The 170,894-nt window shown below is 69.8% G+C and carries 155 protein-coding genes, 2 tRNA genes and 1 riboswitch; of the genes, 61 read left to right on the top strand and 96 right to left on the bottom strand.

Annotated elements, in window-relative coordinates; translation table 11 throughout:
• Window positions 1–272 precede the first annotated feature (272 nt).
• Complete coding sequence (locus tag PKF00_RS32190; protein ID WP_271221467.1) at window positions 273–887, bottom strand: hypothetical protein; 615 nt, start codon at window positions 885–887, stop codon at window positions 273–275.
• A 227-nt stretch (window positions 888–1,114) separates the two neighbouring features.
• A riboswitch (cyclic di-AMP (ydaO/yuaA leader) is annotated at window positions 1,115–1,263 on the bottom strand.
• Window positions 1,264–1,533: 270 nt separating this feature from the next.
• On the opposite strand from PKF00_RS32190, the gene PKF00_RS32195 reads away from it, so the two are divergent.
• The 4 genes from PKF00_RS32195 (at window position 1,534) to PKF00_RS32210 (ending at window position 7,256) form a co-directional block, all read left to right on the top strand.
• Window positions 1,534–2,448: a lytic polysaccharide monooxygenase gene (locus tag PKF00_RS32195; RefSeq protein ID WP_271221468.1), complete on the top strand. Its 915-nt coding sequence runs from the start codon at window positions 1,534–1,536 to the stop codon at window positions 2,446–2,448.
• A 63-nt stretch (window positions 2,449–2,511) separates the two neighbouring features.
• Window positions 2,512–4,767 (top strand): sensor histidine kinase, encoded by a 2,256-nt coding sequence (locus PKF00_RS32200; protein WP_271221469.1) that lies wholly within the window; start codon window positions 2,512–2,514, stop codon window positions 4,765–4,767.
• The gene (locus tag PKF00_RS32205) at window positions 4,764–5,417 is read left to right on the top strand and encodes a response regulator (protein WP_271221470.1); all 654 of its coding nucleotides are present in this window, start codon (window positions 4,764–4,766) and stop codon (window positions 5,415–5,417) included. The genes PKF00_RS32200 and PKF00_RS32205 overlap by 4 nt, the downstream gene beginning before the upstream one ends.
• Before the next feature lie 606 nt (window positions 5,418–6,023).
• Window positions 6,024–7,256 (top strand): alpha/beta fold hydrolase, encoded by a 1,233-nt coding sequence (locus PKF00_RS32210; RefSeq protein WP_271221471.1) that lies wholly within the window; start codon window positions 6,024–6,026, stop codon window positions 7,254–7,256.
• 9 nt (window positions 7,257–7,265) lie between these two features.
• Here PKF00_RS32210 and PKF00_RS32215 read toward each other — a convergent pair whose 3' ends face one another.
• The 5 genes from PKF00_RS32215 to PKF00_RS32235 form a co-directional block, all read right to left on the bottom strand.
• Complete coding sequence (locus PKF00_RS32215) at window positions 7,266–8,060, bottom strand: DUF4253 domain-containing protein (protein WP_271221472.1); 795 nt, start codon at window positions 8,058–8,060, stop codon at window positions 7,266–7,268.
• Window positions 8,061–8,208: 148 nt separating this feature from the next.
• Window positions 8,209–9,837 carry a beta-N-acetylhexosaminidase gene (locus PKF00_RS32220; RefSeq protein ID WP_271221473.1) on the bottom strand — a complete coding sequence of 543 codons (1,629 nt, stop codon included), beginning with the start codon at window positions 9,835–9,837 and terminating at the stop codon, window positions 8,209–8,211.
• Window positions 9,834–10,673: a carbohydrate ABC transporter permease gene (locus PKF00_RS32225; protein ID WP_271221474.1), complete on the bottom strand. Its 840-nt coding sequence runs from the start codon at window positions 10,671–10,673 to the stop codon at window positions 9,834–9,836. The genes PKF00_RS32220 and PKF00_RS32225 overlap by 4 nt, the downstream gene beginning before the upstream one ends.
• The gene (locus tag PKF00_RS32230) at window positions 10,670–11,608 is read right to left on the bottom strand and encodes a carbohydrate ABC transporter permease (protein ID WP_271221475.1); all 939 of its coding nucleotides are present in this window, start codon (window positions 11,606–11,608) and stop codon (window positions 10,670–10,672) included. Before PKF00_RS32230 ends, PKF00_RS32225 begins: the two co-directional genes overlap by 4 nt.
• Window positions 11,605–12,867: an extracellular solute-binding protein gene (locus PKF00_RS32235; RefSeq protein WP_271221476.1), complete on the bottom strand. Its 1,263-nt coding sequence runs from the start codon at window positions 12,865–12,867 to the stop codon at window positions 11,605–11,607. Before PKF00_RS32235 ends, PKF00_RS32230 begins: the two co-directional genes overlap by 4 nt.
• A gap of 171 nt (window positions 12,868–13,038) precedes the next feature.
• Here PKF00_RS32235 and PKF00_RS32240 point away from each other — a divergent pair, with 171 nt between their 5' ends.
• Both PKF00_RS32240 and PKF00_RS32245 read left to right on the top strand, forming a co-directional pair.
• Window positions 13,039–13,824 (top strand): IclR family transcriptional regulator, encoded by a 786-nt coding sequence (locus tag PKF00_RS32240; protein ID WP_271221477.1) that lies wholly within the window; start codon window positions 13,039–13,041, stop codon window positions 13,822–13,824.
• A gap of 83 nt (window positions 13,825–13,907) precedes the next feature.
• Window positions 13,908–14,852, top strand: coding sequence for a sugar kinase (locus tag PKF00_RS32245; RefSeq protein ID WP_271221478.1), 945 nt, complete (start codon window positions 13,908–13,910; stop codon window positions 14,850–14,852).
• Between the two features lie 112 nt (window positions 14,853–14,964).
• Here PKF00_RS32245 and PKF00_RS32250 read toward each other — a convergent pair whose 3' ends face one another.
• The 20 genes from PKF00_RS32250 to PKF00_RS32345 all read right to left on the bottom strand — a co-directional run bounded on the left by PKF00_RS32250 (window position 14,965) and on the right by PKF00_RS32345 (window position 37,584).
• Window positions 14,965–15,822 carry an acyl-CoA thioester hydrolase/BAAT C-terminal domain-containing protein gene (locus PKF00_RS32250; RefSeq protein ID WP_271221479.1) on the bottom strand — a complete coding sequence of 286 codons (858 nt, stop codon included), beginning with the start codon at window positions 15,820–15,822 and terminating at the stop codon, window positions 14,965–14,967.
• A 51-nt stretch (window positions 15,823–15,873) separates the two neighbouring features.
• Window positions 15,874–16,863, bottom strand: a complete 990-nt coding sequence (gene bla / locus PKF00_RS32255) for a class A beta-lactamase (protein ID WP_271221480.1) — start codon at window positions 16,861–16,863, stop codon at window positions 15,874–15,876.
• A 148-nt stretch (window positions 16,864–17,011) separates the two neighbouring features.
• Window positions 17,012–18,820: a glycoside hydrolase family 15 protein gene (locus PKF00_RS32260; protein WP_271221481.1), complete on the bottom strand. Its 1,809-nt coding sequence runs from the start codon at window positions 18,818–18,820 to the stop codon at window positions 17,012–17,014.
• 171 nt (window positions 18,821–18,991) lie between these two features.
• Window positions 18,992–19,693, bottom strand: coding sequence for a hypothetical protein (locus PKF00_RS32265; protein WP_271221482.1), 702 nt, complete (start codon window positions 19,691–19,693; stop codon window positions 18,992–18,994).
• Between the two features lie 77 nt (window positions 19,694–19,770).
• Window positions 19,771–20,877: a 2,3-diaminopropionate biosynthesis protein SbnB gene (gene sbnB, locus PKF00_RS32270; RefSeq protein ID WP_271221483.1), complete on the bottom strand. Its 1,107-nt coding sequence runs from the start codon at window positions 20,875–20,877 to the stop codon at window positions 19,771–19,773.
• Window positions 20,874–21,452, bottom strand: coding sequence for a thiamine pyrophosphate-dependent enzyme (locus tag PKF00_RS32275; RefSeq protein ID WP_271221484.1), 579 nt, complete (start codon window positions 21,450–21,452; stop codon window positions 20,874–20,876). The genes sbnB and PKF00_RS32275 overlap by 4 nt, the downstream gene beginning before the upstream one ends.
• Window positions 21,452–21,976 carry a thiamine pyrophosphate-binding protein gene (locus PKF00_RS32280; RefSeq protein ID WP_271221485.1) on the bottom strand — a complete coding sequence of 175 codons (525 nt, stop codon included), beginning with the start codon at window positions 21,974–21,976 and terminating at the stop codon, window positions 21,452–21,454. Before PKF00_RS32280 ends, PKF00_RS32275 begins: the two co-directional genes overlap by 1 nt.
• A gap of 29 nt (window positions 21,977–22,005) precedes the next feature.
• Window positions 22,006–22,641, bottom strand: a complete 636-nt coding sequence (locus PKF00_RS32285; RefSeq protein ID WP_309298458.1) for an MSMEG_1061 family FMN-dependent PPOX-type flavoprotein — start codon at window positions 22,639–22,641, stop codon at window positions 22,006–22,008.
• A 24-nt stretch (window positions 22,642–22,665) separates the two neighbouring features.
• On the bottom strand, window positions 22,666–23,628 hold the full coding sequence (locus PKF00_RS32290; protein WP_271221486.1) for a TauD/TfdA family dioxygenase: 963 nt from the start codon (window positions 23,626–23,628) through the stop codon (window positions 22,666–22,668).
• Window positions 23,625–24,662 carry a FomB family phosphonate monophosphate kinase gene (locus PKF00_RS32295; RefSeq protein ID WP_271221487.1) on the bottom strand — a complete coding sequence of 346 codons (1,038 nt, stop codon included), beginning with the start codon at window positions 24,660–24,662 and terminating at the stop codon, window positions 23,625–23,627. Before PKF00_RS32295 ends, PKF00_RS32290 begins: the two co-directional genes overlap by 4 nt.
• A 40-nt stretch (window positions 24,663–24,702) precedes the next feature.
• Window positions 24,703–25,422, bottom strand: a complete 720-nt coding sequence (locus PKF00_RS32300; protein WP_271221488.1) for a maleylpyruvate isomerase family mycothiol-dependent enzyme — start codon at window positions 25,420–25,422, stop codon at window positions 24,703–24,705.
• A 13-nt stretch (window positions 25,423–25,435) separates the two neighbouring features.
• Entirely contained in the window at window positions 25,436–27,655 is a 2,220-nt protein-coding gene (locus PKF00_RS32305) for an FAD/NAD(P)-binding protein (RefSeq protein ID WP_271221489.1), read from the bottom strand.
• A complete protein-coding gene (locus PKF00_RS32310) occupies window positions 27,652–29,619 on the bottom strand; it encodes an aminotransferase class V-fold PLP-dependent enzyme (RefSeq protein WP_271221490.1) in 1,968 nt (655 codons plus the stop codon). The genes PKF00_RS32305 and PKF00_RS32310 overlap by 4 nt, the downstream gene beginning before the upstream one ends.
• Entirely contained in the window at window positions 29,616–30,797 is a 1,182-nt protein-coding gene (locus PKF00_RS32315) for a nucleotidyltransferase family protein (RefSeq protein WP_271221491.1), read from the bottom strand. Before PKF00_RS32315 ends, PKF00_RS32310 begins: the two co-directional genes overlap by 4 nt.
• On the bottom strand, window positions 30,794–32,485 hold the full coding sequence (locus PKF00_RS32320; RefSeq protein ID WP_271221492.1) for an amino acid adenylation domain-containing protein: 1,692 nt from the start codon (window positions 32,483–32,485) through the stop codon (window positions 30,794–30,796). The genes PKF00_RS32315 and PKF00_RS32320 overlap by 4 nt, the downstream gene beginning before the upstream one ends.
• Complete coding sequence (sbnA, locus tag PKF00_RS32325) at window positions 32,482–33,462, bottom strand: 2,3-diaminopropionate biosynthesis protein SbnA (protein WP_271221493.1); 981 nt, start codon at window positions 33,460–33,462, stop codon at window positions 32,482–32,484. Before sbnA ends, PKF00_RS32320 begins: the two co-directional genes overlap by 4 nt.
• Window positions 33,463–33,508: 46 nt before the next feature.
• Complete coding sequence (locus PKF00_RS32330; RefSeq protein ID WP_271221494.1) at window positions 33,509–34,369, bottom strand: isocitrate lyase/phosphoenolpyruvate mutase family protein; 861 nt, start codon at window positions 34,367–34,369, stop codon at window positions 33,509–33,511.
• A 24-nt stretch (window positions 34,370–34,393) separates the two neighbouring features.
• Window positions 34,394–36,007: an AMP-binding protein gene (locus PKF00_RS32335; protein ID WP_271221495.1), complete on the bottom strand. Its 1,614-nt coding sequence runs from the start codon at window positions 36,005–36,007 to the stop codon at window positions 34,394–34,396.
• A gap of 19 nt (window positions 36,008–36,026) precedes the next feature.
• Window positions 36,027–36,275: a phosphopantetheine-binding protein gene (locus PKF00_RS32340; RefSeq protein WP_271221616.1), complete on the bottom strand. Its 249-nt coding sequence runs from the start codon at window positions 36,273–36,275 to the stop codon at window positions 36,027–36,029.
• Between the two features lie 10 nt (window positions 36,276–36,285).
• Window positions 36,286–37,584, bottom strand: a complete 1,299-nt coding sequence (locus PKF00_RS32345) for a condensation domain-containing protein (RefSeq protein ID WP_271221496.1) — start codon at window positions 37,582–37,584, stop codon at window positions 36,286–36,288.
• 353 nt (window positions 37,585–37,937) lie between these two features.
• Between PKF00_RS32345 and PKF00_RS32350 the strand changes: the two genes are divergently transcribed.
• The 3 genes from PKF00_RS32350 (at window position 37,938) to PKF00_RS32360 (ending at window position 41,356) form a co-directional block, all read left to right on the top strand.
• Window positions 37,938–38,831 (top strand): helix-turn-helix domain-containing protein, encoded by an 894-nt coding sequence (locus tag PKF00_RS32350; RefSeq protein ID WP_271221497.1) that lies wholly within the window; start codon window positions 37,938–37,940, stop codon window positions 38,829–38,831.
• A 79-nt stretch (window positions 38,832–38,910) separates the two neighbouring features.
• On the top strand, window positions 38,911–40,149 hold the full coding sequence (locus PKF00_RS32355; RefSeq protein WP_271221498.1) for an MFS transporter: 1,239 nt from the start codon (window positions 38,911–38,913) through the stop codon (window positions 40,147–40,149).
• Window positions 40,142–41,356 (top strand): MFS transporter, encoded by a 1,215-nt coding sequence (locus PKF00_RS32360; RefSeq protein WP_271221499.1) that lies wholly within the window; start codon window positions 40,142–40,144, stop codon window positions 41,354–41,356. The genes PKF00_RS32355 and PKF00_RS32360 overlap by 8 nt, the downstream gene beginning before the upstream one ends.
• A gap of 22 nt (window positions 41,357–41,378) precedes the next feature.
• On the opposite strand, the gene PKF00_RS32365 is transcribed toward PKF00_RS32360, so the two are convergent.
• From PKF00_RS32365 to PKF00_RS32375, 3 genes are all read right to left on the bottom strand, one after another.
• Window positions 41,379–41,452 (bottom strand) — tRNA-Lys (locus PKF00_RS32365).
• 61 nt (window positions 41,453–41,513) lie between these two features.
• Window positions 41,514–42,275 (bottom strand): nuclease-related domain-containing protein, encoded by a 762-nt coding sequence (locus PKF00_RS32370; protein WP_271221500.1) that lies wholly within the window; start codon window positions 42,273–42,275, stop codon window positions 41,514–41,516.
• A gap of 180 nt (window positions 42,276–42,455) precedes the next feature.
• The gene (locus PKF00_RS32375; RefSeq protein WP_271221501.1) at window positions 42,456–43,280 is read right to left on the bottom strand and encodes an SDR family NAD(P)-dependent oxidoreductase; all 825 of its coding nucleotides are present in this window, start codon (window positions 43,278–43,280) and stop codon (window positions 42,456–42,458) included.
• Between the two features lie 114 nt (window positions 43,281–43,394).
• Here PKF00_RS32375 and PKF00_RS32380 point away from each other — a divergent pair, with 114 nt between their 5' ends.
• The 3 genes from PKF00_RS32380 to PKF00_RS32390 are packed head-to-tail and all read left to right on the top strand — an operon-like array spanning window position 43,395 to window position 45,277.
• Window positions 43,395–43,988, top strand: coding sequence for a TetR/AcrR family transcriptional regulator (locus tag PKF00_RS32380; RefSeq protein ID WP_271221502.1), 594 nt, complete (start codon window positions 43,395–43,397; stop codon window positions 43,986–43,988).
• A gap of 10 nt (window positions 43,989–43,998) precedes the next feature.
• The gene (locus PKF00_RS32385) at window positions 43,999–44,637 is read left to right on the top strand and encodes a YdeI/OmpD-associated family protein (protein WP_271221503.1); all 639 of its coding nucleotides are present in this window, start codon (window positions 43,999–44,001) and stop codon (window positions 44,635–44,637) included.
• Window positions 44,638–44,680: 43 nt separating this feature from the next.
• Complete coding sequence (locus tag PKF00_RS32390; protein ID WP_271221504.1) at window positions 44,681–45,277, top strand: GNAT family N-acetyltransferase; 597 nt, start codon at window positions 44,681–44,683, stop codon at window positions 45,275–45,277.
• Between the two features lie 75 nt (window positions 45,278–45,352).
• On the opposite strand, the gene PKF00_RS32395 is transcribed toward PKF00_RS32390, so the two are convergent.
• Window positions 45,353–45,973: a TetR/AcrR family transcriptional regulator gene (locus PKF00_RS32395; protein WP_271221505.1), complete on the bottom strand. Its 621-nt coding sequence runs from the start codon at window positions 45,971–45,973 to the stop codon at window positions 45,353–45,355.
• Window positions 45,974–46,077: 104 nt separating this feature from the next.
• Here PKF00_RS32395 and PKF00_RS32400 point away from each other — a divergent pair, with 104 nt between their 5' ends.
• Window positions 46,078–47,208 (top strand): FAD-dependent oxidoreductase, encoded by a 1,131-nt coding sequence (locus PKF00_RS32400; protein WP_271221506.1) that lies wholly within the window; start codon window positions 46,078–46,080, stop codon window positions 47,206–47,208.
• Between the two features lie 24 nt (window positions 47,209–47,232).
• Here PKF00_RS32400 and PKF00_RS32405 read toward each other — a convergent pair whose 3' ends face one another.
• Window positions 47,233–48,096: a DMT family transporter gene (locus PKF00_RS32405; RefSeq protein ID WP_271221507.1), complete on the bottom strand. Its 864-nt coding sequence runs from the start codon at window positions 48,094–48,096 to the stop codon at window positions 47,233–47,235.
• Window positions 48,097–48,436: 340 nt separating this feature from the next.
• Entirely contained in the window at window positions 48,437–48,799 is a 363-nt protein-coding gene (locus PKF00_RS32410) for a VOC family protein (RefSeq protein WP_271221508.1), read from the bottom strand.
• Between the two features lie 272 nt (window positions 48,800–49,071).
• Between PKF00_RS32410 and secA2 the strand changes: the two genes are divergently transcribed.
• Together secA2 and PKF00_RS32420 are read left to right on the top strand one after the other, a co-directional pair.
• Window positions 49,072–51,276 carry an accessory Sec system translocase SecA2 gene (gene secA2 / locus PKF00_RS32415; protein ID WP_271221617.1) on the top strand — a complete coding sequence of 735 codons (2,205 nt, stop codon included), beginning with the start codon at window positions 49,072–49,074 and terminating at the stop codon, window positions 51,274–51,276.
• Between the two features lie 118 nt (window positions 51,277–51,394).
• The gene (locus PKF00_RS32420) at window positions 51,395–52,198 is read left to right on the top strand and encodes a helix-turn-helix domain-containing protein (RefSeq protein ID WP_271221509.1); all 804 of its coding nucleotides are present in this window, start codon (window positions 51,395–51,397) and stop codon (window positions 52,196–52,198) included.
• A gap of 81 nt (window positions 52,199–52,279) precedes the next feature.
• On the opposite strand, the gene PKF00_RS32425 is transcribed toward PKF00_RS32420, so the two are convergent.
• Window positions 52,280–53,704 carry a PepSY-associated TM helix domain-containing protein gene (locus PKF00_RS32425; RefSeq protein ID WP_271221510.1) on the bottom strand — a complete coding sequence of 475 codons (1,425 nt, stop codon included), beginning with the start codon at window positions 53,702–53,704 and terminating at the stop codon, window positions 52,280–52,282.
• Window positions 53,705–54,191: 487 nt separating this feature from the next.
• The gene (locus PKF00_RS32430) at window positions 54,192–54,722 is read right to left on the bottom strand and encodes a hypothetical protein (RefSeq protein WP_271221511.1); all 531 of its coding nucleotides are present in this window, start codon (window positions 54,720–54,722) and stop codon (window positions 54,192–54,194) included.
• 654 nt (window positions 54,723–55,376) lie between these two features.
• Between PKF00_RS32430 and PKF00_RS32435 the strand changes: the two genes are divergently transcribed.
• A complete protein-coding gene (locus PKF00_RS32435; protein ID WP_271221512.1) occupies window positions 55,377–57,236 on the top strand; it encodes a hypothetical protein in 1,860 nt (619 codons plus the stop codon).
• Window positions 57,237–57,490: 254 nt separating this feature from the next.
• On the opposite strand, the gene PKF00_RS32440 is transcribed toward PKF00_RS32435, so the two are convergent.
• The 10 genes from PKF00_RS32440 to PKF00_RS32485 form a co-directional block, all read right to left on the bottom strand.
• Window positions 57,491–57,973, bottom strand: a complete 483-nt coding sequence (locus PKF00_RS32440; protein ID WP_271221513.1) for a metallophosphoesterase family protein — start codon at window positions 57,971–57,973, stop codon at window positions 57,491–57,493.
• A 171-nt stretch (window positions 57,974–58,144) separates the two neighbouring features.
• Complete coding sequence (locus PKF00_RS32445) at window positions 58,145–59,047, bottom strand: aliphatic sulfonate ABC transporter substrate-binding protein (protein WP_271221514.1); 903 nt, start codon at window positions 59,045–59,047, stop codon at window positions 58,145–58,147.
• Window positions 59,044–60,195: an LLM class flavin-dependent oxidoreductase gene (locus tag PKF00_RS32450; protein WP_271221515.1), complete on the bottom strand. Its 1,152-nt coding sequence runs from the start codon at window positions 60,193–60,195 to the stop codon at window positions 59,044–59,046. The genes PKF00_RS32445 and PKF00_RS32450 overlap by 4 nt, the downstream gene beginning before the upstream one ends.
• Window positions 60,185–61,192, bottom strand: a complete 1,008-nt coding sequence (locus PKF00_RS32455; RefSeq protein ID WP_271221516.1) for an LLM class flavin-dependent oxidoreductase — start codon at window positions 61,190–61,192, stop codon at window positions 60,185–60,187. The genes PKF00_RS32450 and PKF00_RS32455 overlap by 11 nt, the downstream gene beginning before the upstream one ends.
• On the bottom strand, window positions 61,192–62,307 hold the full coding sequence (locus PKF00_RS32460) for an ABC transporter substrate-binding protein (RefSeq protein ID WP_271221517.1): 1,116 nt from the start codon (window positions 62,305–62,307) through the stop codon (window positions 61,192–61,194). The genes PKF00_RS32455 and PKF00_RS32460 overlap by 1 nt, the downstream gene beginning before the upstream one ends.
• A 106-nt stretch (window positions 62,308–62,413) precedes the next feature.
• Entirely contained in the window at window positions 62,414–63,130 is a 717-nt protein-coding gene (locus tag PKF00_RS32465; protein ID WP_271221518.1) for an ABC transporter ATP-binding protein, read from the bottom strand.
• Window positions 63,127–64,086, bottom strand: coding sequence for an ABC transporter permease (locus PKF00_RS32470; protein WP_271221519.1), 960 nt, complete (start codon window positions 64,084–64,086; stop codon window positions 63,127–63,129). The genes PKF00_RS32465 and PKF00_RS32470 overlap by 4 nt, the downstream gene beginning before the upstream one ends.
• A gap of 59 nt (window positions 64,087–64,145) precedes the next feature.
• The gene (locus PKF00_RS32475) at window positions 64,146–65,183 is read right to left on the bottom strand and encodes an ABC transporter substrate-binding protein (protein ID WP_271221520.1); all 1,038 of its coding nucleotides are present in this window, start codon (window positions 65,181–65,183) and stop codon (window positions 64,146–64,148) included.
• A gap of 433 nt (window positions 65,184–65,616) precedes the next feature.
• Window positions 65,617–66,603: an NADP-dependent oxidoreductase gene (locus tag PKF00_RS32480; RefSeq protein WP_271221521.1), complete on the bottom strand. Its 987-nt coding sequence runs from the start codon at window positions 66,601–66,603 to the stop codon at window positions 65,617–65,619.
• Window positions 66,604–66,651: 48 nt separating this feature from the next.
• The gene (locus PKF00_RS32485; protein ID WP_271221522.1) at window positions 66,652–67,719 is read right to left on the bottom strand and encodes a zinc-binding dehydrogenase; all 1,068 of its coding nucleotides are present in this window, start codon (window positions 67,717–67,719) and stop codon (window positions 66,652–66,654) included.
• Window positions 67,720–68,049: 330 nt separating this feature from the next.
• Between PKF00_RS32485 and PKF00_RS32490 the strand changes: the two genes are divergently transcribed.
• The 5 genes from PKF00_RS32490 to PKF00_RS32510 all read left to right on the top strand — a co-directional run bounded on the left by PKF00_RS32490 (window position 68,050) and on the right by PKF00_RS32510 (window position 73,953).
• A complete protein-coding gene (locus PKF00_RS32490; protein WP_271221523.1) occupies window positions 68,050–69,279 on the top strand; it encodes an ADP-ribosylglycohydrolase family protein in 1,230 nt (409 codons plus the stop codon).
• 50 nt (window positions 69,280–69,329) lie between these two features.
• Window positions 69,330–69,593, top strand: a complete 264-nt coding sequence (locus tag PKF00_RS32495) for a hypothetical protein (RefSeq protein WP_271221524.1) — start codon at window positions 69,330–69,332, stop codon at window positions 69,591–69,593.
• Window positions 69,594–69,800: 207 nt separating this feature from the next.
• Window positions 69,801–71,420, top strand: a complete 1,620-nt coding sequence (locus PKF00_RS32500) for a hypothetical protein (protein WP_271221525.1) — start codon at window positions 69,801–69,803, stop codon at window positions 71,418–71,420.
• The gene (locus PKF00_RS32505) at window positions 71,417–72,223 is read left to right on the top strand and encodes a hypothetical protein (protein WP_271221526.1); all 807 of its coding nucleotides are present in this window, start codon (window positions 71,417–71,419) and stop codon (window positions 72,221–72,223) included. Before PKF00_RS32500 ends, PKF00_RS32505 begins: the two co-directional genes overlap by 4 nt.
• A gap of 338 nt (window positions 72,224–72,561) precedes the next feature.
• A complete protein-coding gene (locus tag PKF00_RS32510; RefSeq protein ID WP_271221527.1) occupies window positions 72,562–73,953 on the top strand; it encodes an FAD-binding oxidoreductase in 1,392 nt (463 codons plus the stop codon).
• Window positions 73,954–74,053: 100 nt separating this feature from the next.
• Here the strand turns inward: PKF00_RS32510 and PKF00_RS32515 are convergent, their stop codons facing one another.
• The 6 genes from PKF00_RS32515 to PKF00_RS32540 all read right to left on the bottom strand — a co-directional run bounded on the left by PKF00_RS32515 (window position 74,054) and on the right by PKF00_RS32540 (window position 82,132).
• Window positions 74,054–76,381: a hypothetical protein gene (locus tag PKF00_RS32515; protein WP_271221528.1), complete on the bottom strand. Its 2,328-nt coding sequence runs from the start codon at window positions 76,379–76,381 to the stop codon at window positions 74,054–74,056.
• Window positions 76,382–76,628: 247 nt separating this feature from the next.
• Window positions 76,629–77,498 carry a D-alanyl-D-alanine carboxypeptidase family protein gene (locus PKF00_RS32520; protein WP_271221529.1) on the bottom strand — a complete coding sequence of 290 codons (870 nt, stop codon included), beginning with the start codon at window positions 77,496–77,498 and terminating at the stop codon, window positions 76,629–76,631.
• Between the two features lie 214 nt (window positions 77,499–77,712).
• Window positions 77,713–78,891 (bottom strand): ABC transporter permease, encoded by a 1,179-nt coding sequence (locus tag PKF00_RS32525; protein ID WP_271221530.1) that lies wholly within the window; start codon window positions 78,889–78,891, stop codon window positions 77,713–77,715.
• On the bottom strand, window positions 78,878–79,555 hold the full coding sequence (locus tag PKF00_RS32530; protein ID WP_271221531.1) for an ABC transporter ATP-binding protein: 678 nt from the start codon (window positions 79,553–79,555) through the stop codon (window positions 78,878–78,880). Before PKF00_RS32530 ends, PKF00_RS32525 begins: the two co-directional genes overlap by 14 nt.
• Entirely contained in the window at window positions 79,548–81,299 is a 1,752-nt protein-coding gene (locus tag PKF00_RS32535) for a peptidoglycan-binding protein (protein ID WP_271221618.1), read from the bottom strand. The genes PKF00_RS32530 and PKF00_RS32535 overlap by 8 nt, the downstream gene beginning before the upstream one ends.
• On the bottom strand, window positions 81,299–82,132 hold the full coding sequence (locus PKF00_RS32540) for a hypothetical protein (RefSeq protein ID WP_271221532.1): 834 nt from the start codon (window positions 82,130–82,132) through the stop codon (window positions 81,299–81,301). The genes PKF00_RS32535 and PKF00_RS32540 overlap by 1 nt, the downstream gene beginning before the upstream one ends.
• Window positions 82,133–82,462: 330 nt before the next feature.
• Between PKF00_RS32540 and PKF00_RS32545 the strand changes: the two genes are divergently transcribed.
• Window positions 82,463–82,756, top strand: coding sequence for a hypothetical protein (locus tag PKF00_RS32545; protein WP_271221533.1), 294 nt, complete (start codon window positions 82,463–82,465; stop codon window positions 82,754–82,756).
• A 289-nt stretch (window positions 82,757–83,045) separates the two neighbouring features.
• Here PKF00_RS32545 and PKF00_RS32550 read toward each other — a convergent pair whose 3' ends face one another.
• Window positions 83,046–83,441 carry a hypothetical protein gene (locus PKF00_RS32550; protein WP_271221534.1) on the bottom strand — a complete coding sequence of 132 codons (396 nt, stop codon included), beginning with the start codon at window positions 83,439–83,441 and terminating at the stop codon, window positions 83,046–83,048.
• A gap of 283 nt (window positions 83,442–83,724) precedes the next feature.
• Between PKF00_RS32550 and PKF00_RS32555 the strand changes: the two genes are divergently transcribed.
• Window positions 83,725–84,141 (top strand): PPOX class F420-dependent oxidoreductase, encoded by a 417-nt coding sequence (locus tag PKF00_RS32555; RefSeq protein WP_271221535.1) that lies wholly within the window; start codon window positions 83,725–83,727, stop codon window positions 84,139–84,141.
• Window positions 84,142–84,238: 97 nt separating this feature from the next.
• Here PKF00_RS32555 and PKF00_RS32560 read toward each other — a convergent pair whose 3' ends face one another.
• Window positions 84,239–85,258: an aldo/keto reductase gene (locus PKF00_RS32560; RefSeq protein ID WP_271221536.1), complete on the bottom strand. Its 1,020-nt coding sequence runs from the start codon at window positions 85,256–85,258 to the stop codon at window positions 84,239–84,241.
• Window positions 85,259–85,427: 169 nt separating this feature from the next.
• Here PKF00_RS32560 and PKF00_RS32565 point away from each other — a divergent pair, with 169 nt between their 5' ends.
• From PKF00_RS32565 to PKF00_RS32575, 3 genes are all read left to right on the top strand, one after another.
• Window positions 85,428–86,018 carry a TetR/AcrR family transcriptional regulator gene (locus PKF00_RS32565; protein ID WP_271221537.1) on the top strand — a complete coding sequence of 197 codons (591 nt, stop codon included), beginning with the start codon at window positions 85,428–85,430 and terminating at the stop codon, window positions 86,016–86,018.
• 160 nt (window positions 86,019–86,178) lie between these two features.
• Complete coding sequence (locus PKF00_RS32570; RefSeq protein ID WP_271221538.1) at window positions 86,179–86,583, top strand: ATP-binding protein; 405 nt, start codon at window positions 86,179–86,181, stop codon at window positions 86,581–86,583.
• Window positions 86,584–86,587: 4 nt separating this feature from the next.
• Entirely contained in the window at window positions 86,588–86,881 is a 294-nt protein-coding gene (locus tag PKF00_RS32575) for a hypothetical protein (protein WP_271221539.1), read from the top strand.
• A gap of 74 nt (window positions 86,882–86,955) precedes the next feature.
• Here the strand turns inward: PKF00_RS32575 and PKF00_RS32580 are convergent, their stop codons facing one another.
• Window positions 86,956–87,414 (bottom strand): hypothetical protein, encoded by a 459-nt coding sequence (locus PKF00_RS32580; protein ID WP_271221540.1) that lies wholly within the window; start codon window positions 87,412–87,414, stop codon window positions 86,956–86,958.
• Between the two features lie 395 nt (window positions 87,415–87,809).
• On the opposite strand from PKF00_RS32580, the gene PKF00_RS32585 reads away from it, so the two are divergent.
• The gene (locus tag PKF00_RS32585) at window positions 87,810–88,553 is read left to right on the top strand and encodes a hypothetical protein (protein WP_271221541.1); all 744 of its coding nucleotides are present in this window, start codon (window positions 87,810–87,812) and stop codon (window positions 88,551–88,553) included.
• A gap of 200 nt (window positions 88,554–88,753) precedes the next feature.
• On the opposite strand, the gene PKF00_RS32590 is transcribed toward PKF00_RS32585, so the two are convergent.
• Both PKF00_RS32590 and PKF00_RS32595 read right to left on the bottom strand, forming a co-directional pair.
• Entirely contained in the window at window positions 88,754–89,245 is a 492-nt protein-coding gene (locus tag PKF00_RS32590; protein WP_271221542.1) for a hypothetical protein, read from the bottom strand.
• Window positions 89,246–89,306: 61 nt separating this feature from the next.
• Entirely contained in the window at window positions 89,307–94,088 is a 4,782-nt protein-coding gene (locus PKF00_RS32595; protein ID WP_271221543.1) for a LamG-like jellyroll fold domain-containing protein, read from the bottom strand.
• A 1,002-nt stretch (window positions 94,089–95,090) separates the two neighbouring features.
• On the opposite strand from PKF00_RS32595, the gene PKF00_RS32600 reads away from it, so the two are divergent.
• Both PKF00_RS32600 and PKF00_RS32605 read left to right on the top strand, forming a co-directional pair.
• Window positions 95,091–95,291, top strand: a complete 201-nt coding sequence (locus tag PKF00_RS32600; RefSeq protein ID WP_271221544.1) for a hypothetical protein — start codon at window positions 95,091–95,093, stop codon at window positions 95,289–95,291.
• A 219-nt stretch (window positions 95,292–95,510) separates the two neighbouring features.
• Window positions 95,511–97,517: a DUF6571 family protein gene (locus tag PKF00_RS32605; RefSeq protein WP_309298460.1), complete on the top strand. Its 2,007-nt coding sequence runs from the start codon at window positions 95,511–95,513 to the stop codon at window positions 97,515–97,517.
• On the opposite strand, the gene PKF00_RS32610 is transcribed toward PKF00_RS32605, so the two are convergent.
• The gene (locus PKF00_RS32610; RefSeq protein ID WP_271221546.1) at window positions 97,512–97,955 is read right to left on the bottom strand and encodes a hypothetical protein; all 444 of its coding nucleotides are present in this window, start codon (window positions 97,953–97,955) and stop codon (window positions 97,512–97,514) included. The genes PKF00_RS32605 and PKF00_RS32610 overlap by 6 nt on opposite strands.
• A gap of 86 nt (window positions 97,956–98,041) precedes the next feature.
• Between PKF00_RS32610 and PKF00_RS32615 the strand changes: the two genes are divergently transcribed.
• The gene (locus PKF00_RS32615; protein WP_271221547.1) at window positions 98,042–98,332 is read left to right on the top strand and encodes a hypothetical protein; all 291 of its coding nucleotides are present in this window, start codon (window positions 98,042–98,044) and stop codon (window positions 98,330–98,332) included.
• 222 nt (window positions 98,333–98,554) lie between these two features.
• Here the strand turns inward: PKF00_RS32615 and PKF00_RS32620 are convergent, their stop codons facing one another.
• Window positions 98,555–98,866, bottom strand: coding sequence for a DUF397 domain-containing protein (locus PKF00_RS32620; protein ID WP_309298459.1), 312 nt, complete (start codon window positions 98,864–98,866; stop codon window positions 98,555–98,557).
• A 24-nt stretch (window positions 98,867–98,890) separates the two neighbouring features.
• Window positions 98,891–99,751 (bottom strand): helix-turn-helix domain-containing protein, encoded by an 861-nt coding sequence (locus PKF00_RS32625; RefSeq protein WP_309298461.1) that lies wholly within the window; start codon window positions 99,749–99,751, stop codon window positions 98,891–98,893.
• Window positions 99,752–100,219: 468 nt separating this feature from the next.
• Between PKF00_RS32625 and PKF00_RS32630 the strand changes: the two genes are divergently transcribed.
• The 5 genes from PKF00_RS32630 to PKF00_RS32650 all read left to right on the top strand — a co-directional run bounded on the left by PKF00_RS32630 (window position 100,220) and on the right by PKF00_RS32650 (window position 105,760).
• Window positions 100,220–100,624: an ATP-binding protein gene (locus tag PKF00_RS32630; RefSeq protein ID WP_271221549.1), complete on the top strand. Its 405-nt coding sequence runs from the start codon at window positions 100,220–100,222 to the stop codon at window positions 100,622–100,624.
• Window positions 100,625–100,628: 4 nt separating this feature from the next.
• Complete coding sequence (locus tag PKF00_RS32635; RefSeq protein WP_271221550.1) at window positions 100,629–100,928, top strand: hypothetical protein; 300 nt, start codon at window positions 100,629–100,631, stop codon at window positions 100,926–100,928.
• Between the two features lie 404 nt (window positions 100,929–101,332).
• Window positions 101,333–101,689, top strand: coding sequence for a nucleotide pyrophosphohydrolase (locus PKF00_RS32640; RefSeq protein WP_271221551.1), 357 nt, complete (start codon window positions 101,333–101,335; stop codon window positions 101,687–101,689).
• 126 nt (window positions 101,690–101,815) lie between these two features.
• Complete coding sequence (locus PKF00_RS32645; protein WP_271221552.1) at window positions 101,816–103,693, top strand: DUF2075 domain-containing protein; 1,878 nt, start codon at window positions 101,816–101,818, stop codon at window positions 103,691–103,693.
• A gap of 126 nt (window positions 103,694–103,819) precedes the next feature.
• On the top strand, window positions 103,820–105,760 hold the full coding sequence (locus PKF00_RS32650) for a DUF2075 domain-containing protein (protein WP_271221553.1): 1,941 nt from the start codon (window positions 103,820–103,822) through the stop codon (window positions 105,758–105,760).
• A 90-nt stretch (window positions 105,761–105,850) separates the two neighbouring features.
• On the opposite strand, the gene PKF00_RS32655 is transcribed toward PKF00_RS32650, so the two are convergent.
• Together PKF00_RS32655 and PKF00_RS32660 are read right to left on the bottom strand one after the other, a co-directional pair.
• Window positions 105,851–106,060 (bottom strand): hypothetical protein, encoded by a 210-nt coding sequence (locus tag PKF00_RS32655; RefSeq protein ID WP_271221554.1) that lies wholly within the window; start codon window positions 106,058–106,060, stop codon window positions 105,851–105,853.
• A gap of 8 nt (window positions 106,061–106,068) precedes the next feature.
• Entirely contained in the window at window positions 106,069–107,340 is a 1,272-nt protein-coding gene (locus tag PKF00_RS32660; RefSeq protein ID WP_271221555.1) for a VWA domain-containing protein, read from the bottom strand.
• 364 nt (window positions 107,341–107,704) lie between these two features.
• Here PKF00_RS32660 and PKF00_RS32665 point away from each other — a divergent pair, with 364 nt between their 5' ends.
• Window positions 107,705–108,367, top strand: coding sequence for a DUF4352 domain-containing protein (locus PKF00_RS32665; protein ID WP_271221556.1), 663 nt, complete (start codon window positions 107,705–107,707; stop codon window positions 108,365–108,367).
• Window positions 108,368–108,444: 77 nt separating this feature from the next.
• Window positions 108,445–109,344 carry a serine/threonine-protein kinase gene (locus tag PKF00_RS32670; protein WP_271221557.1) on the top strand — a complete coding sequence of 300 codons (900 nt, stop codon included), beginning with the start codon at window positions 108,445–108,447 and terminating at the stop codon, window positions 109,342–109,344.
• A 69-nt stretch (window positions 109,345–109,413) separates the two neighbouring features.
• Here PKF00_RS32670 and PKF00_RS32675 read toward each other — a convergent pair whose 3' ends face one another.
• The 4 genes from PKF00_RS32675 to PKF00_RS32690 all read right to left on the bottom strand — a co-directional run bounded on the left by PKF00_RS32675 (window position 109,414) and on the right by PKF00_RS32690 (window position 114,322).
• On the bottom strand, window positions 109,414–110,700 hold the full coding sequence (locus PKF00_RS32675; protein WP_271221558.1) for a serine/threonine-protein kinase: 1,287 nt from the start codon (window positions 110,698–110,700) through the stop codon (window positions 109,414–109,416).
• A 247-nt stretch (window positions 110,701–110,947) separates the two neighbouring features.
• The gene (locus PKF00_RS32680; protein ID WP_271221559.1) at window positions 110,948–113,359 is read right to left on the bottom strand and encodes a DUF4132 domain-containing protein; all 2,412 of its coding nucleotides are present in this window, start codon (window positions 113,357–113,359) and stop codon (window positions 110,948–110,950) included.
• 41 nt (window positions 113,360–113,400) lie between these two features.
• Window positions 113,401–113,793, bottom strand: a complete 393-nt coding sequence (locus PKF00_RS32685) for a hypothetical protein (protein WP_271221560.1) — start codon at window positions 113,791–113,793, stop codon at window positions 113,401–113,403.
• Window positions 113,794–113,992: 199 nt separating this feature from the next.
• Window positions 113,993–114,322, bottom strand: a complete 330-nt coding sequence (locus PKF00_RS32690) for a hypothetical protein (RefSeq protein ID WP_271221561.1) — start codon at window positions 114,320–114,322, stop codon at window positions 113,993–113,995.
• 624 nt (window positions 114,323–114,946) lie between these two features.
• On the opposite strand from PKF00_RS32690, the gene PKF00_RS32695 reads away from it, so the two are divergent.
• Window positions 114,947–115,912: a D-isomer specific 2-hydroxyacid dehydrogenase family protein gene (locus PKF00_RS32695; RefSeq protein ID WP_271221562.1), complete on the top strand. Its 966-nt coding sequence runs from the start codon at window positions 114,947–114,949 to the stop codon at window positions 115,910–115,912.
• A 230-nt stretch (window positions 115,913–116,142) separates the two neighbouring features.
• Window positions 116,143–116,676 carry a calcium-binding protein gene (locus PKF00_RS32700; protein ID WP_271221563.1) on the top strand — a complete coding sequence of 178 codons (534 nt, stop codon included), beginning with the start codon at window positions 116,143–116,145 and terminating at the stop codon, window positions 116,674–116,676.
• A 98-nt stretch (window positions 116,677–116,774) separates the two neighbouring features.
• Here the strand turns inward: PKF00_RS32700 and PKF00_RS32705 are convergent, their stop codons facing one another.
• The 5 genes from PKF00_RS32705 to PKF00_RS32725 all read right to left on the bottom strand — a co-directional run bounded on the left by PKF00_RS32705 (window position 116,775) and on the right by PKF00_RS32725 (window position 123,303).
• Window positions 116,775–118,076: a M20 metallopeptidase family protein gene (locus PKF00_RS32705; protein WP_271221564.1), complete on the bottom strand. Its 1,302-nt coding sequence runs from the start codon at window positions 118,074–118,076 to the stop codon at window positions 116,775–116,777.
• Between the two features lie 106 nt (window positions 118,077–118,182).
• Entirely contained in the window at window positions 118,183–119,385 is a 1,203-nt protein-coding gene (locus PKF00_RS32710; protein WP_271221565.1) for an amidohydrolase family protein, read from the bottom strand.
• Window positions 119,375–120,658, bottom strand: a complete 1,284-nt coding sequence (locus PKF00_RS32715) for a glutamine synthetase family protein (protein WP_271221566.1) — start codon at window positions 120,656–120,658, stop codon at window positions 119,375–119,377. Before PKF00_RS32715 ends, PKF00_RS32710 begins: the two co-directional genes overlap by 11 nt.
• Window positions 120,659–120,668: 10 nt before the next feature.
• Window positions 120,669–122,132, bottom strand: a complete 1,464-nt coding sequence (locus tag PKF00_RS32720) for an APC family permease (RefSeq protein ID WP_271221567.1) — start codon at window positions 122,130–122,132, stop codon at window positions 120,669–120,671.
• A gap of 256 nt (window positions 122,133–122,388) precedes the next feature.
• Window positions 122,389–123,303: a MurR/RpiR family transcriptional regulator gene (locus tag PKF00_RS32725; RefSeq protein WP_271221568.1), complete on the bottom strand. Its 915-nt coding sequence runs from the start codon at window positions 123,301–123,303 to the stop codon at window positions 122,389–122,391.
• 774 nt (window positions 123,304–124,077) lie between these two features.
• Here PKF00_RS32725 and PKF00_RS32730 point away from each other — a divergent pair.
• Window positions 124,078–124,773 carry a hypothetical protein gene (locus PKF00_RS32730; protein WP_271221569.1) on the top strand — a complete coding sequence of 232 codons (696 nt, stop codon included), beginning with the start codon at window positions 124,078–124,080 and terminating at the stop codon, window positions 124,771–124,773.
• On the opposite strand, the gene PKF00_RS32735 is transcribed toward PKF00_RS32730, so the two are convergent.
• Window positions 124,766–125,725, bottom strand: coding sequence for a TIGR03885 family FMN-dependent LLM class oxidoreductase (locus PKF00_RS32735; RefSeq protein ID WP_271221570.1), 960 nt, complete (start codon window positions 125,723–125,725; stop codon window positions 124,766–124,768). The two genes, PKF00_RS32730 and PKF00_RS32735, sit on opposite strands and share 8 nt — an antisense overlap.
• 96 nt (window positions 125,726–125,821) lie before the next feature.
• On the opposite strand from PKF00_RS32735, the gene lpdA reads away from it, so the two are divergent.
• Window positions 125,822–127,222, top strand: coding sequence for a dihydrolipoyl dehydrogenase (gene lpdA / locus PKF00_RS32740; RefSeq protein ID WP_271221571.1), 1,401 nt, complete (start codon window positions 125,822–125,824; stop codon window positions 127,220–127,222).
• Window positions 127,223–127,395: 173 nt separating this feature from the next.
• Here lpdA and PKF00_RS32745 read toward each other — a convergent pair whose 3' ends face one another.
• The gene (locus tag PKF00_RS32745; RefSeq protein ID WP_271221572.1) at window positions 127,396–128,484 is read right to left on the bottom strand and encodes a hypothetical protein; all 1,089 of its coding nucleotides are present in this window, start codon (window positions 128,482–128,484) and stop codon (window positions 127,396–127,398) included.
• A 413-nt stretch (window positions 128,485–128,897) separates the two neighbouring features.
• Complete coding sequence (locus PKF00_RS32750; RefSeq protein ID WP_271221573.1) at window positions 128,898–129,275, bottom strand: STAS domain-containing protein; 378 nt, start codon at window positions 129,273–129,275, stop codon at window positions 128,898–128,900.
• Between the two features lie 440 nt (window positions 129,276–129,715).
• Here PKF00_RS32750 and PKF00_RS32755 point away from each other — a divergent pair, with 440 nt between their 5' ends.
• Window positions 129,716–130,084 (top strand): hypothetical protein, encoded by a 369-nt coding sequence (locus tag PKF00_RS32755; RefSeq protein WP_271221574.1) that lies wholly within the window; start codon window positions 129,716–129,718, stop codon window positions 130,082–130,084.
• Window positions 130,085–130,269: 185 nt separating this feature from the next.
• Window positions 130,270–132,186 (top strand): CASTOR/POLLUX-related putative ion channel, encoded by a 1,917-nt coding sequence (locus PKF00_RS32760; protein WP_271221575.1) that lies wholly within the window; start codon window positions 130,270–130,272, stop codon window positions 132,184–132,186.
• 186 nt (window positions 132,187–132,372) lie between these two features.
• Here PKF00_RS32760 and PKF00_RS32765 read toward each other — a convergent pair whose 3' ends face one another.
• A complete protein-coding gene (locus tag PKF00_RS32765) occupies window positions 132,373–134,682 on the bottom strand; it encodes a WD40 repeat domain-containing protein (RefSeq protein WP_271221576.1) in 2,310 nt (769 codons plus the stop codon).
• 372 nt (window positions 134,683–135,054) lie between these two features.
• Between PKF00_RS32765 and PKF00_RS32770 the strand changes: the two genes are divergently transcribed.
• Entirely contained in the window at window positions 135,055–135,198 is a 144-nt protein-coding gene (locus PKF00_RS32770) for a hypothetical protein (RefSeq protein ID WP_271221577.1), read from the top strand.
• 160 nt (window positions 135,199–135,358) lie between these two features.
• Here the strand turns inward: PKF00_RS32770 and PKF00_RS32775 are convergent, their stop codons facing one another.
• Window positions 135,359–135,586, bottom strand: coding sequence for a DUF2277 domain-containing protein (locus PKF00_RS32775; RefSeq protein WP_271221578.1), 228 nt, complete (start codon window positions 135,584–135,586; stop codon window positions 135,359–135,361).
• A gap of 274 nt (window positions 135,587–135,860) precedes the next feature.
• A complete protein-coding gene (locus PKF00_RS32780) occupies window positions 135,861–137,057 on the bottom strand; it encodes an MFS transporter (RefSeq protein WP_271221579.1) in 1,197 nt (398 codons plus the stop codon).
• 39 nt (window positions 137,058–137,096) lie between these two features.
• Between PKF00_RS32780 and PKF00_RS32785 the strand changes: the two genes are divergently transcribed.
• Both PKF00_RS32785 and PKF00_RS32790 read left to right on the top strand, forming a co-directional pair.
• A complete protein-coding gene (locus tag PKF00_RS32785) occupies window positions 137,097–137,621 on the top strand; it encodes a MarR family winged helix-turn-helix transcriptional regulator (protein WP_271221580.1) in 525 nt (174 codons plus the stop codon).
• Between the two features lie 318 nt (window positions 137,622–137,939).
• Window positions 137,940–139,385: an amidohydrolase family protein gene (locus PKF00_RS32790; RefSeq protein WP_271221581.1), complete on the top strand. Its 1,446-nt coding sequence runs from the start codon at window positions 137,940–137,942 to the stop codon at window positions 139,383–139,385.
• Between the two features lie 191 nt (window positions 139,386–139,576).
• Here the strand turns inward: PKF00_RS32790 and PKF00_RS32795 are convergent.
• Window positions 139,577–139,650, bottom strand: a tRNA-Lys gene (locus PKF00_RS32795).
• 262 nt (window positions 139,651–139,912) lie between these two features.
• Here PKF00_RS32795 and PKF00_RS32800 point away from each other — a divergent pair.
• The gene (locus PKF00_RS32800) at window positions 139,913–140,284 is read left to right on the top strand and encodes a PRC-barrel domain containing protein (protein ID WP_271221582.1); all 372 of its coding nucleotides are present in this window, start codon (window positions 139,913–139,915) and stop codon (window positions 140,282–140,284) included.
• Window positions 140,285–140,374: 90 nt separating this feature from the next.
• Here the strand turns inward: PKF00_RS32800 and PKF00_RS32805 are convergent, their stop codons facing one another.
• Entirely contained in the window at window positions 140,375–140,971 is a 597-nt protein-coding gene (locus PKF00_RS32805; RefSeq protein ID WP_271221583.1) for a nucleotidyltransferase family protein, read from the bottom strand.
• Window positions 140,972–141,056: 85 nt separating this feature from the next.
• On the opposite strand from PKF00_RS32805, the gene PKF00_RS32810 reads away from it, so the two are divergent.
• Both PKF00_RS32810 and PKF00_RS32815 read left to right on the top strand, forming a co-directional pair.
• On the top strand, window positions 141,057–141,542 hold the full coding sequence (locus PKF00_RS32810) for a DUF6328 family protein (protein ID WP_271221584.1): 486 nt from the start codon (window positions 141,057–141,059) through the stop codon (window positions 141,540–141,542).
• Between the two features lie 22 nt (window positions 141,543–141,564).
• Window positions 141,565–141,714: a GPGG-motif small membrane protein gene (locus PKF00_RS32815; RefSeq protein ID WP_184719841.1), complete on the top strand. Its 150-nt coding sequence runs from the start codon at window positions 141,565–141,567 to the stop codon at window positions 141,712–141,714.
• A gap of 279 nt (window positions 141,715–141,993) precedes the next feature.
• Here PKF00_RS32815 and PKF00_RS32820 read toward each other — a convergent pair whose 3' ends face one another.
• Entirely contained in the window at window positions 141,994–142,707 is a 714-nt protein-coding gene (locus tag PKF00_RS32820) for a metallophosphoesterase family protein (RefSeq protein ID WP_271221585.1), read from the bottom strand.
• Complete coding sequence (locus PKF00_RS32825) at window positions 142,704–142,949, bottom strand: BON domain-containing protein (protein WP_271221586.1); 246 nt, start codon at window positions 142,947–142,949, stop codon at window positions 142,704–142,706. The genes PKF00_RS32820 and PKF00_RS32825 overlap by 4 nt, the downstream gene beginning before the upstream one ends.
• Window positions 142,950–143,094: 145 nt before the next feature.
• On the opposite strand from PKF00_RS32825, the gene PKF00_RS32830 reads away from it, so the two are divergent.
• Together PKF00_RS32830 and PKF00_RS32835 are read left to right on the top strand one after the other, a co-directional pair.
• Window positions 143,095–144,315 carry a glycosyltransferase gene (locus PKF00_RS32830; RefSeq protein WP_271221587.1) on the top strand — a complete coding sequence of 407 codons (1,221 nt, stop codon included), beginning with the start codon at window positions 143,095–143,097 and terminating at the stop codon, window positions 144,313–144,315.
• A gap of 19 nt (window positions 144,316–144,334) precedes the next feature.
• Window positions 144,335–145,330, top strand: a complete 996-nt coding sequence (locus tag PKF00_RS32835; RefSeq protein WP_271221588.1) for an SDR family oxidoreductase — start codon at window positions 144,335–144,337, stop codon at window positions 145,328–145,330.
• A gap of 13 nt (window positions 145,331–145,343) precedes the next feature.
• Here PKF00_RS32835 and PKF00_RS32840 read toward each other — a convergent pair whose 3' ends face one another.
• Window positions 145,344–146,897 carry an alpha/beta hydrolase family protein gene (locus tag PKF00_RS32840; protein ID WP_271221589.1) on the bottom strand — a complete coding sequence of 518 codons (1,554 nt, stop codon included), beginning with the start codon at window positions 146,895–146,897 and terminating at the stop codon, window positions 145,344–145,346.
• A 78-nt stretch (window positions 146,898–146,975) separates the two neighbouring features.
• On the opposite strand from PKF00_RS32840, the gene PKF00_RS32845 reads away from it, so the two are divergent.
• Complete coding sequence (locus PKF00_RS32845) at window positions 146,976–147,536, top strand: helix-turn-helix domain-containing protein (protein WP_271221590.1); 561 nt, start codon at window positions 146,976–146,978, stop codon at window positions 147,534–147,536.
• Window positions 147,537–147,714: 178 nt separating this feature from the next.
• Here the strand turns inward: PKF00_RS32845 and PKF00_RS32850 are convergent, their stop codons facing one another.
• From PKF00_RS32850 to PKF00_RS32895, 10 genes are all read right to left on the bottom strand, one after another.
• Window positions 147,715–147,933 (bottom strand): DUF4235 domain-containing protein, encoded by a 219-nt coding sequence (locus PKF00_RS32850; protein WP_271221591.1) that lies wholly within the window; start codon window positions 147,931–147,933, stop codon window positions 147,715–147,717.
• A 178-nt stretch (window positions 147,934–148,111) separates the two neighbouring features.
• Window positions 148,112–148,402, bottom strand: a complete 291-nt coding sequence (locus PKF00_RS32855) for a DUF6458 family protein (protein WP_271221592.1) — start codon at window positions 148,400–148,402, stop codon at window positions 148,112–148,114.
• A 246-nt stretch (window positions 148,403–148,648) separates the two neighbouring features.
• A complete protein-coding gene (locus PKF00_RS32860; RefSeq protein WP_271221593.1) occupies window positions 148,649–149,494 on the bottom strand; it encodes a MetQ/NlpA family ABC transporter substrate-binding protein in 846 nt (281 codons plus the stop codon).
• 68 nt (window positions 149,495–149,562) lie between these two features.
• Window positions 149,563–150,168, bottom strand: a complete 606-nt coding sequence (locus PKF00_RS32865) for a DUF305 domain-containing protein (RefSeq protein WP_271221594.1) — start codon at window positions 150,166–150,168, stop codon at window positions 149,563–149,565.
• Window positions 150,169–150,240: 72 nt separating this feature from the next.
• Window positions 150,241–151,128 carry a lytic polysaccharide monooxygenase auxiliary activity family 9 protein gene (locus tag PKF00_RS32870; RefSeq protein WP_271221595.1) on the bottom strand — a complete coding sequence of 296 codons (888 nt, stop codon included), beginning with the start codon at window positions 151,126–151,128 and terminating at the stop codon, window positions 150,241–150,243.
• A 440-nt stretch (window positions 151,129–151,568) separates the two neighbouring features.
• On the bottom strand, window positions 151,569–152,477 hold the full coding sequence (locus PKF00_RS32875) for an NADP-dependent oxidoreductase (protein WP_271221596.1): 909 nt from the start codon (window positions 152,475–152,477) through the stop codon (window positions 151,569–151,571).
• A gap of 291 nt (window positions 152,478–152,768) precedes the next feature.
• Window positions 152,769–153,584: a PIG-L family deacetylase gene (locus tag PKF00_RS32880; protein WP_271221597.1), complete on the bottom strand. Its 816-nt coding sequence runs from the start codon at window positions 153,582–153,584 to the stop codon at window positions 152,769–152,771.
• A 191-nt stretch (window positions 153,585–153,775) separates the two neighbouring features.
• Window positions 153,776–155,557 (bottom strand): ATP-binding protein, encoded by a 1,782-nt coding sequence (locus PKF00_RS32885; protein WP_271221598.1) that lies wholly within the window; start codon window positions 155,555–155,557, stop codon window positions 153,776–153,778.
• 4 nt (window positions 155,558–155,561) lie between these two features.
• Window positions 155,562–155,804: a hypothetical protein gene (locus tag PKF00_RS32890; RefSeq protein WP_271221599.1), complete on the bottom strand. Its 243-nt coding sequence runs from the start codon at window positions 155,802–155,804 to the stop codon at window positions 155,562–155,564.
• A gap of 41 nt (window positions 155,805–155,845) precedes the next feature.
• A complete protein-coding gene (locus tag PKF00_RS32895) occupies window positions 155,846–157,390 on the bottom strand; it encodes an acyl-CoA carboxylase subunit beta (protein WP_271221620.1) in 1,545 nt (514 codons plus the stop codon).
• Between the two features lie 218 nt (window positions 157,391–157,608).
• Here PKF00_RS32895 and PKF00_RS32900 point away from each other — a divergent pair, with 218 nt between their 5' ends.
• Window positions 157,609–158,640 (top strand): TIGR03617 family F420-dependent LLM class oxidoreductase, encoded by a 1,032-nt coding sequence (locus tag PKF00_RS32900; protein WP_271221600.1) that lies wholly within the window; start codon window positions 157,609–157,611, stop codon window positions 158,638–158,640.
• Between the two features lie 280 nt (window positions 158,641–158,920).
• On the opposite strand, the gene PKF00_RS32905 is transcribed toward PKF00_RS32900, so the two are convergent.
• From PKF00_RS32905 to PKF00_RS32925, 5 genes are all read right to left on the bottom strand, one after another.
• Window positions 158,921–160,552: an outer membrane protein assembly factor BamB family protein gene (locus tag PKF00_RS32905; protein ID WP_271221601.1), complete on the bottom strand. Its 1,632-nt coding sequence runs from the start codon at window positions 160,550–160,552 to the stop codon at window positions 158,921–158,923.
• Window positions 160,549–161,070, bottom strand: coding sequence for an ester cyclase (locus PKF00_RS32910; protein ID WP_271221602.1), 522 nt, complete (start codon window positions 161,068–161,070; stop codon window positions 160,549–160,551). The genes PKF00_RS32905 and PKF00_RS32910 overlap by 4 nt, the downstream gene beginning before the upstream one ends.
• Before the next feature lie 62 nt (window positions 161,071–161,132).
• Window positions 161,133–161,837, bottom strand: coding sequence for an SDR family oxidoreductase (locus PKF00_RS32915; RefSeq protein ID WP_271221603.1), 705 nt, complete (start codon window positions 161,835–161,837; stop codon window positions 161,133–161,135).
• Entirely contained in the window at window positions 161,834–162,484 is a 651-nt protein-coding gene (locus tag PKF00_RS32920) for an HAD family hydrolase (protein ID WP_271221604.1), read from the bottom strand. The genes PKF00_RS32915 and PKF00_RS32920 overlap by 4 nt, the downstream gene beginning before the upstream one ends.
• The gene (locus PKF00_RS32925; protein WP_271221605.1) at window positions 162,481–163,449 is read right to left on the bottom strand and encodes an AfsA-related hotdog domain-containing protein; all 969 of its coding nucleotides are present in this window, start codon (window positions 163,447–163,449) and stop codon (window positions 162,481–162,483) included. Before PKF00_RS32925 ends, PKF00_RS32920 begins: the two co-directional genes overlap by 4 nt.
• A gap of 184 nt (window positions 163,450–163,633) precedes the next feature.
• Between PKF00_RS32925 and PKF00_RS32930 the strand changes: the two genes are divergently transcribed.
• The 5 genes from PKF00_RS32930 to PKF00_RS32950 are packed head-to-tail and all read left to right on the top strand — an operon-like array spanning window position 163,634 to window position 167,180.
• Window positions 163,634–163,894, top strand: coding sequence for an acyl carrier protein (locus PKF00_RS32930; RefSeq protein ID WP_271221606.1), 261 nt, complete (start codon window positions 163,634–163,636; stop codon window positions 163,892–163,894).
• A complete protein-coding gene (locus PKF00_RS32935; RefSeq protein WP_271221607.1) occupies window positions 163,887–165,104 on the top strand; it encodes a beta-ketoacyl-[acyl-carrier-protein] synthase family protein in 1,218 nt (405 codons plus the stop codon). The genes PKF00_RS32930 and PKF00_RS32935 overlap by 8 nt, the downstream gene beginning before the upstream one ends.
• Complete coding sequence (locus PKF00_RS32940) at window positions 165,101–166,222, top strand: beta-ketoacyl synthase N-terminal-like domain-containing protein (protein WP_271221608.1); 1,122 nt, start codon at window positions 165,101–165,103, stop codon at window positions 166,220–166,222. The genes PKF00_RS32935 and PKF00_RS32940 overlap by 4 nt, the downstream gene beginning before the upstream one ends.
• The gene (locus PKF00_RS32945; RefSeq protein WP_271221609.1) at window positions 166,213–166,680 is read left to right on the top strand and encodes an FAS1-like dehydratase domain-containing protein; all 468 of its coding nucleotides are present in this window, start codon (window positions 166,213–166,215) and stop codon (window positions 166,678–166,680) included. The genes PKF00_RS32940 and PKF00_RS32945 overlap by 10 nt, the downstream gene beginning before the upstream one ends.
• The gene (locus tag PKF00_RS32950; protein WP_271221610.1) at window positions 166,677–167,180 is read left to right on the top strand and encodes a MaoC/PaaZ C-terminal domain-containing protein; all 504 of its coding nucleotides are present in this window, start codon (window positions 166,677–166,679) and stop codon (window positions 167,178–167,180) included. The genes PKF00_RS32945 and PKF00_RS32950 overlap by 4 nt, the downstream gene beginning before the upstream one ends.
• Before the next feature lie 43 nt (window positions 167,181–167,223).
• On the opposite strand, the gene PKF00_RS32955 is transcribed toward PKF00_RS32950, so the two are convergent.
• Window positions 167,224–167,982 carry an AfsR/SARP family transcriptional regulator gene (locus PKF00_RS32955; protein ID WP_271221611.1) on the bottom strand — a complete coding sequence of 253 codons (759 nt, stop codon included), beginning with the start codon at window positions 167,980–167,982 and terminating at the stop codon, window positions 167,224–167,226.
• 244 nt (window positions 167,983–168,226) lie between these two features.
• Here PKF00_RS32955 and PKF00_RS32960 point away from each other — a divergent pair, with 244 nt between their 5' ends.
• The 3 genes from PKF00_RS32960 (at window position 168,227) to PKF00_RS32970 (ending at window position 170,286) form a co-directional block, all read left to right on the top strand.
• Complete coding sequence (locus PKF00_RS32960; protein ID WP_271221612.1) at window positions 168,227–168,631, top strand: FAS1-like dehydratase domain-containing protein; 405 nt, start codon at window positions 168,227–168,229, stop codon at window positions 168,629–168,631.
• Window positions 168,624–169,046 carry a MaoC/PaaZ C-terminal domain-containing protein gene (locus PKF00_RS32965; RefSeq protein WP_271221613.1) on the top strand — a complete coding sequence of 141 codons (423 nt, stop codon included), beginning with the start codon at window positions 168,624–168,626 and terminating at the stop codon, window positions 169,044–169,046. The genes PKF00_RS32960 and PKF00_RS32965 overlap by 8 nt, the downstream gene beginning before the upstream one ends.
• 217 nt (window positions 169,047–169,263) lie before the next feature.
• Window positions 169,264–170,286 carry a lactonase family protein gene (locus PKF00_RS32970; protein WP_271221614.1) on the top strand — a complete coding sequence of 341 codons (1,023 nt, stop codon included), beginning with the start codon at window positions 169,264–169,266 and terminating at the stop codon, window positions 170,284–170,286.
• The last annotated feature ends 608 nt before the right edge of the window (window positions 170,287–170,894 follow it).

A 170,894-nucleotide genomic window follows, 5' to 3' on the forward strand; every position in this document is an offset into this window, starting at 1 on the left:
GGGGGGATGACGAGGTGGGGGCCTCGCGGGGGTGGGGGATCTTCAGGGGAAGACGAGGTGGGGGCCTCGCGGTGAGGTGGGGGCCTCGCGGGGGGCGGGGGTTCTCCGAAACGGGGCCTCGGAGAGGGGTGGGGGTCGCCTGAGCGGGGGCTCTCAGGGGCGGGGGCGGGGGGCGGGGAAGCTCGGGAGTGCGCGGTCTCGTGGGGGTGCGAGTGCTCCGCGCTCCCGTCGCCGGTCGTCTCGGTCAGGCGGCCTCGGGGGCCGCCGGTCCGCTACGGCCGCGCGGCGTCGGCGAGGACGGCCTTCGGAGGCGTGGCCGGGTTGCTGTCCTTGACCTTCCAGGCGCCGCTGGAGAAGGCCACGGGGTAGTTCTTCTTGCCCACGCCGTCGCCCCACTTGGTGATGACGTAGTCGACCTTGATGTGGCCGAGACCGCCGTTGCCGTCCACGCCCAGCGTGCCGGAGTTGAACGTGCCGCCGGTCAGGTCGGCGAAGGTCTTGGCGTCGAGGTCGATCATGACACCGCTGCTCGAGGGCACGCCGGGGCCGCGGTCGCCCACGAAGAACTTGGCCTTCTTGCCCTTGTAGATGACGTAGCCCTCGGTGAACAGCGGCCAGCTGGGGCTCGCGATCATGCCCTTCTGCATCGGCTTGCCGCTCGCGGGCAGGCCGGTGTCCCCTGCGCGGCCCGAGGAGTCGTCCCAGAAGTAGGAGGCCTTGGTCGAGCCCTTGAGCAGGACCGTCTCGGACTTGGCGGGGGCGGTGGACCCGGTGCCGGTGTCGGCGGCGGCGGGAAGCGCGGAGACGACGCCGGCGGAGGTGAGCACGCTCGCACCCAGGAGGGTGGCGGCGATCAGACGGTTACGCAGGGTAGTGGAAAAACGCATGGAAAACAGACTCTTTCACGAGGGAACAGGACAGCCGCGTGCGTCAGTTCACGGACAGGCACGGGCGTGTGCGCTCACAGGGAAGAGAGGTCGCAGCCGGAGAGACCGGACGCTACGCCGAGCGCGAGGCGAGGTGGTGCCGCGGCCGAGCGCGGCGAGAAGTCTTAGTTGATCCGCACGGACGCGGTGCGTACCGATACGAAGGCGACACGATGATCCATAAGGGGATCTCCTCTCCATCTCGTCTACCGGGTTAGCTGACGGGTTCGGGCGGTGGAGTTGCCCTACCGCCGCAGGTTCACGGCGGATTCACCCCAGGAAGTGGGTCCCCGGTTCCCATGGCCCCTCAAGGGCCTTCGGGATTCGACGTCGGCCGGCCGCTCCTTCTCATGAAGGGCAAGTCGCCAGTCGAGAACAATTAGGACACTACCCACCACTCGGGGACAAAGCAAAGCAAAAGCCATGAAAACCCCAGAAGATCTACCTTCAACGCCCAAGAAAGGGGCATTGGCCGGGCCTTGACCGCACTCCTCCCCTGGCATTAAATTCGTTGAAACTGTTAAGAAACTTACCTAATAATTTCCTAGTGACCATGCTTCTGAGCTGCATGTTCTCCCTTCCTGCCCCCCGAAGGAGACTCAACCCCATGAACAAGAGGAAGCTCGGCGCAATCGCGACGGCGGTGGCCGTTCCGGCTCTGCTGTCGACGGTGATGGTGAACTCGGCGTCCGCCCACGGATCGATGGGAACGCCTGTCAGCCGGGTCTACGCCTGCTATCTGGAGAACCCCGAGTCGCCCGACACCCCCGCGTGCAAAGCCGCGGTCGGCCAGTGGGACACCCAGCCGCTCTACGACTGGGACGAGTTGAACATCGGCACCGCCAACGGCAAGCACCGGGAGATCATCCCCGACGGGCAGCTCTGCAGCGCCGGGCGCGCCAAGTACCGGGCCTACGACGCGGCCCGCACCGACTGGCCCTCCACCGCCCTCCCGACCGGCGGCGGCGACTACACCTTCCGCTATCCCTACACCGCGGCCCACCCCGGCACGTTCGAGGTCTACATCACCAAGGACGGTTTCAACCCGCTCCAGCCGCTGAAGTGGTCGGACCTGGAGGAGACCCCGCTGGCGAAGGTGAAGAACCCCAGCAAGGTCAGCGGCGAGTACGTCATTCCCGGCCGGCTCCCCGCCAAGACCGGGCGCCACATCGTCTACTCGATCTGGCAGCGCTCCGACAGCGCCGAGGCGTTCTACACCTGCTCCGACGTGACCTTCGGCAACGTGCCCACCCCCACCGTCACGCCCACGGTGACCCCCACCGCGACTCCCACGGTGACCCCCACCGCGACCCCCACCGTGACTCCCACGGTGTCCCCCTCCTCCACCCCCACCCTGACCACGACGGCCACGCCGCCCCCGGTCGCCTGGGCGGCCGGAGTCTCCTACACCGCCGGCAACCTGGTGACCTACGGCGGGGCGACCTACCGCTGCCTGCAGGCCCACACCTCCCTGCCCGGCTGGGAGCCGTCCAACGTCCCGGCGCTCTGGCAGCGCGCGTAGTGCCGTGACCTCCCGCGGGGCCGAGCACGTCAACCGTGCCCGGCCCCGCAGTAGCGTGGACGCGTGCTGACGCTCCTCGGCTGCGCGGTGCTCGTCGTGGTGCTCGTCGTGGCGCTCTACACGCTGGCGCTGCACGGCACGGCCGGGACCGCCGCGACCGGGGCCGCCGCCGTCACGCTGGCCGTCGCGGTCGCGGTCGGCGCGAGCGGCGGCGCCGTCAGGGACGCGGCCGGGATCGGGACGCTCACGGCGGGCGGCTCGGCCGTCGTGTGGTCTCTCGGCCGCTCCCACAGACGCCGCAGGGCGGGCCGTTCCGCGCTCGCCGCCTACCGCGCCGCCTCGGCGGCCGTGCCCCGCCTGGCCGCGACCGTGGAGCGCGACCGCCTCGCCGACGAGCTCCACGACGTGGCCGCCCACCGGCTCACCGGCATCGCGGTCTCCTCGGCCGCCGCCCTGCGGCTCGGCGATCCCGCGCTCACCGCCGAGGCCGCCGCCCACGCCGCGGAGGCGGGCCGCCTGGCCGTCTCCGAGCTCGACCGCCTCGCCTCCCTCGACCTGCGCGGCGAGACCCCGACCCTCGCCGACGTCGACCTCCTGGTCGGCGGCCATCCCCGCGCGACCTGCCACCGCGGGGTCGCCTCGGTGCCGCCCGAGGTGGCCGCACTCGCCTTTCGCATTGTCAGGGAGAGCCTGACGAACGCGATGCGCTATGCCACCGACGCCGCCGTTCACGTCCGCCTGGAGAGCGCGACCGGGCCCGGCGGATCGGGGCGGCTGGCGGTCACGGTCACCGACGACGGCGCTCCCGCCACCGTCCGGGGACTGGGCGCGGGCACCGGGCTGGCCTCTCTCGGCGAGGCGGTGCGCGCCCTGGGCGGCGTCCTGACGGCGGGCCCCGAGGCCGCACGGGGCACGGGCCCCGGCGGCTGGACCGTCCGCGCCCTGCTTCCCCTGCCCTCCACGCCTCCCCCACCCTCCACCGGAGGGCGGGCGCTCCCCAGGGCTCGCCCGTTCCCCCTCCTCTCACGCGGCGGCCTCCTCCGACGCGACGGCGCGGACGGGGCCGCCCGTCCGCGCCGCCGTACCGCGGGCTGGCGGGGGGTCGCGGCCCTCGACTGGGCCCTGGTGGTGCTGGCGGTCGCGTTGCCCGCGGGGATGGGGCTGCTGGCCACCGAGGTGCCTGCGCCGTTCGCCGCTCCGGCGCCGGGCACGTTGCTCATGGCTCTGCTCGTGCTGCACGCCGTACCGCTGAGGTGGCGTCGCCTGACGCCGAAGCTGAGCCTGACGGCGTCCCAGGGGGTGCTGCTGGTCTGGCTGGCGTGCGACGCGGCGGGGTGGACCGCGCCAGGCTCGGCGCAGCTGGTGCTGATGTGCTGGTGGGTGGAGCTGACACTGCTGCACACCGTCGGGGCGTACGGCTCGCACGGCTGGCCCGCTCCCGTCGTCGTCGCGGGGCTGAGCGCCCTTCCCCTGGTGGGGGATCTGACAGGGCCGCCCGTCGCCGTCTGGGCGACGGTGACGGCGGCCTTCACCGTGCCGACGGGCGCGGCCTGGGGGGCGGGCCTGCTGGTCGGCGGGCGCAGGCGCAGGAGGCGGGAGGCGGCGGCGCTCGACCGGGACCGGCTCGACCGGGAGGCGGCCGAGGCCGCCAGAGCGGAGCGGGGGCGGATCGCGGCCGGGCTGCGCCGTACCGCGGGGGCGCGGGCGGAGGCGGTGGTCAGAGCGGCGGAGGAGGGGCGGCTCGACGCGGTTCTCACCGAGGCGAAGGCCGGGCTCGGCGCGCTTCGGGACCTGCTCGACGAGCTTCGCGGAAACACAGCCGGAGACGCCGCCGGAGACGCCGCCGGGCACCCCGGCAGACACCCCGGCGGGGACGTCAGCGGGGATCTCGGCGAGGACCGAAGCGGGAGACGCGGCGGGGGACACACTGGGGGACACGGCGGGGGACGCGGCGGGGGACGCGGCGGGGGACGCGGCGGGGGACGCGGCAGGGACGATCCCGCCGACGACACGCCTCCTCCCGTCGTCGCCGGGATCGCGGCGCTGGCCGTCAGACGTCGCGCCGTCGTGCGCCACGTGGGAGCGCGCCGCCCGCTGCCCGCGGCCGTCGAGGTCGCCGCGTACCGCGTCGCCGAGACGCTGCTCGCCGACGGGGCGACGGTGACGGTGACCTACCTCGAGGACGGCCTCACGCTGACCGGTCCCTGCCGGGCGCGTGAGGCGCGGCGGGTGCGCGCCATGGCCGACGCGGCGGGCGGTACGGTCACCGAGACGGATGACGGGATGCGGGTGTGGCTGCCGGAGGTGTTCCCAGCGTGATTCGGGTGACGGTCGCCGACGACCAGGCGGTGGTCAGGGTGGGGATCACGGCGGTGCTCGACGCCGAGCACGACATCACCGTGGTCGGGCAGGCGGCGGACGGCGAGACGGCGGTGGCGCAGGCCGCGTCCCTGCTGCCCGACGTGGCCGTGCTGGACATCCGGATGCCGGGGGTCGACGGGCTCACCGCGACGGCCAGGATCACGGCGGAGGTCCCGGGGACGAAGGTGGTCGTGCTGACCACCTTCGGCCTGGACGAGTACGTGTTCGCGGCGTTGCGCGCGGGAGCGTCGGGATTCATGTTGAAGGACGCGGACCCTGAACGGATCATCGACGCGGTCAGGGTGGCGGCCAGGGGCGACGCGCTGCTCGACCCCGGCGTGACCCGCAGGCTGATCGACCGCTTCGCCGGGAGTCCGGAACCCGGGGAGGCGGCCCGGGTCTCGGGCCTGACCCCCCGCGAGACGGAGGTCCTCCTCCACGTCGCCAGGGGCCTGTCGAACGCCGAGATCGCGGCGGCCCTGGGCATCAGCCCCTCGACCGTCAAGGACCACGTCGCGGAGATCCTGGCGGAGCTCGGCGTCCGCGACCGCGTACAGGCCACGATCGTCGCCTACGAGGCCGGTCTGGTCCGTCCCGGGGCCCGGTGACCCCCCGCCGCGCGGCGGGGTCGGGAACGGTCCTCCGGTAGGGCGACCGGCGCGATCCCCGTTTCTAGCGTGAGATCCATGACAGACGGACCCCCGCCGCACACCCCCGGCGCGCCCCTCCCACCCCACTCAGGACCCGATCGTCACGCAGGACCCGATCGTCGCCTCCTCCCGCCCCATGAACCCGGCGCGCTCGCCCCGCCTCGCAGCGGCCCCGACCGTCCCGCCCCCTCTCCCTCCGGTCCGGACGGCTTCCCTCCCGGGCCCGGCGGCGCCTCCCCTTCCGGTCCGGACGGCTTCCCTCCCGGATCCGGCGGCACGTCCCCTCCCGGCCTGAACCGCTCTTCCCCCGAATCCGGCGGCGCCTCCCCTTCCGGTCCGGACGGCTTCCCTCCCGGATCCGGCGGCACGTCCCCTCCCGGCCTGAACCGCTCTTCCCCCGAATCCGGCGGCGCCTCCCCTTCCGGTCCGGACGGCTTCCCTCCCGGATCCGGCGACGCGTCCCCTCCCGGCCTGAACCGCTCTTCCCCCGAATCCGGCGGCGCGTCCCCTCCCGGCCCGTCCCGCATTCCGCTCGCACGCCGTCTTGCCGGGGGCGTCCTGCTCGTGGCGGCCGCGGCGGCGGCCGTCGTCTGCGGCGGGGCCGCCTTCCTCGGCGTGGCCGCCGTCACCGCGACGATCCCGCTGCTGTGCGCCGCCGGGCTGGCCGCGACCGCGGCCGTGGCGTTCCTGCTCGGTCTGCCCTCGTTCGCGCTGGCCGGGGCGAGGCGGCGCGGGCGCGCCGCCTCGGTCTTCTCCTGCCTGGTCGCCGTCGCCGTCGCGGGAACGGCCGGGGCCACGGCCCTCAGGCCGCTGCCCGTGATCGCGACCGGCCCCGCTCCTGAGGCCGTCAGGTTCTGGGACCTGCCGACGGGCTCCCGGATCGCCTACGTCTCACTCAGGGCCGCCCACCCCCGGCCCACCCCGGTGATCTTCCTGCACGGCGGGCCCGGCACCCCGAACGAGGGCCTCCCCGCGAGCGGCGCGGAGCTGGCGGCGCTGGGCTTCGACGTGTACTCCTACGACCAGCTGGGCGCGGGCCGGTCGACCCGGCTGGCCGACGTGGCGGGCTACACCGTCGCCCGCCACGTCGCCGACCTCGACGCGATCCGCACGACCATCGGCGCGGACAAGGTGATCCTGGTCGGAAACTCGTGGGGAGGCTCGCTGGCGGCCCAGTACATGGCGGCCCACCCCGGCAACGTCGCCAAGGCGGTCTTCGTCTCTCCCGGCCCCGTGTGGGAGGGAGCCTTCCCCGACGGGGAGTACGGCAGCCCGTGGGACAGGATCGCCCCCGAGCGGCGCGCCCGCTACGACGAGCTGAACGAGGAGCCGCGGGTCCTCGCCCTGTTCGCGCTGATGGGGATCAACCCCGAGGCGGCGCACGCCCTGGTCCCCGACGCCGAGGCCGACTCCCACCTGCACCGGCTCGCGCTCGTCGGCAAGGAGGGCACCGGATGCGCGGGCGGACCGCCGGTGAGGCCGCACGACAACCCGCAGGGGTTCTACGTCAACCAGCTCACGAACGCCGACTTCGGGCGGATCCCCGACCCCAGGCCCGTGCTCCGCGGGGTGCGGGTGCCCTCGCTCGTCATGCGCGGCGAGTGCGACTACGTCGCCTGGCCCGTGACGTACGACTACCGGCGCACGCTGCCCGAGGCGAGGCTGGTGTATCTCACGGGCGCCGGTCACGCCGTCGAGCGCGGACAGCCGGAGAGGTATCTCGCCCTGCTGCGGGCCTTCCTCCTCGACCGCCCCCTCCCCCTGCCCGACCACGCCTCCGCCGTGCCGCCGAAGTGAGCCGGAACGTCAGTCCCACCAGAACGACCAGGCGTTCCTGCCCGTGATCTGCTCGGCGTAGTCCGTCAGCGTGCCCGCGCTGTAGATGACGCTGTCAGGGCAGAACGTCCAGTGCTCCGCGGCGACGTGGAGGGCGTGCTCCGGGGTGACCGGGGGCGCGGCGACACTGAGGTCCAGGGTGTTGAACCCGAGGCTGACCACCCTGGCCCCGAACCTGTCCTCCCAGCTGCGCACCACGGCGGCGAGCGGGACCATCCACTCGTTGTGGTTCAGCGCGCCCTGCCACCCCATGACGGCCAGCACGTCGGCCCCCCGCTCGGCGGCGACCAGCCCGAGCGGGGTCCTGCGCTCGGCCACCAGCCCGGCGTACCAGTCGGCGACCATGTCGGGGTCGGCGGCCTGCCTGCCGGCGGGAGCCGGTCCGGGGCACCGTGCCCCGAAGGGTGCCAGCAGCTCCAGCTGGTCGGCTTTGGCCCTCTCGATCCAGTCGGACCAGACCTCGGCCATGAACGCGGCGGCGTGGTAGTTGTCGATCTCCGCCGCCGTGTCGGGGGCGATCTGCCCCGCCGACCACGGCTGCACCGAGTCCTCGAGCAGGACCGGCCACAGCCCCGAGTGCTCGTGTTCGAGCCGCAGCTTGGTCCAGAGCTCGCCGGAGACCGCCTCGTCACTCAGCCAGAACGCCGGAAGGTGGTCGATGGAGAACTGTGAGTAGTCGGGGTCGGGCCACACCACGTCTCCTGGCGGCAACTCCACCGAGATCCTCCGCCCCTCGCCGCCGTCGGCGAACAGCTGGCCCAGCACTGGCGGAAGTTGCCCACGCTCACAATCGCTCATGCCTACCGATCCGATCCTGACCACGGATCAATTTTGGCCCGTCAGGCGTCCCGAGCGACAGTTCTCCACTACAGAGGCGACAGTTGTCCACCTCGGAGGGGAGAAAACGAGGGGTTCAGATGCCGAACTCGGCCACCAGCGCCTGGCGTTCGGCCTTGCTGATCGGTCTGCCGGGCGCGTCAGGACGGCTCTGCCAGGGGTGCGGTCCCGCCTCGGGACGGTACTCCACCCCCAGCGCGTCGAGCCTGGCCGAGTGCGTCCTGAGCCGCCGCGCGAAGTCCCGGTACGGCGCGCGTCCCGCCGACCACACGACCTCGGCGAACGCGCACAGCCTGGGGAAGACCATGTAGTCGACGGTCCTGGGGCTGTCCATGTGCTCGGTCCACACGTTGCACTGGGCCCCGATCACACGGGAGCGCTCCTCGGCGGTCAGCACGTCGGGGACGGGGTCGAAGGCGTGGACGTCCCACAGGGTGAGCGGCGGGCCCACGGGGATGGGCTCCTCCGGCAGCTCCGACTGGCGATAGTCAAAGTAGACGGACATGTCGGGACAGGAGACCACCCGGTGACCCGCCCGCGCCGCCACGACCGCCGCCCGCGGCCCGCGCCAGGCCGCGATCGTCACCTCCGGCACCGCCCCGCACTCCAGGATTTCGTCCCAGGCGTACGGCGTGCGTCCCCGCCCGATGACGTGTTCGGCGAGCGCGGCGACGAAGGCGGCGCGCGCGCCCGGCTCCCCGGGGCACTCGTCCCCGCCGATCCCGACGTGGGAGCCGGGGAAGAGGTCCATGACCTCGTCCAGGACGTCGCGGCAGAAGTCGAGCGCCTCGGCGGAGGTGACGTCGAGGACGTCCTCGGAGATGCCACCCCACGCGGTGCGGACCTCGGCGGGCCGCGTGCCGAGGCCGGGGTAGGCGGCGACGGCGGCCTGGGTGTGGCCGGGCAGGTCGATCTCGGGCACCACGGTGACGAATCGCTCGGCGGCGTAGGCGACGATCTCCCGCGCGTCCTCCGCGGTGTAGAAACCGCCGTGCGGCCGGTCGAGGAAGAGCCCGTGCTGGCGGGAGCCGAGCATGCTCGCGGGCCGCCACCCCCCGACCGAGGTCAGCCGGGGGTGTTTCGCGATCTCCAACCGCCAGCCCTGGTCGTCGGTGAGGTGGAGGTGGAGCACGTTCAGCTTGTGCAGGGCCAGCAGGTCGATGAAACGGAGCAGGTCGGCCTTCGGCATGAAGTGCCGGGCGACGTCCAGCATGCATCCGCGCCAGCCGTACCTGGGCCGGTCCTCGATCTCGGTGACGGGCGCGGTCATCGGCGCGCCCGTCACGGGGGCGCGGCGCAGCGCGGCGGGCGGGAGCAGCTGCCGGAAGGTCTGGGCGCCGTAGAACACCCCGGCGGCGTCGCCTCCGGTGATCCGGACGCCGGCCGGGGTGACCCTGAGGCGGAACTCCTCCTCGCCCAGCGCCTCGTCGAGGGCGAGCACGACGCCCCCGTCCTCGGGGCCGTCGGAGGACGCCGGGTGACGGCCGGAGGGCAGCAGCGCGCAGCCGGTGGCCGGGCCGAGCGCCGAGCGGAGCCAGGAGGCGACCGCGGACAGCTCGGGCGGGGCGTCGAGCGTGGTCGCGGGGGTCAGTGTGAACTCGCCCGAGCCGGGCCGCACCGCGGACGGCAGCGGGATCAGGCCGTAGGCGGCGGGTCCCAGGGGAGGCACGGGACCGACGAAGAAGACGGGGTCGGCGGGGGTCAATCCTTCACCGCCCCGCCGAGCCCGGCCACCAGCCTGCGCTGGACGGCCACGAAGAAGATCAGTACGGGAATGGTCATCAGCGTCGAGGCCGCCATGATTCCGCCCCAGTCGTTCTCGTCCGGTTTGAAGAAGACCAGCAGGGCCGCGGGCAGGGTCTGGTTGTCCTTGGCCGAGATGATGAAGGTCCTGGCGAAGATGAAGTCGTTCCACGCGGCGATGAAGGAGAACACGCTGGTCGCCACCAGACCCGGCGCGACCAGCGGGAACAGGATGCGCCACAGGATGACGGGCCTGCTCGCGCCGTCGATCATCGCGGCCTCCTCGAGCGCCTCGGGGACCGCCGCGACGAATCCGCGCATCATCCAGACCGCGAACGGCAGGGAGCAGGCCAGGTGCACCAGGACGAGCGAGCCCAGGGTGTTGAGGCCGACGCCGGGCACCACCGCGCCGATGTCGCGGACCAGGAAGAACAGCGGGATGGTCAGCGCCTCGATCGGCACCATCTGCGCGACCAGGAACATGATCAGCACCGTGGTGCGGAACCGGAAGCGGAACCGGGTCACCGCGACGGCGGCCAGGAAGGCCACGACCCCGGACAGCACGACCACCGTCAGCGCCACGAGGACGCTGTTGAGGAAGTAGCGGCCGAAGTTCTCCCCTTCGAGCACCCGCTGGAAGTGCTCGAAGGTGGGGGCCAGGGTCCACGGGCGGACCTGCAGCGACTGGATCTCGCCGGTGGGCTTGAGCGCGGAGAGCACCATCCAGTAGATCGGGAAGAACGTGAGGAACGCGGTCGTCACCGCCACGGCGTTGGCGACCAGGCGGGATCTGCTCACAGTTTCTCCCCGCTGCGGTAGAGGGCGCGGATGTAGAAAAGGGTGATCACGAGCAGGATCAGCGTCATGATCACACCGATCGCCGAGCCGAGCCCGTACTCGGAGGAGCCGAAGGCGGTCTGGTAGGCGTAGACGTTGAGCACGGAGTTCTGCCCCGCTATGCCGCCGCCGTTGGTCATCACGTAGATCTGCGTGAAGATCTTGAAGTCCCAGATGATCGACTGGATGACCACGATCGTGATGAGCGGCCGGAGCATCGGCACGATGACCCGCCAGAAGGTGTGCCACGCCGAGGCCCCGTCGAGCGAGGCCGCCTCGAGGACCGAGCCGGGGATGGCCTGGATGCCCGCGTAGAGCGTCACCATGACGAAGGGGAAGGAGTGCCAGACCACGGTGGCCCCGACGACGCCGAAGGTGACCCACCTGTCGTAGAACCAGTTGAAGCCCTCGATGCCGAGGACCTGGTTGACCAGGCCCAGGTCGGCGTCGAACAGGAACAACCAGACGGTCGACCCGGTTATCGCGGGCGCGGCCCACGCGGCCATCGCGGCCAGCGACAGCAGCAGGCGGGGAATCCGCCCCGCCTTGGTGAGCACGACGGCGAGCGCCGCGCCGACGGCGAGCGTCGCGACCACCAGCGCCGCGGCGAATCCCAGCGTCTGCGCCAGCACCGACCAGAAACGCCCGTCTCCCAGGAGCGTCGCGTAGTTGCCGAACCCGACGAAGCTCGTCGGCTGCCCGCCGCTGACCTGGGCCTGCCGATAGTCGAACACCGACAGCAGGCCGAGCATGTAGATCGGGTAGCCGAACAGCGGCAGCAGCACGGCCGCGGACGGCAACAGGTAGAGCCAGGGCCGCAGTCCGCCGCCCTTGCGGGACGCCGCCCGGCGGACCCGGATCCCCGGGTCCGCGGGCGCCGTGGTGACCGTGGTCATGATCGGCCGAAGGCGGCCTTCACCGCGGTGGCGGCCTCGTCGGTCGCCTGTTCGACGGTGGCCTGCTTGGTCGCGATCTTCTGGAGCATGGTCGGGATGACCTTCTGGTTGTCGATCTTCACCCAGGCCGGGTCGATCGGCACGAACCGGGTCCCCGCGGCGACGGTGTCGAGGAACGGCTTGAGGAAGGAGTCCTTGGCCGCGAGCTCGTCACGCGCCGAGGTCAGCGTGGGCAGGTTGCCCATGGCCTCGTACATCTTGGTCTGGTAGGCCTTGCCGCCAAGCAGTTCCATGAACTTCACCGCCAGCGAGCGGTGCTGACTGTTCTTCATGACGCCGAGGTTGTTGCCGCCGGAGAAGGCGGGCGCGATCGAGCCCTCCTTCGAGCCCGGCAACGGCACCACGGCGTACTTGCCCGCCGCCGCGCCCGCGTCGACCGCGGCGCGGCTGAAGTTGCCGAGGATGCCCATGGCCGCCTTGCCGCTGGCGAACAGCTCGACGGTCTTGCCGCCGGTGAGGCTCGCGCAGGCCTGCGGCGGGCAGTTGTCGTCGCTGAGCAGGTCGGTGTAGGCCTGCACGCCCTTGCGGGCCTCGGGACTGTTGAGGGTCTCGATGTCGCCGCCCGCGTCCCAGACGAACGGCAGGGCGCCGAAGGTGTACTCGCCGCCGACGGCGAGGCCGTACAGGTCGGGCTTCTTCTTACGGATCTCGCGGGCGCTCTTGGTCAGCTGCTCCAGGGTCGCCGGAGGCTTCAGACCGAGCTCCTCGAAGACGTCGGTGCGGTAGTAGAGCGCGCGGATGCCGATGTACCACGGCAGGCCGTAGACCTTGCCGTCGACGGTCGCGGACTTCAGGAGGTCCGCGCCGACGTCCTTGCCCTCCGGCCACGCCTGGAGGTCGGCGCTCAGGTCGGCGAACCCGCCCGCCGCGGCGTACTCGGCCAGGTCGGTGTTGCCGTACTCGGCGACGTCGGGGGCGCTCGCCGGGTCGTTGAACGCGCCCTTGAACTTCTCGTGCCTGGCGGGCGTCGTCGGGATGTAGGTGATCTCGACCTTCACGCCCGCGTTCGCGGCGGTGAACTCCTTGATCGCCTCCGCGACGACCTTCTCCTTGGGGGCGCGGTTGGGCTCGTCGAAGAGCCATACGCGCAGGGTCCCTGACTTCTCGTCGCCGCCGCTCGCCGACGGGGCGGTCGACGGCGCGCACGCGGCGAGGGACAGCAGGGCCACGCCTGCGGCCGCCCAGTTCAGGATCTTCACAGCTCCTCCTCCTGTTGGCGGCAGACCCTAGGAAGGGCTCACCGGTCGCGGGAAGAGGAGGAGCGTTTTGTTGTGCAATGCAGAAACTTGTGCTGCAAAATGGAAACAACACTTCCAGTTAGCCTAGTTTGACCCGCGTGTTCGACTCGCCCGATCCCCCTTGAGGCCGTGATGAACGAACCTGTCCCCGAACGCAACCAGTCGGCCTCTCTCAGGCGTGCCCTCGCCGTGCTGGAACACGTGCGCGACCACGCGGGCGCCGGCCAGGGGCTGTCGCTCACCCGTCTCGCCGAGGCGCTCGGTCTGTCGAAGAGCACGGTGCTCAGACTGACCCTCCCGCTCATCGAGGCCAGGCTGCTCGACCGCGACCGCAAGACCGGCGCCTACCGGCTCGGGCATGGCACGCTCCATCTGGGCCAGGCCTACCTGGCCACACTGGACCTGCGCACCGTCGCCGCCGAGGAGTCGCACCGGCTGATGAGCGAGGTCAGGGAGACCGTCCACCTCGTGGTCTACGACCCGCCCGACGTGGTCTACATCGACAAGGTGGAGAACGCGACCAACGTGCGGATGGCCTCCCGCGTCGGCAGCAGGGCGCCCGTCTACCGCACCGCCGTCGGCAAGGCGATCCTCGCCTGGCAGCCGGACGAGGACGTCGAGAAGGTCGTGGCCGCCGGGATGCCGTCGATGACCCGCTACACCATCACCGACGCCGAGCGCCTGCGCGCCGAGCTCGGCCGCATCCGGCAGCGGGGCTACGCGGTCGACGACCGCGAGAACGAGCCGGAGGTCCGCTGCGTCGCGGCCCCGATCTTCAACCACGCCGACGCCGCGACCTCGGCCATCTCCGTCTCCGGCCTCACCTCGCGGATCACCGCCGCCCGGGTCCGCGACCTGGGTCCCCTGGTCGCGGAGACGGCGCTGCGCATCTCCAGAAAACTGGGATCGACCCGCTGATCGACAGCGGCGGCGGGGCTCGCCGCACGACCTCGAAAAACCTTCCCCACCTTCGACGACGAGCACCTAAGGACCAATTTCTGATGATCGATCTGGTGACGCTCGGGGAGAGCATGGCGCTTTTCACCGCGCGGCGTACCGGTCTGCTCCGACACTCCCGCGACTTCGGCCTCAGCGTGGGCGGCGCCGAGTCGAACCTGGCGATCGGCGTCAGCCGTCTCGGCAGGCGCGCGGCCTGGATCGGCAGGGTGGGGGACGACGAGTTCGGGGAGCTGCTGCGCTCGACGCTGTCGGGCGAGGGCGTCGACGTGCGGGGGATGATCGTCGACCCGGAGGCGCCGACGGGCCTGATGGTCAAGAGCAGGCGGACCGTCGACCTGGTCGACGTGCGCTACTACCGGTCGGCGAGCGCGGGATCCCGGCTCGGCCCCGCCGACCTCGACGTCTCGCTGCTCAGGTCGGCGCGTGTGCTGCACGTCACGGGGATCACGCTCGCGCTGTCCGCCTCCGCCGCCGAAGCGGTGCGGGCCGCGGTCGCCGAGGCCCGCGACGCGGGCGTGACGGTCTCCATGGACGTCAACTACCGCCGCGCCCTGTGGAGTCCCGACGAGGCCTCCAAGGCGCTGCGGGAGATCGTGCCGGCGGTGGACGTCCTGTTCGCCACCGAGGCCGAGGGCCGCCTGATCGCCGAGGGCGAGGACGCGCCCGGCCTCGCCGAGGCCCTGTCCGCCCTCGGTCCCCGCCACGTGCTCGTCAAACGCGGTTCGCGCGGCGCGGTCGAGCTGTCCGACGGGGTCCTGCGGCACGCGGAGCCGTACCGTGTCACCGAACTCGACCCGGTCGGCGCAGGAGACGCCTTCGCCGCGGGCTGGCTCGCCGAGACCCTGGAGGGAGCGCCCCCGGAACGCCGTCTGGCGACCGCGTGCGCGGCCGGGGCCTTCGCGGTGACCTCGGACGGCGACTGGGAGAGCCTCCCCCACCGCGCCGACCTCGACCTCCTGACCCCCGCCGACGCCGTCAGCCGCTGACCCCGGCGGCCCCTCTCCCCGTACCGGACCGGTCCCCCGCGAACGGCGTCGGCACGGCCGGCGGCGGCGGCCCGACCGCGCGGCGGGGCTGTCCGGGAAGACCGCCGGTGGGTCAGGCCCCGATCCGAAGGGTCTCCAGGACGTGGGGCCACGCGGCCGCGCCCAGGGCGGCGTCCGCCTCCGGTGATCCTCCGTAGCGGAAGGGTCTCACCATCGAGACAGCCGGTTCTCCGGGGAAACGGAGGCGGTGGCCCGCGTCCGGACCGCTGACGACGCGAACCGGGCGTCCCGCCGCCGAACGGCGCTCGGCGAGTTCCTCGGCGAAGGACAGCGAGGGCCACATCTGGTCGTCCGCGCCCGCGACGAGGAGGATGTCGGCGTTCGCCCGTTCGACGGGAATCGCCGCCGCCCGCGCCTGCCCGGCGAACCTCTCCAGGCTGCGCTCGTAGAGCGTGCGGTACGCCTTGGGAACCCCCTCGGACTCGGCCGGAGACCAGTCCTCGTCATAGGGGACGAAGGGCACCGGCTCCCCCCGCCAGGTCCACGAGGACCTGCGCGGGACGACGTTCCCGTCGGCTCCCGGGCCGACGTTCGCCCAGGCGACCGAGCTCGGCGCCAGCGCGACCACCGCCTCGACGCGGGGGTCGAGGCCGGCGACGAGCAGCGCGGCCTCGGCGCCCTTGGACAGCCCCATCACGCCGACGCGCCGTACCCCGGTCTCCACGAGCAGATCAATGGCTGCGGTGAAGGTCTCCAGCGGGATCTCGCAGATCCCCTCCGGCTGCCCGGGACCGCCGAACCAACGAATCGACAGGGCCGTGGCCCCCTGCCGGGCCAGCAGACGCGCCCGTTCGGTCTCCACACGCCCGCTGGAACCCGCCAGCACCAGGACACCGACGTCCCCGCCGCCCCCGGGCCTGACCATGATCCCCTCCCAGGGGCCGGCGAGGCCGCACTCGATGATCTCCATACCTCCTTCCTACCCCCGCCCCGCCCGGGAGGTGTGCCCGCGGGGCCACGGCTAGGGGAGCTTGCCGAGGGCGCGGGCGAGGATGGCGGCGGTGTCGGCGACGACCTTGTCGTCGGCGGGGGCGTCGGCGGCCCTGCGAGTGGTGTAGACGGCCATGACCAGTGGCGGGGAGGTCTTCGAGGTCCGGATGACGGCGATGTCGTTGGCGGCCCCGTGACTCGCGGAGGTGCCGGTCTTGTCGCCGATGATCCAGGTCTTGGGCAGTCCGGCGCGGATGCGCGCGTCGCCGGTCTCGTTCGCGCGCAGCCAGCCGTTCAGGCGCGACCTGTCCCCGGCGGTGAGGGCGTCGCCGACCGTGAGCGCTCGCAGGTCGCCTCCTGCGGACGCGGGCGTCGTGGTGTCGCGTCTCTCCCTGGGAGTCCAGTCGTTGAGCTCGGTCTCCCAGCGGTCCAGGCGGGAGACCGGGTCCTTCAGCGTGCGGAGGTACCTCGTCAGCCCCGCGGGTCCGCCGATCTGCCTCAGCAGCATGTTGCCCGCGGTGTTGTCGCTGCGGGTGATGGCCGCCTCGCACAGCCTGGCGACCGTCAGCCCGTCGTCGACGTGCTTCTCCGTGATCGGCGAGTTCGGCTTCAGGTCGCTCCGCTTCCAGCGGACGACCCGGTTCATCAGTCCCGGGTCGGACGTGCGGGCCTTGTGGAGCACGGCGGCGGCCGCCAGCGCCTTGAAGGTGGACAGCAGCGGGAAGCGTTCCCCCGCCCGGTAGGCGATCGTCTCGCCGGTGGCCGTGTCGACGGCGTACGCGCCGACGCGGCCTCTGAACGACGCCTCCAGCGCGCGTAGCCGCCGGTGGGCCTCCACCTCGCCGGACGACGTCCGCGGAGAGGAGAGGACCGCCCGCCGGTCCTGGGCGCCGGCCCGCGGAGCCGCGGGGCCGCTGGTGGCGGCGGTGTCCGTCCCGCAGGCCGCGGCGCCCGCCAGAACGGAGATCAGCAGGCCGGTCGCCTTCAGGGCCGTGGAGAAGCGGCCCGTACGGTTGCGCATTCCATGTCCTCGCTCTCGTCCAGCAGAGGGGAAGAGCAAAGCAGGGCCGGTCCGTCGGTGTCCAATACTGATATGGGGAACGCCATGATATCGAAATGGATATGTTCCCAGCTCAACCGGTGAGCGCGTCCCGGACGGCCGGAGTGCGTCATCCGCCGCTTCTGCGGATGGCGTTCGCGGCGTTGATCAGCCCGATGTGGCTGAAGGCCTGGGGGAAGTTGCCGATGGGCTCTCCGGTCGACGAGTCGACCTCCTCCGCCAGCAGGCCGACGTCGTTGGCGTGTGACGCCGCGTCGCGGAACGCCTGTCTGGCGGGCCCGCCGTGGCCCGCGAGAGCCAGGGCGTGCGCGAGCCAGAACGTGCAGAGCAGGAAGGTGCCCTCGTCGCCCGCGAGCCCGTCCGCGGCGCGGTAGCGGTGCACCAGGCCGCGCTCGTCGGTCAGCCGGGCGGCGACCGCGTCCACGGTCGCGCGCACGCGGGGGTCGTCGCCCGGCAGGAAGCCGACCATGGGCAGCATCAGCGCGGCGGCGTCCAGGTCCTCCGAGCCGAACGCCTGGGTGAACGCGCCCGCCTTCTCGTTCCAGCCTCGCGTCATGATCGCCTCTCGGATCCGCTCCCGCGTGTGCTTCCACCCGGCGACGCGGTCGGCGGCGCCCAGGACGGGGGCCAGCGCGACGGCCCTGTCCATGGCCACCCAGCACATGAGCTTGGAGTGCAGGTAGTGCCGCCCGGGGCCCCGCACCTCCCATAACCCCTGGTCGGGTTCCTCCCAGCGCCGGGCCGCCGTCTCCGCCACGCCGATCAGGAAGGAACGGGTCAGCGCGTCGAGGGGGCCCGTGTCGCGGTAGAGCTGATCGGCCGCGTCGAGCAGCTCGCCGTACACGTCGATCTGGCGCTGCCGCCACGCGTCGTTGCCGACGCGCACCGGGGCGCTGCCGCGCCAGCCGGTCAGGTGGGGCAGCGACCGCTCGCTCAGGTCGCGTTCGCCGCCGACGCCGTACATGATCTGCAGGTCGCAGCCCTGGTCGAGCTGGGTGGCGGAGGCGCGGGCGAGGAAGGCGAAGAACGCGGCCTCCTCGACCTCGCACGCCGCGGTGGCGAGCGCCTGGAGCGTGAAGCTCGTGTCGCGGATCCAGGTGTAGCGGTAGTCCCAGTTGCGCTCGCCGCCGACGCTCTCCGGCAGGGAGGTGGTCGCCGCGGCGACGATCGCCCCGGTGGGCGCGAAGGTCAGGGCCCGCAGCACCCGTCCGCTCTGGCCGACCTCCTCCTCCCACGGTCCCCGGTAGCCGAGGTGGTCCCTGGACCATGAGCGCCATCCGGCGACGGTGTCCTTGATCCTGCGATGGACGTTCCAGGGGTGCCTGCGCGGCGGATCGGGGGCCCAGCCCGAGCTGGCCTGCAGGGCCAGGCAGAGCCGCTGTCCCGCCCGCAGCGTCACCGTGGCGCGCGCCGTCGAACCGCGCACCCGCAGGGGCACCGGGGCCGACAGCGTCAGGACGTTCGCGCCGCCACGGGCGACGAGCCCGCCGCGGACCGGTTCCATCAGCGGCTGGACGAGCCCGAACTCGGGGCGCGGCGCGTACTCCGTCTCCAGCGTCACCTCGCCCTCGACGCAGGTCGCCTCGCGCAGCAGGACACCGGGAGAGCCGACGCCCAGCGAGTGCCCGCGTTCCCTGCCGCCCAGGGCGAGCGCGTCGACGAGCACCAGGGTCCCGCCGCGGCAGCGGAAGGTGGTCTCGAGCACGAGGGTGCCCTCCAGGTACCTGCGGCTGACCTCGGCGGGACAGGCGGGGTGAACGGTCCAGTGCCCGGCGTTCTCGTCGAGCAGCCTGGCGAAGAGCGCCGGGCTGTCGAAGCGGGGCAGGCACAGCCAGTCGACCGAGCCGTCGGAGGTGACGAGGGCGGCGGACCGGCAGTCGGACAGCATGGCGTGGTCACTGATCGGTCGCGTGCTCAAGGGCGCACCTCGCCAACCGCCGGGTGAGGATCACGGTTCTCACGGCCCGGAGACGGGCCCGGTTTCGGCGGCCACCGGCAAGGCCCCGAAGCGACAAAGGATGCTTTTCCGCATAAAAGTATGAAAAAGCCCCATTTTAAGTATGTAACTTGGCGCGGTCGGTCACCTTCGCTACGCGTCCGCCCACCACCACGCCTCCAGTTCGTCGCCCTCGAAGACCTCGGCGGGCGGGCGCACGCCGTGGGGCAGGTCGATCGACAGCGCGCCGGTGCGCCGGGCGATCTCCCGGAGTCCGCACAGGTCCGGGTGATCCCGCGGGTCGAACACCACGAGATCGCCCGTGAGCGCGCTCCAGCCGAGCGCGTGCCACATGGCGATCAGCTCGTGGTCGCCCTCCTGCTCGGCGGCCGCCGCGACGGCGTGCGCCACCTCGGCCAGCGGCGTCCGCCGGGGAGGCTCGGCGTCCGCGCCGCCGAGCGTCCCCGCCTCGACCATCCGCCGCCACAGCCCGGTCCCGGCGTCGCAGTACAGGAACGGCGGTTCGACGTACCCGTCGTCCAGCCAGTCCTCGAACCCTTCGAACTCCTCGTCGTCCTCGTCGATCTCCGCCAGCGCGGTGAACTCCCCCAGCCCGTCGAAGTACCCGCGTCGCGCCGCGTAGTCCGGATGCCGCTCGACGGGGAACCGATAGGTGAACCGCCGTTCCAACAGCGCGTCCATCACCCGGAACCGCGTGAACGAGCAGTCGAACCCCTCCTGGAACCGGTACAGCGTCCCGAACCAGTCCCGCGCCCTCGGATCGCCGGCCGGACACCGGGCGTCCAGGACACGCACCGATCCCTCGACGAGATCCTCTATCTCATGCATCGACATCCGGCTCTCCCCACACGTCCGGCACGATTCTAGCGATCATGAATTCCGGCCGGACGGCGAGCTTTCCGAGGGCGGGGTCAGGGCTGCCCGCCTGCCTGCTCTCCCCCGCGCCGCGGGCGGGCCGCGCCCTCGTCGCCAGGCGGTCGCGGGGTCGGCGGGTTCTCATGGCGCTGGAGGTCGTGGAAGAAGCCGGGGACGGTCACCAGGTCCCCGGAGGCCGCGACCTGGTCGTAGACGTACCTGGCCAGCGCCAGGTCCAGGACGCCGAGCCCGAACGGGGAGAAGATCACCGGCCTGTCGGCGTCGGGAACCGACGTACCGGTGAGGACGTCGAAGAGGGTTCCCGCGATGAAGTCGCGGTTGCCCGTCCGCTGCTCGGCGAGATGCGGCGAGGTCGCCGCCTTCAGGCAGTGCTCGACGTCGTCGACCACGTTGCAGGAGCCCAGCACGATCTCCGGAGAGAGGTCGCGCAGCGAGATGTGCAGGACCAGGGGGTTGTGCGAGAACCAGCCGAGGTCGGTGACGTGCGGCTCGGCGGCCACCGTGGCGAAGACGATCAGGTCTGAGGCGCGGACCAGCTCCTCCGCCGTGTCGTGGACGGTCGGCTCGATCCGCCCGGTCCTCGCCAGGTAGCCCGCGAAGCCCCTGGCGTGGTCGGCGGACAGGTCATGGACGCCGACCGACTCGAAGTCGAACCCGCTGGCCGCGAGGTAGGAATGGATGTACCGCGCGATGACCCCCGCTCCGACGAAGCCGACCCGGGAGGGTCGGACCTGACGCCGTTCGCTCAGCAGCACGGCGGCCAGCGCCGCGGAGGCCGCCGTGCGCGCCGCGCTGATGATCGAGCTCTCCAGGCAGGCGAACGGGTAACCGGTCGTGGTGTCGTTGAGGACGAGGACAGCCGAGGCCCGGGGGATGCCCTCCGCGACGTTCTCGGGAAAGCTCGAGATCCACTTGATGCCGTGCACGTCGACCTTCCCGCCGACCGAGGCGGGCAGAGCGATGATCCGCGACGACGGCCGGTCGGGGAAACGCAGGAAGTAGGAGTCGGGGTTCACCGTCTCCCCCGCTCCGTGCAACCGGTAGGCGGCTTCGACGACGCGGATGACATCGTTCTCCCTGCCGCCGACGACCTGTTGCACCTGGGCGCCGGAGATCACGGCGAAGGACGGCGTGCGGCTCAACGTGACGCCTCCATCAGAACGGAAGGTGGGGTGACCTGGCCACGGACTCGTTGCACGATCTGCTGTGGCGTGTGTGTGACGCGACGGCCGACGCCGTCGGTCCGCGGTCCGATGATCGCGTGGAGCATGGCGGGGGCCACGTCGAGCTCGGCGGCCCGCAGCCCGCAGGCGTCGTCGACCCGGACGGCGGTCCGATAACCCGCGGCCAGGGCGAGTGCGGTGAAGTCCGCGCGCTGAACGGTCGCCTGGCCACCGGTGCTCTCGTGCATTCCGTTGTCCACGACCACGTGGAGGATTCCGGCGTCGGCGGCCGCCACCAGCGGGAGCACTCCCAGGTTCATCAGCAGTGAGCCGTCGCCGTCGAGGGCGACGACCTGTCGCCCCGGACGCGCCAGGGCCAGTCCGAGGGCGATCGGCGCCGCCATGCCCATCGAACCGACGAGGTAGAGGTTGCCGGGGCGGTCGGCCGCGTTGAACAGGTCGCGGCTTGTGTATCCGCACGTCGAGACGATGACGGCGTCGGGATGCCGGGTGAGCAGCTCCCCGACCAGCTCGGGCAGGGTCAGCGCGGTCATCAGATGCCCTCCCTCACGATCAGGACGCCGCAGCGCCGTTCCCTGTCCATGTCGTCGACCACGGCGGTGACGGAGCCCGCCACGTCCTCGTGGTCCAGGACGGTGTACGGCAGCCGGAACAGGTCGAGGAGGTTGAGCAGCTCGCGCCCGATCACGTCATGCTCGACCGCGTCGTTCCCGTCGTGACCACGCCAGCTGACGACCAGCAGGACCGGGACGTCGTAGATGAGGTTGAACGAGGTGATGACGTTCAGCGAGTAGCCGAGCCCGGAGTTCTGCATCAGGACGAAGGCTCGCTCGCCCGCGACGGCGGCGCCCGAGGCGACGCCGATCGCGCTGTCCTCCCTGGGGGCGGGCACGTAGCGGAGACCTGCCAGTCTCCGGTCGTCCCCGGGATGTTCCAGGAGCCGGAAGGCGCCGGTCAGCAGGCTGCAGGGCACACCGGTCGCGAGACCGTACCCGTGGTCGAGCAGGCTGTGGAGCAGGGTGTGGGCTGTGGTCGTGCCCGCGGGGGCAGCGCGCATGTCGTCCTCTCGTCAGACGGTCGATGCGGTCATTCGTAGAGACGCCGCTCGTACTGGGGGCCGTAACGGCGCTCCAGGTTCTCCAGCGACTCCTCGGTCCACTCCGTGGCCTGGGCGATGCGCGCCCTCGACGGCACGGCGTCGGGCGTCCAGGATCCGGGCTGCCAGAACTCGGCGCGGAGGAACGACTTGGAACAGTGGAAGTAGACCTCCTCCGTCTCGACCATCAGCGCGATCCTCGGCCTGCTGTTCTTGACGACCATGCGGTCGAAGAACGGGGCCTCCCGGACCAGCCTGGCGTGGCCGTTGATCCGCAGGGTGTCCCCGCGGCCGGGGATGATGAAGATCAGGCCGACGTGGGGGTTGCTGAGGACGTTTCGCCAGCTGTCGATGCGGCGGTTGCCGGGACGGTCCGGGATCGCGATGGTGGAGTCACTGAGAACCAGGGCGAATCCGGGTGGATCACCCTTGGGTGAGATGTCGCACGTCCCGTCGGCCGCCGAGGTGGCGATGAGACAGAACGGAGAATGCCGCAGCCACTGCCGTTCGACGTCCCGCAGGACCGGAGTCGACTTGCCGAAGACCACGGGGTTGGGCGGGCCGACCAGTTCCATGAGCTCGGCCTCGGATGTGATCTCCGTGATCGCCTCTGGCTCCACTGCCACGCTCCTCGTTTCTCCGGGGCGGAGTCATCTGCGAGACCAGATACGGAACATGTAGCGGTTGACGTCCTCGGGGCGGTCACTGCGCATGTCGATCTCACGCGGCCGGTGCCGGTCGAAGAAGGCGGCCCTGGTGTGCAGGAACCGGTCGTCCGCCGAGACGAGGGTCTGCCCCCGCTCCAGGTTGATTCGGTACTGCACCGAGGACTGCTCGAGGACGGCGTCGAAGAAGTCCAAGGCGGCGATCTGCTCCTCGGTGAGCGGCTCTCCGGCCTTCTCGTGGGCGACTTCGATGTACGTCCTGAAGTAGCGGACGAGGGCCTCGCCCTCGGGCGAGTATCTGATGATCGGAGAGCGGAAGAACCCGACGCCCTCCGCCATGCCCCGTTTCTCGAACCAGAACTCACCGTTGAGAATCTCCAGGACCTTCGGGTGGTCCTTGAGGAACTCGTGGACGGTGCGGACGTCCACGAGGATGCTCTCCCCGCCCACGTAGGCCGACTGTCCGCAGGACAGCAGCAGGTAGTCGATCGAGTCCACGTCGTTGACCGCGTCGTTGTGCACGTAGGAGCCCTGCTTGGTCTGGTGGTACCGGGCTCCTTGCTCGACGGTGGTGCGCAGGCCCCGGTCGTAGACCTCGACGAGACGCCAGCCCGCCAGGTTCTGGATCATCGGCCTGCCGAGCGCGGCGCCCAGCGCCCAGGCGTAGACGGCCTGGGCCCGGAGCGACTCGACGCCGGCGACACGGTCGTACACGACGAAGTGGGTGGTCGAGTCGATGACGGGCCGGGTCAGCTCCACCTCCGCGACGAAGTGCTCGCAGCCGGAGAGGTCGACCTCGATCTCGTCGACACGTCCGTACGGCTCCGCCAGGGACAGTTCGGCGACATAGTCCGCGATCTCATGCTGAGCCCGCGGCGAGAACGTGAAGAATCCCTCACCGGGCACCTCGAGTGTGCGTGGACGGGAAAGGGCGAGAGCGCTGTTCATCCTCTGGATCTCCCTTCTGAAAGAGCCGGCCTGCCGGCGCCGAGTTCCTTGAGCACCTCGGCCCTGCTCACCTCGTCACGCATGTCGACGTTCACCCGTAGACAGCGCGCGCCGCCGACGGTTTCGGCCAGCTGCCTCCTCATCGTCTCGAGGCTGCCGGTGAACCGCCGGACGTCACCGCCGCAATGGGTCATCAGGTCGTCCTTCAGGCCGTAGGCGTTCATCGCGAAAGCGAACTGATCGAGGAACATCTCCGCCTGCCGGGGGGACATCTCCTCGATCCCGCGTCGTCCCGAGGGGTTGTGGTCGGTGATGACGACGTTGCGTATCGGCGCGCTGTCGACGGGCCGCCCGGGAAAAAGCAGTTCGGGTCCGGCGACGTAGTCACCGCTTTCCACATGCTTCGTCAGCCGGTGCCGGTCGATCAGCTCGCCGAAGAACGCGTCCCGCCGCACCCGGACGGCGGAGGGAACCCCGTACGCCACACCGTCACGCACGAGCAGATGCGTGTTGGTGAGAAAGCGCGCACCGTTGAGACAGGCCTGGGTCAGGAACACTGTCTTCCCACCGCCGTTGGGCCCGACCAGCAGGGTCGCACCACCGTCGTCGAGAGTGAAAGCGCCAGATTTAAGGTGCAGATATCCGTTATCGACCGCAAAGTCGGTCAATATGCGTTTAACGAAGTACGGCCAGACCGTGCGCTCCAGCCTGTGGCCGAACACGTACGACCTCGTGCCCTCGGTGATGAGATAGGCGGGCTCCCCGAAGACATGGTTGAGGTAGTAACCGGTCCGAAATCGTTTGGCACGCAGGGACCTGTCCGCATGCCCGGCCAGTTCCTCGACGTCGAAGCCGTCCCGGCCGAGATCGATGCAGTAGATCTCGTAGTCGGGAGCCACCGAGTCCGGCGCCTCCCGGGAGAAATACGCATAGGCGTCGAACTCCTCCAGATTCGTGGAGATCGCCACCCTGGTCAGGTTGAGATCGACGGTTCTGGAGGAACGCAGAGGAAGGTCACGGAGATCCAGCGTCATGGCGATGCCCTCACGTCGTCAGTGGTGCCTCATGGATGCCTTACGGCCAGGCGTTGAGCTCGGGCAGCCCGGCGGGCCCGTCCGCGGACGGGGTTCTCACCGCGGGACGGCCGGAGATCCAGGCCGCGACGGAGCGCTGGTCACCGCGCACCACCACCGGCGCGCCCTCACCGGCGGTCCACTCCCCGCCCGTGTCCTCCGCCACGATCCGCACGGCCGCGTCCTTCGGGAGCCGGGGCTGGAGAAACTCGATGACATGGGCGCTCAGGGGCAGACTCCACCGCTCGGAGCCGTAGCCGATCCCCAGGTCGACCGAGTGCAGCTCCGTCTCCCGCCACCAGGCCAGTTGGGTCGCCAGCAGCGTGGAGTCCCGATAGGCGCACGGACGGTCCCAGTCGGCGGCGCCGAGCACCGACCACGCCTCCTCCAGCTCGGCGAGACCCCCGTCCAGCTGGTCTCTCAGCCACGCGATCTCACGACCGTGGTTGGCCTCGATGTTCCTGTCCCGTGTCGGCCTGCCGCCGTCGTAGACCTCGACGGTCCTGCCCTCGACCGCGTAACGCGCCTGCCTGGCGAAGGCACGGGAAAGGTCGGCCAGATGGGTCAGCACATGACCGCGGGTCCAGCCCGGCAGGTCGATCGAGGCCCGGGCCTGTTCCTCCGTCATCTCCGCCGTGGCCGCCCGCAGCCGGTCGTGAGCCTCGGCGATCGACTCGACCCTCTCCGGAATCTCGATTCCGCCCTGTCCTGCAGCGCTCATGTGCCTGCCCTCTCTATTCCGCTTTGACAGCTGAATCGGTCGGCATGAAGCCTTTGATCCAGCAAAGGATGTCGCGGATCACATGATGGTCCTTGTTCGGACGCAACGCGCCAATTTGGTGATACATAACCCCTTCACTCGGCGGCCCCAGGAAAGTGATGCGCCGCTCGACCGTTCCGTCGGCCCGGAAAGGATGGAATTCGGGAGTGAGGTCCAGTCCACCCGGCACGAAGTCGGGCTCGCCTATACCCGGATTACTCCATTTGCGGATGACACCGCGCCGCAGAAGATTCGGATAGATCGCCATGATGTCCCGCGCGGCGTCGAACGGATGAACCCGCGCGTCGACCAGTGCGTCGACCCGGCGCTCCGCACCGGTGAACGGACCCGAGATCCTGAACAGGCCGGTCTCCCGGTCCCCCTCCACCTCCGCGCCCGGCCCCACGGAGATGTCCACCAGGCCCGCGTGGATCAGGGCCGTCACCTTCTCCATCGCCTCACAGGACGCCCCCTGGCACAGGCGGTTGTGATGACGCGTGTAGACGTTCAGGAAAACCCTGTGGGAGGAGGCCCGCAGTCCGCCGAAGTCGACCGCCTCGATGACCACCCCGCGGAGATCCCGCCAGGCGGCGTCAGCGGCGGCTTTCGCGGGGTTGCGGAGATTGCCCTGCTTCGCCCAACGGATATCGACATCCAGGAAGTCGAGAAGGGCCCGCTCGTACTCCGCCGCGTCGTGGTAGGAGCCCCGCGGAATCGGAGTGATCGTCTCATCCCACGAGAAACGGTGCAGGGCGGCCCTGGACGGGTGCCGCCACGGCGACCGGGACGCCGCGACGGCCGCCGCGAACTCGGCGGGCCTGTCCGCCTCCGCCAGCAGACGACGGGCGTTCTCCTCGCCGTGGACCACGGTGAGGAACCGCTCGACCGCCGAGCCCACCGGCAGATCCGCCCTGGCGACCCCGGACAGGGACGCCTCACCGGCAAGCACCCTGTCCACCTCGGCCGCGACCTCCTGGACGAGCCTCTCGACAGGCGCCAGCAGCAGATCGCAGGCCTCGCGATGGGTGACGTACGCGTCGGCGTTGGCCAGGAACTTCTCGTACACGGGCTGGACGGTCTGGACGACCAGCTCGCGGAAGCCGGTTCCGTACAGGGTGCCGTAGTAGACGAGCGCCATCTCCAGGAGCACGAGCGGAAAGACGTGCCTTTCGAAGTCGAGCTGACGCTGTTCCATCCGGCTGATCGAGTTCGGCAGGCCCACGGTACGGCGCAGCTCGGCGACGGCCCGCGTGGTCAGGAACGCCCCCCGGTACTCCAGGGCGGCGATGTCCCGTTCCTTCTCGTTGAACGGCCTCGCGAAGGTGAACAACCCCGTCTTGCTGAAGGCGACGATCGAGTCCGGCTCGGCCCCGCCGGGACGGTAGACGAAGCGACCGTCCGCATCCCGTTCGAAGACGCCTCCCCGCCCCTCGGTGAGGTACAGGATCACGTCGATGCCCGTGAGCCCCATCCCCATACAGCCGACGGACGTGCCCGGACCGGTCCGTTCCGCGGTGAGCGAGGTCTCCAGCGGGTAGGCGGACGGGACCAGACAGGCCCTGTTCTCCTGCGCGAAGCGCGCCCAGGCGACCTGGCGCGGGTCGAGTTCGGGCTTGTTCGTCGAGTGTCCTGTGAGCATGAGAACCTGGTCGGCCTCGAACGGAGCCTCCCCGTCCGCGGTGAGGACCGCGAACCGGTCGCCTCGTTCCTCCAGGTCCACCACCTCGGCCTGGCGGAGGGTGACCGTGACGTCCTGAGCCTGGCGCAGCATCTCCACATACCGCTCGAACTGCTCCATGAGCGCCAGCCCGTGCAGGTACCGCTTCGGCCAGTCCTCGGCGACGACGTCGAAGACCGGGTCGCCGGTCGCCGCGAACTTGGCACGGCACCAGCCCAGGAACGTCGGGCGTTCGACGTCGGGAAGCAGCGGGCCCGCGTCGACCACGCTCTCGTCTGCGGCGAACGCCACCTGCCCGACGATGCGGTTGAGATAGCTCGTCGTCGTCTGGCGGGGACTGTGCACCTGCCCCGAGCCGAACTCTCCCGACAGGTCGTAGACGACGATCTCGAGGGGCGCCGTCAGTTCCTTTCCCGTCACCAGGGCGGCGAGCCGCTCAAGAACGTATGTGCAGGTGGGTCCGGCGCCGACGATCGCCAGGCGGACCGGACCGTCGAGGGACGCCTCGGCTGTCATCGGCTCACGGCTCCGTCCCTGCCGAAACGTGTCGGCGTGTGCCGCGCCACGACCTCGTCGAACGCGGCGAAGAAGCCGACGACGTCCTCGTGCGTCAGCTGACCCATGTTCGCCAGCCGGAACACCCCGGCTGACTTCTCCTGGGTCGCGTAGATGACATAACCCCTCTCCTTGAGCCCGTCGTGCAGCTCGTCGTAGGTCATGCCGTTGGAGAGGTAGGCGTTGGTGATCGAACCGGATCTGTGCCTCTCGGGAAGGAGCAGCTCGACGCCCCGGTCGATGAGCCCGGCGCGGAGGGCCTCGGCCCTCGCCCTGTAACGCTCGCCCCTCGCCTCGACCCCCTCGACCAGTGCCAGGTCCAGTGCCGCGTCGAGCGCGCGCGCCACCTGCAACGCCGGGGTGAACCGTGGGGTCCGCCCAACCGCCTGGGAGCGGTAGTCGGCGTGGAGGTCGAGGTAGAAGGTGCGGCGGGGAACGTTCACGAGCGCCTCGAAGCGCGCCTTCGGCGCGACGACGAAGCTGATCCCCGGCAACCCCTCCAGGCACTTGTTCGCCGTGCCGACACACCAGTCGACGTGGTCGGCGACGACGTCGAGCCGCTCCGCCCCGAAACTGCTGATCGCGTCCACCACGAGCGAACGGCCGTGGCGGGCGACCAGCCGTCCCAGCCGGTCAAGCGGGTTCAGCATCCCGGTGCTGGTCTCGTGGTGGACCATTCCGACATGGGTGATGCGGGAATCTGCCGCCAGGGCCCGGTCGACGGCGTCGAGGTCGACCGGGTTCGCCCAGCCGAACTCGAGGCGTTCGGCGTCGATGCCGTGCACCTGGGCGATACGGGCGAGACGCTCGCCGTAGTGACCGTTGTCGACGACCAGCAGCCTGCCCTCCGCGGGAACCGCCGAGGAGATGACCGCCTCCAGCGCGGCCGTGCCCGACCCCGTCAGGAGGACGGCGGCGTAGGAGTCGTCGCCGCCGCAGATCTCGACCACCTTGCGGGCCACCGAGGCCAGCAGTTCCTGCGCCTCAGGCTCGCGATGGCACTCGTCCCGCGACGCGATGGCGGCGCGCACGCTCCGGTGCACGTTCACCGGCCCGGGATTGAGCAGCACGACACGACCCGGTTCCCGCCTCGGGGCGGCGTCCGGACGGGAGATGACGGTGCGCGGGACGGACTCCGGCCATTCGCTCATCGGCGCGAACAGGTACGCCAGACTGTCGGCCCTCCTGTCCCCCCGCATGATGACGCACTCCGCGCCGCGCCTGGCGTGCTCGGCCAGCGCTTCGACCTTGCCCGCCATGGCGCCTGTGGCGTCCCACTCGTCCGTCGGCCAGAACAGCCGCCGCGCCGACGGGAGGTCGTCCGGATCCAGATGGGCGAGCACGGGACTGTCCGGCCCGCCCGTGAGGATCCCCGGCACGTCGGTGAGCGTGACGATCCGTACCGGCGAGAGCTCGTCGTCCAGGGGAATGCCGGCCACGTGGTCGCTGCTGAGAATCCGCAGGGAGCCGTCGGAGGCGACGACGCAGTCACTCGACAGGACCGGCAGCGCGTCCTCCGCCAGCAACCTGCGCACGACCTCGGTCTGTGTGGTCGTCTCCCCGCCGGGACGCTCGCTGAACATCGCCGTCGCCTGCAGGGGCACCGCCCGCACACCCAGCTCGCGCAGCCTCGACGTCCACGCCCACCGCATCGTGAAGGCGGGCTCGGTCAGGGCCAGGGCCGAGAACGGGTCGTTCGGGTCGACCTTGAGCCCCACCGCGTGGCAGAGGGCCCCGCCCCCGGTGACGAGGACCACTCGTCCGGGGAAGCGGTCGACCAGGTCGCTCACCAGGACCGCGAAGTCACCGACGGCGGACAGGTCCGTCTCCCCGGTCTCCCGCTTGTCGGACAGCAGGCTGCCGCCGATCTTGAGTACCAGCAGGTGGGGCTCTCCCGCGCGCGGCCGTGAGTGAGGATCGGTCACAGGTCGCTCCCGGTTCCGATGACGATCGTGGAGTGGCCGCTCTCCTGTTTGCGCTCGAAGTGGAACAGGCGTGGCAGGAAATCCAGGGACCAGCGCGCACGCTGGCCGTCGAGCGTCCCGTACTCGTCGAGATAGGCGAGATCGCCGGGGCGCAGCCGGTCGAGCGCCGAGCCGGGGATCACCCCGGGGTGGAGCAGGTCCACGAAGTGGAGTGTGTAGTAGACGATCTCCTGGGCGGAGTAGTCGTCGACCCGGTCCAGGAAACGCCCCCAGCCGGCGTCGTCGAAGGTCTCGGCGACCAGCGCGACGTCCAGGAACTTGCTGAGCTGGAGGTCGATGCTCTCCTCGATGAAGAAGAGGCTGGTCGCCTCCTTGTAGAGGTGCGCGCACAGGTCGAGCAGGCGGTCCTCAGGGCACGGCATCCAGCTGTCGACCCCGCACACGACCACGGGCACGGCCCGTGCGAGCAGCTCTGCGGCGGGCGCGGAGCGGCCCGACTTCTTCTGGAAGATGTCGTGGGTGAGATCGACGTCGTAGTCGGGCACTTCGGCACGGCCGCCCGGCTTGCGGTACGGCAGCTGCTGGCTGAGGTTGACCCGCCAGAACAGCTGCGTCTCCCGGCTGAACGGCTCGATCCTGTCGCCGTCCTCCGCCAGCTTGCCCTGCGTGTAGCCGAGGCGTACGAGCACCTCGTGCGCTCTGGGGGCGTCCGCCCGATCGAGCAGGAGGTCGAGATCGGTCATCCGGCGCAGCGCCGGATCGGCGTACTCCCCCTCAGCCAGGGTGAAGCCCTTGCGAACCGCGTAGCGGATCCCCGCCTCTCCCAGCCCCTGGAAGATGCGGCCGTACTCGTCGGCGAGGGCGTGGTTGCGCCGCCGGTTCCCCTGGTAGGCGGCGACGAACACCCAGGGGTAGGGGAAGCCGTCCCTGCCTGCCGCCTTGCGGTCGAGGCGGTACCAGTGGACGTGGCGCCCGACCAGCGGAAGCAGCTTGTGCCGCGCGGCGGCGTCGACGAACGCCCCCCAGTCGAGGCCGGGCTCGTTCGCGAGGTCCCGTACGGTCTCCAGCTCGTCGGGCGTCAGCCGCAGCCGGGCCAGGGAAAGGAGCAGCCGGGCATGTGCCGGAAGTTCGTCCGCCGCGATGCCACTGTCCCGCTCGGCGGGGGTGGTCGTCGTCATTGTTCCGTCTCCTGGCTCGTGGTCTCCCGGAGGGACCGATGGTCGATCTTGCCGTTGGGGGTGAGCGGTATGACCGTCAGTTGCGACCAGCGGCGCGGGATCAGCTGCGCCGGCAGGGAGAGCGCGAGGAACTCCTTGAGCTCCTCGGTGGACACGGATCTCCGGGGCACGTAGTGCGCGGTCAGCTCGGAGGCCCCCGACGTCTCCGACACGGTGACGGCGCAGTGCTCGACGGCCGGATGCCGCCCGAGGACGGCCTCGATCTCGTCGAGCTCCAGCCGGACGCCCGCCACCTTCACCTGCCGGTCACGACGGCCCAGGTAGTGGACGACTCCGTCCTCGACTCTCGCGAGATCGCCGGTTCGGTACAGGCGGCCCGTGGGAGACGCCGGATCCAGGGTGTCGGTGAAGAACGCCTGGGCGGTGGCCCGCGCGTCGTTGACGTATCCGAGACCGACGGGAAGCCCGCCGACGAACAGGTCTCCGGCCTCACCCGGTTCCGCGGCACGCCACGTTCCCGACCGCTGGTCGGCGACCAGGACGTAGAGGACGGCGTTGCCGATCGCGCGGCCGACCGGCAGCCTGCGTCGAGCCAGGTCGGCGCGCGTCACCACGTGGTGCGTCACGTCGTCGGAGCACTCGGTCGGGCCGTAGGCGTTGAGCAGCCCCGTGCCGGGCAGGGCGTCGACGACCTGCCCGGCCAGCGACGGACGCAGCTCCTCTCCTGTGGAGATCAGCCAGCGGAAGGCGGACGCGTCACGGCCCGTGCGCGCCGCTTCGGCCGCCAGCCAGCCGACCATGGTCGGGACGAGTTCGACGACGGTGCTTCCCGTGCGCCGTAGGCTTCCTGCCAGTCTGCGGGGATACGCCAGGTCGGCGTCGCGGACGACGGCCACCTTCCCGCCGACGAGCAGCGGCGCGAGCATCTGCCAGATCGAGATGTCGAAGACGAGAGGGGCGGTGAAGGCGAGCACGTCGTCACGGCCGAGCGACAGGTCGCCGATCTTGGCCCAGAGGTGGTTGAGCATTCCCCGGTGCTCCACGGTCGCGCCCTTCGGGACTCCCGTCGTCCCGGAGGTGAAGATGATGTAGCGGACCTCGGTCGCCTGGCTTCGCGGGGTGTCGAGGTCCGGGAGAGGGCCGCCGGACAGGTCGTACGCATCCGACGGAGATTCGTCCTCGACGCGCAGGGTCTTCAGCCCGCGCTCGGCGGCGGCCTCCGCCGCCGCGTGGCCGCCCGCGGGCGCGTAGTCCAGCAGGCAGGCCGCCGAGCCGCGGCGGAGCACCTCGGAGATGCGGCCGACCGGCCAGCTCAGCTCGATGGGCAGATAGACCGCGCCGATGCTCTCGATCGCCAGGAAGACGGCGGGGGTGTCGGCGCAGCGCTCCCCCGCCGCCGCGACGACGTCGCCTGGTCCGAGCCCGTGCCCGGTGAGGATCCGCCGGATCTCGGCCACCCGGTGGAGCAGCCGCGCGTAGCTCAGCACCCGCTCCCCGTCGATCACCGCGGGCCTGTCGGGGGCCTCGGCCGCGTGGCGGGCGACGTGACGAAGGACGCCCTGGTCGACGACCACCTGAACGGGATTGCGCAGCGCGAGTTCCACGGCGCGACCGGCCGCGCCGCTTTCCAGCACGAGATCGCCGAGCGCCGGTTCCCAGAGCGTGCCGCCACGGGATGAAGACGTCATCTGGTCAGTTCCCTCCTCCATAGGTCGGTGACCGCTCCGTCGTAGTGGTCGGCCACCCAGGCGTCGTCGTAGATGGTGTCGAGATACCGGTCGCCCAGATCGGGGGCGATGGCCACGGCGGTCATCAGGCGGCGCGGGTCATGGGCCTCCAGCCAGCGGTGGGCCGCGCTGATGACGGTGCCGGACGACCCGCCGAGCAGCAGGCCCTGCGTCGCCAGGCGCCGGCACATTCCTACGCAGTCGGACTCGGGAACCCGCATGACCTCGTCGACGATCCGCGAGTCGACGAGCGGCATGGACTCGCTGGCTCCGAGACCGGGGATGTGCCGGGAACCGGCGACTCCCCCGAAATTGACCGAGCCGACCACGTCGACCCCGATGATCCGGACCTCGGGCCGGTAGTCCCGGAAGTATCGGGCGCAGCCGGTCAGCGTGCTCCCGGTTCCCACCCCGATGAAGAGCGCGTCGAGTGCCGCGAACTCCTCGGCGATCGCGGTCGCCGTGATGTGGTAATGAGATTTCCAGCCCGCGACGTTCTCATACTGGTTCAGCCACAGATGGCCCGGGTGCGTCGCGCAGAGGTAGCGGACGCGGGCCTTGCGCGCGGACAGAAAGCTTCCCTGCTCGTCCGCCTCGTCGACGACCATGACATCCGCCCCGAGCGCCCTCATCGACCGCAGAGCCGCCGCGTTGCACTTCGGGTCGGTCACGCACACGAAACGGATGCCCTTGGCGGCCGCGACGACGGCGAGCGCGACCCCGAGGTTTCCCGAGGAGGACTCGACCAGCACGGTGTCGGAGCGGATGCGTCCCGCCTGTTCGGCCTCGGCGACCATCCAGGCGGCCGACCTGAGCTTCACCGAGCCGCCGAAGTTGAATCCCTCGCATTTCACGTGCAGGTTGACACCGAGCACACCGCGCAGATCAACGTAGGTGTTCGTGTCGACTAGTTCATGAGCACCGGTGACGACTGGCAAGATGGGCGCCTCTCTCAGTCCGCGTTCTCATTGACGGTGCGACTGGTCAGGCGCTGAGCTTCTGCCACTCCGCCAGACGCTGGAGATCGAAGATCTCGCCGACGGAGGCGATCGACTCTTCGACTCCCGTGGAGTCGCCGGCCTGGTAGATGGACCGGTAGGTGCCACGCAGCGACGAGACCGAGGCACGAAGTCCCTGGTTGGCGTAGATGACCACCGACACGCCCGCGTGCCGCATCTCGTCGATGTGCCATGCCGGGTAGGTCGTCGGCACGATGACCACGGGGACCCGGCCGTCCCAGCCTTCGAGGAAGGCGACGACCTGGTCCTTGGTTCTGGCCTTGGAGTGGATGAGGACCGCGTCCGCTCCGGCGTCGGCGTAGACGCGGCACCGTTCCAGCGCCGTGTCGACGTCCAGTCCGCCGATCAGCGCCTCGGTGCGGGCGATGACGAAGAAGTCGGCGGAGCTCTGCGCGTTCTTGGCGGTCTCGATCTTCGAGGCGAACGCGTCCACGCTCAGCAGGGCCTGGCCGTCACCCACGAAGCTGTTCATCTTGGGGAAGAGCTTGTCCTCGATGCAGACGGCGGTGATGCCCATGCCCTCGAACTCGTGCACCATGTGGGCCACGTTGAGGTTGTCCCCATAGCCCGTGTCGCAATCCGCGACCACGGGGATGCCGAGCGCCTTCTGGATGTTGGCCGCCGCCGTCAGGTACTCCGTCATGCTCAGAAGGCTCGCGTCCGGGAGGCAACGAGCGGCCGAGACCTCGAAACTCGACGACCACACGGCCTGGAAACCGGCTTCCTGCGCCAGCACTCCGCTCAGCGCGTGATGCGCGCCCGCCACCCGGACGATCTCCGGACCTGCCAGGACCGTGCGGAACGACGGGTATTTGTTACGCAGCATCTTTGGGATTCCCCTTTTTCTCGGTCAGAGCGACTCGTAGTCGATCTCGCCCTTGCGGGTGAGTGGCATCACGGTGATCCGGTTCCAGCGCAGGGGCAGTGGCCACTCGCCGAACTCCTCGCTGACCTCCGGCGAGGCGACGCCGTCGTCGCCGGTGTAGTGAACGACCAGTTCAGGGTTTCCGAGAGAGCCCGCGACCGGGACGATCGCGCATTTGCGCACGCCCGGGTGCAGGTCGATGACCATCTCCAGGTCTTCAAGGGCGATCCGTCTGCCGTTGACCGGCACCTGGCGATCCGCCCTGCCCCTGTAGAGGACGACGCCGTCCTCGATGGTGACGAGATCTCCGGTGCGGAAGACCAGGCCGGAGGGCGAGGCCGGATCCGAACCGTCCCGGTAGAAGTGGCGGGAGGTGGCCGCCGGATCGTTGAGATAGCCAGGCCCGACCGGCGCCCCCGCGACGAAGAGCTCACCGACCTCACCGGGCAACGCGTGCCGCCATCCGCCGCCCGTACCGGGAACCAGGGCGGAGATCGTGGCGTTCAGAATCGGCACGCCTCGGGGCAGACGAGACCGCTCCAGGTCCGCGACCTCGACCACGCGATGCAGGACGTCGTCGGAGCACTCGACCGGTCCGCTGGCGTACATCAGCTTCGTGGTGGGAAGCAGCGCGCGGATCCGCCGTGCCAGGGCGGGGGGCAGCTCGGCGCCGGTCGCGACGATCCAGCGTGGGAACGCCGACGGTCTGCCCGCCCCCTGCCGTTCCAGCTCGTCCATGAGCCAGCGGATCGTCACGGGAACGAGCTCGACGACGCTGATCCTCCCTTCTCCCAGGGCACGGAGCAGCCTGCGTGGAAAGGTCATGTCCGGCTCACGGACCACCACGGCCGCCGCGCCCACCAGAAGCGGTGCGAGCATCTGCCAGACAGCGGTGTCGAACACCAGCGGCGCGCTGAAGGCCACCCGGTCGTCCGCGCGGAGCCGCAGGTCCGTCACCTTCGACCACAGATGGTTCATCATTCCCCGGTGAGCGGTGACGGCTCCCTGGGGGCCGCCCGCGACCTCGGCCGTGTACAACGCGTAGCGCCGCTCACCGGCGACGTCCCTGGCGCCGTCTCCCGCGCCGTCCGCGGTGCCGTTCTCCTCGTCCGCGGATTCCGCGATCATGCGCTCCAGCGACAGGACACGTGTCCCGGCGACCTCCACGGCCTCGGCCACGGCTTCCGGTACGACGTGCTCGCTCACGCCGAGCCCCGGATATGTGATCACCCGTTTCGCGCCGCTGCGGTCGACGATCTCGGAGATCCGCTCCGCGGTCCACCCGATGTCCAAGGGCACGTAGACACATCCGAGGCTCTCCAACGCCAGGAAGACGACGATCGTGTTGCCGCTTCGCGGCCCGGCGGTCAGAACCACCTCGCCCTGGCCGCACCCCTCGGCCAGAAGGGACGCGCGGAGCTTGCGCGCCTGTTCACACAGTTCCCGATAGCTCAACGTGAGGTCGCCCTCGACGACCGCGACCCGGTCCGGTTCGGTCCGCGACCACCGGGTCACGTGATCGACGACCGACGACTCGACGTCGACGGCGACGGTTCTGCGAAGCGACCTGTCAACGCCCTCGATCCGGAGGAGTCTCATGCTCGCCGGTGTCTCCACCTCACACGCCGGCCTCGGAGACGAGCTTCTCCAGGACGTTCCAGAGCGCCCCCGGGCTGGCGAAGGACTCCGGCACGAGCAGTTCCTCGGGAAATTCGATTCCGAAACGGTCCTCAATCGCCATGATCAGCTCGACGACCTGCAGTGAGTCGACCCCGAGCTCGACGAGGGACAAATCCTCGGTGAGTGCTCTCTCCGGCGGCAACTCCCGGCAGTGGCGCCGCAGCAGGGTGGTGAAACTCTCCGGCATGTCCGTCACATCAATCACCTTTCGTGTACACGAGCGTCGGCGAATCGGCGACGGAGCCGACCGTTTTTCCGTGCAGATCGGCTCCCCTGAGCATCGTCAGCACGTCGGCGCGGATTCCCTCGGCCTCCGCGATTCCCTCCCGGGGCCCGCCGAAGAAGGTCCGGGTGAACAGCCGGCGCTCACTGAAACGAAACCGAAGGGTGGTGACCGTCAGATCATGGGCGGGCGTGAACCCGCCCAGGACCACCGGGCCCGTCGAACCGCCGGGGCTGTTCACGACGTCGGTCGCCTCGTTCGTCTGGACGTCGACGTGCAGTTGAATGTAATCCGCCCCCTGGGCCAGCAGTGACTCGCCGTACTCGGGAACCTCGCAGACGAGCTCCGGCACGCTCAGCTTTGAATGACGTAATCCGTTCCACGCACTTGTCTGCAGCCTTCCTGCGAACTCCATGAAGTCCATGTCCGGGTCGATCCGAATGGGAATTGGCCGGTCCAGCACGAAGTTGCCGACCATCGTGCGGGAGGCCGCCTCCCTTCGTGTCGACACCGGCGTGTGCAGCGTGAACTCCCTTCTCCCCGACCTCCTCCAGATCGCGATGCCCACCAGGCCGGCCAGGATCGAGAAGGGCGTCGCCCGGTGTCGCTCCACCAGCCCTCGCAGGACGTCGTGGAACCCGGAGCCGGAGATCTCGTCGTCGACCTGGGTCCTGACGTCGGACGAGTCACCGGAAGACCTGGGCATGCGGCCTACGAGGGGCGGCAGGTCCGCGAGCGTCCTTCGCCAGTGCTCCACCTCCCTGGCGCGGGCTCCGTCGTCCACCCGCCGGGCTTTCTGGAGAGCGGTGAAGCTCGCCGCGGGCTCAAGCTCCTCCCCCGCGAGGAGCCGGCCGAGCTCCGAGCTGAGGATCCCCGACGAATGTCCGTCTGAGACCAGATGGTCGACGACGCCGAGCAGGTGGCGGCCTCCGACGACTTCGAAATAGGCCACGCCGGGAGCGAGCGACACATTGTGCATCTCGTTCCGCCTTCGTGCGAAAGCCTCCACGGATCCCTCGTCGAGGACGTCTGACCGGACGATCTCCGGCACGGCGGCGCGAATCCGCTGGACAAAGGCAGAGGAACCGGCCAGGGCGGTTCGAAGCGATTCATGCCGCTCGGAGAGAAGCCTGACAGCGGCATTCAGATCAGCCGTTGACAAACTCGTGGATATCGGCATGCCGAAGCTGACGTTATGAAAAATGCCGGGCCCGAAAATTCCTGCGAGAAAGAGCATGCTGCGTTGCTCCGCAGTAAGCAGGAACGGAGCCATGACATCAATTCCTTCCACAGTTGCAGGCATCGGTCAAGAGGCCGATCGCTTTAAGCGGAAAAACGGACGACGGCCGCCACAAGGCGTGGGGAAGCGATTTATCGCAGGCGTTCGCCGCCGCTACGGCCTTTCGCATCGGGGGTAATCGGAAGTATTCTTTCCAGTGGAATGCTCGGGGGACAAGCCTCACACCTGGCCGGATGTTGCATGGCAGGAAGTGGACAGCGAGCAAAGGGGAGCGAATGACAGGTTCCGCAATCTCGCAAAAGTGCAGCTCAGAAGACTTGTCAAGGACCGTCTATCGCCATTGTCTGGTCCGCGGTCACTTCTCCGTCGAGGCTCTGCTACGAGACTTGGCCGTCACCCGCCCCGAGCTCGAAGAGGCGAAACAGACCCTGCTCAGCCTGCGCCTGCTGCGCTCGAGCCCGGACCGCGACGGCCTGCTGACCCCGGTGTCGCCGCGGTCGGCGGAGGCGGAGATCGTGGCCCCCATGCGCCGGGAGGTCACCGAGAGAAAACAGGAGATCGCACAGGTCAGCGACCAGATTCGCGGCTTCGCCCGAAGCTATGCCGACTACCTGTACGGCTACGCGCCGGACGGCACGACCATCCCGATCGAGAACGCGGACGCCTTCGTGATCCGGCTGAAGGACGCCGTCAAACACTGCAGGCACGAACTGCTGATCATGCAGCCGACCGACTGTCCGGAACTGCCCGACGGCGGCGAGGCGTCCGCCCTGTCGACCCTCAGAGAAGGGGTCGACGTCAAGGCTCTTGTCCACCAGGGCGCAAGATCGAGTTACACCACCCGTTCCAGGCTGCGCGACACACTCCGCGCCTGCACCGAGATCAGGACGGTCGTCGACCTGCCCGCCCGAATGCTGATCTTCGACAGGGAACTCGCGTTCATCTACCCCAACCCCGAGCTTCTCACCCAGGCAGCGGTCGTGCTGGACTCCCGGGTCATCTCCTTTCTCGCGAGCATCCACGACCGGATCTGGGAGACCGGCACGGTGCTCACACTGCAGCCGGACAGCTCACCCGACCAACATTCCAACGAGGTGCGGGCGTCGATCCTGGAACTGCTGTCCGCCGGATTCACCGACGAGGTCATCGCCAGACGGCTCGCGGTCTCCGTCCGCACCTGCAGGCGGCACATCGCCGAACTGCTGGGGGCGCTCGACAGCAGGACCAGGTTCCAGGCCGGAGCCGAGGCGGTCCGCAGAGGGCTGCTCCCCCTTCCGTGACGACAGAAAGCCGGCGGACCACGCGGTCGGCTGAACTCGGCGTCGAAGCACGGCGAAAAGCACAGAGAGAGGCTTGGCGATGTCATTGACGACCGGCGCCCGCGACCAGACGGCCGAACCACTGTGGACGAGAGACTTCGGGCTCTACTTCACAGCCCGGCTGGTCTCGTTGCTGGGCGACGCGATGCTCCCCGTGGCGCTGATGTTCGGCGTGATCGGTCTCGGTTACGGCGCCACAGGAGTCGGCTTCATCCTCGCCTCTCAGATGCTGGCCTTCGCCGTGTTCGTGCTCTTCGGCGGCGTCCTCGCGGACCGCTTCACGCCACGCCGGATGATGGTCGGCGCGGACGCCGTACGGTTCTGTTTGCAGGCGGCCAGCGCGGTCGCCTTCACCGTCGGGCACCCGCCGCTGTGGTTCCTGATGGGCCTGGCGGCGTTGAGCGGGACCGCGACCGCGATGTTCCAGCCCGGGGTCGCCAGCGTCATCCCGCAGGTCGCCCGAGACCTGCAGCGGGCGAACGCGACGGTCAGGGTGGCCGAGGCGATGGCCTCGACGCTCGGCCCCTCGCTCGCCGCCGTGCTGGTCGCCGTGAGCGACGTGGCCTTCGTCCTGTGGGTGGACGCCGCGACCTTCGCGGTGAGCGGCGCCTGTCTGCTGGCACTCAGGCTCGCACCGGGCTCCCGGCCCGACCGCAAGGCGTCGACCTGGCGCAACCTCGTCGAGGGCTGGCAGGAGTTCCGTTCCAGAACCTGGCTGTGGGTGGTCATCCTGGCGTGGATCGTCGCTGGGATCACCATGTTCGGACCGATCAGGCCGCTCACCACCCTCCTGGTCTCCGAGGCGCACGGCTCAGCCGGGCTCGGCCTGGTATGGACCGCCTTCGGCGTCGGGAACGTGCTGGGCGGACTGGTGGGCATGAGGTTCCGCCCTTCGCGTCCTCTCGCCGCGGGCGCGATCGCGATGTTCGCCTGGGCCGCTCTTCCCCTCGGGAACGCGCTGCAGCTGCCGCTGTGGGGAATCGGCGCTTGCTATGTCGTCGGCGGCACGAGCTGGGCCTTCTGGAGCGTCATGTGGGCGACCAGCGTGCAGACCCACGTTCCCGCGGACGTCCTGAACCGCGTGTACGCCTATGACGTCGCGGGATCGCTCATCGCCTTCCCCGTCGGCCAGGCCCTGGCCGGTCCGGTGAGCGATGTGATCGGGGCACGGACCGCCCTGTACGGCTCCGCCGTGGTCTGCCTGGTGACGTTCGCCGTCCTGCTCTGCGTGCCCGCCGTCCGCTCCCTGCGCAGAGACGCTCCAGCGCCTCGTGCGTGAGCGTCCAAGACCCTGGGGGATCGTCGGCGCGCTCGCGATGACCTCGGTCACCGGCTACGGGATCATGTTCTACTCGTTCGCCGTCTTCCTCGATCCCATGCGCCGTGACCTGCGCGCGGGTTCCGCGGAGACCACCGTCGCGCTGACCGTCGCGATCCTGGTCTCCGCCTGTGCCGCGCCCGTCGTGGGACGCCTGCTGGACAGGTACGGTGGCCGGGCGCTGATGACCACGGGCTCCGTTCTCGGCACGGCCGCCGTTTTCTGCTGGTCCAAGGTGACCAGCCTCGCGGGACTGTACGCGGTGTTCTCCGTCATCGGTCTGGCCATGGCGTGCTCGCTCTACGAGTCCGCGTTCGCGGTGATCGTCACCTGGTTCGACGAGGGCCGGCGTCGCGCGACCGCGATACTGGTCGTGACCGTCGTCGGCGGGCTGGCCTCGACCGTCTTCCTGCCCTTCAGCGGAATCCTCACGGAGAGATACGGCTGGCGCGACGCGCTGGTGGTGCTGACGGTGGTTCTCGGCGCCCTGACGATTCCCGCCCACCTTCTGGCCGTGCGGCGCGGCCCCGGCGTGGCGGCCGCGGGCCCACCGCGCGGCGCCGTGTCCCAGGCCCTGCGCGGACGGTCGTTCTGGCTCATGACGTTGACCTTCGTGTCGCACAACGGGGCCGTCTACACCCTCGGCGTGCATCTGGTGGCCTGCCTGACCGCTCTTGGGCACACCAGGACGTTCGCCACCGTGACCGCGGGCCTGCTCGGCGTTCTCTCCGTCACCGGCAGACTGACCACGACCGGTCTGCAACGCAGGGTCTCCCCCACGGCGATCGCCTGTGCGATGTTCACCGTCCAGGCGGCCGGAGCCGCTCTGCTGCCCTGGCTCGGGCGCTCGGCCGCAGGCGCCGTCATCTGCGTGCTGCTCTTCGGCATCGGCTACGGCGTCGGCACGATCACCCGGCCGGTGCTGATCGCCCAGCACTTCGCACGGGAGTCCTACGGCAGCGTCGCCGGCGCGATCGCGCTCCCCGTGACGTTCTCGACAGCCGTCGGCCCACTGGCCGCGGCCGCTCTCGCCCAGCTTTCCGGCTACACGCCGGTCGCGCTCGCCATCGCGGCCTGCTGTCTCACCGCCGCGACCGGCCTGCTCCTCCTCAGAGCGGGTCAGCGCGGGCCCGCCCGGGAAGAACGAGAACGGGCGCCCCTCGGATGAGGGACGCCCGAACCACACGATGTGCGCCGCCAGGGACTCGAACCCCGGACCCGCTGATTAAGAGTCAGCTGCTCTAACCAACTGAGCTAGCGGCGCTTGAAGCCCTTGAAGGATAGCGCACTTCCGGCGAGGGTTCGCAATCGGCGGTGAGGGAGGGTCAGCCCATCCGGCGCAGCACCCGGGCGGCGGTCCTGGCGAGCAGTTCCACCTGCTCCTCGTCGAGCTCCATGCGCGGCCCCGCCAGGATCCAGCGGGCCGCCAGGCGCGGCTTGAGCAGGGTGAGCCCCTCCGCGGTGACCGTCCGCCTGAGCTCGCCGCCGTGCACGGCGAGCAGCGGCTCGATCGTCACGGGAACGCCCGATTCGCGGGAGAGCACCTCGGCCAGCGAGTCCGCGGCCTTGACGAGCGCCTTGGCCACCGACGTGCCGTATTTCTCACCGAGGAACAGCCGCTCGCCGTACCTGGCGATCTCGGTGTCGGGAGACCACGCCTCGTTGTCCACGACCCAGATGCCGCCGGGCCCGATGACCAGGTGGTCGATCGACGCCTCTCCGGGTACGGCGCGGCCGTCGAGGACCCGGTAACCGCGCCTGCCGAGCCTGCGCCGGAGCAGCCTTCCGGTGATGGTCTCGCCTCTGCGCCTGCCGCGCCAGACGGCGGTCGCCTCGTAGGAGCGCCAGGCCCAGACCAGGTCGCCCGCGCCGACGAGCAGTCCGACCACGAGCCCGAACACGAAGGGGGCGGGGATGTCGAACCGGTAGGCGAGCACGAGGCCGACGGCCAGGCCTCCGGCCGCCTTGAGCCCGCGCAGCTTCCAGCGCTGGTCTGCCTCCTTGCGCCAGAACTGCTCGTACATGACCTGGGGCGACAACCCGTGGACCGGGTCCTCGCTCGTCACGTAGATCGATCCGCCGGGCACAGCGAACTCCCGAGAGTCGAGTGGTCAGGTAGACGCGCGGATCCGCGGCGTCGAAGATCCTCAGCCATCAAATACCCACCCGGGGGTTCCCGGCATCCTGGAACCTCCAAAGGTGATGGAACTAACACAACTGGGATAGCTTCCTTTGGTTCAACCGGCCGGTCGACCGCTCACCGAGCCTCACGCCGCGCGTGCCGCGGCGTCCCCCCGGACCTCCGGGGAGGAGGTCTCCGCCACCCTCTTGGTGACCAGCCGCCCGATCAGCGTGATGAGTTTGCGCGGACGCCTCGGCATCAGGTGGGCCATGCCGAAGTTGCCCCGTCCGGGCACGACGTAGCCGCGGTCGCGGTCGAGGGCGTGCAGCGCGCTGCGGACCACCTGCTCCGGAGTGTTCATCCGGGCGCCCATCGTCGCCTCCTTCGTCCCGAGCACGTCGAAGAACGCGGTCTCGACCGGCCCGGGGGCGACGGCCAGCACCTTCACGCCCCTCCCTCTGAACTCGGCCCACAGCGCCAGGCTGAAGTTGAGCACGAACGTCTTGGACGCGGCGTAGGTCGCGAGGTAGGGCGAGATGTGGAATCCCGCGACCGATCCCACGTTGACGACCGCGCCACCGCCGCGAGCCACCATGCCCGGGATGAACGCGTGGGTCAGGCCGACCAGGGACACGACGTTGACCATCAGCTCGTCGTGCTCCCGCCCCGCGGGGATCTCCTCGAAACGGCCCGCGGTGCCGAAGCCGGCGTTGTTGACCAGCAGGCCGACGGTCAGTCCCCTGGCGGCGACCTCCCGCGCCACCCGTGTCGCCGCGTCGGGCGCCGCGAGGTCCTGACCGACGACCTCGGCCCGCACGCCGTGCGCCTCGCGCAGCTCCTCGGCCAGGCTCTCCAGCCTCTCGACCGAGCGGGCGACCAGCACGAGGTCGTGGCCGCGCGCGGCGAGCTGGCGGGCGAACTCCACGCCGATGCCGGAGGAGGCGCCGGTCACGAGAGCGGTGTCCTTCATCGCGAAACTCCCTTGCTCACTTTGATGTGCCAAGAAAGTATCAGATAAGTGGATATCTGCAACACTCACGTCTCAGTTAACCTCTCAAAGGATCCAGTGCTGTAACCTCTTTCCATGGGTACGACGGGGCGCCGACTGCGGGCGGACGCGGAGCGCAGCGTCCGGACGATCCTGGAGGCGGCGGAGCGGCTGCTCCGCGAGAATCCGGGCGCGACGATGGAGCAGATCGCGGAGGCGGCCGGGGTCGCCAGGGCCACCGTCCACCGGCGCTTCGCCAGCCGGGAGGCCCTCATCGAGACCATGACGATCTCCGCGTGGCAGGAGATCGCCGAGGCCGTCGACGCGGCCAGGCCGTACACCGCTCCGCCGCTGGTCGCGATGCACCAGGCGACCGCGAACGTGCTCCAGATCAAGTCCGGCTGGCGGTTCGCCCTCGGCGCCCTGCCGCAGTCCGGCGCGGAGGCGGCGCGCATCCACGACGAGGTCATGGCCAAGTGCGACGTGGTCTTCACCCGCGCGCGGGAAGCCGGTCTGCTGCGCCAGGACGCCGACCCGCTCTGGGCGCGACAGGTCTACCTCGCCCTGATCGGTGAGGCCGCGCACAGCTCCGCCGCCGCGAAGCCGTTGTCCGGCGGCGACCTCGACGCGCTGGCCACCCGGGTCATCGACACCCTGCTGCACGGCCTGGCCCCACACCGGCCCACCTAGGCTCGTCCCCATGGAGCCGACCTTCTTCGCGACCCCCGACGACTTCCGCGCCTGGCTGGAGGAGCACCACGCCACCGCCCGCGAACTGCTGGTCGGCTTCCACAAGAAGGCGACGGGGCGCCCCAGCATCACCTGGCCCGAGTCCGTCGACCAGGCGCTGTGTTTCGGCTGGATCGACGGCGTCCGCAGGAGCGTCGACGCCGACAGCTACTCCGTCCGCTTCACCCCGCGCAAGGCCCGCAGCACCTGGAGCGCGGTCAACATCGCCAAGATCGCCGAGCTCGCCGAGCGGGGCCTGATGCGCCCCGAGGGGATCAGGGCCTTCGAGACGCGCACCGAGGACAACTCGGCGATCTACTCGCACGAACAGGAGCGGGAGCCCGTGCTCGACCCCGAGCTCGAGCGTCGCTTCCGGGCGGAGGCGGCGGCCTGGGAGTGGTTCCGGAGTCAGCCGCCCGGCTACCGCAGGACCGCGCTGCACTGGGTGACCTCGGCGAAGAGGCCGGAGACCCGCGACAGGCGGCTGGCGCGGCTCGTCGACGCCTCGTCGCGGGGCCGCAGGGCCGCCCCCTTCGACCGCGAGCCCGGGCGCGCTCCCCGGGACCGAGGCGCGCCCGGGCGCGAGGTGGTCGCGGAAGACACGCCCTGAGTGGACCTTTCAGCAGGTCAGCGCCAGCCATAAGGTCGTCCTCATGACCTCGACCATGCCCGCCCCCGTGACCCTCGAAAGCGACGCCGTACGACTCGAGCCGTTGAGCCACTCCCATGTCCCCGACCTGTTCCTCGCCGGCGGAGGCGACGACGAGGTGTGGCGCTGGCTGCCGGTCCCCACGCCGCACACGGAGACGGAGCTGGCGAAGATCGCAGCCGGGCTCATCCACGACCGGGACTACGTGCCGTTCGCGGTGCTGCTCAGGGAGACGGAACGCGCGGTCGGCTGGACCACCTACATCGACACCCCCGGGTTCGCCGACAGCATCGAGATCGGCTGGACGTGGTACGGCAGGGCCGTGTGGCGCTCGAGCGTGAACACCTCCTGCAAGATCCTGCTGATCGACCACGCCTTCGACAAGCTCGGCGTGAACCGGGTCCAGCTCAAGACCGACATCCTCAACATCCGTTCCCAGGCGGCGATCCGCCGCATCGGCGGGGTGCCGGAGGGCGTCCTGCGCCGCCACCGCCGCCGCCCCGACGGCTCGTGGCGCGACACCGCCTACTTCAGCATCCTGGACGACGAATGGCCCGCCCACCGCGTCCGGCTGGCACACCACGAAGGCCCCGAGGCGTGACCGCGCCCGCTCGCCGCCCGGGACACCGTGCGGCGGCGGGACCGGCCCCGGAGCCCGAGAGGCGGGCTCCGGGCCTCAGGCCCCGGGCCGTGACGAGGGATCGGCCAGCATCCCCCTGAGCAGTTCCCCGACGCCGAGACGGAGATCGTCGAACGTCGGGTCCGTCCCGGCCCCCGCGATGGCGTCGAACAGCACGCCCTCGCCGAAGGCGACGATCTGGCGGCCGTGCCGTACCGGGTCCGAGGAGCCCGCGGCGGTGAGGATCGTGACCGCGGGCTCACGGAACCGGCTCCCCGCCCTGTCGTAGATCCCGCGCAGCTCGGGACGGCGGGTGGCCTCGAGGGCCAGCTCGTAACGGGCGACCGTCCTGCGGCGGTCGACGGTGAGCTGTGTCCACAGCGCCCGGGCCGTCATCTCGGCGAGCGCCTCGAACATCTCCGGCCTCCCGGCGAACATGCCGGGCAGGTCGAGCCTCTCGGCGTCGAAAAGGGCCGAGAACGCGGCGACCTCGAGCTCGGTGAGCCGCTCCAGGGCGAGCTCGAGCAGCGCCAGGCGGGTGCGGGCGAGGTTGGACGTCGAGCCCGGCGGGAGCCCCGCCTCCTCGTCCACCGCCCGATGGGTCAGACCGCGCATGCCGCGCTCGGCCAGCAGGGTGATCGCGGTCTCGGCGACCAGTTCGGCGCGTTGGGACTTCACCGCTCAACACTACATTTGTAGTCGAACTACAGAAGTAGTAACGTCCGTCGCGTACGCGCTCACTACATCCGTAGTGAGGCGGCGAGACCATGAAGGAGCGGGCCGTGGCGCGCGCAGTGGTGATCGGGGCGGGAATCGGCGGTCTGACGGCGGCCGTGGCACTCCAGCGGCGAGGCTGGGACGTGACGGTGTGCGAGCGGGCCTCCTCCCTCGAGCCCGTGGGCTCAGGGCTGGCCGTCGCCGCCAACGCGCTCAAGGCGCTGGACACGATCGGCGTCGGCGACGAGATCCGCAAGCTGTCGGCGGTCCAGGGCGAGGGCGGCATCAGGCGCTCGGACGGCCGGTGGCTGATGAGGACGACCGCGGAGGCCGCCTCGGCCCGGTACGGCGACTCCGTGGTGCTGCTGCGCCGCGCGGACCTGGTCGACGCGCTCTCCGCCAGGCTCGAGCCCGGCACCGTACGGCTGGGCGCCGCGGTGAGCCGCGCCGACCCCGGCAGCGGCCTGGTGACCACGGACGCCGGAGAGCTGGAGGCGGACCTGGTGGTCGCGGCCGACGGCATCCACTCCCCCACCAGGGCCGCGCTGTTCCCCGGGCACCCGGGCCCCCGCTACGCCGGGATCACCAGCTGGCGGGTGCTCGTGCCCGGCGGCGGCCTCCCCGGCCAGACCTCCGAGAGCTGGGGCGCGGGCCAGGTCTTCGGGGTCATGCCGCTGGCGGGCGGGCTCGCCTACTGCTACGGCACCGACACGGTCCCCGCGGGCGGAGGCGGCGGGGACCAGCGGGCCGAACTGCTGCGCCTGTTCGGCGGCTGGCACTCGCCGATCCCCGAGCTGCTCGCCGCCGCCTCGCCCGACGCCGTGCTCAGGAACGACGTGCACCACCTCGTCGAACCGCTGCCCGCGATGCACCGGGGCAGAGTCGCCCTGCTGGGCGACGCCGCCCATCCGATGACCCCCAACATGGGTCAGGGGGCCTGCCAGGCGATCGAGGACGCGGTCGTGCTGGCCCACGTCGCGAGCGAGGGGACGGGCCTGGCGGCCTACACCTCGGCCAGGCTGGCTCGGACCGCGAGGATCACGGCCAGGTCGGCTTCGATCTGCCGGGCCACGCGGTTGCGCGCCCCGCTGGCCGTACGGCTGCGCGACACGATGATGACGCTCGCCGGGCGGCTGGCCCCCGGGCGCGTGACGAGGGCGATGGACGAGGTGCTCGGCTGGACGCCGCCCGCCTGAACGGCCTGGTACGGACCACGGGCCTCACGGCGCGACGGAGGCGGTCTCCCTGACCGGGGCGCGGCTGCCGCCGTGGTCGGGCGAGAGCCGCCCCAGCGTGACGGTCCCCCAGATGAGCACCGCGGCGGCGAACAGGGCGGGGATCACGTTGCCCAGGCCCGTGGGCATGGGCTCGTCCAGCAGGAGCGCTCCCGCGACGATCGAGGTGATGGGGTCGACCACCTGGACCGCCGCGTACGCGATGCCGAAGTAACCCACCTCGTAGGACTTCTGCAGCAGCACCACGGCGCAGACGAGCAGCACGGGGATGGCGAGGGTGAACCAGGTCAGCAGCCTGCTCAGGTCGCCCTCGAGACCTCCGCCGACCACCCGGACGAGGGTGGACACGCTGGCGGTCACCGCCCCCGCGCCGACCGACAGCAGCAGCGCCTTGGGCGAGCCGCTGACCTTGCGCGCGACCAGATGGGCCACCAGCACGATCAACCCGACGCAGCCGAGGAAGCCGATCGCCTCGCCGTTCGTCATGTGCGGCGTCACGGCGTGCGAGGGGACGAGCAGCATCAGGCCGAGCAGGCCGACGGCCACCGCGATCGACCCGAAGATCTCCTCCTTGCGGGGCCGCCTGCCGTGCAACATCGCCGCCAGCGGCACCGCGAACACCAGCGTCGCCACGCTGATCGGCTGCACCACGACCAGGGGCGCGAGGCTCAGGGCGACCGCGTGCAGGCACGCGCCGGTGAACCCGATCACCCCGCCCAGCCACCAGCGCGGCCGTCTCATCAGCTTGAGCGAGGCCCCCTCCGAGACCGCCTCGAACTGCTGCAGCGCGGCTCCCAGGGCGTAGCCCAGCGCGCCGATCAGAGCGATCGACATACCGACCCAGGTCATCGCCACCCACCGGAAGCGATCAAGCATGCGTAAAGAAGCGATTCTCGGGTCACCCCGCAAGCTTAGAGCGCCCAACGAGTGGGTAAGAGGCGGCCCAAGCCAGATGAGATCCCTTTTTAGGATGAAACACCGTCTCAGCCTTGCTTTCTACTGGCTGGAAGACATTTTTCTCTCCAGGTGTCACAGACCACACAAAACGACACGGGGGGGCCGGGAACGGACGCGGCGGCCCGGCCCGCGGGGAGCGCGTCCCGCCTCGGCGCGGCCGACACCGCCGGCACCGCCCGTACGGCGGCCGGTCCCGGGAGTCCCCGCCGCGGGCGCACACACCGCGCGGGCGTCAGTCCCGGGTCGGGCAGACGCAGAACAGGTGCCCCTCGGGGTCGGCCAGCACGACCCATTTCCCCTCCCCCGGCTGGAACTCGGGCCTGGTCGCCCCGAGCGCCAGGTAGTCCGCCACGGCCCCGTCCAGGTCGGGGACGCGGACGTCCAGGTGGAACTGCTTGCCCGGCCCCGGCCAGGCCGCCGGCTCGCGGTCGGGGTTCGCCTGGAAGTAGAGGGTCATCGTGCCGTCGCCGACCGCGGCGTACATGTCGTCGACGTACTGGATCTCATAACCGAAAACCGCCGCGTAGAACTCCGCGAGCCGCCGGGGCTCGGCACAGTCGATGTTCACGGCGAGGAACTTGGCGATCGTTGTCATGCCGTCGATGGTTGCGCCCATACCTGTCAGGTGACGTCAGGATTTTTCGCAGACCTCAAACACCCTTCAAGAACACCCCGAACCCCGCGACTCCGCCGCCCCGTCCTCGGCGAACGGCGTCGCCGGGCGTTCCCCGGGCAGTCGCCCGGCGCTCCGGGATACAAGATGATCCTTCCGATCGGTACGGTGGGCCCCGGGTCGGAGCCCCGATCCGGAAACCGGCGTCTGGGAACGTGAGCCCGGAAACGGGCGTTGGAGGGAACGTGGCCTCGATAACTCAGCTCATCAGGCGGTTCCTTGAGCGTCCCGGCTCGATCGACCTGGCGCCCTTCGAACGGACCGTGGCGGCGGCCGGGACCAGGGAGGAGCGGCTCCGCGAGCTCGACGAGCTGCCCACGCCCTCGGTGGACGACCTGCCCGAGTTCTGCGCCGTCATGCGGGAGGCCGCGCACCGCACGCTGGGCCTGCGGCCGTACGACGTGCAGCTGGTCGGCATGCTCGCCATGCTCTCCGGCAACGTCGCGGAGATGGCGACCGGCGAGGGCAAGACCCTGTCGGGGGCGATGGCGGCCGCCGGATACGCCCTGCAGGGCAAGCGGGTCCACGTGATCTCGGTCAACGACTACCTGGCGCGGCGGGACGCCGAGTGGATGGGCCCGCTGTACGAATCGCTGGGCGTCTCGGTCGGCTGGATCAGCCAGACCTCCACGCAGGAGGAGCGCAGGGACGCCTACGCCAAGGACGTGACCTACGGCTCGGTCAGCGAGATCGGCTTCGACGTGCTCCGCGACAGGACCCGTGTCGACGTGGCCGACCTGGTCGTGCCCGCGCCGGAGGTCACCCTGGTCGACGAGGCCGACTCCGTGCTGGTCGACGAGGCCAGGGTGCCCCTGGTGCTGGCCGGGGCCACCGACCCCGGCGACGCGGTGCCGGAGATGGCGGTGCTCGTCCGCCAGCTGGTCAGGGGCTACCACTACGAGCTCGACGACCAGGCGCGCAACGTCCACCTGACGAGCAAGGGCATCGACACCGTCGAGCAGGCGCTGGAGGTGGATCTCTACGACAGCCCCGCCACGCTGACCGAGGTCAACCTCGCCCTGCACGCGCACGCCCTGCTGACCAAGGACGTGGACTACATCGTCCGTGACGGCAAGGTGCACCTGATCAACCCGTCCCGGGGGCGGGTGGCGCTGCTGCAGCGCTGGCCGGACGGCCTGCAGGCCGCGGTCGAGGCCAAGGAGGCGCTGCCGCCCTCGGCGACCGGCGAGATCCTCGACTCGATCACCGTCCAGGGCCTGATCACCCGCTACCCGCAGAGGTGCGGCATGACCGGCACCGCGGTCGCGGTCGGCGACCAGCTCCGCGAGTTCTACGACCTCAAGGTGGCCGTGGTCCCGCCGAACCGCCCCTGCGTACGCACCGACGACCCGGACCGTCTCTTCGAGTACCGGATGGACAAGGACCGCGCGCTGGTCGACGAGATCGTCGAGGTCCACGCGACCGGGAGGCCGATCCTGATCGGCACGCTGGACGTGGCCGAGTCCGAGCGACTCTCGCTGACCCTGGGCGGCCGTGGCCTGGAGTGCGTGGTCCTCAACGCCAAGAACGACGCGGAGGAGGCCTCGATCATCGCCAGGGCCGGGGAGCGCGGCGCGATCACGGTCTCCACCCAGATGGCGGGGCGGGGCACCGACATCCGCCTCGGGGAGGGCGTGGACGAGCTCGGCGGGCTGTACGTCATCGGCTCGGGGCGGCAGACCAGCAGCCGCCTGGACGACCAGCTCCGCGGTCGCGCGGGCCGCCAGGGCGACCCCGGCGGGTCGGTCTTCTTCGTGAGCGGCGAGGACGACCTGATCACCCACTACGTGGCCGACGAGTACGCCAAGGGCGTGCCCGACCACGACCTCGTCGGACACGCCCAACGCGTCGCCGAGGGCGTCGACATGGAGATCCACCGCAACACCTGGCGCTACACCCGCCTGCTCGAGCAGCACCGGAGCCTGGTGCTCGAGCTGCGCGACAAGGTCCTGCGCGGACGCTCCGCCGGGGAGGCACTGGCCTCGGCGGTCCCCGAGCGGTGGGCGTCGCTCCAGGAGACGGTGGAGGAGGAGGTGCTGCACGAGGCCGCCCGGCAGATCGTGCTGTTCCACCTCGACCGCTCGTGGGCCGACCACCTGGCCTACCTCGCCGACCTGCGCGAGGGCATCCACCTGCGGGCCCTCGGCCGTCTGAGCCCGATCGACGAGTTCAACAAGGAGGCCAAACCCGCCTACGAGCGCATGCTGGCCGAGACCGAGACCCGCTCCGTCGCGACCTTCGAGACGGCCACGATCACCGCGGAGGGCCTCGACCTCGACGGCGCGGACCTCAGGCGCCCCAGCGCGACCTGGACCTACCTCGTCCAGGAGAACCCCTTCGGCACCGAGTGGGAGCGCATCCTCAACCGCCTGACGACCAAGGTCCGCCGCCGCCGCTGACGCCGCCGACCGGCCCTGGTGGGCGGGGCCGGTGACAGGGGGCCGGCGGAGGGCATCACGTCATGCGTTACGCGAACGGTAATGGTTTTGCAAAGTCGAGGCCGTTATCGTGTTATTTGTGACCACTGCCAGCGCGTCCCGCCCCGTCGGCGAACTGCTGCGCCAGTGGCGAGAACGTCGGCGCATGAGCCAGATGGACCTCGCGATCCAGGCGGACATCTCCACCAAGCACCTGAGTTTCGTCGAGACCGGCCGGTCCAAGCCGAGCCGGGACATGATCCTGCACCTCGCCGAGGAACTCGACCTGCCGCTGCGCGAGCGCAACCACCTGCTGCTCTCCGGAGGCTTCGCCCCGGTCTACGCGGAGACTCCCCTCAGCTCCCCGCAGATGGCGTCGGTCAGGGAGGCGCTGGGCCAGGTGCTGAGTGGGCACGAGCCGTACCCGGCGGTGGTCGTCGACCAGCGCTGGAACCTCATCGACCGCAACGCGGCCACCGGCGTCCTGCTCCGCGGCGTGGCCCCCGAGCTGCTCGTCGCGCCGGTCAACGTGCTCCGGCTGAGCCTGCACCCCAAGGGGATGGCCCAGCGGATCACCAACCTCGGCGAGTGGCGGGCCCACCTGCTGCACAGGCTGCGCCGCCAGATCAGCCTCACCGCCGACCCCGACCTGACCGCGCTCTGGCGTGAGCTGGACGACTACCCCTGCGACCAGCCGGAGCCCGAGATCGAACGGCCGGGGCCCGGCGACATAGTGGTCCCGCTCAGGCTGCGCCGCGGCTACCGGGAGCTCGCCTTCTTCAGCACGATGGCCACCTTCGGCACCCCGCTGGACATCACGGTCGCGGAACTGGCCATCGAGGCGTACTTCCCCGCCAATCCGGAGACCGCCGCCTACCTCCAGCACCAGCACCACCCCGACTGACCGCCCTCCGCCCGGCGCACGGGGGCGGAGGGAACGGGGACGCGGCGGACGCCGTGCCCCCGTCCGGCCGGTGACGTCGGATCAGCGGCGGGCGGCCCCGATCCTGCCGAGCACGACGTCGAGGACGAGGAAGCCGAGCAGGGAGATCCCAAGCAGCGGGACGAAGACGCCGACCGCGACCACCACGACGGCCAGCGGAAGGGTCAGCCTCCAGGGCAGCCGCCGCAGGGAGCCTCGCTCGTAGGGGGCTCCGAAGCCGCGGGTCGGACGACGCAGCCACCACATCCGGTAGCCCAGCACGATGACCGACATCAGCCCCACGGCGAGCGCGGCCAGCAGGATCTGGTTGGCCAGGCCGAACAGCACGCCCATGTGGCCGTCGATGCCCCAGCGGATGAGCTTGGCCACGAGCGGGAAGTCGTCGAAGCGCAGCTCGCCGACGATCTGGCCGCCGACCGGATCGACCGCGACCTGGTCGTTGCGCTGCGGCCAGAGCCGGTCCATCTCCTTGACGACGTAGACGCCGCCTGGCTTGGCGGGCCAGGCGATCTCCAGCGGGCCGGACAGGCCGCCGGCCGCGGCGGCCTCCGCGACCCGGTCGACGTCGACGACGGCGGCGTCCGGGGAGCCGTGGGCGTCACCGGAGTGCGCGGCGTGGTCTCCGGCGGAGGCCGACGCGGAGGTTGACGCGGAGGTTGACAGGGCCGGGGTGGACCAGCCCAGCGCACCCTGGATCACGTCGACGTTCCCGCCGGCGTACTTCGACCAGGTGAGGCCGGTCGCCGACAGGAAGAGCAGGCCGGCCACGGCCCACAGGCCGAGCGAGCCGTGCCAGGACAGCGCCCGTCGCAGGCCGGAGCCCCCGCGCTCCGGGGCGATCACGCCGCGCAGACGGCGTCCCGCTCTGCGGCGGCGGCTCAGCCACAGCACCAGCCCCCCGAGGGCGACGACCCACAGCCAGCTCGCGGCCAGCTCACTGTAGAGCCGTCCCGGCTCGCCCAGATGCAGGTTGCGGTGCAGGCCGGAGATCCAGGTGCGGACCGGCAGGGCGGCCGAGCTGCCGTAGCTCTCCAGCGCCCCCCTGACCTCGCCGGTCCGGGGCGCGACGAAGACCGCGAGCCGGGTGCTCTCCGCCAGGCCGGGCACGTCGAGCAGGACCCGGGTGGTCTCCCCCGGCTCGGCCGCGGGCCGTACGGCGGCGACGACGCCCTCGGGGTGCGCGGCCCTGGCCGCGGCGATCTGCCGTGACAGCGGCAGGTCGGCCCGCTGATCCTCCTGGACCGGAACCGTCAGCTCGTGGGCGTGGACTGCTCTCTCCAGCTGGAAGGACGCGGCGTACAGCAGGCCGCTCGTCGCCGCGACGAACAGGAAGGGCGCGACGAGGATCCCCGCGTAGAAGTGCAGACGGAGCAGAAGCGGGCGCAGGGCGGCCCAGGTGCGGGGGGCGGACGGGGTCGGTGGGCGGGAGGGTTCGGCGGACGGCTGGACTTCGACGTCGGACGTCATGGTGGTTCTCCGTTCACGGGAAGGGCGCGTGGATGAACACGCCGCAGACCCGGCTGGGGGGACGTACGGGGCGCGGGAGGCACGTGGAACGGACACGCGCCGCCCGACGGGAGGCGGGAACGCGGCCGGTGAACCGGCACACGTCACCTGGGTGGGGGACTCGGAGGACACGCGCGCCGACGGACGGCGTGAACGGGAAGACGCGTCACTCCGGCGGAGGTCGCACGAGAGGCCGCCGCCTCGCCACGGGACGAGCGCGTCGCCGCGCGGACGACGGCGTCGCGCGGCGGCCGTGGCGTCGCCGCGGACGCGACGACGCCCGGACGGGCGGGCGGGACCGGTCGGGCGACCCCGATCAGGGGATTCCCACGGCGGGTTCCGAACGGTGGAACACGGCCTTCCGGCCGCCGGACCGTCCGGCCGCCGAGTGTCCGGCGACCTCTCGGGCACACGGCCGTCCGGCCGGAGGATCCCGGCGTCGGGGGAATCAGGCGGGGAGAGGAACCGGCGGCCCGCGCCGGGAGACGGCCGCGGCGAGCAGCCGGGTGACGAACGGGACCCGGCCGTCGTCGCGGGCGGGTGAGGCCACACGCGGGACCACGGGGGCCCGCCACACCAGAAGGGTGAGGACCGAGGCGAGGAGCAGACGCAGGATCGTCGCCAGCGCCGACTCTCCGCGCTCCAGCCAGTAGGCGGACAGCAACGCCGCCGCGACGTGGACCAGCAGCATGGACAGGCCCGCGCCGTGCCGGTGTTCGAACAGCACCGGCTGGGAGACGGCCGCGGCGGAGAACCAGGTGTGCAGGCCGTACTGGGTGGCGAGGCTCGCGCCCATCAGGACGCCGAACCCGCGCTGCCGCCGGGCGAGGACGAACGCCCCCGCGCCGGTCAGCGGCAGCGCGCCGACCAGGACTCCCGGGGACACCTCGCCGCCCCCGGCGAGCATGTGCATGACCAGTGACGCCATCACGCAGACGACCGCGAACACCGCGGCGCGCACAAGGCGAATGGCATGCATGAGGCAATAGTGACAGAAAGCAGCGAAAGCACCAATCCTCTTAATTCCATATTGAGGATCGCTTAACGGGCTCGACGCGCCCCCGGCCGGACGGTCCTCACCCGGCACCCGCCCCGCCCCGCCGCGCACGCCGCCGCCTCCTTCCACCCCCGCCCATACACGATGAGGGCGTGCCGCGCGCCGCCCTGCGGCAGGCTCTCTCGGCCATGGGCCCGGTGGACGTGCGCGAGGCGCGCGTCACCGGCTGAGCCCATGACGCGCGGGCGAGGGCCCGGCGCCGCCTCCCCTTCGGGGCACTCTTCAGGGCCGGTCGCCGGAACCACTCGCACGCGAATGCGGCGCGTCGTCGATTCACGTCGGTCATCGGCGGATCACGTGAACCCCCGCAGAGATCACGCCTCCGACGGGCTCCTCCGTCGAGGCGGACCTACGGGTTCTTCACCCGGACACCAGTCCGATATGCCAAGAATTTGGCTATCTGCCATGTTTTCCCAGAATGGAACTCCGGACCTCCGTCCAACTTGGTCTCGTTTTGATGAAGAAGGCACCCCTGACCGGATTTTTGGCAAACCAATCACACACTCAGGGCGATTATCTCTACGTCACATAAGACGAAACAGCCCAAGTGGGGGAGAGAGGTTGGGCAACCGTCCCATGAAATGGTTCAAACTCGGATCGGCCACACTGGGGCTCGGCGTCCTGGCGTTGGCCTGGCCCGCCTTCATGCCGATGCCGTGGGGGCACGTCCCGCCCAAGGCCTCGCCGCCGGCGCCGCGGCCGCTGTTCGATCCGCAACCATGGACGGTCGTCATCTGGGCGCTGCTGGTGGTGGCACTGATCACGGTGATCAACCACCGCTACAAGAGTCAGGCCACGACCACACTCCCCCTCCCCGCGGACGGCGAGGACACCTCCGCCCTCGACACGAGCATCTCCGATCTGGAACGGGCCTTCGAACTCCGCGCCGAAGCCGCGAACTCCGGAAAAATGGCCGCTCTGCCCATGTTCATCTCCCTGGTCCTCCAGCCGGAGAAGTCCAGGACCCGGACGGTGGAGACCGTCTCCCTCGAAGGCCGGGTGATCGTGCAGGACGTCAGGATCGAAATGGCGCTGTCCGACGCCCTCATCGACGTCTTCCGGGAGGAGGGCGCGGGGAAGAACGAGGCTCCCGCGGACGAAATCCACCCGGAGACCTACGTCCCCATCCTGAACTGCTCGAAAAGGGAGATGATCGACAACTTTCAGGTCCGGGACCGCGAGGACAGAAGCGTCGACATCCTTTGCTACGAGGAGACCGTCCAGCTCATATCCTCGTCGCTCCACCTTCTGGTGCACGCGGCGCTCCCCAAGGCCACGGATGACGAAAACATCACCCCGGATGGGATTGATACTGCAGAAGCCCTCTTCCTCATGCTCATGTGCAGCAATAAGCCTGTTTCTGATAAAACAGTGGAAAAGACCATTCTTGCGGCGTTCGCCCACCTTGGCCTGAGGACGAGGGACGGCGTGGAATCCCGGAACGTCACATGGCTACGAGAGTTCGTCAAGACACTCGCCCATTCCACACCCGTCGTCGCGATCGTGCCCGACCTGCCCGAGACCCGGCGCCTGCAGATCTCCTACTGTCGCACCACCATTCCCCCCAACAAGTCGAAGCAGCTTCGCCACTGGCTCCGCCTCATGCTCGGACTGAGGCCGGTGACCCTGCAAATGGTCCCGGGCATGGCCTTCAACTCGAAGTCCTACCACCTGCAGGTGAAGGCCCCGGCGTCGCAGTACCTCATGGAGCAGACCCTCCGATGCGTCGAGTGCGGCCAGAAGCTGAGCGGCTCGGAGGTGGAGACGGACGGTCGCGGAGGATGCGTCCACCTACAGCCGCCGTCCCCTCGCAACGGCCACGCCGAGCCCTACTTCCAGTTGCTTCGCAAACGAGGCCAGAACTACGCCCACCTCTACATGCGGGGCTTCGCCGACCTGAAGCAGAAGAACATCAAGATCTCCACCTCCTTCGGGGAGGTGCCCCCGGGGACGCTGGCCAGCGCGGTCATCACGGCCGTGACCTCGGTGCTCCTGATCAGCGCGGTCGGTTTCGCCGAGACCGGCGGGCTTGAGCGCGACAGCGACATCCCCGCGATCCTTCTCGTCCTGCCGGCTGTGGCCGCCTCCTGGTTCGGCTTCTCCTCGGACACCGAGGCGATTCTCCGATCCTCCCTCGCCGCGCGCTGCTCCCTGATCCTTGGCGGCTTCGTGTCCATGGCGGCCTCCGTCCTGTTCATCGTCTCCGGCAGCCTCGCGGAGAAGACCGGGGCGGAGCCCGCCTCCCTGCCGCCCCCCGGTCGCGTCGGCGAACCGGCCCCCCTGCTGGGCGTCGAGGTGCGATGGTGGTGGTCGGTGCTCATCTACCTGGCGAGCGTCAATCTCGTGTACGTGCTGGTGCAGTCAATAGTCAGGTCGAACGCATATCGAAGGCTCTTGCGGAAAGAGACCGTCCTCAATGAAAATACTGTTATCTAGAGGGGCGGTATCGATCTTGGGGAACGACTCTCCCGATGGGGTCTATGTCCTAGAACCTATCGAATATGTGCGATCGTCCGTGTTGCCCGACAATGAGCTACTCAAAGATCGGGAAGCGGTGAAATCTCTTCTGAGAGAAACCTGCGACTCCATACAGACCCGCACAAGAGACAAGATCTTCGGCTCTATCACCCGCGCGATCGCCGAGGTCGAAGGCCTGCGGGTCTGAGAGTCGGCCGCGCCGGAGCGGCCGGTCAGGTGACCGCGACGATCCTGGCCTCGGCGAGGAGGCCGTCCTCGATCCGCAGCAGGCCGACGGTGCCGTGGGGCTGACGCCGCCGGTCGGTCGGCGAGCCCGGGTTGAACAGGCGCAGTCCGCCGTCGCTCTCGTCGAGCGGGATGTGCGAGTGCCCGAAGACGACCAGGTCCGCCGTGGGAAACCGGCGGCGCATGCGAGCCGGCCGTCCCTTCGCCGCGCCGCTGTCGTGGATCATCGCCACCCGCAGCCCGTCGAGGTCGAGTTCGAGGGTCTCGGGCGCCGCTATGTCGGGGCCGTCGTTGTTGCCCTTGACGACGTGGACCGGCGCGTAGGCGGCCAGTTCGTCCAGCACTCCGGCGGTGCAGACGTCCCCGGCGTGCAGGATCAGGTCCGCGCCGCGCAGGTGCTCGGCCACCGCGGCGGGGCAGGACTTCCACCGGCGCGGCGCGTGGGTGTCAGCGAGGACGACCACCTTCATCCCGCCATTCTCCCCCGCCGCTCCCTCCCCCGTCGTCCGGGCGGCATCCGGGCAGGCCGGGCCGCCGACCCCCTCGAAGAGGTGATTCCCTCAAGGAGGCCGTACGGCTCCCGCCCCGCGATCACCCTGCCGACGACCGCCCGGTCTGCCGCGATCAGGTGAACCCGGTCGTCAGCTGAGCAGCTTGGCGATCTCCGGGTCGACCGCGTCCGCGACGGTGATCTTCCGGTCGATCAGGCCGCTGGCGTGGAAGAGGTCGGCGGCGCGCTGCTGCTCCGCCACGAACTCCTCGGTCACGGGGTGCAGCCCGAAGGGACGCTTGCGCAGGGCGTTCTCCCAGTGGTCGAGGTCGCCGCCGTCGTCGGCCGCGAACAGCTCGGCCGCCTCGCGGTGGTTCTCCTGGATCCAGGCGTCCGACTCCTGCAGGGCGGCGACGATCGCGGCGAGCTGCTCGGGGTGCTGCTCGGCGAAGTCACGCCGGGTGAACCAGAGCGAGCGGTGGCTGAACAGCCCGTCGGTGGCGACCAGCTCGCGGACCGGCGTCTGCGCCTCGACCTTGCTGAGCGAGGGGTAGGAGCCGACCCACGCGTCCACCTCGCCGTTGAGGAAGAGCTCGCCCGCGTCGACCCCGGCGTCGACGGGCACGATGTCCTTCCAGGTCAGTCCGGCCTTGTCGAGCGCGAACAGCAGCAGCGTCGTCTGCCAGGAGCCGTGCCCGAGCGCGACCCGCCTGCCCTTCAGGTCCTCCAGGGAGGCGATCGGCGAGTCGTCCTTCACGACGAGCCTGCCGTTCTCGTGGCGCGAGCCGGACACCGCGACGTAGACGATGTCGTGTCCCTTGCCCTGGGCGGTGACCGGCGGCGTGGAGCCGGTGCCGATGAAGTCGTAGCCGCCGTCGAAGAGGTGGTCGCCGTGCAGGGAGGGCAGCCCCTCGGTCGCCTCGGGCTTGTCACCGGCGGGAAGGTCGCGCAGGTCGACCCACTCGACGTCGGGGATCGCGCGCTCCAGGATGCCGCGGTGACGCAGCACCCACAGGGAGTTGTTGTGGGGGAAGTAGCCGACTCGGACGCTCATGACGAGGTTCCTTCCAGTAGTGGTGAATCGATGCGGAGGTCGTGGCCGCGCAGCAGCGGGAGAACGTTCTCGCCGACGCGGTAGGCCTCCTCCAGGTGCGGCACGCCGGCGAGGATGAACGCGCCGACACCGAGGTTGATCAGTTCGTCGAGCCGCTCCGCGACCTGCTCGTAGCTGCCGACCAGGCCGAACGCGGGCCCGCCGCGCAGCAGGTGGAAGCCGCCCCACACGTTGGGCGTGACCTCCAGGTCGCGGTGACCGGTGATGGCGCCGGTGACGAACGACTGGCTGCGCTGCCAGCCGATGGAGTCGCCCGTGGCTCCGCGGAGCACGGTGGGGTCGATGTTGTCCCAGCCCCTGCGGATCTCGTCCCAGGCCTCCTCCTCGGTCTCGCGGGCCACCACGTCGATCCGGACCGCGAACTTGGGCGTGCGGTCGCTGTTGGCTCTGACCTGGTCGAACTTCTCCGCCAGCGCGTGGAACGGCTCCAGCCACGACAGGTAGTAGTCCGCGTGCCGCCCCGCGGCGTCGATGGCCGCCTTGGACGACCCGGAGAAGTAGATCTCCGGGAACGGCTGCCCGGTCAGCTCCTGGGGCAGGCCCGCCCCCTCGACCCGGTAGAAACGCCCCTCGAAGTCGAAGGGACCGCCGTCCCAGACGCCCCTGAGCACGTCGAGGAACTCCGAGGTGCGCGCGTAGCGGTCGTCGTGGTCGACCTTGTCACCCCACCAGAGCTGGTCGGGACCGCCGCCGCCGGAGATGACGTTGTAGACGACCCGCCCTCCCGTGGCCCGCTGCAGGCTGGCCGACATCCGCGCGGCCTGCACCGGGTGCAGGAACCCGGGCTGGAAAGCGATCATGAACCGGTAGGTCGTCGTCTCCCTGGCCAGGGTCGCCGCCGTCGCCCACGGGTCGTCGGTGTTCGGGAACGACGGGAGCAGCCCGCCGACGAACCCGGAGACCTCCGAGGCCCTGGCGACGTCCCCCATGTGCTCGACGTAGCTGTAGTCGTCGCGCCGCCCGTCACGGACGCCGGGGGCGAGGCTTCCCTCGACCACGGGCGCCCACTCGCCCCGGCTGACGACCCTTCTGCGGAGCGACGGCTGGTCGCCGTGCGTCCCGATGCGCCAGTAGATGTCAACGGACATGAGCGCCCTCCTTCGCCAGCAGCGGCAGCAACCGCTCGCCCAGGCGGTAGGTCTCCTCGATGTGCGGCGTCGCCTCAAGGAGGAAAGCGCCGACACCCCGGTCGATGTAGCCTCTGATCCCGGCCGCGACGGTCTCGAAGGAGCCGACCAGCCCGGCGCGGGAGGAACCCGTGCCCGGCGCGGAGCCGGGGTCCGGCGGGCCGAACCCGGCCCACAGCCCGGTCCGCGGGTCCGGATCCGGGAGGGCGTCGGCCGCTCCGCCGCCGCCTGACCACAGACGTCGCGCCGCCCGCCACGCCTCGTCCTCGTCGTCCCTGGCCAGCACCGGCAGCCGCAGGCCGTACGTGACGCCCGGGAGGTCGACGGCCTCGATGTCGTCGCCTGGCTCGAAGACGTGCACGTCCGCGTGGCGGGCGGACAGCGCGAGAGCCTCCTTCGAGGTCCCGGAGAGGTGGACCCTGGGGAAGGCCCGCCCTGCGAGCGGGGACAGGAAGCCGCCGGCGAGCACCTGGTAGAAGCGCCCCTCGTAGGTGTAGTCCTCCTGCGACCAGACGCCCTTGGCGACGGTGAGGAACTCCTCGGCCCGCGCGTAGCGGTCCGCGCCCTCGAGGAAGTCGCCCTGGGCTCTGGCGACCGCCGGGTCGAGGTCGACGGAGATCCGCCAGTCGAGGCGGTCGCCGGAGAAGCGTTGCAGCGAGGCCGAGACCTTGGCCGCGTAGACGGGGGTGGCGACGCCGGGGTGGAATCCGGCGACCACCCGCAGCCAGCGGCTCTGCCTGAGCAGGCTCGCCGCGGCGACCAGCGACTCCTCGCCCTGCGGGTCGAAGGGAGCGAGCGCGCCGTGGAAGGCCGCGATCTCGGCGGCCCTGCCCGCCTGCGTCAGGTGGTCGAACGGGTTGAAGGCTCCGCGAGGGTCGGTGACGAACCCCGGGAAACCGGGCCTGGCGCCGCGCCCGCCATTCCCCCGGCTGGGCAGTGTGATCACGAAGGAGGCCATCAGACCACCGCCCCGTCAGGCTCCGCCGCGACCGCCCTACCGTCCTCGCCGGAGAGCCCGCCGGACAGCTGGACGGACACCTCCCGCGGGACGTCCGCCCCGACCCCGCCGTCGCCCCGCCGGGCGAGCAGTTCCCTGGCGGCGGCCAGCGGCTCGTGGGCCACCCAGGCGTCGAGGTCGACGTCGGCGGCCAGGAAGCCGTGCAGCAGCAGGAAGTCCTTCTGGACCCGCAGCAGCTCCAGCCGCTCCCGCGACAGGTCGGGGTGGAGGTTGCGATGGAAGTCGCCCCGGTAGGCGGTGACGACGCCGTCCGCCTCGGAGCGGGTCTCCGCGGCCAGGATGCCGCGGACCGCCTCCAGGTTGTCCGCCGCCCAGTCGGCGGCGCGCAGCGTCTGGGCCAGGAAGGCGGCCACGAGGTCCGGGTGCTCGGCGAGCAGGTCCTCGTGCACGGTGATCGGCCGCGGGGTGCCGTTGTTGACGCGGGTCCTGCGGTCCGGGTGCGCGTCCAGGTCGACGGCGACCACCGCGCCGATCTCCCTGGCCTGGTCGGCGGAGCGCGCCCCCTTCACGTAGATCGCGTCGACCTCGCCCTCGGCCAGTTCCCTGATTCCCGGCCAGGACCAGGCCCGGTCGGCGGCGTCCCGCCCGACGTCGGACCTCGGCTGCTCGACCTCGACGAACGTCACGTCGTCGAAGCCGAGCCCCGCCTGGGACAGCGCCCCCTTGATCCCGTGCAGGGCCATGGCCCTGGGAAAGCTCCTCGCCCGCGTCTCGGCCCACTTCGGCAGCGCGACGCGCGCGCCGCGCAGCCCGGCGGCGTCGGTGATGCCCGACTCAGGACGGACCAGGACGGACTGCCACTCCTCAATCCAGGTCAGCCCGATCAGACGGGTCCTGGCCCCCTCGGAGAACGCGGCCAGCGCCGGAACGTTCCCGCCCTCACGGAACAGTCCGAGCAGCTCGTGGTCGAAGTGACGCTCGGACAGCTCGGGTCCCGCGTCCTGCAGGACGCCGACCTCGCCGAACTCCTCGTTGAGCCAGCCCAGGTTGAAGGCCAGGCCGCTGGCCGTGGGAACCGGGCAGCGGGTGAACCAAATCTTGTCGATCGTTGACACGTGACTCCTCTGTACTGCGGAAAGGCGTTGCGAATGCTTTTTGGGCGCGTTGAACGGCCTCGGGGCGGTTGTCCGTCCCGAGCCGGCCCGAACGGGACCTTGATGCTCAGTGGGAGGCGGTGGCCACGCCGAGGTGGGACAGGAACAGCCGCCGGTGGGCGAGGAACGCCGGATCGTTGCGGTCACGCGGATGGGGCAGGTCGATCGGCTGCTCGACCGCGAAGGAGCCGTGCCTCAGGACCACGACCCGGTCGGCCAGCCGTACGGCCTCGTCCACGTCGTGCGTGACGAGCACGACGGCGGGGCGGTGCCGCTCGCACAGCTCGGCGACCAGTTCCTGCATCTGCAGCCGGGTCAGCGCGTCGAGCGCGGCGAACGGCTCGTCGAGAAGCAGGAGCTCCGGGTCGCGGACGAGCGCCCTGGCCAGGGCGACCCGTTGCGCCTCCCCGCCGGAGAGCGTGGCGGGCCATGCGCCGCCGTGCCCCTCGAGGCCGACCTCGGCCAGCGCGGCGAGCCCCGCCTCCCGGGCCGACCGGGGCAGTCCGAGGATGACGTTGGCGAGCACCCTGCGAGCCTGGACCAGCCGCGGCTCCTGGTAGACGGTCGTACGGCGGCGCGGGGCGAGGACGGTCCCCCCGTCGGGGAGCTCCAGCCCCGCCAGGATCCGCAGCAACGTGGTCTTGCCGGTGCCGCTCGGCCCGAGCAGGACGAAGAACTCCCCGCGCCGGATCTCCAGGTCGATCCCGTCCAGGACGGTCTTGGACCCGAACGCCTTGCGCAGTCCCCTGATGCTGACGGCGGTGTCCGCCGAGGTGACGCTCATCGGGCCGCCACCTGTCCGCGCCACGGCATCGCGACCCGTTCGACGCCCCTGATGGCCAGGTCGATCAGCAGGCCGAGCACCGCGTAGATCACGATGCACAGGACCATGTAGTCGGTGCGGTAGTACTGCTGGGCGAGGGTGACGAGGTACCCGATCCCCTCGGTCGCGCCGATCTGCTCGGCCGCGATGAGGCCGGTGAGCGAGACCGACAGGCAGATGCGCAGCGCCATCAGGATGTTCGGCAGCGCGGTCGGGATGATCACCCCGAAGGCGAGCCTGGTGCCGGTGAGCCCGAACCCCCTGGCCGCCTCGACGATCTTCCGGTCCACGCCGCGGACGCCGAGGTAGGTGTAGGCGTACATCGGGCTGGCCGCGGCGACCGCGATCAGGACCACCTTGAACGTCTCCTCGACGCCGAACCAGGAGATGAACAGCGGGACCAGGGCCAGGAACGGCACGGCCCGCTTCATCTGCATGGTCGGGTCGACCAGCTCCTCCCCCAGGGCCGACAGCCCGGCGACCACGCCGAGCAGGAGGCCGAGGCCGCCGCCGACGAGGACGCCCAGCCCGGCCCGCTGGGCGGAGGCCAGAAGGTAGTCGCCGAGCTGCCCGGTGGCGACCAGCTCGCCCAGGGCCCCGACGACGGCCCCCGGCCCGGCGAGGATCTCCGAGGAGATCGCCCCGCTGGCCGTGCCGTACCACCAGGCGGCGAGCAGGAGCAGCGGGACCAGGACGCGGACGGCGGTCGAGGCGACGGGGCCGCGCCTGCGCCCGCCCAGGTAGCGGGGCGGTTCGAGGGCCGTGGCCCCCGCCCCGCCCCGGACCTCCCGCTCCGGGGCGTCCTCCTTCGCGAAACCCTGCGCGGAGTCGTTCGCGGAGTCGTTCGCGGAGTCATTCGCGGAGTCGTTCGCGAGATCCTTCGTGAGGCCCTTCGGAGGGCCCTTCACCGATGTCACCGATGCCTCCACAGGGTCTTTCACCGATGCGGGGACGCCAAGGGGGACCTTCTCGAGCGTCATGCGGCCGGTTTGAGGTCGAAGATCACGTCGTTCGGGTTCACCGCGGTGGGCAGCACGCCGTACTTCTGGAAGATCCCGGCCACGTCGGTCACGAACGCGCCGTCCGCGGCGGTGGCGAAGCGCGGGACCTTGGCGTACCTGGTCCTGGCGATCTCGTCGGTGAGGCGGGGGCCCGAGACGGCGGTCGGCCCCTGGTCGAGGAAGACGTTCTGGAACTTCTCGGGGTTCTTCTGTGCCTCGGCGGTGAGCTCCTGCAGGACCTTGAGGTAGACGCGGACCACCTCGGGGTGCTCGGTGAGCAGTTCGGTGCGGGCGGCCTGCATGTTCAGGTCCTGGTCCTTGAGGTCACGTCCGTGGACGACGACCCGCGCCCCCTTGGCCACCGCCTCGGGGTAGGCCCGCACGATCGCCCACCAGGCGTCGACCTTGCCGGTGGCGAAGGCGGAGGCGCCCTGGTCGGGGTTGAGGTAGACCCGCTTGACCTGGTCGGCCGGGATCCCGGCCTCCTGGAGGGCCAGCAGCAGGAGGTACTCCCCGCGCCCGCCCTTGTTGACCGCGACCTGCTTGCCGACCAGGTCCTTCACCGACGTGATCGGGCTGTCCGGCTTCACCACGAGACCGTCGGTCTGCGGGGCCGCCGGATCGGTCACCGGGTCGGTGAACGCGAAGATCTTGATGTCCTTGCCGCTGACGAGGTAGCCGAGGACCGGCGAGATCGCTCCCTCGAGGACGTTGATCGACCCGGACCTGACGGCGTCGACGGTGGCCGTGAAGGAGGCGTACGACCCGCCCCACTGCACGGTGGCTCCCACCTCGGCCAGCCGTTTCTCCAGGATCCCCTCCTTCTTCGCCACCGCGAGCGGCCCCGAGTTCCCCGGGTCCTTGATCTTGAGCACGGCTCCGCCGCCCTTGCCTCCGGCGGCGCCCGCCGCCGTCTTCGCGGTGTCGGCGCCTCCGCAGGCGGCGGTGAGAGCGGTGAGCGACAGTGCCGCGACTACGAGCGCGGCACGCGTCCGTCGGCGAGATGTCCACATGATGGCTGGCCCCTTTGGAGGATCGAGAGGTGAAGACACACGCACGCCCGACGTGTCGGGCGGTGTCGAGGGCGTGCGGAAACGGCGGCGCGCGAGACGGCGCCTACGGTCGACGGCGCGGGGAGCGCGGGGACGACGACACGGTGAAGGGAGACGGGAGCTCAACGTGGGAGACGGAGCACGCTCACGGACAGAGGCTGCTGTCCAGGCGCATGAGATCGACGACCCGCCGAAGGGTCAGGGGAACTTGCGGCACATTCCCTATATTTCAGGTAGGTTTAGTAACCGTCAAGCCCCATCCCACATCGTGGCATCCAAAACGCCGCCGCCCGCGTCCGACGTAGAAAAGACAGGCCCCCTCAGCTCCCAACAGGGTCGCCGGCCCGCCGATCCTCGCGGGCCTTGACCACATCATGGGAAGGCAGGCGAAGCCCTACGGGACGGTGACCACGACCTTGCCGCGGAGATGACCGGCCTCGCTGAGGCGGTGGGCGTCGGCGGTCCGCTCCAGCGGGAAGGCCCGCTCGATCGGCACGCGGAGCGCGCCGCGCTCCATCAGGGGCAGGATCTCGGCGAAGACCTCGGACAGGGTCGCCCCGCCGCCGGCCGAACCGGTCGAGAACCGCACGCCGTACTCGGCGGCGCGCCTGTCGGCGATGGTGACCACCCTCTCGGGGGCGCCCGCAAGCTCGACGGAGACCGCGAGCACGTCGCGGCCCGAGGCGTCCAGCACCGCGTCGACGCCGCCGGGGGCGACGGCGCGGACCCGCCCGGCCAGGCCGTCGCCGTAGACGACCGGCAGGACGCCCAGACCGCGCAGGAACTCGTGGTGCACGGCGCTGGCGGTGCCGACCACCTCGACGCCCCTGGCACGGGCGAGCTGCGCGGCGACCAGTCCGACGCCGCCGGCGACCGCGTGGACCAGCAGCGTCTGGCCGGACCTCACCTTGAGCTGCCCCAGGGCGCGGTGGGCCGTCTCGGCCGCGACCGGCAGTGCGGCGGCCTCCTCGAACGACAGCCAGTCAGGCTTGGCCAGCAGATCCTCGGCGGCGGCCAGCGCGTGCGTGGCCGCGCCGCCGGAGGGGACCCTGCCGAAGACGGCCTGCCCCGCACTCCATCCGTCGACGCCGGGCCCGACCGCGTCGACGGTCCCCGCGACCTCGACGCCGGTGCCCGAGGGCTCGGCTGGGGCGCTGTCGTGGGCCCTGTCGTGGGCCCTGTCGTGGGCCCTGTCGTGGGCCCTGTCGTGGGCGCTGTCCTGGGCCATGAGCCCGCGCCGGATCTTCCAGTCGACGCCGTTGACCCCGGCGGCCCTGACCGCGATCCGCACCTGCCCCGGTCCCGGCTCGGGAAGGGGAACCTCGTCGAGGGTGAGCACCTCGGGCCCGCCGTAACGGGCGTAACGAATGGCCCTGGACACAGTCGCCTTCCCTTCGAATATGCGCCGGACACGTGTGGGACGAGAGGTTCAGACCAGCAGCAGGGTCTTGCCGACGACGTCGCGGGACTCGATCGCGGCGTGCGCCTCCGCCGCCCGTTCCAGCGGGAAGGTCTGCCCGATGACCGGTCTGATCCGGCCCGCGACCGCCTCCGCCAGCGCCCGCTCGGTCAGCCGCCTGGCCTCCTCAGGGAGGAACTGCACCTGTTCGATCCCGCGGACGCCGACCCCGCGCCCCTGGGGCTCTCGCGGGTCGATCTCGGTGAAGGTGCCGCTGGGCACTCCGTAGGCGAAGAACCTGCCGCCGCGCGCCGTGATCTCGAACGAGGTCCGGCCGATCCGTCCGCCGACGCCGTCGAAGACCACGTCCGCTCCCCTCTCGTCCCCCGCCTCCGTCTCCACGCCTCCTCGGAGCCCCCCGCCGGCCTCCGCGCCCGCCTCCGCGCCTCCCCTCAGCCCTCCGCCCGCCCCCGCTCCGCCGCCGACCGCCTCGCGCACCCGTTCGGCCCAGTCCGGCCGTGAGTAGTCGACCACGACGTCCGCGCCCAGCTCACGGGCCAGATCCAGCTTGCGCGCGCCCCTGGCCGCCGCGACGACCCTGGCGCCCGCCGCGTGGGCCAGCTGTACCAGCAGGCCGCCGAGACCCCCGGCCGCCGCGGTGACCAGCACCCGCTCCCCCGGCTTGATCTCAGCCGCCTCGACCAGGCTCAGCGCGGCGGGACCGATCTGGAGAAGCGCGACCGCCTCCCCCAGGGGCAGCCCGTCCGGCACCGGGACCAGACCGTCCACCGATGCCACGGCCCGCTCCGCGTACCCGCCTCCGCCGGTCATGGCGACGACGTCCCGGCCGGTCCAGCCGGGGTCCACGCCCTCCCCGACCGAGATCACCCTCCCGCCGACCCCGCCTCCCGGCACGTATGGCGGGCTCACGTCGAAGTACTCCGCGCCCCAGCCGCCGCGGAGCTGCGTCTCCAGGAACAGGACGTCCGCGACGGCGACGCCGATCACGACCTGCCCGGGTCCCGCGACCGGTTCGGGCGCCTGCCCCGCCACCAGCACCTCGGGGCCCCCGAACCTCGTCACCCGAACGACTCGCATCCCGATCACTCCTCTTCGACCGCCTCGCACACAGCCTCCAACCTCAAGTTAAATTGAGGTCAATGGGAAGTGATCGGCCTCACAGCCGACATCGTGAGCCACGAGCCGTGACAGGGGCGCGACCGGCGACGGCGGGCGACGCGCAGGCCGCGTACCGGACAGGACTCATCCCACGATCAGCCCCGCGAACATCGTTTTGACCGTAGAGTTCCCGCAGGCGCGGCGTCCTTCGTGAGCCGCGACCGCTTCGGGCGGGTTCGCCCCTGACGAACATCCACTTTGAGCAACCACAAGCGTCTCCTCCCGGCACCGGGCGGAAACAGGAGGATCGTGATCGTGCGCCTTTCCGACGACGATCTGTCGAAGTACCGCGGCCGCGTGAGGGGGTGCCTGCTGGGCGGTGGGCTCGGCGACGCGCTGGGCGCACCCGTCGAGTTCGAGTCGATCCAGCGGATCCGCAGCCAGTACGGCTCCGCGGGCGTGACCGGCCTCGTCCCCGACTGGCGCGGCACGGTCGGCCTGATCACCGACGACACGCAGATGACGCTGTTCACCGTGGAGGGGCTGATCCGCGCGAACACTGCGGCCGGCCCTGATCGACAGCACGACGCCGGGGAGCCGTTCCCGGGAGCCGCGGCGCGAGGACCGGCCCGGGCCGAGGAGCGCGGCGCCGTACGGCACGCCTATCTGCGCTGGCTGGACACCCAGCAGCACGCCTCCCCGCCTCCCCCCGACGACGCGGTCCGCACCGGCCGGCTCCGCGAGCAGGGATGGCTCTACTCCCGGCGGGCCCCGGGCAACGCCTGCCTGTCGGGGCTGCGCCACGAACAGGCCGCCGCGGCGCCGTTCGGCAAGCCCGGACCGATCAACTCCGACTCGAAGGGCTGCGGCACGGTCATGCGCTCGGCCCCCTTCGGGTTCCACGCGCCCGACGCCCGGCACGCCTTCGACCTGGCGGCCGAGTGCGCGCAGATCACCCACGGCCATCCCACCGGCTACCTCGCCGCGGGCGCCTTCGCCGCCCTCGTCCACTTCGTGATGGAGGGACAGGAGCTGACGCGGGCCGTACGGGAGACCATGGACCTGCTGGCGACCTACCCCGCCCACGAGGAGACCACCGAGGCCCTGCGCGCCGCCGTCTCCCTCGCCGCGCAGGGTGACCCGACCCCGGAGAAGGTCGAGTCACTCGGCGGGGCGTGGATCGCCGAGGAGGCCCTCGCCATCTCGGTCTACTGCGCGCTGGCGCACCCCGGGCCCGGCGACCTGCGGCAGGCGCTGCTGCTCGCGGTCAACCACTCCGGCGACAGCGACTCCACCGGCGCCGTCTGCGGCAACCTCCTGGGCGCCCTCCACGGCGAGGCCGCCCTTCCCGCCGCCTGGCTCAGCCACCTCGAGGGCCGCGAGACCATCGTCGAGCTCGCCGACGACTTCGCGGCCCAGGCCGCCGAGGGCCACGAGGTCACCGACGCCTGGCTGGAGAAGTATCCCCGGCTGCCGGAGAGCGCGTCCGCCGTCCAGGAGCCGCTCCGCACGCAGATCGGCGGTTCGCCCCTCGGCTGAACGTCGCCCGCCCGGACGGCACGATCACTGTGGCTCTGCGAAGAGAATTCATGGACAGGGACGAATTGGACCTGCTGTCGGCGCAGCTTGTCGAAGGAGGCGCCGAAGAGAGAGGGGTGGCCGACGTGATCGCCACCCTCAAGGAGTCCGGCTGCTCGATCGTGGAGTCCCTGTACATGATCTCCAAAGTGTTCTCCCTGTCACTGGCGGACGCCAAGGCGGCGGTGATGACCGGCCCGTCCTGGTCGAAGGAGAGCGAGGATCACGAGGAATTCCATGAAAAGCTGATCGAGGGGTTCGAGCGTGAGGGGTAGGTCGCGTCCGCCGACCCCGCACGCGTGAAGTCACAGCGGGAGAAGCTGACCGGTCCCGGCCGAGCGGCCGCCGTCAGCGATCCCGTCCCCTCTCCTTCACCCTTTGACAGATACGCCTTATGCCGAAATGATCACGCCTTCCGGCGGCGTGAATCGGTCCAACCGGATCGCCGGACAGCGCCCAGCAGCACCGAGGAGGGACGTCGAGTGTCCGTGACGGACCAGGAGCTTGTCACCGAGCTTCGCGAGCTGGCCGACCATCCTCATCTGACGGCTCGCCAGGACCAGTTACGCGACCTCGCGGACGCGATCACCGACCCCGACAAGGCCGGACGCTGGTGTGAGATCGACCTGTTCGACGCCTTCTCCCCCGACGACACCATCCTCGTGGACGGCGAACCCGCCAAACTCTCCTCCCAGAACCCGTCCTCCCAGAAGAAGCCGAGACGACGTCGCAGGCTCGGCGCCGCCGTCGGCCCCGCCCTCGTCTTCGTGCCGATCTTCATCACCTGGCTCGGGCTGATGATGGCCACGGGCGCCTACGGCGACGTCCTCGACGCCGACGGGCTGGACGCCGCCCGGCGGCCCTTCCTCGAGATGTGGCAGCGGGGCTTCGACGGCAGGCTGCCCGACTTCTTCAAGTTCGACAACATCGCGCTCTGCACCCTCGCGGCGATCTTCTGTCTCATCTTCTGGACCGTGTTCGAGAACGTCACGAAGAACGGCAGGGAGGAGGCCGCCGAGCGGGACCTGGCGGCCCTCCGCGTACGCCTTCGCGGCGCGCTGACCCAGGCGAGCCTCGTCCTCGGCGGAGTCAGGCTCTCCTCCCCCGCCCGGTTCGGAACCGAGCTCAGCAAGACGGCCGCCGACATCGGCTCCGTCGGCGCGATGGCGCGCAAGGTGCACACCGAGCTCGTCGAGGCGCTCACCCTGACCCTCGACGCCACCAGGAAGACCACCGACGCGCTGACCACGAGCGCGATCGACGTGCGGGACGGCGTCGAACTCCTCGGCAAACAGCTGGCGACCATCAACAGCACCTGCGACGACCTGACCGGCGTGGTGGCGCGGGCCTCAGCCATGATCGACAACGCGGGGTCCAGGACGGGCCAGGCCGTGACCAAGGCCGGCAACCAGCTGTCGACGACCATCTCGCAGACCACCCTCGACATGCGGCGCGCGTTCAACGACGAGCTCGTGCGGTCCGTGCGGTCGGTCCAGGGCACCGTCTCGGGGCTGGACACCCGGATCGACAAGCTGGTCGACGCGACGATGAGCATCGGTTACGCGGTCGACCGCGCGGCCGTCTCGATCGACGCCGTCGGCTCGACGACGGAGAAGGCCGTCGACCTCCTCGGCGAACGGGTCACCGACACCCTCGTCGGCGCGGCCGAGGACTTCCGCAGGACGTTCGGGAACACCAGCGGGGAGATCAGGGAGGCCCTCGGAGACTGGTCGGCCACCGCCGGAGCCCACGCCTCCCGCATCGAGCGCGCCTCCGACGCCTCGGGCAGGACGATCACCCTTCTGGAGCAGACGCGGGACACCCTCGACCGGCTTCCCAGCACGCTCGGCGGCGTCCTGGCCGAACTGCCGACGAGGGGAGGGGGCCTCGCGGACGGCGAGGTCACCGACCTGAAGCAGGCGATCGTCAGGCTCCAGCTCGCGGTCGACCGCGCGGCGAGCACCTTCGAGGCCTCCCCGCGCGACACCGCCCAGCCCGGCCAGTCCGGTCTCGCTCAGCCCGGCCCCGGTCACTCCGGTCACTCCGGTCAGGAGGACGGTCACGGCAACGGCCAGGCCGCCCGCCAGAGGACCTCCCGGTGAGCGCCCGCAGAAGGACCTCCACCTCGTCCCTGCTGGCCGGCTGGCTCTTCGCCGACCTGCTGCTCGGAGTAACGATCATCATGCTGGGGGCGCAGGGGCCCTCCCCCTCCCCCGCCCAGTCTCCGGCGGCCGTCGCCCAGGACCTGCCGGACACCGCCCAGGTCCTCCCCGAGGCCGTACGGCTCCTGCCGGACGCCACCGGGTCCCCCGCCGAGGAGGATCCCGCGTCCGCCCAGCCGAGCCCCTCGGATTCCTCCAGTCCTTCGGCAGGCGCCTCCACCGCCTCGGCGAACGCCTCGCCGAGCCCCGCACCGGCCCCCTCGCCCGCGACGGACACCTCGGCGGACCCCACGCCGTCCCCTTCGACGGATCCCTCGACGGACCCCTCGTCAGACCCCTCGTCGGACACCGCGCCGAGCCCCCGGCCGACCCCGTCCCCCTGTGTCAGCCGCCTCGGAGCGGTCCAGGCGAAGCCGATCACGATCTCGTTCCGGCTCACTCCCGGGGCCGGTGACGGCCCGCTGGCCTCGCAGGTCAGGCAGGAGCTGCTCAAGCACAGGGAACACCTGGCGGGAAAGCACGCGGGCATGGTCCTGACCTTCGGCGCGGACGGCGGCGCGGGAGAGGGCGTCCGCCTGGCGACCCGCGTCAACACGGCCATCCGCGAGGCGTACCCGCGCATCTTCGGAGCCGCCGTGACCCGCAACTTCCACGACCTCTCCGCCCCGCCCGGGTCGATCTCCATGGAGATCTACCTCATCACCTACAGCTGCTCCCCGGCGTCCGAAAAGCCCGGCTCCTAGTACTTTCACCGGGGCTGTGGTGGCTCCCGAGCACCGGCACTGCGAGTGTCGGCACGGGTGTGTCCAGCGCCTTCGGACGGCGCGTCCCGCTGAGCGTTCCCGGTCACGGCACCGGCTACGGCGAGGCTCCGCGGGACGGCCCCGGCCAGGGCGGCGGCAGTTCGGCGCGCACCGGAGACGGGGCGACCCCGCCGACGCCGGAGGCGGGCGACCGCCGGGCGAAACAGGAAAATTCCTCCGCCTCGGCTGTCGATTTGCCGATGATCAAGTCGACGTATGTATGCGGGGCCGAACGTGCCCTGATGACACCGCCGCCGCAGGACATAGGAGACCCTTCCATGGTTGACGAGAGCAACACGGTGACCGAACGGAGCGCCGCGCCGATCGCGCAGCTGCGTGCCACGGTCAGCGGCCGGGTCCTCGTGCCCGGCGACGCCGGTTACGACGAGGCCCGCACCGTGTATCCCGGCGGGATGGACCAGCGTCCGGCCGTCATCGTGCAGCCCGCCGACGCGGCCGACGTCACGCAGGTCGTCTCGGTGGCCCGCGAGAGCGGGGTGCCGTTCGCGGTCAAGAGCGGCGGCCACAGCGTCTTCTCCCTCTGTGACGACGGCATCGTGCTCGACCTGTCCTCGCTGCGCGACCTGCGGGTCGACCCTGAGACGCGCACCGTCTGGGCCCAGCCGGGCGTGACCACCAGGGACTTCAGCCTCGCCGCGGCCGAGCACGGCCTCGCCATCGGCTTCGGGGACGTCGGCAGCGTGGGCCTCGGCGGCATCACCGTCGGCGGCGGCGTCGGCTACCTGTCGCGCAAGTACGGCCTGACGATCGACGACCTGCTGGCGGCCGAGGTCGTCACCGCCGACGGGGAGGTGCGCCTGGTCGACGCCGAGCACGAGCCCGACCTGTTCTGGGCGATCCGCGGCGGCGGCGGCAACTTCGGCGTGGTGACCCGGATGCGGTTCCGGCTGCACGAGCTCGGCACGATCCTCGGCGGCATGCTGATGCTTCCCGCGACGGCCGAGGTCATCGACGGCTTCGTCAAGGAGGCGCAGCGGGCTCCCGAGGAGTTGTCCAGCATCGTCAACATCATGACGGCGCCGCCGATGCCGTTCGTGCCCGAGGAACTGCACGGCAAGCCGGCCGTCCTGGCGATGCTGGTCTACGCCGGCGAGGTCGAGGCCGGCGAGCGCGCCGTCGCGCCCTTCCGGGCCCTGGCCACGCCGATCGTCGACTTCGTCGGGCCGATGACGTACCCGGAGGTGTATCCGCCCGACGAGGAGGGCTACCACCCGGTCGCCGCGTCGCGCAACCTGTTCGCCGACGACATCGACCTCGACGACGCCGCGCTGATCGTGGAGCGGATCACGACGTCGAAGGCCAGCATGGCGGCGGTGCAGGTGCGCGTCCTCGGCGGGGCCCTGGCCCGGGTACCTCAGGACGCCACCGCGTTCGCCCACCGCGACCGCGCCATAATGCTCAACGTCGCCGCCGTGTACGAGAACCCCGACGAGGCCGAGGAGCACACCCGCTGGGTCGAGGAGGTGACGGCGGCGCTGCAGAAGGGCGTTCCCGGCGCGTACGTCAACTTCCTCGAGGACGACAGCGAGGCCCGGATCCAGGAGGCGTACCCGGAGCCGACCTGGACGAGGCTGCGCGCCGTCAAGCGCGTCTACGACCCGGCCAACCTGTTCCGGCTGAACAGCAACATCCCGCCCGCCGACGACTGAGCGCACGGCCTCGCCCGTCGCCCTGGAGCATGACACCCGACCGGTTCCCCACCGGTCAGGCGCGACCGCCCGGCCCGCAGCCGGGCGGTCGCCCTGACGGCTACGGTCTGGCCGGCTCGCGGTGGACGACGACGCCGTCCCCGCGTCCCGGGTACGCCATGATCAGCAACCGCTGCCCGCTGCGCTTCTCGCCCTTCCAGCTGAGCCAGCCATGGTGGACGCGGATCCGGTAGTGGCCCTTGCCGCGGAAGGCGAGGTTGGGGAACTCGTATACGCCCATCATCTCGCGGAGCGAGGCCTCGCCGTCCGGACTGAGGTAACCGACCTCGACGACGTGGCTCCACCCCCTGGTCTCCACGGGCGGGCGGCGCGTGTACGTCTCGATGGCGGTACAGGTCGCGATGTCGGAGGCGACGAGAACCATCAGGTGGCCGGGGAGCGCGGCGACCAGCCGGTTCTTCTGCGCGAGGCCGAGCAGGCCGTCCTCGTGGGGATCACCGGGAGCGCCCTCCTCGGACGCCTCCAGGACCCCGTAGTCCGGTCCCAGGCTCTCCGAGCGCCTGAACACCGACACCGGTTCGACGAGCGGGCGATGCCACGGCGTCTCGTCGCACTTGCGCCGCTCCTGCGCGCCCCACTCCTGGATCTCCCGCTCCTCCTCGTCGAGCTCCGCCTTGACGACCGCGGCCGCTCGCGGGCAGATCTCGGCGATGGCGTAGGCCAGCTCACGCACGTCGACACCGCCGGCCGCGCGGACGCGGGCGATCTCCCGTGGATCGTCGCGGGTGTAGACACCGCACAGCCCGCGTCCGTACGCCACCAGCGCCAGGTCGGGGGTGTCCTGGGCGAACGGCGGCGTGTCGGAGGTCCGCACCTTGCACACGAAGGCCCGTTCGCCGGTCGCCGGCAGCGGCTCGAAGGGGCGCTCGTCCCAGGGCTCCGGCGGCACGCAGTCCCTCTGCGAGGTGACCGGCCCGCGCGCGTGGTCGGCCACGGGGACGAGGCAGAGTGCCGCGACCGACGCGACGCCCGCCACCGCCACCCGGTACGGCGAGCGCCTGGCCGGGCTCGCGCCGTACAGGAACACCAGAAGGAGGGCGGACCCGACGAAGGCGGCGCTGTGCCACAGCGGCGAGACGCCGAGGAAGATCTCGCTCCCGCCGCTCCCCCGGCTGAACATCCAGCCGGGACGGATCCGCGGGCCCTCGTACACGAACTCCGCGCTGCCGTCCGACAAGGCGGAGGCCTGGCCGGTGACGGCGGTGACGACCCCGACCAGGGCGGCGAGGGCCAGGGTGAACACGGTCGCCCGCACGAGGCGCCGCGTCCTCCGTCGCACCGCGACCAGGACCAGGACGCCGAGGCCGCCGACCCCGACGAGGACGTCGAAGCTCCACCAGAGCGCCTGCACGCCCATGCTCGGGGAGTTCGCCCGGAAGAAGGAGTCGACCGCTCCCCTCGGCCCGATCCAGAGCGGCAGGCCGTGCGCGAGGTTGACGGCCGCGGGAAGCAGGGGCAGCACGACGGCGGCGGCCCGCAGTGACCGCCGTCCGGCCGGGATCCTGGGCGGGAGCGGCCTTTCCGCGGGCGGGACGGCCTTCGCGCGCGGATCCGCGAGATCGTGGGCGGACCGGGCCAGCCACACCGACACGAGGACGTCGAACGCGTTGCCGACGCCGACGATCACCATGAAACGGAAGGCGCTGGTGGAGAAGGCGTCGAACACCACCGGTATGACGAGGAACGAGACCGTCGTGGAGGCGGCCCCCGACCACACGGTGGTCCTTCCCCAGCGGCCGTCCCCGGCCTGGGCCACCAGGGTGAGCACCATCCAGAGCAGCCAGGGCAGTCTCCCCATCCAGGCCAGCGAGAAGACCACTTCGAGCGGTTCGAGGCCGAGCCCGCCGAACACCTCCGCGCCGATCGTGGACACCGCGTCGAGCACTCCGGCCACGAGCGCGACGAGCCGCAGCGCGCGGGGAGCGCCGACCAGCACCAGGTGGAACAGCACGACGAGGGCGAGTTGCCCGGCCTTGTGGACGGCGTCCACCCACCAGGGCGACGGGAGCGGCAACAGGAAGACCAGGGAGTAGAGCAGGTTGCCGTACAGCACCGCCCGCAACCACCGAACCCGCCTTCCCCTCCCCTTTTCCTCCGCCGGAGCCCGATCCTGACCGGCTCCCCGCTCCATCGCCCGCCCGCGGAGGATCTGCCACAGAGCCCAGCCCTGTCCTCCTCCGAGCAGGAGAAGTGTCAGCGCGTACCACCGCACGACCGAGTCCGACCCCGACGCGTCCCAGCGGACCGCGAGCCATCCGAGGAGCCTGACGTCGCCGCCCACCAGCGCGACGGCCCCCGCCCCGACGACCGCGAGCACATAGCCACCCGCGACGAACGCAGCGAAACGGCCGAAACGATAACGGCGCACACGCACTTCCCAGAGACGGATCAGACGAACGAAGCGCCCAACCCTAGCGACTCCCCCACCCGAAGTCGATCAACGATCCGCCGCGTACCGGAGGCGATGTCCCACGCGGAGCGGGCGGGTCGCCGACCGGCGACGGGCCTGCACCCGTCCCGCCGAATCAGATCGGGGCGGGCAGGTCGCCGACCGGCGACAGGCCTTCACCCGTCCCACCGCGTCGAATCGGAGGGAGCGGCTCGCCGACCGGCCTTCACACGACCCGCTGAATCGCCGCGACGAGTCGTTCGCTGCTGTCGAGGGCGGCCCGCAACCCCTGCGCGGGCGGCGAGCCCGCACGCTGGTGGAGGACGACACCCAGGACCAGCCGACGCCCGCTGCGCGCCGCCCACATCAGGTTTCCTCCGGCGGCGGTGCTGGAGCCGGTCTTGAGTCCGATCACACCGGACGTGCCGAGCAGCGTGTTGGTGTTGAGGATCTTTCCCACGATGCCGGGAACGGTGGTCTCCCGGGTGGCGACGATGGCGCGCAGCACCGCGTTCCCCATGGCCGCGCGGGCCAGTTTGAGCTGGTCCACCGCGGTGCTCCGGGTGGTGTCCTCGTAGCCGCTGGCACCGGTGTAGACGGTGTCGGTCATGCCCAGCTCGGCGGCGGCCCGGTTCATCTTCCCGACGAAGGCCTTCTGGCTGCCCGCGTCCCAGCGGGCCAGCAGGCGGGCGATGTTGTTGCCCGAGGGGATCAGCATGAGCTGCAGCAGCTGCCGCTGGGTGTAGGACCGGCCCTGGATGACGTAGACGGTCGACTCGTCGTGGGAGGAGCTTTCCTGTTCGGCCAGGGTGTCGATCGTGATGAGCGGGCCGTTCTGCCCCGTCCTGAGCGGATGCTCCTTGAGGATGACGTAGGCGGTCATCACCTTGGTGAGGCTCGCGATCGGCACCGGCGTCTGGGCGCCCCTGACGCCGAGGAGGCCGCGCCCCTCGACCTCGACGGCCGCCTGGCCTTCCCGCGGCCAGGGGAGGGCTTCGTCGGCCGCCGCGGGGACGGCTCCCCTCTGGCCGGTCAGGATCAGGCCCAGCAGGGCGACGCCGGCGGTCAGGGCGGCGAGGTAAGGAAGGGCTCTCATGAGAGCCACCTTGGGCGGCTCAGGTGTCAACCTTGCAGAAGCGGTGTATTGGCGGCCGCTTGACCGTGTATCAATCACGTATCCCCAGGTGGATCGTGGCAGCGGGCGTCACCGCCAGGCGCGTTGCCGAGTTCCGGTCACGAGCCGGTCGCGTGCGCCCGCTCCCGAGCGGTCGCCGGTTCCCGACCCGGCTCCCGTAAGGCGGGCGCGTTCCTCAGCGGAGCGCGTCGACGGGTTCCATCCGGGCGGCGCGGAGCGCCGGGTAGAGGCCGGCCAGCAGCCCGACCAGGGCTCCCGCGGCAGGGGCGGCGAGGGCCAGCCGTACGTCGAGGACGGGGGTCCACTGCTTGGCCGCCGAGACGGCGACGACGGCCACCATGCCGAGGCTGGCGCCGATCACACCGCCTGTCAGCCCGGTCAGCGTGGACTCCAGGAGGAACTGCGCGGCGATGTGGCGGCGGGCGGCGCCGAGAGAACGGCGCAGGCCGATCTCGGCGACGCGCTCCATGACCGTCACCAGGGTGACGTTGGCGATGCCGACGGCGCCGACGACGAGCGAGACCAGGCCCAGGATCAGGAACAACCCGTTGACGTCGTCCTGCACCCCGTCACGCGCCCTGGTCGGGCTGGGTGGGGAGATCACCTGCAGCATGCCCTCGTTGCCCGGGCTGAGCGCGGTCGCCGCCTGCCCGGCGATCAGGTCGACGGCGCCGAGGCTGGTGTTGATCAGCACTCTGGTCACGTCCCGCAGGCCGTAGCGCCTGCCGATCGTCGGCGGCAGCATCACCGCGCCGCCGAAGCCCTTCTCCCGGCGGAACGCGCCGAGAATGCCGATGACGGTGTAGGCGCGGCCCTCGATGAAGACCGCCGGTGCCCGGTCCACCCGGGTGATGCCGAGCATCGCGGCCGCCTGCTCGCCCAGCACGACGACCTGGTCCGCGCGTTTCAGGTGCCCGGCGTCGAAGTACCGCCCCTGGAGCATCCGGCCCTTGACCGCCGCGGGGAGGCCGGGCGTGCTGGCGATCACCGTCAGGGTCTGGGCTCCCGCCCTGGCGGGATCGACGAGCTTGTTGGACCGCACGCTCAGGTTGGCGCTCTCCCTGGCCTCCGACACGGCCGCCGCCGACTCCACCCCGCGCAACCTGGTCACCTGGTCGACGGCGTCCCAGCCGACCAGGGGGCTGCCCTCGTTCTCCTGCACCTCGACGGTCACCGACGTGGCGGTGAGCTCGTCGAAGCGGCCGACGATCTGGTTGCCCGCCGTGGCGGCGACGCCGAGGGTGATGACGAGCGTGGTGATGCCGAGCACGGTGCCGAGGGTGGTGAGCGCCGTACGGACCGGGCGAGCCAGCATGCCCGCCATGGCCTCGGTCCACAGGTCACGGATCTTCACTGAGCACCCCGTCGGTGATCCTGACCCGGCGCCCCGCCCGGTCGCTGACCTCGTTCTCGTGCGTGATGACCACGATCGTCATCCCCTGGTCGCGCAGGTCGTCGAACAGGTCGAGGACGGCGTCGGTGTTGTGGCTGTCCAGGTTGCCCGTGGGTTCGTCGCACAGCAGCAGGGAGGGCCCGCCCATCAGCGCCCTGGCGATGGCCGCGCGCTGGCGCTCGCCTCCGGAGAGACGATCGGGCAGGAAGTCCACCCGGTGGGACAGGCTCACCCGCTCCAGCGCCCGCAGCGCCCTGGCCCTGCGGGTCCTCCTGTCGTGCTTGCCGTACACCTCGGCGAGCATGACGTTCTCCACCACGCTGCGGTGGGCGAGCAGGTGGAAGGACTGGAACACGAAACCGATGCGGCTGCCGCGCATCCTGGTCCTGGCGCCGTCGCCCATCGTGATCGTCTCGACGCCGTCGAGCCGGTAGCTGCCCGAGGTGGGCCGGTCCAGCAGGCCGAGGACGTTGAGCAGGGTCGACTTGCCCGCCCCCGAGGGGCCGACGATAGCCACATAGTCGGATTTATCCACTGTGAGGGATATCTCTGACAGTGCGCGCACCGGAGGCTCGGTGGGGAACTCCTTCGACAGCGACTCCAGCGCGATGACGGGCTCAGGCATTGCCGGTCACCACCCTGTCCCCCTCCTTGAGGTCACCGGAGACCTGGACGCTGCCGTCGGCGGTGAGGCCGGTGCGCACCTCGACCTCCCTGGTCCTGTCCGTGGAGACCTCCACCTGCACGCGCGGCCTGCCGTCCGCCGCGGTGATCACCGCGGCGACCGGGACGACCAGGACCTCCTCGTCGGTCGAGCCCACCGTCACCCGCGCCGTGACCGTGGCCCCCGACAACCCCTTGAGCCCCTTCATCGAGACCGGGGTGATCAGCACCGACTCGGAGCTGATCGCCCCGTTCTTGGCCCCGCCTCCCAACGCGGTGAGGGTCGCGGAGATGGTCTCGCCGGACTCGGTCTCGATGACCGCCGCCATTCCTCGCTTCAGCAGCTTGGCCTCGGCCGCGTCGACCGACCCTGAGAGCACGAACGTCGAGCTCGTCACCGTGGCGACCGCCTTGTCCACCACCTCGCCCGCCTTGACCCCCGCCTTGCGCAGGCGGGCCGGCAGCCTGGGCAGGAAGACCACCTCGCCGGGCGGGACCGTGGTGCCGAAGGTGCGGGAGTACTCCGCCAGGAGGGTCCTGGCCGCGGCCAGGTCCCTCCTGGCGTTGGCCACCCTGAGCTTGACCGGCGAGAGCTGTCTGGCCTGCCGCAGCGCCTGCTCCGCCACGGTCACCGCCTCCCGCGCGTCACGTACGGCCTTGCGCAGTTCGGTCAGCCGCTTTCCGCGCGCCCGCCCCGCCTCCTCCCGAGCGCGGTCCATCGCCCTGCGGGCCGAGTCCAGCTCCGCGCGGGCGTTGACCACCCGTAGCTCCAGCAGCTCGGTGTCGACCGTCGGCTGCGGCTCCGGCTCGGGCTCGGGCTGTGGCGGTGGCTGCGGTTCCGACGTCGCGCTCGGCGTGGGCGTCGGCTTGGGCGTCGGCTTCGGCGAGTTCCGCGCCCGCCGCGCTTCGGCGAGCGCCTGCTCGGCCTCCAGCAGCTTCTCCTCGGCCGCGCGCACGGCCGCCTCCGCGGCCTCCAGCCTGGCCTCGTCCTCGAGCGTGCCCTCCTGCGACTCGGCCGCCCTCAGCTCGCGCTCCGCCACCTTGAGATCCTGTTCGGCGTTGCGCAGCTTGAGCCTGAGCGGCAGCACGTCACGGCCCTGGTCGAGGGCCTTCTGCTCGGTGAGCAGTGTCTCCTGGGCGGTCTGCACGGCTCTGCGCAGGCTGTCGAGCTCCTGCCTGGCCGTCAGCGCGGGCTGCTGGGCCTCGTAGCCGTGCTTGGCGTAGAACGCGGTCACCGCGGCGATGGTCGCCCGGTCGAACACGCCGGTCCGCGACACGCGCAGCGCCTTCTGCAGCTGCTTCACATCCTCCCCCTTGGCTCCGGGGCTGAGCGTCCTGTGCATCGGCACCCTGCCGGTGAAGGTGAAGACCGGCCGCCCGTTGACCTCCATGAGCACGCCGCCCTCCGTGACCCTGCCGGGCCGGGGCGCGCGCGTCGCCCGCTGGGCGCCGTCGTCGCCGCCGACCACCCCGGCCAGCGTGATCGGCAGCGGCGAGCCGTACTCCAGCGTGCCCGAGACCACCACGGTGCTGACCAGCTTGCGCCGCTCCACCGGAGCGGTCACCAGCGAGGGTTCGGGCGGTCTGCGCAGGGCGGCCTCGTCCGCGGGGGACCGCAGCCGGCCGCCCACCCCCCAGCCCACGCCCGCGACGACCAGCGCACCCGCCACCACCACGAGCAGCGGCTTCCTGCGAGGCGATCTCATCACTGCGGCAGGAAGCCGAATCTCGCCGCGGCGTCCGCGCGGAGCCGCGCCTGCATGGGGCTGAAGACCGCGTAGAAGTCCTTGCCGCACTCAAGGTCGTCGAGCGCGGCCTTGATCTCCCTGGTGAGGTACGGCCTGGCCTCCTCGGGGGACAGCTTCCCCTTGAACCCCTCCAGCTGCGTGACCCAGCGTTGCGGGCCGTGGGCGGCCAGGTCGAGCGGCCTGGTGGAGGCCACCCTCTCGCCCTTGGACGACAGGCAGTCCGCGAAGGCCCCCGACAGCCTCACGAGCTCGGCGTCGCCGTTGAGTTCCTTGTCGACCGCCTCGATGGCGTCGGCCGTCAGGTTGGAGAAGTCCCTGATGCTCTTGATCTCCAGGCCGAACACCTGCTTGACCGCCGAGACGTAGCAGGTCGTGACGCTCTGGTCGTACACCTTCTTCTGCGCGCTCGGCAGAGCCTGCGCGATGGCCTCGTTGGGGTCCTTGTCGGCGTTCTTGTCGGCGTTCTCCGGTGTCGGATAGACGACGGAGGCGAAGACGCCGAAGCCGTACTTGGCGCGCGTCTCCTTCATCGCCGCGTAGTCGCCGCTGTTGAGACGCCTCTCAAGCTCGGACTCCTTGGGCTGGCGCACGTAGGCGACGTAGGAGAAACCCTTCTGCTTCATGCAGGTGGCGATGAGGGTCTCCCGCGCCCTGCGCTTGTCGGCCGCCGGGGACGCGGCCTGACCGGGCGTCGCGGCGTCCCCGGCCTGCCCGGACGTCGAGGCGCCCTCGGCGCATCCGGTCAGCAGGACCAGGCCGAGCAGAGCGCAGACGATCAATCGGTTCGACATGGCGATCACTCTTGGAGGCCCGCGTATCCACGCCGTGTGCTCCCCGTATCCACACCGGCTCAACCGCGTATCCGTTGCGTATCGGGACCGCCGGGACAGGTCTGCGCATCGGGGGGTGACGGTGCCCGCCGTCACCCATAATGGAACGATCCACATCGACGTCGTCGACGCCGGACCGGCCGACCACCGGTCCCGTCCCGCGCGGAGGTGGACGCCGGCGGCGGGGGCGGACGCGGCCTGCGACCGGTCCACGGATCGCCTCGGCCTGGGGCCGGCAGGAGATCCCCGCGGGCCGGATGGTCCGGTTCCGACTGGCGGGAGACTGAAACAATGATCAAGTGGGACTGCCCACCTCGCTGCCTGAGCACCCACGCCGCCCCCGCGCGGTCCCACTGCGAGACATTGACGTGGACCGCTCCACCCGAGCGGGCACAGGCCCGGGTCATCCGGTGGACGTGCGACTGCGAGACGGTCTTCTTCGAGCTGTGCCAGGCGGACGGCCTGCGCTTCATCCGCCGGACGAAACGGACGGGAAGAAAGCTCCTGGTCGAGGAGAGCGACCACTGGCCGCCCGGCGAGGCCGACGCCATGTGGACCGCCCTGCTGTTCGGCCTGGTGCGCTAGCCGGAGTCACCCTGTCGTCAGCGCTCTCGGTGCCGGTGTTCGCTTCGTCCTGTCTCCCTTTTGGATTTCTCGCGCCACGGGTCGGAGAACGTCGGCCATAGGCGGCATCGCCTCAGGGGCGATGCCGCGATGGGAAAGGAGGGGAATGAGAGCGCCGTAACCGCCGTCCGGAAGAACGGCGCACCCCCGCCCACTCGTCACACTCTCCCCGGGCACGAGGCATGGCAGAGGGCGTGCCCTGCCCCGTACGGCGAGCGCACGGGCCAGGGCGACCTGTGACCGACGTTCACTACCCGTTCCAGAGCACCCCGCGGCGGTGGTGGAACGGATGAATGACGAAGTCGTCCGTCTCCTCCGCGGCATCGGCGGTGGCGGCGTCAGCCTGCCGTCGGATCTCCAGCGCCCTTTCCCGCAGCCGCCGACGTTCACGACGCTCGTAGAAGTTGGCGTCCTCGGCCACGGCCCCGCCACGGCCGTACGCCCCCAGATAGGTGAAGAACTCGACGCGGAACCGGCTCCTCTTCGGAATGGGACGCCGCCCCGCGGCTTCGGCCGCTCTGAGCTCGGACGCGGAGTAACGGAGATCGGTGATCGTGACGGTCCTCCAGGGATCGGATATGCGGCGACCCGGGCGACGGGTGTCGGGCAGTCGCGAGGATCGGATGTGGTGTGCGGTGCGGGACATGGCGACCTCCAGCAACCGCCAAGGCTCTCTCGGCGGCGCTAGGTGAAGCCGCTCACCGACACCCCTGATCGCATGGTCATGATCGTAACCTGGTCCGCCACGGCACTCCACGGAGACGAACGGCTTCAGGCCAGGCGAGAACTCCGGCGTCCCGCGACGGGCCGGATCTCATACGAAAGGTCATGAAGCCGTCACCGTGTGAGATGTGACATCGTGGATGCACACCTCGTGAACCGTACGCACCATCTTCACCACGGGGACGCCGACGCGAAGAGGAGAGACCATGTCGAACCCGCCGCTTCCGGAGGAAGCAGTCGCCATGCTGAAGAAGCCGAATCCCGCTGTCATCGCGACGCTTCAACCCGACGGCCAGCCGGTGTCCACGGCCACCTGGTACCTGTGGGACGACGGCCGGATCCTGGTCAACATGGACGAGGGCCGCAAGCGGCTGAGCCACATCCGCAACGACCCCAGGGTCACCCTCACCGTGCTCGACGAGGACGGCTGGTACACCCACATCAGCGTCATCGGGCGTATCGTCGAAATCCGCGACGACGAGGACCTGACCGACATCGACAGGGTGTCCCAGCAGTACACCGGCGGGAAGTACCCCCGGCGGGACCGCAAGCGGGTCAGCGCCTGGATCGAGATCGACCGCTGGCACGGCTGGGGCGCGCTCAAGGACAACAAACAGGCCTGACAGCACGCCCGCCCGTCTCGGCTTCTCCCCTGGCTCATGCGTGATTCCTACGGAGTCAGGGCTGCGGGAGAGGTGGCGGAAACCGCCCCTCGGACGATCAGCGGCGTCGCAGTGACGGGTCGAGCAGCGCGGGCGGAGTGTCGTGCTTTTCGTGTGCGGCGAGGTCGGTGCCGGGAGCGACGATCGTGTCGATCGCGTCGAGCACGTCGGCGGAGAGCACCGTGTCCGCGGCGGCGAGTTGTGAGTGCAGGTGCTCCAGTGTGCGGGGGCCGATGATCGCGCTGGTCACGGCGGGGTGCGCGGTCACGAATCCGAGCGCGAGCTGGATCATGGTCAGGCCGGCCTCGTCCGCGACCTTGGCCAGCCGCTCGACCGCGTCGAGCCTGGCCCGGTTGGAGGGGATGGCGGTGTCGAAGCGTTGCGGCATGAACACTGAGCGGTTGGTGGTGATCTCCCGGCCTTCGCGGATCGCGCCCGACAGCCAGCCCGAGGCCAGCGGGCTCCAGACCAGCACACCGAGCCCGTACTGCTCGGTCACGGGCAGCACGTGGCCTTCGATTCCGCGCTGCAGGATCGAGTAGCTGGGCTGTTCGGTGACGTAACGGCTCAGGTGGTTGTCGCGGGCGGCCCACTGGGCCTGCACGATGCGGTAGGCCGGGAAGGTCGAGGAGCCGAAGTAACGGATCTTTCCCGCGCGCTGCAGGTCGGTCAGGGCCGACAGCGTCTCCTCGTCGCCGGTGTTCGGGTCCCACCGGTGGATCTGGTAGAGATCGACGTGGTCGACGCCGAGGCGACGCAGGCTGTTGTCCAACTCGGTGACCAGCCAGCGGCGCGAGCTGCCCTGATGGTTGCGCTCGTCGCCCATGGGCATGCCCGCCTTCGTGGCCAGCACGATGTCGTCACGGCGACCGGCGACGGCTTTGCCGACCATCTCCTCCGACTCGCCGCCGCTGTACATGTCGGCGGTGTCGATGACGTTGATCCCGCCCTCGAGAGCGGCGTCGACGACGGCGGTGACCTCGTCCTGGGTGGTGCGCCCGATCCTGCCGAAGTTCATCGCGCCGAGTGCGAGGGAGCTGACCCGCACACCGGTGCGGCCCAAGGTGCGGTACTGCATGACCGTGTCTCCTTTCGTTGGTGATCCATTGGGAGTGAAGCGTGGTGGAAGGGCGCGGCTTGGCCGTCGGCCCCCTGCTCTGACATCATGAACAAACGGAACGATGTCCCGTTTGACGATACGGAACGTTGTCCCGTTTAGCAAGCTCGACAACGGAGGAAGCGGCGCGATGAACGACGGCGACGAGGGCACAGGGCACACGGCCCGGTCCAAGCGGGCGGACGCCCGGCGCAACGAGAAGACCCTGCTCGACGCGGCTGCCGCGATCTTCGTCACGTCAGGCGTCGAAGCGCCGGTACGCGACATCGCGGCCAAGGCCGGCGTCGGAACGGCCACGATCTACCGCCACTTCCCGACGCGGGCGGACCTCATCATCGCCGTCTACCGGCACCAGGTCGAAGCCTGCGCCGAGGCCGGTCCGGCCCTGCTGGCGACCAGCGCGACTCCGCACGCCGCGCTGGGGCGATGGATCAACCTCTTCGTCGACTTCCTGGTCACCAAGCACGGGCTCGCCGCCGTGCTGCGGTCCGACGACGCCGGCTTCGACGCGCTGCACGCCTACTTCCTCGACCGCCTCGTGCCCGTGTGCGCCCAGTTGCTCGAAGCCGCAGCCCGTTCCGGCGAGATCCGCTCCGGCCTGGAGGCCTACGAGCTCATGCGCGGCGTCGGGAACCTCTGCATAGGCGCGGACAGAGATCCCCGCTACGACGCACGCCGGCTGGTCGAGCTCCTCATCGCAGGACTGCGCCGACCACACTGACGGTTCGTGCCGCCGGGGCGGCCCGGCGACTCCACGCCCCCGCAAGGCCTGGTCCGGCTCATCACCTGGAGTCACTTGGAGCCGTCGCCACAGGCTACGACCTCAGGTCGACATCCCGGGTCCGGAATGCCTTCGAGAAGATCGGGAAGGGAGAGGCACCATGAAGGCACTGGGGATGCTTGGACAGGTCGCGCTGCCGGGGGAGGTCGCCTCGGTTCCCAAGGCGCGGCACTACGTTCGCGACCTGCTGGACGCCAACGGCCACGCGCACCACGACGACGCGCTCCTCCTGCTCAGCGAACTCGTCACCAACGCGGTCCGGTACTCCCACTCGGGGCGTCCCGGCGGACGGCTGGTGGTTTCCGTGGCCGCACATGATGGAACGCTCCACATCGACGTGACCGACGCCGGATCGGCCGACCACCGACCTCGGTTCCGCTCGGAGGTGGACGCCGACAGCGGAGGCGGACGCGGCCTGTGGCTCGTCCAGGAGATCGCCTCGACCTGGGGCTGGCACGAGATCCCGACCGGCCGGGTCGTCTGGTTCCAACTGGCGGGAGGGTGAAACGATGATCCTCTGGGACTACCCACCCCGCTGCCAGGGCCCCCACGTCGCCTCCCCGCGCTCCCACTGCGAGGCCCTCAGATGGAACGCTCCACATCGGAAGGGGCACACCAAGGCCGTCAGGTGGACGTGCGACTGCGAGACGACCTTCTTCGAGCTGTGCCAGGCGGACGACCTGCGCTTCATTCGCCGAACCAAACGCACGGCGGGAAACCCCCTGGTCGAGGAGAGCGACCGCTGGCCGGCCGCCGAGGCGGACGCCATGTGGACCGCGCTCCTGTTCGGCCTGGTGCGCTGAACGCCGTCGACGAACCTGTATGAAGCCATCGGACAAGTCCCGGTATTCACTGCCGCATGGAACCTCAGCACGGTTCACACGACCGGCGTGTCCGGGTCCTGGGTTCCCACGTACTTCGCGTTGAGCCCACGGCACGGACCCTGCCCGGCGGGCAGCTCCGTCCGAGTGACGGATGTCGCCCTGTCAAGGGGGAGAGAGACCTTGTAGAGGACGCACAGGCCGGTTTCCTCCTTCCTGAAAGTCACACGAAAGTAGGCAACGATATCGATGCTTTCGGACGTGCGTTCGGCGACCCACTGGAGACCTACGGCCTTTCTCACCTCCCCCTTGGTCAGCTTTCCGTCGTCCGCCGCCGCCGCCAACTCCTGGACGGCGGCGACGGAACGCAGCCTTACGTTTTCCGCCTCCCTGCGTTCCCCACTGGCGGGCCATTCGACCTTCAACCACCAGAGGAACGCGGCGAAGAGCCCCAGGAGAGCGACGAGCACCAGGCCGACGGCGATTGAGATAACCCGGAAGACAACCTTTCCCACTTATCCTCACCGTCCGCCTGGTGTCGCATATCCGTTCGCCCTTGCGATGAGGATCCCTGGTAGCCGATTTGGGCCAGCCGGGTCTGCATGGCCTGAGCATAACCCGTGATCCCGGCCGCCTTCGGATGAAAGGACTCACGACTGAGACACGTATCGGGCAGCCAGTCCCACAGGCAGGCCTGACTGGCGGGATCGGCGCACACAGCCGGCTTCGATCACTATTCTGGCCTTGCCCGCCCCCCCGGCCATCCCGCCTGGAGGCGTGCTGGACTGCATGACCAGCGGAGATGTCAAATACGCCAGCAGTCCTACCGGATCATGGATATGGCAGTACAACAGTCATCACCTCAGTCACGCGAACTCACAGTGGCCCTGATTTGGAAAGGACTCTGTCAGTGAAGCGGTCTGTCGCCGTCCTCGCCATTGTTTCGGCCCTTGGCCTGAGTGGCTGCGCGGAAAAGAATGCCACCAGCGACGTCGCCGCGCCCCAGGCCGCCCATGAGAGGCGTGGGGCTCTTGACGTGTCGGCTCTTCGGATCATGGAGGCCGACTTCCAGGCTCTCCCCTCGCCGGAGGCGTTGGCAGAGGTTCAGTCGATCGTCGCCGTGGGTGTGGTAGACGGCTGGCAGGAAGGTCCGGCTCTGGCCTCCTATCCCAACGGGCCGCTCGAACACCGGATCTTCCTCAGGATAAAGGTCACCCAGCCCCTGAAGGGAGTCAAGGACGGGAAACTGAAAAATGATTCGCTGGTCTTTGTCGACCTGTACCGGGGCGCCGTCGTCCGGGACGAATCAAAAAAGCCCGAGGAGTGGCTGCCCAGGAAGTCTCCGGAAAACTTCGAGAAGTCCATTCCCGCCGGCACCAGAGCCACGGTTTTCGTGAACGAGCACATCCCTTATGAGGGAGCCGTCGTGAAGCCGGGGGCGGCCCTCCCTGAAAACGCCGTTCTCACCAGCCCTCCCCCTCAGGGCCTTGTGTTCGAGGACCAGAGACTTGTGCAGCAGAACAAGGCGGACGGCCAGGTCATCGTGGGCGGAATCGAGCCGCTGGACGTCGCGGGAACGCGATCGGGATGGCTGGAGCCCAAGAACATGGACGAGCTGATCGCACGTCTTAAACTTCACGGTTTCTCCGGGTGAGGCCAGGCGTGGAATGACCTGTCCACCAAAGCAGATGGACAGGTAAATCCTCTGCGGGGCGGGGAACTCGCTTCCAGGTTCCGTCATGGTGGTCGAGTTTCGCCGGTTCCGGTACGGCTACGGCCTTCAGGTCGAGCCCCTGCCGTTTGTTCCCTAAGTCCAGAAATTTCGGGGGATCCTCATCCACTTCGCGGCGATGGTCAGACCGACGGGGAGCCGTCCTCCGGGAGCCAGAACTGGAGTGTGAGGAGGTTGATCCGATAGAGGTGGCGGGGAAAGCCCGGCTCCCCGTCATTCTCCAGGAACTTCGAGCACAGGCGCGCCTGCCATGATGTCATCTCCCGCCCCAGGTCAAAGGCCGGATAATATCTCACCTCGCCCTCGATCTCGCTCACCCCGCAAACCCGGCCGGAGGCGAGAAACAAGGAGCCGACCCAAAGTTCGTCCCATGCCGGGTCGGCCGCAGGCGGGCCGTTCCAAAGTTCGTAGCGAGCATAGACCTCGAAACCAGGCCGCGGGTTCACGATGATCGCGTTTGGCCCTGTCGCCGTCCTCTGCCCCGGGCGAGGCCCGCTCATATCGTGAATGCCACGCTGTCCGGGCCGTAGATCTTTGGCGACCTCCAGGTCCGCGAAGCCGTGGAAGTGCTCCACTTCGATTCCGTCGGAGCGCTCCGCGATGATGCTCGTCATGTCTCCAGAGTTTCCATTGAGAGCGCGGGCCGGTGGCCGCGGACGCGGCCACCGGCTAGTTCTATTTGAGTCGCATGTAGAACCTGTCGGTTCTGAGGATCCGGTTGTTGGAGTACCAGGCTGTCAGCACCGCACCATATCCCTGATTCTGGGCCTTGCTGAGCATCTGGACCGAGAAGTTGTGTCGTGGGACGGCGAACGCGGCGCCCTGTGCGGTCGAGGCGAACGGGAACTCATCGCATTCCATGTCCGGTTTCTTGGTGACCTCCTCCCCGAACTCCAACTGGCAGACCTCGTATGACATCGTGTGGTTGGTCGCACGGTCCGGCGAGTATCTCGTACGCGACAGGGGGTTGTTCGGACTACCGCCGGGGATTGCCTTGGCCTGAGTCAGGTCGGGGAAGGTTACGCCCCCGGGGACGGGATTGGTGTGTGCGCCGGGGGTCAGCGCCCGTTTGATGTGGTCGTATATCTGATTGACCTTGACGCCTTTCTCGTTCACGTCGTTCCTGGCGAAGGACTGCGCAGGAATCGCGTCCATGACCACGCAGCCGCCCACGGATTCACCGGCTGCGTTCTTGTTGTGCCACTTGATGAGGGGCGACGTGTCACACCTGACGGTGAAGGACCGATCGCCGGGCGCGCTGTGCAGGCCACGGTAATCACGGGCGATCATCGGCGTGATCGTGCAGGATCCGATCTTGTGCTCGCCCTCCGCCCTGTCGGTTCGGAAGCGCTCGGTCACCTGCCACTCCTGCGTTGCCGTCTTCCATTGGTCGGGCCGAAGGTAAGTCGTTATACCGGTGGTGGACACACGCTCGCAGGCGTCGCTTCCCGGGCTGGGATCTCCTATTTTGGTGTAGAACTTGTGCGGCGTTTCGGCAAGAACCCCGGTGTTTTTGGTGACCCAGACGTGGGTGGTGACCTCGAACTCGCGCCCGGTCTGGTTCGTCGTTATCCGCATCAGCCGCCTACCCTCCACCTCCCCGATGATCTCGCCTGGATCCTGTTCGCTGGTCTTGACCCGGAAGCGACTGACCCATGGGCCGTCGTTGCAGTACGCGAACCGGTTCTTGGTGTATCCGTTCCAGGATTTGGTCGTGGGAGCCGCCTGGCATTCGGAGAAACTGACGGGCTTGGCGATGTCCATGTCCGTGGGAAGGAAACCCTTGATCTGGCTTGCCGTCATGTCCGGCGCGAACACGGCTGAGTTTCCGGCGGCCCGGCGCCGATCGGCCGCAACCTCGGCCGTGAAAGGCTGCCAACCCGACCAGGAACCGACCGTGGGCCCGGTTCTGGCGCGGGCACGCCATCTCACTTTCCCGCCGTCCGTCAGTTTTCCGGCGGGCACCTGAATGCTGCCGGCTGAGCCGGAGGAGACGTCGGCGACGGTGCCGGACCAGATCGGCCCCTTGCCCGCTGACGACCTTGGATCATGTTCGACCTCGAACTCCACGTCCGAGGAACGTCCCAGCGGGTCGGACAGCCTGGCCATGAGATGCGGTGTCGTGGTCGCGTGGCCGTCCTTGGCGGCGAACGAGCGAGCCCACATCCTGTCGATGGACGGCGTGACGCCGCGCGTGACAGTGGTAGGTCGCGGTTCCGTCCGGGGCTGCGCGGAGACTCTGGGAGACGCGCCGGCGCCCTGCTGCTGGTTCTGTGTCCTGGCGACGATGTCCGAGGGACGCTCGCCCACAACGGTGCTCCAGCAGTAACCGCGGGACACCCATCCTCTGGAGTCCGCCCCCGGCTCCCCTCGTGTCTGTCCCGCCGGGATCTGCAGCGCTTCCCACACGTAGTCGTTGTGTGTGACGTAGGTTCCTGTGGTGTATGCGGTGCCCCGGCTCCACTGTGGGCTGCGGGCACACAGCGGATCATAGGTCCGGGTCGGCGTCGGAGTGGGGGACGAAGTCGGGGTCGGGGTCGGGGTCGGGGACGAAGTCGGGGTGGAGGTCGGGGTCGGGGTCGGACCAGAGGCCCCGACAGGGGTGTTCATATCGGTTCGAATCTGACCGGCGGTCTGCGCGACGCTGTAAACACGCACCTCGTCGATGAGACCGCTGAAGTACTCGCCCCACTTGGTGTTGCCACCGATGCGCAGCGCGCCGCCGTCGTCGACGAGCCCACCGCTCTGGTTGGCCGTGGACACCTCCGCACCGTTGACGTACAGCCGCGCCGTGGTGCCTTCGTAGGTGACGGCCACGTGGCTCCAGGTCCCGGTGGCCAGGCCTGTGGTGCCATAGAGGGTGTTGTGCGCCGAGGCGGTGGGATTGAGGAACCACGCGGAGGGGACGATGCCGTTGGAGGCGTACAGGCCGTAGGCCGACCCGTTGGCGTGGTCCTTCATCACGACGGTCCGCCAGTCACCGATGGTGGTGGGATTCACCCAGGCAGACAGGGTCACGGCGGTGGTCAGCCGCAGCGAGGAACTGTGGTTGACGGTGACCCGGCTGGAGGTGCCGTTGAACGACAGCGCCTTGCCATACTTGCCGTTGACCCAGGTCGTGTCCCTGGTGGTGCCGGTGTTGTTCTGCCCGGAGGAGTCCGAGACCGTCGTGCCGCTCCCCTCTCCCATGCCGTAGGCCGCCACCAGCCCGGGTACGGACGTCGGAGAGGGCGTGGGTGTCGGCGTCGAGGAGGCGGCCGGACCGAGAAGCTTGAGTTCGTCGGCGTACAGCGTGATCGGGGTTGTGGAATCGGCCTTCGCCGACAGCCGGAGCTGCGCCGTGACGGCGTTCGCCGGCGGTGTGTCGATCTTGTCGATCGAGGACCACGCGTCACCCGGCAGAGTGCGCTCCGTGACGCTCGATCCGATCAGGATGTTCGCCCCGTCAAACCAGTCCACGCCCCACTGGACGGTGACGTTTCCGCCCACGGGATGGAACCAGCCGGAGGTCGCGTGTCGGCGGTTCCACTGAACGGGGATGGCCGCCTCGGACCTGACCGTCACCTCGCCGCCCGCCGCGACACCGACCTTCGCCGAGGCGGTTCCGCCGGATTCGTGCGCCCTGTCCGTGGACCTGTCCAGGGCGCCACCGGTGATCGTCCACGGGGTGATGTCCGTCTCGAAGTACGGGTTGGCGTTGAGGACCGTTTCCGGGGCCGGCGGAGTCGGTACCGGATTCGGCGTGGGAGGTGTTCCCGTGGTGTCGTCGAAATCCGGGTCGAACCCCTCGACCAGTTCCTCATCGGTGAGACGGCTCGGGTAGGACGAGTCGATCACGTTGAGATCGACCGAGCTTCCCTTGGCGATGGCGGTCTCCAGCGCGGCCTCCGGAGTGATGCGACGGCCCGGAGCCGTCTCGCCGTCATAGACCGACGACTCTGCCCACGCCTTGTCCTGTTCGTACGACGTTGACGGGATGGACTCGGCTCCTGGATAGTCGCGGATGAAATGAACCTCCTCCGGTGTCGGATTCTCGTATTTGACGAAGATGACGGGGCCTCGGCCGTCGGTTCCGGCCCATTCGGCCGACAGGTACTCGCGGTAGTTGAAGACGTTCTCGTTTTCGGCGCGGAGCTGCAGGCCGTAGTTGGGCTGGCCGTTGGCCCAGTCCCGGACGATGCCCTCGATGGAGTAGTAGATCTCCTGCGCGGGCAGGCCTGGGCAGGGCTGGTTGGAGTCGTTACGGCCCACTCCGCTGCCCTTGAGCCCCTGACCGGCGCTGGTGGTCGAGGGCTGGTAGCTCCAGTCCAGGGTGTTCATCGACCAGTCGGAGGTGATGCGTCGCACGGCGATGTTTCCGACCTCGGCACCGCAGGCGTGCGCCCGGTAACCCCATGGCCGCACATCGGCGTTGATGATCGGCCGCCCCATGAACGGCGCGCCGGCGAGGTTGAAACGGATGTAACTGCGCCAGATCGCGCCCCCGCCGTTGCCGGCCACCAGTGTGTCCATGAACTGGTGTGGGCCGCCCTGGTGCCAGGTGTCGTTGTTGATGAAGGTGTCCGACGGCATGCCGGGGCCGTACCAATCAGCGGAGTCCAGTAGCAGCCTGACCGGGTAGGTCACCTTCGAGTCGTTCAGGAAGGCCGCATCCGGGGTGAAGGCCACCTCCGGCCCCTTGGCGGTCTTCCTCACCTCGGCCGGAACCCTGCTTACCCGCCCGTCACCCAAGGGACCCGCCTGATCGGCCGCCGTGGCGTCCAGCAGCAGCGCGGGAGTCAGCGGGGCGGCCTTGCCCTCCTTGCCGTCGCCGTCGACGGTCGGCAGGGTCGGTCTGCCGGAGGAGTCCTTGCTGTAGGCGACGCCTCCGGGCAGCTTCACCGGCAGGCGGAGGTCGAGTTTTCCGGTGGGACGCCGACGGATCACGATCTCCTGGCGCACGCCGGTGGGGGTGACGGTGACGACCAGGTCGACGCCCTGGCCGTAGACCGACCGGTAGGTGGCCGAACCACCGGACAGTTCGGGCTCGGGCAGCGCGTTCGGGACGCCGACGGCCGTCTCGCCTTTGAGGGTCTTCGCCCTGGCCAGGACGGTGTCACCGCCCGCGGACAGCGCCACGTCCAGCGTGGAGACCCTGGGCCTGACGACCCCGCCCTCCTTGACCAGCGTGGTGTCGACGGCCTTCCAGGCGCCGTCCTTCCTGACACGAACGGGAGCGGTGTAGACGTAGGTGCCCAACGTCTTGCCGTCGGGGTTGGCGACCGTGGTGGTGTTCCCGGTGTGCAGTGTCTCGATCTCGACCTGCTTGCCAGCCTGCTTCGCCTGTTTCTTGGCGCTCTCCACGGGATCGGAGACAGCGGCCGGTTTCGACACGAGAGCGGCGGGGGGTGAGGGAGGGGTGGGGGCGGCGACGGCGGGTGCCGCCAGCAGCGACGAGGACAGCCCGAAAACGGCCATCAAAGATGTACGACGACAGCCGCGAACCAACGCGCCGGACCCCGATTTTTTGTTTTTCACTCCAACCTTTCTGATAGATCACCAAAGGGCGGAGCGATCATCACACGGCCGTCGCGAGAAAGTAAAACGAATTAAAGAGCCAAGCCAAAATTCAAACACCTTGCGTGACAACATCCTTACCATTTGCACTTCAGGTGTGGAATTTAAATCGAGAAACGGGACGACCAAAACCCCGAAGCGCGACAGAGAAAGCCTTTAAATCTTCAACTTCCGCCACGTTTTCGCAGTTCAGACACCACCAGGCGGGCCGAACCACCCGGAATAGGCGACATCGAGGATTGAAAAGCCGACGAAACGGAACCTTGAACTCGCATTCCCGAGGGGACGAGACCGCCGCTTCCCGTCACGGACCCAAGCCCCTGTGGAGCACTACGACGAGACACGGAAAAGCACATGAATTTTTTGGTCGCGTTCACGAATGAGCGACCCACGGCAACCAAGATCAGGCTGACCGGAATCCATCATAAAGGCCACTCAAGTCAGGTGTGTCTCCAATCAACAAAAGAACTGTCCGAAATCGAGTGGGTCGGCGTTGATATCGCTCCACGGGGCAACGGCCGTCGCCGATCCAGGTGAAGGAGATTTTCATTCGTACCACCGGCATCCTCCTCTCCTCCTCCCTTCTCCCCCTCGCCGAGTTCCGATCCCACCGGCATCACGAACGGCTGTGCAGGACGTGCGGTGGAGCGGGTCTGCCGGAGTTGACCTCTGACGAGAGAGCGAGCGTGGAAAAACTCACAGGCCTGCTTCCGGATCGTGAGGAGGAGGTCCGGCGGGTGGAGGCGGCCGAGCACGCGTTCACCGCCCGGGTACGAGCGGCGAAGGTGATCGATCAGCGGCCGACCACACCCTCAAGGAGAGCGATCCAGGAGCAAGGCGTGTTCGCGGTGGCCCGGCTGAACGCGCTCGTCCGCGATCCCCGGCCCACGACATCGCGGCGAGATGTTCACCGATCTCGGACGCGCACTGCTGGTCGAGCGTGTCGTGTGCCGTCGTGACGACATCGAGGTCTTCGCCCGCTTCGACGAGAACTCCGCTCTTTACCGCAGGCTCCTCCGCGCGGACGAAGTTCGAGAGCAGATCGCCGCCACATGGTCCCAGCTGCGGAGGTTTGAGGAAGAGCTGGCCGGGTTAAGCGAATAGCAAAGCCGGGAACCATCTCGTAGCGCCGCGGAGCGGGGGTCCACCACTCATGGGGACGCCCATCATGCCGCGTTTGGGATGGTGGATCCCGCGAAGAGAGCCCATTAAATCGGTGATCGCCCCCATTTTGCGCAGATTCATATATTCAGCGCTTGACACCTCTATTGCGTGGCTAGAGTGAAATAACTGCATATAGGACGAAAGGGTGCGGTGGAGTCGATGACGTCGGGAGCGGGGCCTCTGTCGCCGGACTTCAGTGGGATCGACCCCGAGCTGATGCGGGGCTTCGTCACAGCCCTGGAGCACGGGCGTGACGTGATCGGAGAGCAGTCGGAGCGGATCCGGCAGTTGCTCGCGGCGGCCGAGGTGTCGGCGGTGGGACTGCGGCCGATCAAGGAGATCGAGGGCTGGATCGACGGCGAGCTCCCGGGGCTGCGCAAGCGCCGGGAGGCTATCCAGGCCTCCGACAAGCTGTCGTGGCTGCCGGGTTCCCGGCTCGTCAGCTATGACGAGGGAAAGCTTCTCTCCCCCGAGGAGGCCAAAAAACAGGGGACGGAGCTGGCGAAACAGCTGCTGGCCGTCGAACCGGTCGACGTCTCCTGGTTCGGGCGCACCTCGTCCGAGGAGTACGAGAAAGTCCTCAAGCAACTGGCCGCCCACAAGAACGACGCCGACTACACCGCCGCCTTCTTCGCCGCCCTTGGCGTGAAGGGGACCCTGGGGCTTCCGGTCCTGCTGCGCAAGAACATCGACACTCCCTACTTCCAGGCGACCCTTGGCCCGCCCCGTTCCGACGACGAGGCGCTCCGCACGGTGAGCCAGGCCTTCGGCACAGCCGTCACAGGGGGCTCCCGCGTCCCCGGTTTCGCGAAGATCAAGGAGGCGGTACGGCATCCCGGCCAGTCGGGTGAGGACCGGTTCGGGGCGAGCCTCCTGTTGAGCGCGGGTAAGTTTCCCACCGAATGGCTGGTCGGCACGGTGCTGGCGCAGGGCCTGTCGACGACCGGCAAGGCCAGCCCTGGTCTTCTCCACGCCCTGGGGAACAACCCGGCCGCCGCGCGTCAGACGATCACCGCGCTGGTCGGACCGTACGCCAAGGACCAGTCGAAGCTGAAGACGTTCCTGAAGAACCTCAACGACCACGCCGGAGGAAAGTACGTCTCTTCGGCCGCCGACGCCGACGCCTTCGGCCGGATGCTCGCCGCGGCCGCCGGGGCCTACGACGAGGAGGACGGCAAGCACAGCAAGGAGTCGGCGGCGCTCGCCTTCGCCGTGATGACGACGTTCGACGACCTCAAGCTCGGCGAGGGGATCCGCAAACACCTGGCCGAGATCGCCGGCGCGTACGCCACCGAGATCACCGAAGGGGCGAACATCGGCGACGCCAACATGACCGGGGACAGCGGCCTGATGCCTTCGACCTCGCTGTTCGGCACGACGTCGGCGTTCACCCTGAGCCCGGAGGACACCTACCGCTTCCTGAAGACCTTCGCCGACTCGACCGAGAACCTCGCTCCGTTCGACGAGGGGATGGGACGGTTCTCCCAGAAGGTGATCGCCGACGCCTCGGCGACAATCCGGCGCACCGGAGACGTCGAGCGCATGGACCAGACGTTCACCGCCCTGGGCAACGTGCGCGGCTTCGAGCTTGCGGCTGTCGAGAAAGTTCAGGGCGACCTTGACAAGATCGACAAAAAGCAGGCCGACATGCTCAAATACCTGCGCGACACCGCCGTCGGCGCGGCGGGCCTCTACCTCTCCTCGACTGTGGCGGCGTCCTACTTCTGGTCCCTCGTGGGCTTCGGCCTCTCCACGCACGACACCGCCAACGACGTCTTCGGCGAAGAAGACGAGACACGGGTGGACCGGTCCGACAACAAGGACGACCTCGAGACTCTTGGCCGCCAGCACGCCTACGCGCAGATCCTCATGGCCAACGGCTTCACCCCGAAGATCACACCCGCCGACTTCCAGGCCGTCCACCCCTTCGAGGTCCCCATCATCGACAGCAAGGGCAACTTCAGACCGTTCTCCGAGCTGATCAAGGAGGGCAACAGGGGACTGAAGGCCTTCGAGAAATGGGCAGCCGCCAATGGCATGGGGGGAAAGGACGACCTTGCGGTAGGAGACCTGTCCAAAAAGATGGCGTTTCGTTTCGACGGTGCCAACAAACAGGCCAGACAACGAGGGTTGGGCTTCGACCTCGATCCCCGCGTCAGCTCATGAAGTCCGAAGGCACTCCGTCTCACCTCGAACTCCATACTGTCCGTTACCGGGAGCATCCAAGGTGATCACGGTCTTGTATTCATCGTTGGCAAGCCGAACAGGGGCGTTACCAGGATCTGCGACAATCCGATAAGGAGCGACTGCGGAGAGTGCACCTACCAAGTAGGTGTTGAGTCCGTTCGGTTCGCGTTGCGGCGCAGCGTCTCTGCCGGTAACCGCAAAGGTTCGCTTGGCTTTACCCTCCCCACAGGGAATGTCACGCCCACCCGGATCAGTGATCTTGACGTCGAGGACGCTCCCCTCCTTCATCAGCTCAGTAATGTGAGCCTTCAGGATCTCCCCCGCCTCGGCCGCCGTAGGGCCGCTGTCACCGCATCCGGCCACCGTCAGCAACACCACCGCGCAACCCGCGACGCCGAGCCGTACAGAACGTCCCATCAATTCCTCCGGGGCTGGCCGATGTGCTGTAGATCCAATAATGTCCAACAGATCCGTCCGATGTATCGGCATCCGGAGAGGGAAGCATGAATCCTGGCTCGGCGGACCTGGTTCCCAATCCACGGCGTCAGGTGTTGGAACAGACACTGGCGGAGGTCAAGGCGCGGGTCGCCGTTCTGGAGGCCGCGCTCGATCCCGCCCACGGGCAGTTCACCGGCCAGCCGGTGTGGACGGGGCCAAAGGCCCGGACGTTCGCCGAGGATCTCAGTGCCCGCCGCGCACGACTCCGCCAGGCGGCCAGAGCACTCGTCGACACGCTCGAAGAAGAGCTCCGTTCCGTCCCGGAGAAGGTCTCATCCTCCGCCGCCCAACACTGACGCGCGGGACCGGCAGACCAGGCGCCGCCTGCTCGATCGGCGTGACGGACAAAAGGGGGAAGCTCAGTTCGAGGGCGCCACCTACACCTCGCCCGAGGGAACCACTCACCCTCACCGCGTTTGGGATCATCCAGGCGCCGGTACGGCGAGCGGTGGAGCTAGGCGGATCGGCGCCCAGGAACGGCCCTCAGCCCGAAGTGTATTCCCTGCCACCGCACCAGGTCAGGCCTTGGGATGCACGGCCAGGTCGTCGAAGCCGCCGCCCTTGATGACACTGAGGAACTCGGCCCACTCGGAAGGAGCGAAGACCAGCACCGGGCCTTCGGAGTCCTTGGAGTCGCGGACCAGGAAGAGACGGTCGGCGACTGCCCCGGCCTGGTCTTGGGTGGTGTCGACAGCCGCGACCTCGACGCAGTTCGAACCGTTTCCGCTGAGGGAGCTCTTGTTCCAGACCCCGACCTCAACACAGTCTTGACCGTTTCCGCTGCGTGAGCTCTTTCGCCACATCACCTGAGCTAGGTCCAGCGTGGGCATTCCACGCCCCCTTTCGCGAAGTGATCAGTTAGACCGGGCAACCACCTCCGCGATAAGGCGGCGCGAGTCGTCCGGATCCAACGCCTTGGCTCGAAGGTGGTCAAATACAAGGGTATATCGGTACACATCGGTCTCTCGCTCTACGTATAGGCTTCCGGTGAAGTTCTCCATAAACACCACGTCCGGATCAGCGGGTTCTGGAAACTCCATAATCTGGAATGCGCCGTTGGTACCTGGATGAACTCCAATAGCAAAAGGCAAGACCTGAACGGTGAGGTTGGGCAGATCCGCCACCTCAAGGAGTCGTTCGAGCTGAGATCGCATGGCGGCAGGTCCGCCGACGGGACGGCGGATGACGGCTTCATCGAGGACGGTCCAGAGACGCAGCGGTGTCTCTTGGATGAGGAGTCTTTGTCGGGCCATTCTGACCTCGACACGGCGTTCGATCTCTCCCGGCGAGGAGAGCGACAGAGCGGAACGGATGACAGCGCGAGCGTAGTCCTCGGTCTGAAGGATGCCGGGCAGGACCGTGGGTGCGAAGCTGCGCATTGAGGCCGCTTCGGCTTCGAGGCCGATGTAGGTGGTGTACTCCGTCGGGAGATCACCGTACGCCTGCCACCAGCCCTTCTTCCGGGCATCTTTCGCAAGGTCGAGCAGTTCCGCCTGCTTGGCGGGATCAACCGCGTAGAGATCGAGAAGTCGCCCGGTGTCCTTGAGCGCCACTCTGACGCGAGCCGTCTCGATGCGCGAAACCTTCGTAGCGGACCAACCGAGCCGCTCCCCGACCTCCTCCATCGTCAGCTCCGCACGTTCACGCAAGCGGCGAAGCTCCGAAGCGAGACGTCTCCTGCGAACAGTTGGACTTCCGCTTTGCCTCATGATCATCCTCCCCTGACTCGAAGCCAACAGTAGCGCCTCGATCACAGAAAGTTGCCAAGTTCCTGCAGAGCAATTTGCTGATCCTGCTGCACGGCACCCCACTTCGATGCATGCTCTAGGTGCATGACAAGTGACCCTAGGTAACCAAAGGCAGCCTGTCGTGCATACCGGTCGTTTCCCAGCGCCGAGAAGGGCAGGCGGTCAGATGAAGGTGCTCGATCAGCAGAGATGGAAGGTCCAGCTCGTGGAGTTGGCGTGGGAGCTGAGCGATCTCGGGTTCGACTCCACCGTCAGGCTCCCTCCCGGCCGACGGCCGAGCTTGGAGATCTTCATGCCGTCCGGACGGTCCGGAAGCACCGCACCCCTCCGAGGCCGCGTCTCGGTGTTCACCTGGAATCGGCGGCGTAACCAGGGGCTCCAGGTTGTCGATCACGTTCGGAGTGCCTTCGAGAAGATCGGGAAGGGGGTCACACCATGAAGGCATTGGGGATGCTCGGACAGGTCGCCCTTCCCGGGGAGGTCGCCTCCGTTCCCGTCGCGCGACGCTACGTCCGCGACCTTCTGGAAGCCGTCGGCCACGCACGCAACGACGACGCCCTTCTCCTCGTCACCGAGCTCGTCACCAACGCGGTCAGGCACTCCCACTCGGGTCGCCCCGGCGGACGGGTGACGGTGTCGGTCGCCACCCATCATGGAACGCTCCACATCGACGTGGCCGACGCCGGGTCGGCCGACCACCAGCCCCGCCTCTGCTCGGAGGTAGACGCCGACAGCGGCGGCGGGCGCGGCCTGTGGCTGGTCCAGGAGATCGCCTCGGCCTGGGGCTGGCAGGAGATCCCGGCGGGCCGGGTGGTCTGGTTCCAGCTGGCGAGAGAGTGAAACGATGATCGAGTGGGACTACCCGCCCCGCTGCCAGAGCCCCCACGTCGCCTCTCCGCGTTCCCACTGCGAGAGGCTGACTTGGAACGCTCCAAGGGAGCGGGAAAAGGGACGAGTCCGGGTCGTTCGGTGGACCTGCGACTGCGAGGCGATCTTCTTCGAGCTGTGCCAGGCGGGCGGCCTGCGCTTCATCCGCCGTACGAAACGAACAGCCGGAAACCCCCTGGTCGAGGAGAGCGACCGCTGGCCGGCCACCGAGGCGGACGCCGTGTGGGCCGCCCTCCTGTTCGGCCTGGTGCGCTGAACGCCGATGAAGATCCAATCCCGGCGGTCGTGACATCACCCCGACATGATTGAAGAGTGACGTAGCGGAGAAGCAGGAGCTGATCACCGGTCAGGTCCGTCATCGTTTTCCTGCTGATCTGGATGCGAGGCGGAGAAAGCCGGCACGACGCTCGTCCAACGGCGGCGCAGTCGCCACTCGTCGTCTTCCCCTGAGCCGTGCGGCGGACGGAAGTGGAGTATGCGGAAAAGCGCTTCTACCGCCCAACGAGGTGAAGGTCGTGTCGGGCTCCCCCGAGCCGCCCTCCCCACCTGACTCCGCCCCCACCACGAAGCGCCAGCCAGAAGACGCACTGACCGCTCCTCGTTCTCCGCTCAAGTGGCTCTGCCGAACCCGCTGTGGGCTTCTCCTTGTACCGTGCTCACATGACGGGGCTGGAAGAACTGAGCGGCCGGTTGCGGGAGTTCGCCCGGGAGCGAGACTGGGAGCAGTTCCACACACCGAAGAACCTGGCCATGGCTCTGGCCGGAGAGGTCGGCGAACTCCTGGCGGAGCTGCAGTGGTTGACCCCCGAGGAAACGGCGACGGTCATGAAAGACGAGGCCGCCGCCGGACGCCTCAGATCGGAACTGGCCGACGTCATGACCTACCTGGTCCGCCTCGCCGACGTACTGGACGTCGACCTCGTCGAAGCGGCGCACGCCAAGCTCGACGAGAACGGCAGACGCTATTCCGTGGATACCTACCGGGGGTCCGCAAGGAAGGCCCCACCACTCGTCTGATTTTGGCGGGTGATCGCTGTAATGTGCCTGACATAGTGATGCGGCCCGACGGGCTTCCGCTGATCGTCTGATCTCGGACACGCCCCCATACCGCACGAGTCTTTCGTGCTGCCTGGGGGTAGGTCCGTGACGGCGTTTCGGCATTCCGCCGAAAGTCTGGCCAAGCTGGCGACCGACGATTCGGTCCCCGAAAAACGTCTCAGCGAGGCCATCGCCGAGCACCTCAGAAGGACCGTGCGCGTCAACCCCTCTCCTGCCGAGCGCAGGTCCTGGGATCGCAGCCTTCCCCTCCTCGCCCGTGACCTGGTCGACGCCGGACTGGGCGACGTCGAGATGCTGGTCGAATACCAGTTGCCGCTGACCAGCAAGCGCGCCGACGTGGTCCTCGCCGGGGTGGATTCCCGGACAGGATCAGACGCCTACATGGTGGTCGAGCTGAAGCAGTGGAGCCAGGCGGAGCTGGTGGAGGACGACCCGAACCTCGTCCTCGTCGAAGGCATGCCGGGCGGCCCCAAGCTGCACCCCGTGACTCAGGTCGAAGGCTACTGCGACTACATCGCCGACTTCGTCGGGGCCGTCGAGGACCACGCCGACATGATCAGAGGTGTGGCCTACCTGCACAACGCGGCCGACCTGGACGTTCAGGATCTCTACCGGGGTGTGCGGAGCGAGCGGACGCGCCTGTTCACCAAGGGCCGCCGGGGTGCCTTTCTCGACCATCTCCGCGAGCGGTTCGCCCCCGCATCGGGCGCGGACGCCGCCGACCGGTTGCTCAACAGCGCGATCCGCCCTTCGAAGCAGCTCCTCAAGCTCGCCGCCCAGGAGATCAGGGACCGTGAGCAGTTCGTCCTTCTCGACGAGCAGCGGCTGGCGTACGAGATCGTCCTGAACTCCGTCGACAGGGCGCGAAGGGCTGACTCGAAGGAAGTCGTCATCGTCACCGGCGGCCCAGGCAGCGGAAAGAGCGTCATCGCGCTGTCCCTGCTGGGCGAGCTGTCGCGCCAGGGCCGCGGCGTCATGCACGCCACGGGCTCCCGTTCCTTCACCGAGACGCTGCGCAAGGTCCCCGGCAAGGGCTCCTCCAAGGTGAAGAACCTCTTCAAGTACTTCAACAGCTTCATGACGGCCGAGCGCAACGGCCTCGACGTCCTCATCTGCGACGAGGCCCACCGCATCCGGGAGACCTCCCAGAACCGCTACACCCCCGCCCGCCTGCGCAGCGACCGCCGCCAGGTCGACGAGCTGATCGACGCCGCGCGGGTGCCCGTCTTCCTGCTGGACGAACACCAGGTCGTACGGCCCGGCGAGATGGGCACCGTCGCCGAGATCAGAAGTCACGCCGAATCTCGCGGGTTCCGGGTCCACGAGGTCTCCCTCAACGCGCAGTTCCGCTGCGGAGGCAGCCGCGCGTACGAGGAGTGGGTGCTGCGGCTCCTCGGCCTGCAGGATGGGCCTCCGACGCCCTGGCGGGGCGACGACCACTTCGAGGTCTCCCCGGCGGGCTCACCACAGGAACTCGAAGCTTTGCTGCGGTCGAAGCTGGGCGAGGGACACTCCGCCCGGATGACGGCCGGCTTCTGCTGGCCGTGGAGCGAACCTCGCAAGGACGACACGCTCGTCCACGATGTCCGGGTCGGCAACTGGTCTCGTCCGTGGAACGTCAAGGGCGACCGGGCCGTAGGCGACGCCCCCGCGAGCGCCCTGTGGGCGACCTTGGAGGGCGGGTTCGAGCAGATCGGCTGCGTCTACACAGCCCAGGGGTTCGAGTACGACTGGAACGGCGTGATCATCGGCTCGGACCTGGTCTACCGCGACGGCAGGCTGGTCACCGTCCGAAAGGCCAGCAAGGACCCCGCCCTCACCCGGGGGACCACCGACGAACAAGCGGACCGCCTGATCAGGAACACCTACAAGGTCCTGCTCACTCGCGGAATGGTCGGAACCTTCGTTTATTCCGTTGACGCGGAGACCCAGGCGTTCATACAGAGGCTGATGCGGTCCTGAGCGCTCAGGAATCAACAAACGAACGAGACGAAGCCTCTTCAACATATTGAAATCGCGGCCCGACGGGCTTCCGGAAACGGACACGCCCCCATACCGCACGAATCCTTCGTGCCCTGGGGGTAATGCATGGCCAAGCAGCCCGGACCCGCCTACCGGGGTTCCGCGGACGCTTTCTTCACAGCGCTGTCCACCCCGGTCTCCGAGATGGAGAAGGCGTTCACCGCCGCTCTCAAGGAGGCGACGAAACGACAGACGGGTCGACCCGCGACAGCCGGCCAGATGCGGGCGTGGACGAACAGTCTCTCGGCTGTCGCGCGTGACCTGAAGGACGCGGGGCTCGGCAGGCTCGAAGTGCTGGTCGAGTACCCCATGCCTCACAACAGGGTGAGTTCGGCGGACGCCGTTCTCGCGGGCGTCAACCGTCGAACTGGAAAAGACCTGTTCGTGGTGGTCGAGCTCAAGCAGTGGAGCGAGGCGGAGCTCTACGAGGAGGACGAGAAGCTCGTGACGGTTCCGGGTATCCGGGACGGCTACAGCACCCATCCCGCCATCCAGGTCTCGAACTACTGCCAGCAGATCGTCGAGAACTGCAGCGCGGTCGACGGACGGCCCGACGCGGTCGAGGGGGTGGTCTACCTGCACAACGCGACCCGCCAGAGCGTTCGAGGCCTTTTCGAGCTGGCTCTGGACAAAAACGTCCGGCTGTTCACCATGACGGAGCGAAGCGCGTTCATCGAATACCTGAGGGATCGTTTCGAGGACACCGACGGGCACCAGGCTGCGGAGCGACTCCTGAACGGGCGGGTGCAACCGAACCAGCCTCTTCTCAAGAAGGCCGCGAACGTCCTCAAAGGACGGGACAAGTTCATCCTGGTGGACCAGCAGCAGACAGCCTTCGAAACCGTACGTCACGCGGTCGAGGGGGCTTTCGCCGCGAACACCAAGCGGGTCGTCACCATCACCGGCGGACCGGGAAGCGGCAAAACCGCCGTGGCCGTGGAACTGCTGCACTACATGGCCGAGGCCAACCGGCGCGTGTGGTACGCCACCGGTTCCAGGGCCTTCACCGAGACGATGCGCCGCTTCGTCACCGGGAGCGACAAGGATCTCAAGAACCTCTTCAAGTACTTCAACGACTTCGCGTCCTCCGGTCCCAACGAGGCGGACATCCTGATCGCCGACGAGGCACACCGCGCCCGCCTGAAGTCCTTCGACCGGTTCAGGAAGGACAAATGCAGCCCCAACCCGCAGATCCAGGACCTGATAAACGCGGCGCGGGTTCCTGTCTTCTTCCTCGATGAGCATCAAGTGGTGAAGCCGGGCGAGGTCGGCACGCTCGCCGCCATCAAGTCCTACGCGCAGCAGCTGAACGTCCGCCACCAGCACGTCTCGCTCGAGGGTCAGTGGCGGTGCGGCGGAAGCGTCGCCTACGACCTGTGGGTACGGAGGCTCCTCGGTCTGGGGAGCGAGGACGGCGAGTGGGACGGCGATGCGCCCCCGGAGTCCTGGGTCGGTGACGAGAACTTCGAGGTGGTCGTCGCTCGGTCACCGGCGGACATGGAGGCCATCTTGAGCGCCAAGCTTGCCGACGGCTGGACGGCACGCATGACCGCCGGATTCTGCTGGCCCTGGAACCCTCCCAACCCCGACAAGACCCTCCCCCTCGACGTGAAGCTCGACGGCTGGGAACGCCCCTGGAACGCCAAGAGCACCTCGAAGGTCGGCGACGCTCCCCCGAGCCAGATCTGGGCCTCCTCCCCTGGCGGGTTCGGGCAGATCGGCTGCGTCTACACGGCCCAGGGACTGGAGTTCGACTGGGCCGGAGTGATCATCGGCCCCGACCTCCTGGCCCGGGGCGGCAGGCTCGTCACGGAACGCAAGGGCAGCGAAGACAGGGACCTGATCAAGTCATCCGTCACCGACGAGCAGTTCGACCGCCTGGTCCGCAACACCTACAAGGTGCTGCTGACCAGGGGCCTGGCAGGGGTGGTCCTGTACGCCGACGACCCCGAGACGCAGGAGTTCCTGTCCGAACTGGTGCATCCCATATCGCCAGACAAGTCCTGAAGGCGTATCTGGCGGACAGGGTCCTTCGGTCTCTTCGATAAACAGCGTGGGGTCAGTCTGGCCGATCTCCGCTGACGCGCCGACTGCCTGTCAGGGGCGACTCGTTGCCAGACCTCCTGCCGCTGTCAACGGACCCAGTACGCCGAAGGCCGACGCGCGGCTGAGGTCGTCGTGGTGGGCCTGGTTACGGAAGCTCCGCAGACAGCCGTAGCAGGACGTCTCCTCACCGCAGTCGCAGGCGGACACCCTGGCGTGAGCGGCCTCGACCACACCGTCCAGAGCCTGGGCGATGCGCAGCACGCTCCCCGCTAGCCGGCGTCGTCCTCGTGGCGGCGCCGTTTCCGGGTGGAACGGTGCCAGCGCTCCATGTTGCCCTTGGAGGTTCGGCGCACGTCGTCCCAGCGGGCGCGCTCGGCGAGGTCTCGGAGGTCGTTCACCTCCTCGGCCAGGTCCTTCACCATGGACGGAACCGCGGAGGGCAGGTGGGCCTCCAGTACGTCACCGGCCGCCCGCAGGATCTCGGCGGCCTCCTCGGTCTCGCCCCGGCGGAGGGCGTCGTCAGCCGCGCGCCTGGCCTCCTGTGCCTGCTGGAAGGCGAGCTCCGTCCGCACCTCGGGGGCGGCGATCCGGTCGGCGGCCCGGTCGCCGGGGACGACGTCGACCACGACCTGCACGGTGACCGTGTGGGTGGTCAGCGACGGGATCTCCACATGGGTGAAGGACAGCTCGGCGACGCTGACCGGCCCCAGCGAGGGCATTCCCGGCACGGCGAAGCGCAACAGCAGGCGACGGGTCTCCCCCGCGTGGAAATCCCCGAGGTCGACCATCAGCGAGCCGTCGGCGAGCCGGTTCGAGGGCAGGTGCCCGAAGATGTGGACCTCCCGCACCGGCTCACGCGGGTGGATGGTCATCGACGCGGCCTGGGCGACCTTGGCCAGCAGGTTGTCGGCTTCGGCCGCGATCAGCCTGGTGGCCGTGTCGGGGTCCTCGGCGAACAGCGCGCTGCCGGTTCCTCTGTCCGCCACCGTGGCGAGCAGGTGCTCGTCGTAGCCGAGGCCGTAGCCGAGGGTCGTGGTGACCACGCCGTTTCCGTAGGCGTTCCCGGCGATCTCACCGAGCAGGTCGTGATCGACGATTCCGGCGTTGGCGTGCCCGTCGGAGATCAGCAGAAGTGTGGCGCCCCGGTCCGCGGAGGCGCGGCGGGTCTCCTGGACGCCTCGGAGCAGGCCGCTGGAGAGATCCGTCGATCCCGCGGGGCCGATGGCCGCGATGGCACGCCGTACGGCCCGCTTGTCGGCGAGGGGCCCGGCGGCCACCTCGACGCGGGCGGAGGACTCGAAGGTGACGACACCGAAGTTGTCCGTCGGATCCAGCCGATCCACCAGTGCGAGCAGCGCCTGCTTGGCACCGTCGAGCCGGTCTCCGGCCATGGATCCGCTGCGATCGAGCACGATCTGTAAGGTCGCGGGCGGCCGGGTGGTGGTGGCCGCCCGCGGAGCGGTGATCTCCAGCAGGACGGTGACCTGGTCCTGCGTGTCCAGGGGGATGAGATCCAGATCGAGATGCGCGCTCACACGCATGAATCACTCCTTGAAATCAGTGATCACAACGATTGACAATGTATCGATCAACACATAGTCGGTCAATCGTGTATCGAGTTCACAAAGCCAAGCATGGTGGAGTGATCCCGTCGGCCACACAGGTCCGACCGGGCGACGCCCCGGACTTCCGCCGCCAGGGCCTCGGGGACACAGCCCCGCCAGGCGGGCGCGACAGCGTTCCCGGCCCCCAGACTCACTCCCAAGACCATGTGTGACCGAACGCAGATGGAACCATCTTTCATATTGTGGACTCAGTTCACAGTATGATTTCCTTGTTCATCATGCGATGCGGGTCATGACCGCCTGATCGCCGCTGCCTCCCTCTCGGAAAGCGAGCTTCGCCATGCATGGAAACCAGCAGCCCCAGCAGTACGGCTACGCCCCGTCCCACCCGCACACCGTGATCGTGCAGAAGAGGGGCGGCGGCTGCCTGCGCGCGGTCCTCATCGGCGCGGCCGTACTGGCGGTTCTGGTGGTCGCCGGCACGCTCCTCGGCAGGGGCGGCGGAACGTCCACAGGTTCCGGCGGCACCACGACCGCGCAGGCCACCGACACCTCCGACCAGGCCGACAAGCCGGTGGAGACGGACAAGCCCGTGGAGGCGGAGAAGCCAGGCATCGGTGACACGGTCAAGGACGGCAAGTTCTCCTTCAAGGTCACCAAGGTCGAGACGGGCGTCAAGCGGGTCGGCGGCGAGTATGTCGGGTCGGACGCCCAGGGCCAGTACGTCCTGGTGCACATCACTGTCAAGAACATCGGTGACGAGGCCCAGCTGTTCAGCGACTCGTCGCAGAAGCTCATCGACGTCAAGAACAGGGAGTACGACACCGACAGCGGTGCCGCCGCCCTCAACCTGAAGAACTCAAACGCCTTCCTCAACACCATCAATCCCGGCAACACGGTCCGTGGAATCCTGCTCTTCGACGTCCCCACGTCCTTCAAGAGCAAGGCCGTCGAGCTGCACGACTCCCCGTTCTCCGACGGTGTGGAGGTCTCACTGCGATGACACGCCGCAGGGAAGTGGTCTCATTACGGGAACGCCCCATTCCTTGAAACCTCACGACCACTGAAGTTCGGAGTTCCATGTTGATCGCGCAGCGCTACGAACTGCACCGCCCGATAGGCCGTGGCGGCATGGGGGAGCTCTGGGAAGGCGTCGACGTCCGCCTGAACCGTCGGGTGGCCGTCAAACGCGTCCGGCGGGACCGGATCACCGAGGAGTCCGTCCGGCGATTCAGGCGTGAGGCCCGGATCATGGCTTTGCTCCGTCATCCCGGTGTGCCCACCATCCACGACTTCGGGGAGGACGACTACGGGTTCTTCCTGGTGATGGAGTTCGTCGACGGCTGGACCGTCACACATGTGCTCGACGCGCACGAGAGGCTCTCCGTTCCGTGGACCGCCCTGATCGGAGCACAGCTCTGTGCCGTGCTGTCGGCGGCACATGACCGCTCACTTGTCCATCGCGATCTGAAACCGGGCAATCTCATGCTCCGCCGCGACGCGACCCTCGTCCTGCTGGACTTCGGTGTCGCGACCGTTCTGGGTTCACCTGACTTCTCGGTGATCACCGGAACACTGGGAGCGCCGGGAACCGATCGGTACACGGCTCCCGAACAGGCCTACGACGGCAGGACCAACGCTCTGACCGACCTGTACTCGGTGGGCTGTGTCCTCTACGAGATGCTCACCGGGCGGTGGGTCTTCCAGGCGACAGACCGCGTCGCCGAGGTCGGCGGACATCTCGGCCTCGCTCCGGTGCGCCCCACGGCGCTGCTGGGGGCCTCGGTGCCCGTGGAACTCGACGCGCTGGTGATGTCGCTGCTGGAGAAGGAACCCGACCGGCGCCCGCAACGCGCCGACGAGGTCTTTCACCGGCTCCTGCCCTTCGTGCGGGACCTGCCGCCGCTGCCCGGCGTGGTCGATCGCGTGAGGAAGCCGATCCACCTGTACGCCCAGGCGGTGTCCCAGGTCGGCTGGTGACGCCGTCAGTCGGTGCCCTCGTCAGTTGGTGCCCCCATCAGTCGGCACCCCTGTCAGTCGGTGACGCCGTCAGTTGGTGACCTCCAGCATCACCTCGGCGGCCGTCGGCCGGTCTCGCGGGTCCTTGGCCAGGCAGGCGGCCACCGGAGCCTGCAGTGCCACGGGCAGCACGGACAGGTCCGGGTGATGGCTGACGATCATTTTGAAGACGGCCGGCTGGGAGGCGGCGCCGAAGGCGTGCCTGCCCGTGGCGCCGAAGAGCATGGTCGCCCCCCAGCTGAAGATGTCGGACGCCGGTCCGACCGGCTCACCGGAGATCTGCTCGGGCGACATGTAGATCAGGGTGCCCTTGAGACCGCCCGAGGTCATCGTGATCTGGTCGAGCGCTCTGGCGATCCCGAAGTCGATCACCCGAGGGCCGTCCTGGCCGATCAGAACATTGGCCGGCTTGAAGTCCCGGTGCACGATGCCGGCGGCGTGAATGCCCTTGAGCGCCGCCGCCGTCCCGATGGCCAACCGGGTCAGGCCGTCGCCGCCCCTCGGCCCCTCGGTCCTGACCAGCCGTTCCAGGGAGGGGCCGGGCACGTATTCGCTGACGATGTAGGCCAGGTCGTCGACGACGCCGACGTCGATCACCTTCGCCGTGGCGAAGGGACGCACCCGGCGGGCCATGGTGGCCTCCCTGATGAAGCTCTCGCGTTCGGCCGCACCACCGATGATCCGATTGTGCAGCACCTTGATCGCCACCGGCTGCCCGTCCGGGCCGTGCGCGAGATAGACCGCCCCCTGGCCCCCCTCGCCGATCTTCCGGATCAGTGGATACGGCCCGATCCTGTTGAAGGGGTGGGAAACGGACTCACCGCCCATGCTGTTCCACGAGGGCGTGGAGACCGACCGGGAGACCGGCGGAGCCTGGGCCGGGGCGGCGTGAGCCTGGTAGGACGGTGGCGGAGCGGTCGAAGGCCGGTACGGCGACGACGAGGCGCTCGAAGGCCGATACGGCGGTGGTGAGGCGGGCGGAGCATGGTGCGGCGGTGGCGGCACGGGGCTGTGGCTCCAGACCGCCGAGGGGATATGGGGCCTCGTCCGGGGCCGGAAAACGGCTGATCGGAGAATGAGCGTGTGCACCGTGCCGCCCAGCCAGCCCGTAAGGATCCAGACTCCCACCACCATGTCGACCACCGGCTCCTTGGTCGCGGGATTGTTGTCGCTGAAGGCCGCCGTAATGGTGAAGTACACGATCAGCAATACGCCGTAGACGCCGGCCGCGAAGCCTAAATTCCGGCTTTTCAGGCGCAACGCGGCGTGTCCGACGATGCAGGGAGTCGCGAATCCGCAGGTGTACAGCGGCGCCAACGCCCAGACCAGGCTGAGTGGAAAGCCTCGCCATGAAGGCCGGTCAGGAATACGTCCGCCGGTGTTGTGGTGATAGTGGGCGGGACCACTCGCGGGGGACACATCGCAAATGATACGGATCGGTCGGGCCCGGGTGGAGAAAGCCATGCGAACGGCACGCGGGCAGGTGTGGACGGGCGGACATGAGTCACCGGGGCGACCTCTGGGCGAGCTGTGACGAGCCCCCTGAGGAGGCCGCCCGGTGGTTTCAGGCGCCGAGCTGGCGGGTGATCGACGGGTCGGTGATGGAGGTGTCGTCGGCCAGCAGGAAGGCCTTGGACAGGATGACCGAGAGCATGCCGCCGTCCTCCTCGAAGGGCAGGAAGACGGACGCGGTTTCGCGGTCGTGGCCGGGGACGATGCACAGGTAGGCGTCGTTGGGCTCCATCAGGATGTTGCCCGAGCCCAGGTGGATCCGGTAGGTCCGCAGGTCGCCGCGCACCCGCAGGAAGCGGTCGGTGAGCTCGGCCCGGTCGGCGATCCGGAGGCGGGGCAGCAGGCGGGTGAGCGCGTCGCGCCGGGTCTGGGCGGTCTCGGTGAGCTCGCCGAACCCGTAGGAGTGCCAGTAGTCCTCGTGGCCTCCGGTCGCCTGTTCGTCGAGGCCGACCGAGGTGACGCCCACGGCCAGGTCGGCGTCGCGGAGCACCTCCGACAGCACCAGCGGCGGCACCTCGGTCAGCGGGACGCCCTCGCGGTAGGCGTAGCCGTAGTGGTCGACGGCGTCCTGCCCGTCCCGGTGGAAACGGATCTGCTCGCTGACACAGAAGGAGGCGGAGCCCCAGCCGTCGGCCTCCGGGTCGCCCGTTATGCGGATGTTCCAGCGGGCCTGCCAGCCGGACAGCTCCTTGACGGCGTCGCTCTGGCTGCCGAGGTCGTAGTCCCAGTGGCCGATCGACAGGTCGGTCCAGCCGCGCTGGTTCAGCAGCGCCTTGGCCTGGCCGTAGCGCAACACGTGTCCAGCGAAGCGCTTGGAGTGGGTGCGGGTCCGTTCCTCGGCCGGGGTCAGCAGGTAGACCTCGCGGAAGGCCTGCTTGTACGGCTGGCGCACCCCGCGCTCCAGCAGGTGGTCACGCCAGGCCCGCACGTCCTCGGCCGCCTCGCGGATCGGGTGCCACAGCAGGACCGGTGTGTCGGGGTACGGCTGGATCCTGCGGCCGCGCGGGTCGGTGAGCTCCCATCCGGAATCGGTCCTGACGGGGACTCCCGCCGGGCCCTGGAGGATCTGCCAGATCAGGTTCCTGGCGTACAGGCCGGTGACCGGGTGGTCGAGGAAGAACTCCGTCACCTCGTGCCAGCGCCAGATCCGTTCCTCGATCAGCGCCCGCTCCAGCCGGAACCGCTCGGCCGGCAGCGCCTGCTTGAGCTCCTTCAGCGTGGCCTTGAGCTCGGCGAGCGCGGGATCCCTGCGGATGGCCTGCGGGGCCGACTTGACGCTTCTGCCCGCCGGGTTGACGAACCGCAGCGCGGGACCGTCGGCGCAGAGCCGTACGAGGCAGTCGCCGATTTTCTCCTCCCGCACCCCGTCCTGGCCGAGCCCGAAGGCCGGCACGGTCCGGTCGAGCAGCCGCTCACGGCTGAGGCCCGCCTGAGCGGCCACCGCGTCCAGGGCGTGCGCCACGTTGGCCAGCACCGTCTTCTTACGGACCTTGACCTGGACCCTGGCCAGTGCCGCGACCGTGTCCAGCCCGCCACGGCGGGCCAGGACGTTCACGGCGGCGTTGGCGAGCATCTCGCTGCGGCAGTTGGCGCCCGATCCGCCGATGCCGGTGCCGCAGGTCAGGGCGAGGTCGCCGAGGAGCTGGGGCACCCACGGCTCGTCGATCAGCTCGCAGGTCCACACCATGCCACGCACCGGTACGGCGGTGCGTCCGTGCAGGAAGACGGTCTCCTGCCACTCGTGACCGTTGGCGGCGACATGATCGATCGTCTTCTCCCGGTGCGCCGCCACCAAGGGAAGGATCTCGCGGATGAGGCCGACGGCCTCGGGCGTCAACAGCGTCCGAGCGGTCTTGAGCCATCTGTCGCTGGGCTTGGCGGGGCGGGCGGCGCTCCAGTGGCGCAGCAGGGGCAGGACCGCGGGATCGGCCAGGCGGGAGCCGTACTTCTCGGCCAGCGTGCGAGCGACGTCGTCGCAGTCCCAGATCACGTTCCGCACCACGCCAGCCGGGCCGTGCTCGGGAGGTTCGGTCAGCAGCTCCTCCAGCTGCTCGTGCACAGTCTCCCAGACCGGCCTGTGGTCACGGTGAAACCAGGACGGCGTGTCTCCCAGGATGCGGCGGCGGTCGGTGTGGTCCAGCCGCCGGGCCGCGGCGAGCGGAATCCGGTACAGCTCCGGATAGTTGGTGTGCCGCCAGATCATCAGCACGTTGGCGGCTTCCCAGAGGAAGCGGACGTCCTCAGCCGTCCACGGGCTGTCGCCGTCGGCGGCGAACCGGGTCGCGCGCAGGACGCGCTCGTCGTGGTCGTGGCCTCCCTCCGCTCCCCTGGCGAGCCGCAGTTGCGCCCAGCGGCCGAACAGCCGCGGGTCACCCCCCTCGTCGGCGGGCTCCCGCCCCGCCTCGAAGGCCGCGTCGAAGCGGGCGAAGGCCTCCAGGGTCAACGGATCCAGGTTTTCGACCATGTAGCTGTGACATTGCGCGAAATCGTCGACGGCCCCCATGCTCAGCCCCCGACCAGCGGCACGAGCTTGACGAACGACACGACCGGGTCGACGGTCAGGTCGATCATCTCGGACAGGTCGTCGATCTGACGCTCCCCGACCAGCAGCAGGAAGCCGTTGCGCTGAAACGCCCGCTCGGCGGCGTCCGCCTGACGCTCCCAGTCGATCCGCCGCTTCTCGCCCATCCGGTAGCCGTTCAGCTCCACCTCGGCGTCCACGGGACGGACCAGGCCGGTGAACCGGACGGAGGGAGCGGCGTTGTAGCGGGCGACCTCCTCACGGACGCGGAGCCGTACGAGCTCCCGCGCCGAAATGCTCTCCGGCAGGTCGGGGAGCGAGAACTCCTCTATCGGCTTTCCCATCGCGGTCTCGTCCCGGAAGGTGACCGTTGCCATCCCGCAGCTCCACAAGTCATCGGAATCATTGTGATGGCCATCAGTAGCATTGGCAGCCGACAGAAAATCCGATGCCGCAGTCGCCGGGGGAGCTCCCGCCTCTCCGCCGGGCCTTCCGTGCGCTCCCGTCGCGAAGCCCTGCCCCGGACTCACCCTTGGAGCACCGCGGCGAAGGCCTCAGCCTTTCGACCTCGGGCGGCTAGTCGAAGTAGCCCGACGCCATGCTGCGGGGACCGTTGCCTCGCGGATCGTTGTCCTCTTCCCACTGCCGGTCGCGCTCCCGGTCGCGGCGCAGGCTGTCGGCGTCGCCACGGGCGAAGCCGAGGAACATGAGGACCGGCGCGAGAATCACCAGAAGCCCCACGGCCCACATGAACGCGTACGCGGCCACGATGACGACCACGACTGTGCTGACGATGTCGCACAAGATCCGCCAGCCGCGCGGCAGCCCGTTGCGCCAGGCGATGTATCGCCGGCCGAGTTTGGAACGTCTACCGAGTTTGGGCCGTTTTCCGTTCTTGTGTGCCACGCCAATCCCTTCCGCGATGAGGGCGACAAACGCGGTGAACGGAGAAACGCGACCAGTCCACCGGGTTTTTCCAACACGTCACCGACACTCTGACGCGCCAGAACGCAAGATCGACATCAAAGCCGCGTCATCCAGCCACGCCTGCTTCGAGGGAAGATGAACGACGTATCCCCACCTCAACAGCATGGGGATAAAACCAAACAAGCCAATGAGAATCATAGAAAGGCGGCCGGATACCTAGTTTTCCGAAACTACCACACCAAGCTCGCCCCAAACCGTAGAACAGCCCCACCCGTCGTGGCCCGCCACGCGAGTGAACCCCACCTCGCCTCCCACGGACGACCGGCGCCGAACCGCCTCCCGGCCGTCCGAAACGGCCAGTGAGACATCAATAGAAAAATCCGGCTATATGACCTAAATCCGCAATTAAGGAATCAGCCCCACGGCCGGGTGATGCGATTTCTCCGGCCGGCCAGGCGCACCGCCACCTGGATGTTTCTCGGACGTCGTGCGGCGCCGTACACGACCGCTCGCGGGATCGCCGACAGCTCCCCGTCGAACTCGGTGATACCGGCAGGAACCCTGCACCAACCTCGATGAACCAGCCACGACAGAATGCCGACCATGGAACCCCGCATCGCGATCGCCCCGTCCGTCGACGAGGTCGCGGCTGACAGCCGCGCCAACTCTCCCGACCTCGACCGTCTGCGTTCCGGCATCACGGAGGCCGTGTCGCGTGGCGGCGGTGTCAACGTCCCGTTCGCCGAGGCGAACGGGCTGGTGTGGCTCGTGCCCGGGGAGCCGGAGCGGCTCGGGGCGGTGCTGGACGGGCACCCCGGGATCGGGTGGGTGCAGTTCCCGTGGGCGGGGGTGGAGAGGTTCGCCCCGTCGGGGGTGTTCCGGCGACCGGTGACCTTCACCTGCGCCAAGGGGTCCTTCGCCGGGCAGGTGAGCGAGCACGCGCTCATGTTGACGCTGACCTGCCTGCGCAACGTCGCCCGGCAGGCGCGGACGCCTCGGTGGTGTTCGGCGGATCCCCGATCCCTGCACGGGCTGAGGGTGACGATCCTCGGCGGGGGTGGCATCGCCTCCGAGCTGGTCCGGCTGCTGCAGCCGTTCGAGTGCCGGGTGACGGTGATCCGGCGGCGACCCGAGAAGGTCGAGGGGGCCGAGGAGACACTGCCCGCCACCGCGCTGCACGCCGTGCTCCCCGAGACCGACGTCCTGGTGCTGGCCCTCGCGCTGACCCCGGAGACGAGGCACGTCGTCGGCGCCGCCGAGCTGGCGCTGCTGCCCGCGCACGCCGTCCTCGTCAACGTCGCGCGGGGTGCGCACATCGACACCGGCGCGCTCGTCGAGGCCCTGCGGGAAGGGAGGATCTCCGCCGCCGGGCTGGACGTGACGGCCCCCGAGCCGTTGCCCGAGGGACATCCGCTGTGGGACGACCCGAGGGTTCTGATCACCTCGCACTGCGCGGACTCGGCGGAGTACGTCACACGGATGCTCTGCGAGCGGGTCGAGCGGAACGTGCGCAGCCTGCGGGCCGGTCGTCCGCTGGAGGGGCTCGTCGATCCCACGGCGGGGTACTGACCTGAACCGGTTCCGATGGGACGAACGGTCCTTGGACGCACTCGATCGGACCGTTCGCTCGAATGCGAGAACGGCGAACCGTGGCACGGATGTCGATCCGCGTCCAGCGGGACCGCGGAGCGACATCGGGTATCCGGGGTTGTGTGCAGTACGACGCAGACACCGTGGCGAGTGGCCCGTTTCAATGAGTCCCGGCAGGAACCACAACGGTTAGACGGGGAGATACCACTATGTCGCGTATGGTGCGCATGCGCCGCTTCCTCACCGCCCTGGCGGTGACCGGGGCCGGCCTGGTCAGCGCCGCCACCTTCACCTCTCCGGTCCACGCGGCCGCAGACGTGATCACCGTCCAGGTCAACTCGCGCACGTTGTTCGTCGTGGGAACGCCCGGCGCCGACGTCGTCAACATCACCGAACTCGAGGGCAAGATCAGCGTGGGCGTCGACTCATCGGTGACGGCCGGCCCCGGATGCGTCAAGACGGCTCCCAAGGTGGTCGACTGCACCGGGACCGGCAGCGGGATCCAGTTCATCGAGGCCAGCACCATCGGCGGCGACGACTCGGTGAACAACCAGACCTCCCTGCAGTCTTCGATGCTGGGCGGGGGCGGCATCGACCGCCTGACCGGCGGCTCCGGCCGGGACGCCCTCAACGGCGGCTCCGGGGACGACGTCCTGACCGGCAACGGCGGCGTCGATGTCGCCAACGGCGCCGCCGGCTTCGACACCTGCAGTGCCGAGACCGAGAGCTCCTGCGAGAAATAGCGTCGCGTCAAGCCACGCTCGCCCCGCGAAGTCGCCATACGACTCGAACCGCCTCACGAACCGAGGACCCCCGGTAGGACGACGGATCGCTCACCTGGTCAGACGTCCACCGCGCCGATCACCCGGGCGGCGGCCAGGTAGGCGGCGAGCAGGCTCTCCGCGACCGCCGCCACCGTCTCCTCCCCCGGCAGGAACTCCGGTGTGTGCAGCCCCGACGCCGTGTCCGTGCCCACGAACAGCATCAGGGACGGCACCGCGGAGCAGAAGTAGGCGAAGTCGTCGGCCCCGCAGGAGCGCAGGGTCGCGGGCACGTGGCGGACCGCGGCGTCCGGGGAGAGGGCGAGCAGCCGGGCGGTCTCCTCGGCGAGGCGGGCGTCGTTGACGAGCACCGGCTCGCCGCGCACGATCAGCACCTCCGCCTCGCAGCCGTGGGCGCGGGCGACGCCGTCGGCGATCACCCGGAACCGCTCGTGGAGCTGCTCGCGCCAGGCCTCGGACATCGTGCGCAGGGTGCCGCGCGCGACGGCGTCGGCCGGGGTCGCGTTGGGGGCGGTGCCCGCGTTCACCGTGCCGAAGGTGACGACGGTCGGCGTCATCGGGTCCGCGTCGCGGCTGACGAGTTGCTGGGCCGCGACGATGATCTGGGCGAGCGCCAGGACCGGGTCCCTGGACAGCTGGGGGTAGGCGGCGTGACCGCCCTGGCCCCGCACGATGAGCGTGAACTCGTCGGCGGAGGCGTTGACGGCCCCCGGGGTGCAGGCCGTCTCACCGGCGGCGAGCACCGGCTGGACGTGCGCGGCGACCATCGCGCCGATCCGGTGCCGCTCGAGCGCACCGGACTCGACGATGTCGAGCGCCCCCGAGGGGTAGGTCTCCTCGCGCGGCTGCAGCACCGCGACCAGCGGAGGGAGCCCCCCTCCCAGGGTCTCCCGCCGCGTGTCTCCCGCGCTCCCCCTCTCCGTCTCCCGCGGTGACCACGTGCTCGCGCCGACTCCGGAACCCTCCGGGGCGCCGGTGCGGTGAGCGGTGTCATCGGCGTTCACCCGGTCGACCGCCCTGGCCAGCGCGACCAGCGCGGCGAGGTGCACGTCGTGGCCGCAGGCGTGCATGGCGCCGTTGCGCGCGGCCCAGGGGACGCCCGTCTCCTCCGTGATCGGCAGGGCGTCCAGCTCACCGCGCACCCCGACGGCGAGCCCCTCGCCGCCGACGCGGACGAGCGCGCCGGTCTCCGCGACGCGTTCCGGCGCGCCGCCCCCGGGCAGCGCGTCGAGGACCCGCTTGAGCGTCGGCTCCTCACTGCCCGAGACGTACGGCTCGGCGTGCAGCTCCCGCCGCAGTTCGCAGGCGCCGGGCAGCTCGGTGGCGAGTGCGGCCCTCAGCCTCTCGTGGACGTCGTTCACACAGCCTCCCCGTTCACGCGCTCTCCCCTTCTCCGGATCACGCCGGTCGTACGGCCCGCCCGGTGAGCCGGCCTGATCTCCCCGCGCCGGAGGGCGCGGACAGCCGTCACGTACCCTCCCCGAGACCGTAGACGCGGCGGGCGTTCTCCGCGCCGATCATCGTGGCGACCCGTACGGCCCGCGCCCGGCTCCACTCCCCGTCCGCGACGAAACCGGACAGGACCCGGGTCATCGCGCGCCGCCAGAGCAGGGCGCCCAGGTGGTGCAGCTCGGCGGGCCCCCAGGCGTCGGAGGAGAAGAGGATCTTGGCGAACGGGGCCAGCTCCAGGCTCTCGGCCACGACGGCCACGCTGCGCGCCCCGGTGTAGTTCACTCCCAGCCCGACGTCGAAGTAGACGTTCGGATAGACCTGGGCGAGGAAGCCCGCGTTGCGGTGGAACGGGTAGCAGTGCAGCAACAGCAGCGAGACGCCGCTGGGCTCGGCCAGCTCGATGAGGCCGCGCAGCAGCAGCGGATCCGAGCGGTGCAGGTCCACGTCCGGGTCGCCGTAGCCGATGTGGAACTGCAGCGGCAGCCCCCGGTCGACGCCCTTCCAGATCAGGTGGCGCAGCAGCACCGGGTCGTCGACGCGGACCGTCCCGGTTCGCTCGGCCGTCCGCAGCCAGCGCCCCGCCGCCGCCGTCACCTCGTTGGGGCTGGGTGGGCGGGGGTCGAGGTCGAGCCCGTGGCGGTAGGCCACGATCGTCTTCAGGCCGCGGGCCGTACGGCTGCGCTCCCACAGCGCCGCCTCGAAGCGGGCGGCGAATCCGGCGGCGTCGGTTCCCTCGGCGACGACGCGTTCGGCGACCGCTTCGAGGCGGACGATCTCGTCGGCCGGGCGTCCCGTGACGGCGGACATCCCGGCCGGGTCCAGGATCTCGTCGCCCCGGTAGCCGGTCTCGACCAGGAAGTGGCCGATCCCGCTGGCGGCGAGCAGACGTCTGTTGACCTCCTCGGTCCCGAGTTCGGCCCGGCGGGCGAGGTAGGTCTCCGGGTCGGCGTGCGGGTCGAGGTCGAGGACGGGCGCGCAGTGCCGCAGGATCGCGAAGCCGATCTGGGAGTCGAACTGGGTCATCCAGGCGGGCACCGGCCTGTCGGACTCGGTGATCAGCTCCTCGAACTGGCGTCTGGAGACGTCCGTGGCGAGCGCGCCGTGCACGTGGTGGTCGACCAGCGGGATCGCCCCGACGGCCCGTTCCATGGCCTCGTCGGCCCCTGAGAAGTCCTGGGCCGACGAGAACCCGGGAGATTCGGGGAACTCAGTGGACATCGGCGATCCTCCGGCAGCGTTCCGTGTCGTCGAGCCCGGCCAGCGCCTCCAGCTCGGCCCTCTTGACCGAAAGATAGGTCGTCAGGAGATCGGCGGGCAGGAAGCCACGCACGACGTCGTCCTTCTCCAGCGCGTCCAGCGCCTCCCGCTGCGACGTCGGCAGCGGCTGCGCGTCCGCGAGCTCCGCCTCGGTGGCCGACTCCGGCCAGACGACGGGCTCGGGGTAGTTTCTGCGGATCCCCTCGAGCCCGGCCCGCAGCAGGACTCCGAGCGCGAGCCAGGGGTTGGCGGTCGCGTCGGCGGCGCGGTACTCGAGGTTGAGCTGGGCTCCGGCGTCCGGTCCCGTTCCGGGGCAGATGCGGAGCATGGCCTCCCGGTTGCGCTCGGCGAGGAACGCCCCGCCCGCGCTCCACCGGTGCGGGGTCAGGCGCAGGAACGAGACGGGGCTCGCGGCGGTCACGGCCGTCAGCGCGGAGGCGTGGCGCAGGATTCCGGCGGACAGGCGCGTTCCCAGCTCCGACAGGCCGCCGGGGCGCGAGGGGTCGTGGAGCGCGGGCCTGCCGTCGGCGTCGCGGAACGACAGGTGGATGTGCACGCCGTTGCCCGAGCCCTCCGGGTCGGGGAGCGGCGCGAAGCCGGCCCGCAACCCCCTGCGCCGGGCGAGGTCGCGGACGAGCTCGCGCAGCAGCACCGCCCTGTCCGCGGCGACGAGCCCGTCGGCCGGGCTGAGCGTTATCTCGTGCTGGGCCTCGCCGTACTCGGGAAGCCATGTCTCCGGCTCGAATCCCGCCTCTTCGAGGAGGGTCACCAGCTCGGAGCCGAACGGTTCGGCGGTGCGGTAGCGCTCGAAGGAGAACGGCGGCGAGGAGGGCAGGCCTGACAGGGTGAACTCGTGCTCGAACGAGGCGACCACGGTGACGCCGAGCTCGGCGCGGAGGTCGGCGACGGCGGAGGCGAGGAATCCTCTGGGGCAGCACTCCCAGGGGGTTCCGTCGGGCAACGTCTGGTCGGCCAGGTAGAGCCGGACGGCCGGGACGTCGCCGTCGGCGGGGATGTCGACGCGTGTGCTCGGGTCGGGCATGAGCCGCAGGTCGCCGGTCGAGCCGAAGACGTTCTCCGCGATCGGCCCGAAGGAGGTGATGGCCAGGTCCGCGGGGACCCATCCGGTCCCACCGCGCAGCAGCGCCTCCTCACGGGAGGCCGGCACGGCACGGCCGCGCAGCTGGGCGGCCAGGTCACAGGTCGCGGCGAAGACGGTGGGCGCTCCGGTCATGGCTGGCCTCTCATCGAACGGGTTCTGCGGTGGGCGGACGGTGCTCTCCCAGGCCGGGTTCGGCCCCGGTCAGCTCGGCGGTGAGGCGCTCGCCGATCCGGCGGGCCAGCTTGGGCGCGGCCAGCACGGCCGCCAGCCCCGCCAGGCACCAGGCCGCGGCGACCCACGGGAAGAAGCTGAGCGGGCTGGCCTGCCCCACCGACTGGTTGTAGAAGACGAAGCACAGGTAGGCGATGGCGAGCACCGGTATGACGATCTCGTGCTTCGGGATCCGCCCGCGCCCGGAGAGGATGAACGCGATCACCCCCGCCCCGGCGACCGCGTACGCCACCAGCAGGCACAGCACGCCGAGCGTGGCGAACCAGTAGTAGGCGTCGAAGGCGGAGACGCCGGTCAGGTCGAGGACCACGTCACCGGCCAGGGCGACGACCAGCGCGGTCACCAGTGCGACGGTCGGCGTTCCGGTGCGCCGGTCGGTGCGGGCCAGCGCCGAGGGGCCGAAGCCGTCCCTGGCCAGGGCGAACATGAGCCTGCTGGCGGCGGCGGTCGAGCTGATCGAGGCGGCGAACGCGGAGGCGACCGCGGTGAAGGCGATGACCAGCGAGAACCAGGTTCCGATGTAGCTCTGCGCGAGCGCCGACAGGGAGGACTCCGAGCCGGAGAAGGCGGCGACGCCCTTCTCCCCCGTGCCGAAGCCGATGGTCTGGGCGAACATCACGAAGACGTACAGACCGCCGGTGAGCAGCACGCTTCCCGCCAGGGCGCGGGGCACGTTGCGGCGCGGATCGGCGGTCTCCTCGCCCAGCGACGCGCACGCCTCGAAGCCCGCCCACGACAGGAAGGCGAACACGGTGGCGGTCATGACCGCGCTCATCGTGGTGCCGCCGAGGCCGAACACCGACAGGTCGAGGGTCTGCCCGCCGGGCGCGTGCCCGGTCCCGGTGCGCAGGACGATGACGGCGCTGAGCACGAGCATGCCGACGATGCCGACGCCCTCGACGATCAGCAGGGTGCGCGCGGTGACGCGGGACTCCCGGGAGTTCACCGCCCAGACGCCGACGCACGCCACGGCGGCCACGGCGAACCAGGGGACGTGCAGGGAGAATCCCAGCGCGGCGGCGAACGCCTCGGCGAACACGGCGGTCGCGGCCAGCGTGCACACCGCGAAGAAGACGTAGGTTCCCAGCAGCGCGAACCCGCCGAAGAACCCGGCCCTGGGGCCCAGGGTCACCCCGGCCAGGGCGTAGACGGACCCCGCGTGGTTGAAGTGCCTGGTCAGCCGTACGAACCCGTAGGCGACCAGCGCCACGCCGACGAGGCCCAGGACGAAGACCAGTGGCACGGCCTTGCCGACCGTGGCCGCGACGCCCGCGCCGTTCAGCGCCATGGCGAGGGTGGGCCCCATGAGCCCGACGGACAGGGCCAGTGCTTCCCACAGGCGTAGCTTGCGTGGCGGGCGCAGTTCTTCGGTCACGGCACCTCCTGATGGTGACGACGGCGCCGGCGGCGAACGCGACCAGCACGTGTGGATGAAACATAGCTTTCATAAAGAGCATCAACAAGAATTCATGAAACATTTGTTACATACCCGTGGAGGCCGGACGCCGGGAACGCGAACCAGCGGGAGGCGCGAGCGCGCGACGAGAGACGGCGACGCCGGGACCCTCGGGGCGGCGGAGACAGCGCGAACGGCGAGGGCGGCAGGGGCGGCGGGGGCGGCAGGGGCGGCGTCAGCCGAGTGTGACGTCGCCCACGATCTCCTCACATCGCCGCAGCCGTTCCTCGCCCGCCTTCCCGAGGCGCGCCGTCACTCCCGCGACCACCGTCTCCACCAGCGCGAGCGCCGGGACGAGGCTGTCGAACGGACTCGGCGCCTCGACCCTGACCGGAATCACCAGGTCGGCCACCTCGGAGACGGGGGACAGCCACGGGTCGGTGAAGAGCACGACCCTGGCTCCCCCCTCGTGCGCGCGGCGGGCGAACTCGACGACGTCACGCTGGTAGCGCCGGTAGTCGAACACCACGACGACGTCACGCCGCCCGACGTCCACGGAGAACGCGGCCAGACTCTCCGGGCGCGGGTCGAGCACCCGGGTCCCGGGACGCAGCAGCCGCAGGTGGAGATCGAGGTACTCGGCGAGGATGTGCGAGTATCTCCCCCCGATCAGCGCGACGCGGCGTCCCTGGTCGGCCAGCAGGGCCACCACCGCCTCGATCTCGGAGTCCGACAGCGCCGCGAAGGACTCGTCCAGCCGCTGCCGGAAGATCGCTCCGGCCGTCACGCGCAGCGAGTCCGGGGCGATCCCGTCGCCGAGCTGCTGGGCGAGCGTGAGCGGCGAGGCGCGCCGCGCCTCGATCTCGTCCCGCAGGGCCTGCTGGAACGCCCGGTATCCGGCGAAACCGAGCCGGGCGACGAACCGGACCACGGTGGGCGCGCTCACCCCCGCGCGTTCGGCCAGCCGCGCCGCGGTCTCGAGTCCGGCCGTGGGGTAGTTCGCCAGCAGGGTCCTGGCCACCAGCCGCTCCCCCGCGGAGGATCCGGCCAGGCTGCGCCGTACGCGCTCCGCGACCGAGGCGAAGATCTCCGTCCCCTCCCCGGAAACCGGCGCGTCCTGCCGCTCCGCGTTCCCGCCCTCGTCGGTCATCGGAACCCCTCTCGCCGTTTCGGGTCGTCCAAGCCCTCATTCTGGCCGGTCGGCCCGGGCGGGCGACGCGCCGCTTCACGGAGGACGGCAGCCGCCCGCCCCACAGGCTCTCCCCCGTCCCTCGACGCCTCCGGCGGCTCTCCCGACCCTCCTGCGGACTCCTGGAAGGACGAAATCCGCAGGGCGGCGACGTCCCCCCGCCGAAACGCGGAGAAATCCACCGCCCAGGTGAACGAAACTCTCAGCGCTTCTTTCCGCGGCCGGGAGGACGCGGCTCGAGGGCACGCGAGCGCACCCTGGGGCTGATCCCGCATTCCCCTGAAATGATTTTCATAAAAGGCCGGATATCAGTGCGCCCCGACGGCGAACGCCCCTCCCCTCAGAGCGCCGCACCCTCTCCCCGCCCCCTTACCGGCGGCCCGAAAAGCCGCGCGGCCACGACACACATGTCCCCCGCCTCCCGATCGGCCGTGTCGGCCTTTCCACGGGACCATCACACGGAGAACGGATCCGAGCGCCATTCCCTCACGATCGACAGGCACCGATCAACGACAATCCAAACACACATCGACCAAATATGATTTGGTATGAAAACGTATTTGATATGATCGAAAAAATGCTATTGTTCGGCAACGGGACCGCACGCTGGCGCAGTCGGGGGTTTCCAACGCGACATGGCCGTGGAGTCATGGCGTGGAAAACCAGAGCGACCGTTCCCGCACACCGGTCATCGAAGCATCCGCGAACGTCGCGGGTTCCTGGGGAGAAGCGCCGATGCTCCAGACCATCCTGCTCGTGCTGGGGCTGTTCGCCGTCCTGGTGAGCATGGTGAGTTTCGTGGAGGGCACGTCGGTGCCCAGCCTGATCTCGGATCTCCGTGCGGAGGCCGTTCGCGCCCGCCGCCTGCGCCGCAGCCGCCGCGACAACGCCGTCTATCCGTACTTCTACGACGTCGGGCTGAGGAACAGGACCGACGGGCAGCCCTCGACGCCGACCGGAGGACAGGTCAACGTCGGCGGATACAGGCTGGACGTCACTCCCATGCCCGAGGGCATGTGCCCCCTCTACACGCTGCACCACCACAACACGGGCGACAGGGTGCCGTGCACCGGCGAGGAGGCCCTGCTGTGGCGGGAGGCGGCGATCGAGTACGCGACGGCGCTGCGGGAGGCCGGCGCGACGCTGCGCGCCGCGCACGAGCGCGCCAGGCTCCGGCTCGTACGGCTGCTGCCCGGCGGCCGGAGCAGGGTCGCCTCGGAGCTGCTGCGGGAACGAGGACGCTTCCGGGAACAGGCCCTGGCCGCCGCGGCGGCGTACCGGCCGGTGCACGACGAGATCGAGCACCGGCTCAGGCAGCAGCGGCGCAGGCACGAGCGCCGGATCCACGAGCGCCGGATCGAGGAGGAGCCGCCGAACCCGCGCGGACGGAGGGGCCGGGGCGGGGAGGCGGACGCGGGTCCGGTCACCTGAGCTGGGGAAGGACCTTCGCGCCGAAGGCGTCGATGTAGGCGCTCTGCTCCTGACCGACGTGGTGCAGGTAGATCTCGTCGAAGCCCAGTTCCGCGCACTCGTTGATCCAGGCGGCGTGCCTGCCCAGGTCCGCGGAGACGTTGACCACCTCGGCCACCCGCGCCGGCGGCACGTCCGCGGAGATCGCGTCGAAGAGTTCGGCCGTGTCGAGATCCCAGCTCACCGGCGGCGCGAAGACGTTGCTCCGCCACTGGTCGTGGGCGATCGCCAGGGCTTCCTCCTCGGTCTCGGCCCAGCTCAGGTGGATCTGCAGAGCCGTCCTCCCCTTCCCGCCCGCCTCCCGGTAGGCCTCGACGACCTCGCGTGACCTCTCCAGCGGGCCGTGCACGGTGATCAGGCCGTCTGCCCACTCCGCGCACCATCGGGCGGTCTCGACGCTCACCGCGGCGCCGATCAGCTCGGGCGGGGTGTCGGGGCGGGTCCACAGGCGGGCGCGGTCCACGGTGACCAGGCCGTCATGGCTGACCTCCTCCCCCGCCAGCAGCGCCCTGATGACGTCCACGCACTCCCTGAGCCGCGCCTTGCGGAGCTCCTTGCGCGGCCACCGGTCCCCGGTGATGTGCTCGTTGCTCGCCTCCCCGCTGCCCAGGGCCGCCCAGAACCTCCCGGGGAACATCGCGGCGAGCGTGCCGATCGCCTGGGCGATGATCGCCGGGTGGTAGCGCTGGCCGGGCGCGTTGACCACGCCGAACGGCAGCCCGGTGGCCTGCAGGGCGGCCCCCAGCCAGGACCAGGCGAAGCCGGAGTGCCCCTGTCTCTCGCTCCAGGGGGAGAAGTGGTCCGACGACATCGCCGCCGCGAACCCCGCCTGTTCGGCCCTGACCACCGCCTTCAGCAGTTCTGCCGGATGGACCTGCTCGTGTGATGAGTGAAAACCGTAGGTCGTCATCATGACCGGCTACCCGTGCGACGGCGGTCCAGTCGGCCTCCCCGCCGGAACGCCACCCCCTGTGAGCGCGGCGGCCCCACGTTCAATAGTGTCCGACCCATGAGCACTCACTATGACGTCGTAGTCCTCGGTGCGGGCCCGGGAGGATACGTGGCCGCGATCCGGGCCGCGCAGCTGGGCCTGAGCACCGCGATCGTCGAAGAGCGTTACTGGGGCGGCGTCTGCCTCAACGTGGGGTGCATCCCCTCCAAGGCGCTGCTGCGCAACGCCGAGCTCGCCCACCTGTTCACCCACGAGGCCAAGACGTTCGGCATCAGGGTCGACGGCACCGTCACCTTCGACTACGGCGAGGCGTTCAAGCGCAGCCGCAAGGTCGCCGACAGGCACGTCAAGGGCGTGCACTACCTGATGAAGAAGAACGGCATCGTCGAGTACGAGGGGCGGGGCGAGTTCACCGACGCCAACACGCTGCGGGTGACCGGCGCGGACGGCGGCGAGCAGGCGGTGACGTTCGACCACTGCGTCATCGCGACGGGTGCGACCACGAAGCTGCTGCCGGGGACGTCGGTGTCCGAGCGGGTGGTGACGTACGAGGAGCAGATCCTCAGCGACGAGCTGCCCGGCAGTGTCGTCATCGCGGGCGCGGGCGCGATCGGCGTCGAGTTCGCCTACGTCCTGCACAACTACGGCGTCAAGGTGACGATCGTGGAGTTCCTCGACCGGATCGTCCCGCTGGAGGACGAGGAGGTCTCGGCCGAGCTGGCCAAGCACTACCGGCGGCTCGGCATCGAGGTCCTGACCTCCACCCGCGTCGAGTCCATCGACGACTCGGGCGACAAGGTGCGGGTGACCGTCTCACGTGACGGACAGCAGCAGGTCCTCGAGGCCGACAAGGTGCTGCAGGCGATCGGCTTCCAGCCCCGCGTCGAGGGGTACGGCCTGGAGCGCACCGGGGTCGCCCTGACCGACAGGGGGGCGATCGCCATCGACGCCCGCGGCCGTACGAACGTGCCGCACATCTTCGCCATCGGCGACGTGACCGCCAAGCTGATGCTCGCGCACGCGGCCGAGTTCATGGGGATCGTCGCCGCGGAGACCATCGCGGACGCCGAGACGATGGAGCTCGACTACGTGATGATCCCGAGGGCGACGTACTGCCAGCCCCAGGTCGCGAGTTTCGGCTACACCGAGGCGCAGGCCCGCGACCTGGGCTACGACGTCAAGGTGGCCAAGTTCCCCTTCACCGCGAACGGCAAGGCCCACGGTCTGGGGGACGCGGTCGGGTTCGTGAAGATCCTCAGCGACGGCGAGCACGGTGAGCTGATCGGCGCCCACCTGATCGGCCCCGAGGTCACCGAGTTGCTGCCGCAGCTGACGCTGGCCCAGCAGTGGGACCTGACGGTCACCGAGGTGGCGCGTAACGTGCACGCCCATCCCACGCTCGGCGAGGCGGTCAAGGAGGCGATCCACGGACTGGCGGGCCACATGATCAACATGTGAGGCCCTTGTCGCGGCCTCGGACGGGAGCGCCGGAGCCTGTCGTCGGTTCCGGCCCGCGCCGCCCCCGGAGACCGGGAACGGCACGGGCGCCCGGCGGCGCGGGAAGGCGCGCCGGGCGCCGGGGCCGGGAGCGCTCCGTTGTGCTCAGGTGTGCCCGGTCTCGGAGGCGCCCCTCAGAACGCCGAGGTGTAGGTCGTCAGGGAGGGCTGGTTCGTCCGGACGAGGCCGTTGTAGCAGGCGACGTCGCGAACGGTCGCGACGAGCCCGGCGGTGCTCCACGGGGTCAGCAGGTTGCAGTATCCGGGGCCGGTCCCGTACGCCGTGACCTGGACGTGGTCGGGCAGCACGCCGACCCGCGGGAAGGTCACCAGGCGCAGCCCCGCCCCCGCGCCCTGCACGGTGTTCAGCCCCGCCTGGGAGTTGTGGTTGATCGCGGGCGGCACCGGGGAGTACGGCCCGGGAGCGGCCGGGGCGGTGTCGAAGGTGTAGGCGAAGTTCTTCGGCGGGAGCGCCGCCCCGGTGATCGCGCGCTCACGCTGGTAGGTGAGCGTCCAGCCGGTGTTGATCGGGGTGTTGACGAGGTTGTGGCAGCGCACCCTGACGGTCTGGCCCGCGGGGGCGGACGCCCACGCGGCGACCTTGCAGCGGGCGGGCTGGGCGGGGTTGACCGCGGTCACCTGGAGACCGCCCGCCCTGCCCACGGACCCGAGACCGGGCAGGGTGACGTTCCAGTTCCCCACAGGCCCGGCGACGACGGTGTTCGCCACGCCCGACGAGTTGAACTGGGTGACGATCGCCGCGCCGTTGTGGCGGACGTAGCCGAACGCCTGCGGCGCGGGGAGCAGGCCGCTGCTCTTCTCGAACAGGACGGTGAACGGGATGGACACCTGGGGGCCGCCGTACTGGTGGCATCTCACCGCGACGAGCAGGTCGCCCACCGACGGACCCCAGTTCAGGGCCTGACACCAGTGGGGGCCCTGCGAGACCGCCGTGACGTGCACGACGCCGCCGAGCGTCGCGATCTGCGGGAACCTGACATAGGTCGGTCCCCCCGGCGGGGTGAGCACCGTGACCGTGGGGCCCGCGGGCCAGCTTCCCGCCTGGCGGGCGAGGGTGGGGACGCCGTTGGCGATGTTGACATAGGCGAATCCCCACTGGTCGGGGACCTGGGCCCACGCGCTCGTGACCGCGGCGGTGAGGCAGCCCGCGAGCATCGCGACGACGCAGAGAATCCTTGTTGTTGCCTTTCGTACGTGAAGCATGCCGTTCTCCATCGGCTGGGGGATGAAGGACCGGACACGACCGCGACCCCGGCATGACAGGCAGCACGAAGTCAAGGGAGATGCCCGGTTTGATCCTTTTGAGCTCTCGACGACCCGAACGCCGCCCCGGAAGCCCGACCCTTCCGATCCCCCGGCTCCACCCAAGACACAGGGGTCAGCGAAACGACGACGCGCCGAACGCCCGCGAGCGATCGGGCGAGTCCCGCGCGTCGGCGACCGACCGCCGGACGCGGCCACACCCTGATCTGCTCACAAAGCGTTTATCGTCGATTACTTTACGTCATAGTACGGCTTGCGCCCGATCCGTCAACCCCTCCCCCCCGGGAAGGGGAGCCGGACGCCAGGCGAGGGCGGACAGGAGGCGTCCGGGAAGGAGGGAGGCCGCCGCCCTCTCACCCCTGGGCCGAGGACCCGCCGCCGGAGGCGTGCCGCAGGGAGCCGAGCACATCGGGGTCGATGGCGAAGAAACCGTAGAGATCCGTCATCCGCAGGAGCCGCTCGAAGTGGCCTCGCACCCCCGCCAGGCGCATCCACCCGCCCGCGTCGCAGGTCAGGGTCATCCCGCTGAGGAAGGTCCGCAGGCCGTTCGAGTCGCAGAAGGTGACCCCCGCGACGTCGAGGACGATCCGGGGGCGACGGCCCGTGATCAGCTCGCGGATGGCGTCTCCGAGCAGCGGACTGGAGGTCCGGTCGATGTCTCCCGTGACCGTGAGCACGGCGCAGTCCGCCTCCTCGTGGTGGGTGACCTGGACGACCAGCTCTCTGCTCATCACCCGTCCTTCCCGCTCACCGGTGAGGCGGTCCGCGCCGGGAGCCGCCCTGCCTGATCACAAGGTATACCCGTCCCTCCCGGACGGCCCGGCGACCGCCGGGGGACATGTGCGTAACGTCCGCGGGCGCGGGAGACGGGACGAGGAGTCCGCCTCGGCCAGACGGAGGTCAGCCGACGTGGACCGGCGGACGCCGTTCCGGGTCGGGCTCGGCCTGGCAGCGCGCCGGACAGCGTCAGCGCGACCAGCGTCAGCGTGGCGACGGGGCTGAGCGAGCCCGCCGCCAGAGCGGCGACACCGGGCTGGCAGCCGATTCCGCGATCGCGACCAGCCGTCGCGCGCAAGTCGCCTCGGGGCCACAGAATCCTGCCTGGACACTGCAAGTAGTCATACGTTTACCTTGTGTCACCACAGCAGCACCATCCGACCCAGGAGAGAGCATGCGCCTCAACAAGCTCACGTCTATCGCCCTGGCCGCCCTCGTCGGTTGCGCAGGCCTGACGGCCGTGGCCGCCATGCCGGCCACGGCCTCCGTTCCCGCCGTCCCCGCCCCCGCGGCCGCCGACTTCTCCGGCTACCAGCTCATCAAGCTGCCCAACGCCAACGTCCCCAACTTCACCCGTCGCGTGCTCAGGTGCCCCGCCGGCAAGCGGGTCGTCGGCGGCGGCGCCGAGGCCCAGGGCAACGGCGCGATCCTGGTGGGCTCCTTCCCGACCGACGACGGCACCGGCTGGATCGGCATCGGCCGCCAGATCGGCTACAACGACGTCGGCATCAGCGTCTACGCCGTCTGCGCCAACGCCAGCTGAAAACCCCTCCACCCCCGGCCGGACCTCCCGAGGTCCGGCCGGGGCGTTTTGCCGTCACCCCCCGCACCGCCGCCCCCTCCGGGAGCCCCAGGCTTCCGAGCGCCTTCCACTCACCCCACTGGCGAGCCATAATCACTTTCGGTGTCAGTTAAGTCACCCAATGTCAGGTAACGGAGGGGTCGTCTTTGAGGCATCTGCGATACCGCTTCGACAACCTCATCGCCCGGGGAACCTGGGCGATGATCGGCCTGCTCGCCGTCGTGGCGCTCGCCATGGCGGTCGTCGGAGCGGCGGCCATCCTCACCCTCGCCCCGAACGCCACGGACCTGCCGTCCGCCCTGTGGTCGGGTCTGATGCGCACGATGTCGCCCGGGGTGGTGACCCGGGACAGCGGATCCCCGGTGTTCCTGGGATGCATGCTGGTGCTCGCCCTGACAGGAATAGTGATCTTCAGCACGCTCATCGGGCTGATCGAGACGGGGCTCGACCGCAAGCTGGCCAGCCTGCGCAAGGGCCGGTCGCTGGTGATCGAGCGCGACCACACCGTGATCCTCGGCTGGTCGGAGCAGGTCTTCCTGATCCTGTCCGAGCTCGCGGTGGCCAACGCCAGCAGGGGCAGGACCTGCGTGGCGATCCTCGCCGACAGGGACAGGGTCTCCATGGAGGAGGCCATCAGGGACAGGGTCGACCTTCCCCGCCGTCTGCGGGTGGTGTGCCGCACCGGCAGCCCCACCGATCCGATGGACGTGGCCATCGTCAGCCCCGAGCGGGCACGGGCGGTCATCGTGCTCGGCTCGGAGGACACGTGCTCCGACGCGAGGACCATCAAGAGCCTCCTCGCCCTCGACGCCGCGAAGGTGCGGCCGAGGGTCCAGCTGGTCGCGGGCATCCGCGATCCGGACAACCTCGTCGCGGCCCGCCTGGCGGGCGGGGCCAACGCGCTGATCCTCGACGTCGACGAGATCTCCGCGCGGGTCATGGTGCAGACCTGCCTGCACGCGGGACTGTCCATGGTCTACAGCGACCTGCTCGGTTTCGAGGGCGACGAGATCTACTTCCGGCAGCCGGGAGAGCTGGCGGGCGAGAGCTTCGGCGACGCCCTGCCCGCACTGGAGAACTGCTCCCTCATCGGCCTGGAGCGGGAGGGGAAGGTCCTGCTCAACCCGGCCGGGGAGACCACGATCGACGCGGGCGACCGGCTCATCCTGATCATGGACGACGACGACGCGAAGCCGGTCCGCGCCTCTGCCCGGGTGGACCACGACGCGATCGTGGCCACCGGCGAGCACGAGCCCGTGGCGCGCCGCGTCCTGGTCCTCGGCTGGAACGCCTGCGGCGCCGCGATCGTCGCGGAGTTCGACCACTACATGCCGCCCGGGTCGCAGCTGAAGGTCGTCGCCGACGACTCCCGGATGACGTCCCAGGTTGAGGGTCTCTCAGCCCGGGTCGCCGGCCTGACCCTCAGCCACGAGACCGGAGACATCACCCGGCACTCCACCCTCCAGAGACTCGACCTCGGAGCCTACGACCACGTCCTCATCCTGGCCGACGACCGGTTCGGAGCGCATGTCGCCGACTCCCGCACGCTCCTCACCCTCCTGCACGTCAGGGAGATGAGCAGGAGCAACGGATGGCGGCACAGCCTGGTGACCGAGATCGCGAGGGACGGCGACCGGCGTCTCGTCGAGGTCACCGAGGTCGACGACTTCATCGTCAGCTCGAAGGTCACCAGCCTCCTGATGATCCAGGTCGCGGAGAACCCCCGGCGTCATGACGTGTTCGCCGACCTGTTCGACGCCGGAGGGCAGGAGATCTACATCAGACCCGCCGACGACTACGTGCGGCTGTCGACCCCCGTCGACTACGCGACCGTGGTTGCCGCCGCGCGGGCGTACGGCGAGGTCGCGATCGGCTACCGCACGGAGTGCCTGTCCGGCGGCGCTGGCGGCATCGCCCTGAACCCGCCCAAGAGCAGAAGGCTGACGTTCGAGCCCGGCGACGCCGTGATCGTGCTCGCCGGCGGCCGCCTCCGTCAGGAGGACGGAGCCCGCCCCTGGGGTGCCACCGGAATACGGCAGAAACGGGCCGCGCTGGGACGCTGACCGGGCAGAACCTTGGTTCTGTCCGGCTCCTGGGACGACATCTGACCAGGTCAACGGAGTACGGGCGCCGGTAAGGCTCGTGCCACCAGGCCCAAACGAGTGCGTTTGCCGGTCACTGCTCCGCGAGCCGAACCCGGAGACCATGGACCCGGTTGGTGGGGAGCGTCATCGCGAGCCGCGTTGCGGCTACTGCGGTGTCAGCCCGGGCCACAGCCGCACCGTATGGTCGCCGCCGGAGGTGGCCAGCAGATGGCCCTCGGGGTGGAAAGCCACTCCGTAAACGGAGCCGGTGTGTCCGGTGAGGGGGTCGCCGACCTGCCGGCCGGTGACGATCTCCCACAACCGCACCGTGCCGTCATCGCTGGTGGTGGCCAGCAGATGACCGTCGGGGTGGAAAGCCACCCCAAAGACGAGGTCGGTGTGGCCGATGAGGGGGTCGCCGACCTGCCGGCCGGTGGCGATCTCCCACAACCGCACCGTGTGGTCGCTGCTGGTGGTGGCCAGCCGGTGGCCGAAGGGGTGGAAAGCCACTCCGTAAACGGAGCCGGTGTGTCCGATGAGGGAATCGCCGACCTGCTGTCTGGCGGCGGTCTCCCACAACCGCACCGTGTGGTCGCTGCTGGTGGTGGCCAGCAGGTCACCGACGGGGTGAAAAGCCACTCCGTAAACGGAGCCGGTGTGGCCGGTGAGGGGGTCGCCGACCTGCCGGCCGGTGACGATCTCCCACAACCGCACCGTGCCGTCATCGCCGGCACTGGCCAACAGACGGCCCTCGGGATGGAAAGCCACTCCGTAAACGGAGCCGGTGTGGCCGGTGAGGGGGTCACCGACCTGCCGGCCGGTGACGATCTCCCACAACCGCACCGTGCCGTCATCGCCGGCACTGGCCAACAGATGACCCTCGGGATGGAAAGCCACTCCAAAGACGAGGTTGGCGTGGCCGGTGAGGGGGTCGCCGACCTGCCGGCCGGTGACGATCTCCCACAACCGCACCGTGCCGTCATCGCCGGCGCTGGCCAGCAGACGGCCCTCGGGATGGAAAGCCACTCCGACGACAGTGTCGGTGTGTCCGGTCAGGACACGAGCGGCGTACACGATCAGCTTCCGCTGCTCGGGTTCAGGCGGTGTGGACAGTTCTTCGACTCGGACTGCCAGGTCATCACGCTCACGCCGCAGGTGGCCATGCGCACGCCGCAGGTCGTGGTGGGAGCGCTGTAGCGCGAACAACGCAGTCCGCAACTCCGTGATCCGCCGTGCGGCCGCCGAGGCCGCCGCGGGCCGAAGAGCAGCAGGGATCGCCCGTAGCCGCACCGTTTTGTCGTAGCTGGTGGTGGCCAGCAGGTGGCCCTCGGGATGGAAAGCCACCCCAGCGACGATGTCGGTGTGTCCGGTGAGGGGGTCACCGATCTGCCGGCCGGTAGCGGTCTCCCACAACCGCACCGTGCCGTCATCGCCGGCGCTGGCCAGCAGGTGACCGTCGGGGTGGAAAGCCACTCCAAGGACGATGTTGGTGTGTCCGGTGAGAGGGTCGCCGATCTGCTGTCTGGTGGCGGTGTCCCACAACCGCACCGTGTGGTCGTAGCTGGTGGTGGCCAGCAGGTGACCGTCTGGGTGAAAGGCCACTCCATAAACGATGTTGGTGTGTCCGGTGAGGGGGTCGCCGACCTGCCGGCCGGTGGCGGTGTCCCACAACCGCACCGTGTGGTCGTAGCTGGTGGTGGCCAGCAGGTGACCGTCTGGGTGGAAAGCCACCCCGACGACGATGTCGGTGTGTCCGGTGAGGGGGTCGCCGATCTGCTGGCCGGTGGCGGTCTCCCACAACCGCACCGTGCCATCGCCGCCGGCGCTGGCCAGCAGGTGACCGTCTGGGTGAAAAGCCACCCCGACGACGATGTTGGTGTGGCCGGTGAGGGGGTCGCCGATCTGCCGGCCGGTGGCGGTGTCCCACAACCGCACCGTGCCGTCATCGCCGGCGGTGGCCAGCAGGTGACCGTCTGGGTGAAAAGCCACTGCATAAACGGGGCCGACGTGTTTGATGAAGGGGGCGCCGAGCTGCTGGCCGGTGGCGGTCTCCCACAACCGCACCGTGCCATCGTCGCTAGCGGTGGCCAGCAGGTAGCCCTCGGGGCGGAATGCCACCCCGAAGACGGTGTCGGTGTGTCCGGCCAAGACCGTATCGGCATGGCTGTCTGCGGCACTCTGCGTGGGTGCGGTAGGTGGTGGGAGAGTGCCCTCATCAGCGGCCAGCCACAGGGCGCGAAACTCCTCCATATCCCCGTCCAGGGCTTCGACGATGACTTCTACTTGGCCCAAGCGCGGCAGCCGCGCACAGCGGAGCACCTCGCCGACGGTGGTGTGACTGATCGCCTTGCCGGTCTGTTTGGCCAGATCGCGGTAGCTAGGCCGACCGCGGCGGCGATGCAGCTGTTGTAACCGCGTGCGCAGGGCGGCTAAAGCGTCTTCATCGGGACTGGACGAGGAGGGCTGCTCGGGCATAGTGCCACCGAGCATCCCAGAGTGTCAGGAAACGTAAAGGCTCTTTCGCTCGACTCCCTGCGCGTTCGTGCCGTGACCGCCCTGGGGTGTCAGGGATCGTCAGCGTCCCAGGCCGAGGGCTGTAAACGCCGTCAGCGCTCGTCAGGGGGTGTACGACCTCGTCCGTCCCCGTCAAAGATCGCCAGGGATCGTCAACGCCCCGACGGCGGGCCGCACTCTGGGTTCACACCCCGGCACCTCCGCCGCCGGCGACGCCTCATCCCCCTGCTTTTCCAGGCGGGCGGGGGTGGCACGTGCCGGTCGCGTCACGACCGTTCCCGGCACCCGCCGCCCGCAAGGGGCACCCCACACCGCTCGCGAAAGGACACCCCTGTGGCCATCCTCACCCACCTGGCCGCCGCCGGCGCCATCGCTGTCGTCCCGATGACGGCTCTGGCCGCCTTGTACTTGTTCTCCCGGGACTCCTCCCGGCGTACCCGGGCGCTGCGCCTGCTGCGGCTGTTCCTACGCCGCTGACCGGCCCCTGTCCGGCTGAAACCTCAGGTTTCCGTCCACCGCCTGACGTGCGGTTTCCAGCGGACGTGGCCCGTTTCTGCCGTATTCCGGTCGCACCCCCTGCGCGGACGTGCGCAACCCCTGCGGGGCCCGCAGGCCTCTCAGGACGACCGGGCCGCTCTCACGTCCCTGAGCGCGGCGTGAGCTGTCTCAGCTGGAGGTCTTCGAGGAGGGTCTGCGTCGCGGCGGCGATGACGTCCACGGCTCGCTCGAAGGCCTCGGCGTTGCGCGTGGACGGAGACCGGAACCCGGAGACCTTGCGGACATACTGGAGCGCGGCGGCCCGCACGTCCTCATCGGTCACGTCGCTGGCGTAGGGCTCCCGAAGGGTCTTGATACTCCGGCACATGACAGGGACCATATTCCACCGCACCGACAAAAGTGACGGACCTGATGCGGTCCGGGCCCGATGAATGCGCCCGGTTGACTTTCCCTCCGGCTTTCGGACGTGCGCTATCCGTCAGCCTGCCCGGACATGAGGTCCTTATCTCCAAGTGCCGCGCATCCGATGGACGAACCCACCAGAATCAGCCGTGATCGCGAAAACTTAACAGTCGACGGAGCGATCCGTGGCGAGACCGATCAGTTATACCGACGCCGTTCGCATGCCGGGCGGGTCTGATTCACCCGGCGGCGACCACGTCGTCCTCGGTGACGCGGTCGGCCGTCCGGTGCGCGCCGAGGGTGAGCAGCAGCGACGCCGCCGTCAGCACCACTCCGAACCAGACGGCGCTCGTGACGCCCAGGCGATCGGCGAAGAGCCCGCCGAGCAGGGCACCGAGCGCGATGGAGGTGTTGTAGCCAAGTGTGTTGATCGACATCGCGGCCTCGAACCTGTCGGGCGCCGCCGCGAGGGTCAGGTTGATCTGGCACAGGTTCGCCGCCCCGAACGACACCCCCCACACGACCAGCGCGACGACTGCCCCGGCCTGCGAGCCGCCGAACGCGAGCAGCGCCAGCAGGGCCGCCACGAGTCCGCCGCACGCCGCGACGAAGGTGCCCGTCAGGTTCCTCGTCGCGGCGTGACCGGCGACGAAGTTACCGACGGCGCCACCGGCCCCGTAGACGACCAGCAGTCCCGCGACGAAGCCGGGTGAGGCGCCGGAGTTCTCCTCCAGGAACGGCCGCACGAACGTGTACGCCCCGAAATGGCCGAGCACGTAGAGGACCACGGTGAGCATCACGATCCGCAGCCGCCTGTTCCGCACGGGCAGCGCGAAGACCTCCCGCACCGGGACCGCGTTGTCCGACGGCAGCGACGGCACGATCGCGGCGACGGCGAGCAGCACCAGCACGCTGAGGCCGCTCCAGATCAGGAAGGTGGCCCGCCAGTCGGTCAGGCTCTCCAGGAAGGCGCCCAGTGGGATGCCGACGACCGTGGCGATCGAGATGCCCGACAGCGCGACGGCGGCCGCCCGGTTCGCCTGGCGTTCCGGGACGAGCCGCATCGCCATGCTCACTCCGATCGCCCAGAACACGCCGTTGGCGAAGCCCATGACCAGTCGCGCCCCCAGGACGAGGGGGTAGCTCGGCGCGACCGCGGTGACGAGGTTCCCCAGCGCCAGGACCGCGAGCAGCGCGGACAGCAGCAGGCGCCGGTTGACCCGCCTGGTCCACGCCACGATGAACGGCGCCCCGAGCCCGGCCGAGACCCCGTAGAGGGTGACCATGAGCCCGGCGACGCCGTCGGAGATGCTCAGGCTCGCGCCCACCGGGGTGAGCAGTCCGACGGGCATCAGCTCGGTGGTGACAAAGGTGAACAGGCTGGCGGTGATGGCGGCGACGCCCAGCCATGACCGCAGAGGAGGGATAGTTTCCATGGAAGATAAATTAGTTTCCGTGGAAGGTATAGTCAACACATGCCTCAGGACACCAACTCCGTCCTTCCTCCCGACGCCGACGCGGTCGATCTGATCGTCAGCCAGTGGCGGCGGGAGCGGCCCGATCTCGATCCCGGCCCCATGCAGGTCGTGGGCCGGATCAGCCGGCTGCACTGGGCGCTCGACGAACGGCTGACGAAGGTCTTCGAGTCGTTCGACCTGGGCCGGGGCGAGTTCGACATGCTCGCCTCACTGCGCCGTTCGGGCCCGCCGTTCGAGCTCACGGCCGGCGAGCTGAGCGGCTCGATGATGGTCACCTCGGGCGCAGTGACCAAGCGGGTCGACCGGCTCGAACGCGCCGGACTGGTCGCCCGCCGCGCGGCCGATTCCGACGCCAGGGGCCGGCTCATCCGCCTCACCGACCGCGGCCTCGAGGTCGTCGACGCGGCGGTCGAGCGGCACGTCCGCAACGAGCACCGGCTGCTCGCCGGCCTGACCCCCGCCGAGCGCGACACCCTCGCCGCCCTCCTCCGCAAGCTCGCCCGGACCCTGCCCGGCGTGTGAAGGGGACGGGACCGTTGCTCTCGTTCACCGAGGTGACTTGCCGTTTCGGGTCCGTCCGGGCGCTCGACCCTGTGACGCCGACGGTCGGGCGGGGCGAGTTCGTTTCGGTCATCGGGCCGTCGGGGTGCGGGAACTACGGCCTCAAGCGCATGCAGACCCTCATTGACCTGATCGGCGAGTACGCGCCGGACGCCGACATCATCCCCGGCGACCTCGTCACCAACCAGTTCATCGACCCGTCCATCGGCCTCAAGCCCTGACCCGGCGGGTCGCGGAACCCTTTCCCGCGCCCAGGACTTCGCTCACCAGGAGGACTCCTTGCAGGACACCCGCACATCTGCCGCCACCCGCGTGCGCGCGCCGCGTGAGGAGGTCCTGGTCCGGGCCGCGTGGGTCCTCACGGTCGGGCCCGCGGGCGAGATCGAGGACGGCGCCGTCCACGTGCGTGACGGCCGCATCGTCGAGGTGGGGCCGTACCGCGAGCTGCGAGGCCGGCTGCCCGGCCTGCCGGTCGAGGGCGACGGGACGGGCCTGCTCATCCCCGGCCTGGTCAACACGCACACGCACCTGTCGGAGGCGCTCGCGACCGGCATGGGTTCGGAGCTGACGCTGTTCGAATGGGGCGAGCGGATCGTCGGGCCGCTCGGCTCCGTGCTGACCGCCGAGGACGCCCGCGAGGGCACCCGGCTGCGCGCGATCGAGATGCTGCTGTCCGGCGTGACGACGGTCAACGACATGTTCGTCCACTGCAACCCCGACGACGCGGCCAGCGTCGGTGTCGTCGCGGGGCTGGAGGAGGCGGGCCTGCGCGGCGTCGTGTCGTTCGGCGCCGAGGACGCCGACATGTCCGGTGCGACGCCCGGTGCGCCGCCCTGGGCGGACGTCGACCGGATCATGGCCGAGCAGGACGCCCTCGCCGAGGCGTGCGCGGCCGCCGAACTCGTCTCCTTCCGGTACGGGATCGGCACCCTGCTCGGGCAGAGCGACGCCCTGCTGGAGGCCGGCGCCCAGGCCTGCCTGGACCGCGGCTGGGCCGTGCACACCCACCTCGCCGAGGTCCGCGAGGAACTCGTTGCGGCCTCCCAGCGCTGGGGCTGCCGGACCATCCCGCACGCCCTCGCCCTCGGCCTGTTCGACCGGCCGCTCGTCGCCGGGCACGGCGTGTGGGTCACCGAGTCCGACATCGAGATCCTCGCCGCCCACGGCGTCGCCATCGCGCACAACCCCGTCGCCAACATGATCCTCGGCTCCGGCGTGTGCCCGGTGCCGCGGCTGCGCTCCGCCGGGATCGCGGTCGGCATCGGCACCGACGGCGCGGCCTCCAACGACAGCCAGGACATGCTCCAGGCCGTCAAGACCGCAGCCCTGCTCCAGAAGGTCCACGCCCTCGACCCCTCGGTCATCGACGCCGCGACGGTCCTGCGGATGGCCACCCTGGACGGCGCCCGCGCCCTCGGCCTCGACCACCTCGTCGGTTCCCTGGAACCCGGCAAACGCGCCGACCTCGTGCTCCTCCAGGACTCCGTGTGCGTCTCGGTCCTGCACGACCCCTGCGGCCAGTTCGTCTACGGCGCCTCCCCCCGCGCCGTCCGCTCGGTCTGGGTCGACGGCTGCCGCGTCGTCGCCGACCACACCTGCACCACCCTCGACGAAGCCGCCCAGATCGACCGGAGCCGTGCCCTCGCCGCCCGCCTGGCCCTGGCCTCCGGCCTGCACGGATCGGGCTTCTCCCGGTTGGCCTCGTCGCCCCGGACCAGCCGTTGACGAGTGCCGTCCTCCTGGGGCCGAGACCGAGGGATCCCGCCCGGCGGACGCCGACGACCACCCCACTGAGTGATCGTTTTCGGCGCGGCGGCGTTGGAGCCGACGGCGGGAACGAACCACCGTGAAACCGGGCATCAGAAACGCGAACAGCGCATCCATGGAAACCATGGATGCGCTGTTCGGATGCGGTGTGCGCCGCCAGGGACTCGAACCCCGGACCCGCTGATTAAGAGTCAGCTGCTCTAACCAACTGAGCTAGCGGCGCTTGACCTCGACAAGACTACCGGACTCGGACCCATGGTCTGTACATGAGATGACATAGCCGGATCGCTCCCTCGCGGCGCGGGAGCGCCTGCGGGCAGGAGGCGTCCGCGAGCGTCTCCACGTCGGATCTCATGATTTTTTCGTTCCCGCCGCCCAGGCCACGGCCTTGATCACGGCACGGCCGAGGCCGCGCGCCGTTTGCCCTCGCTCACAGGGGTAGCAGGAGGAAGCCCGGAGAATCAACCCAAAGGGAGATGTACACCATGCAGCCTGAGCTGTGGAGCTATCGCGCTGACGTCCACGACGTCAACAAGAGCCTCGACGTCGCGGGCTATCACGTGGAGGCTACCGACGGGAAGATCGGGTCTGTCGACGAGGCGACCTACGAGGTCGGCGAGAGCTACATCGTCGTCGACACCGGCCCCTGGATCTTCGGCAAGAAGGTCCTGCTTCCGGCCGGCACGGTGACCCGGATCGATCCGCAGGAGCGCAAGATCTACGTCTCGCGCACCAAGGACGAGATCAAGAACGCTCCGGAGTTCGACGAGGCGAACTTCAAGGAGCGTGTCTACCGTGACACCGTCGGCGACTACTACGGCCGCTTCCCCTACGGCGGCGGCACGAGCACTTTCTGATCTCGACGCCTCCAACCAGGAAGGGCCCCGCTTCGGCGGGGCCCTTCGTCGTTCGGGTCCGGGCGTCCCGGAAGACGCCCGGACCCGGACTCAGGGCCAGGAGGGCTCTCCGGCGGGGTCGACAGGACCGGGAAGCACGCCGAGCCGTTCCAGCAGGGTCAGGAAGGTGAACGCGTACGGCGAGACCTGCGCGACGGCCGCGACACGCTTCCAGTCGACCTGCTCCCGCAACGCTCTGACCTGGGGAAGCAACGAGCCATAGTCGCAACTGTGCTCCGAGAGCGGCAACAGCCATGTGATGACCAGGTCGGTGGCCTCAAGGACGGGCACGATCACCGCGGACGCCTTCATCGGCTCGGCCCGTTCCAACAGCTTCGGGGTGACCGGGTGGTCGCAGATGCTGAAGATCAGGTCGACCAGCCTGCCCTCGTCGTAGGCCTTGACGAGCCAGTCCTCCGGCGGCTTGACCGTCTCGAACCCCACGTCCCGCAGTGCCTCCAGCGCGGTCGGCACATCCTCCTGGGGCAGGACGAAGTCCACATCGTGCAGCGAGGGTGCGGCCCCGCGCGCGTACGCGGCGCATCCTCCGGCGAGCGCGAACCTGACGCCCGCGTCCTTGAGCCCGCTGCTGGCTCGCTTGAGCGTTTCCAGGATCGCGTCAGTTACCTCATGACTGTGGCTTCCCATATCCCCCGGGTACCCCACAGATTCCCAGGTAGGCATAGCAAACCTCGCCTTGGGTAAATGCACCCTCATGATTCATCCGGAACAGGTGCATAACGAAGAACCAGAGCCTGACGAGACGCGCAAGGAACGGGTCGACCGGGAACTCGGCGAGCTTTTACAGGGCCTCCGGGTCGCTGTCACCGGGGTGCAGGTCCTGTTCGCGTTCCTGCTGACGCTGCCGTTCGCCGCGGGCTTCCACAAAGTGGACGCGCTCGGCCGGTGGCTGTTCTTCATCTCCCTGCTGAGCGCCGCCCTGGCCTCCGTCCTGTTCATCACCCCCGCCGCCCAGCACCGCCTGCTGTTCCGGACCCCGCTGAAGGAGAAGATGCTCCACAGGGCCAACGAACTGGGCATCGCCGGAGCCGTCGGACTGGCGATCGCGATGACCAGCGCGGTGGCCCTGGTCGCGGAGACGGTCATCAACGCGTGGCCCGCCGCGCTGTTCGGCGGCGCGATCGCCCTGGCCAGCGGGTGGTTCTGGATTCTTCAGCCAATTGTCGATCTCTACCGGATCAAAGATGTTAAGTCATGAATCGTGAGGGCAGAGGCTGCTTATGGCTACCTTGCTTTGGATCATCGCAGTCGTTCTCGTCATCTCCGGGATCTACGTGATCCTGGCCCGCCGCGACCTCCTCTGGGGGATCGTCCTCATCGTCCTCGGATTCCTGGTCGGTCCCGGGGGTGTGAGCATCTTCAATGTCTGATGCGGGCCACCGCTCGCACAAACGTCAAATATCAAAAACCGCACACAAGTCGCCCCGAATTCGTACCAGAAGCATCAGCGGGCCGGGTCATCACCCGGCCCGCTTCTTCATGGGCGTTCATGGGCGGCCCCGCTCCGCGGAGTCCGGCCGCGGAACTCACGGAGCGGTGGGACCCGTGGCCCGGCGACGCCGGGCCCCGGTCGTCAGACCGCCGCCCCCTCGAAAGACCAGGCCGCCGCCTCCTGTCGAAGGAACGGGAGCCCGCGGACCGCGGGGAGACTAAAGGCAGTACACCCCGTACGCCCGGCCCAGCACCGGCAACGCCACGTTGCGCACCCTGATGCCGCCCGGGGTCACGCCCTTCTCGGTTCCCGCGTGCGCGTGACCGTGGATGACCAGGTCCGCGCCCTCAGCGTCCGCCGCCTCGGCCAGCAGGTAGCTGCCGAGGAAGGGGTAGATCTCCAGCGGCTCACCGGAGAGGGTGTCCTTGACCGGCGAGTAGTGCGACAGCACGATCCTGCGGTCGGCCTCGAGCTCCTTGAGCGCCACCCGCCAGCGCTCGGCGATCCGCTTGGTGTGCCCGATGAAGGCCTTGATCTCCGGCTCGCCGAAGTCGCTGGCGCACTTGCCCGCGTATCCTCCGCCGAAGCCCTTGCCGCCGACCACGCCCAGCCGTACTCCGTCGACGTCGAGCACGGTCGCGTCGTCGTGCAGGACCTTGATCCCCGCATCGTTCAGCATGGCCGCGATCTCCGCGGGATGGTTGGAGTGGTGGTCGTGGTTGCCGAGCACGGCGATCACCGGAACCGGCAGATCACGGAACTCGTCCGCCACCACCCCGGCCTCCTCCAGCGTGCCGTGCCGGGTCAGGTCGCCGGCGAGCAGCAGCACGTCGGCGTGCTCCCCGATGTCGTCCAGCCGTTCGCGGTAACGCCCCCTGAGGCTCTCGTCCAGATGGACGTCTCCGACCGCCGCGATCCGCAGTTCCCTCACAGCCGCTCCTCCTCCCCCGGACCCCGGACGTCGATGACGGTGATCTCGTTGCGGACCGTCAGCCCAGGAGCCGCCTCCCGGGCCACATCGGCGATGAGCAGGCGACGCTCGTTGCCGGTCACCTGTCCGCGCAGGAAGAGCTGCTCGCCCCGGACGTCCACCCGGATGCCGAGCTCGTTGGTTCTCTCGTCCTCGGCCAGTGCGCGTTGGACGCGCGCGGCGACGTATTGCGGAGCCTCCATCGACGAACTCCTTTCATTGAGAAACCTCGCGTTCCCGGGAAACCCGAGGTGAAACGCGTTTGAAAGCCCTCCTGGGGGAATGGGGAACAGGCGGATGCCTAGGACGCAGGCACGTTTGGTGTCGTATGCCCGCGGAGCCGTCCTCATGAAGATCGCAATGGTGTCCGAACACGCCAGCCCCCTCGCCACGGTCGGCGGCGCCGACTCGGGGGGCCAGAACGTCCACGTCGCCGCCCTCTCCCTGGCGCTCGCCGCGAGCGGGCACGAGATCACCGTCTACACCCGCAGGGAGTCGCCGCTCCAGCCGGAACGGGTCGCCTTCGCCCCCGGGGTGACCGTGGTCCACGTTCCCGCGGGCCCCGCCGTGGTCCTGCCCAAGGACGACCTGCTCGCCTGGATGCCCGACTTCAGCCGCTGGCTCGCCCTGAGCTGGGGAGCGGCCCCGCCCGACATCGCGCACAGCCACTTCTGGATGAGCGGCCTGGCCACGCTGGCCGCCGCCAGGGACACCGGAGTGCCCGTCGTGCACACCTTCCACGCCCTCGGCACGGTCAAGCGGCGTCACCAGGGCTCGGCCGACACCAGCCCACGCGAACGCGTCGACACCGAGGCCCTCATCGCCCGGCAGGTCGACACGGTGATCGCGACCTGCGCCGACGAGGTGGCCGAGCTGCGCCGGATGCGGCTGCCCGACCACGCGACGCGGGTCGTCCCCTGCGGCGTCGACGTGGACGTCTTCACCCCCGCCGGCCCGAGAACGGACCTCGGCCCCGGGCCGATCCTGCTCGCCGTCGGCAGGGCGGTGCCGCGCAAGGGCGTCGAGACCACGATCAGAGCCCTCCGGCACGTGCCGGACGCCACCCTCGTGGTCGCGGGCGGCGGCCCCGGCGAGCCGGAACTGGACCGCCTCGCGCGGATCGCCGGAATGTACGGCGTCGCGGACCGCGTCAGGTTCGTCGGCAGGGTGGCGCGCGAGGACGTCCCGGCGCTGATGCGCTCGGCCGACGTCGTGGTCAGCGTGCCCTGGTACGAACCGTTCGGCATCGTGCCGCTCGAGGCCATGGCCTGCGGCGTCCCGGTGGTCGCCTCCGCGGTCGGCGGGCACCTGGACACGGTGACCCCCGGCGTCACGGGACTGCTGATCCCGCCGCGCAAGGCGGCGGTCCTCGGCCGCGCGCTGCGGGAACTGCTCGCCGACCCGTTCCTGCTCACCTCGTACGGCACGGCCGCCGCGGACCGGGCGAGGTCCCACTACGACTGGAACCGGGTGGCGGCTCAGACCGCCGCCGTCTACGGCGACGTGCTCGCCTCGTACGGCAGGGCGCTGAGCATGACCGGCACCTGCCCGGGTACGGGAGCTGCCTGAACCGGCGGAGGAGGAGATCATGCGAGGCAAGGTCGTAGTGGTGACCGGGGCCAGCGGCGGGGTCGGCCGGGCGGTGGTCCAGGAGCTGGGCGCCCGCGGCGCAACCGTCGCACTGATCGCCCGAGGCACGACCGGTCTGGGCTCGGCGGCCGTCGAGGTCGGCGCCGCGGGCGGCGCCGGACTGGTCTACGAGGCCGACGTGTCCGACTATCAGCAGGTCAGAGACGCGGCGGAGCGGATCGAGAGGGAGACGGGTCCCATCGACGTCTGGATCAACGTGGCCTTCTCCTCGGTTTTCGCCCCGTTCACCGAGATCACCCCGGAGGAGTACGAGCGGACGACGCGGGTCACCTACCTCGGCTATGTCTGGGGCACACGGGTGGCGCTGGACCTGATGCGGCCCCGTGACCGGGGAGTGATCGTCCAGGCCGGGTCGGCGCTGGCCTACCGGGGCATCCCGCTGCAGGCCGCCTACTGCGGGGCCAAGCACGCGATCAAGGGGTTCACCGAGGCGGTCAGGACCGAGCTGCTGGGCGACGGGAGCGGGATCCAGATCACCATGGTGCAGCTTCCCGCGCTGAACACCCCGCAGTTCTCCTGGGTGCTGTCCAAGCTGGGGCGCCACCCGCAGCCCGTGCCGCCGATCTACCAGCCGGAGGTGGCCGCCAGGGCGCTGGTCTTCGCCGCGGAGCATCCTGGACGGCGTGAGTACTGGGTGGGGGCGTCCACGGCCATGACCATGCTCGGGGAACGGCTGGCCCCCGGGCTCGTCGACCGCTACCTCGCCCGATCGGGGCGGGACAGCCAGCAGACGAAGGACCAGGCCCCGACCGGCGTGGCCAATCTGTGGGAGCCCGCCGACGAGGACAGGGACTACGGCGCCCACGGCGCCTTCGACGACCGTTCCCACCCTCGCAGCCTGCAGGCCTGGCTCTCCCGGCACCGTGGCCTGGCCGCCCTGGCGCTCGCGGGCGGAGCCGTCGCCGTGGCGGCCGCGCGCCGTACGGGCCGTTGAACGGGAGTTCCCGTCACGGAAGGAGCAGGCCCCAGTGGAAGGCCCACGGAACGAACACCACACCGGCGGCGAGCAGGAGGCCGAGCCGTGCCCTCTCCCCCCGCGGGACGGAACCAGGGGCGCGACGCCAGGCCCACCCGGTGCGGACCGTCGCGACCACTGAGGCGACCGCCAGGGCCTGCAGCGCCAGCCAGACCAGTGGACGCTCGGCGAACACGGGCCCGGGAGCGGCCAGCTTGCCGCCGGTCATCACCAGATAGACCAGGTAGGAGAACGAGCCGAGCACCGTGGCGAGCCCCGCGCCGCTGAGCAGCCGCGCGGCTCCGGTCACCGGCACCGTGGAACGGCCGCGCAGACGCCGCACCAGCGCGACCACCGGGTAGCCGGCGAAGGCGACCAGGAACAGCAGCAGCGCGGCGAGCTGCGCCGGCGCCGACGCCCACCAGGCGGGAGGGTCGACCGGCACGGTCACGGAGGCCTGCACCGGAGCGGGCCCCGAGATCCGCGCCGTGGGCGGCCTGCCCGCCGTGACCTCCCCGACCCAGGAGCCGACCAGGTCGGCGTAGCCGGGGGCGAGTTCGGGCAGCCGGGTGACGCCTCCGTCGGGGGTGCGGTGGGCGGCGTGGTCGGCGTCGGGGAAGAAACGGAAGACGTAGTGCCGGTTGCCGCCCTCCTTCAGCGCCCTGGCGAACAGCGGCGGGCTCTCCTGGGGCGGGGTCAGCAGGTCATGGGTGCCCCAGATGGCGAGGACCGGCTGGCGCACCGCGGCCAGGGCCGGCGCGGGGTCGTAGTAGGGCTCGGGGAAGAGGCCGCCGTCGGCGATCGTCCGGTACAGGTTCGGCTCGGCCCGGTCGACCAGCGAGCCCGCGACCCCCGCCTTGCGCAACCCGGCCGCGACGGCCCAGGTCTGCTGCCGGAGCGGCGGCAGCCCGTTGGCGCCGACGAGCACGACGAAGGCGATGTCCTTCGAACGGGACGCGGCGAGCGGGGCCACCCAGCCTCCCTCGCTGAGCCCCCATATGCCGACCTTCGCCGGATCGACGCCCGGCTGGGCGCGCAGCGCCGCCACCGCGCCGAGCGCGTCGTCCGCGAGCTGCGAGTAGGAGCGCCGGAAGAGCGAGTATCCCTCGGACCGTTTGTCGTAGATCAGCACCGACAGGCCCCTGCGGGCGAACTCGACGGCCTCGCCCAGCAGCTTCGCCCGGGGCGTTCCCGTTCCCGCGCCGTGCACGAGGACGACGCCCGGGCGCGCGGGCTTCGCCGTGGCCTGGGCGAGGACGGTGCCGTGCATGACGAGGCCGCCGCCGCCGTGGAAGCTCAGCTCCGTCGCGGTCAGGTCGGACGGCACGGCGAGCGGGGACGCCGGTGCGGGGGTAGCCGGTGTGAGGGCGGCCGGTGCGGGGGTAGCCGGTGTGAGGGCGGCCGGTGTGAGGGCGGCCGGTGTGAGGGCCGCGGTCGCCGCCGAGGCGGGTGCGGTCGCCGTGGGAACGAGCAGATCGGGGACGGCCACCGCGACGGGGGTGAGCAGGCCGAGAGTGACCGCGGCGGTCACAAGGGTTCTTCGCATATGCCGAACATAGTCTGCAGAGACTTCTCGGCAAAGGTTTCTCGGCAGATATCGTCCTGCAGGACTAGGGTGATCCTCATGAAGGATGACGAGTCGCTCACGCTCGATCCGGGAAGGCTCAAGGCACTGGCTCACCCCATGCGACGGCTCATGCTGCGCCACCTCAGCGTGCACGGCCCCGCGACCTCGACCACCCTCGGCGAGCTGCTCGACGCCAAGACGGGCACGACCAGTTACCACCTGCGCCAGCTCGAGAAGCACGGCTTCATCGAGGAGATCCCCGAGCGCTCGACCGGCAGGGAGCGCTGGTGGCGCAGGGCCGACGGGCCCAGGGACATGCGGTTGCCGACCCCCGACCAGCTCGCCCCCGAGGACCGCCCCGTGCTCGCCGAGTTCCAGCGGACGGGCTGGGAGGAAGATCGCGAGCTGTTCGAACGCTTCCCCGCCGCCTATCGAAACGACCCCGAGTGGGCCAAGGCGTCACGCGGCCTGGGCCGGATGACCAAGGCGGAGTTCGAGGAGTTCTTCGAGGCCTACATCGCCTTGCTGATGAAGTACAACCGCGGGGCGGAGGACGCCCCACCGGACGCGCGCCCCATGCACATCCGCCTGTTCGCCCTCCCCGCCGACGAGGAGTGACCACCCCGCCCCGGCGCCTCCCCCTTGACGCCCACGAACGGCGCGCGCCGCTCACCGCCCCGGAGGAGAACCCCGGAGGCGGCGAGAGGAGCGGCGGGACGCGGCTCCGGGACCGCGTGGAGTCACTGGGCGGGCGGCTCCGGCGGGCACAGGGATCGGCGCGGGTGTCCGCGCGAGGTCACTTGCCGGTCGCCCGGTGGATGCTCCTGGCGGCGGATCTGTCGATCGCGGCCTTGACCACGCCGAAGATGGCTCCATGGATCGCCGCCGCGACCAGGATCTCGCCCCAGCCGTACTCGTCCGACGTCGCCTGGGGCGCGTCGTCCGCACCCGCCGCGAATTTCCAGACCTGCTTGAAGATGGCCCCCGCGATGGCGCCGCCGATCATTCCGCTCACGGCGCTCGCGCCTCGGGACACTACCCTGCTCAACGTCCTGTTCTCCGTTCACACTCGATGGGAGGCGACGCCCACCCCGCCTGCCCGGCCTCGGCGGACCCGCTCGAACCGGAGGCGGAGTGAGGTCGTGGGAAGCGGCTCCGCTCCGGGAGAGCGGCCCGCGACACAGGTCCGGGGGTCACACGACCGGAGGGTCGTCGTAGCGGCGCTCCTCGTAGACGCGGCGCTGGGCCACCGGCTCCTCGTAGACGTGGCGCTGGGCCACCGGCTCCTCGACCACGGTGGTGGTCGGCGCCACCGCCCGGCGGGCGATCCTGAGCCGGTAGATCGCGAACAGCAGCCACGCGAGGCCGCCGAGCATCAGGATGAGCCCGACGATGTTGATGTCGAACCCGGCGATGTCGAACTCCACCGCCCATGTGAGGATGGCGCCGATCATGATGAGGACGATGCCGCCTGCGATGGTCATGGGATTCCCTCCTTCGAGCCAACGTCTCTCACCTATCCCCCACGCGGATCTCAAACGTCGTCTTCGCGAAGGCTCCGTGTGACACGGGGATCGATCGTCGTCACAGGGCCGAACGGCCCGGGAAAGTCGTCCGCCCCCACCGCGCTCGAACGCGGTGGGGGCGGGAGTGGACGCCGCCCCGGCCGTACGGCGGAGCGGAGGCGGCGGCCGCACGGTCGGACGGCGGGCAGGACGCCGGTCGGCGGGCTACTGGGCGGGCAGGACCGCGCCCTTGTAGGTGTCCTGGATGAACTTCTTGACCTCGGGGCCCTGGAGGAGCTCGGCGAGCTTCTTGACGCGGGGGTCGTCGACCTTGGCGGGCACGGTCACCAGCCCGTTGGCGTAGGGGTTGCCCTCGCCCTTCTCCAGGATCAGCGAGTCGGTCGCGGGCTGGAGCCCGGCCTCGAGCGCGTAGTTGCCGTTGATGATCGCGGCGTCCACGTCCTCGAGCGAGCGGGGCAGCTGGGCGGCCTCAAGGGGCTTGAACTGCAGCTCCTTGGGGTTGTCCGCCACGTCGCGCTCGGTGGCCTTGACGCCGGCGCCCTCCTTGAGGGTGATCACTCCGTTGTCGGCGAGGAGCTTGAGCGAGCGGCCCAGGTTGCTCGCGTCGTTGGGCAGCGCGACCTGGGCGCCCTTGGCCAGCTCGGAGATGTTCTTGATCTTCTTGGAGTAGAGGCCGAGCGGCTCGATGTGGACCGGCGCGACCCAGCTGAGCTTGATGTCCTTGCCCTTGGAGAACTCCTCCAGGTACGGGACGTGCTGGAAGTAGTTGGCGTCCAGCTGTCCCTCGTCCAGCTGGACGTTGGGCTGGACGTAGTCGGTGAACTCGACGATCTCCAGGTTCAGCCCGGCCTTCGCGGCGAGGTTGTCCTTGACGAACTTCAGGATCTCACCGTGCGGCACGGGGTTCACCCCGACCTTGAACGGCGCGTCGGCCTTGGGTGTGCCGGCGTTCGACGCGGCGGCGGGCGTGGCCGTCGCCGACGACCCGCCGCACGCGGTGAGGGTTCCGGCCAGGATCAGTCCGGCCACGACCCCGAGCAACCTGCGCATGACTTCCCCCTATTTCCCGTATGTTTGATAGGAAATATTTCATACGGGGAAGTCCGCCGACAAATCGGTTACTGACCCACGAGCGCCAGCATCTGCTTGATCTGCGCGGAGCGCGAGGCCTCGACACGTCCCGCCAGAGCCTTGGTCTCGGCGTTCTGCCCCGCCATCGACTCCACCTTGGCCATCTGGACGGCGTCGTCCTGCTGGGCGATCAGCGTGTTGAGGAACCTCTTCTCGAACTCGGCGTCGGGAGCCTTGGCGAGCGCGTCGAACTGCGCCTTGGTCATCCCGTGGCCTCCGTGGGAGGCGTGCGCGTTGCCCGACGGAGTCGGGGGCTGCTTCCAGCCGCTCAGCCAGCCGGCCATCAGCTTCGCCTCCGACTCCTGCGTCGTGGCGATCGCGGCGGCCAGCGTCTTGACGTCGGAACTGACGGCCCGCTCCTGCGCCAGCTTCGCCAGCTTCACGCCCTCGGTGTTGTGCGGCACCATCATCTGCAGGAACATCACGTCGGCGGGATTGTAGTCCGACCCCGCCACGGCCGCGGGCCCCGCGTCCGCGGCACCGTGCGCGCCGTGCGTCATCTGACCGCTGCCCTGCAGCTCCTGAAGGCTGTGCGCGCCGCAGCCGGTGAGAAGGAAGGCGCCCAGGACGATCGGGACCGCGCGTTTCAGCATGGGTACTCCTGTTGGGGGGTGCTCCCGACCGGGACGGACGTGGCCGCCCCGGTCAGGCGGGGTGAAGCAGGGTCAGACACGCTGCCACAGCGAGGGGACGTTCGGCGGCTCCCAGCCCGCGAGCGCGGTGTGCGGCTGCAGGCAGCGGTAGGCCGCTCCGTTGTAGGTCACCTGCGCGCCCGTGGTGTAGGCGGTGCCCGCCTTCCAGGTGCCGCTCTGCGTCGCGGTGACGGTGGGCGTGGGCGAGGAGGTCGGCGTCACCGTGGGCGTCACCGTGGGCGTGGGCGAGGAGGTCGGCGTCACGGTCGGGGTGGGCGACGGGGTGCTCCCGCCGCCGAAGTCCACGTCGGAGCAGGTGTAGAAGGCCTCGTTGCTGTACAGGACGCGCTGCCAGATCGAGTAGATGAGCTGGCGGCCCGTGCGCTGCGGGAGGTCGATCGTCCACTTGGTGAACGTGACGGGGTTCTGGTTGTTGAACGTCTTGAGGGGCTCCAGGTCCGACCACTTCAGCGGCTGGGTCGGGTTCCAGCTCTGCTTGGTGATGTAGTACTCGAAGTTGCTCCCCCCGTGGGGGGCCGTGGCGTGATAGGTGATCTCCAGCGGCCCCGGCGAGACCCGGGTGGCGGGCCAGTCGGCCCTGGGGAGGTCGAGACCGCGATACTTCTCACGCCCCGCGCTGCAGAGTTTGCCGTCCGGGATGAGCGCGCGGTGGTTGCCGCCGGCCTCCAGCAGGGAGACCTCGTTCCAGTCGTAGAACGCCTGGGTTCCGCCGGCCGCGACGGCCGCCTTACAGGCCTCGGACTTGGGCGTCTCCGGCCCCTCGTTCTTGCAGACGTAGACGCGGCTCGGCGGGTTCGACATGCTGCCGTGAGCCTGCGCGGGGGTGGACGGGATCAGGGCGAGCAGACTGCCGATGGCCAGCGCGGCGGCACCGGTGGTTGCCTTGGGTCGCAGGTGCACGTGGACTCCTCCTGAAAAGGGGGGATGGAGGCATGACATGTCCAACGGCCGACGGATAGCACGTTATTAGCAAGAAACCTTACTAAAAATTCATTCGACGCGGCTACATACCGACCTCATATTCACCCGACGTGAGGCCGGCCGCGCCGCCGACCGGGTCACGGGAGCCGCCCCTGCCTCCCTCTTCGCCCAGGTCACCACGCCCCTTTCCGCCCCCCTGCCCCTCACTCGCCTCCCGGGAACGCCTCCTCGCCCCGCCCCTCCCCCGGCCCGGAAACCGCCTCCGCCCCCTCACCCCACCGGCCTCCGCCCCTCGTTCCACCGGCCTTCGCCCCCTCGTCCCGCCGCCGGGTGAGCCTGCGAACCGTGAACCTCGACGCGACTCCGCTCCGTGGGGTGGACGCTGTCGCGATCCCCTGCCTTCAGGCAGACGGAGGGCGTCAATCGACCACGAGCACGACCTTGCCCCGCCCGTGGCCCGCCTCGACCTCGCGATGGGCGTCGGCGGCGCGGTCGAGGGGATAGGTCCTTCTGACGTGGAAGACGAGCTCCCCCTTGGCGTGGAGGTCGGCCAGCTCGGCGAGCCTGGAGGCGAGGCGAACCCCTCTGACCAACTGGACGCCCAGTTCCTCGGCCCTGGCATGGTCGACCAGGGTGATGATCCTGTCTCCCTTCACCAATCTCAGCGAGACGTCCAGGGCGTCGCCGCCCGCGCCGTCCAGGACCATGTCGACTCCTCCTGGGGCGAGAGCGCGCACCCGCTCCAGCAGGCCCTCGCCGTACGTGACGGGGATCGCGCCGAGCGAGCGCAGGTAGTCGTGGTTCTCCTCGCGCGCGGTGCCGATGACCGTGGCTCCCCACAGCCGGGCGAGCTGTACCGCGGCGGTGCCGACCGACCCCGCGGCGGCGTGGACCAGAACCGTGTCCCCCTCACCGACTCCGAGCTGCCTGAGGGCGATGTGGGCGGTCTGCGTCCCCGCGGTGAAGCCGCCCGCGACCTCCCAGGGCATGGTCGCGGGCTTGGCCGTGACATTCTCCTCCGGGACGACCACGTACTCGGCGTAGGAGTTCAGCAGGTTGAAGCCCAGCACCTCGTCCCCAGGGGAAACCGCTGTCACTCCGGAGCCCACCTGGTCGACCACCCCGGCGAACTCGTTGCCGGGAACACGGGGCAGCTCCTCCGGCACCCCCGGGGGAACCCAGCCCTGCCGGATGGCCACGTCGTACGGCTGCACACCCGCCGCCCTGACCCTGACCCGCACCTGCCCCTCCCCCGCCTCGGGCGTCGGCAGGTCCATCGCCTTCAGCACCTCGGGTCCACCGAACTCGGAAAAAGCAGCGGCCTTCATCGGAAACTCCTTCACTCGTCGCCGTCGCCTCTCACTCTGCAACCTCGACCATGCTTGAGGTCAATCGGCTGAGGACATGGGGCGGCTCGTCGAGTCGGGTGCTGCCGCAGACTTCGCGGGGTCGCTGGGTTCTGGGGGTTCGCTTGGTCTGAGGGCGCTGGGTTCTATGGGCTGGGCTTTGTTCGCGTGGAGGGGGGCGGGTGGTCCGGCCGGCCGTCTCCACGCGAACAGACCGAACCCAGAGAACCAAACGAACCGACCGAACCCCGGTGACCCCAGAGAACAGCGCCGTCAGCGAAGACCGTCGAAGAGGTCGGTCTCGTGTTCGGCGGACGAGACCCGGGTGAAGTGGCGGATGAAGAACTCGGGGGAGAGCGCCCGGTGCTGGGCCTCGGCGGGCATGCGCAGCAGGAAGATGCTGTCCCCCTGGCTGGCGTGCGCCTCGAGCGCCTTGCGTTTGCGCTCCACGTAAGGCGTCACGTCGACCACGGCGGTGATCAGCTCCTGCGGGGTGCCGAAGTCCTCAGGAAGGCCGGGGTCCTCGGGCGCGGCGTCGATCGACCGGAGATACTCGAACAGCTCGGCGATCCGCTCCCGGGGCACGGCGGTGTAGTAGACCTTGTCGGGGATGCCGGTGGCCTCGGCGGCCGCCAGGGTGATGCGGTTGGCCTGGATGTGGTCGGGATGGCCGTAGTTGCCGTTCTCGTCGTAGGTGACCACGACCTGCGGGCGGTAGTGCTCCATCAGGGCGGCGAGCCTTCCCGCCGCCTCGTCGAGCGGGACGTTGGCGAAGGCGTCCTGCGCCTGGTTGCCCTCCCAGCCGTCCATGCCGGAGTCGCGGTAGCCGAGAAGCTCGACGTGCGCGATCCCCAGGTGGGTCACGGACTCGTCGAGCTCCTCGAGCCGCCGTGCTCTCACCGCCGCCTCGTCGTGGCCGGGCTCCCCCGGCTTCACTCCGCCGGGCCCGTCTCCCTGCTCACCGTTCGTGCAGGTCACCAGGACGGTGCGGATGCCCTCCTCGGCGTATTTGGCGAAGACGCCGCCTGTCCCGAGCACCTCGTCGTCGGGATGGGCGTGAACGGCCATCAGCGTCAGCTCGTGATCCATGGATGTCGACCTCTCCGTAGGGGAGGGCCATACGGCCCCGCCCACTCTACGGCGGTCCAGCGGAGGCCGGAGTCGGCAGACGGCCGCCCTCTCCATCTCCCGTCCTCCCCCGGCCTCTCAGTCCCCTCGCCTCTCAATCCGTCTCTCAGTCCCCCGCCCCTCAGTCCCCGCGCCTCAGTCCTCTCCCTCTCTCAGTCGTGCAGGACGCACAGGACGTGACCGCCCGTGACGGCGTCTCCCACGCCCATGTCGAGCTGCGTGACGGTTCCGGTCTTGTGGGCGAAAAGCGGCTGCTCCATTTTCATCGCCTCCAGCACGACGATCAGGTCTCCGGTGGAGACCCGGTCGCCGTTGCCGACCGCGACCTTGACGATCGTGCCCTGCATCGGGCTGGTCACGGCGTCCGCACCGCCCTGACCGCCCATGCCCCCCGCCCTGGACGCCTGACGCCGCGGACGTCTGGCCGTGCTCGGGGAGTGCCCCGTTGAGTGGCCCGTGGGAGAGGCGGCCGCGAACCCGGGCGGGACCACGACCTCGACCCTGCGGCCGTCCACCTCGACGACGAGGGCCTCTCCCCTGGCCGGCGGGGTCGCCGAGGCCGGGATCTCGAGGTACGGCTCGATGCCGCCGCGGAACTCGGTCTCGATCCACTGCGTGTGCACGGAGAAGACCCCGCCCTCCCCGTCGCGGAAGGCGGGGTCTTCGACCACGGCCCTGTGGAAGGGCAGCGTGGTGGCCAGGCCTTCGACCCGGAACTCGGCGAGCGCGCGACGGGCCCGTTCCAGGGCCTGGGCGCGGTCGGCGCCGGTGACGACGAGCTTGGCCAGCAGCGAGTCGAAGGCCCGCCAGAGCACCGTGCCCTCCTCCGCGCCCGAGTCGAGGCGCACACCGGGCCCGGAGGGGGGACGCCACCCGGTGATGGTCCCCGGGCTCGGCAGGAAGTTGCGGCCGGGGTCCTCGCCGTTGAGGCGGAACTCGATGGAGTGCCCGCGTACCGGCGGGTCGTCGTATCCGAGCTCCTGGCCTTCGGCGATGCGGAACTGCTCGCGCACCAGGTCGAGCCCGGTGACCTCCTCGCTGACCGGGTGCTCGACCTGCAGACGGGTGTTGACCTCCAGGAAGGAGACCATGCCGTCGCTGCCGATCAGGAACTCGCAGGTGCCCGCCCCGACGTAGCCCGCCTCGGCGAGGATCGCCTTCGAAGCGGTGTACAGCACGCGGTTCTGCTCCTCGGTGAGGTACGGCGCGGGCGCCTCCTCGACCAGTTTCTGGTGCCTGCGCTGCAGCGAGCAGTCGCGGGTGGAGACCACCACGACGTTGCCGTGCGTGTCGGCCAGGCACTGCGTCTCGACGTGCCGGGGCCGGTCGAGGTAGCGCTCGGCGAAGCATTCGCCCCTGCCGAAGGCCGCGACGGCCTCCCGCACGGCGGACTCGTACGCCTCGGGGATCTCCTCCAGCGTTCTGGCCACTTTCAGACCTCGGCCTCCGCCGCCGAAGGCCGCCTTGATGGCGACCGGCAGGCCGTGCGTCCTGGCGAACTCGACCAGTTCCTCAGGGCCGTTGACGGGACCGTCGGTTCCGGGGGCGAGCGGGGCTCCGGCCGCCATGGCGATCCTGCGGGCGGAGACCTTGTCCCCGAGATCCTCGATGACCCTGGGCGGCGGCCCTATCCAGGTCAGTCCGGCCGCCAGCACCGCCCTGGCGAACTCGGCGTTCTCGGCCAGGAAGCCCCAGCCGGGGTGAACGGCGTCCGCCCCCGACCTGGCGGCGGCCTCGAGCACCTTCCCGATGTCCAGGTAGCTCTCCGCGGCGGTCTCGCCGCCGAGCGCGAACGCCTCGTCCGCGACCGTGACGTGGAGCGCGTCGCGGTCGGGCTCGGCGTAGACGGCCACGCTGGCGATTCCCGCGTCGCGGCAGGCCCTCGCGACGCGGACCGCGACCTCGCCGCGGTTGGCTATCAGAACCTTGCGCACTGGCTCAGCCTCTCTGCAACGGCCCGCGGTAGGCGGGTCCGGCGATCCAGAACGGCTTCCTGACCCGCGGGCGCGCCGTGTCGCGCGTGTTCCTCCGCACGAGGAGGAACGCGACGACCGTGGCGGCGATCTCCTCGTCGGAGGGCTTGCCGCTCAAAGTCAGGAACGGGTGGTCGGTCTCCGTCTCAGGGCGGTCGGCCCCCACCACAGGGCGGTCGGCCCCCACCACAGGGTGGTCGGCCCCCATCACAGGGTGGCCGGTCCCTGTCCTGGGGCGGTCGGCCCCCATCACATCGGGGGGTTGCCGTGCTTGCGCTGCGGCAGGACGGCGCTCTTGGTGCGGAGCATGGCCAGCGACCTGGCCAGCGTCACCCTGGTCTCGCGGGGGTCGATGACGTCGTCGACCAGGCCGCGTTCGACGGCGTAGTAGGGGTGCATGAGCTCCTCGCGGTACTCCGCGATGCGCTCGGCACGCCTGGCCTCCGGGTCGGGCGCGGCGGCGATCTCCTTACGGAAGATCACGTTGGCCGCCCCGTCCGCGCCCATGACCGCGATCTCGTTGCTCGGCCAGGCGAACGACAGGTCGGCGCCGATGGAGCGCGAGTCCATCACGATGTACGCGCCGCCGTACGCCTTGCGCACGATGACCTGGATCCGGGGGACGGTGGCCGCGCAGTAGGCGTACAGCAGCTTGGCGCCGTGCCTGATGACGCCGCCGTGTTCCTGTCCCGTCCCCGGCAGGAAGCCCGGCACGTCGACGAACGTCACCAAGGGGATGTTGAAGGCATCGCAGAACTGGACGAATCTGGCGGCCTTCTCCGAGGCGGAGATGTCCAGCACGCCCGCGAACGACATCGGCTGGTTGGCGACGACGCCGACGACGTGGCCCGCGATGCGGCCGAGTCCGCAGACGATGTTCGCCGCCCAGCCCTCGTGGAACTCCACCAGGTCGCCGTGGTCGACGACCTCGGCGACGACGTCGCGCATGTCGTAGGGCCGGTTCGGGTCGGCGGGCACGATGTCCAGCAGCGCCTCGCACAGCCGGTCCTCGGGGTCGTCCGCCGGGGCCTCCGGCGGGAACTCCTGGTTGCTGGCGGGCAGCAGCGACACCAGGTGGCGCACCTCCTCCAGGCAGGTGATCTCGTCGTCGGAGACGAAGGTGGCCACACCGGTCATCGTGCCGTGGACGCCCGCCCCGCCCAGCTCGTCGTGGCTGACCTTCTCGCCGGTGACGGCCTCGACGACGTCGGGTCCCGTGACGAACATCTGGGCCGTGTCGCGGACCATGAACACGAAGTCGGTGAGCGCCGGGGAGTAGGCGGCCCCTCCCGCGCACGGCCCCATGATCACGCTGATCTGCGGGATCACCCCGGAGGCCCTGACGCTGCGCTGGAAGATGCCGCCGTAGCCCGCCAGGCCGGTGACCCCCTCCTGGATGCGTGCGCCCGCGCCGTCGTTGAGGCCGATCAGTGGCGCGCCGGCGGCGTAGGCCATGTCCATGATCTTGTGAATCTTCTGGGCGTGCGCCTCCCCCAGCGACCCGCCGAAGATGCGGAAGTCGTGCGCGTAGACGAACACGGTCCGGCCCTCGATGGTCCCCCATCCGGTGACCACTCCGTCGCCGTACGGCCGCCTGGCCTCCATGCCGAAGCCGCTCGCGCGGTGCCGCCGCAACCCCTCGACCTCGGTGAAGGAGCCGTCGTCGAGAAGTAGTCCGAGGCGCTCCCTGACCGTCATCTTGCCTCGGGCGTGCTGCTGCCTGGTGGCCTGGTCTCCCGGCCCGACGCGGACGCTCTCCTGGATTCCGGCGAGTTCCTCGGTGTACGCGCGCATGGATCGCGTCGCGGTCTCGACTTTCCTCTCTTCGACCGCCGTCATATCCGTTTACCCTTCCTATGGGATTCAGATCTTCGAATAATCGCAATTCCATCGACGGCAGAGAAGGGCTCTTCTTCGTAGGTGGTATTCGTCTATTTCTTAGGAGACATGGCCGAGGCTCTCCTGTCGATGGTCTGATCGTGGCATATGCCTTTTACGAGGGGACCAGGCCTGTGAGGATCGACTTTCACGGAATCACCGTGCCTCCGGACGCCTTCGGCGACCGGGCGGCACGCGCCGAGGAGCTTGGATACGACTCGGTGTGGATGTCCGAGACACAGCACGACCCGTTCGTCGGGTTGACGGCCGCCGCGCTGCGGACCGAGCGGGTGGCCGTCCGGACAGGACTGGCCGTGGTGTTCGCCAGGAACCCGATGACCACCGCGATGCTCGCCAACGACCTTCAGCTGGTCTCGAAGGGGCGCTTCGCCCTGGGCATCGGGTCCCAGCTGCAGACCCACATCACCAAGCGGTTCAGCATGCCGTGGTCGAAGCCCGCCCCCCGCATGCGGGAGTACATCCTGGCGCTGCGCGCCATCTGGAAGTGCTTCGCCACCGACGGCCGGATCCGCTTCCGCGGCGAGTTCTACCGCCACACGGTGATGAGCCCCTTCTTCAACCCCGGCCCGAACCCCTACGGCGAGCCGCCCATTCTCGTGGCCGGCGTCGGCCCGATGATGACGCAGCTCGCCGGTGAGCTCGCCGACGGTTTCCTCGGCCACATCATCTCCACCCGGCGGCTGCTGGAGGAGGTGACGATCCCCGCGCTGCGTCAGGCCAGGGAGGGGGCCGGAAAGTCGATGGAGGGCTTCGAGCTGCACGCGACGCCGATCGTGGCCACCGGAACCAACGAGGACGAGTTGCGCGCGGCGATCCGGCAGGCGAAGGAGTCGATCGCCTACTACGCCTCCATTCCCAGCTACGCCCCCGTCCTGGAGCTGCACGGGCTCGGCGACCTGAAGGACGAGCTGTACCGGCTGGCGGGCACGGGCCGTACGGGAGAGATCGTCGACGCGATCGACGACCACGTGCTGGAGACGTTCGCGATCGTGGGCGAGCCCAAGGAGGCGGCGGCCAAGATCTGGGAGCGTTTCGGCGGCCTGGCCACCAGCATCGCCTTCTTCCAGTCGGGCGACCTGCCGCCCGACGCGCTGCAGCCGCTGCACGAGGAGCTGCGGCACCTGGCGCAGCGACCGCCCGCCTGACCGTCTTCCCACGTCCCGCCGTTCGGCCGTCCGGCCGGCGACGCCGGAGGGGCCGGACCGCTTTCCGCGGTCCGGCCCCTCCGGCGTTCACGGCGCCGCCCCTCCGGCGAGGAGGGCCGGGCACGCGAAAGCGGCGCCGGGTGGGGATGACGACCCGGCGCCGCTCGCCCGAGACGCGGCCTCCTCGCCGTCGTGGCGGGATCCGCGGAAGGGGTTGTCGGTCGTTGCCTCGTCGGTGTCGCGACCGCCCTCCCCGTGCGGGAGGAGGGCGGTCGCCGCGTTAGCGGCCGTTCACCGAGAAGGCGTAGAAGGTCTTGCTGCCCTTGCCCTGGATGAACCGGTTGTTGTACCCGTTGCCCCAGAAGACCGTGCCCTTGACGATGGCGGGCCCCGCGTTGGAGGAGCCCTCGCCCAGGTAGTCCCAGAGGATCCTGCCCGTGGCGCCGTCAAGGGCGTACATGTGGCCGCTCATGGAGCCGGCGAACATGACCCCGTTGGCGGTCGTGACCGCTCCCATGGTCTCGGCGTTCGACGGGTCGGCGACCTGCCAGAGGATCTTGCCGGTCCTGACGTCGACGGCGGCGAAGATGCCGTTCGTCGTCGTCTGCCCGTTGGGCAGGGTGTACGCGACGTGGTTGGTGTTGGCGTTGCTGACGTAGAAGCGCTTGCCGTCGGTGGCGCTGCCCCACTCGATGCCGCCGTGCACGCCGCCGGGGCCGACCTGCGTCTTCCAGACGGTCTCGCCGGTGCGGGCGTCGACCAGCCAGTACACGCCGCTCTTCTGGCCGGCGCCGATGACCAGGCGCGGCCTGCCGTGCGCTCCGGGGATGGTCAGCAGGTGGCCGCCCTCGCCGAAGTCGAAGTCGCCGCCGTTGTTCGGCGGGCAGTTCTCCCGCGGGAAGTTCGGCTCGCAGGCGACCGTCCAGGCGTCGAACACGATGTCGCCCGCCTGCCACTTGAGGTCGCCGGTGCGCAGGTCGAGGGCGAGCAGCTTGTCGATGCGGTTGTCCTCGGGCAGGCACTCGGAGGCGGGCTTGCCCGCCGCCTGGCAGTCGCTCACGGACTTCGGCACCGACAGGTTCTGCCCGGTCCCGAAGACGACCGTGCGGTTGACCGGGTCGATCACCGGGTTGGTGCTCCACACGCCGCCGCCGCTGAAGCCGCCGGGGACGCCGCCGTTCTCGGGGACGGTGTACTTCTTCCACAGGACCTTGCCGGTGGCGGCGTCGATCGCCGACATGCTGCCGCGGAAGGTGCAGCAGGGGTAGCCGGGCAGGCCGGCGACGGCCGCCTCCTTGGAGGAGACACCCTGGTAGAGGACGCCGTTGTGGAGGCTGGGCGACCCGGTGACCACGGCCGCGAAGTGCTCGTCCAGCGTCGTCTTCCAGATGAGGTCACCGGTCTTGGCGTCGACCGCCAGCAGGTGCGCTCCCTGGCCGCCCTGGGGGCCGTTCTGGTCGCCGACGTAGATCCGGCCTCCGGAGACCGTGGGGCTGGCCCTTACGATGCCGCCGGGGATGCCGTTCCAGTCCGACACCTTGCGCGACCAGATGACCGCGCCGGTCTCGGCGTCGAGCTTGGAGAAGTAGCCGCCCCAGTCGGGGATGTAGACCGCGCCGTCGACCACGGCGGGGATCGCGGAGGTGTCGCCGTGCGCGGTGTAGGTCCACTTGACGGCGAGCTTGCTCGCGTTCGAGGGGCGGATCCTGCGCTCGAACGGGTTGGACTTGGAGTTGGCGAGGTCGTGCCCGCCCATCGACCAGTCGAACGGCGACGGGATGTGCGAGAGGGTCCTGTCCTGGGACGGGGCCTGGACCTGGGCCTGCGCTCCGGGCGTCAGGCCGCCCGTCGCCAGCAGGAGCGCGCTCACGCCCACGGCGGCGCGCGTCAGCAGATTGCCGGGCAGTCTCACGAGGAAACCTCCTGTCGGCCGACCGCCACGCCCGCGTCGGCGGGGGTGGCGTGTTCGGGGGTGAACTTTCCGATCTGGCGCAGCAGGGTCAGCTCGTCGCGAGCGCCCCAGTGCTCGACGGCCTTGCCGTTCTCGACGCGGTAGAAGTGCAGGTGCTGCACCTTCACCTCGGCGCCCGTGGGGGCGATGCCCATGAAGTCGCCGGTGTGCCTGCCGCTGAAGGTGACCCGGCAGGCGAACTTGTCGCCCTCCGAGATGAAGTCGTCGACCTGCCAGGTGGCCTCGGAGAACGCGTCGCGCATGTAGCGGGCCGTCGACAGGTAGCCCTCGGGGCCGCCCGCGACGCCCGGCGACGCCTCGTGGTCGATGAAGTCGGGGGCGATGAACTGCTGGGCCGCCTCCTCGTCGAGTTCGCCGAACACCCGGGCTATGCCGATGGCGACCTCGATGATTTCCTGCGCGGCCGTCGGGGGCGCCTCCGCCAGAGGGGCCAGCATCTTCTCAACCTCGTCCGGCATGGTCCGCCTTTCTCAACGAATGTGCGAGGTGCTTGGGGTGGAGAGGGTCTGTGGCGGGCGGGTCAGTAGCCGAGCCCTGATCCGCCGCTGATGGGAAGCAGCGCGCCGGTGATGAAGGAGGCCTCGTCGCCGGCCAGGAAGCGCACCGCGGGGGCGACCTCCTCGGGCGTGCCCGAACGGCGCAGCGCGGTGATGCTGTGCAGGTAGGACCGGTGCTGGTCGGACAGCCCCGCCACCATGTCGGTCTCGATGAGGCCGGGCATGACCACGTTCACGGTGATCTTCCTGGAGCCCAGCTCCCAGGCGAGGGAACGGGCGAAGCCCGCGAGCGCCGCCTTGGAGGCCGAGTAGTTGGTCACCCCGGGCGAGCCCCAGAAGGCCGTGGTCGAGCCGACGAGGATGATCCGTCCCCAGCGGGCCTTGACCATGTCCGTCACCGCGCAGCGCACGGCCCGCACCGTGCCCATCAGGTTGGTGTCGATGACGTCGGCGAAGTCCTTCTCCGGCATGGCGAGGAACAGGTTGTCCCTGGTGGTCCCGGCGTTGGCGACCAGCACCTGGACCGCGCCCTGCTGGGCCTTGACCTCCTCGAAGGCCGCCTCGACCGACGCGGTGTCGGTCACGTCGCAGCGCACGCCGAACAGCCCCTCCGGCGGCTCGCCCGAGCGGTAGGTGACGGCGACCTTGTCGCCCGCCTCCTCGAACGCCCGCGCGATGGCGAGGCCGATGCCCCGGTTGCCTCCCGTGACAAGTACGGAACGGCTCACTGAGCCCACACTCCCAACTGCTCGTCCAGAGCCTTGATTGCCGTTTGCGCGTCGGTGAAGTGGATGGCCCGCCAGCCCGCGGCCTCGGCTCCCTCGCAGTTCTTGGCGAGGTCGTCGACGAACAGGGACTGCGACGCCGGGATGCCGGACCGGTCGACCGCGAGGTCGAAGATCTCCCTGGCCGGCTTGCGACAGCCGACCTCGAAGGAGAGCACGACGTCGTCGAAGAGCCCCACGGGGTCGACCATGCGGCGCCAGTGCGCGTCCCAGGCGGGGACCATGTTGGACAGCAGGCCGACGAACAGCCCGGCGGACCTGATCTCCCGCAGCCGGTCGGCCCACGCCTGGTTGACCTCCCTGCCGTCGAACCAGGCGTCGGCGAGCGTGGTCAGGTGCAGGTCGATGCCGTGGTCGGCGCGCAGCAGCTCCCCGATCTGGGCGAGCCACTCCTGCTCGGTGACCAGGGGCGTGTCGATGGGCAGCATGATGTCGTCGGTGCCGTACGACGCGGTGACCTTGAGGATCGCGTCGATCAGCGGCTCCTGACGGATGCCCTGGTTCTCGCAGAAGACGGCCAGGGTGTGGCTGATGGGCGGCGTCAGCACGCCGCCGAAGTCGGTCCACACGGCCAGGACGGGCTGGGTCATCGGGGCACCATCACCATCGTCGACTCGGCGATCGTGATCGCCTCCTGAATGAAAGCGACGTTCACCGTGACGGCGCCGTCGCCGGCGTCGGTACGGGTCGCCGCGGCCAGCACCGGCTGGTCGAGCTCCGCGAAACGCCCGAAGGATCCCGAGACCGTGACGGGCCAGGCGCCGACGTCGCCGGCCGCGACGATCGCGAGCTGGCGGGCCGCCTCGGTCAGGGTCATCGCGGGCAGGTGGTCGTAGTCGTGGTCGAAGATCGCCCGGTTGCCGAACCTCGGGGTCACCCTGGCGGTCACCGAGGAGGGGCCGCGCTCCACCTGTGAGATCACCACGTTCATCGGGCTCACCCTGCCGACCTGGTGCGGCTCGGCCTGCCGGGGGTCGGGCACGTCGTCGAGGTCCCCGGTGAGGGGGGCGGGGGCGCCGCGGAGCACGTTGCGCAGCGCCTCGTGCTCGGCGTGCGTGACGATCTGCACTTCCATCGTGTGGGTGCCCGCGGGGACGCCGTCGATGGAGAGGTCCTGGCGGACGGCGCCCTTGCGCACCTTGCCCGCCCTGACGCGGATGGTCTCGAAACGGTTGTCGATCCGCAGTTCGCCGGGCCTGCGCCCGGCCCGCAGCACCGACGGGTCGGGAAGGTCGAGCGAGAAGGTGTTCACCATCATCGTGGTGTCCGGCGGGAGCCCGAGAAGGTGGGCGCCCGCGATGCCCGCCTGCCTGCCCGCCTCCAGGATGAGCAGCGGGTCGAACAGGGCGGGGCGCGCCAGGTGGTCGCTGTAGTAGCCGTGGCTCAGCGGGAGCTGGGCCGCGGCCAGGAAACGGGACTCCCCCGCCGGCACCAGGTCGGTCACGAAGACCTCCGCGACGGAGGCCCTGTGGACCAGGCGGCGCTCCACCGTACGGCCGAAGCTGAGCTCCTCCGACAGGACCAGGTCCTCGGCAGCCCCGGTGTTGACCGTCATCCGTACCTCCACAAAATGCCGGAATAAGTCGGGCATCACTGTGGCACGACGCGATGAAATTCAAATAAAAGTGACATAAAATTGCGCCCGCATACCACTTTCGATCCTTCTTCTTGTCCGGCGCGTCCATACCTCGTTAATGTCGCCTTTCAGCGGTGACCCGCATTCACGAAAGGAATCCATAATGACTCTGGACGTTCTGCAGGAAAAGATCCGCGGCATCATCTCGCAGGAGCTCGAATTGGAGGACGGCGAGCTCACGGCGGACGGTCACTTCATCGACGAATACGACGCCGACTCCCTTTCCCTCATCACGATCCTCGCCCGGATCGAGAAGGAGCTGGGCATCGTGGTGCCGCAGGACGAGCTGCCGAACATGCCCAACCTCCAGGGCGTCTTCGACGTCGTGGGCACGATCAACAGCCGGGAGTCCCAGGGTGTCTGAACGCCGCCGGGTGGTCATCACCGGCCTCGGGGCGGTGAGCAGCATCGGCATCGGGGTCGAGAACTTCGTCGCGGGCATCCGCGAAGGGCGCAACGGCGCCTCTCCGATCGCCAGCTTCGACGCGAGCGGCTTCCCGTACGTCACGGCCGGCGAGGTGCACGACTTCGAGCCCGGGGCGATCCTGGAGCGGCTCGACGTCGAGCGGTGGGGCCGCAGCAGCCTGTTCTCCGCGGCCGCGGCGCGGCTGGCCGTACAGGACGCGAAGCTGGACCCCGAGCTGCTGTCCGCCTCGCGGGCCGGCTCCATCATGGGGACCACCGCGGGTGAGGCGCAGGTGCTGCAGGCCGCGGTGGAGCAGTGGGTGGCGAAGGGGCTGGACAACGTCGACGGGCGGCTCGCCGCGATGACGCCGGTCAGCCAGATCGCCAACTCCGTCAACCACGAGCTGCGGCTCACCGGCGACGCCCAGACCATCCCCACGGCGTGCTCGGCGAGCAACATGGCCCTGGGCTACGCCTATGACCTGGTGCGCACCGGCGAGGCCGACTTCATGCTGGCCGGAGGGGCGGACGCGGTCAACCGTGCCTGCCACGCCGGCTTCTACCGGCTCGGCGCGCTGGCCGAGGACCTGTCCAGGCCGTTCGACCTCAACCGCTCCGGCATCCTCACCGGCGAGGGCGGCGCGGTCCTGCTCCTGGAGCCGCTCAACCACGCGGTCGCCCGGGGCGCCCGGATCTACGCCGAGGTGCTCGGCTACGGGGTGAACTGCGACGCCCGGCACATGGTCAACCCCGACGCGCCGAGCATCGCCGAGTGCATCCGCATCGCCCACCGCTACGCGGGGGTCAAGCCCGAGCAGATCGACTACATCTGCGCGCACGGCACCGGCACGCCGACCAACGACCACACCGAGGTCAGCGCGGTGCGCGAGGTGTTCGGCGAGCGCATCCCGCCGATCAGCTCGATCAAGTCGATGATCGGGCACACGATGGGCGCGGCGAGCGCCTTCGGCGCGATCGTCTGCGGCAAGGCGCTGGAGGACGGCTTCCTGCCCCCGACCGCGAACCTGGACAAGCTCGACCCGGCGCTGGGCGACGGGCTCGACGTGGTGCCGGGCAGGGCCCGTCCCGCCACGCTGAACATCGTGCAGAACCAGGGTCTCGCCTTCGGCGGGAACAACGTCGTTACGATCTTCGGGAGGGTGGCGTGACGACAACCGTCGCCGTCAGGCCTTTGACGATCACGGCCTGCGGGGTCGTCTCCCCCGCGGGCCTGGGCCTGGGCGCGCTGGAAGAGGCGCTGCGCTCCGGCGTGGACGACTACACCGCGCCGGACAACCCCTTCGAGGGCGCGGTCGACGGCTACCCGCCGCGCCCGCTGTGGGCGGTTCCCGACCTGAGGGTCGCCGAGCACCTGGGCCGCAAGGGCCTGCGCCACATCGACCGGTTCACCATGCTCGGCCTGATCGCCTGCAAGCTGGCGCTCGACGAGTCCGGCACGGCCCTCACCGACGAGGACCGCGCCGACACCGGGGTCGTCATGGCGACCAACACCGGCAGCCTGGTCAGCATGCTGGAGGTCGGACGCGACACCCTCCTGCAGGAGAAGCCCTACCTCGTCAACCCCGCCAGGTTCCCCAACGTCGTCACCAACGCCTGCACCGGCCAGATCGCGATCCGCAACTCCCTCACCGGGGTGAACGTGGTCGTGTCAGGCGGTCAGGCGGCCGGGCTCGCCGCGGTGCGCTTCGCCCGCACCGCGATCGGCGACGAGCGCTCCCGCAGGCTCCTCGTCGGAGGCGTCGAGGAACTCTCCCAGGTCGCGGCCTGGGGCTGGCACAAGTCCGGCGCGCTGCACGAGGACGCGCCGGTCGGCGAGGGGTCGGCGGTGTTCCTGGTGGAGGACGCCGAGGCGGCCTCCACCGCGGGCCGCTCCGGCCTCGCCGACCTGCTGGCCTGCGAGGTCGGCTACTACGGGGCCGGTGACTCCGAGTGGCGCGCGCGGGGCCTGCGCTCCTGCGTGGAGCGGGCCCTGGAGCGCAGCGGGGTCGGCGCGGACGACGTCGACGTCGTCTCCCTCGGGGCGACCAACCACCGCAGGCTCGAACTCCTCGAGGACCGCGTGGTCCAGGAGGTGCTCGACCGCCCCGTGCCGAGGGTGCGCGTCTCCGAGGTCCTGGGCGAGCTGTACAGCGCGAGCGTGCCCCTGCAGATCGCCGCGGTGCTGGCGCTGTGGCGCGAGCCCGCCGACCACGCCCGCACCGCGCTGGTGACCTCCGTCGGCGGTGACGGCAACGCGGGCTGCCTGGTGGTGCGCGAATGCCGATGAACCAGGGGTGCGTCGGCAAGGTCTACCCGCCGACCGCGCCGTACGAGGTCGGAAGGGAGAAGATCCGGGAGTTCGCCGCCGCGGTCAGGGAGGGCAACGCCGCCTGCTGGGACGCGGACGCGGCGCGGGCCCTGGGCTACCCGGACGTCATCGCCCCGCCGAGCTTTCCCATGGTGCTCACCCTGGAGGCCGAGCACGACGCCGTGCACGACCCCGAGCTCGGCGCGGCGAACCAGGACCGCTTCGTCCACCGCGAGCAGCGCTTCGCCTACAGCAGGCCCATCCACGCCGGGGACGTCCTCACGGTGACGGTACGGCTCGCGGGCATCGACGCGGTCGGCGGCAGCGACGTCGTCAACTACGAGAGCACGATCACCGCAGCCGACGGAGAGCACGTGTGCACCGCGACGTCGACGTTCGTGATCTTCGGCCAGGAGGAGAGGGACGGCGGCTCATGACGGTCGAGACGGCCTCCCTGCCGCGCTACGAGGAGATCGAGGTCGGTTTCCGGGTGCCCGGCCGTACGTTCAGGGTCGAGCGCAAGGACCTCGTCAGGTACGGCGGCGCGGCCTGCGACTACAACACCATCCACTGGGACGACAGGACGGCCGAGCTGATGGGGCTGCCCAGCCCCATCGCGCACGGCATGTTCACCATGGGTCTGGCGCTGGGCGTGCTGACGGACTGGGCGGGCGACCCCGGGGCGGTGGTCGACTTCGGCGGCCGCTTCCCCAGGCTCGTCCCCGTGCCGAACGACGGCGTCGGCGTCGAGCTGACCGTCGAAGCGATGGTGATGGAGAAACTGGACCCGCCCAGGGTCCGGCTCAGCGTCGCCGTACGGCTCGGCGTGAACGGCGGGCACAGCGGGAACAGCGGGCAGGGCGGGCACGCCGGGCATGCCGGGCACGGCGGGAACAAGGTGCTCACCATGCCGCGGACCATTGTGGCGCTGCGGTAGTCCCCGCCTCTTCGCCGGGAGACCTCGGCGAGGAGGCGGGGGCTCACCCCGCGGTGGCCAGGATCTCGTGGTGGAGCCGCTGCAGTTCGGCGGACGGTTCGAGGCCCAGTTCCTCGTGGAGGACCCTGCGCAGGTCGCGGAAGGCCAGCAGGGCCTCGCCCCGGCGTCCCGACAGATGCAGCGCCTCGATGAGACGGGCGTGGAACCACTCGTTGAGCAGGTTGGCCGCAACCAGGCCGCGCAGGTCGGGGATGAGCTCGCGGTGCAGACCGAGCCGCATGTCCGTCTCGACCCACAGTTCCATCGCCCTGATCCGCGTCTCCTCGAGGTGCGCCACGTGACGGGCGAGCACGGGACCGGCCGGCACGTTGGTCAGCGGCGCGCCGTGCCACAGGCCGAGCGCCTCGCGCAGGTGTCGCGCCGCCTCGACCGTGCGGCCGTGCGCGAGCGCGGAACGGCCGTCGCCGACCAGCCGCTGGAAGCGCCGGACGTCCACCTGGTCGTCCGCCACCCGCATCCGGTAGCCGGTCGGCTCGGTGGTCAGCCGGTCGGCGAGCTCGGACCTGCCGCTCTCCTTGGCCATCATCTGGCGCAGGTGGTAGACGTGGGTGCGGATCGTCGCGACCACGGTGCGCGGCGGTGCCCCGTCCCACAGTTCCTCGGCCAGCGTGTCGATGTCGACCACCTGGTTGGCCCGCAGCAGCAGCAGGGCGAGGAGCCTGCGGACCTTGGGTCCCCTCGGGACCCAGACTCCCTGTTCCGAGCGCAGCTCGAAAGAGCCGAGAATACAGAAATTGATCATGTTCTCTCCCCCCCAGGGAAATGACCTGACGGAGGAGAGTCTGCATATGTCATAGCAAGTTGTGACATTGCGCTAAAGACACATGGGATGCCCCTTAAGAGGCATAACGCCCCCAGTAACGAGCACGTCGGCCGCACATCCGGCGCCTCCGGCCGGGCCCGCGTGATTTTCGTCTCCCTTCCCCGCCCCCCTTCCTCCGCAATCCCCCTCTCCCCGCAACCACCATCGAACCGAGGAGGTCGAGGTGCCGCTGAATCCGGCCTTCGCAGGACGGGTATACCCGGCCACCACCCCCTACCGGATCGGCCGCGAGAAGATCCGCGAGTTCGCCGAGGCGATCGGCGACACGCGTGACGAGCAGGCCGCTCCCCCCACGTTCGCCATCGCGCTCACCCTGCGCGCCGAGGTCGCGGTCGTCAGCGATCCCGAGCTGGGACTCGACATGACGCGCCTGCTCCACCGTGAGCAGCGGTTCGACCACCGGCGTGCCATCAGGGACGGCGACGAACTGACCGTGACGGTCACGATCACCGAGGTCGACCGCGTCGGCGGCACGGACGTGGTCACCCTCACCAGCGACCTGCGCACGGTCGCGGGCGAGCACGTGTGCACGACCACCTCGACACTGATTGCGCAGGGCGATGACTGAGCCGCGGTACGACGAGATCGAGCCGGGGACCGCACTGCCCCGGCTGACGCATGTGATCCGCAGGGGCGACCTGGTGCGCTACGCCGGCGCGTCCGGAGACTTCAACCCCATCCACTGGAGCGAGCGAGCGGCCACGGAGGCCGGGCTGCCCACGATCATCGCGCACGGCATGCTCACCCTGGGCGTGGCCATGCGGCTGGTCAGCGAGTGGGCGGGGCGGGAGGCCGTCCTGGAGTGCGGCGGCAGGTTCGCCAGGCCCGTCGTCGTGCCCGACGACGACGCGGGTGTCGAACTCGTCGTGGACGGCGTGGTCGCGGAGAAACTCGACGACTCGCGGGTGCGGGTCGAGCTGACCGTGCGCTGCGACGGCGAGAAGGTGCTGGCCCGTCCCCGCGCCGTCGTCGCGCTCGCCTGATCCGTGCCGATCCGCGCCCGATCCGCGTCTGACGCGCACCTGGCCCGTGCCCGATCCGGGTCTGGCGCGCACCTGGCCCGTGCCCGATCCGGGTCTGGCCCGCACCTGGCCCGTGTCCGATCCCGCACAGAGCCGCGCCGATCCAGCGCAGTCCCTTGCTGACCCGTTCTGACCTGTTCTGATCCGTTCACGCAGACTAGCTGAGAGGAACTCCACGATGCCGACCTTCGTGGGCGCCTATTCCTGGACCGACGTCCCCGCGCGAGGCGTGGCCGTCGTCGAGGCGGGCAGCGTCGCGGGCCCGTTCACCGACATCGTCAACCCGTTCCACCTGGCGTTCTCGCCGTCGGGCCGGACCCTGTACGTCGCGAGCAACGCCCCCGAGGGACGGGTGTTCGCGCTGACGGTCGAGGACGACGGCTCGCTGACCCCGCTGAACGACCAATCGGCCGAGGGCGCGGGAACGGTTCACGTTCTCGCCCACTCCGGCCACCTTTATGCGACAAATCATGATTCAGGGGAGGTTGTCGTCTTCCCGATCAACCCCGACGAGAGCCTCGCCCCGCTGTCGCAGTCGGTCAAGCACCTCGGCGCGGGGCCCGACACGCTGAGCCAGCTCGGCCCGCACCCGCACATGACCGTCCCCGACCCCACGGGCACGCGTGTGCTCGTGCCGGACAAAGGCAACGACCAGCTCTACGTCTACCGGCTCGAGGAGGGGCTGCTGGTCCCGCACTGCCAGGTGCACCTCGGCGCGGGCACGGGCCCCCGTCAGCTGGTGTTCCACCCCGACGGCAGGCACGTCTACGTCGTCAACGAGCTGGTCTCCTCGATCACGGTCTGCGGCTACGACCCGTCGAACGGGACCCTGTGGACCCTGGGCACGGCCCCGACCCTTCCCGAGGGCGCCGAGGGCTGGAACGCCCCCTCCGGGATCACGCTGTCGGCCGACGGGCGCTTCCTCTACGTGGCCAACCGCGGGCACGAGAGCCTCACCGTGCTCGAGGTGCGCAAGGACGGCGCGCACCTGGAGCAGGTGGACACGCTCAGGCTCTCCGAGGAGCCGCTCAGCACGATGCCGTGGGACCTGGTCCTCAACCCGTCCGGCGACCTGCTGCACCTCGCCAACCAGACGGCGGGGACGGTGGTCACGTTCGCCGTCGATCCGGAGACCGGACTGCTCTCGCCGACCGGAAGCCCCGTCGAGGTCCCGGGTGCGGCCTGCGTGCTGTTGCGCTGACCTTCTACGTCGCCGTCCCGTACGGTGACCCGACCGCCTGCCGACGCCGGCCTCTTGACGAGGTCGGCGGGTTCGCGATGTTCGGTGGGTTCGTTTTGTTTTCCGGGCTGGGCTTGGTTCGCGTGGAGGGGGGCGGGTGGTCCGGCCGGCCGTCTCAGCTGAGCCCTGGCGGGTTCAGGCCTCCGGCCTGGCGGGCGTGGGTGGTTGCGGTCCTTTTATACGCCGGCCGGACCACCCGCCCCCCTCCACGCACGGCTGTCTCGCCGTACGGCGCGCGGACCGTAGTCGCTCCCTTTTCCGGCCGCCCAGTGTCCTGTCTGACGCTGAAGCAATCCGCAGGGGTTTCGTCCATGGTCGATCGCCGTAGCTGAAGCCCCCGTGCGGAAAGGAGCGCAGGGCTGAGCTGGAAAAACCGCCCCACTGAGGAAGGGCCTCCCCACCCGGTTGCGTCCACGGAGGTGGTGTATGAGTTTTCGCTGGTGACAGGTGTGGCGTCGTGAAATGAAGACGACCACCGCGTGATCCTTCGAGTAGCGAAGATCAAGTTCGAAGGAGAACCAGGCGATGGCCGTAGACAACAGTGTGACGTCCGCGCAGTGGCTGGCGAA

It is taken from the genome of Streptosporangium carneum (assembly GCF_027922005.1).
GTDB lineage: Bacteria > Actinomycetota > Actinomycetes > Streptosporangiales > Streptosporangiaceae > Streptosporangium > Streptosporangium carneum.

Bases quoted from the DNA above. Each gene is read 5' to 3' on its own strand.
- PKF00_RS32535 (WP_271221618.1), bottom strand. From the start codon at position 81,299: ATGAGATCGCCTCGCAGGAAGCCGCTGCTCGTGGTGGTGGCGGGTGCG.
- PKF00_RS32250 (WP_271221479.1), bottom strand. From the start codon at position 15,822: ATGGAGATCATCGAGTGCGGCCTCGCCGGCCCCTGGGAGGGGATCATG.
- PKF00_RS32455 (WP_271221516.1), bottom strand. From the start codon at position 61,192: ATGGCCTCCTTCGTGATCACACTGCCCAGCCGGGGGAATGGCGGGCGC.
- PKF00_RS32615 (WP_271221547.1), top strand. From the start codon at position 98,042: ATGAATCCTGGCTCGGCGGACCTGGTTCCCAATCCACGGCGTCAGGTG.
- PKF00_RS32595 (WP_271221543.1), bottom strand. From the start codon at position 94,088: ATGGCCGTTTTCGGGCTGTCCTCGTCGCTGCTGGCGGCACCCGCCGTC.
- PKF00_RS32550 (WP_271221534.1), bottom strand. From the start codon at position 83,441: ATGTCCCGCACCGCACACCACATCCGATCCTCGCGACTGCCCGACACC.
- PKF00_RS32715 (WP_271221566.1), bottom strand. From the start codon at position 120,658: ATGACCGGAGCGCCCACCGTCTTCGCCGCGACCTGTGACCTGGCCGCC.
- PKF00_RS32845 (WP_271221590.1), top strand. From the start codon at position 146,976: ATGAAGGATGACGAGTCGCTCACGCTCGATCCGGGAAGGCTCAAGGCA.
- PKF00_RS32735 (WP_271221570.1), bottom strand. From the start codon at position 125,725: ATGATGACGACCTACGGTTTTCACTCATCACACGAGCAGGTCCATCCG.
- PKF00_RS32970 (WP_271221614.1), top strand. From the start codon at position 169,264: ATGCCGACCTTCGTGGGCGCCTATTCCTGGACCGACGTCCCCGCGCGA.
- PKF00_RS32765 (WP_271221576.1), bottom strand. From the start codon at position 134,682: ATGCCCGAGCAGCCCTCCTCGTCCAGTCCCGATGAAGACGCTTTAGCC.
- PKF00_RS32775 (WP_271221578.1), bottom strand. From the start codon at position 135,586: ATGTGCCGGAGTATCAAGACCCTTCGGGAGCCCTACGCCAGCGACGTG.
- PKF00_RS32920 (WP_271221604.1), bottom strand. From the start codon at position 162,484: ATGACCCAGCCCGTCCTGGCCGTGTGGACCGACTTCGGCGGCGTGCTG.
- PKF00_RS32430 (WP_271221511.1), bottom strand. From the start codon at position 54,722: ATGCATGCCATTCGCCTTGTGCGCGCCGCGGTGTTCGCGGTCGTCTGC.
- PKF00_RS32865 (WP_271221594.1), bottom strand. From the start codon at position 150,168: ATGCTGAAACGCGCGGTCCCGATCGTCCTGGGCGCCTTCCTTCTCACC.
- PKF00_RS32800 (WP_271221582.1), top strand. From the start codon at position 139,913: ATGCAGCCTGAGCTGTGGAGCTATCGCGCTGACGTCCACGACGTCAAC.
- PKF00_RS32275 (WP_271221484.1), bottom strand. From the start codon at position 21,452: ATGACCGCGCTGACCCTGCCCGAGCTGGTCGGGGAGCTGCTCACCCGG.
- PKF00_RS32600 (WP_271221544.1), top strand. From the start codon at position 95,091: ATGTTCACCGATCTCGGACGCGCACTGCTGGTCGAGCGTGTCGTGTGC.
- PKF00_RS32265 (WP_271221482.1), bottom strand. From the start codon at position 19,693: ATGTCGATGCATGAGATAGAGGATCTCGTCGAGGGATCGGTGCGTGTC.
- PKF00_RS32410 (WP_271221508.1), bottom strand. From the start codon at position 48,799: ATGACAACGATCGCCAAGTTCCTCGCCGTGAACATCGACTGTGCCGAG.
- PKF00_RS32320 (WP_271221492.1), bottom strand. From the start codon at position 32,485: ATGACGTCTTCATCCCGTGGCGGCACGCTCTGGGAACCGGCGCTCGGC.
- PKF00_RS32830 (WP_271221587.1), top strand. From the start codon at position 143,095: ATGAAGATCGCAATGGTGTCCGAACACGCCAGCCCCCTCGCCACGGTC.
- PKF00_RS32495 (WP_271221524.1), top strand. From the start codon at position 69,330: ATGGACAGGGACGAATTGGACCTGCTGTCGGCGCAGCTTGTCGAAGGA.
- PKF00_RS32880 (WP_271221597.1), bottom strand. From the start codon at position 153,584: ATGGATCACGAGCTGACGCTGATGGCCGTTCACGCCCATCCCGACGAC.
- PKF00_RS32540 (WP_271221532.1), bottom strand. From the start codon at position 82,132: ATGTCGAACCGATTGATCGTCTGCGCTCTGCTCGGCCTGGTCCTGCTG.
- PKF00_RS32345 (WP_271221496.1), bottom strand. From the start codon at position 37,584: ATGGCTCCGTTCCTGCTTACTGCGGAGCAACGCAGCATGCTCTTTCTC.
- PKF00_RS32700 (WP_271221563.1), top strand. From the start codon at position 116,143: ATGTCGCGTATGGTGCGCATGCGCCGCTTCCTCACCGCCCTGGCGGTG.
- PKF00_RS32725 (WP_271221568.1), bottom strand. From the start codon at position 123,303: ATGACCGACGAGGGCGGGAACGCGGAGCGGCAGGACGCGCCGGTTTCC.
- PKF00_RS32195 (WP_271221468.1), top strand. From the start codon at position 1,534: ATGAACAAGAGGAAGCTCGGCGCAATCGCGACGGCGGTGGCCGTTCCG.
- PKF00_RS32315 (WP_271221491.1), bottom strand. From the start codon at position 30,797: ATGACGACGACCACCCCCGCCGAGCGGGACAGTGGCATCGCGGCGGAC.
- PKF00_RS32625 (WP_309298461.1), bottom strand. From the start codon at position 99,751: ATGATCATGAGGCAAAGCGGAAGTCCAACTGTTCGCAGGAGACGTCTC.
- PKF00_RS32545 (WP_271221533.1), top strand. From the start codon at position 82,463: ATGATCAAGTGGGACTGCCCACCTCGCTGCCTGAGCACCCACGCCGCC.
- PKF00_RS32290 (WP_271221486.1), bottom strand. From the start codon at position 23,628: ATGAACAGCGCTCTCGCCCTTTCCCGTCCACGCACACTCGAGGTGCCC.
- PKF00_RS32575 (WP_271221539.1), top strand. From the start codon at position 86,588: ATGATCCTCTGGGACTACCCACCCCGCTGCCAGGGCCCCCACGTCGCC.
- PKF00_RS32825 (WP_271221586.1), bottom strand. From the start codon at position 142,949: ATGGAGGCTCCGCAATACGTCGCCGCGCGCGTCCAACGCGCACTGGCC.
- PKF00_RS32425 (WP_271221510.1), bottom strand. From the start codon at position 53,704: ATGACGTCCGACGTCGAAGTCCAGCCGTCCGCCGAACCCTCCCGCCCA.
- PKF00_RS32910 (WP_271221602.1), bottom strand. From the start codon at position 161,070: ATGCCGGACGAGGTTGAGAAGATGCTGGCCCCTCTGGCGGAGGCGCCC.
- PKF00_RS32620 (WP_309298459.1), bottom strand. From the start codon at position 98,866: ATGCCCACGCTGGACCTAGCTCAGGTGATGTGGCGAAAGAGCTCACGC.
- PKF00_RS32570 (WP_271221538.1), top strand. From the start codon at position 86,179: ATGAAGGCACTGGGGATGCTTGGACAGGTCGCGCTGCCGGGGGAGGTC.
- bla (WP_271221480.1), bottom strand. From the start codon at position 16,863: ATGCGCAACCGTACGGGCCGCTTCTCCACGGCCCTGAAGGCGACCGGC.
- PKF00_RS32745 (WP_271221572.1), bottom strand. From the start codon at position 128,484: ATGCTTCACGTACGAAAGGCAACAACAAGGATTCTCTGCGTCGTCGCG.
- PKF00_RS32485 (WP_271221522.1), bottom strand. From the start codon at position 67,719: ATGCGAGTCGTTCGGGTGACGAGGTTCGGGGGCCCCGAGGTGCTGGTG.
- PKF00_RS32440 (WP_271221513.1), bottom strand. From the start codon at position 57,973: ATGAAGGTGGTCGTCCTCGCTGACACCCACGCGCCGCGCCGGTGGAAG.
- PKF00_RS32330 (WP_271221494.1), bottom strand. From the start codon at position 34,369: ATGCTGCGTAACAAATACCCGTCGTTCCGCACGGTCCTGGCAGGTCCG.
- PKF00_RS32510 (WP_271221527.1), top strand. From the start codon at position 72,562: ATGGTTGACGAGAGCAACACGGTGACCGAACGGAGCGCCGCGCCGATC.
- PKF00_RS32560 (WP_271221536.1), bottom strand. From the start codon at position 85,258: ATGCAGTACCGCACCTTGGGCCGCACCGGTGTGCGGGTCAGCTCCCTC.
- PKF00_RS32605 (WP_309298460.1), top strand. From the start codon at position 95,511: ATGACGTCGGGAGCGGGGCCTCTGTCGCCGGACTTCAGTGGGATCGAC.
- PKF00_RS32380 (WP_271221502.1), top strand. From the start codon at position 43,395: ATGGGTACGACGGGGCGCCGACTGCGGGCGGACGCGGAGCGCAGCGTC.
- PKF00_RS32590 (WP_271221542.1), bottom strand. From the start codon at position 89,245: ATGACGAGCATCATCGCGGAGCGCTCCGACGGAATCGAAGTGGAGCAC.
- PKF00_RS32610 (WP_271221546.1), bottom strand. From the start codon at position 97,955: ATGGGACGTTCTGTACGGCTCGGCGTCGCGGGTTGCGCGGTGGTGTTG.
- PKF00_RS32965 (WP_271221613.1), top strand. From the start codon at position 168,624: ATGACTGAGCCGCGGTACGACGAGATCGAGCCGGGGACCGCACTGCCC.
- PKF00_RS32300 (WP_271221488.1), bottom strand. From the start codon at position 25,422: ATGAGCGCTGCAGGACAGGGCGGAATCGAGATTCCGGAGAGGGTCGAG.
- PKF00_RS32890 (WP_271221599.1), bottom strand. From the start codon at position 155,804: ATGGGGGCCGACCACCCTGTGGTGGGGGCCGACCGCCCTGTGGTGGGG.
- PKF00_RS32520 (WP_271221529.1), bottom strand. From the start codon at position 77,498: ATGAGAGCCCTTCCTTACCTCGCCGCCCTGACCGCCGGCGTCGCCCTG.
- PKF00_RS32245 (WP_271221478.1), top strand. From the start codon at position 13,908: ATGATCGATCTGGTGACGCTCGGGGAGAGCATGGCGCTTTTCACCGCG.
- PKF00_RS32565 (WP_271221537.1), top strand. From the start codon at position 85,428: ATGAACGACGGCGACGAGGGCACAGGGCACACGGCCCGGTCCAAGCGG.
- PKF00_RS32860 (WP_271221593.1), bottom strand. From the start codon at position 149,494: ATGCGCAGGTTGCTCGGGGTCGTGGCCGGACTGATCCTGGCCGGAACC.
- PKF00_RS32555 (WP_271221535.1), top strand. From the start codon at position 83,725: ATGTCGAACCCGCCGCTTCCGGAGGAAGCAGTCGCCATGCTGAAGAAG.
- PKF00_RS32305 (WP_271221489.1), bottom strand. From the start codon at position 27,655: ATGACAGCCGAGGCGTCCCTCGACGGTCCGGTCCGCCTGGCGATCGTC.
- PKF00_RS32840 (WP_271221589.1), bottom strand. From the start codon at position 146,897: ATGCGAAGAACCCTTGTGACCGCCGCGGTCACTCTCGGCCTGCTCACC.
- PKF00_RS32230 (WP_271221475.1), bottom strand. From the start codon at position 11,608: ATGACCACGGTCACCACGGCGCCCGCGGACCCGGGGATCCGGGTCCGC.
- PKF00_RS32950 (WP_271221610.1), top strand. From the start codon at position 166,677: ATGACGGTCGAGACGGCCTCCCTGCCGCGCTACGAGGAGATCGAGGTC.
- PKF00_RS32660 (WP_271221555.1), bottom strand. From the start codon at position 107,340: ATGCGTGTGAGCGCGCATCTCGATCTGGATCTCATCCCCCTGGACACG.
- PKF00_RS32240 (WP_271221477.1), top strand. From the start codon at position 13,039: ATGAACGAACCTGTCCCCGAACGCAACCAGTCGGCCTCTCTCAGGCGT.
- PKF00_RS32895 (WP_271221620.1), bottom strand. From the start codon at position 157,390: ATGCGCGCGTACACCGAGGAACTCGCCGGAATCCAGGAGAGCGTCCGC.
- PKF00_RS32405 (WP_271221507.1), bottom strand. From the start codon at position 48,096: ATGACCTGGGTCGGTATGTCGATCGCTCTGATCGGCGCGCTGGGCTAC.
- PKF00_RS32445 (WP_271221514.1), bottom strand. From the start codon at position 59,047: ATGAGCGTCCGAGTCGGCTACTTCCCCCACAACAACTCCCTGTGGGTG.
- PKF00_RS32635 (WP_271221550.1), top strand. From the start codon at position 100,629: ATGATCGAGTGGGACTACCCGCCCCGCTGCCAGAGCCCCCACGTCGCC.
- PKF00_RS32640 (WP_271221551.1), top strand. From the start codon at position 101,333: ATGACGGGGCTGGAAGAACTGAGCGGCCGGTTGCGGGAGTTCGCCCGG.
- PKF00_RS32710 (WP_271221565.1), bottom strand. From the start codon at position 119,385: ATGTCCACTGAGTTCCCCGAATCTCCCGGGTTCTCGTCGGCCCAGGAC.
- PKF00_RS32835 (WP_271221588.1), top strand. From the start codon at position 144,335: ATGCGAGGCAAGGTCGTAGTGGTGACCGGGGCCAGCGGCGGGGTCGGC.
- PKF00_RS32750 (WP_271221573.1), bottom strand. From the start codon at position 129,275: ATGAGCAGAGAGCTGGTCGTCCAGGTCACCCACCACGAGGAGGCGGAC.
- PKF00_RS32815 (WP_184719841.1), top strand. From the start codon at position 141,565: ATGGCTACCTTGCTTTGGATCATCGCAGTCGTTCTCGTCATCTCCGGG.
- PKF00_RS32650 (WP_271221553.1), top strand. From the start codon at position 103,820: ATGGCCAAGCAGCCCGGACCCGCCTACCGGGGTTCCGCGGACGCTTTC.
- PKF00_RS32355 (WP_271221498.1), top strand. From the start codon at position 38,911: ATGTCATTGACGACCGGCGCCCGCGACCAGACGGCCGAACCACTGTGG.
- PKF00_RS32530 (WP_271221531.1), bottom strand. From the start codon at position 79,555: ATGCCTGAGCCCGTCATCGCGCTGGAGTCGCTGTCGAAGGAGTTCCCC.
- PKF00_RS32665 (WP_271221556.1), top strand. From the start codon at position 107,705: ATGCATGGAAACCAGCAGCCCCAGCAGTACGGCTACGCCCCGTCCCAC.
- PKF00_RS32945 (WP_271221609.1), top strand. From the start codon at position 166,213: ATGCCGATGAACCAGGGGTGCGTCGGCAAGGTCTACCCGCCGACCGCG.
- PKF00_RS32855 (WP_271221592.1), bottom strand. From the start codon at position 148,402: ATGACCATCGCAGGCGGCATCGTCCTCATCATGATCGGCGCCATCCTC.
- PKF00_RS32670 (WP_271221557.1), top strand. From the start codon at position 108,445: ATGTTGATCGCGCAGCGCTACGAACTGCACCGCCCGATAGGCCGTGGC.
- PKF00_RS32755 (WP_271221574.1), top strand. From the start codon at position 129,716: ATGCGCCTCAACAAGCTCACGTCTATCGCCCTGGCCGCCCTCGTCGGT.
- PKF00_RS32685 (WP_271221560.1), bottom strand. From the start codon at position 113,793: ATGGCAACGGTCACCTTCCGGGACGAGACCGCGATGGGAAAGCCGATA.
- PKF00_RS32630 (WP_271221549.1), top strand. From the start codon at position 100,220: ATGAAGGCATTGGGGATGCTCGGACAGGTCGCCCTTCCCGGGGAGGTC.
- PKF00_RS32465 (WP_271221518.1), bottom strand. From the start codon at position 63,130: ATGAGCGTCACCTCGGCGGACACCGCCGTCAGCATCAGGGGACTGCGC.
- PKF00_RS32280 (WP_271221485.1), bottom strand. From the start codon at position 21,976: ATGCGCGCTGCCCCCGCGGGCACGACCACAGCCCACACCCTGCTCCAC.
- PKF00_RS32190 (WP_271221467.1), bottom strand. From the start codon at position 887: ATGCGTTTTTCCACTACCCTGCGTAACCGTCTGATCGCCGCCACCCTC.
- PKF00_RS32375 (WP_271221501.1), bottom strand. From the start codon at position 43,280: ATGAAGGACACCGCTCTCGTGACCGGCGCCTCCTCCGGCATCGGCGTG.
- PKF00_RS32435 (WP_271221512.1), top strand. From the start codon at position 55,377: ATGAAATGGTTCAAACTCGGATCGGCCACACTGGGGCTCGGCGTCCTG.
- PKF00_RS32335 (WP_271221495.1), bottom strand. From the start codon at position 36,007: ATGAGACTCCTCCGGATCGAGGGCGTTGACAGGTCGCTTCGCAGAACC.
- lpdA (WP_271221571.1), top strand. From the start codon at position 125,822: ATGAGCACTCACTATGACGTCGTAGTCCTCGGTGCGGGCCCGGGAGGA.
- PKF00_RS32390 (WP_271221504.1), top strand. From the start codon at position 44,681: ATGACCTCGACCATGCCCGCCCCCGTGACCCTCGAAAGCGACGCCGTA.
- PKF00_RS32450 (WP_271221515.1), bottom strand. From the start codon at position 60,195: ATGTCCGTTGACATCTACTGGCGCATCGGGACGCACGGCGACCAGCCG.
- PKF00_RS32385 (WP_271221503.1), top strand. From the start codon at position 43,999: ATGGAGCCGACCTTCTTCGCGACCCCCGACGACTTCCGCGCCTGGCTG.
- PKF00_RS32805 (WP_271221583.1), bottom strand. From the start codon at position 140,971: ATGGGAAGCCACAGTCATGAGGTAACTGACGCGATCCTGGAAACGCTC.
- PKF00_RS32785 (WP_271221580.1), top strand. From the start codon at position 137,097: ATGCCTCAGGACACCAACTCCGTCCTTCCTCCCGACGCCGACGCGGTC.
- PKF00_RS32925 (WP_271221605.1), bottom strand. From the start codon at position 163,449: ATGACGGTCAACACCGGGGCTGCCGAGGACCTGGTCCTGTCGGAGGAG.
- PKF00_RS32730 (WP_271221569.1), top strand. From the start codon at position 124,078: ATGCTCCAGACCATCCTGCTCGTGCTGGGGCTGTTCGCCGTCCTGGTG.
- PKF00_RS32955 (WP_271221611.1), bottom strand. From the start codon at position 167,982: ATGATCAATTTCTGTATTCTCGGCTCTTTCGAGCTGCGCTCGGAACAG.
- PKF00_RS32475 (WP_271221520.1), bottom strand. From the start codon at position 65,183: ATGTGGACATCTCGCCGACGGACGCGTGCCGCGCTCGTAGTCGCGGCA.
- PKF00_RS32930 (WP_271221606.1), top strand. From the start codon at position 163,634: ATGACTCTGGACGTTCTGCAGGAAAAGATCCGCGGCATCATCTCGCAG.
- PKF00_RS32680 (WP_271221559.1), bottom strand. From the start codon at position 113,359: ATGGTCGAAAACCTGGATCCGTTGACCCTGGAGGCCTTCGCCCGCTTC.
- PKF00_RS32695 (WP_271221562.1), top strand. From the start codon at position 114,947: ATGGAACCCCGCATCGCGATCGCCCCGTCCGTCGACGAGGTCGCGGCT.
- PKF00_RS32295 (WP_271221487.1), bottom strand. From the start codon at position 24,662: ATGACGCTGGATCTCCGTGACCTTCCTCTGCGTTCCTCCAGAACCGTC.
- PKF00_RS32780 (WP_271221579.1), bottom strand. From the start codon at position 137,057: ATGGAAACTATCCCTCCTCTGCGGTCATGGCTGGGCGTCGCCGCCATC.
- PKF00_RS32875 (WP_271221596.1), bottom strand. From the start codon at position 152,477: ATGAAGGCCGCTGCTTTTTCCGAGTTCGGTGGACCCGAGGTGCTGAAG.
- PKF00_RS32340 (WP_271221616.1), bottom strand. From the start codon at position 36,275: ATGCCGGAGAGTTTCACCACCCTGCTGCGGCGCCACTGCCGGGAGTTG.